The 228,866-nt window shown below is 63.2% G+C and carries 210 protein-coding genes, 2 other RNA genes, 4 pseudogenes and 2 riboswitches (1 of these 218 cut by a window edge); of the genes and pseudogenes, 125 read left to right on the top strand and 91 right to left on the bottom strand.

Going from position 1 to position 228,866, the window contains the following annotated elements:
* The first annotated feature begins 124 nt into the window (after positions 1-124).
* The 16 genes from SS05631_RS11130 to nuoG all read left to right on the top strand — a co-directional run bounded on the left by SS05631_RS11130 (position 125) and on the right by nuoG (position 17,727).
* A complete protein-coding gene (locus SS05631_RS11130) occupies positions 125-2,128 on the top strand; it encodes an aldo/keto reductase (protein WP_037415136.1) in 2,004 nt (667 codons plus the stop codon).
* A gap of 138 nt (positions 2,129-2,266) precedes the next feature.
* Complete coding sequence (locus SS05631_RS11125) at positions 2,267-3,151, top strand: hypothetical protein (RefSeq protein ID WP_037415138.1); 885 nt, start codon at positions 2,267-2,269, stop codon at positions 3,149-3,151.
* 217 nt (positions 3,152-3,368) lie between these two features.
* On the top strand, positions 3,369-3,869 hold the full coding sequence (locus SS05631_RS11120; RefSeq protein ID WP_037415141.1) for an NADH-quinone oxidoreductase subunit J: 501 nt from the start codon (positions 3,369-3,371) through the stop codon (positions 3,867-3,869).
* A complete protein-coding gene (gene nuoK / locus SS05631_RS11115; protein ID WP_037415142.1) occupies positions 3,869-4,171 on the top strand; it encodes an NADH-quinone oxidoreductase subunit NuoK in 303 nt (100 codons plus the stop codon). The genes SS05631_RS11120 and nuoK overlap by 1 nt, the downstream gene beginning before the upstream one ends.
* Positions 4,172-4,175: 4 nt before the next feature.
* Positions 4,176-5,639, top strand: coding sequence for a monovalent cation/H+ antiporter subunit D family protein (locus tag SS05631_RS11110; RefSeq protein ID WP_037415144.1), 1,464 nt, complete (start codon positions 4,176-4,178; stop codon positions 5,637-5,639).
* Positions 5,636-5,890, top strand: coding sequence for a hypothetical protein (locus tag SS05631_RS11105; RefSeq protein WP_037415146.1), 255 nt, complete (start codon positions 5,636-5,638; stop codon positions 5,888-5,890). The genes SS05631_RS11110 and SS05631_RS11105 overlap by 4 nt, the downstream gene beginning before the upstream one ends.
* Positions 5,883-7,643: a Na(+)/H(+) antiporter subunit D gene (locus tag SS05631_RS11100; RefSeq protein ID WP_037415147.1), complete on the top strand. Its 1,761-nt coding sequence runs from the start codon at positions 5,883-5,885 to the stop codon at positions 7,641-7,643. The genes SS05631_RS11105 and SS05631_RS11100 overlap by 8 nt, the downstream gene beginning before the upstream one ends.
* An 8-nt stretch (positions 7,644-7,651) precedes the next feature.
* Positions 7,652-9,127, top strand: coding sequence for an NADH-quinone oxidoreductase subunit M (locus tag SS05631_RS11095; protein WP_037415148.1), 1,476 nt, complete (start codon positions 7,652-7,654; stop codon positions 9,125-9,127).
* Positions 9,124-10,557 carry an NADH-quinone oxidoreductase subunit N gene (locus SS05631_RS11090; protein WP_037415149.1) on the top strand — a complete coding sequence of 478 codons (1,434 nt, stop codon included), beginning with the start codon at positions 9,124-9,126 and terminating at the stop codon, positions 10,555-10,557. The genes SS05631_RS11095 and SS05631_RS11090 overlap by 4 nt, the downstream gene beginning before the upstream one ends.
* A gap of 145 nt (positions 10,558-10,702) precedes the next feature.
* On the top strand, positions 10,703-11,068 hold the full coding sequence (locus SS05631_RS11085; RefSeq protein WP_037415296.1) for an NADH-quinone oxidoreductase subunit A: 366 nt from the start codon (positions 10,703-10,705) through the stop codon (positions 11,066-11,068).
* Positions 11,056-11,559: an NADH-quinone oxidoreductase subunit NuoB gene (nuoB, locus tag SS05631_RS11080; RefSeq protein WP_037415152.1), complete on the top strand. Its 504-nt coding sequence runs from the start codon at positions 11,056-11,058 to the stop codon at positions 11,557-11,559. The genes SS05631_RS11085 and nuoB overlap by 13 nt, the downstream gene beginning before the upstream one ends.
* Entirely contained in the window at positions 11,556-12,119 is a 564-nt protein-coding gene (locus tag SS05631_RS11075; protein ID WP_037415155.1) for an NADH-quinone oxidoreductase subunit C, read from the top strand. The genes nuoB and SS05631_RS11075 overlap by 4 nt, the downstream gene beginning before the upstream one ends.
* A 1-nt stretch (position 12,120) precedes the next feature.
* Positions 12,121-13,335, top strand: coding sequence for an NADH dehydrogenase (quinone) subunit D (gene nuoD / locus SS05631_RS11070; protein ID WP_037415158.1), 1,215 nt, complete (start codon positions 12,121-12,123; stop codon positions 13,333-13,335).
* Between the two features lie 16 nt (positions 13,336-13,351).
* Positions 13,352-13,867 (top strand): NADH-quinone oxidoreductase subunit NuoE, encoded by a 516-nt coding sequence (nuoE, locus tag SS05631_RS11065; protein ID WP_037415161.1) that lies wholly within the window; start codon positions 13,352-13,354, stop codon positions 13,865-13,867.
* Between the two features lie 4 nt (positions 13,868-13,871).
* The gene (gene nuoF, locus SS05631_RS11060; protein ID WP_037415164.1) at positions 13,872-15,137 is read left to right on the top strand and encodes an NADH-quinone oxidoreductase subunit NuoF; all 1,266 of its coding nucleotides are present in this window, start codon (positions 13,872-13,874) and stop codon (positions 15,135-15,137) included.
* A gap of 19 nt (positions 15,138-15,156) precedes the next feature.
* A complete protein-coding gene (gene nuoG / locus SS05631_RS11055; RefSeq protein WP_037415167.1) occupies positions 15,157-17,727 on the top strand; it encodes an NADH-quinone oxidoreductase subunit NuoG in 2,571 nt (856 codons plus the stop codon).
* Between the two features lie 31 nt (positions 17,728-17,758).
* Here the strand turns inward: nuoG and SS05631_RS11050 are convergent, their stop codons facing one another.
* Genes SS05631_RS11050 through nuoH form a run of 3 tightly spaced genes read right to left on the bottom strand, consistent with a single transcriptional unit; the run spans position 17,759 to position 19,830 of the window.
* Complete coding sequence (locus SS05631_RS11050) at positions 17,759-18,199, bottom strand: CBS domain-containing protein (RefSeq protein WP_037415170.1); 441 nt, start codon at positions 18,197-18,199, stop codon at positions 17,759-17,761.
* Positions 18,200-18,244: 45 nt separating this feature from the next.
* Positions 18,245-18,811 (bottom strand): NADH-quinone oxidoreductase subunit I, encoded by a 567-nt coding sequence (locus SS05631_RS11045; RefSeq protein ID WP_037415173.1) that lies wholly within the window; start codon positions 18,809-18,811, stop codon positions 18,245-18,247.
* A 32-nt stretch (positions 18,812-18,843) separates the two neighbouring features.
* Complete coding sequence (gene nuoH, locus SS05631_RS11040) at positions 18,844-19,830, bottom strand: NADH-quinone oxidoreductase subunit NuoH (protein WP_037415175.1); 987 nt, start codon at positions 19,828-19,830, stop codon at positions 18,844-18,846.
* A gap of 338 nt (positions 19,831-20,168) precedes the next feature.
* Here nuoH and SS05631_RS11035 point away from each other — a divergent pair, with 338 nt between their 5' ends.
* The 6 genes from SS05631_RS11035 to SS05631_RS11010 all read left to right on the top strand — a co-directional run bounded on the left by SS05631_RS11035 (position 20,169) and on the right by SS05631_RS11010 (position 24,648).
* A complete protein-coding gene (locus SS05631_RS11035; protein ID WP_037387172.1) occupies positions 20,169-20,375 on the top strand; it encodes a CsbD family protein in 207 nt (68 codons plus the stop codon).
* A gap of 136 nt (positions 20,376-20,511) precedes the next feature.
* Positions 20,512-20,952: a helix-turn-helix domain-containing protein gene (locus SS05631_RS11030; RefSeq protein ID WP_234819727.1), complete on the top strand. Its 441-nt coding sequence runs from the start codon at positions 20,512-20,514 to the stop codon at positions 20,950-20,952.
* Between the two features lie 7 nt (positions 20,953-20,959).
* Entirely contained in the window at positions 20,960-22,780 is a 1,821-nt protein-coding gene (locus SS05631_RS11025) for an adenylate cyclase (protein ID WP_037415178.1), read from the top strand.
* A gap of 20 nt (positions 22,781-22,800) precedes the next feature.
* Positions 22,801-23,025 (top strand): hypothetical protein, encoded by a 225-nt coding sequence (locus SS05631_RS11020; protein ID WP_037415181.1) that lies wholly within the window; start codon positions 22,801-22,803, stop codon positions 23,023-23,025.
* Between the two features lie 10 nt (positions 23,026-23,035).
* On the top strand, positions 23,036-24,226 hold the full coding sequence (locus SS05631_RS11015) for a YcaO-like family protein (protein ID WP_244412105.1): 1,191 nt from the start codon (positions 23,036-23,038) through the stop codon (positions 24,224-24,226).
* A 188-nt stretch (positions 24,227-24,414) separates the two neighbouring features.
* A complete protein-coding gene (locus SS05631_RS11010; RefSeq protein ID WP_037415184.1) occupies positions 24,415-24,648 on the top strand; it encodes a hypothetical protein in 234 nt (77 codons plus the stop codon).
* 116 nt (positions 24,649-24,764) lie between these two features.
* On the opposite strand, the gene SS05631_RS11005 is transcribed toward SS05631_RS11010, so the two are convergent.
* Entirely contained in the window at positions 24,765-25,559 is a 795-nt protein-coding gene (locus SS05631_RS11005; protein WP_037415187.1) for a DUF1194 domain-containing protein, read from the bottom strand.
* Between the two features lie 266 nt (positions 25,560-25,825).
* On the opposite strand from SS05631_RS11005, the pseudogene SS05631_RS11000 reads away from it, so the two are divergent.
* Together SS05631_RS11000 and SS05631_RS10995 are read left to right on the top strand one after the other, a co-directional pair.
* A pseudogene (locus tag SS05631_RS11000) lies at positions 25,826-27,129 on the top strand (glucoamylase family protein).
* 11 nt (positions 27,130-27,140) lie between these two features.
* Complete coding sequence (locus SS05631_RS10995; RefSeq protein WP_245369154.1) at positions 27,141-27,977, top strand: ferric iron reductase; 837 nt, start codon at positions 27,141-27,143, stop codon at positions 27,975-27,977.
* Positions 27,978-28,047: 70 nt separating this feature from the next.
* On the opposite strand, the gene SS05631_RS10990 is transcribed toward SS05631_RS10995, so the two are convergent.
* The gene (locus tag SS05631_RS10990) at positions 28,048-28,833 is read right to left on the bottom strand and encodes a CbtA family protein (RefSeq protein ID WP_037415192.1); all 786 of its coding nucleotides are present in this window, start codon (positions 28,831-28,833) and stop codon (positions 28,048-28,050) included.
* A 177-nt stretch (positions 28,834-29,010) separates the two neighbouring features.
* A complete protein-coding gene (locus SS05631_RS10985; RefSeq protein WP_014329031.1) occupies positions 29,011-29,187 on the bottom strand; it encodes a CbtB-domain containing protein in 177 nt (58 codons plus the stop codon).
* Positions 29,188-29,226: 39 nt separating this feature from the next.
* Positions 29,227-29,504, bottom strand: a riboswitch (cobalamin riboswitch).
* Between the two features lie 178 nt (positions 29,505-29,682).
* Here SS05631_RS10985 and SS05631_RS10980 point away from each other — a divergent pair.
* Both SS05631_RS10980 and SS05631_RS10975 read left to right on the top strand, forming a co-directional pair.
* Positions 29,683-30,161 (top strand): annotated as a pseudogene (locus SS05631_RS10980) (anthrone oxygenase family protein).
* 38 nt (positions 30,162-30,199) lie between these two features.
* Positions 30,200-30,550, top strand: a complete 351-nt coding sequence (locus tag SS05631_RS10975; RefSeq protein ID WP_037415199.1) for a glyoxalase superfamily protein — start codon at positions 30,200-30,202, stop codon at positions 30,548-30,550.
* A 26-nt stretch (positions 30,551-30,576) separates the two neighbouring features.
* On the opposite strand, the gene SS05631_RS10970 is transcribed toward SS05631_RS10975, so the two are convergent.
* Complete coding sequence (locus SS05631_RS10970; protein ID WP_037415202.1) at positions 30,577-31,860, bottom strand: cystathionine gamma-synthase family protein; 1,284 nt, start codon at positions 31,858-31,860, stop codon at positions 30,577-30,579.
* Between the two features lie 127 nt (positions 31,861-31,987).
* On the opposite strand from SS05631_RS10970, the gene SS05631_RS10965 reads away from it, so the two are divergent.
* Together SS05631_RS10965 and SS05631_RS10960 are read left to right on the top strand one after the other, a co-directional pair.
* Complete coding sequence (locus tag SS05631_RS10965) at positions 31,988-32,446, top strand: Lrp/AsnC family transcriptional regulator (RefSeq protein ID WP_037415205.1); 459 nt, start codon at positions 31,988-31,990, stop codon at positions 32,444-32,446.
* A gap of 126 nt (positions 32,447-32,572) precedes the next feature.
* Positions 32,573-34,264, top strand: coding sequence for an alpha/beta-hydrolase family protein (locus tag SS05631_RS10960; RefSeq protein ID WP_037415208.1), 1,692 nt, complete (start codon positions 32,573-32,575; stop codon positions 34,262-34,264).
* Positions 34,265-34,270: 6 nt separating this feature from the next.
* On the opposite strand, the gene SS05631_RS10955 is transcribed toward SS05631_RS10960, so the two are convergent.
* The gene (locus tag SS05631_RS10955; protein WP_037415210.1) at positions 34,271-35,131 is read right to left on the bottom strand and encodes a LysR family transcriptional regulator; all 861 of its coding nucleotides are present in this window, start codon (positions 35,129-35,131) and stop codon (positions 34,271-34,273) included.
* A gap of 126 nt (positions 35,132-35,257) precedes the next feature.
* On the opposite strand from SS05631_RS10955, the gene SS05631_RS10950 reads away from it, so the two are divergent.
* From SS05631_RS10950 to SS05631_RS10940, 3 genes are all read left to right on the top strand, one after another.
* Positions 35,258-37,705, top strand: a complete 2,448-nt coding sequence (locus SS05631_RS10950) for an FAD-dependent oxidoreductase (RefSeq protein ID WP_037415213.1) — start codon at positions 35,258-35,260, stop codon at positions 37,703-37,705.
* Entirely contained in the window at positions 37,702-40,149 is a 2,448-nt protein-coding gene (locus tag SS05631_RS10945; RefSeq protein ID WP_037415215.1) for an FAD-dependent oxidoreductase, read from the top strand. Before SS05631_RS10950 ends, SS05631_RS10945 begins: the two co-directional genes overlap by 4 nt.
* Before the next feature lie 184 nt (positions 40,150-40,333).
* Positions 40,334-41,878: a trimethylamine methyltransferase family protein gene (locus tag SS05631_RS10940; RefSeq protein ID WP_037415218.1), complete on the top strand. Its 1,545-nt coding sequence runs from the start codon at positions 40,334-40,336 to the stop codon at positions 41,876-41,878.
* A gap of 7 nt (positions 41,879-41,885) precedes the next feature.
* Here SS05631_RS10940 and SS05631_RS10935 read toward each other — a convergent pair whose 3' ends face one another.
* The gene (locus SS05631_RS10935; RefSeq protein ID WP_244412103.1) at positions 41,886-42,329 is read right to left on the bottom strand and encodes an Lrp/AsnC family transcriptional regulator; all 444 of its coding nucleotides are present in this window, start codon (positions 42,327-42,329) and stop codon (positions 41,886-41,888) included.
* 113 nt (positions 42,330-42,442) lie between these two features.
* On the opposite strand from SS05631_RS10935, the gene SS05631_RS10930 reads away from it, so the two are divergent.
* Positions 42,443-43,027: a cysteine hydrolase family protein gene (locus tag SS05631_RS10930; RefSeq protein WP_037415223.1), complete on the top strand. Its 585-nt coding sequence runs from the start codon at positions 42,443-42,445 to the stop codon at positions 43,025-43,027.
* On the opposite strand, the gene SS05631_RS10925 is transcribed toward SS05631_RS10930, so the two are convergent.
* From SS05631_RS10925 to SS05631_RS10895, 8 genes are all read right to left on the bottom strand, one after another.
* Positions 43,028-43,546 (bottom strand): hypothetical protein, encoded by a 519-nt coding sequence (locus SS05631_RS10925; protein ID WP_037415225.1) that lies wholly within the window; start codon positions 43,544-43,546, stop codon positions 43,028-43,030.
* 175 nt (positions 43,547-43,721) lie between these two features.
* Complete coding sequence (locus SS05631_RS30980; RefSeq protein ID WP_157213155.1) at positions 43,722-43,874, bottom strand: hypothetical protein; 153 nt, start codon at positions 43,872-43,874, stop codon at positions 43,722-43,724.
* A 356-nt stretch (positions 43,875-44,230) separates the two neighbouring features.
* Positions 44,231-45,658 carry a gamma-aminobutyraldehyde dehydrogenase gene (locus SS05631_RS10920; RefSeq protein ID WP_037415235.1) on the bottom strand — a complete coding sequence of 476 codons (1,428 nt, stop codon included), beginning with the start codon at positions 45,656-45,658 and terminating at the stop codon, positions 44,231-44,233.
* Between the two features lie 25 nt (positions 45,659-45,683).
* Entirely contained in the window at positions 45,684-46,499 is an 816-nt protein-coding gene (locus SS05631_RS10915) for an ABC transporter permease (protein WP_037415236.1), read from the bottom strand.
* Positions 46,489-47,439 (bottom strand): ABC transporter permease, encoded by a 951-nt coding sequence (locus tag SS05631_RS10910; protein WP_037415239.1) that lies wholly within the window; start codon positions 47,437-47,439, stop codon positions 46,489-46,491. Before SS05631_RS10910 ends, SS05631_RS10915 begins: the two co-directional genes overlap by 11 nt.
* Entirely contained in the window at positions 47,436-48,434 is a 999-nt protein-coding gene (locus SS05631_RS10905; RefSeq protein ID WP_037415242.1) for an ABC transporter ATP-binding protein, read from the bottom strand. The genes SS05631_RS10910 and SS05631_RS10905 overlap by 4 nt, the downstream gene beginning before the upstream one ends.
* A gap of 201 nt (positions 48,435-48,635) precedes the next feature.
* Positions 48,636-49,796: an ABC transporter substrate-binding protein gene (locus SS05631_RS10900; RefSeq protein WP_037415244.1), complete on the bottom strand. Its 1,161-nt coding sequence runs from the start codon at positions 49,794-49,796 to the stop codon at positions 48,636-48,638.
* 121 nt (positions 49,797-49,917) lie between these two features.
* Positions 49,918-50,826: a LysR family transcriptional regulator gene (locus SS05631_RS10895; RefSeq protein ID WP_037415247.1), complete on the bottom strand. Its 909-nt coding sequence runs from the start codon at positions 50,824-50,826 to the stop codon at positions 49,918-49,920.
* Between the two features lie 120 nt (positions 50,827-50,946).
* On the opposite strand from SS05631_RS10895, the gene SS05631_RS10890 reads away from it, so the two are divergent.
* Positions 50,947-51,870: an alpha/beta hydrolase gene (locus tag SS05631_RS10890; RefSeq protein WP_037415249.1), complete on the top strand. Its 924-nt coding sequence runs from the start codon at positions 50,947-50,949 to the stop codon at positions 51,868-51,870.
* Positions 51,871-51,877: 7 nt separating this feature from the next.
* Positions 51,878-52,291 (top strand): ACT domain-containing protein, encoded by a 414-nt coding sequence (locus SS05631_RS10885; protein WP_037415251.1) that lies wholly within the window; start codon positions 51,878-51,880, stop codon positions 52,289-52,291.
* A gap of 182 nt (positions 52,292-52,473) precedes the next feature.
* On the opposite strand, the gene SS05631_RS10880 is transcribed toward SS05631_RS10885, so the two are convergent.
* The 10 genes from SS05631_RS10880 to SS05631_RS10830 form a co-directional block, all read right to left on the bottom strand.
* Positions 52,474-54,471 (bottom strand): CocE/NonD family hydrolase, encoded by a 1,998-nt coding sequence (locus tag SS05631_RS10880; protein WP_037415253.1) that lies wholly within the window; start codon positions 54,469-54,471, stop codon positions 52,474-52,476.
* An 86-nt stretch (positions 54,472-54,557) separates the two neighbouring features.
* Positions 54,558-56,189, bottom strand: a complete 1,632-nt coding sequence (locus SS05631_RS10875) for an ABC transporter ATP-binding protein (protein WP_037415255.1) — start codon at positions 56,187-56,189, stop codon at positions 54,558-54,560.
* A complete protein-coding gene (locus SS05631_RS10870) occupies positions 56,182-57,009 on the bottom strand; it encodes an ABC transporter permease (RefSeq protein ID WP_037415257.1) in 828 nt (275 codons plus the stop codon). The genes SS05631_RS10875 and SS05631_RS10870 overlap by 8 nt, the downstream gene beginning before the upstream one ends.
* Positions 57,006-58,118, bottom strand: a complete 1,113-nt coding sequence (locus SS05631_RS10865; protein WP_037415259.1) for an ABC transporter permease — start codon at positions 58,116-58,118, stop codon at positions 57,006-57,008. The genes SS05631_RS10870 and SS05631_RS10865 overlap by 4 nt, the downstream gene beginning before the upstream one ends.
* Before the next feature lie 2 nt (positions 58,119-58,120).
* A complete protein-coding gene (locus tag SS05631_RS10860; protein WP_037415261.1) occupies positions 58,121-59,710 on the bottom strand; it encodes an ABC transporter substrate-binding protein in 1,590 nt (529 codons plus the stop codon).
* Positions 59,711-59,921: 211 nt separating this feature from the next.
* Positions 59,922-60,704, bottom strand: coding sequence for a carnitinyl-CoA dehydratase (locus SS05631_RS10855; protein ID WP_037415264.1), 783 nt, complete (start codon positions 60,702-60,704; stop codon positions 59,922-59,924).
* A 5-nt stretch (positions 60,705-60,709) separates the two neighbouring features.
* Complete coding sequence (locus SS05631_RS10850) at positions 60,710-62,773, bottom strand: acetate--CoA ligase family protein (protein WP_037415268.1); 2,064 nt, start codon at positions 62,771-62,773, stop codon at positions 60,710-60,712.
* 279 nt (positions 62,774-63,052) lie between these two features.
* On the bottom strand, positions 63,053-64,213 hold the full coding sequence (locus SS05631_RS10840) for an acyl-CoA dehydrogenase family protein (RefSeq protein ID WP_037415271.1): 1,161 nt from the start codon (positions 64,211-64,213) through the stop codon (positions 63,053-63,055).
* Between the two features lie 244 nt (positions 64,214-64,457).
* A complete protein-coding gene (locus tag SS05631_RS10835; protein WP_037415274.1) occupies positions 64,458-65,948 on the bottom strand; it encodes a carnitine 3-dehydrogenase in 1,491 nt (496 codons plus the stop codon).
* A 231-nt stretch (positions 65,949-66,179) separates the two neighbouring features.
* Positions 66,180-67,082: a 3-keto-5-aminohexanoate cleavage protein gene (locus SS05631_RS10830; protein WP_037415277.1), complete on the bottom strand. Its 903-nt coding sequence runs from the start codon at positions 67,080-67,082 to the stop codon at positions 66,180-66,182.
* A 109-nt stretch (positions 67,083-67,191) separates the two neighbouring features.
* Between SS05631_RS10830 and SS05631_RS10825 the strand changes: the two genes are divergently transcribed.
* Complete coding sequence (locus SS05631_RS10825) at positions 67,192-68,163, top strand: GlxA family transcriptional regulator (RefSeq protein WP_037415280.1); 972 nt, start codon at positions 67,192-67,194, stop codon at positions 68,161-68,163.
* Positions 68,164-68,291: 128 nt separating this feature from the next.
* Complete coding sequence (locus SS05631_RS10820; protein WP_037415283.1) at positions 68,292-68,618, top strand: TfoX/Sxy family protein; 327 nt, start codon at positions 68,292-68,294, stop codon at positions 68,616-68,618.
* Positions 68,619-68,668: 50 nt separating this feature from the next.
* On the opposite strand, the gene SS05631_RS10815 is transcribed toward SS05631_RS10820, so the two are convergent.
* The 5 genes from SS05631_RS10815 to SS05631_RS10795 form a co-directional block, all read right to left on the bottom strand.
* Complete coding sequence (locus SS05631_RS10815; protein WP_037415286.1) at positions 68,669-69,430, bottom strand: SDR family oxidoreductase; 762 nt, start codon at positions 69,428-69,430, stop codon at positions 68,669-68,671.
* Positions 69,431-69,434: 4 nt separating this feature from the next.
* Complete coding sequence (locus SS05631_RS10810; RefSeq protein ID WP_037415291.1) at positions 69,435-70,253, bottom strand: ABC transporter permease; 819 nt, start codon at positions 70,251-70,253, stop codon at positions 69,435-69,437.
* A complete protein-coding gene (locus tag SS05631_RS10805) occupies positions 70,253-71,119 on the bottom strand; it encodes an ABC transporter permease (protein ID WP_095678045.1) in 867 nt (288 codons plus the stop codon). Before SS05631_RS10805 ends, SS05631_RS10810 begins: the two co-directional genes overlap by 1 nt.
* 147 nt (positions 71,120-71,266) lie before the next feature.
* Entirely contained in the window at positions 71,267-72,427 is a 1,161-nt protein-coding gene (locus SS05631_RS10800) for a spermidine/putrescine ABC transporter substrate-binding protein (RefSeq protein ID WP_037415305.1), read from the bottom strand.
* Between the two features lie 52 nt (positions 72,428-72,479).
* Complete coding sequence (locus tag SS05631_RS10795; RefSeq protein WP_050988185.1) at positions 72,480-73,556, bottom strand: ABC transporter ATP-binding protein; 1,077 nt, start codon at positions 73,554-73,556, stop codon at positions 72,480-72,482.
* 202 nt (positions 73,557-73,758) lie between these two features.
* Here SS05631_RS10795 and SS05631_RS10790 point away from each other — a divergent pair, with 202 nt between their 5' ends.
* Positions 73,759-74,562, top strand: coding sequence for a LuxR C-terminal-related transcriptional regulator (locus SS05631_RS10790; RefSeq protein ID WP_037415312.1), 804 nt, complete (start codon positions 73,759-73,761; stop codon positions 74,560-74,562).
* An 86-nt stretch (positions 74,563-74,648) separates the two neighbouring features.
* On the opposite strand, the gene SS05631_RS10785 is transcribed toward SS05631_RS10790, so the two are convergent.
* The 6 genes from SS05631_RS10785 to SS05631_RS10760 form a co-directional block, all read right to left on the bottom strand.
* Positions 74,649-75,122, bottom strand: coding sequence for a 6,7-dimethyl-8-ribityllumazine synthase (locus tag SS05631_RS10785; RefSeq protein WP_037415315.1), 474 nt, complete (start codon positions 75,120-75,122; stop codon positions 74,649-74,651).
* A gap of 88 nt (positions 75,123-75,210) precedes the next feature.
* Positions 75,211-75,474: riboswitch (FMN riboswitch) on the bottom strand.
* Between the two features lie 116 nt (positions 75,475-75,590).
* Entirely contained in the window at positions 75,591-76,652 is a 1,062-nt protein-coding gene (locus tag SS05631_RS10780; RefSeq protein ID WP_037415318.1) for an ABC transporter ATP-binding protein, read from the bottom strand.
* Positions 76,653-76,656: 4 nt separating this feature from the next.
* Complete coding sequence (locus tag SS05631_RS10775; protein WP_037415320.1) at positions 76,657-77,445, bottom strand: ABC transporter permease; 789 nt, start codon at positions 77,443-77,445, stop codon at positions 76,657-76,659.
* Entirely contained in the window at positions 77,442-78,323 is an 882-nt protein-coding gene (locus SS05631_RS10770) for an ABC transporter permease subunit (protein WP_037415323.1), read from the bottom strand. The genes SS05631_RS10775 and SS05631_RS10770 overlap by 4 nt, the downstream gene beginning before the upstream one ends.
* Positions 78,324-78,393: 70 nt before the next feature.
* On the bottom strand, positions 78,394-79,497 hold the full coding sequence (locus SS05631_RS10765; protein ID WP_037415326.1) for an ABC transporter substrate-binding protein: 1,104 nt from the start codon (positions 79,495-79,497) through the stop codon (positions 78,394-78,396).
* Positions 79,498-79,689: 192 nt separating this feature from the next.
* Positions 79,690-80,568 carry a MurR/RpiR family transcriptional regulator gene (locus SS05631_RS10760; protein WP_037415327.1) on the bottom strand — a complete coding sequence of 293 codons (879 nt, stop codon included), beginning with the start codon at positions 80,566-80,568 and terminating at the stop codon, positions 79,690-79,692.
* Positions 80,569-80,738: 170 nt separating this feature from the next.
* On the opposite strand from SS05631_RS10760, the gene SS05631_RS10755 reads away from it, so the two are divergent.
* The 6 genes from SS05631_RS10755 (at position 80,739) to SS05631_RS10730 (ending at position 88,284) form a co-directional block, all read left to right on the top strand.
* Positions 80,739-81,512, top strand: coding sequence for an N-formylglutamate amidohydrolase (locus tag SS05631_RS10755; RefSeq protein WP_037415330.1), 774 nt, complete (start codon positions 80,739-80,741; stop codon positions 81,510-81,512).
* A 106-nt stretch (positions 81,513-81,618) separates the two neighbouring features.
* Entirely contained in the window at positions 81,619-83,166 is a 1,548-nt protein-coding gene (locus SS05631_RS10750; protein ID WP_037415333.1) for an amino acid permease, read from the top strand.
* A gap of 94 nt (positions 83,167-83,260) precedes the next feature.
* On the top strand, positions 83,261-84,625 hold the full coding sequence (locus SS05631_RS10745) for a glutamine synthetase family protein (RefSeq protein WP_037415336.1): 1,365 nt from the start codon (positions 83,261-83,263) through the stop codon (positions 84,623-84,625).
* A gap of 212 nt (positions 84,626-84,837) precedes the next feature.
* The gene (locus tag SS05631_RS10740) at positions 84,838-86,223 is read left to right on the top strand and encodes an aldehyde dehydrogenase family protein (protein WP_037415341.1); all 1,386 of its coding nucleotides are present in this window, start codon (positions 84,838-84,840) and stop codon (positions 86,221-86,223) included.
* Positions 86,220-87,365, top strand: a complete 1,146-nt coding sequence (locus SS05631_RS10735; RefSeq protein ID WP_037415342.1) for an iron-containing alcohol dehydrogenase — start codon at positions 86,220-86,222, stop codon at positions 87,363-87,365. The genes SS05631_RS10740 and SS05631_RS10735 overlap by 4 nt, the downstream gene beginning before the upstream one ends.
* A 202-nt stretch (positions 87,366-87,567) precedes the next feature.
* The gene (locus SS05631_RS10730; RefSeq protein WP_037415343.1) at positions 87,568-88,284 is read left to right on the top strand and encodes a ParA family protein; all 717 of its coding nucleotides are present in this window, start codon (positions 87,568-87,570) and stop codon (positions 88,282-88,284) included.
* Between the two features lie 173 nt (positions 88,285-88,457).
* Here SS05631_RS10730 and SS05631_RS10725 read toward each other — a convergent pair whose 3' ends face one another.
* Positions 88,458-89,747, bottom strand: a complete 1,290-nt coding sequence (locus SS05631_RS10725; protein ID WP_037415350.1) for an FAD-binding oxidoreductase — start codon at positions 89,745-89,747, stop codon at positions 88,458-88,460.
* 179 nt (positions 89,748-89,926) lie between these two features.
* Positions 89,927-91,363, bottom strand: a complete 1,437-nt coding sequence (locus SS05631_RS10720) for a L,D-transpeptidase family protein (RefSeq protein WP_037415353.1) — start codon at positions 91,361-91,363, stop codon at positions 89,927-89,929.
* Positions 91,364-91,611: 248 nt separating this feature from the next.
* Between SS05631_RS10720 and SS05631_RS10715 the strand changes: the two genes are divergently transcribed.
* From SS05631_RS10715 to SS05631_RS10705, 3 genes are all read left to right on the top strand, one after another.
* Complete coding sequence (locus SS05631_RS10715; RefSeq protein WP_037415356.1) at positions 91,612-92,454, top strand: DUF4432 family protein; 843 nt, start codon at positions 91,612-91,614, stop codon at positions 92,452-92,454.
* A gap of 72 nt (positions 92,455-92,526) precedes the next feature.
* Positions 92,527-92,865 (top strand): TIGR01244 family sulfur transferase, encoded by a 339-nt coding sequence (locus SS05631_RS10710; protein WP_037415359.1) that lies wholly within the window; start codon positions 92,527-92,529, stop codon positions 92,863-92,865.
* Positions 92,866-93,132: 267 nt separating this feature from the next.
* Positions 93,133-93,339, top strand: a complete 207-nt coding sequence (locus SS05631_RS10705; protein ID WP_037415364.1) for a hypothetical protein — start codon at positions 93,133-93,135, stop codon at positions 93,337-93,339.
* 63 nt (positions 93,340-93,402) lie between these two features.
* Here SS05631_RS10705 and SS05631_RS10700 read toward each other — a convergent pair whose 3' ends face one another.
* Both SS05631_RS10700 and SS05631_RS10695 read right to left on the bottom strand, forming a co-directional pair.
* Positions 93,403-95,049, bottom strand: coding sequence for a thiamine pyrophosphate-binding protein (locus tag SS05631_RS10700; protein WP_095677978.1), 1,647 nt, complete (start codon positions 95,047-95,049; stop codon positions 93,403-93,405).
* A gap of 58 nt (positions 95,050-95,107) precedes the next feature.
* Complete coding sequence (locus SS05631_RS10695; protein WP_037415370.1) at positions 95,108-96,061, bottom strand: alpha/beta hydrolase; 954 nt, start codon at positions 96,059-96,061, stop codon at positions 95,108-95,110.
* Between the two features lie 232 nt (positions 96,062-96,293).
* Between SS05631_RS10695 and SS05631_RS10690 the strand changes: the two genes are divergently transcribed.
* From SS05631_RS10690 to metF, 4 genes are all read left to right on the top strand, one after another.
* A complete protein-coding gene (locus SS05631_RS10690; protein WP_037415372.1) occupies positions 96,294-97,067 on the top strand; it encodes a ribonuclease in 774 nt (257 codons plus the stop codon).
* Positions 97,068-97,186: 119 nt separating this feature from the next.
* Positions 97,187-98,836: an energy-dependent translational throttle protein EttA gene (gene ettA, locus SS05631_RS10685; RefSeq protein WP_037415379.1), complete on the top strand. Its 1,650-nt coding sequence runs from the start codon at positions 97,187-97,189 to the stop codon at positions 98,834-98,836.
* A 294-nt stretch (positions 98,837-99,130) separates the two neighbouring features.
* On the top strand, positions 99,131-100,150 hold the full coding sequence (locus tag SS05631_RS10680) for a metalloregulator ArsR/SmtB family transcription factor (protein WP_037415382.1): 1,020 nt from the start codon (positions 99,131-99,133) through the stop codon (positions 100,148-100,150).
* Between the two features lie 2 nt (positions 100,151-100,152).
* On the top strand, positions 100,153-101,085 hold the full coding sequence (gene metF, locus SS05631_RS10675; RefSeq protein WP_037415385.1) for a methylenetetrahydrofolate reductase [NAD(P)H]: 933 nt from the start codon (positions 100,153-100,155) through the stop codon (positions 101,083-101,085).
* A gap of 601 nt (positions 101,086-101,686) precedes the next feature.
* Here the strand turns inward: metF and SS05631_RS10670 are convergent.
* The 5 genes from SS05631_RS10670 to SS05631_RS10650 all read right to left on the bottom strand — a co-directional run bounded on the left by SS05631_RS10670 (position 101,687) and on the right by SS05631_RS10650 (position 106,987).
* Positions 101,687-102,625, bottom strand: coding sequence for a DMT family transporter (locus tag SS05631_RS10670; RefSeq protein ID WP_037415388.1), 939 nt, complete (start codon positions 102,623-102,625; stop codon positions 101,687-101,689).
* A 143-nt stretch (positions 102,626-102,768) separates the two neighbouring features.
* Positions 102,769-103,983, bottom strand: coding sequence for a lytic murein transglycosylase (locus tag SS05631_RS10665; RefSeq protein WP_037415406.1), 1,215 nt, complete (start codon positions 103,981-103,983; stop codon positions 102,769-102,771).
* Between the two features lie 146 nt (positions 103,984-104,129).
* Complete coding sequence (locus SS05631_RS10660; protein ID WP_037415391.1) at positions 104,130-104,909, bottom strand: glycoside hydrolase family 25 protein; 780 nt, start codon at positions 104,907-104,909, stop codon at positions 104,130-104,132.
* 153 nt (positions 104,910-105,062) lie between these two features.
* On the bottom strand, positions 105,063-105,740 hold the full coding sequence (locus tag SS05631_RS10655; protein ID WP_037415398.1) for a class I SAM-dependent methyltransferase: 678 nt from the start codon (positions 105,738-105,740) through the stop codon (positions 105,063-105,065).
* A complete protein-coding gene (locus SS05631_RS10650) occupies positions 105,737-106,987 on the bottom strand; it encodes a DUF3419 family protein (protein ID WP_095677977.1) in 1,251 nt (416 codons plus the stop codon). The genes SS05631_RS10655 and SS05631_RS10650 overlap by 4 nt, the downstream gene beginning before the upstream one ends.
* Before the next feature lie 209 nt (positions 106,988-107,196).
* Between SS05631_RS10650 and SS05631_RS10645 the strand changes: the two genes are divergently transcribed.
* Positions 107,197-108,561 (top strand): serine hydrolase, encoded by a 1,365-nt coding sequence (locus tag SS05631_RS10645; protein ID WP_037415416.1) that lies wholly within the window; start codon positions 107,197-107,199, stop codon positions 108,559-108,561.
* A gap of 51 nt (positions 108,562-108,612) precedes the next feature.
* Here the strand turns inward: SS05631_RS10645 and SS05631_RS10640 are convergent, their stop codons facing one another.
* From SS05631_RS10640 to SS05631_RS10630, 3 genes are all read right to left on the bottom strand, one after another.
* The gene (locus SS05631_RS10640) at positions 108,613-109,632 is read right to left on the bottom strand and encodes a lytic transglycosylase domain-containing protein (protein ID WP_037415419.1); all 1,020 of its coding nucleotides are present in this window, start codon (positions 109,630-109,632) and stop codon (positions 108,613-108,615) included.
* Positions 109,633-109,747: 115 nt separating this feature from the next.
* Positions 109,748-110,383 carry a LysE family translocator gene (locus SS05631_RS10635; protein ID WP_037415422.1) on the bottom strand — a complete coding sequence of 212 codons (636 nt, stop codon included), beginning with the start codon at positions 110,381-110,383 and terminating at the stop codon, positions 109,748-109,750.
* Positions 110,384-110,484: 101 nt separating this feature from the next.
* Positions 110,485-111,699: a pyrophosphate--fructose-6-phosphate 1-phosphotransferase gene (locus SS05631_RS10630; protein ID WP_037415425.1), complete on the bottom strand. Its 1,215-nt coding sequence runs from the start codon at positions 111,697-111,699 to the stop codon at positions 110,485-110,487.
* Between the two features lie 318 nt (positions 111,700-112,017).
* On the opposite strand from SS05631_RS10630, the gene SS05631_RS10625 reads away from it, so the two are divergent.
* The 25 genes from SS05631_RS10625 to ligA all read left to right on the top strand — a co-directional run bounded on the left by SS05631_RS10625 (position 112,018) and on the right by ligA (position 142,405).
* On the top strand, positions 112,018-112,725 hold the full coding sequence (locus SS05631_RS10625) for a DnaJ family molecular chaperone (protein ID WP_037415427.1): 708 nt from the start codon (positions 112,018-112,020) through the stop codon (positions 112,723-112,725).
* Positions 112,722-113,486, top strand: a complete 765-nt coding sequence (locus SS05631_RS10620) for an N-acetylmuramoyl-L-alanine amidase (protein WP_037415431.1) — start codon at positions 112,722-112,724, stop codon at positions 113,484-113,486. Before SS05631_RS10625 ends, SS05631_RS10620 begins: the two co-directional genes overlap by 4 nt.
* A 226-nt stretch (positions 113,487-113,712) precedes the next feature.
* Complete coding sequence (locus tag SS05631_RS10615) at positions 113,713-114,246, top strand: lytic transglycosylase domain-containing protein (RefSeq protein ID WP_037415434.1); 534 nt, start codon at positions 113,713-113,715, stop codon at positions 114,244-114,246.
* A gap of 176 nt (positions 114,247-114,422) precedes the next feature.
* Positions 114,423-115,610: an FAD-binding oxidoreductase gene (locus SS05631_RS10610; protein ID WP_037415437.1), complete on the top strand. Its 1,188-nt coding sequence runs from the start codon at positions 114,423-114,425 to the stop codon at positions 115,608-115,610.
* A 74-nt stretch (positions 115,611-115,684) separates the two neighbouring features.
* An RNA gene (gene rnpB / locus SS05631_RS10605) (RNase P RNA component class A) lies at positions 115,685-116,082 on the top strand.
* Positions 116,083-116,463: 381 nt separating this feature from the next.
* On the top strand, positions 116,464-116,904 hold the full coding sequence (mraZ, locus tag SS05631_RS10600; RefSeq protein ID WP_037415440.1) for a division/cell wall cluster transcriptional repressor MraZ: 441 nt from the start codon (positions 116,464-116,466) through the stop codon (positions 116,902-116,904).
* Positions 116,905-116,918: 14 nt separating this feature from the next.
* Positions 116,919-117,944, top strand: coding sequence for a 16S rRNA (cytosine(1402)-N(4))-methyltransferase RsmH (rsmH, locus tag SS05631_RS10595; protein ID WP_037415443.1), 1,026 nt, complete (start codon positions 116,919-116,921; stop codon positions 117,942-117,944).
* A 6-nt stretch (positions 117,945-117,950) separates the two neighbouring features.
* Positions 117,951-118,352 (top strand): hypothetical protein, encoded by a 402-nt coding sequence (locus tag SS05631_RS10590; protein WP_037415446.1) that lies wholly within the window; start codon positions 117,951-117,953, stop codon positions 118,350-118,352.
* Positions 118,352-120,100 carry a penicillin-binding protein 2 gene (locus tag SS05631_RS10585; RefSeq protein ID WP_037415449.1) on the top strand — a complete coding sequence of 583 codons (1,749 nt, stop codon included), beginning with the start codon at positions 118,352-118,354 and terminating at the stop codon, positions 120,098-120,100. The genes SS05631_RS10590 and SS05631_RS10585 overlap by 1 nt, the downstream gene beginning before the upstream one ends.
* A 64-nt stretch (positions 120,101-120,164) precedes the next feature.
* The gene (locus SS05631_RS10580) at positions 120,165-121,622 is read left to right on the top strand and encodes a UDP-N-acetylmuramoyl-L-alanyl-D-glutamate--2,6-diaminopimelate ligase (protein WP_037415563.1); all 1,458 of its coding nucleotides are present in this window, start codon (positions 120,165-120,167) and stop codon (positions 121,620-121,622) included.
* A 1-nt stretch (position 121,623) separates the two neighbouring features.
* On the top strand, positions 121,624-123,057 hold the full coding sequence (locus SS05631_RS10575; RefSeq protein WP_037415452.1) for a UDP-N-acetylmuramoylalanyl-D-glutamyl-2,6-diaminopimelate--D-alanyl-D-alanine ligase: 1,434 nt from the start codon (positions 121,624-121,626) through the stop codon (positions 123,055-123,057).
* 139 nt (positions 123,058-123,196) lie between these two features.
* Entirely contained in the window at positions 123,197-124,297 is a 1,101-nt protein-coding gene (gene mraY, locus SS05631_RS10570) for a phospho-N-acetylmuramoyl-pentapeptide-transferase (RefSeq protein ID WP_037415455.1), read from the top strand.
* Positions 124,298-124,302: 5 nt separating this feature from the next.
* On the top strand, positions 124,303-125,694 hold the full coding sequence (gene murD, locus SS05631_RS10565) for a UDP-N-acetylmuramoyl-L-alanine--D-glutamate ligase (protein WP_037415458.1): 1,392 nt from the start codon (positions 124,303-124,305) through the stop codon (positions 125,692-125,694).
* 75 nt (positions 125,695-125,769) lie between these two features.
* On the top strand, positions 125,770-126,924 hold the full coding sequence (ftsW, locus tag SS05631_RS10560) for a putative lipid II flippase FtsW (protein WP_037415461.1): 1,155 nt from the start codon (positions 125,770-125,772) through the stop codon (positions 126,922-126,924).
* 3 nt (positions 126,925-126,927) lie between these two features.
* Entirely contained in the window at positions 126,928-128,049 is a 1,122-nt protein-coding gene (gene murG, locus SS05631_RS10555) for an undecaprenyldiphospho-muramoylpentapeptide beta-N-acetylglucosaminyltransferase (protein ID WP_037415464.1), read from the top strand.
* Positions 128,046-129,455, top strand: coding sequence for a UDP-N-acetylmuramate--L-alanine ligase (gene murC, locus SS05631_RS10550; RefSeq protein ID WP_037415467.1), 1,410 nt, complete (start codon positions 128,046-128,048; stop codon positions 129,453-129,455). Before murG ends, murC begins: the two co-directional genes overlap by 4 nt.
* A gap of 3 nt (positions 129,456-129,458) precedes the next feature.
* Positions 129,459-130,433 (top strand): UDP-N-acetylmuramate dehydrogenase, encoded by a 975-nt coding sequence (gene murB, locus SS05631_RS10545; RefSeq protein ID WP_037415469.1) that lies wholly within the window; start codon positions 129,459-129,461, stop codon positions 130,431-130,433.
* A 332-nt stretch (positions 130,434-130,765) separates the two neighbouring features.
* Positions 130,766-131,692, top strand: a complete 927-nt coding sequence (locus SS05631_RS10535; protein ID WP_037415485.1) for a D-alanine--D-alanine ligase — start codon at positions 130,766-130,768, stop codon at positions 131,690-131,692.
* Positions 131,680-132,609, top strand: coding sequence for a cell division protein FtsQ (gene ftsQ, locus SS05631_RS10530; protein ID WP_037415489.1), 930 nt, complete (start codon positions 131,680-131,682; stop codon positions 132,607-132,609). The genes SS05631_RS10535 and ftsQ overlap by 13 nt, the downstream gene beginning before the upstream one ends.
* On the top strand, positions 132,606-133,934 hold the full coding sequence (gene ftsA, locus SS05631_RS10525) for a cell division protein FtsA (protein ID WP_095677976.1): 1,329 nt from the start codon (positions 132,606-132,608) through the stop codon (positions 133,932-133,934). Before ftsQ ends, ftsA begins: the two co-directional genes overlap by 4 nt.
* Before the next feature lie 100 nt (positions 133,935-134,034).
* Positions 134,035-135,798 carry a cell division protein FtsZ gene (ftsZ, locus tag SS05631_RS10520; RefSeq protein WP_037415492.1) on the top strand — a complete coding sequence of 588 codons (1,764 nt, stop codon included), beginning with the start codon at positions 134,035-134,037 and terminating at the stop codon, positions 135,796-135,798.
* 336 nt (positions 135,799-136,134) lie between these two features.
* Positions 136,135-137,088 (top strand): UDP-3-O-acyl-N-acetylglucosamine deacetylase, encoded by a 954-nt coding sequence (lpxC, locus tag SS05631_RS10515; protein WP_037415495.1) that lies wholly within the window; start codon positions 136,135-136,137, stop codon positions 137,086-137,088.
* A 336-nt stretch (positions 137,089-137,424) separates the two neighbouring features.
* Complete coding sequence (locus SS05631_RS10510; RefSeq protein ID WP_037415497.1) at positions 137,425-138,291, top strand: outer membrane protein assembly factor BamD; 867 nt, start codon at positions 137,425-137,427, stop codon at positions 138,289-138,291.
* 34 nt (positions 138,292-138,325) lie between these two features.
* Complete coding sequence (gene recN / locus SS05631_RS10505) at positions 138,326-139,999, top strand: DNA repair protein RecN (protein WP_037415499.1); 1,674 nt, start codon at positions 138,326-138,328, stop codon at positions 139,997-139,999.
* Positions 140,000-140,251: 252 nt separating this feature from the next.
* Positions 140,252-142,405, top strand: a complete 2,154-nt coding sequence (gene ligA / locus SS05631_RS10500) for an NAD-dependent DNA ligase LigA (RefSeq protein WP_037415503.1) — start codon at positions 140,252-140,254, stop codon at positions 142,403-142,405.
* Between the two features lie 101 nt (positions 142,406-142,506).
* Here the strand turns inward: ligA and SS05631_RS10495 are convergent, their stop codons facing one another.
* Positions 142,507-142,911, bottom strand: coding sequence for a VOC family protein (locus SS05631_RS10495; protein WP_037386935.1), 405 nt, complete (start codon positions 142,909-142,911; stop codon positions 142,507-142,509).
* Between the two features lie 286 nt (positions 142,912-143,197).
* Here SS05631_RS10495 and panC point away from each other — a divergent pair, with 286 nt between their 5' ends.
* From panC to SS05631_RS10470, 5 genes are all read left to right on the top strand, one after another.
* Positions 143,198-144,073 (top strand): pantoate--beta-alanine ligase, encoded by an 876-nt coding sequence (gene panC / locus SS05631_RS10490; RefSeq protein WP_037415506.1) that lies wholly within the window; start codon positions 143,198-143,200, stop codon positions 144,071-144,073.
* A 1-nt stretch (position 144,074) separates the two neighbouring features.
* Positions 144,075-144,896: a 3-methyl-2-oxobutanoate hydroxymethyltransferase gene (panB, locus tag SS05631_RS10485; protein WP_037415510.1), complete on the top strand. Its 822-nt coding sequence runs from the start codon at positions 144,075-144,077 to the stop codon at positions 144,894-144,896.
* Positions 144,897-145,224: 328 nt separating this feature from the next.
* Positions 145,225-145,941, top strand: a complete 717-nt coding sequence (locus SS05631_RS10480) for an AzlC family ABC transporter permease (protein ID WP_037415513.1) — start codon at positions 145,225-145,227, stop codon at positions 145,939-145,941.
* 3 nt (positions 145,942-145,944) lie between these two features.
* Positions 145,945-146,253: an AzlD family protein gene (locus SS05631_RS10475; protein ID WP_037415515.1), complete on the top strand. Its 309-nt coding sequence runs from the start codon at positions 145,945-145,947 to the stop codon at positions 146,251-146,253.
* 118 nt (positions 146,254-146,371) lie between these two features.
* Positions 146,372-146,611, top strand: a complete 240-nt coding sequence (locus SS05631_RS10470; RefSeq protein ID WP_037415517.1) for a hypothetical protein — start codon at positions 146,372-146,374, stop codon at positions 146,609-146,611.
* Positions 146,612-146,847: 236 nt separating this feature from the next.
* Here SS05631_RS10470 and SS05631_RS10465 read toward each other — a convergent pair whose 3' ends face one another.
* The 4 genes from SS05631_RS10465 to SS05631_RS31395 all read right to left on the bottom strand — a co-directional run bounded on the left by SS05631_RS10465 (position 146,848) and on the right by SS05631_RS31395 (position 151,103).
* Positions 146,848-148,683, bottom strand: a complete 1,836-nt coding sequence (locus tag SS05631_RS10465) for an aminopeptidase P family protein (protein WP_037415519.1) — start codon at positions 148,681-148,683, stop codon at positions 146,848-146,850.
* Positions 148,684-149,191: 508 nt separating this feature from the next.
* On the bottom strand, positions 149,192-150,067 hold the full coding sequence (locus SS05631_RS10460; RefSeq protein ID WP_037415522.1) for a 50S ribosomal protein L11 methyltransferase: 876 nt from the start codon (positions 150,065-150,067) through the stop codon (positions 149,192-149,194).
* A gap of 129 nt (positions 150,068-150,196) precedes the next feature.
* Positions 150,197-150,796: an SCO family protein gene (locus SS05631_RS10455; protein ID WP_037415566.1), complete on the bottom strand. Its 600-nt coding sequence runs from the start codon at positions 150,794-150,796 to the stop codon at positions 150,197-150,199.
* Between the two features lie 148 nt (positions 150,797-150,944).
* Positions 150,945-151,103, bottom strand: a complete 159-nt coding sequence (locus SS05631_RS31395) for a hypothetical protein (RefSeq protein ID WP_037415524.1) — start codon at positions 151,101-151,103, stop codon at positions 150,945-150,947.
* Between the two features lie 246 nt (positions 151,104-151,349).
* On the opposite strand from SS05631_RS31395, the gene SS05631_RS10445 reads away from it, so the two are divergent.
* The 4 genes from SS05631_RS10445 to SS05631_RS10430 all read left to right on the top strand — a co-directional run bounded on the left by SS05631_RS10445 (position 151,350) and on the right by SS05631_RS10430 (position 155,111).
* A complete protein-coding gene (locus tag SS05631_RS10445) occupies positions 151,350-153,425 on the top strand; it encodes a methyl-accepting chemotaxis protein (protein WP_037415529.1) in 2,076 nt (691 codons plus the stop codon).
* Between the two features lie 2 nt (positions 153,426-153,427).
* Positions 153,428-153,892 (top strand): chemotaxis protein CheW, encoded by a 465-nt coding sequence (locus tag SS05631_RS10440; protein ID WP_037415530.1) that lies wholly within the window; start codon positions 153,428-153,430, stop codon positions 153,890-153,892.
* A 247-nt stretch (positions 153,893-154,139) separates the two neighbouring features.
* On the top strand, positions 154,140-154,514 hold the full coding sequence (locus tag SS05631_RS10435; RefSeq protein WP_037415532.1) for a hypothetical protein: 375 nt from the start codon (positions 154,140-154,142) through the stop codon (positions 154,512-154,514).
* A gap of 294 nt (positions 154,515-154,808) precedes the next feature.
* The gene (locus SS05631_RS10430; protein ID WP_037415569.1) at positions 154,809-155,111 is read left to right on the top strand and encodes a hypothetical protein; all 303 of its coding nucleotides are present in this window, start codon (positions 154,809-154,811) and stop codon (positions 155,109-155,111) included.
* 67 nt (positions 155,112-155,178) lie between these two features.
* On the opposite strand, the gene SS05631_RS10425 is transcribed toward SS05631_RS10430, so the two are convergent.
* A complete protein-coding gene (locus SS05631_RS10425; RefSeq protein ID WP_037415535.1) occupies positions 155,179-155,679 on the bottom strand; it encodes a CreA family protein in 501 nt (166 codons plus the stop codon).
* A gap of 84 nt (positions 155,680-155,763) precedes the next feature.
* Positions 155,764-157,002 (bottom strand): GGDEF domain-containing protein, encoded by a 1,239-nt coding sequence (locus SS05631_RS10420; RefSeq protein WP_037415538.1) that lies wholly within the window; start codon positions 157,000-157,002, stop codon positions 155,764-155,766.
* Positions 157,003-157,284: 282 nt separating this feature from the next.
* Here SS05631_RS10420 and SS05631_RS10415 point away from each other — a divergent pair, with 282 nt between their 5' ends.
* Positions 157,285-157,983: a phosphoribosyltransferase family protein gene (locus SS05631_RS10415; protein WP_037415541.1), complete on the top strand. Its 699-nt coding sequence runs from the start codon at positions 157,285-157,287 to the stop codon at positions 157,981-157,983.
* 87 nt (positions 157,984-158,070) lie between these two features.
* Positions 158,071-158,532, top strand: a complete 462-nt coding sequence (locus SS05631_RS10410) for a GNAT family N-acetyltransferase (RefSeq protein WP_037415551.1) — start codon at positions 158,071-158,073, stop codon at positions 158,530-158,532.
* A gap of 9 nt (positions 158,533-158,541) precedes the next feature.
* On the opposite strand, the gene SS05631_RS10405 is transcribed toward SS05631_RS10410, so the two are convergent.
* The 3 genes from SS05631_RS10405 to SS05631_RS10395 form a co-directional block, all read right to left on the bottom strand.
* Positions 158,542-161,115, bottom strand: coding sequence for a UvrD-helicase domain-containing protein (locus SS05631_RS10405; RefSeq protein ID WP_095677975.1), 2,574 nt, complete (start codon positions 161,113-161,115; stop codon positions 158,542-158,544).
* Positions 161,116-161,242: 127 nt separating this feature from the next.
* Positions 161,243-161,653, bottom strand: coding sequence for a carboxymuconolactone decarboxylase family protein (locus tag SS05631_RS10400; RefSeq protein WP_037415560.1), 411 nt, complete (start codon positions 161,651-161,653; stop codon positions 161,243-161,245).
* 19 nt (positions 161,654-161,672) lie between these two features.
* Positions 161,673-162,494, bottom strand: a complete 822-nt coding sequence (locus SS05631_RS10395) for a cyclase family protein (RefSeq protein ID WP_095677974.1) — start codon at positions 162,492-162,494, stop codon at positions 161,673-161,675.
* Between the two features lie 257 nt (positions 162,495-162,751).
* On the opposite strand from SS05631_RS10395, the gene SS05631_RS10390 reads away from it, so the two are divergent.
* Both SS05631_RS10390 and SS05631_RS10385 read left to right on the top strand, forming a co-directional pair.
* Entirely contained in the window at positions 162,752-163,942 is a 1,191-nt protein-coding gene (locus SS05631_RS10390; protein WP_037415582.1) for an efflux RND transporter periplasmic adaptor subunit, read from the top strand.
* On the top strand, positions 163,939-167,067 hold the full coding sequence (locus SS05631_RS10385) for an efflux RND transporter permease subunit (protein ID WP_037415586.1): 3,129 nt from the start codon (positions 163,939-163,941) through the stop codon (positions 167,065-167,067). Before SS05631_RS10390 ends, SS05631_RS10385 begins: the two co-directional genes overlap by 4 nt.
* Before the next feature lie 122 nt (positions 167,068-167,189).
* Here the strand turns inward: SS05631_RS10385 and SS05631_RS10380 are convergent, their stop codons facing one another.
* The 8 genes from SS05631_RS10380 to SS05631_RS10345 all read right to left on the bottom strand — a co-directional run bounded on the left by SS05631_RS10380 (position 167,190) and on the right by SS05631_RS10345 (position 174,231).
* Entirely contained in the window at positions 167,190-167,894 is a 705-nt protein-coding gene (locus SS05631_RS10380) for a GntR family transcriptional regulator (protein WP_037415590.1), read from the bottom strand.
* Positions 167,895-168,144: 250 nt separating this feature from the next.
* The gene (locus SS05631_RS10375) at positions 168,145-168,894 is read right to left on the bottom strand and encodes an aspartate/glutamate racemase family protein (RefSeq protein ID WP_037415594.1); all 750 of its coding nucleotides are present in this window, start codon (positions 168,892-168,894) and stop codon (positions 168,145-168,147) included.
* Between the two features lie 11 nt (positions 168,895-168,905).
* Complete coding sequence (locus tag SS05631_RS10370) at positions 168,906-169,628, bottom strand: ABC transporter ATP-binding protein (RefSeq protein WP_037415597.1); 723 nt, start codon at positions 169,626-169,628, stop codon at positions 168,906-168,908.
* Between the two features lie 3 nt (positions 169,629-169,631).
* Positions 169,632-170,411, bottom strand: coding sequence for an ABC transporter ATP-binding protein (locus SS05631_RS10365; RefSeq protein WP_037415600.1), 780 nt, complete (start codon positions 170,409-170,411; stop codon positions 169,632-169,634).
* Positions 170,412-170,413: 2 nt separating this feature from the next.
* On the bottom strand, positions 170,414-171,400 hold the full coding sequence (locus SS05631_RS10360; protein WP_050988186.1) for a branched-chain amino acid ABC transporter permease: 987 nt from the start codon (positions 171,398-171,400) through the stop codon (positions 170,414-170,416).
* A 4-nt stretch (positions 171,401-171,404) separates the two neighbouring features.
* The gene (locus SS05631_RS10355) at positions 171,405-172,271 is read right to left on the bottom strand and encodes a branched-chain amino acid ABC transporter permease (protein ID WP_037415602.1); all 867 of its coding nucleotides are present in this window, start codon (positions 172,269-172,271) and stop codon (positions 171,405-171,407) included.
* A 95-nt stretch (positions 172,272-172,366) separates the two neighbouring features.
* Entirely contained in the window at positions 172,367-173,566 is a 1,200-nt protein-coding gene (locus SS05631_RS10350; protein WP_037415605.1) for an ABC transporter substrate-binding protein, read from the bottom strand.
* A 230-nt stretch (positions 173,567-173,796) separates the two neighbouring features.
* Positions 173,797-174,231 carry a DUF1772 domain-containing protein gene (locus tag SS05631_RS10345; RefSeq protein WP_037415608.1) on the bottom strand — a complete coding sequence of 145 codons (435 nt, stop codon included), beginning with the start codon at positions 174,229-174,231 and terminating at the stop codon, positions 173,797-173,799.
* Between the two features lie 476 nt (positions 174,232-174,707).
* Between SS05631_RS10345 and SS05631_RS10340 the strand changes: the two genes are divergently transcribed.
* Together SS05631_RS10340 and SS05631_RS10335 are read left to right on the top strand one after the other, a co-directional pair.
* Positions 174,708-176,114 (top strand): FAD-linked oxidase C-terminal domain-containing protein, encoded by a 1,407-nt coding sequence (locus SS05631_RS10340; protein ID WP_037415611.1) that lies wholly within the window; start codon positions 174,708-174,710, stop codon positions 176,112-176,114.
* A 64-nt stretch (positions 176,115-176,178) separates the two neighbouring features.
* Complete coding sequence (locus SS05631_RS10335; protein WP_037415614.1) at positions 176,179-179,922, top strand: AsmA-like C-terminal region-containing protein; 3,744 nt, start codon at positions 176,179-176,181, stop codon at positions 179,920-179,922.
* Between the two features lie 32 nt (positions 179,923-179,954).
* On the opposite strand, the gene SS05631_RS10330 is transcribed toward SS05631_RS10335, so the two are convergent.
* The 4 genes from SS05631_RS10330 to ssrA all read right to left on the bottom strand — a co-directional run bounded on the left by SS05631_RS10330 (position 179,955) and on the right by ssrA (position 181,582).
* The gene (locus SS05631_RS10330; RefSeq protein ID WP_037415616.1) at positions 179,955-180,185 is read right to left on the bottom strand and encodes a ribbon-helix-helix domain-containing protein; all 231 of its coding nucleotides are present in this window, start codon (positions 180,183-180,185) and stop codon (positions 179,955-179,957) included.
* A 93-nt stretch (positions 180,186-180,278) separates the two neighbouring features.
* Entirely contained in the window at positions 180,279-180,500 is a 222-nt protein-coding gene (locus tag SS05631_RS10325; protein ID WP_037415619.1) for a DUF4169 family protein, read from the bottom strand.
* A gap of 15 nt (positions 180,501-180,515) precedes the next feature.
* A complete protein-coding gene (locus SS05631_RS10320) occupies positions 180,516-181,025 on the bottom strand; it encodes an SspB family protein (protein ID WP_037415622.1) in 510 nt (169 codons plus the stop codon).
* Between the two features lie 200 nt (positions 181,026-181,225).
* Positions 181,226-181,582: a transfer-messenger RNA gene (gene ssrA / locus SS05631_RS10315) on the bottom strand.
* Positions 181,583-181,729: 147 nt separating this feature from the next.
* On the opposite strand from ssrA, the pseudogene SS05631_RS10310 reads away from it, so the two are divergent.
* The 4 genes and pseudogenes from SS05631_RS10310 to SS05631_RS10295 all read left to right on the top strand — a co-directional run bounded on the left by SS05631_RS10310 (position 181,730) and on the right by SS05631_RS10295 (position 183,027).
* Positions 181,730-182,037, top strand: a pseudogene (locus SS05631_RS10310) (DUF2853 family protein).
* Between the two features lie 243 nt (positions 182,038-182,280).
* Positions 182,281-182,487, top strand: coding sequence for a hypothetical protein (locus tag SS05631_RS10305; protein ID WP_037415625.1), 207 nt, complete (start codon positions 182,281-182,283; stop codon positions 182,485-182,487).
* A gap of 19 nt (positions 182,488-182,506) precedes the next feature.
* Entirely contained in the window at positions 182,507-182,749 is a 243-nt protein-coding gene (locus tag SS05631_RS10300; protein ID WP_037415629.1) for a hypothetical protein, read from the top strand.
* Positions 182,750-182,808: 59 nt separating this feature from the next.
* Positions 182,809-183,027 carry a hypothetical protein gene (locus SS05631_RS10295; protein WP_037415662.1) on the top strand — a complete coding sequence of 73 codons (219 nt, stop codon included), beginning with the start codon at positions 182,809-182,811 and terminating at the stop codon, positions 183,025-183,027.
* 12 nt (positions 183,028-183,039) lie between these two features.
* Here the strand turns inward: SS05631_RS10295 and SS05631_RS10290 are convergent, their stop codons facing one another.
* Complete coding sequence (locus SS05631_RS10290) at positions 183,040-183,462, bottom strand: gamma-glutamylcyclotransferase family protein (protein WP_037415637.1); 423 nt, start codon at positions 183,460-183,462, stop codon at positions 183,040-183,042.
* 191 nt (positions 183,463-183,653) lie between these two features.
* Here SS05631_RS10290 and SS05631_RS10285 point away from each other — a divergent pair, with 191 nt between their 5' ends.
* The 8 genes from SS05631_RS10285 (at position 183,654) to SS05631_RS10250 (ending at position 190,180) form a co-directional block, all read left to right on the top strand.
* Positions 183,654-184,448 (top strand): thymidylate synthase, encoded by a 795-nt coding sequence (locus SS05631_RS10285; protein ID WP_037415665.1) that lies wholly within the window; start codon positions 183,654-183,656, stop codon positions 184,446-184,448.
* A gap of 76 nt (positions 184,449-184,524) precedes the next feature.
* Positions 184,525-185,130 carry a glutathione S-transferase gene (locus SS05631_RS10280; RefSeq protein ID WP_037415642.1) on the top strand — a complete coding sequence of 202 codons (606 nt, stop codon included), beginning with the start codon at positions 184,525-184,527 and terminating at the stop codon, positions 185,128-185,130.
* The gene (locus tag SS05631_RS10275; RefSeq protein ID WP_037415645.1) at positions 185,123-185,662 is read left to right on the top strand and encodes a dihydrofolate reductase; all 540 of its coding nucleotides are present in this window, start codon (positions 185,123-185,125) and stop codon (positions 185,660-185,662) included. The genes SS05631_RS10280 and SS05631_RS10275 overlap by 8 nt, the downstream gene beginning before the upstream one ends.
* Positions 185,663-185,865: 203 nt before the next feature.
* A complete protein-coding gene (gene hflK / locus SS05631_RS10270; RefSeq protein WP_037415648.1) occupies positions 185,866-186,948 on the top strand; it encodes an FtsH protease activity modulator HflK in 1,083 nt (360 codons plus the stop codon).
* Positions 186,945-187,877, top strand: coding sequence for a protease modulator HflC (locus SS05631_RS10265; protein WP_037415651.1), 933 nt, complete (start codon positions 186,945-186,947; stop codon positions 187,875-187,877). Before hflK ends, SS05631_RS10265 begins: the two co-directional genes overlap by 4 nt.
* Before the next feature lie 7 nt (positions 187,878-187,884).
* Positions 187,885-188,070 carry a DUF2065 domain-containing protein gene (locus SS05631_RS10260; protein ID WP_012708553.1) on the top strand — a complete coding sequence of 62 codons (186 nt, stop codon included), beginning with the start codon at positions 187,885-187,887 and terminating at the stop codon, positions 188,068-188,070.
* A 6-nt stretch (positions 188,071-188,076) separates the two neighbouring features.
* Positions 188,077-188,463, top strand: a complete 387-nt coding sequence (locus SS05631_RS10255) for an ACT domain-containing protein (RefSeq protein ID WP_037415654.1) — start codon at positions 188,077-188,079, stop codon at positions 188,461-188,463.
* Positions 188,464-188,671: 208 nt separating this feature from the next.
* Positions 188,672-190,180 (top strand): Do family serine endopeptidase, encoded by a 1,509-nt coding sequence (locus SS05631_RS10250; protein WP_037415667.1) that lies wholly within the window; start codon positions 188,672-188,674, stop codon positions 190,178-190,180.
* A 27-nt stretch (positions 190,181-190,207) separates the two neighbouring features.
* Here the strand turns inward: SS05631_RS10250 and SS05631_RS10245 are convergent.
* Together SS05631_RS10245 and serB are read right to left on the bottom strand one after the other, a co-directional pair.
* Positions 190,208-190,668 (bottom strand): annotated as a pseudogene (locus SS05631_RS10245) (GNAT family N-acetyltransferase); the annotation flags it as partial.
* Positions 190,665-191,552 carry a phosphoserine phosphatase SerB gene (gene serB, locus SS05631_RS10240; RefSeq protein WP_037415658.1) on the bottom strand — a complete coding sequence of 296 codons (888 nt, stop codon included), beginning with the start codon at positions 191,550-191,552 and terminating at the stop codon, positions 190,665-190,667. The pseudogene SS05631_RS10245 and the gene serB, both read right to left, overlap by 4 nt.
* Between serB and miaA the strand changes: the two genes are divergently transcribed.
* A complete protein-coding gene (gene miaA, locus SS05631_RS10235; protein WP_095677973.1) occupies positions 191,551-192,462 on the top strand; it encodes a tRNA (adenosine(37)-N6)-dimethylallyltransferase MiaA in 912 nt (303 codons plus the stop codon). The genes serB and miaA overlap by 2 nt on opposite strands.
* A gap of 11 nt (positions 192,463-192,473) precedes the next feature.
* Here miaA and SS05631_RS32640 read toward each other — a convergent pair whose 3' ends face one another.
* Together SS05631_RS32640 and SS05631_RS10225 are read right to left on the bottom strand one after the other, a co-directional pair.
* Positions 192,474-192,905: a hypothetical protein gene (locus SS05631_RS32640; RefSeq protein ID WP_037415755.1), complete on the bottom strand. Its 432-nt coding sequence runs from the start codon at positions 192,903-192,905 to the stop codon at positions 192,474-192,476.
* A gap of 454 nt (positions 192,906-193,359) precedes the next feature.
* Complete coding sequence (locus tag SS05631_RS10225) at positions 193,360-195,330, bottom strand: ATP-binding protein (RefSeq protein WP_172900186.1); 1,971 nt, start codon at positions 195,328-195,330, stop codon at positions 193,360-193,362.
* 267 nt (positions 195,331-195,597) lie between these two features.
* Between SS05631_RS10225 and SS05631_RS10220 the strand changes: the two genes are divergently transcribed.
* From SS05631_RS10220 to ilvN, 3 genes are all read left to right on the top strand, one after another.
* Positions 195,598-196,938 carry an Ig-like domain-containing protein gene (locus SS05631_RS10220; protein WP_037415687.1) on the top strand — a complete coding sequence of 447 codons (1,341 nt, stop codon included), beginning with the start codon at positions 195,598-195,600 and terminating at the stop codon, positions 196,936-196,938.
* A gap of 242 nt (positions 196,939-197,180) precedes the next feature.
* Positions 197,181-198,959 carry an acetolactate synthase 3 large subunit gene (locus SS05631_RS10215; RefSeq protein WP_037415689.1) on the top strand — a complete coding sequence of 593 codons (1,779 nt, stop codon included), beginning with the start codon at positions 197,181-197,183 and terminating at the stop codon, positions 198,957-198,959.
* A gap of 23 nt (positions 198,960-198,982) precedes the next feature.
* Complete coding sequence (gene ilvN / locus SS05631_RS10210) at positions 198,983-199,555, top strand: acetolactate synthase small subunit (RefSeq protein ID WP_012708543.1); 573 nt, start codon at positions 198,983-198,985, stop codon at positions 199,553-199,555.
* A gap of 212 nt (positions 199,556-199,767) precedes the next feature.
* Here the strand turns inward: ilvN and SS05631_RS10205 are convergent, their stop codons facing one another.
* The gene (locus SS05631_RS10205) at positions 199,768-200,613 is read right to left on the bottom strand and encodes an aldo/keto reductase (RefSeq protein ID WP_037415691.1); all 846 of its coding nucleotides are present in this window, start codon (positions 200,611-200,613) and stop codon (positions 199,768-199,770) included.
* Between the two features lie 516 nt (positions 200,614-201,129).
* On the opposite strand from SS05631_RS10205, the gene SS05631_RS10200 reads away from it, so the two are divergent.
* The 4 genes from SS05631_RS10200 to SS05631_RS10185 all read left to right on the top strand — a co-directional run bounded on the left by SS05631_RS10200 (position 201,130) and on the right by SS05631_RS10185 (position 203,467).
* Positions 201,130-201,723: a LysE family translocator gene (locus tag SS05631_RS10200; protein WP_037415700.1), complete on the top strand. Its 594-nt coding sequence runs from the start codon at positions 201,130-201,132 to the stop codon at positions 201,721-201,723.
* Positions 201,724-201,802: 79 nt separating this feature from the next.
* Complete coding sequence (gene nthA, locus SS05631_RS10195; protein WP_037415703.1) at positions 201,803-202,447, top strand: nitrile hydratase subunit alpha; 645 nt, start codon at positions 201,803-201,805, stop codon at positions 202,445-202,447.
* The gene (gene nthB, locus SS05631_RS10190; protein WP_037415706.1) at positions 202,444-203,103 is read left to right on the top strand and encodes a nitrile hydratase subunit beta; all 660 of its coding nucleotides are present in this window, start codon (positions 202,444-202,446) and stop codon (positions 203,101-203,103) included. Before nthA ends, nthB begins: the two co-directional genes overlap by 4 nt.
* Positions 203,090-203,467: a nitrile hydratase accessory protein gene (locus SS05631_RS10185; RefSeq protein ID WP_037415709.1), complete on the top strand. Its 378-nt coding sequence runs from the start codon at positions 203,090-203,092 to the stop codon at positions 203,465-203,467. The genes nthB and SS05631_RS10185 overlap by 14 nt, the downstream gene beginning before the upstream one ends.
* A gap of 9 nt (positions 203,468-203,476) precedes the next feature.
* Here the strand turns inward: SS05631_RS10185 and SS05631_RS10180 are convergent, their stop codons facing one another.
* The 4 genes from SS05631_RS10180 to SS05631_RS10165 form a co-directional block, all read right to left on the bottom strand.
* Positions 203,477-204,289, bottom strand: a complete 813-nt coding sequence (locus tag SS05631_RS10180) for an anti-sigma factor (RefSeq protein ID WP_037415713.1) — start codon at positions 204,287-204,289, stop codon at positions 203,477-203,479.
* A complete protein-coding gene (locus SS05631_RS10175) occupies positions 204,286-204,834 on the bottom strand; it encodes an RNA polymerase sigma factor (protein WP_037415716.1) in 549 nt (182 codons plus the stop codon). Before SS05631_RS10175 ends, SS05631_RS10180 begins: the two co-directional genes overlap by 4 nt.
* The gene (locus SS05631_RS10170; RefSeq protein ID WP_037415719.1) at positions 204,818-205,192 is read right to left on the bottom strand and encodes a lipoprotein; all 375 of its coding nucleotides are present in this window, start codon (positions 205,190-205,192) and stop codon (positions 204,818-204,820) included. The genes SS05631_RS10175 and SS05631_RS10170 overlap by 17 nt, the downstream gene beginning before the upstream one ends.
* A 140-nt stretch (positions 205,193-205,332) precedes the next feature.
* Positions 205,333-206,421, bottom strand: a complete 1,089-nt coding sequence (locus tag SS05631_RS10165; RefSeq protein WP_037415722.1) for an AbrB family transcriptional regulator — start codon at positions 206,419-206,421, stop codon at positions 205,333-205,335.
* 146 nt (positions 206,422-206,567) lie between these two features.
* Between SS05631_RS10165 and SS05631_RS32510 the strand changes: the two genes are divergently transcribed.
* From SS05631_RS32510 to SS05631_RS10135, 7 genes are all read left to right on the top strand, one after another.
* Positions 206,568-206,699 carry a hypothetical protein gene (locus tag SS05631_RS32510; protein WP_280105688.1) on the top strand — a complete coding sequence of 44 codons (132 nt, stop codon included), beginning with the start codon at positions 206,568-206,570 and terminating at the stop codon, positions 206,697-206,699.
* Between the two features lie 11 nt (positions 206,700-206,710).
* Entirely contained in the window at positions 206,711-207,838 is a 1,128-nt protein-coding gene (locus tag SS05631_RS10160) for an ATP-dependent RecD-like DNA helicase (RefSeq protein ID WP_095677972.1), read from the top strand.
* A 298-nt stretch (positions 207,839-208,136) separates the two neighbouring features.
* Positions 208,137-211,211, top strand: a complete 3,075-nt coding sequence (locus SS05631_RS10155) for an AAA family ATPase (protein ID WP_037415727.1) — start codon at positions 208,137-208,139, stop codon at positions 211,209-211,211.
* Positions 211,195-212,406, top strand: coding sequence for a YcaO-like family protein (locus tag SS05631_RS10150; RefSeq protein ID WP_037415729.1), 1,212 nt, complete (start codon positions 211,195-211,197; stop codon positions 212,404-212,406). Before SS05631_RS10155 ends, SS05631_RS10150 begins: the two co-directional genes overlap by 17 nt.
* Positions 212,407-212,410: 4 nt before the next feature.
* Positions 212,411-213,217 (top strand): TfuA-like protein, encoded by an 807-nt coding sequence (locus SS05631_RS10145; protein ID WP_037415731.1) that lies wholly within the window; start codon positions 212,411-212,413, stop codon positions 213,215-213,217.
* 36 nt (positions 213,218-213,253) lie between these two features.
* On the top strand, positions 213,254-214,438 hold the full coding sequence (locus SS05631_RS10140) for a hypothetical protein (RefSeq protein ID WP_037415733.1): 1,185 nt from the start codon (positions 213,254-213,256) through the stop codon (positions 214,436-214,438).
* A gap of 21 nt (positions 214,439-214,459) precedes the next feature.
* On the top strand, positions 214,460-215,146 hold the full coding sequence (locus tag SS05631_RS10135; RefSeq protein WP_037415736.1) for a hypothetical protein: 687 nt from the start codon (positions 214,460-214,462) through the stop codon (positions 215,144-215,146).
* Positions 215,147-215,201: 55 nt separating this feature from the next.
* Here the strand turns inward: SS05631_RS10135 and SS05631_RS10130 are convergent, their stop codons facing one another.
* The 5 genes from SS05631_RS10130 to SS05631_RS10105 all read right to left on the bottom strand — a co-directional run bounded on the left by SS05631_RS10130 (position 215,202) and on the right by SS05631_RS10105 (position 219,339).
* Positions 215,202-215,555: an EF-hand domain-containing protein gene (locus SS05631_RS10130; RefSeq protein ID WP_037415758.1), complete on the bottom strand. Its 354-nt coding sequence runs from the start codon at positions 215,553-215,555 to the stop codon at positions 215,202-215,204.
* A 114-nt stretch (positions 215,556-215,669) separates the two neighbouring features.
* Positions 215,670-215,915 (bottom strand): glycine zipper 2TM domain-containing protein, encoded by a 246-nt coding sequence (locus SS05631_RS10125; RefSeq protein ID WP_037415739.1) that lies wholly within the window; start codon positions 215,913-215,915, stop codon positions 215,670-215,672.
* 275 nt (positions 215,916-216,190) lie between these two features.
* The gene (locus SS05631_RS10120; RefSeq protein ID WP_037415742.1) at positions 216,191-216,865 is read right to left on the bottom strand and encodes a MerR family transcriptional regulator; all 675 of its coding nucleotides are present in this window, start codon (positions 216,863-216,865) and stop codon (positions 216,191-216,193) included.
* A 340-nt stretch (positions 216,866-217,205) separates the two neighbouring features.
* Positions 217,206-218,309 carry a hypothetical protein gene (locus tag SS05631_RS10115; protein WP_037415745.1) on the bottom strand — a complete coding sequence of 368 codons (1,104 nt, stop codon included), beginning with the start codon at positions 218,307-218,309 and terminating at the stop codon, positions 217,206-217,208.
* A 313-nt stretch (positions 218,310-218,622) separates the two neighbouring features.
* On the bottom strand, positions 218,623-219,339 hold the full coding sequence (locus tag SS05631_RS10105) for a DUF899 family protein (RefSeq protein WP_037415748.1): 717 nt from the start codon (positions 219,337-219,339) through the stop codon (positions 218,623-218,625).
* Positions 219,340-219,522: 183 nt separating this feature from the next.
* Between SS05631_RS10105 and SS05631_RS10100 the strand changes: the two genes are divergently transcribed.
* The 3 genes from SS05631_RS10100 (at position 219,523) to SS05631_RS10090 (ending at position 222,390) form a co-directional block, all read left to right on the top strand.
* Positions 219,523-220,275: a pyridoxine 5'-phosphate synthase gene (locus tag SS05631_RS10100; protein ID WP_095677970.1), complete on the top strand. Its 753-nt coding sequence runs from the start codon at positions 219,523-219,525 to the stop codon at positions 220,273-220,275.
* Positions 220,276-220,396: 121 nt separating this feature from the next.
* Positions 220,397-221,794, top strand: coding sequence for a PLP-dependent aminotransferase family protein (locus tag SS05631_RS10095; protein ID WP_037415771.1), 1,398 nt, complete (start codon positions 220,397-220,399; stop codon positions 221,792-221,794).
* 170 nt (positions 221,795-221,964) lie between these two features.
* On the top strand, positions 221,965-222,390 hold the full coding sequence (locus SS05631_RS10090; protein ID WP_037415801.1) for a DUF983 domain-containing protein: 426 nt from the start codon (positions 221,965-221,967) through the stop codon (positions 222,388-222,390).
* 4 nt (positions 222,391-222,394) lie between these two features.
* Here SS05631_RS10090 and SS05631_RS10085 read toward each other — a convergent pair whose 3' ends face one another.
* Positions 222,395-223,006, bottom strand: coding sequence for a 2-hydroxychromene-2-carboxylate isomerase (locus SS05631_RS10085; protein ID WP_037415774.1), 612 nt, complete (start codon positions 223,004-223,006; stop codon positions 222,395-222,397).
* A 149-nt stretch (positions 223,007-223,155) separates the two neighbouring features.
* Positions 223,156-224,043, bottom strand: a complete 888-nt coding sequence (locus SS05631_RS10080; protein ID WP_037415777.1) for an SDR family oxidoreductase — start codon at positions 224,041-224,043, stop codon at positions 223,156-223,158.
* Between the two features lie 154 nt (positions 224,044-224,197).
* Here SS05631_RS10080 and SS05631_RS10075 point away from each other — a divergent pair, with 154 nt between their 5' ends.
* Positions 224,198-224,602 carry a helix-turn-helix domain-containing protein gene (locus tag SS05631_RS10075; RefSeq protein WP_037415781.1) on the top strand — a complete coding sequence of 135 codons (405 nt, stop codon included), beginning with the start codon at positions 224,198-224,200 and terminating at the stop codon, positions 224,600-224,602.
* Positions 224,603-224,615: 13 nt separating this feature from the next.
* On the opposite strand, the gene SS05631_RS10070 is transcribed toward SS05631_RS10075, so the two are convergent.
* Positions 224,616-225,335, bottom strand: coding sequence for an aspartate/glutamate racemase family protein (locus tag SS05631_RS10070; RefSeq protein ID WP_037415785.1), 720 nt, complete (start codon positions 225,333-225,335; stop codon positions 224,616-224,618).
* 221 nt (positions 225,336-225,556) lie between these two features.
* Here SS05631_RS10070 and SS05631_RS10065 point away from each other — a divergent pair, with 221 nt between their 5' ends.
* The 3 genes from SS05631_RS10065 to SS05631_RS10055 all read left to right on the top strand — a co-directional run bounded on the left by SS05631_RS10065 (position 225,557) and on the right by SS05631_RS10055 (position 228,332).
* Complete coding sequence (locus SS05631_RS10065; RefSeq protein WP_037415789.1) at positions 225,557-226,021, top strand: Lrp/AsnC family transcriptional regulator; 465 nt, start codon at positions 225,557-225,559, stop codon at positions 226,019-226,021.
* Positions 226,022-226,097: 76 nt separating this feature from the next.
* On the top strand, positions 226,098-227,366 hold the full coding sequence (locus tag SS05631_RS10060; protein WP_037415792.1) for an NAD(P)/FAD-dependent oxidoreductase: 1,269 nt from the start codon (positions 226,098-226,100) through the stop codon (positions 227,364-227,366).
* Positions 227,367-227,429: 63 nt separating this feature from the next.
* Complete coding sequence (locus SS05631_RS10055) at positions 227,430-228,332, top strand: aminoglycoside phosphotransferase family protein (RefSeq protein ID WP_037415795.1); 903 nt, start codon at positions 227,430-227,432, stop codon at positions 228,330-228,332.
* A gap of 5 nt (positions 228,333-228,337) precedes the next feature.
* Here the strand turns inward: SS05631_RS10055 and SS05631_RS10050 are convergent, their stop codons facing one another.
* Positions 228,338-228,866, bottom strand: the 3' portion of a protein-coding gene (locus SS05631_RS10050; protein ID WP_037415798.1) for a thermonuclease family protein. 182 nt of this gene lie beyond the right edge of the window; the window shows 529 of its 711 coding nt (coding positions 183-711); its start codon lies off the right edge, out of view — the gene reads right to left on this strand; the stop codon is at positions 228,338-228,340.

Genomic DNA, 228,866 nt, shown 5'->3' with positions numbered 1-228,866 from the left:
GCACAATCGCCTGCGGCAAGGGCCTGATCCTCCGCCAGACACCCGCGTCCCGTTTGATGCCGAAGGCAAGCGACGGCGCTGATCAACCCATCACCGTCCAAAAAGCTGACCAAAAGGAAGTTCCATGCGCCCAGAACAGCTGATCCGTTGGGGTATCATCGGCCCCGGCACCATCGCGCGGACATTCGCCGCGGGGATTGCCCGGTCCAGGACGGGCCACCTTGTGGCTATCGGCAGCCGCGATCCGGACAGGCCTGGCCTCGCTGACGGCTTTCCCGGGGCGCGCATTGTCGAGGGTTACGAAATGCTGCTTAAGGATCCGGAGATCGACGCGGTCTATATCGCCACGCCGCATCCCGGCCATGCAGAATGGGCGATCAAGGCGGTGCGCGCCGGCAAGCATGTGCTGGTCGAAAAGCCGATGGCGCTTTCCGCCTTCGAGGCGCAGTCGATCTTCCACGAGGCGAAAAAGGCCGGCGTTTTCGCCGGCGAAGCCTATATGTACCGGTTCCATCCGCAGACGGCCCGGCTGGTCGAACTCGTGCGGGAGGGCGCGATCGGCGACGTGCGGATCATCCGCTCGAGTTTCGGCTTCGACATGGGCGGCTATCGCCCGGAGCACCGCCTCTTTGCCAATGATCTCGCCGGCGGCGGCATTCTCGATGTCGGCGGTTACCCGGTCTCTATGGTTTGCATGCTCGCCGGTGCCGCAGAGGAAAAGACCTTCCTCGAACCGCAGACGGTATCCGGTGCGGCGCGTCTGGGGCCATCCGGGGTCGACGAGTGGGCCTCGGCGGTCCTCAAGTTCCCGAACGACATTGTCGCGGAAGTGTCCTGCTCGATCATGGCACAGCAGGACAACGTGTTGCGCATCATCGGTTCGAAAGGCCGCATCGAGGTGAAGGACTTCTGGTTCGCCTCCGGCACCGAGGGCGGGATAGGGCGCATCGAGATCATCAGGGGCGACCGACAGCGGACGATCGAGGTCGAGGAGAAGCGCCATCTCTATTCGTTCGAGGTCGATGCGGTGGGCGAGGCGATCCGTGCCGGCCGCGCCGAGTTCTCTTTCCCCGGTATGAGCGCCGAAGATACCCGCGCCAATCTACGCGTTCTCGATCGCTGGCGCGCATCCGTCGGCCTCGAATATGCGATCGAGACGGCCGCCAAACGGACCACCAATCTCGCAGGTGCGGCCGTCGTCGCCGGGAGCAATGTGCCCAAACGGCAGATTCCGGGCGTCGCCAAGCCGGCCTCAAATGTTGCGCTGGGTTTCGAGTTTTTTCCGAGTTTCGCCTCCGCCTCGCTGACGCTCGACGCTTTCTACGAGGCCGGAGGAAACGTCTTTGACACTGCATTCGTCTACCGTGCCGGCAAGACCGAGAGCATTTTCGGCGACTGGCACACGAGCCGAAAGGTCGATCGTGAGGACATCATCCTGATCGGCAAGGGGGCCCATTCGCCGCTCTGCTACCCGGACGTGATCGCCCAGCAATTGGATCAGTCGCTGGAGCGGCTGAAGACCGACTATGTCGATGTCTACTTCATGCACCGCGACAATCCGGACATCCCGGTCGGCGAATTCGTCGATGCCATGGACACCGAGGTCCGGCGCGGGCGCATCCGGGGTATCTTCGGTGGATCAAACTGGACGCGCGCGCGCATGGACGAAGCGATCGCCTATGCCGAGAAAAATGGCAAGGTGGGCCCGGCCGCTCTTTCCAACAATTTCTCGTTGGCGGAGATGCTCGATCCCATCTGGCCCGGCTGTGTCGCGGCGTCCGACGACGGCTGGAAAGACTGGCTGGCGAAGCGGCAGATTCCGAATTTTGCCTGGTCGAGCCAGGGGCGGGGGTTTTTCACCGACAGGGCCGGGCGCGACAAGCGGGAGGACGAGGAAATCGTCCGGGTCTGGTATTCCGAGCGCAATTTCCAACGCCGCGACCGGGCAATCGAACTCGCGAGGAAGCACGGCTGCAGCCCGATCCACATCGCGCTTGCCTATGTCATTGCCCAGCCGTTCCCCGTCATCCCGCTGATCGGCCCGCGGACCGTGGCGGAACTGGATGACAGTCTCTCGGCCCTGCAGATCACGCTTGCTCCGGAAGAGTTGCGTTGGCTGGAAGGCTGATCGCCGGGGTTTCGGGACCCGGCGGTGATCTAGAGGATGCTTATCCGGGGTTGTGTGGTTCAATACAGCCTGCAGACTAAAGTTATGGTTAACCAATAGTGGATAGGGTGACGATATTCTCTTTCTAGGAATATCGTCATGAAACAAACCCTGTTCGCAACGACTGCGATCTTGATTTCAGCAATGAGTGCTGAAGCTGCCGACATGGATGGGCCGCTGGTTGGCGATTTTGCCGACAGTGGCGCGTCCTATGAAGAAGCCTCGCCTGCTGTAGCAAGTCCCGTGGTTGGCTATGTCGAGGGCGAGCTTCATGCCGGAAAGACGTCGGACTCCGATCTGGACAGCAAGGGCTGGGCTCTGCGCGGCGCAGTCAATTTCGACGCCGGCTCCGGCCTCAACCTCCAGGCTGACGGCGGGTATGGCCAGACGGATATCGATGACGCCGATTATGACAACGCCTATGGCGCAGCGCACGTCTATTATCGCCCAACCCAGGATTATGCATTGGGCGCATTCTTTCAAAGCTCGCGGCTCGGAACTGGTTTTGCGTCGGGGCTGGCGGGAGGAAGCGACGATGTCACCGACAATTCCGGTGGCATCGAAGCTGCCTATTTCGACGCCGTGGGCACGGCCTATACTCAACTGGGCTACGGCAAGTCCGACATCGTCGGCCTCGATGCCGACCACTATTTCGGAAAGATCGGCGCTCGACTCTATCTTACCGACAACATGCGGATCGACGGCGAACTCGGGCTGCACAACTTCGACTTCGACGTCGCCGATGCGAAGCTCGATCTGACGACGGCCTCGATCATCGGCAATTACCGTCCGGAGGCCATGCCCTTCACGGTGTTCGCCGGATACCGCTACGACCGCGCGAGCCTCGAAAGCGGCGGCATCGATTTCGAACCGGAAAATAGCCACACGCTGACAACGGGATTGCGCTACAACTTCGGCTCTTCGACGCTCAAGCAGGAAGAGCGTAGCGGTCCGGCCTGGACCACTACCACCCTGCTGCCTTGATCCGCTGACCTCGCCCTCCAGGATCGAGTTCAAGAACGCAGTGACGTTCCGGGACGGCACGTCACTGCGGCGCGCGGGCTTTACTTCTCCGCCGACAATATTCTTGTGAAAAATCCGAGACTAGGGCACAATTTGTAAACGCATCTGAAGTGCGGCGCTACCTCAAATCTGGCCATCTCGCGCCGAGTGACAGTTCGCGTGTGAGGGGTCGGCGTCGATGGATCAAGGCTTCTTTCTTCTGTTCGCCACTGTAGCTGTGATCACCGCCCTGATTGTGGTGCTGGCCCGCAATCCGGTTCACAGCGCCCTGGCCCTGATGGCCTGTTTCCTGCAGATTTCGGCCGTCTTCGTGCTGCTCGAGGCACCCTTGCTCGCGGTCGTCCAGATCTTCGTCTATGTCGGCGCGATCATGGTGCTGTTCCTCTTCGTGATCATGATGATCGATGTGCGCGAGGCGGTGTTGCAGCGGTTCGTGCCGGGTGGAAACCTGCCGGCCCTGGCGCTGCTCGGGCTGCTCGGGGCCGAGATGCTCGTGCTGGTGCTGTCGAGCGACCGCTTTTCGGCCACGGAACCCGCCGCCATGGCGGAGGGCGACCAGATCCGAGCACTCAGCACGACCCTGTTTGCCGATTATCTCCTGCCGTTTGAAGCCGCCTCCGTCATCCTGCTGGCGGCGCTCGTGGGCGCGATCGTGCTGGCACGGAAGGAGTCGGGGTGATGGTTCCGCTCTGGTGGCACATTTCGCTCGGCGTGATCCTCTTCGTGATCGGGGCGGCGGGTGTGCTCCTGAGGCGCAATATCCTCGTCGTGCTGATGTCGCTGGAGCTGCTGCTCAACTCGGTCAATATCAACTTCATCGCTTTCGGGCGTTACTATGCCGATTTCCGCGGCCAGATCTTCGCGATCTTCGTCATCGCGATCACCGCCGCGGAGGTTGCCGTCGCCCTCGGTATCCTGGTTGCCCTCGTGCGGAACAAGTCGACCCTCAAGGTCGACGACGTCACCGTGATGAAAGGATAGCCGCTTGGATCCGGTGATCTCCATCCGGCCCCTGCTTGCCGTCGCCGTCGCGGGCCTGGCGGCTCTGGCAGTTCTCTTTCTCCACAAGCGTGAAAATGTCCGCGATCTCGTCTCGCCGCTCGCCGCGGTCGTCATGTTCGCGATCGTCGCTTCAATGGCGCCGACGGTGCTTTCGGGCGGCACGGTCGAGTTGCGGCTGTTCGAGATCCTGCCCGGGATCGACTTCGCGTTCCGGGTCGATGCGCTCGGCATGGTGTTTGCCACCGTCTCGTCACTCTTATGGATCGTGGCGGCGATCTATTCCATCGGCTATATGCGGCATTTGCACGAGCACGCGCAGACCCGCTTCTTCGCCTGCTTCGCCACCAGCCTCGCGGCCGCCGTCGGCGGCGCCTTCGCCGCCAATCTGTTCACGCTGGTGATCTTCTACGAGGTGCTGAGCCTCGTCACCTATCCGCTCGTCTACCACCACGAAGACGAAGCGGGCTGGGCGGGCAGCCGCAAGTATCTCGTCTATCTGATGGGCGCCTCGAAGAGCGTGCTGCTGGCGGCGCTGGCGCTCACCTATCACATCTCCGGGTCGCTCGACTTCGCGCCCGGGGGACTGTTGGCGAAGGCCGATGCCTCGGCGGCGCTGCTAACGGTCGTCTATTTCTGCTATCTGTTCGGCTTCGCCAAGGCGGCCGTAATGCCGATGCATGCCTGGCTGCCTGCCGCAATGGTGGCGCCGACCCCGGTCAGCGCGCTCCTGCATGCGGTGGCCGTCGTCAAGATGGGCGTGTTCTGCGTGCTCAGGATAGTGTTCCACGTCTTCGGCACGGGGCTGATGGGCGGCTTGGGTCTCGGCATCGCGACCGCCTACCTGGTCTCCTTCACGATCCTGATGGCGTCGATCTATGCGCTCACGCGCGACGATCTAAAGGCGCGGCTCGCCTATTCGACGGTCAGCCAGCTCTCCTACGTGGTGCTGGGCGCGGTTCTGCTCTCGCCGGTCGCGATGGTCGGCGGGATCATCCACATCGCTGCGCACGCCTTCTCCAAGATCACCCTCTTTTTCTGCGCCGGGTCGATCTATTGCGCTTCGGGAAAACGCAACATCAGCGACATGGCCGGTATCGGCCGGAGGCTGCCCTGGACGATGGGAGCGTTCTTCGTCGCCTCGCTCAGCATGATCGGCGTGCCGCCGACCGCGGGCTTCGTCAGCAAATGGTACCTGACGCTCGGTTCCGTCCAGGCGGGGGAGATCGCGTTCCTGATCGTGCTTCTGGCAAGCTCGGTGCTGAACGCCGCCTATTTCCTACCGGTCAGCTATGTCGCCTTTTTTGGCGGAGAGGGGCCCGAGGGGCTATCGAAGGTCCGTGAAATTCCGCTGGTGACTGTCCCTCTGGTTGCGACGGCGGTCCTGTCGGTGCTGATGGGCATCTTCCCCGGCTATTTCCTCGCCCTGGCGGAAGGAGTGGTTCGATGATCAAGAGCATCGTCGATTTCTTTGGCGATGAAGCCTATGCGCGGTACCGGCACCGGCTGTTCTATCTGGTGCTCGCGCTGATCGTCGTCGCCGACTTCGTCGTCCCGCGCGACCATGTCGAATATCTGTGGGAGCGGCTGCCTGGCTGGTCGGCCGTCTACGGCTTCGTCTCCTGCGTGCTGCTGATTTTCGTTTCCAAGTTCCTCGGCCATCAGGGCGGGCTCATGCGGCGCGAGGACTATTATGATTGAGTTCGTCCATCCCGCTCTGCTGTTCATTCTCGGTGCCGTGCCGATCCCTTTCCTTCCGCGATCGATCCGCAAGGCCTATCTGTTGCTGATCCCGGTGCTGGCGATCTTCGCCGTGCTCGCTCTCCAGCCGGGAAGCTATGGCGCGGCGCAGTTTCTCGGCCAGGAGATCCTGATCGCCAAGGTCGACAAGCTGAGCATCATCTTTGCCACGGTCTTCACCATCATGGCGCTGATCGGCATGGTCTATGCGCTGCACCTGACCGAGGCCGGCCAGCACGTGGCGGCCTTCGTCTATGTCGGCAGCGCGCTCGGCGTGGTGTTCGCCGGCGACTACCTGACGCTCTATCTCTTCTGGGAGGGCATGGCCTTTGCCTCCGCTTACCTGGTTTTCGCTCAGGGAGGCGAGAAGGCGATCCGCGCCGCGTTCCGCTACCTGATGGTCCATGTCACCGGCGGCGTCGTGCTGCTCGGCGGCGTCGTCCTTCACGCGCTTGCCAGCGGATCGCTGCTTTTCGGCCCGATCGAGGGCAATATCGGTGCCGGCGCCTATCTGATCCTTGCCGGCTTCCTGCTTAATGCCGCCGTGCCGCCGCTCAATGCCTGGCTGACCGATGCCTATCCGGAGGCGACGGTTACCGGGGCGGTTTTCATGAGCGCCTTTACCACCAAGACTGCCGTCTATGTGCTGGCGCGGGCCTTTCCGGGGACCGAACTCCTGGTCTGGCTCGGCACGGCGATGGCGCTCTACGGGGTCGTCTACGCCGTGCTGGAAAACGACTGCCGGCGCCTGCTCGCCTATCATATCGTCAGCCAGGTGGGCTACATGGTGGCCGGCGTTGGCATCGGCACCGAGGTGGCCGTGAACGGTGCGACCAGCCATGCCTTCGCGCATATCCTCTATAAGGCGCTGCTGTTCATGGGGGCAGGGGCGGTGATCTACGTCACCGGACGGCGCAAGCTCACCGAACTCGGCGGTCTCTACCGGACCATGCCGTTGACGGTGGCGCTCTACATGATCGGCGCCTTCGCGATCTCGGCCTTTCCGTTCTTCTCGGGCTTCGTCACCAAGTCGATGGTGGTGGCCGCCGCCGGAGAGGATCACCGTGCGCTGGTGATGCTGGCGCTGACGATGGCCTCGTCGGGGACGTTCCTGCATACCGGGCTCAAGCTGCCCTACTACATGTTCTTCGGCACCGACCGCGGCCTTCAGGCGCGGGAGCCGCCCGGCAACATGCTGGTGGCGATGGCCATGGCGGCGACGCTCTGCGTTGCGATCGGGGTTTTCCCAGGGCCACTCTACGCGCTTCTTCCTTTTCCGGTTGCCTTCGAACCCTATACCGGCGCTCACATCACCGAGAGCCTCGGCGTGCTGATGTTCACCGCCCTGGGCTTCGTGCTGTTCTTGAAGGCGCTCGACCCGGAGAGCACCATCAGCATCGACACCGACTGGTTCTATCGCAAAGGGGCGCGGGCCTTCATGTGGTTCGCCGAGCGGCCGCTGGCCCGTTACGAGAAGGCGGTGAGCGACGTCTCCGAGACGACGGCGCTGCCCTTGCTGCACGGGACGGCACGGACCGGGCTGCGGGTCGACCTCAACGGCGTGGATGCCATCGTCAATGGCGTGGCGCATGCGATCCTTGACGGCGGCGGGGTGTTGCGGCGGCTGCAGACCGGCGTCGTGACGCATTATGCGCTGGCGATGATTGCCGGTCTGATCGCGGCCATCGCGGTCTTCGCCGTCGTGTGGCGATAGGGGGTGCGATGACGTTCCCGCTGCTCAGCCTTATCGTCTTCCTGCCCGCTGCCGGGGCAGCGGTTCTGATGTGTCTGCGCAACGACGACGCGGTGCGCTGGACGGCGCTCGGTTTCACGGTGGCCGACCTCGCGCTCGCGGTGGCGATGCTGGCCGCTTTCGACACCACGACCCACGAGATGCAGTTCACCGAGAGGCACCCCTGGGTGCCGGCAATCGGGATCACCTATGCGCTCGGCGTCGACGGCATCAGCGCTCTCTTCGTGTTCCTGACGGCGCTACTCGGCTGGATCTGCGTCCTCGCCTCGTGGGTGGCGATCGACCGCAAGGTCAAGGAGTTCATGGTCGCCCTGCTTTCGATGCAGACGCTGATGCTGGGAGTGTTCTCGGCGCTCGACCTGTTCCTGTTCTACGTCTGCTGGGAGGCGATGCTGATCCCGATGTATCTGATCATCGGCGTCTGGGGGGGCGACGGCCGGGTCTATGCGGCGTTCAAGTTCTTCCTCTACACGCTGGCCGGCAGCCTGCTGTTCCTGATCGGCGTCATCGTGCTTTATTTCCACGGCGGCCGGACCTTCGATATCCTTGCTTTGAGCGCGCAGGATCTGCCGTTCGATGTCCAGGCCTGGCTGTTCTTCGCCTTCCTGATCGCCTTCGCGGTAAAAGTACCGATGGTTCCGGTCCACACCTGGCTGCCGGACGCGCATGTCCAGGCGCCGACGGCGGGGAGCATCATTCTCGCCGGCGTACTCCTGAAGATGGGCGCCTATGGCTTCCTGCGCTTCTCGCTGCCGATGCTGCCGGAGGCATCGGTCTATTATTCGACGCTGATGCTGGCGCTTTCGGCGCTCGCCATCGTCTATGGCGGTCTGCTTGCGCTGGCGCAGGACGATCTGAAGAAGCTGGTCGCCTATTCCAGCATCAGCCACATGGGCTTCGTGACGATGGGGATCTTCGCGCTCAATCTCCGCGGGCTCGAAGGCGGCATCCTGCAGATGTTCAATCATGGCGTGACGACGGGCGCGCTGTTCCTGTTCGTCGGCGTGATCTACGAACGGACCCATACGCGCAGCATCGCCAACTATGGCGGGCTGATGAAGGTGGCGCCAGTCTATACCGGATTTCTTGCGCTGTTCACCCTCTCGTCGATGGCGCTGCCGGGCACCAATTCGTTCGTCGGCGAGCTGCTGGTGCTGTCGGGCGGCTTTGCCGCCAACATGGCCGTCGGCACAGCGGCGGTTCTGGGGGCATTGCTGAGCGCCGCCTATCTGCTTGGAATGTATCGCAAGGTCGCACTCGGTCCGGCGAGCGTCGGTGCCCGGTATCAGATCCGCGACGTGAACGGCCGCGAGATGGCGGCGATAGTGCCGCTCGCGGTTTTCGTGCTCTGGGTCGGGCTTTATCCGAAACCCTTCCTCAACGTCATCGACGCCTCGGTGAAGCATCTGCTGACCGAGGTGCACGGCCAGGAGAGCGGACAATGACCGCCGCCGTGCTTTTCCAATGGATGCTGGCAAGCCTGCCGGAAATCATCGTGATCACCGGCGCTTGCATCCTGTTGATCCTGGGGCAGTTGGTACGGCGGGAACAGCTGCTCTTCTGGGCCTCCGTCGCGGTCGTACTGATCGCCGCTCTCGCGACGTTTCTGCTGGCGGGCGAGGTGCGGCCGGCCTATTCGGGCATGTTCGTTGCCGATCGCTTCGCGATCTTCTTCAAGTTCGTCTTCTATCTGGCCACGGTCCTGACGTTCCTGCTTTCGCGGAAATATGCCGATATCGAAGGGATCGGCAGCAGCGAATACTATGTCATGCTGCTCTTCGCGCTGTCGGGCATGATGATCATGGCCTCGGCGACCGATCTCCTGTCGATTTATGTGGGCCTCGAACTGATGGTGCTCTGCACCTATGTGCTGACCGGCTTCCTCCGGCATGAGCGGCGGTCGAACGAGGCGGCGCTGAAATATGTGATCCTCGGCGCCGTTTCGACCGGCATTTTCCTTTATGGCGTTTCGCTTGTCTATGGGCTCACTGGGACGACGCAGCTGGATGCCATGGCCGCTGCGGTGAGCGGCGATCCGCTCGATCCGGGCTTGCTGCTGGCGGTGGTTTTCATCGTCGCGGGGCTGGTCTTCAAGGTCGGCGCGGTGCCGTTCCATATGTGGGTGCCGGACGTCTATGAAGGCGCGCCGACGACGGTCACCGCCTTCATGTCGGTGGGGCCGAAGGCGGCGGGGTTCGCGGTGATCCTTCGGGTGTTCCTCAATCCGCTGGTCGCAGCCTCGGACGTCTGGATCATAGTCGCGGTCATTGCGGTGGTGACGGCGGCGCTCGGCAGCTTTGTGGCGCTGGTGCAGGACAATTTCAAGCGGCTGCTCGCCTATTCGAGTATCGCCCATGCGGGGTTCGCCACGTTCGGCGTGGTGGCCGGCGGGGTGGACGGGGTCGCCAGCGTGATGCTCTATCTGCTGATCTACGCCTTCATGAATCTCGGCATTTTTGGCGCCGTTATCATGATGCGGAGCGGTGATTTTTCCGGCGAGGTCATCGAAGACTATGCCGGCTTCGCCAAGTCGCACCCGGGGCTGGCGCTTCTCATGCTCATCTATCTGTTTTCGCTTGCCGGCATCCCGCCGACTGCCGGGTTTTTCGCCAAGTTCTACGTGCTCACCGCGCTCGTCGAGCGCGGTTTCGTCTTCCTGGCGGTGGTCGCGGTGCTGTTGAGTGCCGTCGCCGCCTATTTTTACATCCGCATCGTCATGGTGATCTACATGCGCGAGCCGGAGCGGGCCTTCGAACCGGCACTGACGCCCTTTGTCCGCGCCACGCTCGCCTGCACCGCCGCCGGCACCATCGGCATCGGCCTTTTTCCGGAGTGGTTCCTGAGGCTTGCCCAACACTCGGCTTTTGGCGGCTGATGGATTGGATTTGCAATGGTCCGTTCGACGGAATAGACTGCAAGTTCAAGAAAGAATTGCTCAAATTCGCTTCCAGGGCGAGCGCTTTTTTGACCCGGCATGGGGTCGGCCCTGACGAAAGCCCTCGATGAACGGGGCATGCGAGATGACTGCGATCGAATTCCTGCCGGTTCTTGTGATGATCGCCGGAGTTGTTCTGGTGGTCGGGGCGACTTTGTTTGTCTCATCGCTGCTGCGTCCCTCCAATCCCTATCCCGAAAAGAACATGCCCTATGAGTGCGGCATGGACCCGGCCGGCGAGGCCGCCGGGGGCCGCTTCCGGGTGCAGTTCTATATTCTCGCGATCCTGCTGGTCGTCTTTGACGTCGAGACGATGTTCCTGTTTCCCTGGGCCGTCGTGCTGAAGGAGATCGGCCTGATTGGCTTTGTCGAGATGTTCGTCTTCATCGTTCTGCTTCTCGTGGGCTTCGCCTACGCCTGGTTGAAGGGGGCGCTCGAATGGGAGGCTTGAACAACGCATTCCGCGACAGCGTGCTCTTCACCACGGCCGACAGCGTCATCAGCTGGAGCCGCCGGTCGGCGCTGTGGCCCGAGACTTTCGGTATCGCCTGCTGCGCCATCGAGATGATCTCGGCAGGCTGCGCCCGCTATGATCTCGACCGGTTCGGGGTGGTGTTCCGGCCGTCGCCCCGGCAGTCCGACGTGATGATCATCGCTGGTACCGTGACGCGGAAGTTTGCGCCCGTGGTGCGCCGGCTCTATGACCAGATGCCGGAGCCCCGCTGGGTAATCGCCATGGGCACCTGCGCCATTTCCGGCGGGGTCTACAACACCTATGCGGTGGTGCAGGGGGCGGAAACTTTCGTGCCGGTGGACGTTCACGTGCCGGGCTGTCCGCCACGGCCTGAGGCGCTGATGCACGGTTTCCTGCTGCTTCAGGAGAAGATCAAGAAGACCAGGGCGCTCGCCGGGACGCCATTGGACCGGATCGCCGCATCATGAGCGTAACGACGTCCGTTATCAGCACCCTTATCGCGGAACGTTTCGGAGAGGCCATCGAGGACCTTGGCTTCTCGCTTGGGGTTCACGCTTTTGCTGCTCCGCCAGACAGGATCGTCGAGCTTTGCCGGTTGCTGAAGGAGCACCCGGAACTGCGCTTCGATTTCCTGTCAGACGTCTGCGGTGTCGACCACTATCCCGAGCGGCCGCGCTACGAGGCCGTCTATCACCTCTATTCGCTGCCGAACAAATGGCGCGTCCGGATCAAATGCCGCCTCGGCGATCCGCCGCGGGTGCCCTCGGTGACGGGCGTCTGGCGCACGGCCAACTGGCATGAGCGCGAGGCCTGGGACATGTACGGGATCACGTTCGAGGGACATCCCGACTTGCGCCGCATCTATATGTGGGAAGGCTTCGAGGGCTTCCCACAGCGCAAGGACTTTCCACTTCGAGGCTACAGGGACGAACTGAACCCGTTCGGCGCCGAAGGGCCGGCGCCAAACCAGCCGGACCTTGCCACCAGGGACATTCCATCGGGGGGCCGTACGACACCGGGAACGTGAGATGACCGAAGTCACTGAGCTCATGAGGCCTGAGGGCGAAGCGCTCGACACCAAGGAGGTGCTTCTCAATCTCGGCCCGCAGCATCCGAGCACTCACGGGGTGCTGCGGCTCGTGCTCGAGCTCGACGGCGAATATGTCGCCCGCGTCGATCCGCATATCGGCTATCTGCACCGCGGCACCGAGAAACTCGCCGAGAGCTTCACCTACACGCAGATCTTTCCGCTCACCGACCGGCTCGACTATGTCTGTCCGCCCTCGAACAACCTCGCCTTCGCGCTGGCAGTCGAGAAGCTGCTGGGCATCGAAGCGCCGATCCGCGCGCAATATATCCGCGTGCTGATGGCCGAGCTGGCGCGGATCTCCGGCCATCTGCTGATCACCGGCGCGCTGCCGATGGATCTCGGTGCCATGACCGCGCTGCTTTACGCCATGCGCGAGCGCGAAATGATCATGGACCTCCTGGAAATGGTCACCGGCGCGCGCATGCACACTTCCTTTTGCCGGGTGGGCGGCGTGCGCGAGGACCTGCCGGACGGCTTCCTCCCCAAGGTCCGGGAGTTCTGCGACATCTTCCCGCACCGGATCCGCGACTACGAACGGCTGATCGAGGACAATCGGGTGTTCCTGAAGCGGACCCAAGGCGTCGGTATAATTTCGCCCGAGGACGGCATCGACCTCGGCTTGAGCGGTCCCAACCTGCGCGCGTCCGGCGTCGACTGGGACATTCGCCGCGACGAACCTTACGAGATCTACGACCGGCTCGATTTCAACGTCATTACCCGCGACGAGGGCGACTGCTATGCGCGCTGGCAGTGCCGGGTCGAGGAAATGCGGGAGAGCGTGCGGATCATCGAGCAATGTCTCGACCAGATGCCGGACGGGCCGTTCCAGGTCGACATGCCGACGATCGCCTTTCCCATGGACAAGGATCGCGTGCACTGTTCGATGGAGGCGCTGATCCAGCATTTCGACCTGTCGGCCTACGGCTTCAAGGTGCCGAACGGGGAGGTCTATTCGGCGATCGAGGCGCCGAAGGGCGAGCTCGGCTTCTACATCGTCAGCGACGGGTCGGAAAAGCCGTTCCGCATGAAGGTGCGGGCACCGTCCTTCGTCAACCTCCAGGCGCTCTTCGGGGTCAGTAATGCCCGTTACCTGGCGGACATGATCGCAGTGCTCGGCAGCCTCGATCCCGTGATGGCGGAGGTGGACAAGTAGCAGGAGTTTGAACCCGATGAGCATGCGCGAAAAGATCGAGGAAGCGGCGGCGCGGTATCCCGACCAGCGCTCGGCAATCATGCCCGCACTGCTCATCGCGCAGCAGGAACATGGCCATCTGCCCGGTCCGATACTGGAGGAAATCGCCGACATACTCGGCGTCGAGCGGATCTGGGTCTACGAGTTGGCGACCTTTTACACGCTCTTCCATACGGAGCCCATCGGAGCCTTCCACCTGCAGCTCTGCGACAATGTCTCCTGCATGCTCTGCGGATCCGAGGCGCTTTTGAAGCATCTGGAAGCGGTGCTGGCGATCAAGACGGGCGAGACCTCTCCGGACCGCGTGTTCACGCTTTCGACCGTCGAGTGCCTCGGTGCCTGCGAGATGGCTCCGGTAATGCAGGTCGGCGACGACTATTACGGCGACCTCGATATCGGCCGGATCGATGCGCTTCTCGCCAGGCTGCGGGCCGAGGCGGGGCAAGTGATAGGCGGCGCCGATACCGCCGCCGCGGCACCGCCGGGAGAATAGAGTCATGTTCGAACCGGTTCTCCTCAAGAATATCAATGCGCCGGATGGCCATCTGCTCGCTACCTACGAGGCCGGCGGCGGCTACCAGGCTCTAGCCAAGGTGCTGCGTGAGCACACGCCCGACGAGGTCATCGAGCTCGTCAAACAGTCCAATCTGCGCGGTCGCGGCGGCGCCGGATTCCCGACGGGGATGAAGTGGGGGTTCGTGCCGAAGCTTGCCGACAAGCCGAAATATCTCTGCTGCAATGCCGACGAGGGCGAGCCGGGAACGTTCAAGGACCGGATCATCATGGAACGCGACCCGCATCAACTCGTCGAGGGGCTGGCGGTCAGCGCCTATGCGATCGGGGCGGAAACCGCCTATGTCTACGTCCGCGGCGAATATGTGAAGGCCATTCGTCGCCTGGAACAGGCGATCGCCGAGGCGCGGGAAAAGGGCTATCTCGGAGAGGGAGTCCTCGGATCGGATTTCAACTTCACGATCCACATTCACTGCGGCGCCGGCGCCTATATCTGCGGCGAGGAGACCGCGATGCTCGAATCGCTCGAGGGCAGGCGGGCGCAACCGCGATTGAAGCCGCCCTTTCCGGCAGTTGCCGGGCTCTACGCCAGCCCTACGGTGATCAACAACGTCGAAACGCTCGCCTGTGTGCCGCATATCGTGATGCGGGGGCCTCACTGGTTCCGGAGTATCGGCCCGGACAAGAGCCCCGGTCCGAAGCTCTACTGTATCAGCGGTCATGTGAAGAAACCCGGGCTCTACGAGCTGCCGATGGGCATACCGCTGCGCGAACTGGTCGAGGACCATGCCGGCGGACCGCTGCCGGGACGCCGGATCAAGGCGGTGATCCCGGGCGGCGTCTCGGCCCCGGTCATCCCGCGGGATGGTCTGGATGTCGGCATGGACTTCGACTCGCTGGCAGTCGCAGGCTCGATGCTCGGCTCGGCCGGGGTGATCGTGGTGGACGACTCGACCTGCATGGTCAAGGTTGCCACCCGCATCATCGAGTTCTTCCATCACGAGTCCTGCGGCAAGTGCACGCCATGCCGCGAAGGATTGAACTGGGTCGTCAAGGTGCTGCGCCGGATCGAGGCCGGGGAGGGCGCCCCCGGGGATCTCGAGCAGTTGGACAAGCTCTGCAAGGGCATATTCGGCAACACGTTTTGTGCCTTGGGCGACGGCGCGGCGATGGGCCTGCGGGCCGCACTCGCGCATTTCCGCGATGAGTTCGTCGCCCATATCGAAGAGCGGCGGTGCCCGTTTCACTGAAGGCGGGCCGGGAGGGAATATGGTTAGGATCACGATCGATGGGCAAATGCTGGATGTGGAGCCCGGTTCCACAATACTGCAGGCCGCCCAGCGTCTGGGCACCGAAATCCCGACATTCTGCTATCTGAAGCGACTGCCGCCGCTCGCGTCATGCCGCATGTGTCTGGTGGAGATCGAGGGACTGCGGCGGCTGCAGCCCTCCTGCGCGACGGCGGTCACTGATGGCATGGTCGTGCGGACGAACACGCCGCTGATCGAGGAAACGCGGTCCTCAATGCTCGACATGCTGCTCGCCAACCATCCCCTCGACTGTCCGATCTGCGACAAGGGCGGCGAGTGCGAACTGCAGGACATGGTGATGGACTACGGGCCCCGCCGAAGCGAGTTCCGCGATCCCAAGCGCGTCTTTCACTCCCGCGACATCCGCCTCAGCCCGGTGATCATCATGAACGTCAACCGCTGCATCCAGTGCCAGCGCTGCGTGCGGATCTGCGAGGAAGTGGTTGGCGCGGTCGCCCTGGGCACCGTCGAAAAAGGCATGGATACTGCCGTCACCGGCTTTGAGGGCAGCCTCGCGAGTTGCGACCAGTGCGGCAATTGCGTCGAAGTCTGTCCGGTCGGCGCGCTGATGAGCTTCCCCTACCGCTACAAGGCGCGCCCGTGGGACCTGGCCGAGACCGATACGGTCTGCCCGCATTGCGGTACGGGCTGCCAGCTCACCGTTGGCGCGCGAAAGGGCGAGTTCATGCGGGTCCGCTCGAAGGAAGAGCACGGGGTGAACCGCGAAACGCTCTGCGTGCGGGGACGTTTCGGCCTTGACTTCGTCGAGAGCCGAGACCGGATCAGGCGACCGATGATCCGTCGTGATGGCGCCCTGGTGCCGGTTTCATGGAGTGAGGCCGGTGACTACCTGCGCCTACGCCTGTCGGCCGTCGAGAACAAGGCAGCGGGCGGGCTCGCCTCTGCGCGCCTGCCCAATGAGGTGCTCTACCAGTTCCAGAAGCTGATGCGGACGGTATTCCGGACCAACAACATCGACTGCTCGGCGCGCTGGCCCGCCCCCTTCGATGCGCTCGGCCCGCTGCTGGCAAGCTTCTACACGCGTGCCTCCCTGCACGAAGTGATCGGCAAGGACTGTGTGCTGGTGATCGGCGGCAACGTAACGGAGGAAAACCCGGTTACCGAATACCTGCTGCGCGATGCGGCGAGGCGGCGGCAGACCGGATTGCTCATGCTCTCGGCGCGGCCCTCCCGTCTCGACGCCGATGCCCGGGCGGTGCTTCGCGTGCCGCCGGGCGGAGAAGCGGCGAGCCTTGCGGCAGTGGTGGCAGGACTCCTGCCGAGCGAGGCCTTTGCGGACATCGGCGCCACGACGGTCGGTGAAGGGCCGGACCGTTTTGTTGCCGCTCTCAAGGAAGTCCGCAGCGTCAGCGTGCTTGTCAGCGTCGGCCTCCTCAGATCATCCGAAGCGCGCGCGACGCTGCAGCAAGTCAACAACCTGCTGCAGGCTCTCCGCCTGCTCGGTAAGGACGTGGCGATGCAGTTTCTCTTCGACAGGGCCAATCAGCTGGGCGCCTGGGACATGGGGGTTCTGCCGGAAAGTCTGCCGGGACTTTCGGCCATCGACGACGATGTTGCGCGTGCAGCTCTCGGGCGGGCCTGGGGCGCCGAGATCCCGTCTGCACCGAGCGCGAGTTTCGACGCCATGCTGGAACTCTGCGATATCGGGCGAATGGGTGCGCTCTATATCGTCGGAAGCGATCCCGTGATGACCTATCCCGATCGAAGGATCGCGCAGATGGCGCTTGGCGCCGCCGATCTTCTGATCGTGCAGGACGCGTTTCTCACGGATACGGCCGGCGTTGCCGATGTGGTGCTGCCCGCTGCAAGTTATGGAGAGGAAGCGGGCACTTTTACCAACAACGAGGGCCGGATCCAGAAGCTGCGCAAGTTCCGCGAACCCGCCTTCGAGGCCCGGGGCAATCTGGAGATATTCGACTTCGTCGCGCAGCTCCGTGATCATGCGCTACAGCCATCGTCGCAAGGCGAGATTTTCGACGAGATTGCCCGGCTTGTCCCAGCCTATCACGGATTGACGCAGGACGGGCTTGGTTCCGATGGCGCGTTCACAAGTGCGATTCCGACGCCACCGTCAGGCGTGTTCTTCGCGGCGCCGCCGAGACCGAAGGTCGACGACGGGCTGATGCTGATGACTGGCGATTGCCTGTTCCACAATGGATACCATTCCGAGCGCTCGGAGATCCTGAATACGGTCGCCGATGACCCCTATGTCGAGTTGAGCGAGCAGGATGCCGTGCGACTCGGCCTTTCGGATGGCGATCAGGTCGTCGTGCGATCCGCCCGGGGCGAATTGACCGCGAAGCTGAAGGTCAACAGGCGCTTTCCGCGTAGCCTCGTCTTTGTTCCCGAGAACTACCGGGCCCTGCGCCTCAACAGTCTGATGCAGCGGGGTGAGTATCCTTGTCCGGTGGAGGTTCAAAGGGCGCCTGCGCCATTCGAGATCGGTCCCCATGCCGAACCCGCGATGAGCGCTGGGGATCTCGGCCAAGGCATTGCCGGCTCGCCCTGACCCCGTTTCTCACCCGCAGTCGGTGATCTCTTTAGTGATAGTGGGTTCCGCTAATATAGTCGTACAGATCCTGCTCGGTGCGCTGCGCTTCGTCGAGCCTGTGCTTGACCACGTCGCCGATGCTGACCACGCCGACGACGTCGTCGCCCTCCATGACCAGCACGTGGCGGGTGCGCCGCTGCGTCATGATCGCCATTACAAAGGGGAGCAGATCCTCAGTCGAACAGATCGCCACGCTGCGGTTCATGATGTCGGCGACAGGCATCATGGTCGCCTCGCCGCCGTACTCGGCCATGGCATTGCAGCAATCTCGTTCCGAGAGCGTTCCAAGGAACTCCCCCGGCGACTGACTGACGACCACGAAGCCGATATTGTTATCGCGAAACAGCCGCAGGACTTCCACCATCGGTTGATCCGGGGTGACCGCGATCACTCCGACGCCTTTGTTTTTCACGATTTCGCCGACAAACATCTGAGCCTCCTTTCCAAGCACGTCGGTTTGGCAACGAGCGCGCTTTCACCGTCTCCGGATATTTCGCCACCAGTTGTAGCCCTGCGGCTCGTTCGTCTCGACCAGCACGTCTCTTTCCGTGTTCAGGCGCGCGGCGACCACGCCGCCGCCGGTCGCCGCCTTGCCGGGCTTGGCGAGCAGGTCGTCGCGTCCGATCACCAAATCGCGCGAGGAAAAACTCGAGAATTCATACTGTTGGCCGAGCGCGATTGCATCCGCCGGGCAGGCGTCCTCGCACAGGCCGCAGAACAGGCAGCGGGCAGTGTCGATCTCGAACTTGATCGGGCGCCGGTTGCCCTTCTCATCTTCGTAAGGAACGACCTCGATGCAGTAGCAGGGACAGATCCGCGCGCAGAGCTCGCAGGCCACGCACTTGATCTCGCCCTCTTCGTCACGCTTCAGGAAATGGTGGCCGCGATAACGCGAATAGGGCAGCCATTTCTCCTTATCCGGATACTGCATGGTCACGGTCTTGGAGAACATGTAGCCGAAGGTCAGCCCCAGACCCTTCGCCAGGTCGGCAAAGAACGTCCAGCCGATCCATGTTCCGATCATGTCCTGTGCGCGCGACATCGCCGCCCCGCTATGGAGCCGCCAGGGCCCCTCTAAGAGAAAGCAATCCCAGTAATAATTATGTTCGCCATCGACAAAGGAAGCAAGACTTTCCATCCGATCGCCATCAGCTGGTCGTAGCGGTAGCGGGGGAAAGTAAAGCGGAACCACATGAACAGATAGACGAAGAATGCGACCTTGAGCGCGAACCAGAGGAGCGGCGGCAACGGGATCAGCACGCCGTTCCAGCCGCCGAAGAACAGGATCACCGTCAGGACCGACACCAAAAGCATGATGACGTATTCGCTGACCATGAAGAAGGCGAAACGGATGCCGCTATATTCGGTATGAAAGCCCGCCCCGAGATCGCCTTCCGCTTCCGCCAGGTCGAAGGGGATACGCTGAGCTTCAGCGAGCCCGGCGACGAAGAAGACGAAGAAGCCGATCGGCTGGTAAACGATGTTCCAGACATCGGCCTGGGCCCGCACGATTTCGAGCAGGCTCATGGATTGCGCCAGCATGACGACGCCGATCACCGCAAAGCCCATCGGGATTTCGTAGCTGATCATCTGCGCGCAGGTCCTGAGGCTGCCGAGGACCGCGTATTTGCTGTTCGCCGCCCAGCCGCCGATGATGACGCCATAGACCTCAAGGCCGATCACCGCGAAGACGAAGAGCAGCGCCACGTTCATGTTGGATACGTAGAGGGTGATTTCGTTGCCGAGCACCGAAACGCTCTCCCCGAAGGGGATCGCGACGAACACGACAAAGGGCGGGGCGAGCGCCAGGATCGGCGCCAGCTTGAACAGGAAGCGGTCGGCCTCGGTGGGGATGTGGTCTTCCTTGGTGAGGAGCTTGATGCCGTCCGCCACCGGCTGCAGCAGTCCGTGCCAGCCCACGCGCATCGGCCCCATTCGCTGCTGGATGTGCCCGGCAATCTTCCGCTCTACCCAGGTCAGTGGCAGGGGCAACAGCAAGAGGATCGCAATCAGCAGCGCGACCTTGAAGACGATCAAGCCAAGGGCAACGACAAGCTCCATGATCCGCAGCTACTTATCCAACAGTTGAAACACGCGACCGGACTTTCCCCTTGACTATACACTAGCCTCGCGTCGTCTGTCTCTGAGCTGGTGGGTGTACTGGCTCTTCGATGGGAGTAATGCGGAGGTCGACCCAACGACATGACGCCGGGGCCGAGGCGGCTGCCCACCCGGAGGAGGCCCGGGACTGGATGGGCGACTTCGACTTGGACCTCCGTACTTGTCCGGTAAATGCATGGAAATGCGGATTCGTTCCGCCTTCCTCCAAGCGGAAATGAACCATTGCCGCCGTCATGAGTTTTCCTGACAGGACTGTCACAAGCCAGGAGGAAAACGGCATGGATTGGAATCGAGTCGAAGGTAACTGGAAACAGGTGAAGGGCAAGATCAAGGAGCAGTGGGGCAAATTGACCGACGATGATCTTGACCAGATCAACGGCAACATGGATCAGCTGGAGGGCAAGATTCAGGAGCGGTACGGCATCGAAAAGGACCGTGTGCATCGGGATCTCGATGATTGGTACAATCGACAAACCTGGAACTGACCCCCAAAACTAGCCCCGCTTCGTGCGGGGTTTTCTTTGCGTCGGAGGAGGCACGTTCCGGTGCTGCACTGCGGTGAGGGCGTGCAGTGCATCCAAAACGCAAACGAGAACCTTGTGCATCACGCGAAGCCCCGAGTTGCATCGCTTCCGCTTTTCAAGCATCCTTGAAAATAAGCAGCTCAGCCAGCTCGCGCGGAGGCGAAAAGTGCCCGATCAGGCCAATGCAGTTGACGCTTTCGTCGGCCAACGTATCCGAATGCGCCGCGAGGGATTGAGAATGGACGAGAAGAATTTCGGCGCGGCGCTCGGTGTGTCGGTAGCGCAAGTCCGAAGCTACGAACAGGGGACAGGCCGCGTGTGCGCGACCCAGTTGCTGACGATGGCGGACGTTCTGCAGGTGCATTTTTCGTTTTTCTTCGAGGATGCGCTGGGGGCGACGGATGGCGGGGTGCCGAAGACGGTTGGAGGGAAAGACGTGAGCACATCGATGGTTTTCCGATCGCGGATCGTCAGGCGGTGGCGTATCATCCGGCCCGGTCTCTGGGGCGGCAGGACCTTGGTTCTATCGGTCGGTTGAGGTGCTCTTGACGGGGGCTGGCTATCACCTCAGGACCTTCGGCGAATTGCGGCTGAGCGATGCGGCCGGCGGCGCTGTCGCGTGTCCCGAGCGCGGCCTGTTGATCCTCGCCTATCTCTCGGCGTCCGGGCAAAAAGTCGTGACCCGCGACAAGCTCGCGACCATGGTCTGGCCGGACAGGGAAAAAAGCGTCGCGTTCAAGAACCTGCGCTCGACCTTATGGCGCATGCAACACCTGGTGACGCCCGCCGGTGCGGTTCTGTCTGCCACGGAGACGGAGGTGGCGTTGGGGCCGATCTCCTGCGATGTCTCCGGCTTCGAGGAGTTAGACGGCTCCGAAGAGAGCTTCCGCAACGGCCTTTCGCTCTGGCGCGATACGTTCCTGTCTTCGGCGGATCTGCCGCCCGGACGCTACGCGGACTGGGCGATGGAAAAGCGACGCAGCTTCACGGAGGTACTGCGGAGCGCACTCATCGATGTGGAACGACGGTCCGCGGACCGGCCGACGTTGCGCGCCGCCTGTGCGCATCTGCTGGAACTCGACCCCTCAGATGGAGCCGTTCGCGAGATCCTCCAGCGCGTAAGCCACGGTCAGTTTCTAAGTATCAGAACTCCGAGCGCAGCAACTTTGCAGCAAGCCGAATTCTCTGAATGGGGGACGCAAGCGGGTGGGTCGGAAACCGTGCGCTTGCCGCGTGTCGCGCTGCTTCCGCCGGCCGCCTTCGGTAGCGATCCGATGCTTCATGCGGTCAGCGTGGCGGTGATCGAGGACATAACGATCGGGCTCTGTTCGCTGAGGTCGATGACGGTCGTCGCACCCTATACCGCCGAGCGCATCCGAGAAGCGGCGGACAAGGCGGCGTTTCTCGAGCGGCACGGCGTCACCTACGCGCTCGATTGCCGCATGTCGGACCAGGGGCTCTTCACGCAGCTCATTTTCCTGCCCACCGACCAGATCGTCTGGGCCGATCGCTTTTCAATCTCGCCCGCGGGCCTCGTCAAGCAGCGGCAGGATATCGCTTACCATGTTGCCCGGGCGGTGACAGAGCAGGTGGAGACGAGACAGGCAGACCACTTCGATTTCGTGACGCATCCGGAGGCTTACTATGCCTATCTCGGGGGATTGCGACATCTTTCCGGACTCGGCCTCCCAGATGTTCGCAGGGCGCGCCGCGATTTCCGCGAGGCATTGAAGTATAGGCAGGACTTTGCACCGGCGCTGAGCGGCATTGCCCGAACCTACGTCAATGAATGGCTTCTAACCGCTCGCGGCGACAATGAGCTCCTTTCGACAGCGGAGCGCCATGTGAAGGACGCCATTGCGAGCAACGATCACCTCCCTGCGGCTCACCGCGAAGCAGGGGTCGTAAAACTCTACCAAGGCGATCTGGACGAAAGCCTTGATTCCCTCGACCGGGCAGAGCAGTTGGGCCCGCACTATGCCGACGTTCTTTACAGCCACGCGGATACGCTGGTCCACGTCGCGCGTCCGGCCGAAGCTCTTGACAAGCTCGGTAAGGCGCTGGCGCTCAATCCACTAGCACCGGATGCCTATCTGTGGAGTGCCGCGGGTGCCAGCTATTTCCTAGGACAGTACGAGGACTGCATCGGTTTCGTTCAAAGGATGAAGGACAAGACGCCGGCTGACAGAATCGTCGCTGCAAGTTGGGCGATGCTTGGCGACCGAAAGAAGGCGCGGCAGCACAGGATGCGGGCTTTGAAGGCAAACCCGTCTTTCGACTTGGACAAATGGTTGGCCGTCGTTCCGATGAAGGAGCAATGGCAGAAAGATCTTTATCGAGAAGGGCTGAAGAAGGCGGGTTTTTAACAGGGGCTTAAGGGGGAAATATGGCCAAAGTCGTTGTGATCGGGATTCCGGGGGAGTCGGGCCTTTGGGTGGCAGATCTTGGAAACCGAACAGTCACGCCGCTTAACTCGGTGACGGGCGATCTAGCGGTCGTGAACGGGTTCCGAAAGCCGGGCGCCGTCATCGCCAAGAATGTCGATCTCGCGGTCGCCGTATCGTCAGTCGATGATGTCTTTGCGGGCCACTTTGACGGCGACCGAACCTGATATCGACGGTTTGGCGAACCCTGGGGATGGCTATTACGACAGGGTATGCACGCCGGACGAAACTTTTCATCGCGTTCGACCCTGTCTCGCCGCCTTCGGCGTGACGAGGGTCGCCCGGCACACGGGGCTCGACAAGATCGGGATCCCGGTCTGGTGCGCCTATACGCCGAACTCGCAGTCGATCGTCGTCGCGCAGGGCAAGGGGCGGACGGATGCGGAGGCGCGTGCATCCGCGGTCATGGAGGCGCTTGAGCGGGCAGTCGCCGGCGAGCCGGACGTCGAGGTGGTCGTGGAGACGCCCGACAATCTGCGTGCCTCCGGCCGGGCTTACGATAGCCTCGGCGCGCTGATCGCGGCGGGGTGGGACGATATCCCCCCGGACGAGGCGATCGAATGGGCCGGCGGCACCGATCTGATCTCCGGCCACGAGGTCCTCGTCCCGCTCGAAGCGGTGCGCCTCGATCGCACGAGGCCTTCGCGTTTCTGGATGTCGTCGGATGGGCTGGCATCGGGCAACACCATGCCGGAGGCAATCCTGCATGGCTTGCTCGAGCGGGTCGAGCGTGACGCGCATGTCTTGTGGCGCGTCTCCGGCGAGGAGGCCCGCCACCGGGCATGCGTGGCCCCGGAGGATCTTGACGACCCGGCCCTCGACGCGCTCATCGGCCGCATCGAGGCGGCGGAGCTCGAGTTGCGGCTTTTCGACATCACCAGCGACACCGGCATTCCGTGCTTGCTGGCGCTGCTCGGCCCGCGCGGCACGGCGACTACCGGAAATCTCCGCTTCGTCGAGGTCACGAGCGGTTGCGGCGCGCATCCGTCCGCCGTCCGGGCTGCGATCCGCGCGGTGACGGAGGCAGCGCAGTCGCGGCTCACCTATATCGGCGGCGCTCGCGACGACGTTTACCCCGAGACCTTCAGCCGGCCCTTGCCGGAGTCGACGCGGCGCGCCTTTCTCGCAACGCCGCGGCCGATGACGACACCGGTCGCCCACACGGTCACGCCTGTCGAGGAATTGCTAAGCTACACGATCTCCTGTGTGAAGAAGGCGGGTGTGCGGTCTGTCATCGCGGTCACGCTCTCTCGTGACGATCTGCCCTTCGCTGTCGTCAAAGTGCTCGTGCCGGACCTTGAGAGTCCCGACGGCGAGCGGGCGCGCCGCTTCGGGTCGCGTGCGCTGTCGAGGGCGATTTCGTCGTGAGGCGGTGCGGCCGCGCCCGGAGCTTCCTGTGCCAAATGGAACTGCAAGAGGCAGGCGAGCGCGCGTAAATTACCCCGGCGCGGATTGGCGAAACTGGCGCGTAACACCACTGAAGGGTGTGCAACGCTCGTGCAACGCGCGCGAACGGGAAATTCCTTTATAGTCCCTTCGCGAGGGTAGTACAGGCTATGGGGGTTCGGATGACTAACTCTATTTCGGCAGCGGCGGACCATGAAGCGGAACTTGCGAGCATTGCCAGAATGCTGGCCCATATCCGCGACAGCGCCCGCGCCTTGGACGCGCAGGCGCTGGAATATTGCATCGACATGGCGCTTCAGGCTGTCACCAGCGAACTGCGCGATCGGCGTGAGTTCGCAGCCGCAGGAGCCGATTTCGCGGGCGGCGTTCGCCTGCTGCAGTGAGCGCGCCGGGCTGTGCTTATAGCGCCGGTCACATTTTCGCGCCCCAATCCTTGTGCTTGTCACAGGGATCCAGCAGCGCCGCCTCCGCAGCGCGGCAGAGTCTTTCAGCCAAAGGCTTACCGGTCGAGTTCCGGATAGACCCTGTCGAGAAAGCCTGGCCGTAGCTTTTCACCGATCATGCAATCCGTTGCCGTCTCGGTCGCAGCGAAGCTGAGCCTAAGGGGAGGCGCCACCCCGCTCACCTCGAGGATCAGCTTCTGACGGATGGCGATTGCGAAATCCTCTGCCTCGTGCACCGGAAGAACGAAGGAGCCGGGCCCGCCGATCACGCATTCCGCATAATACTGATCGAGCGGACCGGTCGACACGGACGGGCGGATCAGGATCGAGAGACCGTTGATGACAATGCCTCGCGCAACCGCGTCGTTGCGGGCAGGGGCGACGGGCGGCCCGGTATTGTTGGGGCCATCGCCGGAAATGTCGATGACGCGGCGCACGCCCGAAAAGGCATTGGTATCGATCAGACTCGTGCCGAAGATGATCGCGTTCGAAATCGAGGTGCCGCGCCGCGTTCCGATCGGCCGGGCCTCGAGCTTGGCCGCGAAGGCTTCGGCATCCTCGGCACCTTCGATCACCTGCCACGTGACGACAGAAGCCTCGTTCACCATGCCCGCCCATTCGAAATAGCCGATGGCAATGCGGCCGAGATATCCCCCCTTTACCGCGTTGATGAAATCCGGATGCCTAAGCGCCTGCACATAGCCGGAACGCTGCACCCGCGCTTCCTCCATGTCCATCGAGCCGGACATGTCGACAGCGAGAACCAGCTCCACATCGACATTCGGGGGCGTGGCGGCCGTCTGCATCGGGCTGCCACTGAGCGCCATGATCAATGCCAGCATGCTCAACATCGCATCCGCCAATCGTCATGATCTACAGTCGGACTTCCGAGCCCGCGTCTCAAAACCGTCGAGCTTCAAAACAGAATGTACCACAGGATTGCAAATCGGCGACTGTCCCGGTCGGCCGCGATCTCAATATTATTTGATTGGCGTCTGAGAGAGGGAAGCGGCTCGAACGGTCACTTTGAAAAAAAGGGGCCAATTCGCATCTTCCAACGCTGTCGCCGGCGCCGCTTGCACCCAATCTGGCCATGATCGTCCAACAGAACCTCGCCATGCTTCATTTCCCGCCGGAGAACATCACCCTCGCCGATCGGCTGCAACGCGCCGCCTTTGAGTATTTCCTTGATTACACCGATGCGCGAACGGGGCTCGTCGCCGACACCTCGCGGGCGGGGTCGCCATCGAGTATCGCGGCCACCGGCTTCGGACTGTCCTGCTATCCGGTCGCCCTCGAGCGCGGTTGGATGCGGCGGGGGGATGCAGGTCACCGCGTACTCACGACCTTGCGCTTTCTTGATGGCAGCCGGCAGGGGAGCGATAGGCTCGCAACGGGATACCGCGGCTTCTACTTTCATTTTCTGGACATGCGAACGGGCGAGCGCGCCTGGAACAGCGAACTCTCGACCATCGACACGGCGCTGCTTCTGGCCGGCGCACTGACGGCCGCGGCCTATTTCTCGGGGCCAGATCCGAACGAAACGGAAATCCGCAGTCTTGCAGCGCGACTATATGAGCGGGCGGATTGGGCCTGGGCGCTCAACCGCGGCGATACTCTGACGATGGGCTGGAGGCCGCCGGGGCGTTTCCTGAAGCACCGTTGGCGCGGCTATAGCGAGGCGCTGCTCCTCTATGTCCTGGCGCTAGGCTCCACTAGCCTACCCATTGCGCCGGAGAACTACGGCGCCTATTCGGTGGCACATGAATGGCTGACGATTGGCGGGATGTCGCACCTGCACGCGGGCGCGTTGTTCATCCACCTCTTTCCCCATGCCTGGATCGACTTCCGAGGCATAGGCGATACGGGAATGCGGGCGGTAAGCAGCGACTATTTCGCGAACAGCTGCCGAGCGATCGCGCTTCAGCGGGCGCATGCGGAAGCGAATCCTCATGGCTTTTCCGGCTATTGCCGCAACCTCTGGGGCTTCAGCGCCTGCCATGCGCCGAAGGGCTGGATGCGGCTGCGTGACGGCCGGCGGCAGAGGCTTCTGGGCTATGCGGCACGAGGCGCTCCGTTCGGCGCCGATGACGGGACCCTGGTCGCTTGGGCTCCGCTTGCCGGACTGCCCTTCGCACCGGACGACTGCCTGGATAGCCTTTCGCATCTGCTCGCGCATTTCCGGCACTGCTTCGCGACGGCCGCCTTCCCGGCGGCTTCAATCCGAGCCTGCCGGGCGCAGGGCGCGAGGGCTGGGTCGACGACAGGATTGTCGGGCTTGACCAGGGGCTGTCCGTCATGATGATCGAGAACTGGAGAAGCGGCCTCATCTGGGAACTGACGCGCAGTATCCCGGTCTTCAGCCGGGGGCTGAAAAGGGCTGGATTCGAAGGGGGCTGGCTGACACCCGGCGCGGCTTGATGGGACGGAGCATGGGGCAGGGGCATCGGCAGCGGGAAAGCAGAGCGGTCATGGAGGCGGCTGCCGCGATCGAATGGCTGGCGGCCTCCATTCCGGAGGTCGCCTGTTCGGTCGCGACCTCTGACGCACATTTCCAATCGCCAGACGCTTTCTGGTCGAAGCCGGCAAACCTCGAGACCTGCCTGGCCTATCAGGACCGTTTCGCGTCCGGCATGGACGATAAGATTCGAGCGGCGCACCTGGTCGCCTTCTACAGCCATCAGCTGAGCCTTGCGGCGGGCGCGATCTATCTTGTGAGCGGCCTTGTTCCGGTGGTCGCGGGCCTGCGGTTCGAAACCTATTTGCGTGCCCGCGACGGGAGGTCGCTTGTGGCCGGCCGCTTTCATTTCCTCGTCGACCTTCCGCGGAGCGAGAGTGAGATCGAGCCGGACGAGCCGACTCGACGCTTTCACGATGCCTTCGTTGCGCATCTGAAGCCGGTGATCGCGCTGCTGAAACGCCGCTGCGGCCTGTCAGCGCGCGCGCAATGGCGGTTGGCCGCGGACAGTCTCGCCGGCGCTTTCCTGGAGATCGGGCGGCGGCGGCAACGGGAGGACAGGGCGACGGGGCAGGCGCTGGCGATCGTCAAAAGGGCCCACTCGCCGCTTGTCTCGCGGCAGCTTCACTACGAAAAGATCGAAGCGGCCTCCGGCAGTGGGGGAGAGCTTCGCTCCAGGACCTACCGGATCCGCGGCGGCTGTTGCCTTTTCTATCGTGCCGAGGGCGGCAGCTTCTGCGACACCTGCGTGCTGCTCGAGCCCGAGCTTCGACGAGAGATGCTGCGGGCCCACCTGCTCGATAGCAAATGAGACCCTTGCCTTCTCCCCGCGTGCTGCCCGCAGGCGGGGAGAGGACAAGCGGCGAAGGCGCGGGGGCCGGTTAGTGCGCCCGGAGAAACCGGTCGTTGATGAAACCGGAGACGATGCCGAGCACCAGCCAGAAGGCGAGCGTCGTCGCAAGCGCGGCGACGGCGAACTCGGCGCCGAGCACAGCCGGCACGTTGCTGGAAATGTCGAGCGGCTGCGGCGCACCATAAAGATGGGGAGCGGCGACTAGGACGAGACCCGCGAGCTTGGCGACGATTTCCGGGCGGAGTGCCAGCAGATAGAGTCCCACGGCCGAGAGTAGCACCGTCGCCCCCCACCAGAGCTGCCGGTCGCCAAGTTCGGCCGCCGGAAAGCCCGGCAGTTCCGGCGGCAGGCCTACGGCCGGAAGCAGGTGCACGGCGAGCCAGCCGAAGGCGCCCCAGAGCGCGCCATTGGCAAGCGTGATCGGGTAGCCGATCATCAGGCTGATGCCTGCAAGCAGCAACGAGAAGCCGGCGCCGGTGACCAGATTGGCGGCAAGCGTGCCGGAAAAGCGGCTCATGCCGAACATGATGCCGCCTTCCTCGTGTTCTTCGCCCTCATGGGCATAGGCGGGGGTGACCGGCGAAAGTGCTGCGAGCATCTCGCCTAACATCTGGGATCCTTTCAGCGACGAATGCTGCTGATGATCCGTGGCCGGCTGCTCGCCGGCGGGCTGCCCGGTTGCAGCCGGCGCTTCGCCCTCGAATTCTTCCGCATGCAGGATAAGCGGCGTGACCCGCAATTCCTGGGCGCCGGTCATGAAGACGCCGGCGATCAGCCCGGCCACGACCGCGGCCAGAAGTGTCTTGACGATCATTGTCGATTTTCCTCAGCGGGCGTGGCCGCCTTGCGGTAAGCCGGCCCGATTCCATCGACGCAAGCCGGCGCTTGAAGGCGCGGGCGCGTGCCAGACGCACGACGCGCGCTCCGAGCACCGGAGGGTCGATTTTTGTATCGTTCGGTGTGGAACGCGGCAGGCGCTCCATGACTTCGCTTAGTGGCAGGGGAAGCCGTAGGAATGGCGCGTGTCGTGTGCCGTGTCGTGCAGCACGGCCGAATTCGCCAGGCCGGCACCGAAAACGAGGAAGCCACCGATCATGAGGGCGATGATGCCCGCGGTCAGACGGTCGCTGAGGGAGAGCGGAATGCTCGAAACTGTAGACGTAGCCATGACAACCTCCGTGATGGCAATGGGATATTCCCCTTGGGCACTATGCCCGTATCGCTTGGCAGGTTTCCTGGCTCGCAGCGTCAGGTGCCCAGGCTAGCCTAGTCACCAAGGATTTGCCTCGCCTTCCCAGAACCGAACCGCCCTCTCGCGGCTGTTCCAGTGGCTTCTTCCGGATTGCTCCGGAACGGCAAATTCACGTTGCTCTACAGTCGCGGGGTCGGCAGTGATTGAGATGCCCAGCTTGGGTCCATCCGTCACATTCCCGTTTACTCCCGAAACACGTTCGCATTCCGGGAACCAACCGATCAGCGATGATTAGGTGTGGCCGACAATGATGTCAATCGCGCCGCGGTGGAAAGTGGAGGAGAGGGTTGCGCGCATTCGCGTTGCAGCGCCACATGGGGAACAACTCCTGATGACTATATCGCATTGGTCGGTTATCTCTTGGGCAGCGCGTGCGGCCGCAGGCCGCACGATCGACCCGGGGTCCGTGCGATGCTTGCCCTTGTTCCTGCCCTGTCCTTTGCCGCCGTCATCGGATCCGGACTTATGGCCGGGCTCTTCTTCGTCTTTTCCGTCTGCATCATGCAGGCGCTGCGGCGATTGCCGGCGGAGCAGGGCGTTGCTGCCATGAACGCGATCAACGTCGTGATTCAGAATCCGTTGTTCTTCGCCGCCTTCATGGGCACGGCGCTGCTCGGCGTGATCCTCATAGCTGCCGCTTTCATCTGGGGCGGGGAGGGGAGCTATCTCCTGCGGCGGGCGGACTCGTCTACCTCGCCGGCACATTCGCGGTGACGATGGTCTTTAACGTTCCGCTCAACAACGCGCTGGCGAATGCCACTTCGGTCGAGGCCGTCACCGAAGTCTGGCAGCAGCGCTACTTGACCGATTGGGTCTGGTGGAACCATGTCCGCACGATCGCTTCGATAGCTTCGCTCGCCCTTTTCACGCTTGGCTTTCAACGCGGCTGAAGCCTAGGAAAGAGGACGATGAAACTGGGGAGGATCCAATGGCCGTCCGACGCATCGTGCCCAATCTTCAAGTATCCGATCCGCAACGCGCGCGCAGTTTCTATACGGATCTGCTTGGCCTCAACGTGGTGATGGATCACGGCTGGCTGGTCACCTTTGCGGCGGAAGGCGGATCGGCAATGCCGCAGGTCAGCTTTGCCATTGATGGCGGATCGGGAACGCCGGTGCCGGCGCTCTCGATCGAGGTGGACGATGTCGACGAAGTCTATCGGCGCGCGAAGGCGGCCGGCATCGAAATCGTCTATGACATCACTGACGAACCCTGGGGTGTGCGACGTTTCTTCGTGCGCGATCCGTTCGGCAACGTAGTCAATATTCTGACGCATTGAGCGGGGGACGGCCCCCGCTCAACGGATCAGACGGTCGTCAGAGCGTTCGCGACGTCGGCGACGAGGTCGTCCGGATGCTCGATGCCGATCGACAGGCGGATAGTCGATTCGAGCACGCCGATCCGGCGCCGCACCTCGATCGGCACGCCCGAATGAGTCATCGCCGCCGGGTGGCTCGCAAGCGATTCCGTGCCCCCGAGGCTGACGGCGAGCTTGAAGATCTGCAGGGCGTTCAAGAAACGGAAGGCTGCCTCCTGGCCGCCGGCGATGTCGAAGGAGAAGGTCGAGCCGGCGCCGGTGCATTGCGCGGCAAAGGTCCGCCCGACCGGCGAGGCTTCGTCGTGGAAGGGCAGATAGTGGATCCCTTCGACCTTCGGGTGGTCGCGCAGGAACTCGGCGACGATCCGGGCATTCTCGTTCGCCTTCTCCATCCGGACCGACAGCGTTTCGAGCGACCGGCCGAGCATCCAGCAGGAATGCGGGTCGAGCTGCGTGCCGATCGAGCCGCGCAGCGCCTTCACCTGTTTGATCAGCGCCTTCGAGCCGAGCACGGCGCCGGCGATCAGGTCGGAGTGGCCGCCGACATACTTGGTGAGCGAATAGAGCGACAGGTCCGCGCCGTGGTCGATCGGGTGCTGGAAGACCGGGCCGAGCAGGGTGTTGTCGCAGGCGACGATCGGCCTTTGCCCCTGTCTTTCGCCGATCTTTTCGGCAATGCGGCGGATCATCGCGACGTCGACGAGGCTGTTGGTGGGATTGGCCGGCGTTTCGACGAGGACCGCGGCGACCCGGCCCCTGCTCATGGCCTCCTCGGCGGCGGCGCTGACGGCCGCTTCATCGACGCCGTCGGCAAAGCCGACTGCGTGGATGCCGAGATTGAGAAAGGTCTTGGCGAGCAGCGTCTCGGTGCCGCCGTATAGCGGCTGTGAATGCAGGATTGCGTCGCCGGGCCGCACGAAGGCAAGCAGGGTCGTGGCGATTGCCGACATGCCGGAGGAGAAGAGCGCGCCGGCCTCGGCGCGTTCGTATATGGCAAGCCGATCCTCGACGATCTCGCTGTTCGGGTGATTGAAACGGGAATAGACGAGCCCGGCACCGACGCCCGCCGGCGGTTCGCGCCGTCCCGAGACGAAATCGAAGAAGTCGCGGCCTTCCTCGGCGGAGTGGAACACGAAGGTGGAAGTCAGGAACACCGGGGGCTTGACGGCGCCTTCCGAGAGCTCGGGATCGTAACCGTAGTTCAGCATCAGCGTCTCGGGATGCAGTTTGTGGTTGCCGATATGGGTCTTCGACGGATGCGGCGCGGTCATGGTTTCTCTCCCTGGGCGCTAGCGGACTCCACTATCCGCCAATTTATATCAAACGGCCGGGCTGATCCTTGCTATTTGCGATCACTTCGTTTTGATGAGCGCAAGTTTTTGCCGAGGTTACAGCAAGATGACGCAGAAAATTGCCGACGAGATGGATCGCCGCATCCTGAAGGAACTGGTCGCCGATGCCCGGATGACCAACAACGAACTGGCCGAGCGCGTCGGCCTTTCTGCGTCTCCCTGCCTCAGGCGGATCAGGCGTCTGGAGGAAACCGGCGTCATCCGCGGCTATACGGCGCTCGTCGATCCGGTCATCGAAGGCTGGACGATGACGGCGATCGCCACGGTCCGCCTCAGCCGCCAGCACGAGGACGAGATCGTCATGTTCGAAGAGGCGATCCGCGACTGGGACGAGGTGCTCGAATGCCACCTCGTCACCGGCTCGCGCGACTACGTGCTGAAGGTGATGAGTTCCGGCCTCGATCACTATGAGCGCTTCATCAAGGAGAAGATCGCCCGGCTGAAATGCGTCGCCTCGATCGAGACGAGCTTCGTGATGAACACGATCAAGGAAAGGAGGATCTAGCGCGTGACTGCCGCTCATCGTCGGGTTGTGCCGATTGACTGTGCGGGAGCGGAAGGCGACATTGCCGCAATGCGTCGCTTGGCTATCGGGCGACAAAGTGACAATGCCGCAGCGTGGAGGCCCGCCATGGAACACCTTCAACAGACGGACCTGTCGACGGCGACGCGGCCTGCCCCGCGCTATCTGGCAAACCTCTTGCGGTCCTTTTCGACGAGCGGCCTGCTTGTCGGCGTGATCTTTTTCGCGGTCTCGTTGACCCCGAGCCTCATTCCTCATCCCTATCTGATTCAGGCGGTGATTTCCGGCGCTTCGCTCGCCGCCGGCTACGCAATCGGGACATTCCTGCGCTGGCTCTGGTCCTTTTTCGAACTGCCCGAGCCAACGACGCGGCGGGCGCGCACGCTGAAGATCGCTGCCGCCATCGTTTGCATAGCGGCAGCTGCCGTGTTTCTCTGGCAGGCAGCCGGGTGGCAAAATACCGTCCGTGGCATCATGGGGCTTGAGCCCATCGAAAGCGCCGAGCCCATCAAACTCGGCCTCATAGCCTCCATGGTGTTCGCCGCTCTCATCTTCCTGGCACGGCTCTTCCGGTTCACCTTCAGCGTTCTTTCTCGCTGGCTGCAAGTTTTCCTGACGCGACCGATCGCCAACGCCCTTGGTGGGCTGGTCGCCCTCGCGCTCTTTTGGTCGCTGGCAAATGGCGTGATCTTCAAGTTCGCGCTTCGTGCCGCCGACAGTTCGTTCCAGCAGCTCGATGCGCTGATCGATCCCGACGTCGCGCCCCCGACCGATCCCGCCAAGACCGGCAGCGACGCGTCGCTGGTGCGCTGGGACGAGCTTGGGCGGCAGGGGCGGCAGTTTGTCGCCTCGGGGCCGACAGGCGCCCAGATCGGCGACTTCTACGACGGCGCGGCGTCAAACCCCGTGCGCGTCTATGTCGGGCTGAACTCCGCCGACACGGCGCCGGAAAGAGCGAAGCTGGCTTTGGAAGAACTGAAGCGCGCCGGAGGCTTCGAGCGCAAGTCGCTGATCGTCGTCGTTCCGACGGGCACCGGCTGGATCGATCCGGCAGCGCTCGATCCGCTCGAATATCTGCTGCATGGTGACGTTGCGAGCGTCGCGGTGCAATATTCCTACCTCACGAGTTGGCTGTCGCTGCTCGTCGAGCCGGGCTATGGCGCCGATGCGGCGAACGCGCTCTTCGACGAGGTCTACCGCTACTGGACCACGCTGCCGAAGGACCGGCGCCCCAAGCTCTATCTGCATGGATTGAGTCTCGGGGCAATGAATTCACAAGGGTCTGTCGATCTCTTCGATGTTATCAGCGACCCGTTCCAGGGTGCGCTCTGGAGCGGCCCGCCCTTTCAGAGCGGGCTGTGGCGCTCGGTAACGGCGGACCGCGTCGCCGGTTCGCCCGCCTGGCTTCCGCGCTACCGGGACAGTTCCATCATCCGCTTCACCAACCAGGAGAACGCACTCGGTATTCCCGGCGCGCAATGGGGCGCGATGCGGATCGTCTATCTGCAATATGCCAGCGACCCGGTGACCTTCTTCGATCCGCACGCCTTCTATCGCGAGCCGGACTGGATGAAGGCGCCGCGCGGGCCCGATGTTTCTCCGGCCTTGAATTGGTTTCCCGTCGTCACCGGCCTGCAGCTCCTCGCCGACATGGCTTTGGCCACGACCTCGCCGATCGGTTACGGCCACGTCTACGCGCCGGAACATTATATCGACGCCTGGGTGGCGGTGACCGATCCGCAAGGGGTGACGGGGGAGGATGTCGCGCGGCTGAAGGCGGAGTTCAAGGGCAGGTTCTGATCTGCATTACGGCGTCGCCGAATTGGCGAGCAGCCCTTCCATCGCGCCGATGATCTTGCGGTGCTGGTGCGCGTGGCGGGTGCGAAGGCTCGTTGCGGCGTAGATGGCCTGCGGGATGACCGGCGCATCGGCGACCACGACCGCGGCCCCGTCGTTGGAAAGCCGCTCGGCTGTGGCGATTGTCAGATAGGCGGCGCCCCCGAGAGTGCGCAGCAGCCCGGTGATCGCCATGCTCTGCCCGGCGGCGAGCGAGGCAGCCGAGAGGTGCGGCAGCGCCAGCCGATGGGCGCGGTCGAAGGCGGGCGAATAGCTGGAGCGGATATAGGTCTCGGGCTTCACGCCGGCCAAGTCGCCGGCCTCGGTGCTGACCAGCACGTAATGCAGTTCGCCGATCCGTTCGTAATGAAGGTCAGGCAAATAATGCGGTGTAAAGAGAAGCGCCAGGTCGAGTTCCCCGGCGGCAAGATCGCGATTCATCTGGTTCGAGTAATCCGCCTCCATATAGATTTCCGTTGCAGGCAATTCGCGCCGGATGGCCGCCACCCATTGGCCGGCAAATGCTTCCGCGAGATCGTGCTGGATGCCGAGCCGCATCGAGCGCTCCAAGGCGCCGGCGCTCGCGACTGCGCGCGTTGCCTCATGCCATTGATTCTGCAGGGCCTTCGCATAGTCGAGAAAGCGCAGGCCCGAGGCGGTCGGGACCGTGCCGCCCTTGTTGCGGGTAAAGAGCTTGCGGCTGAACTGGGCCTCGAGCGCCTTGATGCGGTGGGAAACCGTCGACTGGGTGATGTTCAGCCGCTCGGCGGTGCGGTTGAAATTCCGCGTCTCCATCAGATCCAGAAAGGTTTCGATCAGATCGACTTGCATCTTGGGGCTGCTCCTCACGCATGCTGCAATCAATCTAATCGAAAATGTCAATTAATAAAGCCGATTCTCCCTGCTTGATGGCCTCGGACTCCTCGTCAAATATCCGGTCAAAAGAGGGAATTACGCATGTCGAATTTGCCGTCTCACGCGCGTGTCGTCATTATAGGCGGAGGAGCGGTCGGCGCGTCCTCGCTTTACCATCTTGCCAGGGCCGGCTGGACCGATTGCGTGCTGCTGGAGAAGAACGAGCTCACCGCCGGCTCGACCTGGCATGCGGCCGGAAATGTTCCGACCTTCTCCTCCTCCTGGTCGATCATGAACATGCAGCGCTATTCGGCGTCGCTCTATCGCGAGCTTGGGCAGCTGATCGACTACCCGATGAACTACCACGTCACCGGGTCGATCCGTCTCGGTCATTCGAAGGAGCGGTTGCAGGAATTCAAGCGCGTCGTCGGCATGGGCCGCTACCAGGGCATGGACCTCGACATCCTGACGCCCGACGAGATGCGCCGCCGCTATCCCTTCCTCGAGACGCACCAATTGACGGGGGCGCTCTACGATCCCTATGACGGTGATATCGACCCGGCGCAGCTTACCCAGGCGCTGGCCAAGGGTGCGCGCGACATGGGCGCGAAAATCATCCGCTTCTGTCCGGCGACGGCGGCACGGCGCGAGAGCGACGAATGGGTGATCACCACGCCGCAAGGAGAAATCCGCTGCGAATATGTGGTGAACGCTGCCGGCTACTACGCGCGCGAGGTCGGCAAAATGTTCGGCCGCGACGTGCCTATGATGGTGATGAGCCATCAGTACATCCTCTTCGACGAGATCCCGGAACTTGCCGCCTGGTCGAAGGAGGCCGGGCGCAAGCTGCCGCTGCTCCGCGACGTCGACTCCTCCTACTATCTCCGGCAGGAGAAATTCGGCATGAATCTAGGGCCTTACGAGCGGAATTGCCGTGCCCACTGGACGGCGCCCGACGATCCGATGCCGGAGGATTTTTCCTTCCAGCTCTTCCCGAACGATCTGGAAAGGTTGGAATGGTATCTGAACGATGCGGTCGAGCGAGTGCCGATCCTCGGGACCGCCGGGCTTTCCCGGGTGATCAACGGACCGATCCCCTATGCGCCGGACGGAAATCCGCTGATCGGGCCGATGCCGGGCGTGCCGAACGCCTTCGAGGCCTGCGTCTTCACTTTCGGCATCTGCCAGGCGGGCGGCGCCGGCAAGGTGCTGGCCGAATGGGTGACGGAGGGCCAGACGGAATGGGACATGTGGTCCTGCGATCCGCGGCGCTACACCGACTATACCGATCAAGACTATTGCATCGCCAAGGGCAAGGAGATCTACGGCCATGAATACGCGATGCATTTCCCCAAACACTACTGGCCGGCCGGGCGTAACAAGAAGCTGTCGCCTATCCACGACCGCATCGCCGCGCTTGGCGCGCAGTTCAAGCCCTATAACGGCTGGGAGCGGGCCATGTGGTACGCGAAGCCCGGCGACGATATCTCCGACGCGGCGACGCAGACCTGGGGCCGCGAGGGCCCCTGGGCGAAGCGCATCGAGGAGGAGTGTTTGGCGGTGCGCGATGCTGCGGGTATTCTCGACCTGCCGGGTTTCTCGCGCTTTCGGCTGAAAGGTGAGGGTGCCCGCAAGTGGCTGTCCGAGCTCATCACCGGCCGCGTGCCGAAACCGGGGCGCATCGGCCTTGCCTATTTCGCCGATGAGAAGGGCCGCATCATCACGGAAATGTCGGTGATGGCGATCGAGGAGGATTTCTTCTTTCTGATCACCGCGGCGACGGCGCAGTGGCATGATTTCGAGTGGCTGCAGAAGCACCGTTCGGCCGATGCCGCCTTCGCGCTTGACGATGTGACCGCGAATTTCTCCTGCCAGATCCTCACCGGTCCGAAATCGCGCGACATCCTTGCCGAGGTTTCCGGTGCCGACCTTTCGAAGGGATGGCTGACGCATCAGACGGCTGAGATCGCCGGGCGCTATTGCCAACTCGTGCGAGTCTCCTTTGCCGGCGAGCTCGGCTGGGAAATCCACACCAAGGTCGAGGACACCGCAGCGATCTTCAATGCCGTCTGGGAGGCCGGCCAGAAACACGGCCTCAAGCCCTTCGGCATGGAGGCGCTCGACAGCCTACGCATCGAAAAGGGCTACCGCGCCTGGAAGGGCGACCTTTCGACCGACTACACCGTCCTTCAGGGCGGGCTCGAACGCTTCGTCGACTGGTCGAAGCCGAGCTTCAAGGGCAAGGCGGCGCTCGAGCGCGAGAAGCAGCGGGGTGCCACAAAGCGCTTCGTCACGCTGACGGTCGAGGCCGGCGAGTGCGATGCGCCCTATATGTCGACGCTCTGGTCGGGCGGCGAAGTGGTCGGCGAGACCACTTCCGGAAATTGGGGCTATCGCGTCAGCAAATCGATCGCGCTCGGCATGCTGCGTGCCGATCTAGCCGCGCCCGGCCAGGAAATCGAGGTCGAGATTTTCGGAGAGCGTTTCAAGGCAATCGTTCAGCCGGATCAGCCGCTCTGGGATCCCTCGAATGAAAGACTGAAAGCATGACGAAGCCCATCCCTGAAAAGGCCCGCGTGGTCATCATCGGCGGTGGCGTTTCCGGCTGTTCGGTCGCCTATCACCTGTCGAAGCTCGGCTGGACGGACGTCGTGCTGCTCGAGCGCAAGCAGCTGACCTCGGGCACAACCTGGCACGCAGCCGGGCTGATCGGCCAGCTTCGCGCCTCGCAAAACATGACGCGGCTCGCGAAATATTCGGCCGACCTTTACGTCAAGCTGGAGGCAGAAACGGGCATCGCCACCGGCATGCGCCAGAACGGCTCTATCACCGTGGCGCTCACCGATGAGCGCAAGGAAGAAATCTACCGCCAGGCTTCGCTCGCCCGCGCCTTCGACGTCGATGTTCGCGAGATCACGTCCAGAGAGGTGAAGGAGATGTATCCTCACCTCAACGTTTCCGACGTCAAGGCGGCGGTGCACCTTCCGCTCGACGGGCAGTGCGACCCGGCCAATATCGCCATGGCGCTGGCCAAAGGCGCGCGGCAGCACGGCGCGACGATCATCGAAGGCGTGAAGGTCACGTCGGTGACGACGAAGGATGGCCGTGTGACCGGCGTCACCTGCGAGCAGAACGGCGAGAGCTTCACGATCGAGACGGAAACTGTCGTCAACTGCGGCGGAATGTGGGGCAGGGAACTGGCCCGCCAATTGGGCGTCACCGTTCCGCTGCACGCCTGCGAGCATTTCTACATCGTCACCGAGGCCATTCCGGGCCTCGCTCGCCTGCCGGTCCTGCGCGTCCCGGACGAGTGCACCTATTACAAGGAGGACGCCGGCAAGATGCTGGTCGGTGCCTTCGAGCTCAAGGCAAAGCCCTGGGGCATGGACGGCATCCGCGAGGACTTCTGCTTCGACCAGTTGCCGGAGGATTTCGACCATTTTGCCCCTATCCTCGAAATGGCCGTCAACCGGATGCCGATGCTGGAGACCGCGGGCATTCACACCTTCTTCAACGGTCCGGAGAGCTTTACGCCCGACGACCGCTACTATCTCGGCGAGGCGCCGGAGCTCAAAGGCTATTGGGTGGCCGCGGGCTACAACTCGATCGGCATCGTTTCGTCCGGCGGCGCCGGCATGGCGCTGGCGCAATGGATGAACGACGGCGAGCCGCCCTTTGATCTCTGGGAGGTCGATATCCGCCGCGCCCAGCCATTCCAGAAAAACCGCGCCTATCTCAAGGAGCGGGTGTCGGAGACGCTCGGGCTGCTCTATGCCGATCACTTCCCCTATCGGCAGATGGCGACGGCGCGCGGTGTCCGCCGCTCGCCGCTGCACGAGCATCTGAAGGCGCGCGGCGCCGTCTTCGGCGAGGTTGCCGGATGGGAGCGCGCCAATTGGTTTGCGAAAGACGGCCAGGAGCGCGAGTATCGCTATTCCTGGAAACGGCAGAACTGGTTCGATAACCAGCGGGCCGAGCATCTCGCCGTCCGCAATGGAGTCGGTCTCTTCGACATGACGTCGTTCGGCAAGATCCGGGTGGAGGGCCGTGATGCGCTTTCGTTCCTGCAGCGCCTCTGCGCCAATGAGCTGAATGTCGAAGCCGGTCGCATCATCTACACGCAGATGCTCAACGCCCGCGGCGGCATCGAGAGCGACCTGACCGTCACCCGGCTTTCGGAAACCGCCTTCCTGCTCGTCGTACCGGGCTCGACGCTGCAGCGCGATCTCGCCTGGCTGCGCAGGCATCTTCGCGACGAGTTCGTGGTTATTACCGATGTGACGGCTGCCGAATGCGTGCTCTGTATCATGGGGCCGAAAGCGCGCGAACTGATGCAGAAGGTGAGCCCGAACGATTTCTCCAATCAGGCGCATCCTTTCGGAACGGCGCGCGAGATCGAGATCGGCATGGGCCTCGCCCGCGCCCACCGCGTCACCTATGTCGGCGAGCTTGGCTGGGAGCTCTACGTGTCGACCGATCAGGCGGCCCATGCCTTCGAGGCGTTGGAGGCCGCGGGGCAAGATGTCGGCCTTAAGCTCTGTGGCCTTCACACGCTCGACAGCTGCCGCATCGAGAAGGCGTTCCGTCATTTCGGCCATGACATCACCGACGAGGATCATGTGCTCGAAGCCGGTCTCGGCTTTGCCGTGAAGGCCGACAAGGGCGAATTCATCGGCCGTGAGGCGGTGCTCGCCAAGCAGGAGAAGGGCCTATCCCGCCGGCTGGTGCAATTCCGGCTCGCCGATCCGGAGCCGCTTCTCTTCCACAACGAAGCGATCGTTCGCGATGGCGAGATTGCCGGGACGATCACGTCCGGCAATTACGGCCACCACCTCGGCGGCGCGGTCGGCCTTGGTTACGTGCCCTGCAGCGGCGAGAGCGCCGCGGATGTGCTGGCGTCCAATTACGAGATCGAGATCGCTGGAACGCGGGTGAAAGCCGAGGCGTCGCTGAAGCCGATGTACGATCCGAAGGCGGAGCGGGTGCGGATGTAAGCGGCTTACTGCTAGATCAGGCGAAAAAGGATGGCCCCTCATCCGCCTGCCGGCACCTTCTCCCCGTCGTGACGGGGAGAAGGGACAAGCCGCGACGCCTCACCCTGACCCTCTCCCCGCGTGCGGGGAGAGGGTCAGGGTGAGGCGCAACGAGTAAGACGACGAACGCCATTGGGAGATGATGATGGCTGACGAATGCGCAGTTGCGGTTTCGAGACGGTCCGGCGGACGGGCGGCGCGTGTGGCGCTGCGCTCGTCACCGCTTGCGGAAAACATCCGACCGGTGCGCCCGGGTCTTTCCGGCGGCCAGTACAAACCGCTGACCGAGGCGGGTGTGAAGCGCATTCATGAGGCGGCGCTCGATGCGCTGGAGCAGATCGGCCTGGCCAATGCGCCGAAATCCGGCATCGAGATCATGACCGGCGCCGGCGCCATTCTCGGCGACGACGGGCGCATCCGCTTCCCGCGTGCGCTGGTCGAGGACATGCTGGCGATTGCCGCGCGTGACATTACGCTATACGCCCGCGATCCGAAGCAGGATCTCGAGCTCACCGGCACGCGTGTCTATTACGGCACGGCCGGGGCGGCGGTGCACGTTGTCGATGTCGAAAAGCGCGAATATCGCGAGTCGACCACCAAGGACCTCTTGAACGCCGCCCAACTCGTCCATCATCTCGACAATGTGCACTTCTTCCAGCGCGCCATGGTCTGCCGGGACATTCCCGACAATTTCCTGATGGACATCAACACGCTCTATGCCTGCTGCGCCGGCACCACCAAGCATGTCGGTACCAGCTTTTCCGATCCGTCGCATGTGGAGGGCTGCTTCGATCTGATCCACATGATCGCCGGCGGAGAGGACAAGTGGCGCGCGCGGCCCTTCGTCTCGAATTCCAACTGCTTCGTCGTGCCGCCGATGAAATTTGCGGAAGAGAGCTGCACCACGATGGAGAAGTGCATCCGCGGCGGCATGCCCATCCTACTGCTTTCGGCCGGGCAGGCGGGGGCAACCGCGCCGGCACCGCTCGCAACCGCGATCGTCCAGGCGGTCGCCGAATGCCTGGCGGGCGTCGTCTATGTCAATGCAATGTCGCCCGGTCATCCGGCCGTCTTCGGAACCTGGCCGTTCGTTTCAGACTTGAGAACGGGTGCGATGTCCGGCGGCTCCGGCGAGCAGGCGCTGCTGACGGCCGGCTGCGCCCAGATGCACCAGTTCTATCGCTTGCCGGGCGGCGCCGCCGCCGGCATTGCGGATGCGAAACTTCCCGACATGCAGGCTGGCTGGGAACAGGCGATCTCCAACGTCATGGCGGGGCTCTCGGGCCTCAATATGGTCTATGAAGCGGTCGGCATGCATGCTTCGCTGCTCGGCTTCTGCCTGGAATCGCTGGTCCTCGGCGACGATCTGCTCGGCCAGGTGCAGCGCTGCATCCGCGGCATAGATGTGACCGAGGATTCCGTCTCGCTCGACACCATGCGTTCCGTCTGCCTCGACGGCCCAGGCCACTATCTCGGTCATTCCCAGACGCTGGGGCTGATGCAGACGGAGTACATCTATCCGGCGGTGGCCGACCGAACGAGCCCGAAGGAATGGGTGGAGATCGGCCGACCGGATCTCGTCGCCCGCGCCATCGAGAGGAAGAATCGCATTCTCGGCGAGGCCGCGCCGTCCGTCATTGCGCCCGAAATTGACCGTGCCATCCGCGAAAAATTCAGGATCTCTTGCTGAAGAAGGCTCAGCCGCGCCGGTCGAAGTGCGTCCTGAGCGTCACATGTGTCTGGACGGTTGCGACACCCGGAATGATGGCGATCCGCCGCCGGATCATGTCGAGGTCATCGTTCGAATCGCATTCGACGAGCAGCATCAGGTCCGTCGCGCCGGCAAGTGACCAGCAACTGACGACGTGCGGCATGCCCGAAAGGTGCGGCACGACATGGTCGCAATTCTTACCGGGATGGAAGGCGACGGCAACAAGTGCGCGCACCATCGGGGCCTTCTGCTCTGCGCCGAGCCGGATCGTATAGGCGGCGATGGCGCCCCTGGTTTCAAGCCGGCGCAGCCGTTCCTGCGTCGCACTGCGCGAAAGGCCGGCATGACGGGCAAGCGCCACCAGGCTCTGGCGAGAATCCTTGTGCAATGCCGCAAGCAGCAGGCGATCCTTCTCATCAAGTTCGGTCAATTCGTCGTCCTCGGCCGCCTGTGCCGGACAAATGTCCGGCGGGACGGCATCATGCCCAATGAAACCGGACGATAAGGCAGTTAGCGTCTCCGGACAACGAAGGAGCCGATCTCATGAACAGCTTGAAACTGCAGGAAAATGCCGTCCTGATCCCGATCGACATGCAGCGCGCCTTTGATGCGGCGCCCTGGCCGCCGCGCTGGAATGGACGCGTCGATGAAAACGGGCTGACAGTTCTCGCCGCCTGGCGCGCGGCGAAGCGGCCGATCATTCATGTGCGGCACGACAGCATCAAGGAAGGCTCGACGTTGCATCCAGAGCAGCCGGGCAACGCCTTTCGCCCAGGCTTCGGCCCGATGGGAGGGGAAAGCCTCGTCACCAAGAGCGTCAACGCGGCCTTCATCGGCACGGATCTCGATCTGAGGCTCAGGCGCCTTGGAGCCGATACCGTCGTGATGTTCGGCATCTCGACCGACATGTGTGTCTCGACCTCGGTGCGGGTCGCTGCCAATCTCGGCTATCGCGTGTTCCTCGTCGAAGACGCTTGCGATTGTTTCGATGTGGCGGATGGCGCGGGCGGCGTGATTGCGGCGCGGGAAATTCACCGTGCGCATGTGGCGACACTCAGGGCCGAGTTTGCCGACGTCGTGACGACTGGCGAATTGCTGAGCGCGCTCGGAGCTATAAAGGCGGCGTGATCATCGCGCCGTAGCACTCTTCGCCTCCACAATCCGATAGCTCCATCTGGGTGCCTTTGGGATCTCGTCCGGGCGGAAGGGAAAGGTGAGAAACGTCTCGAAGGGGCGGGTCTCGCCGCCGGGCACGCGCACCAGCACCAGCGCCGTGTCGTCGCCGATCCGCCTGCAGGCGCCTGCCGAGCAATCCTCGAGCGTGACCGTCAGGCGGAAATATTCCAGCGTGATTGCCGAGGTGTTTCTGGCCGTCCCATGCAGTCGATAGCTGCGCTTCGACTGGTTTCGCTCGAAGGCGAGGTTCTCGAGGACGATGTCTGAAGGAACGATCCCGGCCGGGGGCGGGAAGGGGGCGGGTGCAGCCGGTTCGGGTGTGCTTTCACTCAGCCAGATCAGAAAGGCGGCAGCAAGCCCCACGGCGACCGCAATGGAGAGGACGGGCTCTACCCAACTCCGAAAGCGGCCATAGCGGGCCGCGAGATACACGATCACCAGGCCCAGGAGTAACGCAATCACCCACAGCATAAAGACCCTCCTACAGCGGCGGCCGTCCACCAGGACGCGCAAGGGGTCGCTGTAGCGCTTTGAATTACTGCATGTTTTTTCCGCTAAATCGAATCCGATTTACATGCTGTTCGAGCAAAGCTGGCATTGCCGCCCCGACCGAGCGGGGGAATCGCTACGACGCGCCTGCGTTCGTTCATTTCTTCAGGCTGATCCAGTAGGCCCCGTCGAAGGGAACCGCCGCAAAGCGCATCTTTTCGTTGCACCAGGCATGCGGACCGGCAAAGGCCGCCGACAGGCCCTTCGCCCCCGCGGCCTCCGGCATGCTGATGGAGCTGCCCGTCGTCACGGCGTCACCCGTCGTGGCGCCGAGAGCTTATCCATTGGGCGCTCGATGTCGCGCTTGTAGAAGCAGCGGTGGTTGGCTTGGCTGGGCATTGCAACTGCAGCCTTCTGGACAGTGAGCTTGTAAGATGAGCTATTCACTCCTGATTATTGCGCGCGCAACAGGATTTTGTGAGAAATCTCATGTTTTTGCGCTTGTGGGAAATGTGCAACAACACGCTGCGCGGGTGGCAAAGACGCTACCGCAGGGTACGGGCAATTAGCCGATCGGAACGAAAACGCCCGCCGCCGGAGAGTGGCGACGGGCGGCGAGCATTTTCATTTGGTCTTGCTTGCCTACGACACGGGTGACAAGCGGCCTTATCCGTGGTTGATCATGATATGCCGAACGGCGGTGTAGTCCTCCAGCGCGTAGACCGACATGTCCTTGCCATAGCCTGACTGCTTGACGCCTCCATGCGGCATCTCGTTGGTCAGCATGAAATGCGTGTTGATCCAGGTGCAGCCATATTGCAGGCGGGAGGCGGCCCTCATCGCCTTGCTGATATCCTTCGTCCAGACGGAGGAGGCGAGGCCGTAATCGCTGTCGTTTGCCCAGGCGACGACATCGTCCGTGCCGGAGAAACGGGTGACCGACACGACCGGACCAAAAACCTCGCGGCGAACGATCTCGTCCTCCTGGGTGGCACCGGCGACGACCGTCGGCTGAAAGAAGAAACCGTCGTCGCTGCCCGTGCGGCCGCCGGTGGTGATCTCGATATGCTTCTGGTCTGATGCCCGCTCGACGAAGCTCGCGACGCGATCGCGTTGCCGCTTGGAGATCAGCGGTCCGATCTCGTTCTCGGTATCGTCGGCAAGGTTGTAGCGGATGGTCGACACGGCAGATGTCAGATCGGCGACGAGCTTGTCGTAGATACCGGCCTCCGCATAGATGCGGCAGGCGGCGGTGCAGTCCTGGCCGGCATTGTAATAGCCGAAGGTGCGGATGCCGTTCACGACCGCTTCCAGATCGGCGTCGTCATAGACGATGACCGGCGCCTTGCCGCCGAGTTCGAGATGGGTGCGCTTGACCGTCTTGGCGGCGGCGGTGAGCACCTTCTTGCCGGTGGCGATATCGCCGGTGATCGACACCATCGAGATCTTGGGATGGTTGATCAGCGCATTGCCGACCGTCTCGCCGCGGCCAGCGATGACATTGACGACACCCTCGGGAAGAATATCGGCCAGCAGCCGCGCAAGCTTCAGCGCCGTCAGCGGCGTCTGTTCCGACGGCTTGAAGACGACGGTGTTGCCACCGCCGATTGCCGGCGCCAACTTCCAGGCCATCATCATCAGCGGATAATTCCAGGGGGCGATCGAGCCGACGATGCCGATTGGGTCGCGGCGGATCATCGAGGTATGGCCCGGAAGATATTCACCCGCCGTGGGCGCGTGCAGGTTGCGAACCGCGCCCGCGAAGAATCGCCAGCAATCGATGATCGCCGGTAGTTCGTCATTCTTCACCGCGTTGATCGGCTTGCCGCAGTTCAAGGCTTCGAGTGCTGCGAAGTCGTCGGCGTTCCTCTCGATCGCGTCGGCGATCTTCAGCAGATGGTTCGAGCGTTCCGCAGGCGTCGTCTGCGACCAGGTAACGAAGGCGCGTTCGGCCGCGTCGACGGCGGCGTCGATCTGCGCATGGGAGGCTTCGGCGAGGTCGATGATCCTGGCGCCCGTCCGCGGGTTCAGGATGTGCTCCTCGGCCTCGGTCCCGGCTTCGAAACGAGATCCGATCAGGAGTTGGGTGTCCATGTCTGTTCTCCCTTTATGTTCGATATTATTTGCCGGCGCCGGCGATCTGGTCGCCGTCGCGGGTGAGGTAATAGGCGCCGAGGATCGGCAGGAAGGTGACGATGACGACGATCATCGCGACGACGTTGGTCACCGGCCGCTGGCGCGGGCGGATCAGCTCTTCGAGCATCCAGATCGGCAGGGTTGATTGCTGGCCGGCGGTGAAGGTCGTCACGATCACCTCGTCGAAGGAAAGCGCGAAGGCGAGCATGCCGCCGGCAAGCAGCGCCGTGCCGATGTTCGGCAGGATCACGTAGCGGAACGTCTGGAAGCCGTCGGCGCCGAGATCCATCGAGGCCTCGATCAGCGAGCCGGAAATCCGCCGGAAGCGGGCGATCGCGTTGTTGTAAACGACGACGATGCAGAAGGTGGCGTGGCCGAGCACGATCGTCCAGAACGAGAACGGGATGTCCGCGATCGAGAAGGCCGAGCGCAGCGCAATGCCGGTGATGATGCCGGGAAGCGCGATCGGCAGGATGACCAGCAGCGACACGGTTTCGCGGCCGAAGAAGCGCGTCTGGCTGACCGCGGCGGCGCAAAGGGTGCCGAGGACGAGTGCCGCGGCGGTGGCGACCGCGGCGACCTTGACGGAGAGGGTGAGAGCCGCCCAGACATCCGGCCGGTTCCAGGCGACGGCAAACCATTGCGTCGTCAGCCCCGGCGGCGGGAACTGATAGGTCTTTTCTTCCGTCGTGAAGGCATAGAGGAAGATCAGCAGGATCGGCAGGTGCATGAAGGCAAGGCCGGCGGCTGCGGCAATCTTCAGGCCAAGGGGCGCGCGATTCATCTTCTCAGAGCGCATCGAAGGCCCCCATGCGTCTGGCCATCCAGAGATAGGCGCCCATGATGACGATCGGCACGACCGTGAAGGCGGCGGCGAGGGGGATGTTGCCGGCCGTGCCCTGCTGGGCGTAGACCGCCTGGCCGATGAAGAGCCGCGACGAACCGACGATCTGCGGGATGATGTAGTCGCCGAGAGTCAGCGAGAAGGTGAAGATGGAGCCGGCGACGATGCCTGGCAGTGCCAGCGGAAAGAGCACATGGCGGAAAGTCTGCGCCGGCGTACCGCCGAGGTCGGACGAGGCTTCGACTAGGTTGGCCGGCACGCGCTCCAGCGCCGCCTGGATCGGCAGGATCATGAAAGGCATCCAGACATAGACGAAGACGATGAAGGTGCCCGTGTAACTGACCGAAAGCGAATTGCCGCCGACGACCGGCAGCGAAAGCCAGGCATCGAGCAGCCAGAGAAGGTTCAGCTTCTCGAAAAACCAGGTGAGGATACCTTCTTTCGCAAGGATCAGCTTCCAGGCGTAGACCTTGACGAGATAGCTCGACCAGAGCGGCAGCATGACCGCCAGATAGAAAAGCGCCTTCCATTTGCCGCGCGCGTAGCGGGCCGCATAATAGGCGATTGGAAAAGCGATGAACGCCGAGACGAGCGTCACCAGTGCCGCCATCGAAACGGTGCGCAGGATGATGTCGAGATTGGCTTCGCTGAACAGCTGCCGGTAGGTCGCAAGCGTGAACTCGTAATTGATGAGTCCGGAAAACTCGTCGATCGAGAAGAAGCTCTGGAGAAGCAGCGCGAAAAGCGAGCCGAGATAGCCGATGCCGAGCCACAGCAAAGGCGGCCCGAGCAGCACCGTCAGGAGCAGAGGCGGGTGCCGCCAGAAGAAGTCCGAGAGACGGCCGGTTGTGCTGCGGCGCTCCGGAAGGACGAAGCTTTCGGCAACAATCGTCATGCGTCCTCCATCGGGTGAAGGTCGCGGGCGGCGAAGCTGATCGTGACCGGGCTGCCCATCGCGGGCACGCTCTGCGCCGCGGGGCTGGCAACGGCAATGCGGTTGCCGTCGACATCGACGACAATCCGGTTGGTCGCGCCGAGAAAGCTGCGGCCGGCGACGATGCCGGAGAGGCTGAGGGCGCCGTCCGCCGCCGGCGCGAGCGCAACCGACTCCGGCCGAAGGCTCGCGAAGGAGGATTTCAGACCGAGCCTCTGGCAGAGCTTGGCAGAGAGCACGTTCGACGAGCCGACGAAATCGGCGACGAAGCGGGTCTTCGGCTGGTTGTAGACCTCTTCCGGCCGCCCGAGCTGCTGGATCCGGCCTTCGTTGAAGACGGCGATCCGATCGGCCATCGACAATGCCTCGCCCTGGTCGTGGGTGACGAAGACGAAGGTGATGCCGAGCGATTTCTGCAGGCTCTTCAACTCCTCCTGCATCTGCTCGCGCAGCTTCAGATCGAGCGCGCCGAGCGGCTCGTCGAGAAGCAGCACCTTGGGGTTGTTGACGAGGGCGCGGGCGAGTGCCACCCGCTGGCGCTGGCCTCCGGAAAGCTGACCGGACCGGCGCGCGCCGTAGCCGGGCAGCTTGACCATGGCGAGCGCATCTTCCGCGGCTTTGCGTCTTTCCTCGCGGCCGACTCCTTTGACCATCAGCCCGTAAGCGACGTTGTCGAGAATCGAGAGATGCGGGAAGAGGGCATAGTCCTGGAAGACGGTATTGACGCTGCGGCGGTAGGGCGGCACGCCCTCGGCGGTTTCGCCGAAGATCTCGATATGGCCCGTCTTCGGCTGCTCGAAGCCGGCCATCAGTCTCAGGCAGGTCGTCTTGCCCGAGCCGGAGGGCCCGAGCATCGCGAAGAATTCGCCCTCGGCGATCGAGAGGTTGACGCAATCGACGGCGCGCACCGCACCAAAATGGCGGGAAACATTGTCGAAGAGAACGGCGGTGGTCATGGAAATGCTCCGGGATTCTGGCCCCTCATCCCGCTGCCGCGACCTTCTCCCCCGCGAGCGGGGAGAAGGGGCCTGCGGTCGGTGCGGCATGCAGGATCGACTCCCTCCCCCTTGTGGGGAGAGTTGGGGAGGGGACTTTGAGACGAACCTCTCCCGGCCCTTTGGGCCACCCTCCCCACAAGGGGGAGGGAAAGCGGCGGTTTACCGGCCGCCGATCACGCCGATATAGTCGGACACCCAGCGGTGATAGGGCACGCATTCGCTCTGGCTTGCGCACCTGGCCACGGGCGTCTTCCAGAACTTGACCTTCTCAAAGTCGTTGTAGCCGTTGGTGGCGCAGCCCTCGTCGGTCAGGAGCTCGTTGCCCTTGCAGGCGGCGCCAACGGAGGGGTTGGCGCCGAACCAGGCGGACACGTCGCCCTGGACCTTCGGCGAGAGCGTGTGCTCCATCCACATATAGGCGCAGTTCGGATGCTCGCTCTCGGCATGCAGCATGGTCGTATCCGCCCAGCCGGTTACTCCTTCTTCCGGAATGACCGAGGAGATCGGCAGCTTCTCGGCCTGCATCAGGTTGACCTGGAACGGCCAGGAGCCGGACGCGACCACGCCTTCGTTCTTGAAGTCGTCTATCTGGATCATCGCATCGTGCCAATAGCGGCCGACTAGCGTGCGCTGCACGCGAAGCAGGTCGAGGGCCGCCTTGTACTGGTCTTCATTGAGCTCATAGGGATCCTTGATGCCGAGCTCCGGCTTGTGGGCCATCAAGTAGTTGGCCGCGTCGGCGACGTGGATCGGACCGTCATAGGCCTGGATGCGGCCCTTGTTGGACTTGCCGTCAGGCAGCGTCATCTCCTCGAAGACGACATTCCAGCTTTTCGGCGGCTGACTCTTGAAGGCTTCCGTGTTGTACATCAGCACGTTCGGGCCCCAGACATAGGGCGTGCCGTAATGGACGTCGTTGACCGTGTGCCAGGGCGCGTTCTGCATGCGCTCGTCGATGGTCTTCCAGCTCGGAATGAGGCTGGTATTGATCGGCTGGACGCGCTTGCCGGCCACCAGCCGAAGCGAGGCGTCGCCGGAGGCGGTGACGAGGTCAAAGCCGCCCTCGTTCATCAGCGCCACCATTTCGTCGGAAGTGGCGGCGGCCTTGACGCTGACCTTGCAGCCGGTCTTCTTCTCGAATTCGGTGACCCAGTCGAAGTTCTTGTCGGTCTCGCCGCGCTCGATATAGCCGGGCCAGGCTACGATAGAGAGCTCGCCCTCACCCTGGCCGAGCTCCTTTTGCGGCTCCAGGGCAAGTGCCGGGGCAACGAGGCCGAGCGTAAGGGTAAGCGCCGTGCAGGATTTCAACATCTGCTTCATTGAAGTCTCCCCAGTTATGCCGCGTCCGCGGCCTTGTTCCCTGGGATGAAGCGTGCCTCTATTTCTCCGTATTCGCAAATTCATTAATCAGAATGGCGTTATCGGTTTTCCCGATATCAATTCACCTTGGACGGGCACTGCGAAGGGCTTCGGCGATGCCGACGAAATCGCGCGCCGATTGCGGCAGGCTTGACCCTTTGCGCCACACCATGCCGACCTGCACGACCGGCAAGGCGCCGGAAACGTCGCGGCTCTCGATACGGTCTCCTTCGAGCGACCAGGGGCGATAGACGAGGTCCGGCAAAAGCGCGATGCCGGCGCCGGTGGCGACCAGGCTTCTGACCGCCTCGACCGAGCGGGTGCGGAAGGCGACATGCGGCCGGGCGCCGAGCGCCGTCAGCAGCTTGCCGGTGTTTTCCTCGATTTCGTCGACCGTCAGCATGATCAGCGGCTCCCTGGCGATATCCTCGACCGAGATGATGTCGGCGCTGACGAGCGGATGGCCGATCGGCAGCCAGAGCCGGTAAGGCGAGGTTTCGAGGATTTCCGCCTGCAGCGCCATCCGGTCGCGCAGGTTGGAGATCACCATCACGGCGACATCCAGCTCGCCGCCGACCAGCAGGTGCTCGAGATAGGAGCCGTTGTCCTCGATGGCACTCACCTCGACTCCGGGGCAGGCGCGGCGATAGCGGGCCAGCAGGTCGGAGAGCACGTAGCCGGCGACGAGCGAGGTGACGCCGAGATTAAGCCTGCCGCCGCGCTCCTCGCGGCTATCGGAGAAGCTGCGTCGCGCATCGGACACATCGGCGAGAATCTTCGTCGCATGACGGAGGAACTGGTGACCGTTATGGGTGATCGACAGGCCGCGCGGATGCCGGTCGAAGAGCTCGACGCCGAGATCTGTCTCCAGCTCCTTGATCGCTTCGGTGATCGATGACTGCGAGATCGACAGGTTCTGCGCTGCGCGGGTGACCGTGCCCTGTTCGGCGACAGCGACGAAATATTGCAATTGCCTGAGTGTGAATGCCATGAGCGAATTAACACCGGGCGACAAGCGGATGGCAAGCCGGCCGATGCAGCGCCACGATTTGGCGCAGCTGGTCGTGCGTGGCGGCAGGCCGGTGCTAAGGTGGGCTCAAGGGAGCGCAGGATGGATTCGAGACGATCAAGACCGATGCCGACGGAGCGCGAAATCCTGGCATTCCACGAGCGCTGTGAGGCGTTCTACCCGGCCGATGCCGTGACCGCTTCGATCTCACAACAGCGACAATGGTACGACGCTTTGTGTGCGGAGTTCGACGCGCCGTCGCCGGAGGGGCTGACAAGGCGCGATGCGCTTGTAGCCAGGCGGATTCCGATCCGGCACTATCGGCCGGCGGAGGTCGCGACCGCGGTGCGCGTGCTCTATATCCATGGTGGCGGCTTTGTCGTCGGCTCGCTCGAGAGCCATGATGCGATCTGTGCCGAGCTTGCGCATGGAGTGCGGGCTGAGCTGATTTCGGTGGACTATCGGCTCGCGCCGGAGCATGTCTGGCCGGCGGCTTTCGATGACTGTTCCGCCGTGCTCGAAAGCCTGCTTGCCGATGGTCGGCCGCTCGTCGCTGTCGGCGACAGCGCCGGCGGCAATCTGGTTGCGGGCATCGTGCTCAAGGCGAAGGCCAGAGGGCTATCCGGCATTATCGGCCAGGCGCTGGTCTATCCCGGCCTCGGCGGCGATCTCGTTAGCGGTTCCTATGCCGAGATGGCGGAGGCGCCGGGCCTGTCGACGACCGACGTGGCCTATTATCGCGAGGTACTGAAGGCCCCGGCCGACGATGTGTTCGCCTACCCGTTGAAAGCGGCCGAACTGTCCGGTCTGCCGCCCACCTATATCACCGGGGCGCACTTCGATCCCTTGCGGGACGATGCGCGAGGCTATGCGGTGCGCCTTGCGCAGGCAGGCGTGGACGTCACCTATCGCGAAGAGCCGCAGATGATCCATGCCTGGCTCCGGGCACGGCACATGAGTCCAGGCGCCCGCGCAGGGTTTGACCATCTGGTTCGTGGTGTGGCACGGCTGGTTGGGGCCCTCTGAGGCAACCATGAGCGGAGACACCGATCTGCGGCACCTGCTCGGCGGGATGAACCCGATCCTGGGCGAAGGCGAGTATGTCTACTGCACGGTCGAGGGCGATGCCGCGTTCTGGTTTGCCCTTGAACCGATCGGCACCTTCCGCGAGGTGGAGGGGTTGACGCTGATACTCGAACGCTCGAAGGCCGATGCGGCCAGACTTTCCTACGGCCCGGTGCTGCGACAGATAACGCTCAGCGTTCATTCCGCACTTGAGGCGGTGGGTTTGACGGCGGCTGTTTCAGCGGCACTCACTCGGGCCGGCATCAGTGCCAATGTCGTGGCCGAGTATTATCACGACCACATCTTCGTGCCGGCGGCGGATGCGGAGCGGGCGCTGGAGGCGTTGCAGGAATTGAGCCGCGAGACCAACGGAATTCAGTGACTTTGCCCCTCACCCGAGCCCGGTCGCGACGGGGGAGGAGACACCGTCACGGGCGCCGCACTTTCCATCTTCACAGGCGCGGAATGGTGGTCGAGCGATCTGCGAGTCCCTTCTCTTCGCGTGCGGGGAGAAAGTCGCGGCAGCAGGATGATGGCCGCATGCGCTCAGCGAAAGGCGGTCCCTTACATGAAATCCCGCTTAATCCGCTTCTCGAAGATCTTCTCGAAGATCTTCTCTTCGCCCTCGAAAGCCTCGACCTTGGCCGATGTGACCCACTCGCTTTCCGTGCAGCCGAGCCGGGAGGTCGAAACGGTCTTCAGCGACTGCTCGCCGCGCCTGGCGATGCAGGTCCAGGTCGAGAGGCCCGTCATCGAATGCGGATCACTGGGGGCGATCGACCAAACCTCGTCGCGGATGTCACGCGTGGCGTTGCCGGTATCGGGGTGTTCGACGAGGCCGGTGTCTTCGTAGATCCGATTATGCGTTACACCCTTGGCCATATCGCGCTCGACGCTGCGGCGGGTTTGCGCCGGCGAATGCTCGATATAGGTGGGTAGAGGGTTGGGATTGGTCGGCTGCGGCACGACGATCTCGCGGTGCTCGCCGAGGAGCGGCAGCGACAGCGAGAGGCTCGCGGTATCGATCGTCAGGCCGGGATCGGTGGGCGGCGGCAGGATCATCGGCCAGTAGGATGTCGAGAGCGACAGGCGGATGCGATGACCCGCGCGAAAGCGATAGCCGCAGGCATCGAGCACCAGCGTGATGCGTGTCTTGTGGTTCTTTTGCATCGGCATCGGCTTTGCGTTGCCGTTGCGGTGGGCCAGGTTGAGGACGCCGAAGGCGACGCGGGTTGCCGTGCCGTCCGGATGAATGTCGACGAGACGGGCGACAAGATTGGCCGTCTCCGCGCTGCAGGCGACCTCCAGAGTGAGGGCCGGTTCTCCGAGGTAGTCCTCCGCTTCGAGCAGGGGATGGCTATCGAAGGTGAGGGAACCCGCATCGTCGATACGCTGGTCGCCGGCCATCTCGGCATCCGGCTTCAAGGTGAAATATTCGCCGGCGGCCGTGCCGGTATCGAGCGGCGAGCGGAGATAGATGTCGCCGATCCCCTTCTTGGCAGCGGCCCCGGTCACGAGGCTGCCGTCGCTCGATACCGTGAAGCTGCGCGCGTCGGGGGTGTTCCAGACGTCCTTGGCAATCCAGCGGCCGGGATCTTCGTTGCGTCTCAGCGCCGGCTTCGGGCCATCGAGAATATAGGCGCGGATCTGCGGTAGCCTTTCGGCACCGTTTCTCTCATCGCGCAGCCAGCGGTTCCACCAGCGGATCGCCTCGCTGTGAAAATCCGCCCGCGGCTTCGGCCAGGCGAAATGCGGGTATTTGTGAACCCATGGTCCGATCAGCGCCTTGGCCCTGTCGCCGAGCCCCTCGATCGCCTTGATCGGCGTATTGCGGTAGCCGTCGGCCCAGCCGGCGATCACGAGAGCGGGCACCGGGAAGCCTTCGAAATCCTCGGCTATGGAGCCGTGGCGCCAAAAATCGTCGCGACGCTGGTGCTCGAGCCATTCCTCCAGGAAGAAGGGTTCGTTCTCCAGCCGCTCCAGCCACATTTCCTTCCAGCGCTCGCCGACGAGCTCCGGATCGGGCGAGCGCGACTGGTAGGCGAGCATGGTCGCGGCCCAGGAAAGCTGCGCCGAAAGATGGCAGCCGTTCTTGTAGTGGATGTCGTCATTGTAGCGGTCGACGGTCGAGGCGATCGAGATGACGGCCTTGAGCGCCGGCGGTTTCAGAGCGGCCACCTGCAGGCAGTTGAAGCCGCCCCAGGAGATGCCCATCATGCCGACCTTGCCGTTTGACCAGGGCTGCGTCGCGATCCATTCGATGATCTCGCAGCCGTCGGAGAGTTCGCGCGGCGTATATTCGCCGTCGATCACCCCTTCGGATTCGCCGCAGCCGCGGATGTCGACGCGAACGCCGGCAATGCCGGCCGCGGCGAAGACCGGATAGGTGGATTCGTCGCGGGCGCAGGTGCCGTCGCGCTTGCGATAGGGCAGGTATTCGAGCACCGCCGGGACCGGATTCTGCTCGGTTCCCTCCGGCATCCAGATGCGCGCCGCCAGCCGGGTCCCGTCCTTGAGGGTGATCCATTCGTTTTCGATGACGGTGAAGTTGCGATCGGACACGTTTATATTCTCCCGATTTTCTGCGCGTGAGCGATCTACAGCGGATCGGAGTGAGTGTGCGGGACGGAGGCGCCCCGCTCTCCGGGTCAATTCCCCGCACTCTCCATGCGTCTGGTCTTAAGCACCCGTTCGAGCCAGCCGATTTCCATTTCCGGCACCGACTTCAGGAGGAGGTCGGTGTAGTCGTCGAAGGGCGCCGAGAGCACCTTCGACTTCGGCCCGAAGCGCACCAGCCGGCCGCGATGCATCACGGCCACGCTGTCGGCGATCGCCCGGACGATGGCGATGTCGTGGGTGATAAACAGATAGGAAACAGCGGTTTCCTCCTGAAGCTTCATAAGCAGATTCAGGATGCCTTCGGCGACCAGCGGGTCGAGCGCCGAGGTCGGCTCGTCGCAGAGGATGAGCTCCGGCCTGGCGGCGAGCGCCCGGGCAATCGCGACGCGTTGCTTCTGGCCACCGGAGAGTTCGGCCGGGTAGCGATCGAGGAAGCGTGAGCCCATCTCGATCTGATCGAGCAGTTCCCCGACGCGCTCGGTCTTCTTCGCACCGTGCATGCCGAAATAGAAGGAGAGCGGCCGGCCGACGATGTCGCGCACCGTCTGGCGCGGATTCATGGCCGTGTCCGCCATCTGGTAGATCATCTGGATACGGCGCAGTTCCTCGTTCGTGCGGCCCTTCAGTGCCTTCGGCAGTTCCTTGCCGTCGAAGGTGATGCGGCCCTCCGTCGGCGGCAACAGCCCGGTGATGACGCGGGCGAGGGTGGATTTGCCTGAGCCGGATTCGCCGACGATCGCCAGCGTCTGGCCCTTCGACAGGTGCATCGAGACGTCGTGCAGCACCTTAAAGCCGTTGCCGTAAGCGGCATGGACATGCTCGATCTTGAGCAGCGTGCCGGTCTGGTCCGGAGCTTCGTCGCGTTTTGCCTGCCGGACGCTGACGAGCGCTCTCGTATAGTCCTCCTTCGGCGCCTCGATCACCTGCTTGGTCGTGCCGTATTCGACGGTCTTGCCGTGGCGGAGCACCATGATGTCGTCGGAGATTTGGGCGACCACGGCGAGATCGTGGGTGATATAGAGCGCCGCCGTATGGGTCTCTTCGATGGCGTGCTTGATCGCCGCGAGAACGTCGATCTGGGTCGTCACGTCGAGCGCCGTCGTCGGCTCGTCGAAGACGATCAGTTCCGGATTGGGGCAGAGGGCCATGGCGGTCATGGCGCGCTGCAATTGTCCGCCCGACACCTGATGCGGGTAGCGCTCGCCGAAACTCTCGGGATTGGGAAGTCCCAGCACCCGGAAGAGATAGAGTGCGCGTTTCTTCGCGTCCTCTTTCGACATGATGCCGTGGCGGAGCGACGCCTCGATCACCTGGTCGCCGAGCTTGTGCGCCGGGTTGAAGGCAGCCGCGGCGGATTGAGCGACATAGCAGACATGGCATCCGCGAACCGAATTGATGCCGCTGCGGTCGAGCTTCAGGATATCGCGGCCATTGAGCAGCACCTCGCCGCCGGTGATCCGCACGCCGCCGCGGCCATAGGCAAGCGCCGAAAGGCCGATCGTCGATTTGCCGGCGCCGGACTCTCCGATGAGGCCCAGCACCTTGCCCTTTTCGAGATTGAAGGAGACGCCCTCGACGAGCGTCACCACCTTCGGCGGCTCGCCCGGCGGATAGCTTGTCGCCTCGATCTTCAGGTTCTTGACGGAAAGCAGATCAGGCATCGCCGCGCCCTCCTTTCAGGCTCGAGGTGCGCTTCATCAGCCAGTCGACGACGAGGTTGACGCAGATGGCGAGCGTTGCGATCGCGGCGCCCGGCACGAGAGCGGCCGAGATGCCGAAGATGATCCCGTCCTTGTTGTCCTTGACCATGCCGCCCCAGTCGGCAGCCGGCGGCTGAATGCCGAGACCCAGGAAGGAGAGGGTGGAGAGGAACAGGATCGAGAAGGCGAAGCGCAGGCCGAATTCGGCCAAGAGCGGCGACAGCGTGTTCGGCAGGATTTCCCGGAAGATGATCCACAGCGAGCCCTCCCCGCGAAGCCTGGCCGCCTCGACGAATTCCATCACCGCGACGTCGAGAGCGACGGCGCGGCCGATGCGGAAGACGCGGGTGGAATCGAGCACCGCCATTACCAGGATCAGGATCCAGAGATGCTGCGGCAGGACCGCGAGCACGACGAGGGCGAAGATCAGCGTCGGGACTGCCATCATCAGGTCGTTGAAGCGCGAGAACAGCTGGTCGACGAAGCCGCCGGTGACGGCCGCCGTGAAGCTCAGGATCATGCCGAGTGCGAAGGAGATCAGGGTCGCCGCCAGCGCCACAAAGATGGTGGTGCGGGCGCCATAGATCAGACGCGACAGCAGGTCGCGTCCGAGATTGTCGGTGCCGAGCAGGAAATCGCCGCCGGCCGGCATCCAGATCTCGCCGACAACGTCGCGTTCGCCGAAGGGGGCAAGAATGGGGGCAAAGAGCGCGCAGACAATTGCCAGCGCAATGCCGGCGATGCCGATCCAGGCGCTGATGGGGATAGATCTGAAGTTCATCGCGGGTGCCTCAGTCTCGGGTTGGCGAGAATGGCGAGGATGTCGGCCGCCATGTTGAGGAAGATGTAGAAGGCCGCGAAGATCAGCCCGCAGGCCTGCACGACGGGCATGTCGCGCACCGTCACCGCGTCCACCATGTACTGCCCCATGCCGGGATAGACGAAGACGACCTCGACGACGACGACGCCGACGACCAGATAGGCGAGGTTCAGCGCGATGACGTTGATGACCGGTGCCACGGCGTTGGGTGCCGCATGGCGGGCGATGATGCGGAAAGTGCCGAGACCCTTGAGCTCGGCGGTCTCGACATAGGCCGAGGACATGACGTTGAGGATCGCCGCCCGCGTCATGCGCATCATGTGGGCGAGAACGACGAGCACGAGGGTTGCGACGGGCAGGGCGATCGCCGAGAGCCGTTCGCTGAAGGTCATGCTGTCATAGACCGTCGCCGGGAATGTGGCGACCCCCAGTTGGACCGCGAAGAACATGATCAGCAGATAGCCGATGAAGAATTCCGGCAGCGATATCGCCGCCAGCGATATCACATTGATGATCTTGTCCGGCAGTCGATTGCGGAACTGCACCGCGAGCATGCCGAGACCGACGGCGAGCGGCACGGAGATGAGAGCCGCGAAAAAGGCGAGGAAGAGCGAATTGCCGAGCCTATTGCCGATCTGCTCGCTGACCGAATTCTTGCTCGCCCAGGAGGTGCCGAAATCGCCCTTCACCGCGCCGCCGAGCCAGTTCAGATAGCGCTCGCTCCAGGGCCGGTCGAGGCCGAGATCCTTGCGGATGTTCTCGACCGCCTGCGGCGTCGCCGACTGGCCGAGATAGGTGGTGGCGAAATCGCCGGGCAGCGCCTCGATGCCGCCGAAAATCATCAGCGACACGGCAAAAAGCAGGCCGACGCTGAGGCCGAGGCGCTGAAGGATCAGCGCCGCGAGAGGGCGGCGAAACACGAAACGCCGCCAGAACGATCCACCGATCTCGCCCGTGGCGGCGGCGGGGTTGGGCTTTGCTGGCACTCCGGAAAGATCGGCGGAGCGCGGGACTGTTTCACCCGCGACCCCATCGGTCAGGACCGGACCAGTGATCGGTCCGCTCTCCATGGTCAGGCGTCCAGCCAGACCCGGGTTGCGACATAGCCGTTCGACATGTCGTTGCCGATGTCGTGGACGTAGCCCTTCACCTGTTTAGTCGATGCGTTCACGAAATCGTTGAACATCGGCAGGATAACGCCACCTTCGTCCCGCACCATCATCGCTAGGGTACGATACATGTCCTTGCGCTTGGCCTCGTCCAGTTCGGAACGCGCTTCGAGCAGGAGCTTGTCGAAGTCCTCACGCTGGAAGCGGGTGTCGTTCCAGTCGGCGTTCGACAGATAAGCCGTCGAATACATCTGATCCTGGGTCGGACGGCCGCCCCAATACGACGTGCAGAACGGTTGGGCGTTCCAGACATTGGTCCAGTAGCCGTCGCCCGGCTCGCGCTTGACCTCGATCTCGATGCCGGCCTTCTTGGCACTCTCCTGGTAGAGGACCGCGGCATCCACCGCGCCTGGGAAGGCGACGTCGGAGGTGCGCAGCAATACCGGCCCGCTGTGGCCGGACTTCTTGTAATGGAAGGCTGCCTTGTCCGGATCATAGACGCGCTGCTCGATACCCTCCGGGAAGAGCGCATAGGTGTCGTTGATCGGGAAGTCGTTGCCGATCTTGCCGTAACCGCCGAGGATGCGCTGGACCATGGTCTCGCGGTCCATGGCCAGCTTCAGCGCCATCCGAAGGTCGTTGTTGTCGAACGGCGCGGTGTTGCAATGCATGATGAAGACGTAATGGCCGCGGCCGGACGTGTTGAGGATTTCGACGGTCGGCGCGCGCTTCAAGAGGTTGACTGTCTTCGGATCGACGCGGTTGATGAAATGCACCTGACCCGAGGAGAGCGCCGCGATGCGTGCAGTCGCATCGTTCATGGCGATCAGTTCGATCGAATCCACATAACCTCTGTCCGTACGCCAGTCGTCCTGGTTCCTTTCGAAAGTGGCGCGCACGCCCGGTTCGAAGCTGGCGACTTTATAGGGGCCGGTGCCGATCATGGCGTCGGGGTTGTCCATGCCGCCGTTCGGTTGGATGACGAGGTGATAATCCGAAAGCAGCAGCGGCAGGTCGGCGTTGCCTTCCGTCAGCGTCAGCACGAGCTTGCCGCCGTCGGCCTTGATTTCCTTGATGGATTTCATCACGCCAAGGGCGCCCGACTCCGACTTATCGTCGGTGTGTCGCTGCAGCGTCTTGACGACGTCCTCTACCGTCAGTTCCTTGCCATCATGGAATTTGACGCCCTTGCGGATCGTGAAGGTCCAAGTGGCCGCGTCGGCGGAAGGCTCCCAGGACTCGGCAAGCGCCGGTACGGCCGCGCCGGTCGTCGGATGGCTCTCCACCAGCAGATCGCCCCAGGTCCGAACGACGACGAACAGAAATTGCGAGAGTGCCTTTGCCGGGTCTTTCGAATCGGTTGCGGCCGCGCCTTCGAGACCGAGTTTCAGATGGCCGCCGCGCTTCGGCTCTTGCGCCGCGGCACTCGCCGCAAACAGCGTGTTGGCCGTCGATGCGGCAATGCCGAGGGCGGCAGCGCGCCCGAGAAATTCGCGGCGGTTCATTTTGCCCAGCATGATCTGTCGTGTCAGATAATCCTTGTAATCGCTCATTCCCCTGTTCCCTTTCGTTGCCGGCATTCGCCGTTCATTGTGGTTGGTAGAGACTGCGTATCGCCATCGTGAGATGGCCCAAGGCACTGTTCCGCTTGATGTCCTTCCTCCGTCCTCCCTCACCTGGGGGCGCTATGGGCTTCAACCATAAGGCTATCCTCTCGGCCGAAGCTTGTAACGTCCTAAATCATCATTTCCTTCCGCCGGTAAGCTATCGCCCCTTCCAGATGGGATCGCGCTTTTCGGAGAAGGCGCGCGCGCCCTCCAGTTGGTCCTCGCTGGAATAGAGCACGTCGACCGTCTTGAGCTGGCGACGGGTGATCTTGTTCATCGTGGTCTGGAAGTCGCGGCCCTCGGCTTCGCGCACGACCTCCTTGATTGCCGCATAGACGAGCGGCGGGCCGCTCTCGAGAAGGCGCGCCAGTTCCCAGGCACGCTCCATCAGCCGGCCTGCGGGCAGGATCTCGTTGACGAAGCCCCAGCGATGGGCCTCCGCGGCCTCGAGCCAGCGCCCGGTCAGGAGCATGTCCATGGCAATGTGGTAGGGGATACGCTTCGGCAGCTTGATCGAGGCGGCGTCGGCAACGGTGCCCGAGCGGATCTCCGGCAGCGCGAAGGTCGCGTGTTCGGCGGCGAGGATGAGGTCGGTCGAAAGGGCGATCTCCAACCCGCCGCCGCAGCAGATGCCGTTGACGGCGGCAATGATCGGCTTGTTGAGGTCGCGAAGCTCCTGCATGCCGCCGAACCCGCCGACACCATAGTCGCCGTCGACCGGATCGCCGTCCGCCGCCGCCTTCAGGTCCCAGCCGGGACAGAAGAATTTTTCGCCGGCGCCGGTGACGAGAGCGACCCGGAGCGTCGGATCGTCGCGGAAATCGCGGAAGATCTCACCCATCAGCCGGCTGGTCTTCAGGTCGATGGCATTCGCCTTCGGCCGGTCGATCGTGACTTCGAGAATGCCACCTTCGCGGCGGGTGAGGATCGGTCCGGTCATAGGCGTCATTTCCTCCGGCGGATCAAGGCATCGGCGGCGACAACACCATGGCCGTCCGGCAATACCATAATAGGATTGATATCGAGTTCTTCGAGTTTGGAAGCGTTTGCAACGACATAGGATGCCGCGGCTGCGACAGTCCTTGTCAGCGCTGCGACATCGCCTTTCGGACCGCCGCGGTAGCCGTCGAGCAGTTTCCTGACCTTCAGGCCGTCGATCGCTGCTTCGATCATCTCTTCGGTGGCGGGTAGCGTCACGATCGCGGAATCATCGAGCATTTCCACGAGAATGCCGCCGGCGCCAATGGTCAGCACCGGACCGGCCACGGGATCGCGCATAGCGCCGATGATCACTTCGGCGACCGGCTTGGCGATCATTTTCTCCACCAGATAGCCGGAGGCGACCGAGGCCATCCCTTCCGCGGCGGCGACGACCTCTTCCCTTTTTGCGAGATTGAGCCTGACGGCACCGGCTTCGGTCTTGTGGGCAACACCGAGGCCCTTGAGCGCGACCGGGAAGCCAAGGGTTTCGGCGACTTCCGCCGCTTCTTTAGGCGTCCGGGCGGTCTTGCCGTTCGGGACCGACACGCCGGCCGCGGCGAGCTCCGCCTTTGCTTCGGCCTCCGTCAACGTCTCGGGATCTCCGCCGCCCATTGCCATCTTGACGAGCGGCGGTGGCGCCGGATTTGCCCAGACGGTGCCGATCGCGGCAGCCGTTTCGGCCGCCGCGAGGGCCTCGTCCAAGCCGAAGAAGGGCACGACGCCGGCTGCCATCAGGGAGAGAGCCGTTTCTTCCGGCATGTTCTCGCCGAGGCTGGCGACGATGCCGGCGACGGCGCCCGTCGCATTGGCGGAGTCGATGACCGCATCGCAGGTCGTTACCCAGTCGGCGGCATCGCAGCGGTCGAGGCGGGGGAAATCGAGCACGACCAGGTTCAGCGCGTAGCCGCCCTGCAGCATGGCGGTGAAGGCGGCGGTCTGCTTTTCGCGGTTGCCCCAGACGAAGGTGTGGTAGTCGAGCGGATTGGCGATCGTCACCATCTCGCCGAGGCTTTCCCTGAGCGGCTGGCGCTGCTCCTCCTTGAGCGGTCGGAAGTTCACCCTGCGCCGGACGCCGGCATCCGCCATCAGCGACGCTTCGCCGCCGGAGCAGCTCATCGACGAAATGTCGGCGCTGGGGAGGGTGCCGTGGAGATGCAGGAGCTTCAATGTTTCGAGCAGCTCCGGCAGGGTATCGACGCGGCCGATGCCGAGGCGGGCAAGCAACGCCGAAGAGACGCGGTCGTTACCGGCAAGCGAAGCGGTGTGGGAGACCGTTGCCAGACGAGCGGCCTCCGACTTGCCGACCTTCAGCGTCACGACCGGCTTACGAAGTTCGCGGGCGCGGTGTGCGAGCCGTTCCAAGGCCTCGATGCTGTCGAAGCCTTCGATATGCAGCCCGACGGCGGTGACGCGCGGATCCTCGAGAACGGCGCAGGCGATGTCCGAAAGGCCGGTCTGCGCCTGGTTGCCGGCGGTCATCACATAGGCGAGCGGCAGGCCGCGCTTCTGCATCGAGATGTTGCAGGCGATGTTCGAGGATTGGGTAAGGATCGCGACGCCGCGTTCGACGCGGAGCATGCCGTGCTGATCCGGCCAGAGCAGCGCGCCGTCCAACATGTTGATGAAGCCGTAACAATTGGGTCCGACGATCGGCATGTCGTCGGCCGCCGCGACCAGCGCCTCCTGGAGGTCGTTGCCATCGGCAAGTTCGCTCGCTGCCTCGCGGAAACCGGAGGCGTAGCAGACGGCGCCACCGGCGCCACGCGCCGCGAGATCGCGGATGATCTCTATGGTGAGCGCCCGGTTGACGCCGACGAAGGAAGCATCCGGCGCTTCCGGCAGGTCGGCGACGGAGCGGTAGCAGCGGCGGCCGAGGATTTCATCCTCGCGCGGATGGACCGGCCAGATCTTGCCGGCGAAGCCCATCCTGTCGCATTGCGCGATGACCCGCCGCGCTTCCTTGCCGCCGAAGACGGCGATGGATTGCGGGCGGATGAGGCGGTCGAGAGAGCGGGGAGAGGTGGTCATGCGGCGCCCTCGTTGAACGCCTCAAGGGTGCGCGATCCGCGGAATACCCCCCTCTGCCCTGCCGGGCATCTCCCCCGCAAGGGGGGAGATTGGACGGCGCAATGTTTTCGCGAGTCAGTGGCCGTCGAGGAGTGCTTAAAGACTATCAATGGGCGGCGGGTCGCCCAGACGGTTGTCTGAAAAAGAAACGGGGTGGTCGCGTCTTGCCGATCTCCCCCCTTGTGGGGGAGATGCCCGGCAGGGCAGAGGGGGGTGACTTGCGGAAAGACGACCATTCCCTCACGCCCCCAGCGGCCGCAGCAGATCGCGGCTGATAATGTGCCGCTGAATTTCGGATGTGCCGTCCCAGATGCGCTCGACGCGGGCGTCGCGCCAGAAGCGGGCGAGCGGCAGGTCATCCATCAGGCCCATGCCGCCATAGATCTGGATCGCCTCGTCGGTGACGCGGGCAAGCATTTCCGTCGCAAAAACCTTGGCGGAAGCGATTTCGCGGTTCGACGGCAGGCCCTGGTCGAGACGCCAGGCGGCAGACAAAGTCAGTAGGTCCGCGGCATCGATCTCGGTTATCATGTCGGCGAGCTTAAAGGAGACGCCCTGATTGGCGCCGATCGGCTTGCCGAACTGCTTGCGCTCGGCGGCGTAGGAGAGCGCGTAGTCGAAGGCGCGGCGGGCCCGGCCGACGGAGGTGGCGGCAACCGTCAGACGGGTGGCATAGAGCCAGTCATTGGCGAGATCGAAGCCCTTGTGGAGTTCGCCGAGAATCTGGGAGGAGGGCAGGCGGCAGTCGTCGAAAGTGAGGATGCAGTTCTTGTAGCCGCGATGTGAAACGGAATTGTAACCGTCGCGGATTTCGAAACCGGGCGTGCCGCGGTCGACGAGGAAGCAGGTGATCTTCTTCTTCGGCCCGCGCGGCGTCTGCTCCTCGCCGGTGGCGATGAAGACGATGACAAAATCGGCGATGTCGGCATGGCTGATGAAGTGCTTGGTGCCATTCACGATCCAGTCGTCGCCGTCCTGCCGGGCGAAGCATTTCATGCCGCGCACATCGGAGCCCGCATCCGGCTCGGTCATCGCAAGCGCATCGAACTTGTCGCCGCGCACGGCGGGCAGCAGATAGCGCTCGCGCTGTTCCTCGTTGCAGGCCATCAGGATGCCGGAGGGGCGGCCAAAGAAGACGGTAAGGCCCATCGAGCCGCGGCCGAGCTCGCGCTCGACGAGCGTGAAGGTGAGGTGATCAAGACCGGCGCCGCCGACCTCTTCGGGAAAATTGCAGGCGAAGAAGCCGAGCTCCTTGCATTTGCGGGCGATCTCCTGGCCGAGCTCGCGCGGTACGGTGCCGGTACGCTCGACCTCGTTTTCATGCGGATAGATCTCGGTCTCGACGAAGCCGCGGACCGTGTCGACGATCATCTGCTGTTCTTCGGTCAGTGCGAAATTCATTGTTCTCCCTCGTCATTTTAGTCCGCCTGTCATCCGGCCGATCTCCCCATCGATCCGCAGGCTTCCCGGGTGCGGCTTTGCCCCTCACCCTAACCCTCTCCTCGCATGCGGGGAGAGGGGACTTTGGCTACCAGCCTCCTCCGCCAGCAAAAAGCAGGCCGTTGCGGCATGTCCCTTCTCCCCGTCAGAACGGGGAGAAGGTGCCGGCAGGCGGATGAGGGGCAATCGTCCGCTCTCATCACCTTTACCGCTTCTGCCCCACATGCCGCCCGGCGCCCCCCGGCACCTCAAGCCTCGCATGCCCTTCCGCGATCGGCTTCAGCTTCGCCAGCACATCGGCCGGCGCCGGCGCCGACTTGCCGGCCTTGGCATCGACATGCAGCATTATCTGCTCGGCGGTGGCGATCACGTCGTCCGAGGCGGCATCGTGGATCCGCGTGAAGAAGTGGATGCGCTTTTCGTCGGAGGCGAGAATTTGCAGGGTCGTATAGAGCGCCTGGCCAAGCTTCGCCTCACCGAGATGGCGGATATGGGTCTCCACCGTGTAGTAGCTGTGGCCGGCCTCGACATAGGCGAAGTCGACGCCGATCAATCGCAGCAGCGCATCCGACGTATCGCCGAAGAGCTGCAGATAGCGGTGCTCGGTCATGTGGCCGTTATAGTCGACCCAGGCGGCGTTGACCTTGGTTTCGACGAGGCGCAGCGGGCCGGAGGCGTCATAAGACTTCGATTGATTGCCGCCCTTTGCCCAGAGGCGCGCCTCGAAATCGGCGAGCAGCTTGCCGGCACCCCAGCCTTCACCGCCATTGCCGGCTTTCAGCGCCTGCATGATGCCAACGAGGTTTTCGTCGCGGATGCGTTCCAGTTCGCGGATCGAGCGGCCGGCGGCCTGGGCGTCGGACTGCGCGCCGATCTTCTCGACCAGCGCGTCGTCGAGATCGACGACATCAGTGAACTTCGTCCAGGGCCATTTGAGGCAGGGGCCGAACTGGGCGAGGAAGTGGCGCATGCCGGCTTCGCCGCCGGCGATGCGATAGGTCTCGAAGAGACCCATCTGCGCCCAGCGCATGCCGAAGGAATAGCGCATGACATTATCGAGCGTCTCGGTATCGCAGATGTCGTCCTGGATCAGCCAGAGCGCTTCGCGCCAGAGCGCTTCGAGCAGGCGGTCGCCGACGAAGGCCTCGATCTCCTTGGCGATGACGACGCCCTTCATGCCGATCTCGGCGACGGCTTCCTCGGCGCGCCTGACCGTCTCGGGGGATGTCTTCCTGCCGCCGACGAGCTCGACCAGTGGCAGCAGGTAGACCGGGTTATAAGGGTGGGCGACGAACATGCGCTCGGGATGCTTCATCTCGGCCTGGAGGTCGGACGGCAGCAGGCCCGAGGTCGACGAGCCGATCAACGCGTCGGGGCGGGCGGCTGCGTCGATCTCGGTGATGACGCCGCGCTTCAGCGGCAGCCGTTCGGGCACGCTTTCCTGAATCCAGTCAACATCGTGGACGGCTTCCTCAATGCTCTTGCAGAAGGTGAGATTGCCGCGCGGCGGCAGCGGCGCCATGGTTAGCATGCCATAGGCGCGCTCTGCATTGGCCATGACCTCGCCGATGATGCGCTCGGCTTCCGGATGCGGATCGAAAATGTTGACGTTGATGCCGGCGAGCGCGAAACGCGCCGCCCAGGCCCCGCCGATGACGCCGCCGCCAACGCAGGCGGCCTTGGTGATGATGGTCATTGCCTCTCCATCCAAATCGTTCCGTGGGAGCCCCTCCCGGCCCTTTGGGCCACCCTCCCCACAAGGGGGAGGGATGGGTGGCTCCGGATCCTCTGCGGCCCTCTCTCCGGCGACTAACCGCGGCGGGGGCCGGCCTTCTTGCGAACATCTCCGCGGAAACATGCGCTTCGTTCGGAGTTCGGCGCCGACGCATGTCGAGCCCTCCCCTTGTGGGGAGGGTTGGGAGGGGTCCTATCTCTTCGTCAGCTTCAGCTTCTCGCGAACCTCCTTGGGCCCGATGATCTTCGCCCCCATGCCCTGGATCACCGACACCGCCTTTTCGACGAGCTGGCCGTTGGTCGCGAGCTGGCCCTTGCCGACATAGAGGTTGTCCTCCAGTCCGACGCGGACATTGCCGCCGGCAAGGATCGCCGCCGCCGGATATGCGAGCGCGTTGCGGCCGATCGAGAAGGCCGAGAAGGTCCAGTTCGCCGGCACGTTGTTGACCATCGCCATGAAGGTGTTGAGGTCGTCGGGTGCGCCCCAGGGAATGCCCATGCAGAGCTGGATCAGCACCGGATCCTCGATCAGACCTTCCTCGACGAGCTGTTTGGCGAACCAGAGATGGCCGGTGTCGAAGGCCTCGATCTCGGGACGCACGCCGAGTGCGGTCATCTGGCGCGCCATCTCGCGCAGCATAGACGGCGTGTTGGTCATCACGTAGTCGCCGAGCGAGAAGTTCATCGTGCCGCAGTCGAGCGTGCAGATCTCCGGCAGACATTCGGCGACATGGGCGACGCGCTCGGTGGCGCCGGCCATGTCGGTGCCTTTCTCGTTGAGCGGGAGAGGGCTTTCGACATTGCCGAAGATCAGGTCTCCGCCCATGCCGGCGGTCAGGTTGAGAACGACGTCGATATCGGCGGAGCGAATGCGGTCGGTCACTTCCCTGTAGAGGTCGAGGCGGCGGGCCGGCGCGCCGGTCTCCGGGGCGCGGACATGGCAATGGACGATCGCGGCACCCGCCTTGGCCGCTTCGACTGCCGCTTCGGCGATCTGTTTCGGCGTGATCGGAACATGGCTGGATTTCGAAACGGTGTCTCCGGAGCCGGTGACGGCGCAGGTGATGAAAACCTCGCGGTTCATGCTGAGCGGCATGGCTGTCTCCCTTTTTGTTGGACCCATTACGAGCCAGAAACGGCGAGGCTGCTTTCCAAAAGTGGAACGATCCTATACATTTTCGGAGACAGCCGCGGGAAGTTTCGCGATGGACGGCAGTGTTTCGCAGGCGCAGCATATCGATTTGCTGATCCTGCCGGAGACCAATCTCATTCTGGTCGCCTCGGTTATCGAGCCGCTGCGCGCCGCCAACCGCATCGCCGGGCGAACGCTCTACAGCTGGACAATGTTCAGCCCGGACGGCGAGGCGATCGAGACGAAAAGCGGCATCCCGATTCCGGTGTCCGGCCCCTTCCGGCCGCAACGCGAAACGGCGCCGCTCTTCGTGCTGTCGAGCTACAACTGGCGGCGCAGCGCTACCTCACAGCTCAAGATGCTGCTGTCGCAGACGGCCCGGCACCGGGAGGCGATGGCCGGCATCGAATCCGGGTCCTGGCTTCTGGCGGAGACGAGCCTGCTCGACGATTTTTCCGCCACGACCCACTGGGAAGACTTCGAGGATTTCGCCAGCGCCTATCCGCAGGTGACGATGGTTCGCGAGCGCTTCGTCATCGATGGCAAGCGCATCACCACCGGCGGCTCGCTGCCCACGCTCGACCTGATGTTGGAATTGATCCGCCGCGCGCACGGCTATTCGCTGGCGCTCGAAGTCTCGCGTCTCTTCATCTACGAGCAGGAGCGCACGCGCGGCGACCTCTTACAGGTGCCGGCAATCGGCAATATGCGCATCCTTGACGCGCGGGTCGGTGCGGCGGTCAAGCTGATGGAGGAGACGGTCGAGGCGCCGTTGACGCTTGCACGGCTCGCGCGCCGGGTCGGCGTCAGCGCCCGCCACCTGCAGGACCTCTTCAAGGACACCATGGGCGTGGCGCCGCACGAACACTATCTGGCGCTGCGGCTCAATGCGGCGCGCCGCAAGGTGATCGAGACGCGGATGGAGTTCGCCGACATCGCGGCAATTTCTGGCTTCAACTCGTCGTCGTCGTTTTCGCGAAGCTATCGCGCACACTATCGCGAGAGCCCGAGCGAGACACGCCGGCGGCTGAAGCTCAAGAGTTGATTGAATCACTTCAAAGGGCGATTCAGCAAGGGCGTTTTGATGAATCGAATCAGCGATCTATCGCCGGCTCGTGGGAAGGTGATTCAGGCACGCGCCGCCCTGCGGCACAAGAAGGAGGAAGACGACCCATGCGCGACACGGGACTGGAGGAATTGGTAAGGCAAGAACTCGGCGACCGGCCGGGGCTTTCCGAGAAACCGATGTTCGGCGGCCTGGCTTTTCTCGTGAACGGCAATCTCGTCTGCGGCGCACGCGATGACGGGATGCTGGTGCGGCTCGGCAAGGGCAGTGATGACTGGGCGCTGGCGCTGCCCGGCGTCGCCCAGATGGTGATGGGCGAGCGGGGGATGCATGGATGGGTGCGTGCCGGCGCCGCGGCCTATGGCGACGACGCGCTGCGCAAGCGCCTGCTCGATGCGGCGCTCGGCTACGTGCTCTCGCTGCCACCGAAGTGAAAGCTCGCGCAGTTTCTTCTCATCTGCTACCGGAGCAGGATGCCAGTAGCTCAGACGACTGTCTCGCCGCCGTCGACCACAAGGACCTGGCCGGTCATATAAGAGGAACGGTCGGAGACAAGGAAGAGGATCGCTTCGGCGATCTCGTCGACGCTTGCCCACCGTCCGAGCGGCACCTTCTCGCGGATATAGGCCTCGATTGCCTTCCGACCGCCCATCTGCTTGATGAAAGGTTCGTTGAACGGCGTGTCGACCCAGCCGGGGCAGAGTGCGTTTATTCGCACCCCATGTTTCGCGTAGTCGCCGGCCATCTGCCGCGTCATGGCGATGACGGCGTGCTTTGTCGTGGTGTAGGCGATCATCTCACGGTCGTAGAGGACGCCGGAAGAGGACGAGGTGTTGACGATCACGCCGCGCCCCGCCGCCCTCATCGACGGCACGACGAGGCGAGCCGCGATGAAGTGCGCGCGAACGTTCAGGTTCCACGAGCGATCGAAACCCGCCACCTCGACTTGTTCCAGGTCGCCGGCCACCTGGGCGCCGGCATGGTTGTGCAGAATATCGATGCGGCCATGCCGTCGAAGGACGTCGGCAATGCCGTTCGACAGCGCTCCGTCGTCGGTGACGTCGATCGCTAGAGGTTCGGCGCTGCCGCCCTTGGCGGCGATCGATGTCACGGTCTCTTCCGAAGCCTTCGCGCTACGGTCGACGACCACCACATGGGCGCCTTCGCGCGCCATGATGGCGGCACCCGCCTGACCGATTCCGGAGCCGCCGCCGGTCACGATCGCGATCCGGTCTTTCAGGATCATGGTTTCACTCCCCGGATTTGCTTTTCGTCTCGCGCATCAGCACGCGCGCAGTCAGGATCAGGAGAAGCGACGCGACGAGAACCAAGGTTGCGATCGCATTGATCTCCGGCGTCACGCCGCGACGGATCGAGGCGAAGACATAGATAGGCAAGGTGGTCTTCGAGCCTGCGACGAAGAAGGCGATGATGAAATCGTCGAAGGAGAAGGTGAAGGCGAGCAGGAAGCCGGCAAGAATCGAGGGAAGGATCTGCGGCAGCACAATCAGTCGGAAGGTGGTGAGCGGCGTCGCGTAGAGATCGCTGGACGCCTCGACGATGTCACGGCCGAGACTGGCGATCCGCGCCTTCACGATCATGGCGACGAGTGCCATCGAGAACAGCCCATGGGCGGCGATGATAGAGCCGTAGCCAAGACCGAGTTGTGGCGGGTGATCGCCCGGCCAGATCGTCGCGAGCGCTGGATTAACGAAGGAGAAGACGGCGACCAGCGCCACGAGCGTGGCGATTCCGATGACGACACCCGGAACGACGATGGCAGCGGCGAAGAGGGCATCGAAGAAGGCTCGCATGCGCGGCCCGAGGCGCTCCATGCCAAGCGCCGCCATGGTCCCGAAGACCGCCGCAAGCGCAGCGCTCGTGAAGGCGATCATCAGGCTGTTCTGCAGTGCTGAAACCAGGAAGGTGTTGCTGAGAGCCTTGCCGTACCAGGCAGCGGAGAAGCCGGTGAACTCGCTCGCATTGCGCCCCGCATTGAAGGAGAACAGAACGACGAGCGCGATCGGCGCATAGAGGAAGAGATAGACGGAGGAGACGAGGGCACGCATCAGACGAGATCCACCTGTCTTGTTCCGGCGACCTTCCAGGCGATGCGCATCGCCACCATGAGCACGACGACGACGACGGCAACCAGCGTGACGGCGATCGCCGAGCCGAAGGGCCAGTTGCGTGATTGCAGGAAGAGATCGACCAGCGCGTTGCCGATGAAGAAGACCTTGCCGCCGCCGAGAAGCTGGGGGATCAGATATTCGCCGAGGAGCAGGATCGTCACCAGCGCGATGCCGGTCATGACGCCCGGGAGCGATAGCGGCAGGGTGACGCCGAGGAAGCTGGAAACCGGCTTGGCGCCAAGATCGGCGGAAGCCTCAAGAAGCCGCCGGTCGAGTTTCTCGAGGCTCACATAGATCGGCATTATCATCAGCGGCAGGTAGCCGTAGACGATACCGAGCAGCACGGCGCCGGGCGTGTTGAGCATGCGCACGTCCTCGATGCCGATCATCGCGAGCAGATTGGGAATGCCGCGCGAGCCGAGGATGTACATCCAGGCATAGGTGCGCACCAGAAGGCTCGTCCAGAACGGCACGACGACCAGCGATACGAGGATCAGGCGATAGCGCGGGTTTGCCCTGACGGCGAGGTAGTAGGCGACAGGATAGGCCACCAGAAGGCAGAGCAGAGCGCCGGCTGGCGCAAGCATCAGCGTGTTCCAGAAGGCTGCGGCGCGCGTCGGCAGGTTTGCGAACTGGGCGAAGGTGAAAGCCGCCTGATAGCCGCCTTCCGGCGCCCGCTCGCCGAAAGCGAAGACGAGCATGGCGATGAAGGGGAGAACGAGAAAGACACAAAGCCACGCCGCCGCCGGCGCTACCAGCGCCGCCGTCACCAGGTTCCTCTTCGTGTTCTTTGCCGCACGCATGGTCAGTCCGTTGAAACGTGTATTGAACTGGGCCCTCATCCAGCCCGCCGGCCACCTTCTCCCCTTCGAACGGGGAGAGGGAACCCGCGGCGCCCGTCCCCTCTCCCGCTGGCGGGGAAGGCTAGGGTGAGGGGCGAACTTTCGACCTCACGCCGACTTGAAGCGGGCCATCAGTTCGGCGCGACCGGGATCTGTCAGCGTCACCGCGGCGCCGAATTCGAGCGGCGTCAGCGCCGCCTCGTCCGGATAGACGATCTTGTTCGACGTCACCTCCGGTGGCAGCAACTTCAAGACGCGGCTGTCGGTCGTCGGCGCGCCGTTGGCGATGTGCTCCTTGACGGCGTTTTCGGGCATCATCAGATAGTTGAGCAGCGCATAGCCGGCGGGCTTATTGGCCGCACTCTTCGGGATCGCGTAGAAATCCGACCAGATTTCGCCGCCATCCTTGCCGAGCACGAATTGGATTTCCGGCATGTCGCGGTTGAGCTGGGCGCCGTCATTGGTCCAGCACATTGTCATCCAGGCGTCCGTCGCCCGCATCGCCGGCTGGTAGTCGCTGTTGATCGCGTAGAGATGCGGCTTGACCTTGATCAGCAGCTCCTCGGCCTTGGCGAGTTCCTCCGGCTTGATTGAGTTAAAGGAAAATCCAAGCGAGACGAGTGCGTTGCCGATGGTGGTGAGCTGGTAGTCATGCACCATGGCGCGACCGTCGGCCTCGGCCATCGCCACCTCGAAGAACTCCTTCCAGCTCGTAACCGGCTTTTTGATCTTGTCGCTGTTCACGGCAATGCCGGTCGTGCCCCAGTTCTTCGGCACCGCATAGGTCTTGCCGTCGATGACGCCTTCATTGGTGAAGCGGGCGTTTTCCGTCGAGGCGTCGTAGTTCGGGAGCTTCGACAGGTCGAGCTCATCGATGAGGCCGAGCTTTGCATAGGTCGAAATCGTGTAATTGGTCGGGACGAAGAGGTCCCAACCGGTGCCGCCTGCCTGCAGCTTCGCAAGCATTTCCTCGTTCGAGCCGAAAACGTTGACTTCTACGGCGACGCCAGTCGCGGCCCTGAAGGCTTCGAAGGTGGCGGGATCATGATAGTTCGGCCAGGTCGCGAGCGACATCTGCGTGCCGAGGTCTTCGGCAAAAGCCGCCGCGTTGAAGAGGCCGGGCGCGCGCGCCAGGACGGCAGTGGCAAGCCCGAGGCCGGTGACGCCGAGAAAATGGCGGCGGGTCACCGAACCGCGTTTCAGGCGCATCAGCTCGTCCGCAAGCTTTTCCGCGGTGATCGGGGCATTCTCTCTGTACCACTTGGTCATGATGCTGTTCCCTTGTCGTTGGCATGCATTTGATGGCAGAGCGTCGGCCCGTTCAGGCCGGAAAGACATGCATTGCGTTCGGATCGAAGCGGAGTCCGATCCTTTCTCCAGGTTCTGCGAGGTCGGACTCATCCAGGCTGCGGCGGTCGGCGGTCACCAGAAAATCGCCAAGCCCGTCAACCTCGACGGAGTATTCGACCGATGAGCCGAGGAAGATGCGGTGGGTCACCGTGCCATGCAGCGTGGCGGTATCGTCACGCACAAGGCTTATCGATTCCGGACGGAGCGCCACCATGGCCGCACCCGCGGTTCCATTGGCACGCGCGGGCTTTGCCAAACCGACGCCATTTGCCAGCCGCACCGCATTCGCGCCGGGCTCGACCGTCGCTTCGATGCGATTGGTCTTGCCGACGAAATCGGCGACAAAAAGATTCGCCGGGCGATCGTAGATTTCCTGCGGCGGTCCGATCTGGACCACTCGCCCGGCATTCATAACGCAGACGAGATCGCTCATCGACAGCGCTTCTTCCTGGTCGTGCGTGACGAGCATGAAGGTGATGCCGAGCTCGCGCTGGAGGCTCTGGAGTTCGATCTGCATCGCTGTGCGCAGCTTCTTGTCGAGCGCGGCAAGAGGCTCATCGAGGAGCAACACCTTCGGCTTGTTGACGATGGCGCGGGCAAGCGCCACGCGCTGTTGCTGTCCGCCCGACATCTCGTGAATGCGGCGCTTGCCGAAGCCGGCAAGACGGACCATCTCCAGCGCCTCTCGGGCGCGGCGGCTGATTTCGGCCGCCGCAATGCGCGGGCGAATTTGCTTCAGCCCGTAGGCGACGTTCTGCTCGACATCAAGATGGGGGAACAGCGCGTATTGCTGGAAGACCATATTGACCGGGCGCCGATAGGCCGGCACGCCGTTCATAGGCTGGCCACCGATATAGACCATCCCCGCGCTTGGCTGTTCGAAGCCGCCGATCATTCGCAGGCAGGTGGTCTTGCCGCAGCCGGACGGGCCGAGCAGCGCGACGAAAGCCCCCTTGGGCACCCCGAGGCTGATATCCGACACCGCCGTCACGCTGCCATAGCGTTTGGCGACCGAACGGAATTCGATGTCGTTTGAATCGGATGTCACGTCTGTTCCCTGCGGCGCTATTATAGGAATCGGACGCGGTCCTTGCGCCTCCTGTTCCCACCGTCATTGCTGACAGCCTAGTCACCGGAAGCCGCGTCGGTATATACCCCGAGAGAGGTATTCCCGCCGGAATTTGCTTGTGAAAGGAGTATACCCTGGTTAAGCCGTCCAAGTGGCAGCGCAGGGGACTGGGGAGGGCGGTTTGGGCGTCGACTTCGAGAAGCTTTTCCAGGCCCTGGCGCCGTTGATGAATGGTTCGGCGATGGGCGACGAGGCCGTCGGCACTGCGTTCCGCCGGCTGATGTCGAGCCTGATAGCCTTCGACTATGTCGTCGTCTTCGCCTATCGTGGCAAGGAGCGTCCGCTTGATCTCTACAGTACTTTCGATGCCAAGGACCATGTGCTCTTCGTGAGCCTCTACCAGGCGGGTCCATACCTGCTCGATCCCTTCTATCATGCCGCCTGTGCGCCCCGACCTGGCGTGTGGCGGATGCGGGAGCTGGCGCCCGATCGCTTTTTCTCCAGCGAATATTACCGCACCTATTATGTGCAGACCGGGCTTGCGGAGGAGGTGGGTTTCTTCGTTCCGATCAGCGAACAGGTCACCGTCGTGCTATCGCTGATGCGGCGGGAGGCGACCGGCCCTTTCGGCGCCGCCGAGTTTGCCCTGCTCAAGAGGGCCGAGCCCTTGGTGGCCGCACTCGCTCGCCATCATTGGGCCGACCTCGACCACCGATTCGACGCGGCGCTCGCGAAAACCGGCCGCAGCCGCCGCAAGGCTTTGCATCCGCCCGCGGACGGGGTCTGGCAACATCTCAACCTCACCGATCGAGAAGCGGCAATCATCGAACTGGTCCTGCAGGGGCATTCATCGGAGTCGATCGGATTAAGGCTCGGCATCTCGACCGGGACCGTCAAAGTCCATCGGCGCAACGTTTATCGCAAGCTCGGAATTTCCTCGCAAACGCAGCTGCTGTCGCTCTACATCAAGAATCTCGGCCACTGACACCTGTCGGTAGCCGCATTATTGGCGAGGCAAAAAAGGGCGCGCCAGCCGGCTGCGCCCTCTCCTTTGCGTCGATTTGCAGTCCGTCAGGCGTTGACCAGCGCCAACTTGGCGCGCGCGTCGAGAATTTGTGCGCAGGCATTCGCAGCTTCTTCGCCCTTGACGACGAAATGGTCGCGGAAGAAGGCGATCAGCGGCTCGCTTTCCTGGAAGTTGTGCGGCGTCAACACTGCGGAGAGCACCGGCACGTCCGTGTCGAGCTGGACGCGCATCATGCCGTCCAGCACGATTCCGGCGACGAAGTCGTGGCGATAGATGCCGCCGTTGACGACGAAGGCGGTGCCGAGGATTGCCGAATAGCGTCCGGTCTTGGCGAGCTTCTGCGTATGCAGCGGAATTTCCAGCGCTCCCGGCACGTCGAAGATCTCGACGTCGGCCGCGTTGCCGCCGAGCTTCGACCACTGGGCGACGAAGGCGTCGACGCACTGGTCGACGATGTCGGCGTGCCAGCGGGCACGGACGATCGCGATCTTGGTGGAGGGGTGGGAAAGAATGGTCATGGTCTCAAGCCTTTCAGGGTTGGCGTTTGTTCCAATGATCCCGTCGGGCGAACATGCATGCACGACAACCCCGCGAAGGGTTCGCACTGCTTGCTCTCTTCCATCCGGACTGTGACCGTCGGCTCCGGAATCTGACCGGATCTGCTGACCTTCAGACACTGCACAGTTCCTTAAATCGAGATCGATTTAAGGACAGAATCATGCAGCAACTCAAAGTGCTACAGCGACCTTTGCGCGTCCATGGACGCGCGGAGCTGCATTGCCTGAAGCGCTCGCGGGCTTCGATCATCAGACCGCTGGTCCGCCGATCGCTACCGCCGGTGGGGAATTTCACCCCGCCCTGAGAACGCGTGCGACTATATACGGAGAGCAGCGCCCGTCAAACGCAGGCTCCGACAAAAATGCGAGAAATCACGACAGATTTTTCCGGGAAAGATCGAGGCCGGAACGAAATCGTTCCGGCCATCACTACTCGCGGATGACCAACAGGTCCTTGGCGGCGAAGCGCAGGCTGACATTCTCGCCGGCAACAGGCGGTGTAATGCCCGGATCGTTGAACATGTCGAACGAGATGACATCATCGCCAACCCGCAGCTTGGTGCGGATGACCGAGCCGAGGAAGCTCGTCGAGACGACTTCGCCGGGCAGCGCGGTATCGCCTTTGGAGCCCTCGGCGATCGAACCCGCCTCCGGCCGAAGCGCCAGCGAAATGCTGTCCCCGCCCTTGAGGCCGGCAATCGGCTCTTTCAGGGCAATCCGCTGCCCGCCGATGGTGACCGCACCGGTGGCGGGATCGGCGACCTTGCCCTCGATGATATTGAGCGTTCCGACGAAGGAAGCGACGAAGCGGGTCGCCGGCGTGTTGTAGATCTCGAACGGGGTGCCGATCTGGTCGGCGCGGCCGGCATTCATCACCACGATCCGGTCGGAGATCGACAGCGCCTCCTCCTGGTCGTGGGTGACGAACACCGTGGTGATGCCGAGCTGCTGCTGGATCTGCCGGATCTCTTCGCGCAGCGAGATGCGAATCTTCGCATCGAGCGCCGAGAGCGGCTCGTCGAGCAGCAGCACTTGCGGCTTCACGGCAAGCGCGCGGGCGAGCGCCACACGCTGCTGCTGGCCGCCGGACAGTTGATAGGGGAAGCGGTCCGCCAGGTGCTCGAGCTTGATGAGCCCGAGCATCTGCTTCACCCGGATATCGATGTCCGTTTTGGTGGCGCCGGCGACCTTCAGGCCGAAGGCGACATTGTCATGGACGTTCATGTTGGGAAACAGCGCATAGGCCTGGAAGACCATGCCGATATTGCGCTGGTTCGGCTTCAGAGCGCCCTGGTCCTGGCCGTTGATGACGATCGAGCCGCCGGACGGCGTCTCGAAACCGGCGATCATGCGCAGGATCGTGGTCTTGCCGCAGCCGGACGGGCCGAGGAAGGAGACGAACTCGCCCTTTTCGATGCCCATGTTGAAATTATGAACGACCTGAACCGGGCCGAAGGATTTCTGAATATTGGTCAGTGTCAGGAAAGCCATGTGATCAAGCCTTGGGCGAAGCGGATTTCTGGAAGCGGGAGACGAGCTGGATCAGCCCCATGCTCAGCCACGTGATTGCGAAAGCGATGACGGCGAGCGCCGAAGGCTCATAGGCCTTATTGGCGCCGACGAGCTGCAGATAGGGACCGAAAGCCGGGCGGTTGAGCAGCGCCGCCATGGTGAATTCGCCCATGACGATGGCGAAGGTGATGAAGGCGCCGGAAAGCACGCCGCTCATCACATTCGGGAAGATGCAGCGGAAAAGGATCGTCGGCCATTTGGCGCCGAGGCTTTCGGCGGCCTCCGTCAAAGTCCTGACGTCGATCGCCCGCATCGCCGTGTCGACGGCGCGGTACATGTAGGGAAGCGACAGGGTCATGTAGGAGAACATCAACAGCGCGTTGGTGCCGGAGGTCGAACCGGTGAGCGGCAGGATCGACGAGGAATTGTAGAGCCTCAGATAGCCGAAGACGATAACGATAGCCGGAATGACGAGCGGCAGCAGCGTGACGAACTCGACGATCGGCCGCACCTGCGGCAGGCGTAGCCGCACCCAGTACGCCGTCGGCACGACGAGCAGCATGCCGAAGACGATCGTCAGTACGGCCATCAGCATCGAATAGCCGAAGGTCTCGCGAAACTGGATGTCGGAGAAAACCGACTGGTAGGCGTCGAAGGAATAGGCGCCGCGTCGCATGCGCAGCGAGAACTCCAGCGTGCCGAGCAGCGGAATGATGAAATAGCTGGCTCCGATGGCGATGGCGATCCAGGCGCCGAGGCGTTGTGCTTTCATTTCTGCCACCGTTCGGCGCGCATGCGCAGCCAGATATAGAGAATGTTGGAAATGCCGGTGATGACGATCATGCCGAGGGCCAGCGCATAGCCGAGATTGGGGTTGTGCAACACGTCGCCGCGGATCTGCGCGTAGAGCAGGATCGGCACGATGTTGAGCGAACTGCCGGTCAGCGCGTAAGCCGTGGCGATGGCGCCGAAGGCATTGGCGAAGAGCAGGAGAGTCGTGCCGAGCAGGCTCGGCCAGAGGATCGGCAGCGCCACCATGCGCCAATATTGCCAGGTGGAGGCGCCGAGGATTTCGGCCGCCTCGCGCCACTCTTTCTTGAGGCCGTCCAGCGCCGGGGTGAGGATCAGCACCATCAGCGGGATCTGGAAATACATATAGGTGATGGTGAGGCCGAAGAAGCTCAGGAGATTGAAACCGGTTCCGTAAAGATTGAAGCCGAACCAGTCGCGCAAAAAGACGGTGACGAGCCCGGTGCGGCCGAGCGTCGAAAGAAACGCGAAAGCGAGCGGCACGCCCGCGAAATTGGAGGCGACGCCGGAGAAGGTCAGCAGGCCGGAGCGGATCCAGTTCGGAACTCCGCCGAGCACGACCGCCCAGGCGAGGAAGAAGCCGATCAGCGCGCCGCCGAGCGAGGAGGCGACCGACACGCGGATCGAGATCCAGTAGGCGCTCATGATCGTCGGCGTGAAGAGATCGGCGAGATTCTTGAACGTGAAGGTTCCTTCGGGCGTCAGAAAGGCGCCGGTGACAAGGTAGAGCGTCGGAACGATCAGGAACATCAGCGCAAAAATCGCGAACGGGGCTATCCCGAGCCAATCGATGACCGCTCGTTTGTTGATCAGGGGTGCGGTTGCTGTTGTCGTGGTCATGAAGGCTTCGATGTTCCTCAGTCAAATGAAACAGCCTCCCCGCCGATCGAGCGGGGAGGCATGGCAATGATTACTGAACGTTGGCGCCGACCACGCTGTCCCACTTGGTGGTGATCGCTTCCTTGCCCTTGGCCTGTTCCTCGAGCGTCGGGAATACGGCCTTTTCATAGGCAGCTGCCGGCGGCAGCTTGTCCAGCATTTCCTGCGGGATCTTGCCGTTCTTGGCGAGATCGTTGAAGCGGATCGGGTGGCAATAGCCCTTCAGCCAACCGAGCTGGCCTTCGTCCGAGTAGAGATATTCCATCCACAGCTTGGCGGCGTTCGGATGCGGGGCGAAGGCCGAGATCGCCTGCACATAGACGCCGGCGACGACGCCCGACGCCGGAACGACGACTTCGACCGGCGGGTTGCCGTTCAGGCTGTCGCGCCAGGAGAGACCGTTATAGTCCCAGGCGATGATGATCGGGGTCGAGCCCTGTGCGAGCGAAGCGGACTTGCCGATGACCGGAACGAAATTGCCGGCCTTGTTGACTTCCGCGAAGAAGGCGAGGCCTGCTTCACCGGCCTTGGCCGCATCCTTTTCGCCAGCGGCGAGACCAGCGGCGTAGACGGCCTGCACGGCCTGGTTCGAGGCGCGCGGGTCGCCGGCGAGAGCGACCGCGTTCGCGTAGTCCGACTTTTTGAGGTCGGCCCAGTCCTTCGGCACTTCCTTGACGATATCGGTGTTCACGACGAAGGAGAGAACACCGTAATAGTCGCCGTACCAGAACCCTTCCGGATCCTTGGCGCTATCCGGGATCGTATCCCAGGTCGAGACCTTGTAGGGCTGGATCAGGCCTTCGGCCTTGGCAGAGGGGCCGAAGGACAGGCCGACGTCGATCACGTCGGGTGCCTGCGGGCCGGTATTGCCCTTGTTGGCCTTGATGGCTTCGATCTCGTCGCCGGAACCGGCGTCGGGGTTCAGCTCGTTGACCTCGATCCCGTACTTCGCCTTGAAACCGGCGATGAGATCGCCATAACCGCACCAGGTGTGCGGCAGCGCAATGGTGGTGAGCGTGCCTTCCTTCTTGGCGGCGGCGATGAGCTCTTCGCTCGGCTCGGCAGCGGCCACGGCCGTGGTTGCCAGCAGAATGGCGGTCGAGAGCGAGAGCAGGCGTTGAGTCTTTGAAATCACTGGCGTTCTCCTTATCGGTTTTCAGTCAATTTCGGCGATGCTGTTAAAGCGGCGCGATGAAACTTGTGTGACAGGCCATTTTCCCGTTTGCGGCGAGAACGCCGCCTCGGGAGGTGGGTGTTCCAAGCGGTGTACGGCGCGCCTTGCACCCCCATTTCTTCCTCCGGACATTCAGTCTTCGACCGGTACCTCCTAACCTGGCTTGCGAAAGATGCGGGTCGAATCGAAGAGCCCTTCGAGCGTCCTCATCCGGTCCCTGGTTTCGTCCCAATTCGAGCTCTGCACCGCTTCGATCAGCGCCTCGACGAGGAACAGCAGCATGACCGAACTATCCCAGGCCGAGGGGACTTCGATCTGAGCGCGGAAGACCTTGGAAGCCGACTTAGCGACGGGCGAACCCCATTGGTCGGTAAAAAGGATGATCTCGACGCCGCGGTTGCGGGCGGAGCGGGCGAGGGTCTCCATTTCCTGTTCATAGCGACGGATGTCGAACAGGATCAGAACGTCGCCCTGCTTCATATCGAGCACGTAGTGCGGCCACGAGCTCGGATTGGCGGCAATCTGGGTGACGCCCGTGCGGATGACCTGGAGATGGGTGAAGAGGTAATCGGCCGTCGAGCGGGTGATGCGGCCGCCGACAAGATAGAGGTTGCGCTTGCGGTCGGCGATGAGGGCGGCCGCCTGGTCGAATTCGACCGGCTCCAGCTGGGACAGTGTCTGGCGCATATTGCCCATGATGGCATCGGCAAAGCGGTTGAGGATGTGGGTGCCCGGTGCGCTGGCCGCCCAGCGATCGTGCTTGGCTATCGGATTGGAGATCGTCGCCTCCAGCTCCTGGTGGAGCCTCGCCTGGAAATCGGGAAAGCCGCGAAAGCCGAGCTTCTGCACCATGCGCGCCACGGTCGGCGTGGAAACGCCGGCGTTCTCGGCGACCGTCGTGATCGAGCCGAGGCCGGAAACCGGATAGTTGTCGAGAAGTGTCTCCGCCAAACGTTTCTCGGCGCGCGTCAGCACCGCGAAATGCGCGTTGATCACATCCGACACCGTCATGGATGCCGTGTTGCCGTTCAATGTCGTGCCCCTCAGCCGGTCTTTGCCAGCTTGAAGGAAATTAAACATCGCGGGCGTAACCGAAGTCAATGGGAAACTGAAAAGATCGTTTCAAATTTTGATTGACACCCGTCGATTCGTGAAGAATTCTTTTCAGCAACATCGTCTGACGAGGCAAAGGGGAGCCGGTTTTGACGGGGCTTTTGACCCAGGCAGAGGGCGGTCCGGTCGCCATCGAGAGTGCCGATGCGAAGGGAGATTTTCTCTTCGTCTGCGAACACGCGTCGAGCCGTCTGCCCGAGCGCCTCGGAACGCTCGGCCTTTCCGAGGAAGCGCTCGCCAGCCACATCGCCTGGGATCCGGGAGCGCTGGCGGTTTCCAAGCTCCTTGCGGGGAAGGTGGATGGAACGCTCATCTATCAGCGTTTTTCACGCCTCGTCTATGACTGCAACAGACCGCCGGAGTCCGACGCCGCAACGCCGGTCGTCAGCGAGGTCTACGAGGTTCCGGGAAACCGGGTGATGTCGGCGTCGGAGCGCCAGGCGCGCGTCGACGAGATCTATCAGCCGTTCCGCGACGCGGTGTCCGCGTTCATCGCCGGTCGCAAGGCGGCGGGGCGGCTTCCGATACTCGTCACCATGCACAGCTTTACGCCGGTCTATTTCGGCAAACGCCGCAGCGTCGAGATCGGCATCCTGCACGATGCCGACGGCCGGCTCGCCGACCGCATGCTGGCGGTCGCGACGAGCGGGGAGGTTGCATACGACATCCGTCGCAACGAGCCCTACGGGCCGACTGACGGCGTAACCCATAGCTTGATAGAATACGGCGTCCGTTACGGGCTGCCGAACGTGATGATCGAGATCAGGAACGATCTCATTCGCACCGAAGCCGGCCAGAGGGTCATGGCCGACTATCTGGAGGGGCTGCTCGCAAAAAGCGTAGCCGCCCTTCCGAAACAATAAAAGACCCAGGGGAGCGGCAAAGCCGCGGTCCTGTTCCGGTGCCGGAACAGGTGGTGACGTGACCTTTCGCAATGGCGCGCCGGGTCAGGAGAAACAGGGGAAAGAGATGTCAGACTATACCGAAACCGATAAGAAGCAGGATATGCACATCCTGCATTCGATGGGCTATGCCCAGGAACTCGAGCGGCGAATGAGCCAGTTCTCGAATTTCGCCGTATCCTTCTCGATCATCTGCATTCTTTCGGGGGGCATCAATTCGCTGGCGCAGGCGACCGCAGGTGCGGGCGGAGCGGCGATCGGCATCGGCTGGCCGCTCGGATGCTTCATCTCGCTGGTCTTTGCCGTGGCTATGGCGCAGATCAGCTCGGCCTATCCAACCGCCGGCGGCCTCTATCATTGGGGATCGATCCTCGGGAACCGCTTCACCGGCTGGCTCACGGCCTGGTTCAACCTCCTCGGCCTGGTGACCGTTCTCGGGGCCATCAACGTCGGCACCTATTACTTCTTCATGGGCTCATTCGGGACACCCTATTTCGGCCTGGAAGATACGACGACGACCCGCATCGTGTTCCTGGCGATCATCACCGGCGGGCAGGCGCTGGTGAACCACATGGGAATCGGCCTAACCGCGAAGCTCACCGACTTTTCCGGCTATCTGATCTTCGCCACCGCGATCCTGCTGGCGATCGTCTGCCTCGCGGCGGCCGACAGCTATGAGATCGGCAGGCTGTTCACCTTCTCGAATTATTCCGGCGAGGCGGGCGGCAATGTCTGGCCTGAGACCTCCGGAACCTGGGTGTTCCTGCTCGGCCTGCTGCTGCCGATCTACACGATCACCGGCTATGACGCTTCGGCGCATACGTCGGAGGAGACCGTCAAGGCGGCGGAATCGGTGCCGCGCGGCATGGTCTCCTCCGTGCTTTGGTCGGCGCTCTTCGGCTATATCATGCTATGCGCCTTCGTGCTGATGATCCCGAACATGGACGAAGCCGCCAAGCAGGGCTGGAACGTGTTCTTCTGGGCAATGGACGCGCAGGTCCATCCGCTCATCAAGGACATTCTCTACCTTGCCATCTTCGTCAGCCAGTGGCTGTGCGGCCTGGCGACGGTGACCTCGGTTTCGCGCATGATCTTCGCCTTCTCGCGTGATGGCGGTCTACCTGCCTCAAAGGCACTCTCGAAGGTAAGCCCCACCTATCGCTCGCCGGTTGCTGCGATCTGGACGGGCTCGATCCTTTCGGTGCTGTTCGTCTGGGGTTCGTCGCTCGTCTCGATCGGCGAAACGCCGGTCTATACGATCGTCGTCTCCTGCACGGTCATCTTCCTGTTCTTCTCCTTCGCAATCCCGATCACGCTCGGTCTGTTCGCCTGGGGAACGTCGAAGTGGGACAAGATGGGGCCGTGGAATCTCGGCGAAGGGATATTCAAGCTGTTCGCCATCCTGTCGATCATCGCCATGGTCCTGATCTTCGTGCTCGGCATTCAGCCGCCAAACGACTGGGCGCTCTACATCACCGTCGGCTTCCTCGTCGTCACCGGCATCATCTGGTTCGGTTTCGAGAGCCGCCGCTTCCGCGGGCCGCCGATCGGTGACGAGGTCGCGCGCCGCCAGGCGGAGATCGCTGCCGCCGAGAAGGCCGTCGGCGAAGTCTGAGAAGATGGAAAGAGGGCGGAGATCGCGCTTGCGATCTCCGCTTCGTATTAGCGGCTATGGGAACGGCCGCGCCGAAACATGGGATTGTACTTTCATGAGCTACTCGTTCGAGGAACTGAAAGAGGATGTCGCCAACGGGCGTATCGACACGGTGCTCGCCTGCCAGGTGGACATGCAAGGCCGCCTAATGGGCAAGCGTTTTCACGCCCAATATTTCGTCGATAGTGCTTGGAAGGAAACGCATAGCTGCAACTACCTGCTGGCGACCGACATCGAAATGGAAACCGTGCCCGGCTACAAGGCGACGAGCTGGGAGAAGGGCTACGGCGACTACACGATGAAGCCGGATCTTGCGACGCTTCGGCGCATCCCCTGGCTGGAAGGCACGGCGCTGGTTCTCTGCGACGTGCTCGATCATCATACGCATGAGGAAGTGCCGCATTCGCCGCGTGCCATCCTCAAGAGGCAGATCGCACGGCTCGAGGCCATGGGCCTCAAGGCCTTCATGGCGAGCGAGCTCGAATTCTTCCTGTTCGATCAGTCCTACGAGGATGCGCGGCTTTCCGGATACCGCGACCTGCATCTCGCCAGCGGCTACAACGAGGACTACCACATCTTCCAGACGACCAAGGAAGAGGATGTGATGCGGGCGATCCGCAACGGCCTTCAGGGTGCGGACATTCCGGTCGAGAATTCCAAGGGCGAAGCATCCGCCGGCCAGGAGGAAATCAACGTGCGCTATGCCGATGCGCTGACCATGGCCGACCGGCACGCCATCATCAAGAATGGCTGCAAAGAAATTGCCTGGTCTCGGGGCAAGGCGATCACCTTCCTCGCCAAGTGGAACTATTCCGCCGCCGGCTCGTCGTCGCATGTCCACCAGTCTCTGTGGAGCGTCGACGGCAAGACGCCGCTGTTCTACGATAAGGAGGGGCAATACGGCATGTCCGAGCTGATGCGGCAGTACGTGGCCGGATTGCTCGCCCATGCGAGCGAGATCACTTATTTCCTGGCGCCCTACATCAATTCCTACAAGCGCTTCATGGCCGGCACCTTCGCGCCCACAAAGGCGATCTGGAGCAAGGACAACCGCACCGCCGGCTATCGCCTGTGCGGCGAAGACACCAAGGCGATCCGCATCGAATGCCGCGTCGGCGGCTCCGACCTCAACCCCTATCTCGCCTTCGCCGCCTTGGTCGCGGCCGGCATATCCGGCATCGAGAACAAGATGCAACTGGAGGCGCCCTTCGTCGGCGATGCCTATCAGGGCAAGGAGGTGCGCGAAATTCCGCATACGCTCAGGGCGGCAACCGAAGCGCTGACGGGTTCGAAAATGCTGCGGGAAGCGTTCGGCGAAGAGGTCATCGACCACTATGCCCGTGCGGCTCGGTGGGAGCAGGAGGAATATGACCGGCGGGTGACGGATTGGGAGGTCGCGCGCGGATTCGAGAGGGCGTAGGGAATCCCCTCCGTACGAGGGTCTACCCCTCCCCAACTCCTCCCCACAAGGGGGAGGGGCTTCGCGGCGGCACCGTCTTGCCCACCCCGGCGTTTTCGCGAGTTGCGACGCTTCAGGCAGCGAGGCGAGGGTGCGGCAGTGTAGCCCCTCCCCCTTGTGGGGAGGGGTTGGGGAGGGGTCATTATTTTGAAAGCAGAAACAGGAAAACGATCATGACGATGATCAGATGCATTTCGCCGGTGAATGGCGAGGTCTTTGCCGAGCGGCCCGCACTGCCGCTGGAGCTCGCCAGACAGGCGGTGGCGCAGGCGCGGCTCGCGCAGAAGAGCTGGGCGAAGCGGCCGCTCGACGAGCGCGTCAAATTGGTGCTCGCCGGTGTGGCCCGACTCAACGAGATGGTCGACGACGTGGTGCCCGAACTTGCCTGGCAGATGGGCCGTCCGGTCCGCTACGGCGGCGAGTTCAAGGGTTTCAACGAGCGCTCGAATTACGTGGCCTCCATCGCCGCAGATGCGCTGAGGCCGCTTGTCGTCGAGGAGAGCGACCGCTTCGAGCGGCGCATCGAGCGCGAGCCGCATGGCGTCGTCTTCGTTATCGCGCCCTGGAACTATCCCTACATGACGGCGATCAATACGGTGGCGCCGGCGCTGATGGCCGGCAACACGGTGATCCTCAAGCATGCCAGCCAGACGATCCTCGTCGGCGAGCGCATGGTGCGCGCCTTCGTCGAGGCGGGCGTGCCGGCGGATGTCTTCCAGAACCTTTTCCTCGACCACGACACGACCGCGGCGCTGATTGCCGCGAAAAGCTTCGATTTCATCAACTTCACCGGCTCGGTCGAAGGCGGGCGCTCGATCGAGCGCGCGGCGGCCGGCACCTTCACCGGGCTCGGCCTGGAGCTTGGCGGCAAGGATCCCGGCTACGTGATGAAGGACGCCGATCTCGATGCGGCTGTCGATACGCTGATGGACGGCGCCACCTACAATTCCGGCCAGTGCTGCTGCGGAATCGAGCGCATCTACGTGCATGAGTCGCTCTACGATGCCTTCGTCGAGAAGTCGGTTGCCTGGGTCTCCAACTACAAGCTCGGCAACCCGCTCGATCCGGAAACGACGCTCGGACCCATGGCCAACAAGCGCTTTGCCGCGACCGTTCGCAACCAGATCGCCGACGCCGTGTCGAAGGGCGCCAAGGCGCTGATCGATCAGAAGCTTTTTCCTGAGGACGACGGCGGCGCCTATCTCGCGCCGCAGATACTCGTCGATGTCGATCACTCGATGGAGTTCATGCGCGAGGAGACCTTCGGTCCAGCCGTCGGCATCATGAAGGTGAAGAACGATGCCGAGGCGATCGAACTGATGAACGACAGTCAGTATGGTCTCACCGTCTCGCTCTGGACCAGGGACGCCGAGCGCGCCGCCCGCATCGGCCGGGAGCTCGAAACCGGCACGGTCTTCATGAACCGCGCCGACTATCTCGATCCGGCACTCTGCTGGACCGGGGTCAAGGAGACGGGCCGCGGCGGCTCGCTTTCGGTCCTCGGCTTCCACAATCTCACCCGTCCGAAATCCTTCCATCTGAAGAAAGTCACAGCATGACGATCACCGCCAACTGGAGCTATCCGACCACCGTCAAGTTCGGCGCCGGCCGGATCAAGGAGCTTGCCGACCATTGCAAGGCCGTCGGCATGAAGAGGCCGCTGCTGATCACCGACCGCGGTCTGGCGCCGATGGCGATCACGCAGGGTGCGCTGGATATCCTGGAAGCCGGCGGTCTCGGGCGTGCCATCTTCGCCGAGGTCGACCCGAATCCGAACGACGTCAATCTCGAGGCGGGGATCAGGGCCTTCAAGGATGGCGGCCATGACGGTGTCGTTGCCTTCGGCGGCGGCTCGGGCCTCGACCTCGGCAAATGCGTCGCCTTCATGGTCGGTCAGACGCGGCCGGTCTGGGACTTCGAGGACGTCGGCGACTGGTGGACGCGCGCCAGCGTCGAAGGCATTGCGCCGATCATCGCCGTGCCTACAACGGCGGGAACCGGCTCGGAAGTCGGGCGCGCCAGCGTCATCACCAATTCGGCGAGCCATGTGAAGAAGGTGATCTTCCACCCGAAGTTCCTGCCGGCCGTGACGATCTGCGACCCGGAACTGACGGTCGGCATGCCGAAGGTGATCACGGCAGGCACCGGCATGGACGCCTTTGCCCATTGCCTGGAGGCCTATTCATCGCCCTTCTATCATCCGATGTCTGCCGGCATCGCGCTCGAAGGCATGCGGCTCGTCAAGGAATACCTGCCGCGCGCCTACAAGGACGGCACGGATATCGAGGCGCGCGCCAACATGATGAGCGCGGCGGCAATGGGCGCAGTCGCCTTCCAGAAGGGGCTTGGTGCGATCCACTCGCTCTCGCACCCGGTCGGCGCCATCTACAACACCCATCATGGGATGACCAATGCGGTGGTGATGCCGCCGGTGCTGCGCTTCAATCGGCCGGCAATCGAGGAGAAGATCGCGCGGGCTGCGGCCTATCTCGGCATCGCCGGCGGGTTTGACGGCTTCTATGACTATGTGCTGCAACTGCGCGAGGAACTCGGCGTGCCGGACAAGCTCTTCGCGCTCGGCGTCGGCACTGACCGAATAGGCGAGATGGCGGAAATGGCGATCGTAGACCCGACCGCCAGCGGCAATCCGGTGAAACTGACGCTCGACGCCGCGAAGAAGCTCTTTGCCGAGTGCATCTGAGCCATCGCGTTAATTTTTCCAAGGCCCAGGGAAGCGTTGATTTCCCGGGCTTTTTTGTTGGGAAGCCGCAAGCCGTCGGCTGCGCCGGTTAATCTTTGCCAGCCAAAGTTTCCATTTTGTTAACCATCTTCTGAAAGGTTCTGTTAACCGAACCTGCACCCGAGCCCAGGCGACGGGGGCACTGAGAGAATGAGGTGACAAGATGGCGGTCATTACTTTGGCCAACGCAAAGGGCGGCGCCGGCAAGACGACGGCTGCCCTGATCCTGGCGACGGAACTGGCCCGGCAGGGCAACCGCGTGGTGATCCTGGATGCGGATCCGCAGCGATGGATCACCAGCTGGTCGGAAGCCTCCGGTCACATCGCCAATCTCGAGGTGATCTCGCACATTACGCCCGCCTCGTTGCCCTGCCATATCCGCGAACTGAAAGACGAGGCCGATTACATCGTGGTCGATCTCGCCGGTGCCAGGGACGCGATCGTCGCGCTGGCACTCGGGCTTTCAGATCAGGTGCTGATCCCGGTGCAGGGCTGTGCCATGGACGCGCGCGGCGCAGTCCAGATCCTGGAGCTCATTCGCCAGATCGAACAGAAGGCCAGGGTGTGCATCAACCACTCGGTGGTCCTGACGCGCGTCAATTCCCTGGTGACGACGCGGGCGCTGCAGGCGATCAAGGCGCTGCTCGCCTCGCGCGGCGTTTCTGTCCTCGACACGCCGATTATCGAACGCGCCGCCTATCGGGAGATCTTCGAACTGGGCGGCACCTTGGAGACCATGGACCCAAACCGCGTCAGCAATCTCGACAAAGCGCGCGAAAACGCGTTCGCGCTCGCCAGCGAGGTGCAAAGCCTGCTGCCGGTAACGCCACGCCGTGCCCTTATGTCTCGCTTGCGCTCGGCCCTGCCTCGCGCGGCCTGAAGCGGGCGGCCCCTATTGCCTCCCAAGGCCGGCCGGAACTGGCCTACAGCGCCGCGCGTCTTATCAGACGCGCAAAGGTCGTTGTAGCACTTAGAATTGCTGCTTGTCTTTGTCCTTGAATCGAGGTCGATTCAAGGAGAGATGCAGTAGGCCGTTCCGGTCGAAATCTTCCGTCAGAACCGCCTGTCGATGAAATGCTTGGCCTGGGCGCCGGCATGATAGAAGGCGGATTTGAGGTTCCGCCAGGGATCCGGCGTGATCGGGGTCTCGGCGAGCGGGATCGCCGAGACGTCGCCCGTGACATGCCGGGCAAGGGCGCGGCCGAAGACCGTGCCGGGGGCGATGCCGCGGCCGTTGTAACCGCTGACGGAAACGACATTCGGCGCCAGCGCGTGCATGACCGGCAGGTGATTGGTCGTCATGCCGATCCGGCCGTCCCACCAATATTCGAAGCGGAAATCGCCGATATAGGGGAAGAGCTTGCGCACCGAGCGCGCCGCGAAGGCGCGATGCGTCCCCGCGGCCATGGCGTCGAGGCGGCCGATCGAGCCGAAGATCAGCCGGTTCTGCCGATCCATGCGGAACGACGTCATGACGAGGCCCGTGTCCCAGGCGCCCTGGCGCTCGGGGAGGATGCGGCCCGCGACATCGTCAGGCAGCGGATTGGTCGCGAATTGAAAATAGGGAAGGACCGTGAGTTCCTGCGTCTGTGTCCTCCATGGCGCGCCGTTCACGAGCGCGCCATAGGCCTCGGTGGCGACGATGACATGCCGGGCCGTCAGCGTGCCGCGGCCGGCCGAAAGCTTCCAGGCGTCGCCGCTGCGCTCGGCGGCAACCAGCGGCGTTTCCGTGAAGATCTGGGCACCTGCCTTCAGCGCCGCCCGAGCCAGGCCGCGCGCATAGGCGAGAGGCTGGATCGTGCCGGCCCGCCGGTCGAGCAATGCGCCAGTAAATCCTTCGGCGCCTGAAAGCATCTTGGCCTTTTCCGCCGAAAGCGCTTCGACCGGGGCGCCCAGCTTCTGCCATTGCGCCTCGCGCGCGGTGATCTCCTTGAGCCCCTCGGGTCCGACCGCCATGTGCAGCGTTCCGTTGCGGACCGCTTCGCAAGCGATGCGATGACGCTCGACAAGGTCATAGACAAGCGAGGGGCCGTTCCCGAGCTCGCTCAACAGGCGGCCGCCGGCCTCCGCGCCGAGCGTGGCAATGAGGTCGTCCGGCTTCACCCACATGCCGGCATTGACCAGGCCGACATTGCGGCCGGAACCGCCGAAGCCGATCATGCGCGCCTCGATCACAACGGCCTTGACGCCCATTTCGGCGAGGTGAAGGGCGGCCGAGAGCCCGGTGAAGCCTCCGCCGATAATGGCCACATCTGCAGCCATGTCACCGCTGAGGCGGCCTGTTTCGGGTGCGGCTGGAGCCGTTGCATGCCAGAGGTTGGGAAGAGGGCGCTCCGTCGCCATTGCGGGCCATTCCTTTGCGGTAATCGAGGGATTCCTTTGCCTTTGATAGAACCAACGGGGCAAAGTTCTTCATGACAATGTTTCATAAAGTCATGAAGTCCGACAATGCCGGGCAAAGCGAACAGAAACGGGCGCGGATGACCGCGCGGCTCCGCCTGACTCAGCCCATCCGACAGCTCTCAATAAGGATTCAAGACATCCTCAGAAACCGGAGCGCCCGGCTCGTCGATGAACTCGACGGTCACGCCAACGCTGACCATCTTTCCGAGTTCGGTGGCGTCCCAATTGGTGAGCCGGATGCAGCCGTGGCTCTGCGTTTTGCCGATCTTCGATGGATCCGGCGTCCCGTGAATGCCGTAGGTCGGCCTCGAAAGCGCTATCCAGACGGTGCCCACCGGGCCGTTCGGTCCAGGCTGCAGCGTCAGGATCTTGTCATTGGCGCCCTGCTGGAAATTGATCTTCGGATTGTAGGTGTAACCTGGATTGAAGGCTATCCGCTCGACCGAGACCGTGCCCGACGGTGAAGGCGTATCGGCAGAACCGATGGTAGCGGGGTAGGCGGCGATGAGCTTGCCGGCATCGTCATAGGCGAAGACCTGCTTGCGCCCCTTGTCGGCGATGATCCGCGCCACCTTGCCGGATTTGTTCGCGCCGGGATTGATCACCTTGATCGTCGTACCAGGGATGGAGAAGTCGACGCCCGGGTTGAGTTCGCGCAGGTAGTTCTCGTCCATATGGAATTTCTCGCCCAGCATCTCGGCCGTGGAGGTGAAGGAGAGATGCGGGAGCTGCGCCTTGTGGGCATAGTCTTCCGGGATCGCGGCGACATAGGGCCCGGCTGCGTCGGCAGCGGTGATCGTGTAAGTGGTGATAGGCAGGCCGCCATTGAAGCGCAGCCGCTCGAGAATGTCCTCGGTATTGTTCGGGTCGAGCTTTTCGCCGGTCGCCTGCTGAAAGGCCTCTATCGCCTTGGTGACGTTGGAGCCCATCTTGCCGTCGATGACGCCCGGCGAGAAGCCTTCGCGGTCGAGGAAGACCTGGAGGGCGGTGATTTCGGCCCGCGATTTGCCCTTCATCTCGATCGCCGGCGGCATCGGCTGGCCGAGTGGATCCTGATACTGCGGATCGTAGGCGGCCTGTTCTTCGCCAAGGCTCGGAAGGCTGTTCGGCAGTTCCTCGCGTTCGACCGGGGCGGGCGTCGCGTCGCGATAGTCGGGAACGGTGCCGGTGTATTCACCGGGCTCTGAATAGCCGTAGCCGCGCTCCCGCTCGTTGGAATACCCGTCATCGCCGTATTGTCGGCGGCGCACGTCGTAGCCGTCATTCGGGACGACGGTGGCGACGATATTTCCCCAGGGATCCACGAGCACCGTACGGCCGCGGCGGTCGCGCATCGCCTGTACCTCGTCCGGTCCGGGCATGTAGTCGAGAATATCGCCCTCGGGAGTGACCAGCATCACATCGCCGCCGCCCCAATAGCCGCCATAGCCATCCTGGGCGCGGGCGGGCACGAGCTCCACTGCGAGAAGGCCGAGTGCGGCGAGAAGCGAAAGGCCGGTGCGGGTCGCTGACAAGTTGGAACCTATTTTCATGGTGGCTGCTTTGCGGCGGTACATACCGATTCCGACGTTAATGTGAAAAAAATGAATTCATCATGAACGATCCCTTAAAATCTAGTTAGGCGAGCTTCCGAGCGGTTGCAACACGGGAACTCTGTCAGAGGACGGGAATGCCCTCCAACCGCGTTGAATTTATAACGTTTTTCCTCGCGGAAGGTTCAATCCAAAAGACCGGCCACTTCAGTGGGGCGACTGCGCTATCATACCTCACGATTCGTGATTCTGAGTGCGGCCGGGAGGCGAGAATGGGGACCATCTTGAGCGCCGACAATGGCCTGGAGAGCCATCTCCTGTTCGACCGTTCCTCGGCGCTTGATATCGCCGCTTTCGTCACAGAGGGCACAGATCTCTCGCCGGGAGAGGCGATCCCCTCCGACGGCGACCCGCGGATCGACCGGGCTCTGGCCGGCTTCCTGTTCACCTGCGGTCCCGACCATATCCGCCATCCGGAGCCGATCGCGGGGCGTGACGATAAGGTACGCTACCCATTGCACGGGTCGCTTGCCGGTACGCCGGTCAGCCGGACGGAGATGTCCGCCGATGGTTCGCGCTGCTCGGCGGTTACGGAAGTCGACCTTGCCTGCGGCGGCAGGGCGGCGGTCGAGCGCGTTTGGCAGCTCCACGGGAACGGGCATGGCGTGATGCTCAAGGACCGTGTCGTCAATATCGGCGCCTCCGCCTTCGCGCCGATGATGATGTACCACATGAATATCGGCGGCCGGCTGCTTGGCGATGAAACGCGGATCGACAGTGCCTCGGTGGAGGGCGGGTCAATTGCCTGGCGGTTCGGGGAAGGCGAGAGCGCGCATTTCTGCCGGAGGGCAGTCGCCGGCGAAGACCGCTGGGCCGAGGTTACGCTGTCCGCTCTGCCCGGGCTTCAAGGGCGCGCCTTAAATGTGCAATTCCTGGCCGACACGCTGCCTTTCCTGCAGATGTGGCGCTGCCAACGCGGCGGTGCGAATGTCCTCAGCATCGAGCCGGCGTCGCACCGAATTGCCAAGCGGGTGGAACTCTCGGCCGCCGGCGAGCTCGGTCTGCTTAAGCCCGGACAGTCACGCGACTACGCGCTTACCTTCGGCGTCGTCTGAGATCGCTTCGCGATTGACGCCGCCGGGCCTGCGGCCTACACCAAGGCAACGCAGTCTTGAGGAAGCGACATCATGGACATTCGCCAGATCAACGATGAATACTCGGTCTCCGGTCAGATCACGGTCGAGGACCTCGACGAGATCAAGGCGCTCGGTTTCAAGTCCATCGTCTGCCACCGTCCGGATTTCGAGGCTCCCGACCAGCCGACCTTCGACGCGATTGCCGCGCGTGCCCAGGAACTCGGGCTGGACATCGCCCATATCCCGGTCGGCCCGATGGGCGTGACCGCCGATGCGGTGACCCGCATGGTCGACGCGCTCGACGAATTCGAGCGCCCGATGCTTGGCTATTGCCGCTCCGGCGCCCGCTCGACGGCCGTCTACCAGCAGACGCAACATATTCGCAGCTAGACCCGCGATCGTGCGTTCGGCGGCAAAGGTCGGACGGGCGAACGACCGCTTTTCACTGTTTCCAGCCGGTATTCGGTGCTATATTGGATTTGTTCGATCGAGGGTGCCGGCGCCCTTTGAAGATCGTTCGCTTGAAGCGCGCTTGGCCCAAACAAGCGCGCTTTCGCGTTTCTGACGCCGTTCCTGCTGGCCGCGAAATTGTTAGACATCGCCGTCTCGTCGGGCGCGCGAGGGTCTCGGCGGACAGCTTTAAAGAGGCGACCGGCCATGGATCCGTTCAATAGTTTCAGAGACTATCCGATTCTTCCCGGCCACGTGGCGATCCTCGAAGGCGTTTGGCACCGCGCGCTGGAAGAGCGAAACCTGTCGATCGGCAGCGAGGCGGCCGACCAACTCGCCAGGAAGATTGCCAAGCTTTATCAGGCCGGCGTGAAAGAGCCGGACCAGCTCTGGGAGATGATTCGGACGGTTTGAAAGCGCAAGGACTTGCCGACGCCCGCTCCCGGCCGGGCTCTCATTCAGGCGCCGTCTTTTCCCTCAGCCCTTGCGTATTTCGCTCAGCGTCCGTGCCGGCGTGATCGCCTCCGGGTCGAGCTTGATCTCGATGATCGCCGGCTTGCGGCTGGCACGCGCTCTGAGAAATGCATCGGCAAACTCTTCCGTCCGCTCGACCGTCTCGCCATGGCCGCCATAGGCGCGGGCAAGCGCCGCAAAATTCGGATTTGTCAAATCCGTGGCGCTGACGCGGCCGGGATATTCCCGCTCCTGATGCATGCGGATGGTGCCGTAGATGCCGTTGTTGATGACCAGCACGATAATCGGCAGGGCGTAACGAACCGCCGTGGCGAATTCCTGCCCATGCATCAGGAAACAGCCGTCGCCGGCAAAGCAGATGACCTCACGGTTTGGGTGAAGGCGTTTCGCCGCGACCGCCGCCGGCAGGCCGTAGCCCATCGAGCCTGAGGCGGGCGCGGCTTGCGTGCCGTAGCGGCGGAAGCGGTGGAAGCGGTGCAGCCAGGTGGCGTAGTTGCCGGCGCCGTTGGTGAAGATTGCGTCCGGCGCCGTGTTCGCCTCGATCCAGTTCATGATCGGTCCCATCCGCACGTCGCCCGGCCCGGTCTCCGGCGGCGTTGACCATCTGAGATAAGTCTCGTGCATGGCGGCCGTGCGCGGCGCCCAGCCAGGCGTTCCGGTGGGCTCAATCCCCGCTAGCGCGGCTACAAAGTCGCGCGGGCTCGCGGCGATCGCCAGATCCGGCCTATAGACGCGGCCGAGTTCCGACGGATCCGGATGGACATGCACCAGTCTCTGCTTCGGATAGGGGACATCGAGGAGGGTATAAGAGGAGGAGGGTATTTCCGAGAAGCGACCGCCCAGAAGCAGGACGAGATCCGCTTCCTTGATTTCCTTTGCCAACGCCGGGTTGACGCCGATGCCGACGTCGCCGGCATAGCTGGGATGCAGGTGATCGAGGAGCATTTGGCGCCGGAAGGAGCAGCCGACCGGCAGATGCCAGCGTTCGGCGAATTGCTCAAAATCGGCAACGCTTTCCGCGGACCAGCGGGTGCCGCCGAGAATGGCAATTGGGCGCTTCGCTTCCGTGAGGAGATCGGCGAGCCGAGCGATCTGGCTCGGTCCCGGATGGCTTTCGACCGGCTGGTAAGGGCGGGCGGCCGGAGCGTCCGTTCGCTCCGTCAGCATGTCTTCCGGCAGTGTCAGAACCACCGGTCCGGGACGGCCGGAGGTCGCGACGGCAAAGGCGCGGGTGACGAATTCAGCAATCCGCGCCGGATCGTCGATCTCGCCCACCCATTTGGCGACCTCGGTGAGGGCGCGGCGGTATTCGATCTCCTGGAAGGCCTCGCGTTCGCGGGCGTCACGCTGCACCTGGCCGATGAAGAGGATCATCGGGATCGAATCCTGGCGGGCGACGTGAAGCCCGGCGGAGGCATTGGTGGCGCCGGGGCCGCGCGTGACCATGCAGATGCCGGGCTCGCCGGTCAGCCGCCCCCACGCATCCGCCATCATTGCCGCACCGCCTTCCTGGCGGCAGACGACGACGTCGATGTCGGTGTCGTGGAGCGCATCCAAAACGGCCAGGTAGCTTTCGCCCGGCACGCAGGAGATGCGCTCGACGCCGTTTGCGATGAGCGCCTCGACCACCAGTTGCCCGCCCGTCTTCATGTCAGCACCTCCCAATGCTATCGTCCGTTTCGATCAGATCGCCGGCTTGCGGGATCTGTCATGTTGTTTCGTCTATGCGGTTCCTCACCCCGACGGCTTTCAGGCACCAGCGGGCGAAATCTTCCGTCGCGGTTTCGCGGCCGATTTCGTTGAGCGTCTCGTGGCGCATTCCCTCATATATCGTGATCGTCACGTCGGCCATGCCGCGCGCCTTCATGCGTCGGCCGAGCCAGTCGACGACGTCGCCGTTCAAGGTTGAGGGGTCGGCGCTGCCGCCGACCAGCTGGACCGGCAGCGTCGCCGGCAAGCGGGCGAGCCGGTCGGACCGCGCACCGGCAAAGGCAAGTTCGAAGACGTCGATCCAGAGTGAGACGCTGGTCTCGAAGCCGCAGAGCGGATCGGCGATATACTTTGCAACTTCGTCCTCGTCGCGCGACAGCCAGTCGAATTCGGTCTTCCGAGCGGCAATGGCTTTGCTCCAGGCGCCGAAGGTGAGTTGCGAAAGCAGCGGGCTCGGGACGTCCGAGCCCTTCAGCATTCGTTCGATCGCGAGGATCAGTTGGCCGCCGCGGCCGGCGGGACCGGGGCGAAAATTGGAGTTCCAGACGGCGAGCGCGTCATAAAGTTCCGGATCGGTCTCGGCAGCGTTCAGGGCGATCAGCCCACCCATCGAGTGGCCGAACAGCACGACCGGCAGCCCGGGATGGTTGGCGGCGGCCATCTGCCGCACGGCGCGCAGATCGGCAATCACCTTTTCGGAGCCACCGCGCTTAGAGAAGAGACCGAGCTGCGCATCGGCCGCGCGGCTCTCGCCGTGGCCACGATGATCGTGTGCGTAGACATGGAAGCCATGCTGGGCCATGGCTTCGGCAAAGCGGGCGTAGCGGCCGGAATGTTCGGCAAGCCCATGGCTGACCAGCAATATGCCTCGCGGCGCATCGGAAGCCGTCCGATGGCGCCATGCGAGCGTCGCACCCGTCGGGCTTTGAAGTGTCCTTACCTGCCCGAACATGCCTCACTCCAATCAAATCCAATAGCCGCAGAGCAGCTATTGCGATGGAGGCTGATCCACCATCCGCCCAACACTCCACGCGATATCAAATCGATTTGGCGGTCAAAGGCAATCGCTGCTTGTTGCTTCTTGCGCATGAGATCAGAACCGATTCGAAGAGACATATTGGGGGTTGCAACTTTCCCGCTTTTGTTGTTAGTTTGTTCTCGTTTTGTATTTACTGGAGGCCGTTATGGCAGTGCGAGCTATCGTACAGGTGGTAAGAGTTGCAGCGCTTGCTCTTGGGTTGGGGATGTCGTCTCTGGCCGCCGCAGAGGAGTCGCCGGGTGAAGAGATGAAGACGGTACCGGATGGGGCAAGGACGGAATATGTGCTGGCGGTCAGTTGGCAGCCCGGTTTTTGCGAGACGCGGCCCACGCGCAAGGAATGCGTCGACCAGACCTCGGACCGGTTCGATGCGACGCATTTCTCGCTCCACGGCCTTTGGCCCTTGAAGAAGAGCTATTGCGGCGTGGAGACGGAACTGAAGGCGCAAGACCGCAAGGGGGAGTGGCTCGAGCTGCCGAAACTCGCCATGGCAGACGAGACCGCCGCGCGTCTCATCGTCGCCATGCCGGGGGTGAAATCCGGCCTCGACCGGCACCAATGGCTGCGAAGCGGCACCTGCCAGGCCGACAACGCCGACGACTATTTCACGCTCCAGCTTCGTCTTCTCGACGAGCTGAACGCATCGGCGGTGCGTGCCCTGTTTGCCGACAGGATCGGTTCGGAGATTGGCGAAAAGCAGATCAAGGCGGCCTTCGAACAGAGTTTCGGAGCAGGGGCCGGTGATCGGGTGCGCATGCGCTGCCAGACCGTCGAGGGCCGCAGCGTAATCACCGGTCTCACCATTGGGCTTTCCGGCGATCTCTCGGGCCAAGCGGGTCTCGCGGGCCTCATAAAGGCGGCCGGGCCGACCGAGTTCAAATGCGCCAAGGGGATCGCCGACGCCGCCGGGCGGGGCTGAACTGGAAGGCTTATCGCAGCAAGGGAACGGCGCGGGCAGGGCCCTTTGGCGATTGCCCCGCCACCATAATTCGCCTACATAGCGGGCAAATTTCCCCTTCCGATGCGGAGCATTCCTTTATGGCACGTCAGTTTATCTACCACATGGCCGGGCTCAACAAGGCCTATGGCAACAAGAAGGTCCTGGAGAATATCCATCTGTCGTTCTATCCGGACGCTAAGATCGGCATTCTCGGCCCCAACGGCGCCGGCAAGTCCACGGTTCTGCGGATCATGGCCGGGCTCGACCACGAATATACCGGCGAGGCCTGGGTCGCCGAAGGCGCGACCGTCGGCTACCTGCCGCAGGAGCCGCAGCTCGATGCGCAGAAGAACGTGCTCGAGAACGTCATGGAAGGCGTGGCCGCGAAGAAGGCGATCATCGACCGCTACAACGAGCTGATGATGAACTATTCCGACGAGACGGCGGAAGAGGGCGCCAAGCTTCAGGACATCATCGATAGCCAGAACCTCTGGGATCTCGACAGCCAAGTCGAAATGGCGATGGACGCGCTCCGCTGCCCGCCGGGCGACGCCGAGGTCACCAATCTGTCCGGCGGCGAGAAGCGCCGCGTGGCACTCTGCAAGCTGCTCTTGTCGCAGCCGGACCTGCTGCTTCTCGACGAACCGACCAACCATCTCGACGCCGAGACGATCGCCTGGCTCGAAAAGCACCTGCGCGAATATCCGGGCGCCGTGCTGATGATCACCCACGACCGCTACTTCCTCGACAACGTCACCGGCTGGATTCTCGAGCTCGATCGTGGCCGCGGCATTCCCTATGAAGGCAACTATTCCGCCTATCTGCAGGCAAAGGCCAAGCGTATGGCCCAGGAAGGGCGTGAAGAGGCGACCCGCCAGAAGGCCATCAGCCGCGAGCAGGAGTGGATCGCCTCGAGCCCGAAGGCCCGCCAGGCGAAGTCGAAGGCGCGTATCCGCGCCTATGACGAGTTGGTAAAGGCGGCGGCCGACAGGCGTCCGGGCGACGCCCAGATCATCATTCCGGTCGGCGAGCGGCTCGGCCAGGTGGTCATCGAAGCGGAGAACATCTCCAAGGGCTATGACGACCAGTTGCTGATCGAGGGCCTGAGCTTCAAGCTGCCGCCGGGCGGCATCGTCGGCGTCATCGGCCCGAACGGCGCCGGTAAGACGACGCTGTTCCGGATGATCACCGGCCAGGAGCAGCCCGAAGAGGGCGCGATCCGCATCGGCGACAGCGTGCAGCTCGGCTATGTCGACCAGAGCCGCGACGCGCTCGACGGCAACAAGACGGTGTGGGAGGAAATCTCCGGCGGCAACGACGTCATCAGGCTCGGCAAGCACGAGGTCAATTCGCGGGCCTATTGCTCGTCCTTCAATTTCAAGGGCGGTGACCAGCAGCAGAAGGTCGGCACGCTTTCCGGCGGCCAGCGCAACCGCGTGCACCTCGCCAAGATGCTCAAGGCCGGCGGCAACGTCATCCTGCTCGACGAGCCGACCAACGACCTCGACACCGAGACGCTTGCCGCACTCGAGGATGCGCTCGAAAACTTCGCCGGCTGCGCGGTGATCATCAGCCACGACCGCATGTTCCTCGATCGGCTGGCGACCCATATCCTCGCCTTCGAGGGCGACAGCCATGTCGAATGGTTCGAAGGCAACTTCGAGGATTACGAGAAGGACAAGATCCGCCGGCTCGGTCCCGACTCGGTCAACCCGAAGCGGGTGACGTACAAACGCCTGACGCGGTAATCAACCACTCGGGGGCGCCGCACACGCCGTCGGATGTCCCGGTGTGCTTCGGCGCATTTGCCGCGCGGATGTGGCAACTTGTGCGACGGGACGGGAGCCGCGCTTGAGCAGCCCCGCCGCTCATGTCCGCGGCTGCCGCGTCCAGAACTCGTAACATCGCTGCGCGGGCGGATCGTAAGGTCTGCCCGCTTTCATGTCCGGGAAGCGTCATCTCCTTGCCTTTCCGCGCAAATCCCGCTTGCGCGCCGTCTTCAAATCACATAAACATATCTTTATGTGTTGATGAGGATCGCGATGATGAACCGTGGAACGCTTGGCTTGGATGCCTTGGTCGACGTCCTGAAGGCGGCGGGCGAGCCGACGCGCATGCGTCTTCTGGCGCTGCTTGCGGCCGGGGATCTGACCGTGACCGATCTTACCGAAATTCTCGGCCAGTCGCAGCCTCGCATTTCCCGGCACCTGAAACTGCTTGCGGAAGTGGCGCTGATCGATCGCTACCAGGAGGGCGCCTGGGCCTATTTCCGTCTGCGGCAGGAGGGCGGGCGGGTCGCGCTTGTCCGCGAGCTTCTCGCGGCGTCGGCACCGGACGATGCGATCCTTGCCAGAGATTCCATTCGGCTTGCGACCCTGAAGAAGGCGCGCTCCGAGAAGGCCCAGGCCTATTTCAGCCGCAACGCTGCCGAGTGGGACGAACTGAGGCGCCTGCATGTCAGCGAAGGCGACGTCGAGGCAGCCTTGAAGACGATGGTCGGCGACGAACCGGTCGACAGCCTGCTCGATCTCGGAACCGGCACGGGCCGCATCCTGCAGCTCTTCGAGGGGCTCTACCGGCGCGGTATCGGCGTCGACGCCAGCCGTGACATGCTGGCGGTGGCACGTTCCAATCTCGACCGTGCCGGCATCACCAAGGCTTCGATCCGCCACGGCGACATCTTCAACCTGCCGCTCGACGGCCAGTCCTTCGATCTCGTGACGATCCATCAAGTGCTCCACTTCCTCGAAGATCCGGAAGCGGCGATCGCCGAGGCGGCACGCATGCTCGTGCCCGGAGGGCGGCTCGTGATCATCGATTTTGCCCCGCATGGCCTCGAATATCTGCGCAACGAGCACGCTCATGCCCGCCTTGGCTTTGCCCATCAGACGATGGCCGATTGGCTGCAGAAGGCCGGACTGACACTCGAGAAGACGACGGATCTTGCCCCGGAAGGCGGGGAAGAGGGAAAACTGACGGTGACGATCTGGCTGGCGCGCGACGAGCGGGCTGCCGCTGTGGCCGATATGCCGCGACAGCGCCTACAGGCAGGGGGAATTTGAGAATGAACGCACGGACGCTTTATCCCGCGGAGCGCGGCAATCTCAGACTTTCCTTCGAATACTTTCCGCCGAAGAACGAAGAGATGGAAATCCAGCTCTTCCAGACCATATCGGATCTCTCGGTCTTCGCGCCGGCATTTCAGACGGTGACCTACGGAGCCGGCGGCTCGACCAAGGCGCGTTCGTTGACCACGGTCAAGCGGATGATTGGGGAGATGGGGCTGAACAACACGGCGGCCCACCTGACCTGCGTCGGCGCGCCGAAAGCCGAAGTCGATGCGGTCATCGACGAGTTCGTCGCCTGTGGCGTCCGGCATTTCGTAGCGCTGAGGGGTGATCCGCAAGGCGGTATCGGCAGCGCCTACGAGCCCTTTCCGGGCGGATATGAAAGCTCGGCGTCGCTCGTCAAGGCGCTTCGTGCCCGCGGCGATTTCGAGATTTCCGTCTCCGCCTATCCGGAAAAGCACCCGGAGAGCGCTGATGTCGCGGCCGATATCGACATGCTGAAGCGCAAGGTCGACAGCGGCGCCACGCGCGCGATCACCCAGTTCTTCTTCGACAATGACGATTTCGAACGATATCTCGAGCGGGTGCGGCGCGCCGGCGTGCAGATCCCGGTCGTCCCGGGCATCCTGCCGATCAACAATCTGACGCAGGTCATCCGTTTCGCCGGACTTTGCGGCTCGAAGGTACCGGAGGCGATCATCTCGCGGCTTGCTCATCTCGACGACCAGCCGGAGGAGCGGTTCAAGGAGGCGAGCCATATCGCTGCCGAACAGATCGTCGATTTGGCGCGTCGGGGTCTACGCGACTTCCACCTTTATACGATGAACCGGTCGCCGCTCATCGCGGCCGTCTGTGAACTGGTCGGCTATCGGCGCCGACCGGTCAGGCCCGCCGCCGCACCCTCCTATCCGGCGGTCGCTACGGCTTAGCGCATCGGCCCGAAAATCGGAATGGATTTTCGGAAAGCACGATGCGTAGATTCAAAGTGTTACAGCGTCCTTCGCGCGTCTGAAAAGACGCGCGGCGCTGTAGGCCTGAATCCGACTCCAAGAGAAGCGAAAGCCCATGAACGGTTCGTCGTTCATGGGCTTTTCTGATGTCGCAGCTCTGGCCGGGTGCTCTCGGAGCGGCCTTCGTTACCTCTTCTGCTGAAAATTGGAGTTTCCGGAAATTTAAGTCCCTCGGTTTGGACTTTCAGCGGCCTTTCGTCAGACGAAGAGCATAACCGCCACGAATGCGAACGCTGCACTGATCATGAGGACATTCAACGAATGTGTAAGTCCCATAGGATCCTCCCTGCGTTGACGGGTAAAACATAGGGCCAAAAAGCGGCGCATAAAAGCGAAACTTGTGCTGCAGCGCGAAAACCGTGTATCCCAGCTCCGATATTCACAGCCCTAAGTGCCTGAATTGTTTTATGAATCAAATGCCACATTATTTTCACAATTGCTGCCGGAAGGTTAATGTGAACGCTTGTAACGGTCTGTGAAGCGTCTCAAAGCCGTACCCGGCAGCTGTTTTTGATTCCCCTCAGGTCGACGAGCGCGGCCGCAACATGCGTCCATCGAGGACGGCGAGGCCCGCCGCGATCAGCGCCATCCCGGCGAGGTCGGTGACCTGCAGCGTCTCGCCAAGGAAGAGATAGCCGAGAAGAATCGCGCTTGGCGGCACGAGAAGCGTGACCAGCGACGTGTTGGTAGCGCCGGCCTCTGCCATGATGCGGAAGAACAGAATATAGGCATAGGCGGTCGAGACGAGCGCCAGGCCGAGGATCGCCAGCACGGCGGAGAGCGGCGGCATCGGGAGGATCCATGGGGTGTCCACGAAGGCGGCGACCGGCAGCATGACGATGGTCGAGGCCGTCAGCTGTCCGGCGGCCGTCACCGGCGGCGCCAGATTGCGAAAGCGCTTGCCGTAGGTGGCGGACAGGCCATAGCTCACGGCCGCGAGAACCGGCAGGACGAGGGCCCAGAGCGGTACGTCCCCCGCGTCCCCGAAAAGGCCTGCTAACGCGCTCGGGCCGATGAGCACCACGGTGCCGGCGAGCCCGAGCAGACAGCCGCTGATCTTGGCCGCGGTCAAGCGCTCGTCTTCCGTTGCGACATTGGCAATGAGCACCGTCCAGACGGGCGTCGTCGCGTTCAGAATGGCGGCCAGCCCGGCACCGATATGGGTCTGGCCGAGAAAGATGAAAGCATGCGGAATGGCGTTGTTGACGAGGCCCATGACCAGAAATTCCCGCCAGCGTTCAACGAGCGCCGGGTAGAGGCCATGATTGCCGCGCAAGTAGATGTGCAGGGCGATCGCGGCAAGGCTGAGGCGCAGCAGCACGAGCGTGAAGGGCGGGACATGGGCAACCGCCACGCGGGCGAAAAAGAAAGACCCGCCCCAGATCAGGCCGAGCAGCATCAGCAGCAGCCAAAGCCGCAGGGTCATGTGGGTGGTGGCGGTTCTGCCGGATGATAGCATTTGGGCCCTGCTGCGATCGAAGCCGGATTGGATTCGCCGGGCGTATCCAATCCAGCAATTTGCGATTGCGCAAGCGATAATGCGAGGAAGCGGGCGTTGCCACCCGCTTCCTGCGAAATTGCTCAGGGGTTTCGATTTTGGCGTCAGAGCGCCTGGAGCAGATCCGGCGTCGCCCAACCGTCGGCCGGCAGGCCGAGTTTCAGCTGCTCCTTCTGCAGGGCCGTGCGTGTGCCCGAGCCGAGAATACCGTCGATCTTGCCGACGTCGTGGCCGAGCGCCTGCAGCTTCGTCTGCAGTGCCTTCATCTCCGCATCGCCGAGGCCCGGTTCCGGATTGCCGGCCTGGTAGGGCGGGGCGCCGGCGAGGCGGGTGGCGAAATAGGCGGCCGACGTCGTATAGATGAACGACTGGTTCCATTCGAGATAGATCTTGAAGTTCGGGTAGGTCAGGAAGGCTACGCCCTTTCGCCCCTGGGGCAGCACCAGCGAGGCCCCAAGCGACCCATGCGAGGTATTGCCGTCGCGCGGAGTGACGCCAAGAGCGAACCAGTCGCCCGCCGTCATGCCCGCCTGCAGGCCCGTCTTTTCCCAGGGCAGTTCATCCGGCACGCTGACTTCCTGGATCCAAGGCTGTCCCGCGGTGAAGCCGAGGCTCTGGATAAACTTCGCCGCGGTCAGAATTGAATCCGGCGCGCTCTTCTTCAGATTTACGTGCCCATCGCCGTCGCCATCGATGCCATAGGCGATGATGTCCTCCGGCAGCATCTGCACCTGACCGATCTCGCCGGCCCAGGCGCCCGTGGTCACCGCCGGGTCGAGATCGCCGTGCTGGACCATTTCGATGGCGGCAAGGAGCTGCGGCCGGAACATTTCCGGCCGGCGGCAGTCATGCGCCAGCGTCACCAGCGCATTGCGTGTGTTGAAATCGCCCTGAACGGCGCCGAAATCGGTTTCCATCGCCCAGAACGCCGTGATCACCGGCGCCGGCACGCCGAACTCGCTCTCCGCGCGGGCGAAGACGTCGGCATATTCCTTCATCTTCTGGGCGCCGATGTCGAGCCGCGCCTTGCTGACGGTGCGCTTGGAAAACTCGGTGAAGGTCTGCTTGAACACGCCCTGGGCGCGGTCGCGACTCAATACCTTCTGGTCGATGGCCGCCCCGGCGAGCGCCCGGTCCGCGACATCGGCGGGGATGCCCTTGCCGATCGCCTCGGCCTTGACGCCCTCCAGAAAGGCAGCGAGATCGCCGCCGCAGGCAACGGGGGTCTGCGGTTGGGGCTGCGTCTGAGCCAGCGCCGAGGTGCTGGAGAGGGCGAGCAGGCCAAGGGTGAGGAACGCGTTGCGAGCCTTGCCAATCATCATAATTCCTTTCGAGGGCCCGCGTGGCCTGGCGCGGCCGTCGGGCTTGCGAAATTGCGCAGATCAATATGCCGGTGCTTTCTCAGAGCATTATGACCGAATGAAGAAATCGGTCCGCCAGGCGTCGGTGCGGGCGGCATTCTCGCCTATTGCGAAACCGCCGCCACCCATTTCTTCCAATTCTTGGCGGAGCCCGCGAAGGCGTTGATGTCGGTATGGCCTTCGATGCCCGGAATGACTCCGGTGCTGGTGTATTGCCAGAAGGCCCAGCGTCGGTCGACGTAAATGTCCTTGGGGTGCTTGGCGACGGAACGCACCCAGAAGTGATAGTCGTTGAAGGCGCCGACGAGATTGTCGCGGTGGAAATCGACGGAGGTGTAGATGATCGGCCGCTTGCCGTAATGCGCTTCCAAGCGGTCCATGAACCGCTTCATCTCGGAGCGCACGGTGTCCGGCGACGGGCGGTAGCGGCAGGTCTTCGATTCGCCGTTCCACTCGACATCGAGAACCGGCGGCAGATGGACCGCGCTCCTCGGTACATTGGCGATGAACCAGTCGGCCTGCGCGTCCGCGCTCGAGCAGAAATAGTAGAAATGGTAGGGGGCATAGGCGAGCCCGGCGGCGCGCGCGCGCGGCCAATATTCGTGGAAGCGCGAATCGACGCGGTCCTTGCCCTCGGTTGCCTTGATGAAGGCGAAGGAAACGCCGGAGTTCTTGACCCTCATCCAGTCGATGTCGCCGTTCCATTTGGAAACGTCGATGCCGTGGACGCTGTGATGGTGCGGTGTGCGATCGCCGAAATCCTGCGGATCGGTGTCCTGGAAGCGCGGCGGTATGGAGGCCGTGCGCACGAGGTCGTAGTCGGTGGACGTGCAGGCGGAGAGAATGGTGGCGATGGGCAGCAAAGCCAGGAGGAGCCGGCGCATGAGGGTTCCGTTTGCAGACGAACGACGATCCTGCCTCACGCGATGGTTTCCATGATGGTGATGTCCCCAGGGAGGCTTGACCTCCTTTTCACCATAACATCGTAAAATTTGAGTTAGCTCAAGCGGCAATTGCATTGCTGTCGCGCTGGCCGATCACGGAGCCTGCACGTCCGCCGGACGGCGGTAGACAGCGATCCATGCATAGCCTCTGCCGATCGTCCTGAGCTCCGGTGCGGCGCCGTCCCGCTCGGCCCTGGCGCGCATGACGTCGAACAGCGATTCGCGTGGCGTGACGTGAAAGCGCTTCAGCCAGCCCTGGAGGAGGCGGCGGAAGCCGCCCGGCCATCCCTCCTGCTGGCCGAAATCGGCGACATGCAGCGAGCCGCCCGGATGGAGGGCGCCGATCGCCGCGTCGACCGCCTTCTGCCAGTCGGGAATCATCGACAGCGCATAGGAGATGACGATTCGGTCAAAGCCCGCCTCACCGAAAGAGGCGGCAGTGAAGTTCGTCGCGTCGGCTATGCGCAGGTTTGCATCCGGCCGTCCGTGGCGCCGAAGCTTCGCCTTGGCGGTTGCGAGCATCTCGGCGGAGATGTCGAGACCGAAAAGGCGTGCCGTTGGATAGAGATCGCCGATCATCGCCAGGTTACGCCCGGTGCCGCAGCCGATCTCGAGCACCGAACCGCCCGGCGGCGCGTCCAGTTCGCGGATCAGCGTGTCGCGGGCGAAGAGGTAATATTTCCTGGTAAAATCATAGATGTAGCGCTGGTAGCGGTACATCCGGTCCATGAGCCGGGCATGGCTGTTGCCAACGGACGGCGGGCCGCTCATGCTCTCTTCCGGTAGATGTGGAAGCCACCATAGATGGCCGAACGGTCCTCGGCACCGAGCTTCGACGAAGTCTCCGCATCGTAGTGCCACTGGTCGAGCAGGGCTTCGGAGAGACGTCCCGGCAGGATGCTCGCTTCTGCAGCGGTGCGGAAGATCACCACGGCGCCCGGCGCGGCGGTGCGGGTGATTTCGCTCCAGAGGTCGTTCAGCTGCCGGTCGGCCATCCAGTCCTGCGCATCGAGGAGCACATAGCGATCGACGGAAGAGGCCGGCTTGCGGCCGAGCAAATCGGTGAAGCTCTCGTGATGGACCGTGACCCGGTCCGTGTGGTTGCGGATAGTTTCGTAATTGGATGTCTGCAGATGGGGCGGCAACTCGCCCTCGTGCGGGAGCGGATAGCGCCGGCCGAAAGCCTGCCAGGCGAAGTAGTTCTCGCGCAGCGGAAAGTGGCACGTCAGCTTTTCGAGACGATGGCGCAGCACTTGGGCCAGCGATTTCTCCTGGCTGAGGCTGGCGAGTTCGTCGAACTGCTGCGGCGGGATGCCGAGGCCGAAAAGCGAACTCTTGCGGCCGGTGATCCAGCGGATGATCGGCCGGTCGAAGAGCGGTGCGAGCTTGTCGTCGAAGAATTGCCGCTGCTCGCGCATGGAGCGTGCCTCGACGAAATCCGCGGGATTGACGCCGTGGAGCCGCGCCAGAAGGTGGCTGGCGGCGATGAAGCGGCCGAGAAGGCCGGTGCGATAGATATTGCGGCCGAAGACGCCGATGCGGCGGCGACCCGCCATGTCGCGGCCGTTCCAGTAGGTGCGAGTGGCTTGATCGAGCTTGGGCGCTATGAAGAGATCGAAGGCCTGGATGTTCGAACGCGTGCCGGCACTGCCCAGGAACCGTACGACATCCTTGTGACTCGGCAGGTGACGGAGGGCGGCAAGCTTCAGCCGGTTCAAGGCGATATGGTGGGGATTGAGGTCGACCACGTCGATGTGCGCCGGGCCGGCGGACAGATAGGTCAGCATGTTGCAGCCGCCGGAGCCGATAGTCACGATATGGTGGCCGAGCTCGATCTGCATTGCTTCCATGTCGACAATCGGATCTTCCCAGATCTGGGGGTAGACCAGGCCGGAGAAGAGCAGCCCGAACACGCGCTCCGACAGTCCGGCGAGGGAAAGGGCCCGGTGCTGGAGAAGCGCGCTCTTCAGCTTGGCGTTCTTTCCGCCAAAGCCGGCATCGTGGGCGAGTTGTGTCATTTGCCTGCCATCCAGTTGAAACTAAGGCGCTTCTAGAGCGACTCGACTACACTTTGATGACGGGATTCCCACAGGCCGGCGGCACTTCGCCGAGACCTCTAAGAGCGAAAGGCGGCCGGAACGGGCGTTCTTCAACAGAGTTCCCGATCATGGTAAATCCACTTTTCCTTTCCCTGAAAACCTGATCTCCTGTGGCCCAGGAGGCGGCTATGAAGGGTTTATTGCGGAAATCCGGTGCCTTGTTAATTGCGATCGCCGCGGCGGCCGCCGGCTGGTTGGCCCTCTTTCCACCGGAACTGCTCAAGGTCGGGGACGGCTATGCCGCCAAGATCGTCTGTTCCAACGTCTTCCTGGCGGGACGAGACCCGCAGGCGGTGCTCGCCGAAGACGTGCAGGCGCCCGGTCATCCGTTGCTCAAGTTCGTCAGCGTGTCGGTCGACCGCGATCAGCATGCGGTGACGGCAAGGATCTTCGGCTTCGCGGCCCCGGCACGGGCTGTCTATCGCCCGGGACTTGGCTGCACGGTAACCGCGGAGGGGACCATGCAGGCGCTGGCCGCGCCGGCGCTCGATAGCGCCACTGGGGCTGCCGCGGCTGCAAAGAGCCCGGACCTTGCCTGGCCCGTCGGCAACAAGGCGGAGATCCACCCGGCATTCCAGAAACTGGCAGAAGATCCCGAATTGGCCGGTTCAGGCATGCGGGCCGTCCTTGTCGTCAAGGATGGGCATCTCGTCGGCCAAGCGTATGGCCAGGGTTTCGACCGCGAGACGCGTCTGCTTGGCTGGTCGATGACGAAATCGGTCACCGCGGCCCTGGTCGGCATGCGTATCGCCGAAGGGCGCATGGACCTGGAGAAGGCCAACCTTCTGCCGGAATGGAGCGGGGATGAACGAGCGCGGATCAAGCTTGCCGATCTCCTGGCGATGCAGAGCGGGCTTGCCTTCAACGAGGATTACGGCGACGTCACCGATGTCACGCGGATGCTCTTTCTCGAAAGCGACATGGCCGGGTTCGCCGCTTCGAAGCCGCTCGAAGCGGCACCGGGTGCCCGGTTCAACTATTCGACCGGAACGACGAACGTCCTGTCGCGCCTGTGGATGCAGACTTTCGACAGCCCCGCTCAGGCGCTCGCCTATCCCCGCCGGGTGCTGTTCGAGCCGCTTGGGATGACCAGCGCCGTCATGGAGACGGATGCGCAGGGCACTTTCGTCGGCTCCTCATACATGTACGCCACGGCGCAGGATTGGGCGCGGTTTGCCCAATTTCTGCTGGATGATGGCCGTTGGCAGGGCAGAGCCCTGCTGCCCGAGGGATTTGTGAAGTTCATGCGAATCCCGACTGCCGCATCCGGTGGCGACTACGGCGCCGGCCAGATCTGGCTTATCGAGAACGGCACGCGCGCCGGAACGGGTAATTTCCCGCCCGACACGTTCTGGATGCTCGGGCATGACGGGCAATCGATCATGCTCGTTCCGTCGCTCCGACTCGCCGTCGTTCGGCTTGGTCTCACCCCCGGAGGCGGCGGTTATGATGTACGGAAGCTGCAAACCGCGGTGATTGCTGCGCTCGATTGAGCGCGGCGCCGATCAGCAATGTCATAGGCTGGGAGGGACGGAAGCGGCCCGTTACTGCATGTCCAGCATGTCGAGCATGCCCTTGCGCTTGGCGTGGTAATAATAGCCGCTGGCATAGAGCTTCACCGCGCCGTCGTGCTGGTTGTCGGCGACCATCCAGGCACCACGCAGATACTTGGTCGCATATTTGAGGTTGGTTTCCGCGTCGAAGAGGCCCTCGGGCGGGCCTTCATAGCCGAGGCCCCGCGCGGTATTGTACCGGATCTGCATCAGGCCGTAATTGCCCCTGCTGTAGGCGTGCGGATTGTAGTTGCTCTCGCGCTTGACGACCCGATGCACGAGTTCCAGGGGAAGGCCGTTGAGCTCGGCGTAATGCTTGATCAGCCGGTCGAGTTCCGGCTTGGAACTGGTCGGGGCTTTCGTCAGCTTCAACGAATCGGGGATGACGCTCGCAACCGCGCCGACCGCCGAGCCGATGACGCCGGTCTTGGGCCGCTCCGTCGGAACGATCATGCGCTTGGCCACCAGGGTTTCAAGGCCGACTGGCTCCCCGGTGTCGAAATCCGACTCCCATGAGGCGGCAATCGTGAGAGAGGACGTCGCGGGCGCCTCGGCGCTTTTTTCAACGGCCGGCGTAGCCGCGGCAGCCGGGAGAGTGGCCGATGCGGGCGTTGCCATCGCCGCGTCGAAGGCCTGGCCCGGCTTGGCGGTGGGCACCGCAACCGCCTGGGGAGCCGCGAAGGCGAGCGTCGCATCCGTCGCCGGCGTCATGCTGGGCTGAGCGGTGGAGGCGGCAGCGATCGCGCCTTGCGGAGCTGGTGCCACGTCCGCCGGTGCCGAGGCCGTCTGCGTGTTCAGCGCGGCGGAGGTGCTCGACGCCACGCCGATTGGCGCCGGCAGAGCGTAAGCCGTCATTTCCGTTCCGGGCTTCGCTATGGGGGTAACCGTTTGCACGGCCGTCAGTTCTTCGAGAGAGGTGTGCTCGACCGTGGAGCAACCCGAAGCAATTGCCGATGTTAGCGCGATGGCGGTAAATGCCTGTTTCGGAAGGGAAATACGGATCTTCGCCATGCGGTCACTTTCGTGCTTCTGGGCCCCGTAGCCCCTGCAAATCAGCAGCTGCCAACCGCTGCGCTTGAATCTTCCTTAACCTATGCCGCCGGTTGCGGCAAGCGCGGGGCGAATGTCACGCCGTTGCACGCTTCAGGCTGAGCGAAAGTAGCCCGGCGCCGATGAGCAAAGAGCCGCCGGTGCGGTTCACGACCCGCCGGACGCTGGGCTTGCGAATCGCGCCTCCCGCGGCGGAGGCAAGAAACCCATAGAGCATCGCGTTGGCGGCGGCGAGGGCGAGGAATGTCGCTTCGAAGATCGCCATCTGCGCAAGAAGTGGCCGCGAGAGGTCAAGGAACTGCGGCAGGAAGGCGACAAAGAAGATGATGCTTTTCGGGTTGAGCGCGGTCACGGCATAGGCGTGGAGGAATACCCGCAGCGGCCGTTGCGTTGCGGGCGCTTCACCGTCATTCCCGCCGCTGACACCCAGAGGGGTCTTCCAGAGCTTGATTCCGAGCCAGACGAGATAGGCGGCGCCGATCCATTTGAGGATCGTGAAAATCGTCGCCGAGGCGGCGAGCAACGCGCCCAGTCCAAGCATGGAGGCGGTCATCGCCGTGAAATCGCCAAGCGCCACCCCTGCGACGGTTGCGCCCGCTGCCTTGCGCCCGCGACTGATCGCATAGGAGATCACGAGCAGGATAGTCGGGCCGGGAATGGCGAGCAACACGGCCGAGGCGGCGACGAAGGCAAACCAGTGTTCGAAAGACATGAAAGAGCTCCGCGTTTGAACGGCGTCCAGCCGAGAAATCGGAGGGAGCCATTCAAACGCGGAGCCGTCAACTGCTATTGAGCGTGCGAAAGAAGCTCAGATCAGTCCGCTGCCTGCCACTTCTGGCCGATCGCATCCATGGCGTCGCCGAACCACTTGGCGGACGTATCGAAATGCTTGCCGCCCTTGATGCGGGGGAACTCGATGGTGCGCAGCCTGCCGCCCTGGTCCTCATCGTGGCCGGTGACGCCGGAGACCTTGTTGAGTGCGCTCTCCACCGCAAGGTCGACCATGCTCTGGATCAGTCGCAGGTCGTCGCCGTTCGCCGGTGCGGAGCGGGCGTAATAGCCGGACTTCTGGACCATCGAGCGCTCGGCGCCGAGCAGGGCGGCGAACTGTTTCGAGAACCAGTTGCCGACATTGATCGTGTCGATCTTCACATGGCCGAAGGCATCGCGCTTGATCGTTTCGCCGGCGGCTTCGCGCTCGGCGACGATTGCGTCGAGGCAGGCACCTTCGCTGACGAACAGGGTAACATAGCCGTTCCGGTCCATGGTCTGGCGCAGGCGTTCGGCTTCGGCTTCGAGGTCGAACTTCACCTCGGGCAAATAGAGGCCGTCGATGTTCTTCAGTTGCTCGTTCATCATGAAGCCGTCGACATAGTCCTTGCCGGCGGCCAGCTGAATGTAAGCGCGCGCTGTCGCTGCCGTCAGCCAGCCGCAGTGGCGGCCCATTACCTCGTGGACCACGAGCGTGCGCGGCGCAGCGCTCTGCTCGTTGCTGACATTGTCGAAGAAGCGTGCGCCGTATTCGGCGGCCGTCCAGGCGCCGAGGGTCTGGCGGATCGGCACCACATCGTTGTCGACGGTCTTCGGCAGGCCGACGACGGTCAGGTCATAGCCGTTGGCGCCGAGATAGGCGGCCAGGTCGGCAGCGGTCGTGTTGGTGTCGTCGCCGCCGATCGTGTGCAGGATGCTGATGCCATCGGCAGCCAATCTTTCGGCCGCGACGCGAAGCGGGTTTTCGCCTTCCTTCACTAGGCCGCGCTTGACGCAATCGGCCGTATTGGTGAGCTTCACGCGGCTGTTGCCGATCGGCGATCCGCCGTGGCGGTGAAGAATATGCGCCCGCTCGCGCATTTCCTTAGTGATCTCGATGCGGTCGGCGAGAAGCAGGCCCTGATAGCCCGAACGGTAGGCCACGAGTTCGTAGTCGGGGGCGATATCCGTATAGCGTTCGATGAGCCCGCCGACAGCGGATGATAGACAGGGTGCGAGCCCGCCCGCCGTCAGCATTGCGACTTTCTTCTTGGCCATGTTTCCTCCTCGGATTCGGCATCAGGCGATCGTTCGAAAGATCGACCGCCTTGTCACTATTGCGCAGGTCAAAGACCGGGAAGGTGGTCTAACGCAATTCCGATGGAAATAAAATGACAGGACTGTGGATGTCTGAAAAGGGCGGCATCAGCGCGGCAAAACGCAGGATCAGTGCAATTCACTTGAGATTCACGGCGAGCTGATTTATTGAGGGGCCATCACAATTCCGTCATCGGTGACGTTTGGCACAGTCGGCCGCTTGCAATATGCCACCACATCGGGCCATGCTCGGTCGTGGATAGGGGAAAAATCGCGCTTATGTCATTCTGGGACAGCCTGCTGAAGATCGTAACGGCCACCGGCAATGCGCTCGCCGGTGTGGTCGAGGCGGTCCGTACACTTTTCGAAGGGGATCCGGAGACACGCCGCAAAGTGGCTTTCTCGGTGGCGATGATCGCCTTGTCTGCGAAGATGGCGAAGGCTGACGGCATCGTCAACGAAGCCGAAGTCGCGGCTTTTCGGGATATCTTCAAGTTTCCTGCGGATCAGGCGAAGAACGTCGCTCGGCTCTACAACCTCGCACGCCAGGATGTGGCGGGCTATGAGGCCTATGCGGAGAAGATGGCGTCGCTCTGCTCGTCCTGCGAGCGCAACTGCCCAATTCTCGAGGACATCGTCGACGGGCTCTTCCATATCGCGAAGTCGGACGGCGCTGTGCACGACAAGGAACTCGCCTATCTGATGCGGGTTGCGGAAATCTTCAACATGGACGAGGCGCAGTTCGAACGCATCATGGCGCGCCATGTCCATGGCGACGACCGCGATCCCTATCAGGTTCTCGGTGTTTCGCCGAAGGACGATTTCTCCGACATCCGCCGGCGCTATCGGGTGCTCGTCTCCGAGAATCACCCGGACATGCTGGTGGCGCGCGGCGTGCCGGAGGAATTTCATGCGATAGCCAATGACCGCATGGCCGCGTTGAACGCAGCCTACGAGGCGATCGAGAGAGAACGCCGCGCCGCATGACCGCCAGCACCTGCGACTTTCCGGGGGCCCGCTTCGTACCGTCACCTAATCATGGCGAACGGGCCGGCGGGCGCCGGCCGGACATGATCGTGCTGCACTATACCGGCATGGAAACGGCGCTCTCGGCGCTCGACTGGCTCTGTCGCGAGGAAAGTCAGGTTTCCAGCCACTATTTCGTTCACGAGGACGGCCGCATCGATCAGCTCGTGCCGGAGGAGCGCCGCGCCTGGCATGCCGGCAAGAGCTTCTGGAAAGGCGAGACGGACATCAATTCCTGCTCGATCGGCGTCGAGATCGCCAATGCAGGCCATCCGGCGGGACTGCCGGACTTCCCTGAAGCGCAGATCGACGCGGTCGCCGAATTATGTCGGGACTGTGGCGAACGCTGGCAAATCGCACCCGAAAGGGTGCTCGCACATAGCGACGTGGCCCCGATTCGCAAGGTCGATCCGGGAGAAAATTTTCCCTGGATTGGGCTATTTCGCCGCGGGGTTGGTCACTGGGTTGAACCGGCGCCTGTTGGGGGCGGGCGCTTTTTTCAGCGCGGCGACCGCGGACAGCCGGTCGAAGCCCTCCAGTCGATGCTGTCCCTCTACGGCTACAACATTGAAGTTACTGGAGATTTCTGCGAACGGACGGAAGGCGTGGTGGCCGCTTTCCAGCGGCATTTTCGCCAATCGCGGGTAGACGGCATCGCCGACATTTCCACCATTGATACGCTTCACCGGCTGCTCTCGGAACTACCGAATTTCGGTGCCTAGGCGGCGATTTTCGAGCGCGCTGATTTAGCGGCCTCGATGCTTTGCTGCGCGATTTTTTCGCGTTTGCCACATGTTTACCATGTTAGGCCCTTCATTTCCGGTCCATCAACGCAGGAGATGCGGCGTTTAAGTCCCGTGCTCCTGTCAAGGAAAACGATCAGGAAATCGGTCGTGACGGTGGGGTGCGCCGTCCGGCCAGTTCCCCAGACCGAGGACTTCAAACTACATGAGAATAGCGTTTGTTGCTGCGGCGGCGGCATGCTTTGGCATGTTCGTTGCCGGGATGGGTACGTCGTATGCAGGGGGTGTCGACAAGACCATCAAGACTTCCGCAATCCCCTCGGTGACGAGAACCACAGGCTATCCGGCTCCCCAATTCGACCTGACGCGCGGATCGCAATACACGATCCTCATCCAGAGCTACGCCAAGCAGTATGGCGTTCCCGTCGATCTCGCCCATGCCATCGTCCAGGTCGAAAGCAATTTCGATGCGAGTGCGCGGGGCAGCGCGGGTGAAGTTGGTCTCATGCAGATCAAGCCGGCCACGGCGCGCATGATGGGCTATTCCGGTTCGACCAAGGGCCTCTACGATCCGGCCACCAATATCAAGTTCGGCATGCTGTATCTGGCGAAGGCCCAGGAGCTTTCGGATGGGACGACCTGCGGAACCATCCTCAAATACAATGCCGGCCATGGCGCCAAGCGCATGAACCCGGTGTCCAAGCGCTATTGCGGCAAGGTCAAGAGCATACTGAATTGACGCGAGGCACGAGCCGCCACTCCGCGAGCAGCGGTTGACGATCGATCCTTGGACCATTCGCTGATCCAGGGGGCAGCCGGATAGGTATCGCGTTCCGGCGAAATATTCTTAGAGAGAGCTCGGTGCCATTGCCCGGGTGGCATGCTATTCCCGCAGCGAAGCGTCGAGGGATATTCATGTCGGAAAGCTTTGATTTCGTTGTCGTCGGCAAGGGCATGATGGGGGCCGCGGCGGCGCGCCACCTGAGCCTGGCAGGGGCCCGTGTCGCACTTGTCGGGCCGGACGAGCCGGAAGACCGGGTGAACCACCGTGGCGTTTTCGCCAGCCACTACGACAATGCCCGCATCACCCGCACGATCGACAACGATCCCGTTTGGGCGCGTCTCGCCCGCCGCTCGATCGAGCGCTACCGGCAAATCGCCGAGACAAGCGGGATTGAATTCTACCACGAGGTCGGCTGCCTGATTGCCGCACCGGCGCCGGGCGGCGATTTCGACTATATCGAGAGAGTTGCGCTTGCACGGGACGGACTCGGTGTCGAAGCACCCTTGATCGTCGGCGAGCAGCTCGCCGAGCGCTTTCCATGGTTCGACTTCCCACGGCACTATGCCGGCATTCATGAGGCGCGCGGCGCCGGCTATATCAATCCTCGCGCCTTGGTTCGTGCGCAGACGGTTGCGGCAGAGAGACTGGGTGCGCGGGTGATCCGCTCCGAAGTCGTTGCCGTCGACGCGGGGACCGGTTCGGTCGAGGTTTCGACCATCGACGGACACAGGCTTCGCGGCGGGCGCGTCCTCGTCGCTGCCGGCGGTTTTTCGCTCTCCGAAGCGCTGCTGCCGAGGCCACTCGACTTGGCGGTGAAGGCCCGTACCGTGCTTTTTTCCGAGGTCGGCGCCGACGATCTCGCCCGATTCGGCGGCATGCCGTCGCTGATCTCTGCGGCCTCCGACCAGCACCAAAGCTATTATCTCTTGCCGCCGGTTGTCTACGCCGACGGCAAACACTACATCAAGATCGGCGGTGACCCGATCGATAGGGTCCTTGCCCACGAGGCGTCGGTTCGCGAATGGTTTCGCGGCAGCGCGAGCGCCGAGGCGGCAGCGCATATGCGTGGCTTGCTTGCCGGTGTGATGCCGGGCTTCGAGCCGAAATCGACGCATTTTTCGCCATGCGTCACCACGTTCACGCGGCACGGCTATCCTTATATCGGCTTTGCCGGCGACCGGATCGCCGTTCTCACCGGCGGCAACGGCCAGGCGGCGAAGAGTTCCGACGAGATCGGGCGGCTCGGGACGGTGCTGGCGCTGAACGGCCGCCTTGATGCCGGTGAGTACGAGACCGATTTTGCCGTCGCTTACCGATAGGCGGATGAGCATGTCGAGGTGAGGGCGCCGATTTTTTGTAGCGCTTCTCGCTCCGGTCGGTTAATGAGCCTCTGCCAGTTGGCCGGGCAGCCGCGCCTCGCAGGTGCCGAAAGGCCGCGGGGTGAGGAAAGTCCGGGCTCCACGGAAACACGGTGCCGGATAACGTCCGGCGGGGGCGACCCCAGGGAAAGTGCCACAGAAAGCAAACCGCTCCGCCTGCGGAGTAAGGGTGAAAGGGTGGGGTAAGAGCCCACCGCGGACATGGCGACATGGACGGCACGGTAAACCCCACCGGGAGCAAGACCGAATAGGGATGACACGGGCGCGCGAGCGCCCAGCCGGTTTCCAGGCCCGTCATCCGGGTGGGTTGCACGAGGCTGTGCGCAAGCGCAGTCCCAGATGAATGGCTGCCACGTTTCGCCTCTTCGGAGGTGGAGCCATACAGAACCCGGCTTACAGGCCAACTGGCGATTCTTCTCTGAATCAAATTGGCGGATGATTCCGGCGGAAGAGCCACGCCCTCACCGTGGCTGGAAAGGTGCCTATTTGCGCGATTCCAAAGCCGTTAGGGGTGCGATCGTAACCCTTCGTTAAACTTAACAACCTATCAATATTTGATCATCCGCGAGGCTGTTTCCAGGCTTCTCCCATTGACGCCCATATGGTCCCATGTTATCCCATAATGGTACTGCGCAAGGGCCGCGTCGTGGCCCATCTCGAAATTCCAGGGTGCCTTCCTCGGGAGGTTCAGGCGGACATGCTCGTGTCCGGCGGGGGTCTTTTGTGCGCGCAGGCGAGTGTTCTTTCGGGCCGATGACCAGGGTCCGTCAGTCGGGGGCGGCCGTTTCGCGTCATGAACCGCTTCTTGTCACATGCTACGAACCGGATCGATGCGAAGGGGCGGGTTTCCGTGCCTTCGTCGTTTCGCGCCGTGCTTACGGAGGCGGGCGCGAGGGAGTTATACTGCTTCCAGGACTTCGTCTTTCCGGCGATCAGCGTCGGCGGGCCGGAGCTTCTGGACCGGTTCGAGAGGCAGATGGCCTCCGAGGATCCGTTCTCGGATGCGGCCAACCAGATGTCGCTCCTCGTTCATGGGGGCGGCGTCTTCGTGAAGCTCGACCCGGAGGGTCGGTTGATGGTGACGGATTTCATCCGCGACTTCACCGGCATTTCGACCGACGTGACTTTCGTGGGGCGTGGCGATCATTTTCAGCTCTGGGAGCCGCAGGCGTTTGCGAGGGCGCAGGCGGAGGCCCGGGAAGGGCGCAAGCAACGGGGGCTGCGTCCGGAATAGAGGGGAGAGGCGGAATGGTGACGGATCAAGGCGGCAGAGCTTCTGAAGCCGACGGCGGACCGGTTCGTCACATTCCCGTCATGCTCGCCGAGGTCGTTGCGGCTCTCGATCCGGCGCCCGGCAAGGTCGTTCTCGATGGCACCTTCGGTGCCGGCGGCTACACGTCTGCGATCCTCGATGCCGGTGCCGAAGTGATCGCTCTCGACCGGGACCCGACGGCAATCGCTGCAGGGCAGCCGATGGTCGTCACTGCCGGCGGAAGACTCAAGCTCATCAATTCCCGTTTTTCCGAGTTGGCGGACCATACGCCGGACGGCGGGCTCGACGGCGTCGTGCTCGACATCGGCGTTTCGTCCATGCAGATCGATGAGGCGGAGCGCGGCTTCTCCTTCCAGAAGCAGGGGCCGCTCGACATGCGCATGTCGGCAAGCGGCGTGACGGCTGCCGATGTGGTCAATCGGGCCAAGGTCTCCGATCTGATCCGCATCTTCGGCTTCCTGGGCGAGGAGAAGCAGGCGGGCCGAATCGCGCGTGCGATCGAGAAACGCCGTGCCGAGCAGCCTTTCGAGACCACCCGCGACCTTGCCGGCCTCATCGAGATCGTCACGCCCCGAAAGGCCAAGGACAAGATCCATCCGGCAACGCGCGTCTTCCAGGCGCTGCGGATTTTCGTCAACGACGAACTCGGCGAACTCGCCAATGCGCTCTTTGCTGCGGAGCGGGTGCTGAAGCCCGGGGGGCGGCTCGTCGTCGTCACCTTTCATTCTCTCGAAGACAGGGTCGTCAAGACGTTTTTCCAGGACCGCTCGGGCAAGGCCGGCGGCTCGCGTCACCTTCCGCTGGTCGCGGCACGGGACGCAACCTTCACCCCAGTCGGCAAGCCTATGATTGCGGCGAGCGAGGAAGAAGCGTCCCGCAATCCGCGCGCCCGGTCGGCGAAACTCAGGGCCGGTATCCGTACAGAGGCTCCGTCGCCGGGAAACGATCTGTCCATTTTCAACCTGCCGGAGCTGGCGAGCCTTGCCAGACTAGGGGGCTAAGAAACGATGCTCAGAACGCTGGATATCGTGCTGATTGTCATCATGACGGGGGCCGCCACGGTCACCTACACGATCAAGCACCAGGCCGAGAACAAGCTCGAGGAGGTCCGCAGGCTCGACGCCGCGATCAAGCTCGAGGAGGACACGATCGACCTGCTCAAAGCCGACTGGGCGCTCCTCACCCAGCCGAACCGGCTGGAGCGGCTCGTCGGCGCCTTCGCGGCCGACCTGCAACTCGTGCCGACGCCCTCGACGCAACTCGCTAGGCCCGAGGAACTGCCGATGCTGAAGGCGGATGTGCCGCCGCCGGAGGAAGGCAAGGATAAGAAGGGCAAAGTCAAGACGGACGACGGCATCGCCGCCGTCATCAATGCCGATAACATCGCAACAGGGTCGGTGGCGCGCTGATGTCGTTTCTCTCCCGTATCATGGTGCTGAAGAGCAAGGCGCATTTCTCTGCCGGCGGCAACAACCGCCCTGCCGAGGCGAGCGTCAACGTCACGTTTCAAGGGACGCGCAAGAAGAGCGCCAGTCAGGCGAAGAGCCGCGTTGCGATCGTCATCGCAAGCTTCGGCATCGCCTATGCGGTGATCGGAGGCCGGCTAGTGCAATACGGCATGGCGCAGCCGGAGACGGTTTCCTCGATCGGTCGCGCCGACAACCTCATGGCGTCGCGCCCCGACATTCTCGACCGCAACGGCGAGATCCTCGCGACCGACATCCGCACCGTCTCGCTCTATGCCGAGCCGCACAAGATCGTCGATGCGGACGAGGCGGTTGAGCGTCTGGCCACGGTTCTGCCCGACCTCAACGCCCGGGAGATCTACAACAAGCTCAAGTCGAACTCGCGTTTCCAGTGGCTGCGCCGGCAATTGACGCCGAAGCAGCAGAGCGAAATCCTGGCGCTCGGCATTCCGGGAATCGGCTTCCGCCCCGAGAAACGCCGCTTCTATCCCGGCGGGCCGACGGCCGCCCATATCCTCGGCCACGTGAATATCGACAACCGCGGCGTCGCCGGCATGGAGCGCTACATCGACAGCCAGGGGCTTGCCGACCTCGCGGCGATCGGCATGACCAGCGATGCGAAGCTCGAGCCGGTCAAGCTGTCGATCGACGTGCGCGTCCAGAACATCGTACGCGACGTCATCGCTTCCGGCATGAAGAACTATGAGGCGATCGCCGCCGGCGCCGTCGTCATGGACGTCCATACCGGCGAGGTGCTGGCGATGGCGTCGGTGCCGGACTACGACCCCAACAAGCCGGCCGAAGGCGCCGAAGAGGGCTGGATGAACCGCATGTCGAACGGCACGTTCGAGATGGGCTCCACCTTCAAGACCTTCACCATCGCCATGGGCCTCGATTCCGGCAAGGTGACGCTCAACGACAGCTTCGACGCGACGGCGCCGATCCGCATCGGCGGCTTCACCATCAAGGACTTCCACGGCAAGCGGCGGGTTCTGACCGTTCCGGAAATCTTCCAGTATTCGTCGAACATCGGCACGGCGAAGATCGCCGACCTCGTCGGCATACCCGGGCACAAGGAATTCCTCACCCGCCTCGGCCTGCTTTCCAAGCTGCCGACGGAACTGCCCGAGGTCAAATCGCCGTCCCAGCCGCGCGAATGGAAGAAGATCAACTCGATCACCATCTCCTTCGGCCACGGCGTCTCGACCACGCCGCTGCAGACTGCGGTCGCCGGTGCGGCACTCGTGAACGGCGGCAAGCTGATACCGCCGACCTTCCTGCCGCGCACGGAAGAGCAGGCGAACGAGCTTGCGACCGCGGTCGTCAAGAAAAGCACCAGCGAAGACATGCGGTTCCTGCTTCGCTGGAACGGCATTGCCGGTTCTGGCAAGCGAGCGCTCGTGCCGGGCTTCAACGTCGGCGGCAAGACCGGCACGGCCGACAAGGTGGTCAATGGCCGTTATTCGAACGACCTGAACTTCAACGCCTTTCTGGCGGCCTTTCCGATCGACGATCCGAAATATATTGTGCTGACCTTAATCGACGCGCCGAAGACCGGCGAAGGTGGCGGGCGCACCGCCGGCTCCAACGCGGCGCCGATGGTGCGCGACATCATCAGCCGCTCGGCGCCGCTCCTCGGCGTCGAACCGAAATTCGGAGAAGACGGTTCTGCCTTGCTTGTGTCTTATTGACCGTGAAATGAGAATGCGGGCGATTCGTCATGGCGGATCGGTATCGAAGTGAGACATGCAGTTCATGAAGATCAAGGACCTGGCGGGAGCAGATTTCCCGGAACTCTCGGCGCAATTGAACGGTGATTCCGCGAATGCGGAAATCTCCGGCCTCACGGCCGACAGCCGGCAGGTCAAACCCGGCGATCTTTTCGTGGCTGTCGCCGGGACAAAGGCGAACGGCGCCGCCTATATCGCCGATGCGATCGCGCGCGGCGCTGCGGCTATCGTGGCTGCCGATGCCCACCCGGACGCGCGTGCGCCGGTGTTCCTGCTTTCAGATCCGCGTCGCTTCCTCGCCAAGGCGGCCGCCGCCTTTTACGGGCGTCAGCCGGCGACGATGGTGGCGGTGACCGGGACCGCTGGCAAGACGTCCGTCGCCTCCTTCACGCGGCAGATCTGGGCACATTCCGGGCTTTCGGCGGCGATGATCGGCACCACCGGGGTCACGGCGCCGGGCCGCAACGATTACGGCTCCCTCACCACTCCGGATCCGGTATCGCTGCACAAGCTGCTCGCCGAACTCGCCGACGAGGGCGTCACCCACGCGGCGATGGAGGCTTCCAGCCACGGTCTCGACCAGAGCCGGCTCGATGGCGTCCGATTGGCCGCTGCCGCCTTCACCAATCTCGGCCGCGATCACATGGACTACCATCCGACCGTCGAGCACTACATGGCCTCGAAGATGCGCCTCTTTGGCGCGCTTCTGCCGAAGGGCGCGCCAGCGGTGATCTTCGCCGACGACCAGTGGTCGGCCGAGGCGATCACTGCTGCCAGCAAGGCCGGACACGATGTGCGCACCGTCGGCCGCAACGGCGACTTCATCAGCTTGAAGAGGGTCGAGCACTTCCGCCACAAGCAGTCGGCCGAGGTGCATGTCGGCGACGACATATTCGAAATCCACGTGCCGCTCGCCGGCGATTTCCAAGTGGCCAATGCGCTTGTCGCGGCGGGCCTTGCCATGTCCACGGGGATCGAAGCGAAAGCAGCCTTCTCGGCGCTCGATAAACTGCAGGGCGCCTCCGGCCGGCTGGAACTGGTCGGGCAGACAAAGGACGGCGCGCTCGCCTATGTGGACTATGCCCACAAGCCCGACGCGCTCGAAAACGTGCTGGAATCGGTGCGCCCGTTCACCACCGGCCGGGTGATCGTCGTCTTCGGCTGCGGCGGCGACCGCGACAAGGGCAAGCGGCCGATCATGGGTGAAGTTGCAACGCGGCTAGCCGATGTCGTGATCGTCACCGACGACAATCCCCGATCGGAAATCCCCGAAGTGATCCGCTCGGAGATCATGGCCGGTGCCAGGGGGGCCACCGAAATCGCCGATCGCGCCGACGCGATCCGGACTGCCGTCGGCATGCTGAAGGCCGGCGATACGCTGATCGTTGCCGGCAAGGGACATGAGGAGGGGCAGACGATCGGCTCCGTGACGCTGCCGTTCTCCGATCATGCGGAAATACGCAAGGCGTTGGGAGGGCTTTGACTTGAGCTGGCTCTGGACAAGCAGCGACCTGCTGGCCGCCATGAACGGCCGCCCGGTCGGCAACCTGCCCGAAGGGATCATCGGCATCTCGATCGACAGCCGCACGATTGAAAAGGGCGAGGCTTTTTTCGCCATCCGGGGCGATCGCGTCGACGGCCATGACTATGCCGGCATCGCGCTTGCCAACGGAGCCTCCCTGCTCGTCGTCAGCGAAGGAAAGCTTCCCGCACTCGGGCGATTGATCGCGCCGATGATCGTCGTCGACGACGTCCTGGAGGCGATGATCCGCCTCGGCTGCGCTGCGCGCGACCGGAGTGCCGCAAAGGTCATCGCGGTCACCGGCTCGGTCGGCAAGACGACGACGAAGGAGATGCTGAGGCATGTCCTGTCGCCGCTCGGGCGCGTCCACGCTTCCGTCGCCTCCTTCAACAATCATTGGGGTGTGCCGCTGACATTGGCGCGCATGCCGGAGACGACCGATTTCGGCATCTTCGAAATCGGCATGAACCATCCGGGCGAGATCCGGCCGCTGTCCGCCATGGTGCGCCCGCATGTGGCCGTCGTCACCAGCATCGCCGCCGCTCATCTCGGCAATTTTGCGAGCCTCGACGAGATCGCCGCGGCGAAGGCGGAGATCTTCGAAGGTGTGGTCAAGGGTGGGCATGCGGTCATCAACCGCGACAGTCCGCAGTTCGAGCTTCTTGAACGGGCTGCCGCGGCGGCGGGCATCAGCCATATCCATTCCTTCGGCGCCAATCCCAAATCGGAATATCGGCTGATCGAGTTCGCCGGCGGCGCCGATCGATCCGTGCTATGGGCCGGCATCGGCGGCAGGACGCTGGAGGTGACGATCGGGGCTCCGGGACGGCACATTGCCGAGAATGCCCTCGCGGTGATTGCCGCCGCACAGCTTGCGGGCGCGGATATCGACCGCGTCCTTGCCTCGCTCGCTACCATGCAGCCGGAAAAGGGCAGGGGCTTGCGGCACCGTCTGAAGATCGGCGGGGGTCACCTGACACTGATCGACGAAAGCTACAATGCCAACCCGGCATCAATGCGGGCGGCGATCGCCCTGTTGCGCGACGCCGAGCCGCCGGCCGGCGGGCGCCGTATCGCAATTCTCGGCGACATGCTCGAGATGGGGGAGCATGCTGCCGCCGTACATGCCGCCCTTGCAGACCCGATCGTTGAAGCGGGCATAACCGATGTCTGGCTCGCCGGCCCCGACATGGCGCATCTGCGCGACGCGCTGCCGGTAGAGGTTGCGGTTGTCCACCGCGAGGCGATCGGCGATCTCACCTCCTACGCGCTCGGCGCGGTTGCTGCCGGTGACGTGGTGATGGTCAAATCGTCGAAGGGCACCGGTTGCGCCAAGATCGTTCAGGCTCTTCTCGATGCATATCCCGAAGAGACGGCCGAAGCGGGGCAAGTATAGAGGGCAGCGCCACCAAGGCTGGTGGATAAGGCCCGGGCCAGGGGAATTGGCCTAACATGGACAAGTGCAAGTGGATATCGTTCATCAGATGATTCTGTTGGGCGATGTCCGATTCTAAACCTTTGGGGAAAGGTCCCTTATGCTCATCTGGCTCGTGGAACTGGCGGACCACTTTCAATTCTTCAATCTCTTCCGCTACATCACCTTCCGCACGGGTGCAGCTCTCTTCACCTCCGCCCTGATCGTCTTTCTGTTCGGTCCGGCGATCATCTCGTCGCTGCGCATCCGCCAGGGCAAGGGCCAGCCGATCCGCGCCGACGGGCCGCAGACGCATTTCAAGAAGGCTGGCACGCCGACCATGGGCGGGCTGATGATCCTCGCCGGCATTGTCGGCTCGGCGCTGCTCTGGGCTGATCTTTCGAGCATCTATGTCGTGTCGACGCTGTTGGTAACCCTCGGCTTCGGCGCCATCGGCTTCTACGACGACTATCTCAAGGTCACCAAGCAGTCGGACAAGGGCTTCTCCGGCAAGGCACGCCTTGGCATCGAATTCGTCATCGCCGCCATCGCGGTCTTCTTCATGATGCAGGCGGCGCTGTCTGCCGGCAGCGCTGGCTCGACCTTCGGTTCGTCGGTGACCTTTCCGTTCTTCAAGGACCTGATGCTCAATCTCGGCTATTTCTTCGTGCTGTTCGGCGGTTTCGTCATCGTCGGGGCGGGCAATGCCGTGAACCTGACCGACGGACTCGATGGTCTCGCCATCGGGCCGGTGATGATCGCCTCGGCGGCCTTCGGGCTGATCGCCTATCTCGCCGGCAACGCGGTCTTCGCCAACTACCTGCAGATCCATTTCGTGCCGGGCACCGGCGAACTCGCGGTGATCCTCGGCGCAGTGATCGGCGCCGGACTCGGCTTCCTCTGGTTCAATGCGCCGCCGGCGGCGATTTTCATGGGCGACACGGGATCGCTTGCGCTCGGCGGCCTGATCGGCACCGTTGCCGTCGCCACCAAGCATGAGATCGTCATGATCATCATCGGCGGCCTCTTCGTCATCGAAACGCTGTCGGTCATCATCCAGGTCTTCTGGTTCAAACGCACCGGCCGTCGCGTCTTCCTGATGGCGCCGATCCACCATCACTTCGAGAAAAAGGGATGGACGGAGAGCCAGGTGGTGATCCGCTTCTGGATCGTTGCGGTCATCCTGGCGATGGTCGGCCTCTCGACCCTCAAGCTGCGGTAATCGAGATGATACCGGTCACCACATTCAAGGGCAGGAAGGCCGCACTCTTCGGCCTCGGCGGTTCGGGTCTGGCGACGGCTGAGGCGCTGGTTGCGGGCGGGGCGGTGGTCACCGCCTGGGACGACAATCCGGAGAGCGTCGCGAAGGCCGACGCCGCTGGCCTCGCGACGGCGGACTTGCGCCACGTCGACTGGACTGCCTTTGCAGCCTTCGTCCTCTCGCCCGGCGTGCCGCTCACTCACCCGAAGCCGCATTGGGCGGTCGATCTTGCGCATCAGGCCGGCGTCGAGATCATCGGCGATGTCGAGCTTTTCGTGCGCGAGCGCCGCGCCCATGCCCCCGAATGCCCCTTCATTGCCATCACAGGTACGAACGGCAAATCGACGACGACGGCGCTGATCGCCCACATCCTCAAGACCAGCGGGCGGGACACGCAACTCGGCGGCAACATCGGCACGGCCGTGCTGACGCTCGATCCGCCGAAAGCGGGTCGTTTCTATGTGGTCGAATGCTCGTCCTACCAGATCGACCTGGCGCCGACGCTCGACCCCACGGCCGGCATTCTCCTCAACCTGACGCCGGACCATTTGGACCGGCACGGTACGATGCAGCACTATGCCGACATCAAGGAACGCTTGGTGGCGGGAAGCGGTACCGCCGTCGTCGGCGTCGACGACAGCTTCTCCAGCCTGATCGGGGACCGCGTGGAGCGGGCGGGAACCAGGGTCGTGCGCATCTCGCGCCGTCATGTGCTGGCGGACGGGATCTATGCCGAGGGATCGTCGCTCATGCGGGCCGAGGGCGGATCGTCGTCGCTCTTTAGCGATCTCGCCGGCATCCAGACGCTGAGAGGCGGGCACAATGCCCAGAATGCGGCGGCGGCCGTTGCCGCCTGCCTTGCCGTCGGCGTCAGCGAAGATGAGATCATCAACGGGCTCAAGAGTTTTCCGGGCCTCAAGCACCGAATGCAGCCGGTCGCCAAAAAGGACGAGATCGTCTTCGTCAATGACAGCAAGGCGACCAATGCCGATGCGGCTGCCCCCGCGCTTTCGAGCTACGAGCGGATCTATTGGATTGCCGGCGGCCTGCCAAAGGAAGGCGGCATCGCCTCGCTGACGCCGTTCTTTCCGAAGATCGTCAAGGCCTATCTGATCGGCGAGGCGGCGCCCGCCTTCGCGGTTACGCTCGGTGAGGCGGTGCCCTACGAGATTTCCGGCACCTTGGAAAAGGCGGTCGCGCACGCGGCGGCGGATGCGGCGCGGGATCGCCAGGGTCCTGCCGCGGTGATGCTTTCCCCGGCTTGCGCAAGTTTCGACCAGTACAAGAATTTCGAAGTGCGGGGCGATGCCTTCGTCGGCCATGTGGCGGCCCTCGAAGGCGTGACCATGCTCATCTGATACGTGAGTCCTGGACGCGCGGCGGAGCGGGATTCGGAAGTTGGCGTATAGTGCGCCGGAAAAGGGGACAGACAGATGGTAAGCCGAGCCGAACGTGGCCCTGTGGCCGACTGGTTCTGGACGATAGACAGGTTTTTCCTGGCGACCTTCATCCTCCTGATGGGCGTCGGCTTCATGCTTTCCTTCGCCGCAAGCCCGCCGGTCGCCGAGCGGCTCGGGCTCGACAGCTTCCACTTCGTCAAGCGTCACGCGGTCTTCCTCCTGCCGTCGCTCGTGGTGATGGTGGGCATATCCTTTCTGTCGCCGCGGCAAGTCAGGCGCGCGGCGATCATCCTGCTCGCCGCATCGCTCGGCATGATGGTTCTCGTTCTCTTCGTCGGCGAGGAGGTCAAGGGGTCGCTCCGCTGGATCTCGATCGCCGGCATTTCGATCCAGCCGTCCGAGTTCATGAAACCTGCCTTCGTCGTCGTCTGCGCCTGGCTATTCGCCGAGCACGCCAAGCAGCCGGAGATCCCCGGCAACCTGCTGTCGATCCTGCTCTTCGGCATCGTCGGCGCGTTGCTCGTCGCCCAGCCGGACCTCGGCCAGACCATCCTTACCGCCGCGGTATGGGGCGGCATGTTCTTCATGGCCGGTATGCCTTGGCTCTGGATCATCGTGCTGGCCGGGGCGGCCGCGGGCGGCTTCTTCGTCGCCTATACGATGCTGCCGCACGTCGCCGGACGTATCGACCGCTTCATGACCGGCGAGGGTGACACGTTCCAGGTGGATACGGCGCGCGACGCCATCATCCGCGGCGACTGGTTCGGCCGCGGCCCGGGCGAGGGCATCGTCAAGCGCATCATTCCCGATAGCCACACCGACTTCGTCTTCTCGGTGGCCGCAGAAGAGTTCGGCATCGTCTTCTGCATGGTGATCGTGCTGATCTTCGCCTTCCTGGTCATGCGCGGCCTTAATCACGCCTTCCGGGAGCGCAACGATTTCAACCGCTTTGCCGTCGCTGGCCTGGTGCTGCAGATCGGCATTCAGTCGATGATCAACATCGGCGTGAACCTCGAATTGCTGCCGGCCAAGGGCATGACCCTGCCGCTGATTTCCTATGGCGGCTCGTCGATGGTGGCGATCTGCGTGACCGCCGGCTTCGTCCTGGCACTCACCCGTCATCGGCCGGAGAAACGTGCGGTGGAGCGCAGCCTCTTTCGATCCGGCGTCGGCGTGCCGGCGGAGTAAGACATGGACAAGGGCATCATTTTTCTTGCCGCCGGAGGGACCGGCGGACACCTCTTTCCCGCCGAGGCGCTTGCGCACGAACTGAAGGCGTCCGGCTATGCGGTGCATCTCGTAACCGATAGCCGTGCCGAGCGCTATGCCGGAAAGTTCCCGGCCGACGAGGTGCATGTCGTGCCCTCCGCCACGATCGGGTCGAAGAACCCGATCAAGCTGGCGCAATCGGTCTTCAAACTTTGGACCGGCCTGCGCGCCGCGCGTCGCCTGATTGCCCGCTACAGGCCCAGGGCGGTGATCGGCTTTGGCGGCTACCCCACGGTGCCGCCGCTCCTCGCTGCCACCGGCATGGGGGTTCCGTCGCTCATTCACGAGCAGAATGCAGTGATGGGGCGGGCCAACAGGATGCTGGCTTCGCGGGTGCAAGCAATTGCCGGCGGCTTTCTTCCCGAGAGCGCCGGAAGCTTCGCGGCAAAGACCGTGGCGACCGGAAATCCGGTCCGCCCTGCCGTATTGGAGGCGGCCGGCGTACCCTATCGGGCGCCGGACGGCGGCCCGTTCCATCTCGTGGTCTTCGGCGGCAGCCAGGGCGCACAATTCTTCTCGAAGGCAGTGCCGCAGGCCGTTTGCCGTCTCGACGACGCTCAGCGCCAGCGGCTCAAGGTGACGCAGCAGGCGCGGCCGGAAGACAGGGAAGGCGTCATTGCCGCTTACGACAAGCTTGGGATACCGGCCGAGGTCTCGCCCTTCTTCAACGACATGGCCGCCCGCATCGCTTCGGCGCATCTGGTTATCTGCCGCTCCGGGGCCTCGACGGTATCCGAGGTCTCTGTGATCGGCCGCCCGGCCATCCTCGTTCCCTATCCTTACGCGCTCGATCACGACCAAGCGGCGAATGCCGCAGCACTTGCCGACAAGGGCGGGGCCCGTGTCATCGCCCAGGCGGAGCTCAGCGCCGAACGGCTCGCCGGCATTCTTGCCGACGCCATGAACACCCCCGAAGCGCTGGCGCAGATGGCGGCGAACGCTCGCGAAACCGGCAAACCGGATGCCGCGCGCTTGCTTGCATCCCTGGTAGAGGCTATTGCCAGCGGCTCGACAGTCGCCAAGTTCAAGGAAGCACGCTCATGAAAATGCCGAAGACGATCGGCCTCGTACATTTCATTGGGATCGGCGGCATCGGCATGAGCGGCATCGCCGAGGTGCTGCACAATCTTGGTCACCGGGTCCAGGGCTCCGACCAGTCGGACAGCGCCAATGTGCAGCGCCTGCGCGAAAAGGGCATCAAGATCTCGGTCGGCCACAAGGCCGAAAATCTCGGCGACGCCGAGGTGGTGGTCGTCTCGACGGCGATCAAGAAGGACAATCCCGAACTGATTGCAGCGCGCGAAAAATTCCTTCCGGTGGTACGCCGCGCCGAGATGCTGGCCGAACTGATGCGCTTCCGCAATGCGATCGCCATCGGCGGCACGCACGGCAAGACGACGACGACGTCGATGGTGGCGGCGCTGCTCGACGCCGGCGGCCTCGATCCGACGGTCATCAATGGCGGCATCATCAATGCCTATGGCACCAATGCCCGCATGGGCGCCGGCGAGTGGATGGTCGTCGAGGCGGACGAATCCGACGGCACCTTCCTCAAGCTCCCGGCCGATATAGCCATCGTCACCAACATAGACCCGGAGCACCTCGATCATTACGGCAATTTCGACGCCGTGCGCGCGGCCTTCCGCCAGTTCGTTGAAAACGTGCCCTTCTATGGGTTCGGCGTTCTCTGCCTCGATCATCCGGAAGTCCAGTCCATGGTCGGCAAGATCGAGGACCGCAAGGTCGTGACCTATGGCGAGAATCCGCAGGCCGACGTGCGCTACCACAATATCCGCATGGACGGCGCGACCTCTGTCTTTGATGTCGAGATTCGCCGGCGCCGCACCGGCCAGGTGATAAAGCTCAACGACCTGCGCCTGCCGATGCCCGGCCGGCACAACGTTTCGAACGCCACGGCCGCAGTCGCCGTCGCGCAGCGTCTCGGCATTGCGCCGGAGGCGATCGCCAAGGGACTCGCCTCCTTCGGCGGCGTGAAGCGCCGCTTCACGCTCACCGGCGAATGGAACGGCGCGCACATTTTCGACGACTACGGCCACCATCCGGTCGAGATCAAGGCTGTCCTGAGAGCGGCGCGCGAGGCCTGCCAGGGGCGGATCGTCGCCGTTCACCAGCCGCACCGCTATTCGCGCGTGTCGAGCCTGTTCGAGGATTTCTCCGCCTGCTTCAACGATGCGGATACTATCCTGATCGCGCCGGTCTATGCGGCAGGCGAGGACGCGATCGACGGCGTGAATTCCGAAGCGCTCGTCAACAGCATCAAGGCCGCCGGCCATCGCGATGCCCGCTACCTCGCCGGCCCGGAAGCGCTCGCCCCGGTCGTCTCGAAGATTGCGCAGCCGGGCGACTTTGTGGTTCTCTTGGGGGCTGGCAGCATCACCTATTGGGCCGCGGCGCTTCCCAAGGAACTCGCGGAAATTTCAGGAAGTTGAAGCATGAAGCAGGTTAACGGTCAGAAACTCCTGGACGCGCTCGGAAGCGGCGTCAGTGCAATCCGCGGCCGCCTCACGCCCGATGCCCCGATGGACCGGGTGACCTGGTTTCGCGCCGGCGGGCTTGCCGAGCTCATGTTCCAGCCGCACGACACCGACGATCTCGTCGCCTTCCTGAAGCTCGTGCCACAGGAAGTGCCGGTGATGGTGATCGGCGTCGGCTCGAACCTGCTGGTGCGCGACGGAGGCATCCCGGGCGTGGTCATTCGCCTCTCCGCCAAGGGCTTCGGCGATCTGGAGATCGTCGGCGAGAACCGCATCAAGGCGGGGGCGATCTGCCCGGACAAGAACATCGCGGCCATGGCGCTCGACCACGGCATCGGCGGTTTCTACTTCTACTACGGCATTCCGGGCTCGATCGGCGGGGCGCTGAGGATGAATGCCGGCGCCAATGGCGGCGAAACGCGGGAGCGCGTCGTCGAGGTCCACGCGGTCGACCGCAAGGGCGACAGGCACGTCTTGAGCAATGCTGACATGGGCTATGCCTATCGGTATACTGCCGCCGCCAAGGATCTGATCTTCACGCATGCGATCTTCGAAGGCTTTCCGGAGGACAAGGCGAAGATCCGCCACGACATGGATGCGGTCCGCCAGCATCGCGAGACGGTGCAGCCGATTCGCGAGAAGACCGGCGGCTCCACCTTCAAGAACCCGGAAGGCCATTCGGCCTGGAAGCTGATCGACGAGGCCGGTGGCCGCGGCATGATGATCGGCGGCGCCCAGATGTCGCCGCTCCACTGCAACTTCATGATCAATACGGGTCAGGCGAGCGGCTATGAGCTCGAATATCTCGGCGAGACCGTTAGGGCGCAAGTGATGGAGAATTCCGGTATCAAGCTCGAATGGGAGATCAAGCGGATCGGCAATTTCATGCCGGGCTACGAGATCAAGGAATTCCTCGGCCGCGCCACGGCCTGAGACGAGAAGAACGGAATGAACACGAGCCGCGACGGGAAACCGCCGCGGCTTTTTTCTTGTTTCTCGAACCTTCGACACAAGGCTCGCCGGACTTGCGGACCATTTCTCGCGCCCGCCTTACAAAGCGCCGATTCAGCGTGGAAGCCCTGTGTATGGTCGATTCTGGCCCGCGGCGTCTGCGGTCGCCGCAAGAAGAGTTAACCAAAGTAAACGATTCATTAACCATAATGTCGTTGTAGTGGCCCGACGCGGAGATCTCGCGACTCGGGGCTGATGGAAACAGCCAGACGCAAGCAAGCTTTGCGATAGTGGCGTACTGTTTGGGGGTCTGAATGAGCGGCAGGCATGTTGCTGTCCTGATGGGCGGATTTTCCTCGGAGAGGCCGGTGAGCCTGTCTTCCGGGGCGGCTTGCGCGGATGCCTTGGAGGCTGAGGGTTACCGCGTCACCCGCGTCGATGTCGGGCGTGAGGTCGCCGCCGTGCTCGCCGATTTGCGTCCCGACGTCGTCTTCAACGCCTTGCATGGACCCTTCGGCGAAGACGGGACCATCCAGGGCATTCTGGAATATCTCGAGATTCCCTATACCCATTCGGGCGTGCTTGCCTCGGCGCTCGCCATGGACAAGGCGCAGGCGAAGCACGTCGCTAAGGCCGCCGGAATTCCGGTTGCCGACGCCCTGATCATGGACCGGCGCGACTTCGGCAGCGTCCATCCGATGAAGCCGCCCTATGTGGTGAAGCCGGTCCGGGAAGGGTCGAGCTTCGGCGTGGTCATCGTCAAGGAAGACCAGTCGCATCCGCCGCAGGTCATTACCTCCAGCGAATGGCGCTACGGCGACCGCGTGATGGTTGAGCGCTATATTGCCGGACGCGAACTCACCTGCGGCGTTATGGGCGACGTGGCGCTCGGCGTTACCGAGATCATCCCGCAGGGGCATGCCTTCTACGACTATGATTCGAAATACGTAAAAGGTGGTTCGAGGCACGTTATTCCGGCGCAGATTTCACCAAATATTTACCAAAAAATACAATCCTTGGCGGTGAAGGCGCATCAGGCGATCGGTTGCCGCGGCGTCAGCCGATCCGACTTCCGTTTCGATGATCGTGGAGATGGCGAGGGCGAGTTGATCTGGCTGGAGATCAACACGCAGCCCGGCATGACCCCGACCTCCCTGGTTCCCGAAATGGCGCAGCATGCGGGCCTTCAGTTTGGTGAGTTTCTAAAGTGGATGGTGGAGGACGCATCGTGCTTGCGTTGAGGGGCAAAAGGGGCAGAAGGGTTCGTCACCCGCTCGGCGTCGCCGCCGAGGGTGATGATGCTTTCGTATTGCCGCGGCCGCTGCGCAAGGGCGTCCGCTTCCTGGTCAGCCTCGGCGCAGGCCGCGTCCGCTTTCCCGCCCATACCGGCACCATCTCCGCCGCCGCTTTCCTTCTGGCGACCGGCCTCTACGGCATGTCCCTCGGCGGCCACACGCAGAACTTCGCACAGGCCTCGACGACGGCTGCCGGCTTTGCCATCGAAGACGTCCGGGTCTCCGGCAACGAGCAGACCTCCGAGATCGACATTCTCCAGCAGCTCGGTCTCGACGGGACCACGTCTTTGGTCGCGCTCGATATCGGCGAGGCACGCCGCCTGATCGGCGAGTTGCCCTGGGTGGAGAGCGTGACCGTGCGCAAGATCTATCCGGCAACCATCGAGGTGAACCTGAAGGAGCGCCAGGCCTTCGGCATTTGGCAGCACGGTTCGGATCTGTCGCTCATCGAGCGCAGCGGCAGCGTGATCGCGCCTTTGCGCGACAACAAGTTTGCCGAGCTGCCGCTCTTCGTCGGGCGCGATGCCGAGACGGCGGCCGCTGCCTTCTACGACGAGTTTTCCCGCTGGCCGGAGTTCCGCTCGCGCGTCAAGGCTTTCGTGCGGGTCGCCGGACGGCGCTGGGACTTGCGCCTCGACAACGGCATCGTCGTCAAGCTTCCAGAGAAGGATGTCGCCCGGGCGATGCGGGTTCTGGCCGAGATGGAAGAAGGTCATCAGCTTCTGGAGCGCGATATCGCTGCCGTCGATCTGAGGCTTGAGGACCGCACGACCGTACAACTCACACCGGAAGCGGTTGCGCGCCGCGAAGTGGCGCTGAAGGCGAGGGAGAAGATGCTGAAGGCCCAGGAGAAGCGGATATGAGTCTATTCGGTTCCGCCAGTTTCGGCCTGCCGCGCCTGAAGCCGCTTTCCTCGAAGCGGTCGCATGTCGTTTCGGTGCTCGACATCGGTTCGACCAAGGTCGTCTGCATGATCGGCCGGCTGACGCCGCGCGCCGAGAGCCAGATCCTGCCGGGCCGCACCCACAATATCGAGATCATCGGTATCGGCCACCAGAAGTCGCGCGGCGTCAAGAATGGGGTCATCGCCGACCTGGACGCGGCGGAAAGCGTCGTGCGGCTCGCCGTCGACGCCGCCGAGCGGATGGCCGGGCTGACGATCGACAGCCTGATCGTCAACGTGTCGGCCGGCCGGCTGCAGAGCGACGTCTATACGGCGACAATCGATCTCGGCGGTCAGGAAGTCGACGCGAACGACCTCAAGAAGGTGCTTGCCGCTGCCGGCCAGCAGTCGCTCAGGAGCGACCGGGCCATCCTGCATTCGCTGCCGACCGGCTTCTCGCTCGATGGAGAGCGCGGCATCCGCGACCCGTTGGCGATGTTCGGCGACGTCCTCGGCGTCGACATGCATGTGCTGACCGTCGAACGGGCGGCGCTGAAGAATCTCGAGCTTTGCGTCAATCGCGCCCATCTGTCGGTCGAAGGCATCGTCGCTACGCCCTATGCCAGCGGTCTCGCCGCGCTCGTCGACGACGAGGTCGAGCTCGGCTGTGCGGCGATCGATATGGGTGGCGGCACGACGACGATCTCCGTCTTCGCCGAAGGCAAGCTGGTGCATTCGGATGCCGTCAGCCTCGGCGGCCATCATGTGACGACCGATCTGGCGCGCGGGCTTTCGACGCGAATCGAGGATGCGGAGCGTCTGAAAGTCGTGCACGGTTCGGCGCTTCCGAACAGCGCCGACGAGCGCGACATCGTCTCGGTTCCGCCGATCGGCGAGGACGACCGTGACCAGCCGACCCATGTGCCGCGCGCGCTTGTCTCGCGCATAGTCCGGGCCCGCATCGAGGAAACGCTTGAACTCATCCGTGATCGCATCCAGCGCTCCGGCTTCAGCCCGATCGTCGGCAAGCGGATCGTGCTGACCGGCGGCGCCAGCCAGTTGACCGGCCTGCCGGAAGCAGCGCGGCGGATCCTGGCGCGCAACGTCCGCATCGGCCGGCCGCTCGGCGTCTCCGGCCTGCCGGCGGCCGCCAAGGGCCCCGCATTCTCCACGGCCGTCGGGCTGATGATCTATCCGCAGGTCGCCGATCTCGAGACGCATGCCAGCCAGGGCGGCATGTTCTCCTTCGGCGGCGGCAACAGCCGGATCGCCCGCATGGGCCAGTGGTTGAAAGAGAGTTTCTGAGTTTCACCGGCGCGGGTCTGGCGCCGGGCAAGACGGGTTTTGAGTTTTAAGGATTTGGCCGGCTCGGCAAGGCGGCCAGAAAAAGAGAAGGAACGGTACTATGGCCATCAACTTGCAAAAGCCGGACATTACCGAGCTGAAGCCCCGCATCACGGTCTTCGGCGTCGGCGGCGGCGGCGGCAACGCCGTCAACAACATGATCACCGCGGGCCTGCAGGGCGTCGATTTCGTCGTCGCCAACACGGACGCGCAGGCGCTCACCATGACCAAGGCCGAACGGATCATCCAGATGGGTGTCGCCGTCACCGAGGGTCTCGGCGCCGGCTCGCAGCCGGAAGTCGGCCGCGCCGCTGCGGAAGAGTGCATCGATGAAATCATCGATCACCTGCAGGGCACGCATATGTGCTTCGTGACCGCCGGCATGGGCGGCGGCACCGGCACGGGCGCTGCCCCGATCGTGGCCCAGGCCGCTCGCAACAAGGGCATCCTGACCGTCGGCGTCGTCACCAAGCCCTTCCACTTCGAAGGCGGGCGCCGCATGCGCATCGCCGATCAGGGCATTGCCGATCTGCAGAAGTCGGTCGACACGCTGATCGTCATCCCGAACCAGAATCTCTTCCGGATCGCCAACGACAAGACGACCTTCGCGGACGCCTTCGCCATGGCCGACCAGGTTCTCTATTCGGGCGTTGCCTGCATCACCGACCTCATGGTCAAGGAAGGCCTCATCAACCTCGACTTCGCCGACGTCCGCTCGGTAATGCGCGAAATGGGCCGCGCCATGATGGGAACCGGCGAGGCATCCGGCGAAGGCCGCGCCATGGCCGCTGCGGAAGCGGCGATCGCCAACCCGCTGCTCGACGAAACTTCGATGAAGGGCGCGCAAGGCCTGCTGATCTCGATCACCGGCGGCCGTGACCTCACCCTCTTCGAGGTGGACGAGGCGGCAACGCGCATCCGCGAGGAAGTGGATCCGGACGCCAACATCATTCTCGGCGCCACCTTCGACGAAGACCTCGAAGGCCTGATCCGGGTTTCGGTGGTCGCAACCGGTATCGACCGTGGAGCCGCAGAGGTGCCCGGCCGCTCCGCCGACTTTCGTCCGGTAGCGCCGAAGTCGATCGTCCGCCCGTCGGCCGCCGTTCCCGCCCCGCAGCAGCCGGTTCAGCAACAGCCGGTCCAGCAGATCGCGCCGCAGCCGGTCCAACAGCCGGTTCAGCAGGTCGATCAGATCGCACTTGCGATCCGCGAGGCCGAAATGGAGCGTGAACTCGACATTGCAACCCGGGCACAGGTCGCTGCACCGGCTCCGCAGGTCCAGGAAGAGGCCTTTCGCCCGCAGAGCAAGCTCTTTGCCGGCGCCGCTCCGGTGGAAGCCGCTCCCGTAGCCCGCGCGCCGCAGCCGATGCCGCGGCCCGTCGAAGCGCCGATCCAGGCTCAGGTTCAGCCGCAGGTGCAACCGCAGCCGGTCCGCCAGGAGCCGGCGCCGGTCGTCCGCCAGCATGCCGAGCCGGTGCGTATGCCGAAGGTCGAGGACTTTCCGCCCGTCGTGAAGGCCGAGATCGACCATCGCGCACAACCCGCTGCGGCGCTTCAGGAAGAGCGTGGTCCGATGGGCCTCCTCAACCGGATCACCAGCTCGCTCGGACTGCGCGAGCGCGAGAGCCAGAATGTCTCGTCCGATATGACCTCGGCAGCGCCGAGCGCCGCTTCCCAGCAGCGCCGCCCGCTGTCGCCGGAGGCGAGCCTTTATGCTCCGCGTCGCGGCCAGCTCGACGATCAGGGCCGCGCCACGCCGCAGATGCGCTCGCACGAGGACGATCAACTCGAGATTCCGGCGTTCCTGCGCCGTCAATCTAACTGATTTCCAACGCGTTCCTTCACCTTGCCGGTGCCCGGGCGAAAGCCCGGGCATTTTCACTTTGTCAGGCATTTTCAATGGGTTGTTCGTTCGATTGCATGCATATGAATTGCGTAACAAAGCGAAACGAACAGTGATTTGGAATGGTGCCTCAGAACTCTTATTTTCGGCATCGGATAGGGACGCACGCGATTCGATCGAACGCTGTCAGTTCAAACGTGGCTTCGGCTGACAGCCGTCGGGTCACGACTGGTAGGTCTGTGCTGAAAGTCGCCCGCGTGCCGCAAGAGTTTGGCTGCGGCCAATTGTCCGGCCCAATTGATTGAAAGTGACGAGAGAATGGGAATCGAACTGCTCGGGTTTCAGACGACGATCGCAAGCCCGATAACCCTCAAGGGAATTGGCGTTCACTCCGGCGCCGAGGTGGAAATCACCTTCCATCCGGCCGAGGCGGATGCTGGCATCGTCTTCCAGCGGGTTCTCGCCGGCGGACGGGTGAGCGAGTTCAGAGCCGTTTCGTCGCAGGTCGGCAATACCGATCTTTGCACCGTGCTCGGACTTTCGCCAGCAACATCGATCGCCACCATCGAGCATGTCATGGCGGCGATCTATGCGCTTGGCCTCGACAATCTGCTGATCGAAGTCAATGGCGCGGAAATGCCGATCATGGACGGCAGTTCGGAGCCTTTCATCGACGCCATCGAGCAGACGGGGATCCGCGCGCTTGCGGTGAAGCGCCGCTATATCCGTATTCTCAAGCCGGTTCGCATCGAATCGGGCGCTTCCTGGTCGGAGTTCACTCCCTATGACGGCATGCGCTTCGAAGTCGAGATCGATTTCGCTTGCCCGCTGATCGGCCGTCAGTCCTGGAAGGGCGACATGACGCCGGCCGTCTTCAAGCGGGAACTGTCGCGGGCGCGGACCTTCGGCTTCATGCGTGACGTCGAGCGGCTGTGGGCTGCCGGCTTTGCGCTGGGCTCGTCGCTCGAAAACTCGGTGGTGATTTCGGACGACGACACGATCGTCAATGTCGAAGGCCTTCGTTACGCGGACGAGTTCGTCCGCCACAAGGCGCTCGACGCGGTGGGCGACCTTTCGCTCGCCGGCGCACCGTTCCTCGGCTGCTATCGTTCCTATCGCGGCGGCCACAAGATGAACGCCAATGCGCTGAAAGCCCTCCTGAGCGACCCGACCGCCTATGAGGTTGTGGAAACCGCATCCCAGCGCCAGCGCACGCGCTCCCGCGAATTGGTCGCGGTTGCCGCTCCGGGTTTTGCGCCCTGGTCGGCATAAAGAAACACAGTTCATTTTCTCCAGTCGCCGGCCGAAAGGCCGGCGTTTTTCATGGTGGCTAGAGTAAAGCGCGGCGAAATGCGGTGGAAAAATGAAGAACATCGCGCGGATATCCGACGAATGTCACAAATTTGCATGAATCGCCGCTCATGACGTTGCGGTCTTGAGGCAACTTGCTCTAAAACGCGCAAGTCTGGCGGATGCCAACCGCTACTGCATGTCTCCTTAAATCGAGCTCGAGCTAAGGAGCAAAGACATGCAGCAATCTAGAGTGCTACAGCGACCTTTGCGCGTGTGATAAGACGCGCGGCGGTGTAAGTGAAACGGGAATATCCGATGGTCCTTGCAGTTTCTGTTGACATGAGAAAATCAGCGCGCGTCGTCGCCGTCGTCCTTGCGGCAGTCGCCGGCTCGAGCCTGATCACCGCCTGCCAGAACGATCCGGATATCGACATCACCAAGCTGACCGCGGAGACTGATCCGCCGGAAGTGCTCTACAATCAGGGCCTCGCCAATTTGAATGCCGGCAAGACGACGGAAGCGGGACGCAAGTTCGAGGCGATCGACCGGCAGCATCCGTTCTCCGAATATGCCCGCAAGGCACTGGTGATGAATGCCTTCGTCGCCTACCGCAACGGCCAGTACCAGGACGCGATCAACTCCACGAGCCGGTACCTCAATCTCTATCCGCAGTCCGAAGACGCGGCCTATGCGCAATATATCCAGGGCCTCGCCTATACGAAGCAGATCCCCTCGGTGACGCAGGACCAGAAGCCTGCCCAGAAGGCGATCGATGCGATGCAGGTGGTCGTCGACAAATATCCCGATTCGGAATACGTCGATGACGCGCAGGCAAAAATCCGCTTTGCCCGCGACCAGCTCGCCGGCAAGGAGATGCAGGTCGGGCGCTATTACCTCGAGCGTAAGGAATATCTTGCCGCAATTTCCCGTTTCCGCGTCGTCGTCGAGCAATATCCGAACACAAACCAGGTCGAGGAAGCGCTGGCGCGTCTCGTCGAGGCCTATTTCTCCATGGGCGTGACCGCGGAGGCACAGACGGCGGCGGCGGTTCTCGGGCATAACTACCCGGACAGCCAGTGGTACGCCGATTCCTACAAGCTGCTGCAGTCGGGCGGTCTCGAACCGCGCGAAAGCGGCACGTCCTGGATCGCGCGCGCGGGCAAGAAACTCATCGGCGCCTGATAACCTCGGCGCTCCAACGAAGATATGACACCGGATGCTCGCCCAGCTCTCGATCCGCGATATCGTCCTGATCGAACGGCTTGACCTCAGCTTCGACGCGGGGCTCTCGGTGCTGACCGGCGAAACCGGCGCGGGCAAATCCATCCTTCTCGACAGCCTGTCGCTGGCGCTCGGCGGCCGCGGCGATGGTTCGCTGGTGCGCCACGGCGAGGACAAGGGGCAGGTGACTGCCGTCTTCGACGTGCCGCCCGGCCATGCGGCGCGGCTTCTGCTGCACGAAAACGGCATCGACGACGACGGCGACCTGATCTTCCGCCGGGTGCAGTCGGCGGACGGCCGTACCAAGGCCTATATCAACGATCAGCCGGTAAGCGTGCAGCTGATGCGCCAGGCCGGGCAGGTGCTCGTCGAAATACACGGCCAGCACGATGATCGCGCGCTTGTCGACATCGACGCGCACCGCGCGCTGCTCGACGCCTTCGGCGGCACCACCGAGGCGGCGGAAGAGGTGGGCGCGCTCTATCGCGGCTGGCGGGACGCCGAGCGGGGGCTGAAGAAGCACCGCGAGCGCGTCGAAGCGGCAGCGCGCGAGGCGGATTATCTGCGCTCCTCCGTCGAGGAACTCGAGGCACTGGCGCCCCGGGACGGCGAGGAAGAGGAACTCGCCGAAAGCCGGGCGCGCATGATGAAGGTCGAGCGGATCGCCGGCGACATCAGCGAAGCGTCCGAATTCCTGAACGGCAATGCGTCGCCGGTGCCGCTAATCGCCTCGCTGGTGCGACGGCTCGAGCGCAAGAGCCACGAGGCGCCGGGCCTGCTGGAAGAGACGGTCGAGCTTCTGGACGGGGCGCTGAACCAGCTTTCCGACGCGCAGATGGCGGTCGAGCGGGCGCTGCGCAACACTGAGTTCGATCCGAAGGAATTGGAGCGCGTCGAGGAGCGGCTCTTCGCCCTGCGTGCCGCCAGCCGCAAATATTCGGTTCCGGTCACCGAACTGCCGGCGCTTGCCGTCCGGATGATCGCGGATCTCGCCGATCTCGACGCCGGCGAGGAGAAGCTGAAGCAGCTCGAAAAGCAGGTGGCCGAGGCGAGAGCGGCCTTCGATGCCGCGGCCCGGTCGTTATCGGAAAAGCGTCACAATACGGCCAGCGCGCTTTCGGCAGCGGTGATGGCAGAACTGCCGGCGCTGAAGCTCGAGCGCGCCCGCTTCATGGTCGAGGTCGCCACGGACCCCAATTCACCCTCGGCCGAGGGCATCGACATCGTCGAGTTCCATGTGCAGACGAACCCCGGCACGCGGCCGGGACCGATCATGAAGGTCGCCTCGGGCGGCGAGCTTTCTCGCTTCCTCCTGGCGCTGAAGGTGGCGCTTGCCGATCGCGGCTCGGCGCCGACGCTCGTCTTCGACGAAATCGACACCGGCGTCGGAGGTGCAGTGGCGGATGCCATCGGCCAGCGGCTGAAGCGGCTTTCGAAAACCGTCCAGGTGCTTTCCGTCACCCATGCGCCGCAGGTCGCCGCGCGCGCCGCAACGCACCTGCTGATCTCCAAGGGACCGTCGGCGCAAAAGGCCGAGATGATCGCTACCCGCGTCGCCCGCATGGACGACGAGGCGCGCACCGAAGAAATCGCCCGCATGCTCGCCGGCGCCTCTATCACCGAGGAGGCGAGGGCGGCGGCGGCGCGGTTGCTGGCGGGCGGCGGCTGATCGCACCACTTTTCATTCTCGCCCGTTGCTCAACAGCGCCGCGCGCAATCACACACTAAACGACAGCAGCCTATTGGGCTTGGTCGGTTGCAGTACGGCAGGGCCTCTCCTCTGTCCTCATTCCTGTGAGGACGGAAAAGTATCTGCCAAGCCCGTGAAGCACTTTGAAACGCTGAATTATTCTGTCCTCAAATCGATTCCGATTTCAGGAATCATGCAGTAAAAACGACTCGCAATCCGGAGTCGCCATCCATGCTGAACGAGAACAAGCCCGTCGAGCAACTGACCGAAAGCGAAGCGGCGGAGGAACTTGCCTTCCTCGCGGCCGAACTCGCCCGCCACGATGCGCTCTATCACGGGCAGGATGCGCCGGAGATCTCGGACGCGGATTACGACGCGCTGAAGCGCCGCAACGATCTGATCGAGCAGCGCTTTCCGGCGCTGGTCCGCGAGGATAGCCCCTCGAAGAAGGTCGGCGCGGCGCCTTCGCTGACCTTCCAGGCGGTCGTCCATGCCCGGCCGATGCTCTCGCTCGACAACACCTTTTCCGATGAGGATGCGCGCGATTTCGTGGCCGGCATCTACCGCTTCCTGGGCAAGCTCCCCGACCATTCCATCGCCTTCACCGCCGAGCCGAAGATCGACGGGCTCTCCATGTCGCTGCGCTATGAGAACCGCCGGCTGGTGACGGCAGCGACGCGCGGCGACGGCACGACGGGAGAGAACGTCACCGGCAATATCCGCACGATCCGCATGATCCCCCAGACCTTGCCGGCCGATGCGCCGGACGTCGTCGAGGTCCGCGGCGAGGTCTATATGGCGAAATCCGATTTTGCCGCCCTCAATGCCGAGATGGCGGCACAGGGCAGGCCGCTCTACGTCAATCCGCGCAACACGGCGTCCGGGTCGCTGCGCCAACTCGACGCGAAGGTGACGGCGAGCCGCAAGCTGCGCTTCTTCGCCTATGCTTGGGGCGAGATCTCGGCAATGCCGGCGGATACGCAATTCGGCATGGTCGAGACCTTCAAGGCCTGGGGCTTCCCGGTCAATCCGCTGATGCAGCGTTTTTCTTCTGCAGACGAATTGCTGGAGCACTATCACCATATCGAGCGCGAGCGGCCGGATCTCGATTATGATATCGACGGCGTCGTCTACAAGGTCGATCGCCTCGACCTGCAGGCACGGCTCGGCTTCCGCTCGCGGAGCCCGCGCTGGGCGACGGCGCACAAGTTCCCGGCCGAACAGGCCTTCACGCGGCTCAAGGGGATCGACATCCAGGTCGGCCGGACCGGCGCATTGACCCCGGTCGCGCGGCTGGAGCCGGTCACCGTCGGAGGCGTCGTCGTCACCAATGCGACGCTCCACAACGAGGACTATATCCGCGGCCTCGGCAACAGCGGTGAGCCGATCCGCGAGGGGCGCGACATCCGCATCGGCGACATGGTGATCGTCCAGCGGGCAGGCGACGTCATCCCGCAGATCGTCGACGTGGTGATGGATGAGCGGGCAGAGGGGGCGGAGCCCTACAGGTTTCCGACCACATGCCCGGTCTGCGGCAGCCATGCGGTGCGCGATATCAACGAGAAGACCGGCAAGGTGGACGCCGTGCGCCGCTGCACCGGCGGCTTCGTCTGCCGGGCGCAGGCGGTCGAGCACCTGAAGCACTTCGTCTCGCGCCACGCTTTCGATATCGAGGGGCTGGGATCGAAACAGATCGAATTCTTCTTCGAAAGCGAGGATCCGACGCTGTCGATCCGGACCGCGCCCGACATCTTCACGCTGGAGCGCCGTCAGGCGGCGTCGCTCACTAAGCTCGAAAACATAGAAGGTTTCGGCAAGGTCAGCGTTCGCAAGCTCTATGAGGCGATCAACGCCCGCCGTTCGATCGCCCTGCATCGCTTCATCTACGCGCTCGGCATCCGCCATGTCGGCGAGACGACCGCCAAGCTGCTCGCGCGCTCTTACGGAACTTACGAGCACTTCGGCGCCGCAATGGTGGAGGCGGGCAGCCTCGCCGGGGATGCCTGGAATGAGCTCAACAGCATTGAGGGCATTGGCGAAGTCGTCGCGCGTGCCATCGTCGAGTTCTACAAGGAGCCGCGCAACCTGAAAGTCGTTGCCGATCTTCTCGAAGAGGTGACGCCGGAGAGCGCGGAAACACGGGTGGCGACGGACAGCCCGGTCGCCGGCAAGACCGTGGTCTTCACCGGTTCGCTCGAAAAGATGACCCGCGACGAGGCGAAGGCGAAGGCCGAAAGCCTTGGCGCTAAGGTGGCGGGTTCCGTCTCGAAGAAGACCGACATCGTGGTGGCCGGTCCCGGCGCCGGCTCGAAGCTCGATAAGGCCCACGAGCTCGGCGTCCAGACGATGGACGAGGACGAGTGGCTGGCATTGATCGGCGGGTAATGCGGAGCGGGCGCCGCCTCTCACTCCCATTCCTGTGCTTGTCACAGGAATCCAGCCGCACCGCGTCGGCGGTGCGGAGAGGGTCTCTTGCACCCTGTCGATCAGGCGGGCTGCTCGGCCGACATATCCATCCACATGAATTCCCAGACATGGCCGTCGAGGTCCTGAAAGCTCACGCCATACATCGAGCCGTAGTCGATCGCCGGCTTCCAGGGCTTGCCGCCGGCGGCGATCGCCTTGTCGAACATCTCGTCGCATTCGGCCCGGCTGCCGGCGGAAAGCGCGGTGATGACCTCCGTGGCGCGCGCGGTGTCGCTGATCTCGCCGACAATAAAGCTACGGAATTTCGGCTCGGTCAGAAGCATGGCGAAGATATTGTCGTCGATGACCATGCAGGCGGCCGTATCATCGGAGAATTGCTCGTTGAATGTGAAGCCGAGGGAGGAGAAGAAGGACCGCGAGGCTTTCAGGTCCTTGACGGGAAGGTTAACGAAAATCATGCGCATGGAAGCGTTCCTCGTGATGATGTTGACGGGCCAAGGACGAAGGCGGACGTCTTCTGCCGACAGGTAGGAAAGAGATTTATCTGGCGCCGGGAAAACGGCTTTCAAGGGCTGGCTTACCTCCGTCCGCGGTAACGGGCGCACACCAATTCCATTTGTATTTTTGCGCTGCACAAGATAGACCTTGCAGCCAAAATTTGTGCAATTGCCTTTTCGCGGGGCTGGCTTCTCGCCATATCAGCGAAGCGGGGCGCGTCTTTCCCGCCCCGGCGGATTGGAGGGTCCGGAGATGAAGACGATAGCGACTATCGCCGAGCTGCGCGCAGCCCTTGCCGAGCACCGGCGCGGCGGCAAGACGATCGGGCTGGTGCCCACCATGGGCTATCTTCATGTCGGCCATATGGAGCTCGTGCGCCGCGCCCGCAGCGAGAACGACGTGGTCGTCGCCAGCATCTTCGTCAACCCGCTGCAGTTCGGTCCGCACGAAGATCTCGCGAAATATCCGCGCGATCTCGCTCGCGATCAGGAGATGCTCGAGGAAGGCGGCGTCGATTTCCTCTTCGCGCCGGGTGTTGCCGACATGTATCCGCAGCCGATGGAGACGATCGTCGACCTGCCGAAGCTCGGCTCCGAGCTCGAAGGCTCGGTGCGGCCCGGGCACTTCGCCGGCGTCGCGACGGTGGTCACCAAACTCTTCAATATCGTCCAGCCGGATCGCGCCTATTTCGGCGAGAAGGATTTTCAGCAGTTGCAGATTATCCGTCGCATGGTCGCGGATCTCGCTCAGCCCGTCACCGTTGTCGGCGTGCCGACAGTCCGGGAAGCCGATGGGCTCGCCTGTTCGTCCCGCAATGTCTACCTGACTGCCGATGAACGCCGGGCGGCGGCGGTCGTGCCGAAAGCGCTCGACGAGGCCGAGCAGCTGATCGCGAGCGGCGTCACCGATCCGGCCGTTGTCGAGAAGGGCGTCACCGATTTCCTGTCGAGCGAGCCGTTGGCATGCCCCGAGGTGGTGGCGCTACGCGATCCCGAGACGCTCGAGCCGGTCGGCGAGATCGGCGACAAGCCGGTGCTGCTCCTGCTTTTCGTCCGCTTCGGCGCGACCAAGCTGCTCGACAATCGCGTCATCGCTCCGAAATCCGCCCGTTTTGCAAAGGTTGCCTGACATGAGCGTCCAGACCACGAAACGGCGGCTCAGCCCCGCCAGTATCGAAGCCTTGAAGGGCGAACGTCCGATCGTCAGCCTCACAGCCTATACGACGCCGATCGCGCGGCTTCTCGACCCGCATGTCGATTTCCTGCTCGTCGGCGATTCGCTCGGCATGGTGCTCTACGGCCTCGACACGACCGTCGGCGTAACCCTCGACATGATGATTGCTCATGGCCAGGCGGTGATGCGCGGCTCGGAGCGGGCCTGCATCGTCGTCGACCTGCCCTTCGGCTCCTATCAGGAATCGAAGGAGCAGGCCTTCCGCAGCGCCGCGCGGGTGCTCAAGGAAACGGGCTGCAGCGCCGTGAAGCTCGAGGGCGGCGCGGAAATGGCCGAGACGGTCGATTTCCTCGTCAGCCGCGGCATTCCGGTGCTCGGCCATGTGGGACTGATGCCTCAGCTGGTTAACACCACCGGCGGCTACCGCTCGGTGGGGCGGAACGAGAAGGAAGTGGCGAAGATCCGCCGCGACGCCAAGGCGATCGACGACGCCGGCGCCTTTGCCATCGTCGTCGAAGGCACGGTCGAGCCGGTCGCGCGCGAGATTACCGCGACATTGCGCTCGCCGACCATCGGCATTGGCGCGTCCCCGGCTTGCGACGGCCAGATCCTCGTCTCGGACGACATGCTCGGCATCTTCAACGATTTCAAGCCGCGCTTCGTCAAGCATTTCGCCGAGCTCGCCCCGGCGATCTCCAAGGCAGCGGAAGACTATGCCAATGAGGTGAAGGCGCGCTCCTTCCCGGGGATCGAGCATACGTTCCAGGCGAAGCGTTAAGCGCCACGGCAATCGCAATCTCTGCCCCTCGGCCCGCAAACGGGAAAGGGGACTTAAGAGAGCACGGCTTTAGCCTTCTCCCCGCCAGAAGCCGGGAGAAGGTCGCGGCAGCGGGATGAGGGGGCAGAATCGCGTGACAGGACGATCCGTCCCTAAGGGCGGGCGCCCTTCACTGCCGGAAACCAGCAGGGGCCTCCTGACCAATCATCATAAAATTCAATCTGTGCATCAGTGTAATTGAATTGTAGCGGCTTCCCCGAGGGCCTATCTGTCCCGCACGAAGAGCTTGCGAGTGCCGCTCGCGCCGGGCTCCGACCGGAGGAAATCCATGGACAGAGACGAGTTCCGCGAGGGGCTGCGCGGCGGCTTCCCGATCATGATGGCGGCATCGCCTTTCGGCGCCTTGTTCGGGGCGCTCGCCGTCGACAACGGCTTTACGATCGCCGATGCGGTGTTCATGAGCGCCATGGTCTATGCCGGTGCCAGCCAGATGGTCGGCATCGAGCTGTTCGGCAGCAATGTCCAGCCTTGGCTGGTGGTGCTGTCGGTCTTCGCCGTCAACTTCCGGCACGTGCTCTATTCGGCCTCGATCGCCAGGCACATCCGCCACTTCACGCTGGTTCAGAAGTTCTTCGCCTTCTTCCTGCTGATCGATCCCCAATATGCGGAAAGCGAGAGGCGGGCCGAGTGCGGGCTTCCGGTCAGCTTTTCCTGGTATCTCGGCTTCGGCCTGATCATCTATTTCCCCTGGCTCATCACCACGGCAATGGGCGCTGTTTTCGGACAGTTGATCGGCGATCCCAGGGTCATCGGCATCGACGTGCTCTTGCCAATCTATTTCCTGGGGCTGGTTCTCGGTTTCCGCAAGCGCGACCGCTTCCTGCCCGTTGTCGCGGCGAGCGCGGTCGCCTCGGTTGCGGCCATGCACTTCGTCGGTTCGCCCTGGCATGTGAGCATCGGCGCGCTTGCCGGCGTAGTGCTTGCCGCGTGCTTGCCGCAGGATCGGCAGCCAAGGGAAATGGCTGCAATCGAAAGGGAGGCCTGAGCCGTGGATGCCCAGCACCTCAACCTGCTCTACCTGATCATCGCCGCGGCGGTCGCCACGTTTGCCACGCGGGTCGGCGGCTATGTGTTGATCACGCAGTTGAAGCACATCCCCCCACGCCTCGAGGCGGCGCTGAACGCTGTTCCGGCGGCCGTGCTGACGACGCTCGTGGCACCCGCTTTCGTCTATGGCGGCTTCGACGTGGCCGCTTCGATGTTCGTCGCCTTCGCCGCGGGGCTCCGCTTCTCGACGCTGCGGATGCTGCTCGTCGGCTGGGTCGTGGTGATGGCGATCCGCCACGTGATCCTGTAGTCGTGGGCTCGCAGCATCCTTTTGGTTGCGCGACGGTGCATTGGCGCCGGCACCGTCATGGATTATCATTCATCCAATGCCGGAGAGGCATGAGCCCTCCGGCCGTGGAGGAGCGACAATGATTACCAGGATCACGTTTGCCCTTATGCTGGCCCTCGCGCCTATGGCCGCCTTCGCCAACCAGTGCCCTTCAATGATGGCCGCAATCGACGCCGCCATTCCGAACGCCTCGCTTTCCGAGGCTGACATGGCCAAGGTCAAGGAGCTGCGCGCGCAGGGCGAGCAATTGCACCAGTCCGGCGATCATGCCGGTTCGGAAGCAGCCCTCGGCGAAGCAAAGAAAATGCTCGGGATCTGAGGGAGAAGCCGGTCTCGTTCCGGCTTTTCAGCTTCCGCCCCAGGCTTGCCGAGGCGGAAAATTCGGAGATTTGCCGGCAATCCAGTAAAATTCTCGGGTTACACGCGAGCGCCGGGGTGCATATAACGGCGTTGTTGGTTGAGACATCAAACCTCCCAACGGAGGCCCGGCTGCCCCCTGTAGCCCCAGCCCACGCCGCCGGGCCTCCCTACCGACCTCTCACCTACACAGCTTACTCAACGTGAAACGGCTTCCGTTGCGGCCTTCAGCCACTGGCGCGTTTCCTCGCCGGCAATGAGCGGCATCAGCTTCTCCCGCGTCTCCGCATGATAATCGTTCAGCCAGGCAAGTTCCTCGTCGCTCAAGAGGGCCGGCAGCACGAGCCGCCGATCGATCGGGCAATAGGTCAGCGTGTCGAAGCCGAGCATCGGCAGATCGCCGCCGGCGATCTGCGCGGCTTCACGCACGACGACAAGATTTTCGATGCGAATGCCAAAGGCGCCGGGGCGGTAGTAGCCGGGCTCGTTGGAAAGGATCATGCCGGGCAGGAGTTCCTGGGTGGCAAGCCGGGCGATCCGCTGCGGGCCCTCGTGAACCGAGAGGTAGGAGCCGACTCCATGGCCGGTGCCGTGCGCATAGTCGGCACCCGCCTTCCAGAGCGCGATGCGGGCGAGGGGGTCGAGATCGACACCGCGGGACCCCTTGGGAAACCGCGCCGTGCTGATTGCGATCATGCCTTTCAGCACCAGGGTGAAGAAGCGCTTCTGCTCCTCCGGCACGCTGCCGATCGCGACGGTGCGGGTGATGTCGGTCGTGCCGTTTATATATTGCGCACCCGAGTCGATCAGGAACATGGTTCCTGCCTCGATCGGCCGGTCGGTGTCGGTGGTGACGCGGTAGTGCATGATCGCGGCGTGCGAGCCGGCGCCGGCAATCGTATCGAAGGAAATGTCCTTTAGCGGGTTCTGCATGCGCTCGCCGACAGCGGCCCGAACCGCCTCCAATTTCTTGGTCGCGCCGATTTCCGTAAGGCTGCCGGGCTCCGTTCCGGCGAGCCAGGCGAGGAATTCGACCATCGCCGCTCCGTCCTGCAGGTGCGCGCGCAGCGATCCGGCGATCTCTGCAGCGTTCTTGCGGGCGCGGGGCAGGCGGGCGGGATCGATGGCCTCGACGATGACACCGCCCCTCGAACGGATCAGTTCGCCAATGGCGAAGGGAGCGAGATCCGGATCGATCATGATCGCGGCGCCGCTCGCGGCGAGCGATGCAAGCCGATCGCCAAAATCGCCGGGCGGCAGCATATCCGCAAGCTGGGTCAGATAGGCTTCCTGTTCGATCCCCGTCTTCCGCTTGTCGAGAAAGAGCTCGGCGCGACCGTTCGCATGAATGACGGCGCGGGCCAGCGGATGCGGCGTGTGCGGTACGTCGCTGCCGCGGATGTTGAACGTCCAGGCGACGGAGGAGGGGTCGGTCAATACCACCGCGGCTGCCTCGGCTTTTTCCACCGTCGCGGCGATCGCGGCGATCTTGTCCTTGGCCAATTGGCCCGCATGCTCGATCGGCTGGATCGTCACGCCGCCGAGGGGAGCCGCGGGCCTGTCGGTCCAGAGCCGGTCGAGCGGATTGTGGTCGAGGAAGACGAGCGCGCCGCCGATTGCCGCAAGCGCCTTTTCGAGCCGGCGGACCTCCGCCGCGGTATGCAGCCAGGGATCGATGCCGAGACGGAACCCCTTCGGCGCATGCACCTCCAGCCAGACATGCGGCGGCTCTCCAACGAGGTCGCCGCCGGTAAAGACGCTGCCGTCGACCTGCTCCTTTAGTTGGGTCACGTAACGTCCGTCGACGAAAACGACTGCCTCCCGCTGCGTGACAAGGGCGACGCCTGCCGATCCGGTAAAGCCGGTCAGCCAGGACAGCCGCTCGGATGAGACCGGCACATATTCGCCCTGAAATTCGTCGGCACGCGGCACGAGGAAGCCGTCAATGCCGAGCGGCGCGAAAGCGGCACGCAGCGCGGTGGCCCGCTCCTTGCCGAACTGGGGCGTGGAGGTGACGTCGAAGGACTGAAACATGACAATTTCCAATTGGGTTTGGCGGAGAGCCGCAGGGAAGGTGGTGCCATGTTAGCGGAAAGGGCGCTTCGGGGGAAAGAGGCGACATTCTGCCATGCGCGACGACCGCGCAACCGCCTCACTCCATTTGTCATACATATGCGCTGCCCGCATGGCTCCCATGCGCCAGTGTATCTTTCTCTATTGAAATAATGGGGTATAAGGGCGCCAACGAACACGGACGAAGGTCCGGCAGTTCAAAAGACTGCAGTTCCGAGATAATTGGTCATCTGTTCTCCTCCTCCCTCAAGGTGGCCAATTTCGGAACGGTAGAGCCCGCTTGAGCGCTCCTCCTCCTCAAGCTCGCGGGCATGGTCGGTCAAAAGCCGGCCAGCGGGCGATGCTCCGGCATCGCCTTTGTTTCGAAAAGGCCGCCCTCCATGAAGGATTGGGCGGCCTTTTCATTTTGGGCTGCCGAGCGGCAGGAAAGATGAGGCGCCGCCCGGAGCGGCGCTTTGCACGGCCAAACCTATTTCGTCAGGTGGATCGTCACCCAGCCGTTTCTCCAGATCGTCCGAACATGCCTGAGCCGCTGGCCATTATAGGCGGCGAGCACCTTCCAGCGCTGTTCGGCAAGAATGCCGGAAAGGATGACCGAGCCGCCGGGGGCAAGATTCGCGACGAGCTCGGGTGCCATCTTCATCAGCGGCCGCGCCAGGATATTGGCAATGATGAGATCGAAGGGGGCATGGGCGCCGAAGGCCGTCGAATGAAATCCGGGCGCGGTCGCGAAGGTCAGGCCGGCGACGACGCCGTTGCGGCGGGCATTCTCGGTTGCGACGCGGGTAGCAATCGGATCGATATCGGTTGCGAGCCCCGGTACATGCAGGAGTTTCCAGGCGGCAATCGCCAGCACGCCGCTTCCGGTGCCGAGGTCGAGGACGTTGCGGATGCAACGTGAGTGGGCCACGGAGGCGAGCATTTCCAGGCAGCCAGCGGTCGTCCCGTGATGGCCCGTACCGAAGGCCTGCCCGGCATCGATCTCGATGGCGATCTCGCCGGTCTTCACCTTGTCGCGATCATGCGAGCCGTGGACGACGAAACGGCCGGCGCGCACCGGTGCGAGGCCTTCCAGCGACTTGGCGATCCAGTCGATCTCCGGCAGCACCTCGCGCTCGATCGGAAGATGAGAGAATTCGGCGGCGAGCGCATCGGCAAGGCGCGATCCGACGCTCTCCTCTTCGTGCGCCATCATGTAGACGGAGGCTTCCCAGACGTCGCGCTTCTCGTCGATTTCCATCGTCGCAACGGCGTAACCCTCGTCTTCGAAGATCATGCTGATGACGTCGAGAACGGCTGCCGCCTGCTTCTCGGTGGTGGTGACGAAAAGACGTATCTCGCTCAAGGTTTTTCCCTTCGGCTGCCCCAACGGCCTTTGCGCGCTTCGATCGGGCGCGCGGGCCGCCGCTAACATGATTGGCGCATAAACGCAAAGCGCCGGATGACCGGCGCTTTCGAGGCTATGCAACTGCCCTCAACCCCTTACGAGGTTTTCGAGCTTCTTGACCGCGGTTTCGGGGTTTTCGCCATAGGAGATCGTGCCGCTGAACTTTCCGTCGGCGTCGATCAGGAAGACCGAAGCGGTGTGGTCCATGGTGTAGTCGCCATCAGGCTTCGCTTCGTCAACCGGCACCTTCTTGAAGTAGACCCGATAGCCTTTGGCCATTTCGAGCACCTTGTCCGGCGGGCCGGAGATGCCGGTGATGCGCTTCGACACGTTGGAGACGTACTGGCCGAGGATCTCCGGCGTATCGCGTTCCGGATCGACCGTGATGAAATAGGCCTGCAGCTTCTTGCCTTCCGGATCGACCTTTTCAAGCCAGCCATTCAATTCGAACAGTGTGGTCGGGCAGACTTCCGGGCAATGCGTGAAGCCGAAGAAGAGGGCGGTCGGCTTGCCGGCGAACGCCTTCTCGGTGATCGGCTGGCCGTTCTGGGCCACCAGCGTGAAGGGCACGCCGAAGGGGCCGGCCGACGCCTGTTGTTTCGGCTGGGTCATGTCGTAAGTGAGCCAGCCCAGGAGGGCCACCATGACGAGGATGGCTGCCCAAAGGGCGATGCGGATTGACTTCATCATTGCCACCGGCCTGTTGCGGCCGATTGCCGGCCGTCGATGAACATGGAGGCTTTTGATAGCGCTTCGTCGCAGCCGGCGCAAAGGCCCAATTGCCGCAGACGTTTCGCTCCCGTCTTGGAGGCTTACTTGCTCCGCTCGCGCTTTCCTAGAAGCACCAGGAAACGCCCGTTTCGGCGAATGCGAGGAAAATATCCGCGCTATGGGCGAGCCAGCCCTGGAATGCGAAGAGGCAGACAAGCGCGAACGCCCCGGTGAGAAGGGTCAGCACGAGGGGAGAAAGGGATCTGTTCGTATCCGTGCGCATGAGACGATCATAGCATCACAAAACGGCAAGAAAAGAGGCCGTCCCATCCAGCTTCTTCGAGGCAGTGGGAACGGTGTATTAGCGATTGTTTAAGGTCTCTTTGACACTGTCGGCTGACGCGGAGGAGTGCCACCACTTCGATATGACATGAGGTCATCCGGTTGATCGAGCCCGGCTATCCGCATCGATTGCAACGGAGGACCGCGCTCGCGTCGGGCAGGTCCATTGCCACGGACTGCCAGTCAAATGACCACGTCTCCTTCCGAAACCCGCACCCTCTCTGTCAGCCAGCGGCTGGCGACGCTCGCAGCAGCGGCCTTTCTCGGTTTCGGCTGCGTGCTTGGGGTCGGCTTTTACCAAAACAGTCGCTCTGAAGCCGCGCTCGAGAAGGCGATCATCGCTGAGAAAGGCATGAAAATCGCCGAGGATATGCGGTTTGCCAGTATCGAACTGGTACTCATTGCGATGGATACGATCATCGACCGCGAGGAGGGCAGGATCCAGCCGGAGCGGGCGACGCAGATCAAGGAGTCGCTCGCCCTGCTCGACGCGAAGATGCCCGATCTCGAAGCCTTGGCGCGGCTGCTTGGCAAATCCGGGCAGCTCGCGGGTTTCGGATCCGACCTCGCCGCACTCCGCCAGGCGATTGAAGTAGATTTGAAGAGGCTGGTGGAGGACGGCGCGCCGGCGGAGGAATTCGGCCGCCTGGACGATGCGATCGACGGCGGCGGCGAACGCATGAATGCCCTCCTGACTGAAATCACCGACGCTGCGGCCCATCTTGCCACGGCGCGTACCGAGGAAGCGCGCGTCGCTTCGAGCGACGCGCTCCTATTGCAATCCTTTGTGGGCATCCTAGCCATGGCCGGCATGCTGGGGTTGATTTGGTTCCACGGGAACGCGCTTCGCCGGGGTATCCTCGGGCTACGAGACAGCATGCAGCGCATCCACTCCGGCGATTTGACGTCGGCCGTCGCCGCCCTCGACCGCAGCGACGAAATCGGCGAGATGGCCCGCTCGGTCGATCTGTTCCGGACCGCAGCAATGGAAAAGCGCTCGCTCGAACAGCATACCGCCGCAAGCCGCAACGAGATGGAAAGGGACCGCGAAAACCAGGCTGCCGAGCGCGAGCAGGTGGTCGGCCGCATCAAGGCGGCGGTGGACGCTCTCGGCCGGGCGCTCAATCAACTTGCCGAAGGCAATCTCGCAGTATCGATCCGCGAGCCGTTCGAGGAGGGACTCGACACGCTCCGGCGTGACTTCAACAACACGGTCGACCGGCTGAGCCATGTTCTTGGCAATGTGAAGGAGAACGTGATCTCGATCGACGCCAACGGCCGGCAGATGCGCAGTGCCGCCGACGATCTGGCGCGGCGGACGGAAAGGCAGGCGGCATCGCTCGAGCAGACATCGGCGGCTCTCGAAGAGATCACGGTCACCGTCAAGACGGCGACCGACCGCGCCGAAGAGGCAAGCCGCATGGTCGGCGAGACGCGCGTCAATGCCGAGGAATCGGGTCGCATCGTCGGCGAGGCGATCTCCGCCATGGCCCGGATCGAGGGCGCATCCAACGAGATCGGCAAGATCATCAACGTCATCGACGAGATCGCCTTCCAGACGAACCTCTTGGCGCTCAATGCCGGCGTCGAGGCAGCGCGGGCCGGCGACGCCGGCAAGGGCTTTGCGGTCGTCGCTCAGGAGGTCCGCGAGCTCGCGCAACGGGCGGCGGGTGCTGCGAAGGACATCAAGGCGCTGGTCACGCGCTCGGGTACCGAGGTCGAAACCGGCGTCAAGCTGGTCCAGGCGACCGGCGATGCCCTTGGCCGCATCGGTACAAATGTCGCACGCATCAACGAACACATGAGCTCCATCGTACAGGCGGCGCGCGAGCAGTCGACCGGACTCCACGAGATAAATACCGCGGTCGGCCAGCTCGATCAGATGACGCAGCAGAATGCCGCGATGGTCGAACAGACCAATGCGGCGAGCCACACGCTCGCCCAGGATGCCGAGAAGCTCAGCGAGCTCCTGAGCCAGTTCCGCAACGGGCAGGTCAGCGAAACGACGATGCGGGCCGCTGCTCCGGCGGCGGCGCCGTCCATCAAGACTAGCGCGGCAGGCTCGAGCATGCAGGCCGGTGCACGCAAGGCAGTGGCCGCCAAACCCGTTGCTCTCCATCAGCCGGCAGCTGCCCAGGCATCCACCCGTCCGGCTCCATCTCCCGCCAAGGCCCTGATGGGCAAGCTGGCGGGCGCTTTCGGCAACACATCGGCCGCCGTACCCTCCGTCACGGCCTCCGGTGACAATTGGGAAGAATTCTGATCATGAGCAACGCAATCAAGCAGTCCGGCGCCTATCTCGAAATCGTCTCCTTCCACCTCGGGGACCAGGAATTCTGCATCGACATCATGGCGATCCGCGAGATTCGCGGCTGGGCACCGGTGACACCGATGCCGCATACGCCGCCCTACGTGCTCGGCCTCATCAACCTGCGCGGCGCGGTGATCCCCGTCATCGACATGGCATGCCGGCTCGGCATGAAGATGACCGAGCCCTCGGAGCGTTCGGCGATCATCGTCACCGATATCAACGGCAAGCTCGTCGGCCTCCTGGTCGAGCAGGTTTCGGACATGATGACGATCCGCAGCGAAGACCTGCAGCCGGCGCCGGAAATCATTCCGGAGGCCCAGCGTGCCTTCTGCCGCGGCATCGTCGCGCTCGAGAAGTCGATGGTGTGCTTCCTCAACCTCGATACGGTCATTGCCGACGAGCTGGCCCAGGCCGCATAGGCCCGGATGCTCGTAGAGACACATGCAGGGGCCCGCGAGAGCGGGCCTTTTGCGTTACGGCGGGGCGTCGGTAGATCCGGCGAGGGGCAAAGGTGCAGCTAGCTGGTCGGGAGGCAGTGACGCTCGCGTGCAGGAACACCTGCACGGCATCCGAGTTATGAAAGGTGCAGCGTCGGTGAGGAGATCTTATACTGTTAGTCGCAGCGTCCGTTGAAGTCGGATGCTGAAACGGACAAGGAGCAATGCCATGAGAGTTTCTCCAAGAGCTTCATTCGCCGCATTTGTCCTCTCGTTCGCGCTTGCCGGAGCCGCCGCACCGTCCTTTGCGAACGGCTTCTATCAGGGCATCGACCCGCATCATCCGCCGGGAACGCAGAACAGAGGGTCGGTATACGTCCCGATGGTGGAGAGCCCGTATTACGTCGATCGCGGCGTCTATGTTGATCCAGCGCCGACCGGCAGCATCTACGTCGACCCCGCACCCGTGTATGTCGAGCCGGTGCCGATGGGCATCTACGGCGGATCGCCCTCTCAAGTCCGCGAGCGCTACGAGAACGAGTACCAGGGCGGCGGTCAGGGTGACTACTACCAGGGTATCATCCCACCGGCTCCTGTTCCCTGAGCGACAGGAGCCCGGCAAGCCCGCCGGCCGGCCGAGCGAGGTGAGCGCCGGCGCGGCTTTTCCGGCCGTGGACAGGATCTCGCGCCATCGAGGCCCGCCACTGCGTCAAGTTAAAGTTGCTTCATCTCCATCACGGTTGCAGGAGCAATCGTGACGAAACATTGACTGTGCGGAGGAAGCCAAGGCAGCGAAAGGTGTTATGCTGGTAACAGCAGCATTCGTTAGGAGGCCGTATGCTGCCATGTTGCATCCGTCAGGAGGCGAGGATGCTGAATGGAGATAGGAGCTAAGGTCATGAGATTTTCTCTAAAAACATCATTCGCCGCATTCGTCCTCTCGTCCGCGCTTGCCGGTGTTGCCGCACCAGCCTTCGCGGATAGCTATTACCAGGGCATAGACCCGCATAACCCTCCGGGGACGCAGAACAATACGCGCGTGCTGATGCCGCGTAGCACCACGCCGTCGAACGTCGACGTCATGCCCACGGGCAGCATCGACGGACAGCGCGTTACGCCCATCGGTGGCACCACCTACAGGGAAAGATACGAGTCGGGTGAGGGCCAATACTATCGCGGCATCTTTCCGCCGACGCCCTGATGTCCTGAGCAATCGGGCCCCGAAGGGGCCAGCTTGCATACTGCCGCCGCAATTGCGGCGGCAGTGCTTATTGGGGACGGCCCTTTTCCCAAGTGACGGTCTGGCCGAAGAGCGGAACGGTGGTGATCGACATCTTGGCCGACCCGTCGGTCAATTGGCGCGAATGGGCGAGATAGATCAAAGTGTCGTTCGCCTTGTCGTAGATGCGGGTCACGAGCAGATCCTTCCAGATAAGCGACAGGCCGGACCGGAAGACTTCCTCTCCCTCGTTCGACAGATCGATATCGCCGATGCTGATCGGACCTGTCTGGCGGCAGGCGATCGAGTTGTTCGAGGGATCCTCGAACCAGTTGCCGTTCTTCAGGCGGTCGATGACGCTGCGATCGAAATAGGTGACGTGGCAGGTGACGCCGTTGACCTTCGGATCGCGAACGGCATCGATCTTGATATCGTTGCCGAGCCAGTCGACGCCGACTTTGCCCACTGTTTCCGCGCGAGCAGGGGGGGCGGCCGTGGCGGTCAATGCCAGAGCGGCGGCGAGGAGCAGGGTGCGGATGCGGCGAGACATGGGATCCTCCAACGAGCAGCACCGTTCACATAGGTGGCAGCGTCGGCGATGCAAGATGTCACGTCGCCGCTTCGCTTGCTCCGCTCACGCGCTGTGGCGCATCTGATCCTGGTGAGGGACGTCGGCCTGTCGCAGCTGCGCCGCGGCGGCTGCAAGCACCCGGGCGCTGGCATCGATATGGCGAGGCCTGGCGATCGAGCAGCGATCACGGCCATCGGCCTTGGAATCGTAAAGTGCCAGATCCGCGCGGATCATGACGTCCATGATCGTGTCGCCGGGTGCCGCTGCGGCGATGCCGATGCTGACCGTCAGGCGGATGCGCTGATGCGCCCGACCGACCGGCGTGTCGCGCACGGCGCGGCAGATCGCTTCGGCGACTGCTGCAGCCTGCTCTTCCGAATGGTCCGGCAGCACGATGCCGAATTCCTCGCCACCAATCCGCCCGAAGATACCGCGCCCGTCGAGGAAAGCGGACACGGTCTTGACGAAATGGGCGAGCGCCATGTCGCCGCAGGCGTGACCGTATTGGTCGTTGATCTGCTTGAAATAGTCGAGGTCGAGCTGGAGGAAGGCCGCCGGACGATGATCGGCAAGACAATGGGCGATCGCTTTCTCGCCGTCTTCGATGAGCGCCCTGCGCGACAGTGCGCCCGTCAGGGGGTCACGTGCGAGCATCGTCTTGAGACCAACGATGACGCGATTCTCGATCGTCAGGATAACCGCGACGAAAAGAGTGGGGAGGAAGAATATCTGCAGAAAGGCAAGGGAGAATTCGAAGACTACCGATGAAGGGGAGGCCGAGAGTTCAGGGGAGGTCTCGGGCGCGGATCGGACAGCGTGAACGAGCCCGGCAAAGGCGACCGTCAGAAGGCCGGGGACGCCGGCGCGCAAAGCCGGCTTGTCGTTCGCCCATTCATCAACGGTCGGGAGGCCGATGACGACAAGCAGAGCCGCGCCGCAGCCGGCGATAACGATCATGCGCGCGCCGAAGCTGTCCTCGCTGCCCGCATCGACGAGAAGGCCCGCCGCCGCAGCAACAAATGCCATCGTAGCACAGAAGCCGATTGAGGCGGATTGGTCGTCGAGTCGGCGAAAACCGAGAAAGAGCGCGAAAAGCGCAAAGATCAGCACCGCATGGCCGGGCATTGCGGCGAGCGGAAACCCGAACGACGTCGCCGCCATCAGCAGCGCCGTTGCAATCGCCGATAGTGAGCAGGCGATCGCGAATTCCCGGACGCCGGCCTTTTCGGAGCTTCGCAGTCGTAGAAGGGCGGGCAGTAGGGCAAAAAGCGCAATGACCGATATGGCAGGGAAAATGCTCATTTCGAAACGGCCTGTCGTGCTAAAATGAAGCGGATGGCTTTCGGGGCAGCGGTATGCGTGAACAAATTGGTAGCGGCGCCGTGTTAACGAAGGCCGGCCAAATTCGCTGCAATTTGAGCGTTTGGTCTTTCTCGCACTGGTTGCGACAAGAATCTTCACCCGCGCCATCCAGTCGGATACGGGAGCACACGGTTCTCGGACGATTCATCCAACCTAAGGGGCCGATACCTCTCATGATATGCATCGGTTCAACCTGTCAGACGATGCTCCGGAGCGTGCTCCATGTCGGATGAGAGACCTTGCTTCGCAGACCGGATCGACGCGGGGCGAAGGCTCGCTGCTGCCATCGCAAGCGAGGGCATTGCCGAGCCCCTGGTGATGGCGCTGCCACGCGGCGGCGTGCCGGTTGCCTTCGAGGTGGCGACGGTCCTCGGTGCTCCGCTCGAACTGCTGATCGTACGGAAGATCGGCGCTCCCGGACAGGCCGAGTTCGGCCTCGGCGCGCTCGTCGATGGCGACGAACCGCAACTGGTGCTCAACGCCGAGGTCATGCGCGTGGTCAAACCCTCACAGGAATATATCGATGCCGAGGTGTCGCGTCAGCGCCTGGAACTGGAGCGCCGCCGCGAACTTTACCTCGGCGACCGGCCGCGCATTTCTCCGGAAAGGCGCAAGGTCATCCTCGTCGACGACGGGATTGCCACCGGCGGCACGGTGAGGGCCGCCGTCCAGGCGCTCCGGAAGGCGGGCGCTGCGGCACTTGTCGTGGCCGTCCCGGTGGCTCCGCCGAGTGCAATCGCCGGCCTTCGCCGTCAAGTGGACCGGGTCGTCTGCCTCGCAACGCCTCATCCCTTTCATGCGGTCAGCATCTATTACGACGATTTCGAGCAAACCACCGACGCCGAGGTGATCGCGCTGATGCGGCGGGCGAAAGGAGAGGGCGCGGCAACCGCCTCGACGGATTCAGATAAAAATCAGTGATCGACGGCATGCGGCTGCCAGATAGACCTTGCCGAAATCAAGGGTTATGCTGGCGCCCCCGCAACGGCCTTTCCGGTGGGTTCGACGATGAGTGAAAACCTTTCCATCCGCCCGGTCGTCCGGGGCGACTACGACCAGTGGCTGCTGCTCTGGGAGGGCTACAACGCCTTTTACGGACGTTCGGGCGAAGCCGCACTCGCTCCCGACATCACCCATATGACCTGGTCGCGCTTCTTCGATGCCTATGAACCGATGCATGCCCTGGTTGCCGAGAACAAGGGCCGGTTGGTCGGGCTCACCCACTTCATCTTTCACCGCACCACCACGGCAATCCAGCCGAACTGCTATCTCCAGGACCTCTTCATCAACGAGGCAGCCCGCGGCAGAGGGGTCGGCGAGGCGCTGATCAACGGGGTCTTCGAAGCAGCGCGACGCGCCGGCACCTCGCGGGTCTACTGGCTGACCCACGAGACCAACCTCAAGGCGATGCGGCTCTACGACAAGGTGGCGGAGAAGTCGGGCTTCGTGATGTATCGGATGGTGATCTGAGGGGGCGCGTCACACTCTTTCCACGAATCCATCCAGCACGCGCTTCTGTCCGGCGCGGTCGAAATCGATCGTCAGCTTGTTGCCTTCGACCGCGGCAATGTTGCCGTTGCCGAATTTCAGATGGAAGACGCGGTCGCCGACGCTGAAGCGGGACGGTTCCGCAGTCGTCGACTTGGCGACGAGCTCGCCCTCGATGGTGCGGGTGCGGGGACCTGACTCGCCGTAGCCGATGCGTTCGACGGCATGGCCGGAGCGGCTGCCCCAATTGTCGCGGGTGGCGTCCGAGCGGTGCTGCTGGGCGCGCTTCCAGCCGGGCGTCTGGTAGCTGTTCTCGAAGGGATCGGCCTTGTCGAAGCGGGATTGGCCATAGCCGCCGCGATTGTAGCCGCCATAGGAGACGTCCTGCTCGGCGACCTCGACATGGTCGACCGGCAGTTCGTCGAGGAAGCGCGACGGCATCGTCGACTGCCAGAGGCCGTGAATGCGGCGGTTCGAGACGAACCAGATGTGACAGCGGCGCTTGGCGCGGGTGATCCCGACATAGGCGAGGCGGCGTTCCTCTTCGAGCCCGGCGCGGCCGCCCTCGTCGAGTGCCCGCTGATGCGGAAAGAGACCTTCCTCCCAGCCCGGCAGGAAGACGGTGTCGAATTCCAGGCCCTTGGCCGAGTGCAGCGTCATGATCGACACGGCATCCATGTCCTCGTTCTGCTCGGCATCCATGACGAGCGCGACATGCTCCAGGAAGCCGCGCATCGATTCGAAGGCCTCCATCGAGCGGATGAGTTCCTTGAGGTTTTCAAGCCGCCCCGGCGCTTCGGCCGACTTGTCCGCCTGCCACATCGCCGTATAGCCACTCTCATCCAAGATCTGTTCGGCAAGCTCCGTGTGCGGCGTCGTTTCGAGCAAGGTCTGCCAGCGGCGGAAATCGGTGACGACGTCGAACAGCGCCTTGCGCGCCTTCGGCTTCAACTCGTCGGTCTCGATGATCTCGGTTGCGGCGGCGAGCATCGGAATGTCGCGGGCGCGGGCATAGTCGTGCAGGGTTCGAACGGTGGTGTCGCCGAGGCCTCGTTTCGGCGTGTTGACGATGCGCTCGAAGGCGAGATCGTCGGCCGGCTGGCAGACGAGGCGGAAATATGCCATGGCGTCGCGGATTTCGAGCCGCTCGTAGAAGCGCGGGCCGCCGATGACGCGATAATTGAGGCCGAGGGTGACGAAGCGGTCTTCGAACTCGCGCATCTGGAAGGAGGCGCGCACCAGGATCGCAATGTCGTTCAGATTGTGCTTCTGGCGCTGGAGCTGTTCGATCTCCTCGCCGACGGCGCGGGCTTCCTCTTCGGAATCCCAGGCGGCGTGCACATGCACCTTCTCGTCGTCCGGGTGGCTGCGTTCGGTGAAGAGTGTCTTGCCGAGCCGGCCCTCATTGTGGGCGATCAGATGCGCGGCGGTGCCGAGGATATGCTCGGTCGAGCGGTAGTTGCGCTCGAGCTTGATGACCTTGGCGCCCGGGAAGTCCTTCTCAAAACGGAGGATATTGTCGACCTCGGCGCCGCGCCAGCCGTATATCGACTGGTCGTCGTCGCCGACGCAGCAGATGTTTATCTGCTGCTGTTTGTTTGCGCTCACGCTGTCGCCGCCTGCGCGGCTGCGCTCCGCGGGGGCGGACGAAACGTCGTCCGGCCAGCCTTGGCTGGCTCGGGCTTCGCCCGCAGGCGTTTCTCTCACGACGGCCTTGCCGCTCTGCGGCCGCTGCGCCAAGAGCCGCAGCCACATATATTGCGCCGTGTTGGTATCCTGATACTCGTCGACAAGGATGTAGCGAAACTTGTCGTGATAATCCTTGAGCACGTCCGGATTGGCGCGGAACATGCGGATCGGGTGCAGCAGCAGGTCGCCGAAGTCGCAGGCGTTTAGCGTCACCAGGCGGTTCTGGTAGGCGGCGTAGAGCTCGCGGCCCCTACCGTTCGCGAAGGCGCGGGCGTCGCCCTCGGGGATATGCGCCGGATCGAGGCCCTTGTTCTTCCAGGTGTCGATCATGGCGGCGAATTGCTTGGCCGGCCAACGCTTGTCGTCCAGCCCTTCGGCCTGGATAAGCTGCTTGATCAGCCGCACGACGTCGTCGGTGTCGAGGATGGTGAAATCGGATCTCAGCCCCACGAGTTCGGCATGGCGGCGCAAGAGCTTGACACCGATCGAGTGGAAGGTGCCGAGCCAGGGCATGCCTTCGACCGCATGGCCGACGAGCACGCCGATGCGCTCCTTCATCTCGCGCGCCGCCTTGTTGGTGAAGGTCACGGCGAGGATCTGCGAGGGATAGGCGCGGCCGGTCGACAGGATATGGGCGATGCGGGTGGTCAGCACGCGCGTCTTGCCGGTGCCGGCGCCGGCAAGCACGAGCACCGGGCCCTCCAGCGTTTCGACGGCTTCGCGCTGTTCCGAGTTGAGACCGGAGAGATAGTCCGGCCGTTGCGCCTTGTCGCGGGCAGCCATGGCGCGCGCCGCGATGCCGCCGGCGGCAGGGGCGGGTTTGCGCGGCGCCGGCTCCTCGTCGAAGAAGGGGATGTCGTCGAAACCTTTGCTCATGCGGCCCAATGTAGTGATTCGGGACCGAAAGGCCAGAAAGGATGTTCTTCTTTTATTCCGGAGTCTCGTCGGATTTCTGCAAGCCTGTGGAAAGACAGGCGTTTTCAGCGCTGGTGTTTCGATGTCGCTATCGTTCGGCCGTGGCGTCGAAGGCCGGATCGACCGGGACCTGCAGCGCGGTCGCCAGCTGGTTGGTCTTGGCGGCAAGCGAAATGACGCGCAGCAGATCGGCATGCTCGGCTTCGCTCATCCCCTTTGCCTTGGCGGCGGCGGTGTGCGAGTGGATGCAATAGCCGCAGCCATTGCTGACGGAAACTGCGATGTACAGCATCTCCTTGACCAGCGGATCGAGCGCCGAGGGCGTCGCCATCACCGCCTTGACCTCCGCCCAGGTGCGTTCCAGCAGGTCCGGATCGAAGGCGAGCCACAGCCACATATTGTTGATGAAGTCCGATTTCCGCGTGGCGCGGATGTCGTCGAAAACCGCCTTGACGCGCAGGTTCGATTCCGGGTCGGACGGCGGCGCAACGGTGCTCATGATGCTTCCTTCCGCGGTTCTAAACGAGGGCGAAAACGCGCGCCGGCCCGCCGGTGCCGCCGCGGTGCTTCGGCGCGCCGAGGACGAGCGTTGCGCCCTTGGCCGGTAGCTTGTCGAGATTGGCGGCGGCTTCCAGCCCCCAGCGACCCTCCGGCAGCCAGGCGCGGTGGGTGGCGAAGTCAGGAGATATGCCGTGATCGAGCGAGAGCGTGTCGACGGCAATGCCGGCAGCCTTCGTTTCCTGGAGCAGAAACTTGGCTGCGTCGACATGGAAGCCGGGGAAGTGCAGCTTTCCCTCGGCGTCGGCGTTGCGGAACTTCTCCGTGCCGAGATGGGCCGCCCAACCGGAAAGCATGGCGACGCAGGCATTCTCCGGAACGTCGCCATTGGCGGCGATCCACGCCTTGATGTCCTCGGGTGTGACCTGCGCGTCCGGGTCGGCTGCCGCCCTCTCGCGAATGTCGACGATGCAGAGCGGCACGAGGAGTTTTTCGACCGGCAGTTCCGCGACCGAGAGGCCGTCGGCGGAGAAATGCAGCGGCGCATCGACATGGGTGCCGGTATGTTCGTTCACCCGGAGCTCGAACAGGTTGAACGTATGTTCGGCAAAGTTGAACTTCTGCTCGCGGAAGAACTGCTGCGAGACGAAGAAGGTCGGAAACTCCTCATGGAGTTCATGGGTGAGGTCGGTGACGCTCGTATGGCCGGCGGCAAGCGCCGGCGGCGCGACCCCCATGCCGGCGGCCGCGGCGCCCGCCGATGCGACAGCGGCGGCGCGGAAGAAGCTGCGCCGCGACAACATTTGCTGCTTTACCGATTCGATCACGCATGCATCGCACATGTGCTTTCTCCCCCCTTTTTCAACGTCCGGTTTCATGAGGCAGAATAGCCGAGCCGCGGCGGCTGTAAACAGCGATCGACGAGCGCCGGCATGCGGGGGCGCCATGATGCGGACAACAAATTCCGCTTTCATTACAAATGCGTAATGATGGCGTTCCGAGATTGCCCGAAGGCGCGCAAACAATGATACTTGCGGCAACTCGGAACGTTCCGCCGGTACGCGCCGCGCTGGAGCGCGTATCTTATTCGGAGACATGCATGGGCTTTTTGAAGCAACTGGCGGTCAGCCTCCTCGTACTCGTCGTCGGGGGAGCCGCCTGGGTGCGCTTTGCCCCCGGAGCGGGTGAAACGCTGGGGGCGATTGGTGTTTCGCATCCGCTGATCGATGCGCTCTCCGGATCTGCGGGCGGCGAGGGAGCCGGCGGCCCCCGCAATGGCGGGCGCGGAGAAGGTGGGCGCGGCTTCTCGGACGCGGCGCTCGTGGTCGTCAGGCCGGCTGAGAGCGCGATCGTCAACAATAGGCTGAACGCCATTGGCAATGGCGAAGCAATCCGCTCGGTGACCGTGACGCCCGCTTCCACGGGTAATCTGACGGAAATCCTGGTAAAATCCGGCGACAGGATCGAGGAGGGCCAGGTGATCGCGCGGCTCGACAGCGACGAGCAGATGATTGCCGCCGAGCAGGCCCGGCTGACGCGCGACAGCGCCCGGGAAAAGGTCGAGCGCTATCGCAATCTCGGAACGGCCCGCGCGGTTACTGCGGTCGAGATCCGCGACGCCGAGATCGCCATGCAGGCCGCCGAACTGGCGCTGAGGACGGCTGAGCTCGATCTCAAGCGGCGCGACGTCGTGGCGCCTTCGAAGGGCATCGTCGGCATTATCACCGTCAATGTCGGCGACTACGTCACCACGTCGACGCCGATCGCCGTCGTCGATGACCGGTCGCAGATCCTCGTCGATTTCTGGGTGCCGGAACGTTTCGCCAGCAAGATTTCCGTGGGGCAGCCGGTCACCGCGAATGCGGTGGCGCAAGCCGGCCGCCAGCTCACCGGCGCCATTCATGCGATCGACAACCGCCTCGATCAGGCAAGCCGCACGCTCCGGGTGCGGGCGCGGATCGAAAATCCGGACGACATGCTGCGTGCCGGCATGTCCTTCTCGGTCACGATGGCCTTTGACGGCGATCGCTATCCGACCGTCGACCCGCTGTCTATCCAGTGGAGCTCGGAAGGCTCCTATATCTGGCGCGTCAGCGGCGACAAGAGCCAGCGCGTGCCGATCAAGATCATCCAGCGCAATCCCGACAAGGTGCTGGTCGAGGCGCAGATCGCCGAGGGTGACCGCATCGTCACCGAGGGTGTGCAGCGGCTTCGCGACGGAGGCGCGGTGCGCATAGCCGGCGAGGCAAGCCCCGAACGCGAGCAGAAGGTGGCGGGGGACGCGCAATGAACATCGGCATTGGCGGTCACCCCGGCGGGCAGGGCGGCAAGACCGGCTTCACCGCGCTCTTTATCCGCCGGCCGATTTTCGCACTCGTCGTCAACATGCTGATCGTGGTCGCGGGGCTTGCCGCCTGGAACGGCATCGAGATCCGCGAGCTGCCGCAGGTCGACCAGCCGGTCATCTCAGTGACGACTGAGTTCGAGGGCGCCTCGCCCGAGACCATCGATCGCGAGGTGACATCGGTCATCGAAGGGGCGGTGTCGCGCGTCCAGGGCATCAAGGGCATTTCCTCGTCGTCGTCCTTCGGCCGGAGCCGCGTGACGCTTGAATTTTCCGACACGACCGACATCGGCCAGGCGGCGAACGACATTCGCGATGCGCTCGGCCGGATCAGCGGCCAGCTGCCGGACGACGTGGAAGAGCCGCGCATCGTCAAGGCCGATTCCGACAGCCAGCCGATCATGCGCCTGGCGCTGACCTCCGACACCATGTCGATGGAGGACATGACGCTGCTGGTCGAGAACGAGATTAGCGACCGGCTGGCGGCCGTCGAGGGCGTTGCCGATGTCACCGTCTATGGCGACCAGGAGAAGATCTTCCGCATCGACCTCAACCAGGCGAAGCTCGCCGGGCGCGGCGTCACCGTCGCCAATTTGCGCGAGGCGCTGGCGAATGCTTCCTACGACGTCCCGGCCGGCTCGCTGACGAGCGCCAGCCAGGAGATCTCGGTCCGGGCGACTGCGGACCTGCAGACGCCCGAGCAGTTCGAGAACCTGATCCTCGGCAGCAATGTCCGGCTGCGCGACGTGGCGACGGTGACGCTCGGCCCGGACACCGGGAGTTCGGCGTTGCGCTCCAATGGCCGCCAGGGCATCGGTCTCGGCATCATCCGCCAGGCGCAGTCGAACACCGTCGATATTTCCGAAGGCGTGCGCAAGGTGGTCGATACGATCTCCTCGGACATCCTGCCGGCGGGCACCGAGCTCAAGATCACCAGCGACGATGCGGTGTTCATCAATGGCGCAATCCATGAGGTGGAGATCGCGCTGGTCGTCGCCGTCTTCATCGTCACGCTCGTCATCTATCTATTCCTGCTCGACTGGCGCGCGACGCTGATCCCGACGATCAGCATGCCGATTGCGCTTGTCGGAACGGTGGCGGCGATCTATCTCGCCGGCTTCTCGATCAACATCCTGACGCTGCTTGCGATCGTGCTGGCGACCGGGCTTGTCGTCGACGACGCGATCGTGGTGCTGGAGAACATCGTGCGCCGCCGAGCGGAAGGCCTGGGTCCACGCGCGGCCGCCGTGCATGGAACGCTCGAGGTCTTCTTCGCCGTCCTGGCGACCACTGCGACGCTGGCGGCCGTCTTCGTGCCGCTCTCGTTCCTGCCGGGGCAGACAGGGGGACTTTTCCGCGAATTCGGCTTCGTGCTCGCTTTCTCGATCCTGCTGTCCTCCTTCGTTTCGCTGACGCTCTGCCCGATGCTCGCCTCGCGCATGCTGACCAGCGAGGCGCATGCGCATCAAGGCCCGATGGCGCGCTTCGGCCAGCGTGCCGCCGGCTTCTACCGCGTGACGCTCCGCGCCTGCCTCAATGCGCCGCTCGTCGTCTTCACGGTCGCCGCCTTCTTCACAGTTGCCGGGGCGGCGGCGTTCATGACGCTGAAATCGGAGCTGACGCCGAACGAGGACCGGTCGCAGGTGATGCTCCGGATCAACGCGCCGCAAGGCGTCTCGCTCGAATATACGCAGGCCCAGATGCGCCGGATCGAGGAGGGGCTGCAGCCCCTCGTCAAATCCGGCGAAGTCACCAATGCGTTTTCGATTTCCGGCCAGGGCGGTTCGGCGAATAGCGGCTTCATGGTGCTGACGCTCGCCTCCTGGGAGCAGCGTGAGCGGTCCCAGCAGCAGATCGTCGCGGATATCAACAAGGTGACCGCCAAGGTTCCCTCGGTCCGCGCCTTCGCCATACAGCCCAACAGCCTCGGTATTCGGGGAGCCGGCAGCGGCCTCCAGGTGGCGCTGGTCGGCAACGACTATACGAAGCTCGGCGATGCTGCGGCGAAACTGGTGCGGGCCGTGGAAGATACCGGCCGCTTCGAGAACGTGCGGCTGAACTACGAGGCGAACCAGGCGCAATTGTCTGTGACCATCGACCGCGAGCGCGCCTCCGACCTCGGCGTCGACATCAGTGCGCTTTCCTGGGCGATGCAGGCAATGCTCGACGGCAGCAGCGTCGTCGACATCTTTGTCGAGGGAGAGGCCTATCCGGTCAAGCTGCTCTCCTCCACCACGCCGCTGAACGATCCCACCGACCTGCAGAACATCTTCGTCAAGGCCGGCGACGGCCGGATCGTGCCGATGTCGTCGATCGCGACGATCGAGGAGAAGGCCGTGGCGCCCCAGCTTGCACGCGAATCGCAGCTCCGCGCCGTCTCGCTGTCGGCCGGCCTGAAATCCGACCTCGCACTCGGCGAGGCACTGACGATGGTGGAAGACATGGCCGAGCCGCTGCTGCCGCCGGGGTCGCGTGTCATGCCGCTCGCTGAAGCCGCGACGCTCGACGAGAACGCCAGCGGCCTCTTCATCACCTTCGGCTTCGCGATCGTCATCATCTTCCTGGTGTTGGCGGCGCAGTTCGAAAGCTTCGTCAGCGGCATCATCATCATGTCGACGGTGCCGCTCGGCCTCGCCTGCGCCGTCTTCGCGATGATCATGACCGGCAACACGCTGAACATCTACAGCCAGATCGGTCTCGTCATGCTGGTCGGCATCATGGCGAAGAACGGCATTCTGATTGTCGAGTTCGCCAACCAGCTGCGTGACCGCGGGCAGGACGTGCGCAGCGCCATCGAGAACGCGGCCAATATTCGCCTCAGGCCGGTGATGATGACGATGATCGCCACGATCGTCGGCGCCGTGCCCCTGGTGCTGGCGAGCGGGGCAGGGGCTGAAGCGCGCATCGCACTCGGCTGGGTGCTCGTCGGCGGCCTTGGACTTGCGGTGATCGTGACCTTGTATCTGACCCCGGTCGCCTATCTCGTCATCGCCCGCTTCACCAGTCCGCACGCGGACGAGGAGCGCAAGCTGCACGAGGAAATGGATGCGGCGGCGGCGTTCAAAGGGTGAGGGGCCGGTCTACTGCATGTCTCCTTAAATCGACCTCGATTTAAGGACAACGACATGCAGCAACTCAAAGTGCTACAGCGACCTTTGCGCGTCTGATAAGACGCGCGGCGCTGTAGGAGATCTCAGCGGAGGATGTCGGCGAGATGTTCCGGTTTCCGGCCGGTGCGCTTGAGCTCGAGGCCGGACAGAAGATCGTGTAGATGGTCCTTCATCAGTTGCGCGGCCCTATCTGAATCACGTGCCTCGATGGCGTCGACCAGCGCATGATGCGCGTGGCTCTCGCAGGTTGTATCCCGACGCTTCCAATAAAGCGCGATGATCAGTGAGGAGTGCGACACAAGATCGCGCACGAAGCCGGTCAGGACGGCTTGATCGGCGATCTCGGCAACGCCGACATGGAACATGGCGGACAGCATGATGGCATCGCTGTCGCGCCCGGCGTCCAGCGCCTCGTGCTCTCTTTCGAGATGGCCACGCAGCAAGGTTACGTCCTCGGCCCTTGCGACCTGTGCGGCGAGCGCGGCTACGCGGGGCTCGATCAGTGCGCGGGCCTCGAATACTTCGCGTGCCTCCTTTGGCGAAGGTTGCGCGACGAAGGCACCCCTATTTGGCTCCAGCCGCACCAGCCAGTCATGGGCGAGGGCCTGAAGTGCGGCGCGGATGACGGTTCGGCTTACTGAATAGATCGAGGCGAGTTCATCCTCCGGCAGTTTTGTGCCCGGCGTCAGCCGATGGCTGACGATTGCATCCCTCAGACCATGATAGATCGGTGACCAGCGCGCCGCCGGTTTCTTGCGATCTTTTTCGGGCCTGAGGGTCGTCAACATTTCATCGTCTCTGGCGAGCTTGCGTCATGCGGTGCGCGCTGACCAATACGTCCGCGCTTCGACTCGAAGCTCATGAATTCTCATAGGGCGTGCTCATCGGTCAATCCAACCAATCGGACAGCCCCGGAGGACGTCGCGCTTTGGAGCGCCGGTCGAGTTCCTGCCTGCTGCGTGATTCCCTAACATCGAAATCGATTTAAGGACAAAATCGTGCAGCAATCTCAAAATGCTACAGCGACCTTTTGCGCGTCTAACTAGACGCGCTGCGCTGTAGTGGCGGAGACCACGGCGCGTAACGCCCCGAGAATCGTTTCGCGCGCGGTTCGGCGTAGCCGCCGATCTTCGACGTCCTGAGACCAAGAGCCGAGACTGTTTCTGCGAGCCGGACCGCGCAGGCGACCCCGTCGAGCACCGGCACACCGTGCTCGATCGAGAGAGCGTGAGCGAGATCCGCCATCCCCGCGCAACCAAGCACGATTGCTTCGGCCTTGTCCTCGGCGACGGCACGCGCAATTTCGGCGGAAATCTTGTGGCGCGCGTCCGAGCCCGGTAGCTCGAGATCGAGCACCGCCACATCCGAGGCGCGGACCTTGGCGCAGCGGGACGAGAGACCGTATTTCAGCAGATTGTGTTCGATCGCCGGCACCGAACGTGCAAGCGTGGTCACGACGCTGAACTTGCCGGCAATGAGGGTGGCGAGGTGGAAGGCCGCTTCGCCGATCCCGATGACGGGTGCTTCGGTGGCGCAGCGTGCCGCGTCGAGCCCCGTGTCATCGAAACAGGCGATCACATAGGCATCCATCGTACCTGCCTTCGCCATTTCCGCGATGATGCCTGGCACCGAGAAGACCTCGTCGAAGTAGCCCTCGATGCTCGGCGGGCCGTCCTTGGGATTGACAGCAACGACCTCCGTTGCCGGCGACGCCGCAGCTTGTGCCGCCTTGCCGATCTTGTCGGTCATCGACGTGGTCGTATTGGGGTTTATCACGAGTATGCGCATGATTGAGCTGCCTAGAATTCACCGCCGAGATAGAGATGCTTGACCCGTTCGTCGGTTAGCAATTCAGGGGAATTGCCGCTGAGCGCGACCTTGCCGGTCGTCAATGCATAGGCGCGCTGCGAGATCCTCAGCGCCATGCGCGAGTTCTGCTCGACCAGCAGCACACTGACCTTTTCGTCGCGATTGATCGCCACGATTGACCGGGCAATGTCCTGCACCAGCTTCGGAGCGACACCGAGCGACGGCTCGTCGAGCAGGAGCAGACGCGGCCGGGCCATTAGCGCTCGGCCGATGACCAGCATCTGCTGCTCGCCGCCGCTCATCGTCCCGGCCTGCTGCGAATATCGCTCCTTGAGACGCGGGAAACGCGTCAGCACCATATCGATGCTCTGCTGAATCTCGGCCTTGTCGCTGCGGGTGAAGGCGCCCATCAGCAGATTGTCGCGCACGGTCATGAAAGGAAAGACGCGGCGCGCCTCGGGCACCATCGAGATGCCCATCCGGACGATCTCGTCCGGTGCGACACCGTCGATGCGCTTCCCGTGATAGCGGATCTCGCCCTTGCGGATTTTCCGCAAGCCGGTGATGGCGCGCAGGATGGACGACTTGCCTGCGCCATTGGCTCCGATCAGCGCAACGGTCTCGCCCTCTTGAACCTCAATGGTGACGCCTTTCAGCGCATAGACGTGGTCGTAGTAGAGTTCGACGTCATCGAATTTGAGCAGCGGCTCCATGGACTACATTCCGATCGATTCGTCTTCGGCACCGAGATAAGCCTCGATGACCTTGGGGTTCTGCTGGATTTCGGCCGGGGTGCCCTCGGCGATTTTCTGGCCGAAGTTGAGCACGACAATACGGTCGGAAATATTCATGACGGCCGGCATGTCGTGCTCGACGAGGAGCACCGTAACGCCGCGTTCACGCAGCTTGCGGACGATTTCGACAGCGCGGCGGGTCTCGTCGTGGTTCATGCCGGCGAAAGGTTCATCGAGGAGCATGATGGCGGGGTCGGTGGCAAGCGCGATCGCAATGCCGAGTGCACGCAGATGACCGTGCGGCAGGGTGCTGGCAATCTCGCTGCGCATCGCGTCCAGTCCGAGGAACACAAGGATTTCGTCCGCCGAGGCACCGAAGGCCTCGAGATCGCGCCGCGCCGCAGCGCTCCCGAAGTAGAAACCGGCAAGACTGGCGCGCGAACGCAGATGATGGGCGGTCACGACGTTGTCGCGGACCGTCATGTCCTTGAATATCGTCGTTTCCTGGAACGTCCGCACGACGCCCTTGCGGGCAGTGATGTGCGGCGCGAGACCGGAGATGCGCTCGCGATTGAAGCGGACTTCGCCGTGCGTCGGTCGGAGGAAGGATGATATCAGCTTGAACAGTGTCGACTTGCCGGCGCCGTTCGGCCCGATCACCGAGAGGATCTCGCGCTCACGGACGGTGAAGGATACGTCGTTGACCGCGACGAGGCCGCCGAAACGTTTGGTAAGCCCGACAACTTCCAGGATGTCCGGCATCGCTAGAGGCTCCTTTTGCGCGGGAGTGCCAGGCTGAGGAGGCCGTTGGGGAGGACCAGCATCAGCACGATCAGCACTGCGGAGAAGATCAGGAGCTGGAATTCGCCGGTCTGGAACAGCAGATCCCAGCCGAAATAGAGCACGAACGTACCGAGCATCGGCCCGAGCACGTAGCCGAGCCCGCCGAGGAAGCAGTTCAGCATGAAGTTGACCGAGTCGGCGACGGTGAAGCTCGACGGATAGATCGATTGGGAGATCGAGGCGAACATCGCTCCGCCGACCCCGCCGAGGAAGGAGGAAAGCGCATAGGCGATGACGCGGAGATAGGCGATGTTGACGCCGATCGACGAAGCGAGTTCCTCGTTCTGCTGCAGTGACTGGCAGAGTTGTCCGATGCGGGAATGAGCGAGCCGGTAGAGGCCGAGAAAGCAGAGCGCCATCAAAAGCACCGCAACGATATAGAAGGCCAGACGGGGATTGGCCAGTGTGGCAAAATCCGGAACGAGCGTTAGGCCGAAAAAGCTAATGCCGGTCGGCAGCGGAATGCTGACGATGCCACTGGCACCATTGGTAATCGGCAGAGCAAGGGCGAGAAGGCGGGCAACCTCGGTCAATACCAGCGACACCATTGCGAAATAGACGCCGCGCAGCCGCAGGATGGGCAGGCCGATCAGCACGCTCGCGACGGCGCAGAAGAGACCCGCCAATGGCAGTGTCAGCCAGAAGGACATGCCATAATTCATCACCAGGATGGCGGAGACATAGCCGCCCATCAACGCATATGCGCCCTGGCCGATATTGATGCGGCCAATATAGAAGGTGATCCACACGCCCGCGCTGATGATGCTGAGCAGCGCCACCGATGTCAGCGTATAGTAGAGGTCGCTTCGTCCCGTGGAGTTGATCAGCAGCGGCACTGCGACAAGCAGGACGAGCAGGAAAAGGACTGCCGAGGCGATCTTGAAGGTGGGAGCCGAAGTCTTGCGCATGCGATCAACCCCACGGTTTTCCCATCAGCCCGTGCGGACGGATGCTTAGGAAGATCATCAGCAGAGCAAAGATGACGAGGTAGGTGATGTCGCCATATTCGCGCAGCACGGTCAGGCCCACCGATTCCATCATGCCAAGGATGAAGCCGCCCGCAATCGCGCCGCCGACGACCCCGGCGCCGCCGATCATCACCATAAGGAAGGCTTTGATGGAGATCGGCCCGCCTATACCGGAATTCACTCCGGTGATGCTGACGAGCAATCCCCCGACGACGCCCGCAAGCATCGCCCCGAGCGCGAAGCCGATCATCGAGTAGCGCTCGACCTTGACGCCCATCAACTGTGCCGCAACGCGGTCCTGCGCCAGCGCCCGCATGGCGCGGCCGGGCTTGCTGTATTGCATGAAGAGCATGAAGGCGGCGATCATCAGGATGGCGATCACGCCGACGGCAATGCGGTCGTAGGGCAGGATTACCCTGTCGGAGACGAAGACGCCGCTGATGATCTTCGGCACGCCTCGCTGCTTCTCGCCGAACAGGAGCAGCATGACGGCATCAAGAAAGAATGCCGTCGCCGCGGCCAGCAGCATCGTGCTCTCCTCGCGCTTGCTGCGGCGGACCACCGGCCGGAAGAGGAACTTTTCCATGAGTGCGCCGATGATCGCCAGCGTCACGCCCGAGCAGATCAGCGCCACGACGAATGGCAGCTTGAGCTGGCCATAGATCGTGTAGGTCACGAAGCCGCCCAGCACATACATCTGCCCGTGCGCGAAATTGAGCACGTTCATCAGGGCGAAGATCAGCGTCAGCCCCAACGCGATCAGCGCATACTGGGCGCCGAGATAGAGTCCGTTGGCAATTACCTGTTCCATGCGGCGAATCGGCCCCTGTCGAGCTTGGCGGTGCGAAGCGCTTTGAGTTTGCCGGGGGGCGCGAGCCGCGCCCTCGGCCTCTCGGTCTGCGAGCGTCAGTCCACTTCGCCGACGAACAGGGTCTGGAATTGGCCGTCCTTGAACTCGGTCACCACCATCGGAACGGAGAGCTGTCGTTTCTGGCCGAAGGAGGTAGCGCCGACATATTTCAGTGTGCTGTCCTTGGCGTAGGGATTGGGCGCCGAGAAGGTGTCCATGGTCTTCTTGAACTCTTCGACGTCATCGATCGCCTTGGGGTTCGCCTTCAGCGTCTCGATAATGTACTCGAGCGCGTAGACCTTGGTGTTCGACTCGTCATTGTATTCGCCGAACTTCTTGGTGTAGCGATCGATGAACTCCTCCATCACCGGCGTGCGGATTTCCGGCGTCGACGCGCCACCGACGGAAATGAAACCATTGGCAAGTTCGCCAGCGCCCTCTTGCAGGACGGTGGCGTCCTGCGCAGTTTCCGCCGAGATCAGGCCCTCGTAACCGAGTTCGCGGGCCGCGCGGATCAGGAGCGGCGCATTTGCCGGTGCGACACCCGAGAGCACGAGGAGGTCAGGCTTCAGTTGCACGATCGGTGTCAGCACGGGCGTGAAGTCGCGGGTGTCGTTCTGGTAGGTGTCTTTCTCCGCGACCACCTCGAGCCCGAGTTCCTTGGCCGCGGCAACGCCGCTGTCGCGCTGGCTGAGCGGATCGGATTCGTTGGCCGCGATAAAGGCAACCTTCTTCACACCCTTGTTTTCTTTCAGATATTTGTAGATGGCCGGTCCCGACTGATAGTTGGCGACCATTCCGAGCACGGCATTCGAAGCCGGAGGCGTATAGAGGGCTTTCGGGAAGGCATAGGGGAAATAGATGATCCCCTTGGATTCCGCCACCGGGCGGACGGCGGCAGCGCCGTCATCTACATTCGGTCCGACCACGTAGTGGATACCTTCCTGGGCCATTTTTTCCATGCCGGCGATGGCCCGCTTCGGGTCCTTCTGGTCGTCGAAGGTGACGATGTTGATGTTGTAGGTATCTTCGCCGATCTTCACGCCACCCATTTCGTTGAGCCAGTCGGCCCGCGTCTGCATCGAGCGGACGTTCGATGTGCCCCAAGCTGCGGCGGGACCGCTGGTCACACCGACGAAACCGATTTTGAGCTCCTTGTTCTCGGCCTGCGCGGAAAACGCTCCTCCCGCCACGATAGCCAGAAATGAAACGGCGCCAAGCGCCAGCGATTTCAATGTCGAGCGTCTGTTGATCATCTCACTCCCCATTTTTCATCCGGCGCGATGTGGCTGCGGATGTGTTAGGGAAAGCCTAAAGTACATTATTGTCAACATTGCTATGCGATTTTGTATACAAAACTCGAGATCCCACAGGAGATGACAGCCGGCAGCGGGTTACATCTTGTGTCGAAGTAGGGGCGCCTTGCCCGGCCGGTTGCAGCCGAGATCGCCAAGCTCGATCAAGGTGTTAGCAGAAATCGTCTAGCTCACATCCGGTCAGCGGCTGCAGCAAGATAGATTGCCGTTGCAACCGCGCCGAGAGCGCTGCGACCGGCATGGAATTTGCCCCAGCGCATGATGAGCTCGCGCGTCTCCTCGCTCGCCTGGTCCGGGGGCGTCGTCTCCAGACGGTTGTTGATCGGCATGATCAGCATCAGCGTATAGGGCCAGTTCAGGATAATGACGGCGGCGCCGAGGCCCCAAAGGGGGTTGCCGCTCTGCCACCAGGCGGCAGCGCCGAGGAGACCGGATATGATCGCCAGAGAGGCCTGCATCTCGAAGCCGCGGCGATAGGCTGGACCCCACTCTGCCAGTGCGGCGCGGTGGTCGAGGCGAAGCCGGGCCGGCTGTTCTGCAATGTTGATGTAAATGGCGGCGCCGAAGAAGACGGATGACGTAATCAAAGCGAGCAGGCCGAACATCAGACGCTCTCCCGTTTTCAGACATGATACCCGAAGGGCTCGCAAACAAAAGCTGCATTATAGGCTGATGGCCGTCCTCCATTGCGCGCTTCCGCGAGGCGTGCGAGGTTTGTGACAAGCCGGTATCAGCGGCGGTGATTTGGGATGCGCGCGCCGCAAGGGATCGCGTAACTTCTGGACAAACCGATTCCGATTTGCACAGTAGCGCCTTGAAATGAAAGCGCTTCGCCATCGACGTTCTGCCTTGGCCTGTTGGAGGTCGATCGAGCGTCCTTGGCGGACGGTCAGGGCAAAGCGGTCACCGAACGGCTGGAGCGCAGCGCGATCCGATGCGAAGCGGACTGCCCGGCGGCTTTCCGCAGTTGGTGACTGTATAACTCCTTAATTCGGCGTCGAATTGAGGATAGATTGTGCGGGCGTTAAAGAACGTTGCGGCGGCTGCCTTTCGGCATGTACGTCGCAGGAGGGAAGATGTCGTGGCGTTGAAGGCGATCAGGGCGGGGTCGAGGAACGAAAGCGGCATCGCCGCAGCCAAGACGCTCCTCGGCGGACGATTCGGTGATCGGTTTCAGACGGGAGAGGCCATCCGGTCCCAGCACGCCAACACGACGACCTACATCCCGGCACAGCTTCCGGACGCGGTCGTCTTTCCCGAAAGTGCATCCGAAGTTCGCGAGATCGTCGAGATCGCATCGGCGCATTGCGTGCCGCTCATTGCCTTCGGCGCCGGCTCTTCACTCGAGGGCCATGTGAATGCGCCGCATGGCGGCATATCGGTCGACATGATGCGGATGAACCGCATCCTTGCCGTCAATGCCGAGGACCTCGACTGCACGGTCGAGCCGGGCGTGACGCGCGAGGAATTGAACGCCTATCTGCGCGATACAGGCCTCTTCTTCCCGATCGACCCGGGCGCGAATGCCTCGATCGGTGGCATGACCTCGACGCGGGCGTCCGGCACCAATGCGGTGCGCTACGGCACCATGAGAGAGAACGTGCTTGCGGTCACCGCGGTCGTCGCCGGGGGACGAGAGGTCAGAACCGCACACCGGGCCCGCAAGTCCTCGGCCGGCTATGATCTGACGCGGCTTTTCGTCGGGGCGGAAGGGACCCTCGGCATCCTCACCTCGATCACGCTGCGCCTGCAGGGCATCCCGGAGGTGATATCGGGCGGCGTCTGCCCGTTCCCGACGATTGCCGACGCCTGCAACGCTGTCATCCTGACAATTCAGTCGGGCATTCCCGTAGCCCGCATCGAACTCCTCGACGCCGTGCAGATGCGGGCCTGCAACGCCTATTCCGGTCTGGACTATGGGGAAATGCCGACGCTCTTCGTCGAATTTCACGGCAGCACCGAGAGCGTCGAGCTGCAATCGCGCCAGTTCGCCGAAATAGCGTCGGAATTTGGTTCTACAGGATTTGTCTGGACCACCAACCCGGAAGAGCGGGCGCGCCTGTGGCGAGCGCGGCACAATGCCTACTGGGCGCAGAAGAGCCTGAAGCCCGGCGCCGCCATCCTGGCGACCGATGTCTGCGTACCGATTTCGCGGCTTGCCGATTGCGTCGCCGCGACACATGAGGATATCGCCGCACATGGGCTGATCGCCCCGATCGTCGGCCATGCGGGCGACGGCAATTTCCACGTCGGTGTGCTGTTCGACGACAAGGACCCAGCCGACGTGGCGCGGGTCGAGGCTTTCGTCGAACGGCTGAATAGCCGTGCACTGTCGATGGATGGTACTTGTACGGGAGAGCATGGCATCGGTCAGGGCAAGATGCCGTTCCTGGAAGCGGAGCTCGGCGGAACGATCGATCTGATGCGGCAGATCAAGCGTTCGCTCGATCCGGACGACATCTTCAACCCGGGCAAGATCTTCACGTGATCCCGGCGGATCGGATGAAACTCGCAAAGTGGGGCGCGAACGGAACAGATGGGAATGTGACACGGTGCTGGCGCGAATTTTCGTAATCACTGGCGGCCTGTTGGTTGTCGCGCTTTTTGCGGCGCTGATCGCACCGTTGTTCGTAAACTGGACCGATTTCCGCACCGATTTCGAGCGCGAGGCGAGCCGTATCATGGGCAAGCCGGTCGTCGTGCACGGCAGCGTCGATGCGCGGCTCATCCCCTTCCCGACGGTGACCCTCAACGACGTGCGCGTCGGCGCTGAAGGCGGCGGGGAGCCGCTGATCCAGGTCGCCCAGTTCTCGATGAGCGCCGAGCTCGCACCCTTCTTAAGCGGCGAGGCGCTGATCTTCGACATGCGCCTCGACCGGCCGCGGGCAAAACTGCGGCTGCAGCCGGACGGGACGCTCGATTGGGCGCGCGGCCCGCGCGCGGCGATCCCGGCGAACACCGTCGTGCTGGAAAACGTCGAGATCGTGGACGGCGAGATCGAATTCGTCGACGAGCAGACCGGGCGTACGCGCCGAGTGAGCGATCTTTCCGCCGACGTGTCGGCCCGTTCGCTGGCCGGTCCCTGGAAAGTCGAGGGCCGTGCCGCGCTCGATGGCGAAGCGGGCAGCTTCTCCTTCGTGAGCAATGCGGTGGACGAGGAAGGAGCGCTCAGCCTTCGCGCCCGGCTGACGCCGGACGCGCGCCCCTTCGGCGTCGAGCTCGACGGCGAGCTCAAAGTCGTCGATTTCAGGCCGGTCTATGCGGGCCGCTTCACGCTGACGGAGAATCGGCCGGCCGAGGAGGGAAGAACCGGCCGGGCGCTGCGCATCAATGGCGAGTTCCAGCTCACCAATGAGAGCATCCGCGTGCCGGAATATCATTTCGAGGTCGGTCCGCCGGACGATCCTTATGTCGTCACCGGCGAGGCAACGCTCGATACCGGCAAGGATCAGAAGTTCCTGTTGATCGCCGACGGGCAGCAGATCGACGTCAGTCGGATCGGCAATTCCGGCCGGGGCGGCAAGACCGGTCGCGACCCGGCAGTTTCCCTGCGACAGCGGGTCGAAACGATGATGGCGATTGCCGCCAACATCCCCATCCCGCAGGTGCCGGGCCGTGCGAGCCTGAAGCTTCCGGCGATCGTCATCGGCGATACCACCGTGCGCGACATACGTCTCGACGTCAGACCTGACGGCGCCGGCTGGATCGTCGACAACGCGGTGGCGCTGTTGCCCGGCCGCACGCAGCTGGAGGCCAAGGGACGGCTGAACCTCATGGGGCAGCGCGCCTTTCGCGGCGACATCGTCGTCGCCTCCAATCAACCGTCGGGGCTCGCCAATTGGCTCGCCGGATCGGTCGATCCCGCCATTCGCAAGCTTAAGACGGCGGGTTTTGCCGCGACCGTCAACCTCACCGACACGCTGCAGCAATTCGAGAAGCTCGAAGTGGCGGCCGGCCCAGCGACCCTCAAGGGAAGGCTGGAGCGCCAGTCCTTTGCCGAGCAGCAGCCGACGCTGTCGCTGCAGCTCAAGGGAAACCGCATCGACCTCGAGGCGCTGCAGGCGCTGGCCGGCCTCGTTGCCGGAGATGCTTCGACCGCAACCCTGCTCAATCACGCCATCGCTGCCGAACTGTCCGCCGAGACGTTTTCCGCTTTCGGCGAGGAGGCGCGCGACGTGCAGGCCGTCCTAACGCTCAAGAATGGCCAGTTGCAGGCCGAGCGGGTGGCAATCGGCAACCTTTCCGGCGCCCAACTCGCCTTTTCCGGCCGCGTGAGCGGCGGTTTCGAGAAGCCGGTGATTTCGGCGAAGATGAAGCTTGCCGCCGAAGAGCTGACGCCGTTTTTGGAGCTTGTCGGGCGGCACACGATCACCCACCCGGCCCTGGCGCGGCTGATCAGGGCCGGACCCTATTATTCCGCCGCTGCCCTCGACATGACCTTGACGGCGGGCAGCAAGGAGGGCAACGCGCCCTTCACCTTTGGGGTGATCGGCACCGCCAATGGCGGCAAGATTGCCGCCAGCTATCAGGCGCCGGACGTTGCCCAGGCCCTTGCCGGAAAAGGCATATTGCTGGAGGCGACGCTCGAGAACCCGCAGACCCCGGTTCTTCTCGGCCAGGCCGGGCTCGATCCGCTGCCGTTCGATGCGGACGCCAACGGCATTCTCGCGGTCAAGCTGCAGAGCACGGAGGGTTCTGAGGCGAACGGCTCGCTGACCTTCACGACCGAGAAGACGCAGATCGCCGCCAAGGGGACGGTCGACCTTTCGAGGGATCACTATCTCGAGGGTCAGGGCAAGCTGACGCTGCAGACGGAGGATTTCGAGCCCTATCTGCTGCTGCAGGGCATTGCCTTGCCGCAGATGGGCAGCGGGCTGCCCGTGAAGCTGACCGCCGACATCGCAGTCGACCCTGAGAAGGTCGCGCTTTCAGCCATCGAAGGCAGCGCCGACCGGAACGGGTTTGCCGGTAGTCTGACGCTCGACCGCAAGGCGCCCGGCACGGCGCGCGGCGAACTGGCGCTCGATACGATCGACCTTGCCTGGCTCGGCGAAGGGATTCTTGGACAGGTCCACGACCCATCGGCCGGTGGATTGTCGGTGGCGCCCCTCGCGCAGCCCGCCTGGACGGGGCTCGACGTCGCTCTCGACCTCACGGCAAAGCGCTTTTGGCCGGGTGTCTATGGGGAGATTACCAGCTTCCGCGGCAAGCTTGAATGGAAGGGCGATGAACTTGCCTTGAGCGAGGCGGCGGGCGACTGGTTGGGAGGTAAGCTCGTGGGACGGCTGCAAGTCGGCAACGCAAACGGCTCGGGTTTCCTGCGCTCGCGGTTCGACCTGACGGGCGGCGATCTCGCTGCGGCGGGATGGGCGCGGCAGAACGGTCCCGTTGCGACCGGCCGGTTCGACCTTTCCGTCGCGATGGAAGCGTCCGGTGCGACGCCGAAGGCGATGGCAAGTTCGGTCAGCGGCTCGGGCTCGGCGACGTTCAATGGCGTTACGCTCAACGGCATCAACACGGCGGCGCTGCCGCAACTGATGGCCGCGGCCGATGCGATGAAGACCGAGATTTCGCCGGACGCCGTGCGCAAAGCCGCTGAAGAGCTGCTCTTCAATGGCCAATCGGTCGTCGGTACCGTCAAGGCGCCCTTCAGCATCGCCGGCGGAACCGTCAGGGCACAGAACGTCACGGCCGCGGACGGCAATGCTGCCTTCTCCGGCGAAGTCTCCTTCGATCTCCCGGCCGAACGGATAAGCGGTGCGGTCGATCTCACCTTCCGGCCGGGTGAAGAGGCGCTTGCCGGCGCTGAGCCGCGCGTGCGCTTCGGCTATGCGGGACTGCTTGCGGCCCCCGGCGTCAGCGTCGACGTTACCGACCTTGCCAATTTCCTGTCGCTTCGCGCTTACGAAAAGGAGCGTCGGCGGGTGGAAACGCTGCAGGCGAACGTTCTTGAAAAACAGCGCCTGCGCCGAGAGGTGGCGCTTTACAGGGCGCGGGCCGCCGAGCGCGAAGTCCAGCGGCGGCGGGCGATCATCGAGGAGCGCCGGCGCCAGGCGGCCGCGGCCGAAGCGGCGCGGATGAAGGCCGAGGCGATGGCGCGGGCAGCCGAAGCTCGTCGGGCGGCCGAAGAGGAGCGCCAGCGCTTGCGCCAACTTCCGCGGCCGCCAGCGCAGCCTCAAGGCGCTCCGGTCCAAGACGTTCAGCGGAATGCGCCGCCGCCCGCCGGCGAGAACGCCGGCCCGCCGGCGGGGCAGGGGCTGAACTTCGACATGCTGCCCGACATCACCGTGCGGTAGATCAAGAAGTCAGGAAAATGAGGTTGAGCGGATCAAAGAGATTCCGCGGCCTTTGCCTGGGCTTTTATCCAGGCAAGCACGTATAGCCGCAGCGCCGAGGAGAGGTTTGCTTCCGGATCGCGCCCGTCGTCGATCTCCGCGATCAAACGCGCGAGCGGCATGTCGCGGCTCTTGGCGATCGACTTCAGCTCCTGCCAGAAGGGATCCTCAAGCGTGAAACTGGTGCGGTGTCCGTGCAGCGTCGCCGAATGCTTGGCGATCATCCCTGGCCTCACAAGTCGATTCAACGGGTTGGCAATCCGATTCCGGAATCGTTTCCAAGTCCTTGTGGGGGAATCGTTTTTTTAGAGGGCGGCTCAGGCCTCGTCCCCATCGGCAACGGGCCGATCTGGCGATGCCGAGCCTTCCAGTCGGCCCTGATCGAGCGTCTTGGTCGCCTTTTCGTTCAGGGCCGTCGTGAGGGATTTTTCCGTTTTCGTTCGGCCGAAAGAGATCCGATTCTGTTCGGCCTGCGTCTCCCGCCCGGCGCGGGCCTGTCGCTTGCGGAACTGACGCAGGTTGACGACCTCGCCGCTCATGCCACGCTCCGGCGGTCAGTTCTTCTTGCGGAAAGAATCGAGCGAGACGACCGAACCGCCGCCGCCCTTCGGGCCGTCGCCCGCCGGGCTCTTCTGCTCAGCGTCATCGGCCTCGTTGACCGGGTAAGCGGTAATCTCCGCCGATTCCGACTCGTCCTCCTCGCCGGCCGCGACATCGAACTCGAGTTCGAAATTCACCGACGGATCGTAGAAACCGCGAACAGCATTGAAGGGGATGACCAGCTTTTCCGGCGTATCGGAGAAGGAGAGGCCGATTTCAAAGCCGGTCTCGGAAACTTTCAGGTCCCAGAATTGATGTTGGACGACGATCGTCATCTGTTCCGGGTACTTCGCCTTGAGATGTTGCGAGATGCGTACGCCGGGAGCCCCCGTCAGGAAAGTGATGAAGAAATGGTGGTCACCGGGGAGATGGCCGGTAGCGGCGACTTCGGCCAGCACCTTGCGGATGACGCCGCGAAGCGCGTCCTGCGCCAGAATGTCGTAGCGGATGTGGTCCTGGCCCATATGATCCCCGTCTTTCTTCAAATTCACTTTACCGCATGATGGCTCGGATCGAAATCGCGTTTCATACAGCAATTCAATGCCCTATTCGGGGCGGTCGGCGTCAGGCCGTTCGTGCCTGGCCATGTTTCGTCTCATTGCCCGTCCAAATCGGACGAGTCAATTAACAAGGCATCTATAGCCGATTTCAGCACGGGGGAGAAGGTGAAGGCTTCTGTTGCCAGGTGCCTTCGGACCCCGCCTTACGGTGCTACCCGGAAGGACTTGATTTGAAGTGCCGCACCGCCGTTAGGCAGCGAGACGTGCTTCAGCATAGTTGTCGTTTGCAACTATAAGTTTAGCCCGATAACGGTGGTACAATGCCGAGCAAAAAGTCGATCTTTACGCCCTTGTCGATCCTATTTCGCCCCCATCAAAAGCCGGTCCAGCGACCGGTTTTTGGTGGAGGCGCCGGGTACCGCCCCCGGGTCCAATGGGTTTATTGCATCGCCCGTTTATTGCCATAGCCGCCCGAAGACGGCTCCTGTCATATAGGTCTTTCAAGCAGCCAAGAAAAGGGGTGAGGAAAGGAAATCAGACGGATAAGTCTCGGGCCTGCGCCTGCCTCCAAACGCTTGATATGCTCGAACAGCGTGCAAAACTTTCCTTGCTGCACGCAGTTCGCGAAGAGTGCGCATTCAGCCAACAAACGTCAGGTGGCGGGAAGCATGAACGACTATCTCGCAGACGTACAGAAATACGACAGAGTGCCGATGAGGCCGTCGCGAACAAAATCGTGCGTCGCCTCGGGATCGCACTTCGAAATCGTGATTCGGCGCTCGTCTCGGCCTCCGATCCCGACGAACTGGAGCGGGTCAAAGAGAGGTGGTGCGAGAAGAAGCTCGGCGTCGGCGGGTCGGAGGCAGATGCGGCGATCGCCGCGGCTGCGAAGGCCATGGCCGAGGACCGTTCCAAGTCCCGCGTCACCTTCTACTACCTCGTCGCGAAGGAACTCGGCAAACTGCAGACGCTCTGATCGGAGAGGCAGGGGATGGCGGATCCGTCACCATCCCCTTACCTCGGTCGACGCCTTCGGCTCTCCCCCATCCATCTCCATCCCTCCCCAGGCATCGTCGTCCAGCGCTCTCGTCCAGACGTTGCGGGCTTGGCCTGCAATCGTCCTCCATTCTCGGAACATTCGCTGCCGGGCCCGGTTAAGACATCAGGCCGGCGATGCCCGCTGGCGCGGCAAGATCGGCAGGAAGGGAAGGGCACCCCGATGACAACCTCCAAACAACCGAGAACACAACGACCGAGCGACAAGGACCTCAAGCGGGATCCCGGCATCGGTCAGTCCAAGGGCATTCGCGGACCGTCGGACCACGAAAGCCTCAAGCGAGACAACACGATCGAAGGCGATGTGGCGAATGACCCGACGCCGCAAGGCGGTGCCAATCCGGGCCATCGCGGCCGAACGAACAAATGAGCCATCAGGAGATCCGATCATGGTCGGCAGGAAGACGCACGAACAGCAGCAACGGATAATTCAGGGCCGCGAGAAAACATCGAATGCCGGCAAGGACTTCGATGCCGAAGCGGAGCTCAACCGATCGGATGCTCTGCGCAGGGCGGAGCGGAAGGGGCAGAAGCTCGACACGGCGCATGCGGATGCGCGCGAGGAGAACGATCGCAGCATTCTGAGAGGCGAGAACCAGGAAAGCCGGCACCACAAGGACACCGGGCGGTAGATCGCCTCATTTCGGCAATTCTATAGCCTCGCGAAAGCTGAGCGGCAAAGGAGATGGCAATGGCCAACGCCAGTCGTAAGAACATCGGAAAGCCAGACAAGGGAAAGGGCTCCGGCAGCGGTGCCCGCACCACTATGAAAGACGGAATGGTCGGCGAGAGCGACGTATTGTCCAACCGCGACAAGGCACAGCACTCTCAAGCGAGGGGGCTTGACCAGAACGCGACGAAGACAGAGCAATACCAGGACCACGCCGGAAATCGGCGACCTGCGAAATAGAAGGTTAGGGCACTACATTCCGCGGCGCCAGGGCGGCACGAAGCGCCTGTCTTCATAGGATCGCAGATACCCGGTGTGGACGGGCCCGGCGAGAAACCTTGCCTTGAAGTAGGCGAAAGCCTCGCAACGGCAGCCGTGCCGCCTCGGCACCACGCGAATACGCCGCCGGAAATTGCCGGGCTTGCCGATCGACTCCATGCGGTCGAGTCGTTCGAGCGTAGCGGGGTCAATCGCATAGAGTTCGCCGCTGACACGCAAGCCGCTGCCGGGCTCATGGAACATCATCGGCGCGAACGACGGTCCAGCGACAAGCATCGGATAGTTCGCTGCGGTGCGATAGGGCCCGAGATAGGCGGCGTGCGCCAGGCCGCGCCGATGCAGCGGAAAGCCTTTCTTCAAGGTGCCGAAAATGAAAACGAACTGAGGTCTTTCCATCAAGCGATGGCTCCGATGCGGTGCCCCCTCCAACGTTCAAGATCACCGGCTGTTCCGGGCTCCGCGCGTTCCGCATGCGATAGAAGCGCCAAATCGCGGGAAAACGTCGCCACGCCAGTGGTTCCCCCATGGCTTACACCTTGGCTTCGTCCTATTTTCAAGGCACGAACGAATCGGCGGTGCGAAGGACCATGCGGCAGTATCTAGAGCTTCTCGACCACGTGATGAGCAACGGAACCGACCGGGGCGACCGGACAGGCACCGGCACGCGTTCCGTCTTCGGCTATCAGATGCGCTTCGATCTCGCCGAAGGCTTTCCGGTGCTGACCACCAAGAAGCTGCATCTGCGTTCGATCATCCACGAGCTCCTTTGGTTCCTAAAGGGCGAGACGAATATCGCCTACCTCAAGGAAAACGGCGTCAGCATCTGGGACGAATGGGCCGATGAAAGCGGCGAACTCGGGCCTGTCTATGGCTACCAGTGGCGGTCCTGGCCGGCGCCCGCCGGCGGCCACATCGACCAGATCGCCGGGCTGATCGAGGGCCTGAAGACCAATCCGAATTCGCGCCGGCACATCGTCTCGGCCTGGAACCCGGCGCTCGTCGACGAAATGGCGCTGCCGCCGTGCCATTGCCTCTTCCAGTTCTACGTCTCGGACGGCAAGCTCTCGTGCCAGCTTTATCAGCGTTCCGCCGACATCTTCCTGGGCGTGCCGTTCAACATCGCGTCCTATGCGCTGCTGACGATGATGGTGGCGCAGGTGACCGGGCTGAAGCCGGGCGACTTCGTGCACACCCTCGGCGACGCGCATATCTACCATAACCACTTCGAGCAGGCGCGGCTGCAACTGACGCGGACGCCGAAGGCGCTGCCGAGGATGGAGATCAATCCGGCGGTCAAGGACATTTTCTCCTTCAAGTTCGAGGACTTTACGCTCTTCGGCTACGAAGCCTATTCACATATAAAGGCGCCCGTCGCGGTCTGAACGCGAATGTACTGGAGTATCGGGCGGCCAGTCACCCGGTGACGCCCAAAAATGCCGGCGAGGACGGGAGGTTCTGATGCTGACATTGATCCATGCACCCTTGTCGCGCTCGTCGCGGATCATCTGGCTGCTCGAGGAGCTCGGCGCCGAATACGAGATTCGCTACGTCAATATTCGCCGCTGGGATGGGTCCGGCGGCCCGGACGAGAACAATCCGCATCCGCACAAGCAGGTGCCGGCGCTGCTGCACGACGGAACGCTCGTCTGGGAGTCGGCCGCCGTCGTGCAATATCTGACCGATCTCTATCCCGACTCAAGCCTCGGTCGGCCGCCCGGCCACCCGGACCGCGGCGCCTATCTTTCCTGGCTTGCCTATTATGCCGGGGTGATCGAGCCGACGGCGCTTGCCCATATTTCCGGCGTGACAGTCAGCAACCCGATGCTGGCGCGCCTCTACACCGAGATGTGCGCGCATGTCATCGATGTCTTGACGCGCCAGCCCTATCTCATAGGCGACAGGATGAGTGCGGCCGACCTGCTGCTCGCAAGCGCGCTCCAATGGATGCGCAAGATCCTGCCGGAAAGCGACGTGATCGACCGTTACATCCACGCCGTGACCGACCGGCCGGCGCTGCTGCGCGCCCGCGAAATCGACAGCAAACCGAGTGGCTTCCATGACTGATGCAGGACCGGAGCCGAAAATCGTCATCGTCGTCGCGGTTGCGACCAACGGTGTGATCGGGCGCGAGGGCGACCTGCCGTGGCGGCTTTCGACGGACCTCAAGCGGTTCAAGGCGCTGACGATCGGCAAGCCGGTTATCATGGGGCGAAAGACCTGGGCGTCGCTCGGCCGCCCGCTGCCAAGCCGGCCGAACATCGTCATCAGCCGCGACCTGAACTTTACGGCCCCGGGAGCCGAGGTCGCCTCTTCGCTCCAGGAGGCGCTCGACAAGGCGCGAGCGCATGCGGCGGAGCTCGGTGCCGACGAGATCTGCATCATCGGCGGCGGGGAGATCTACCGGCAGTCGATCGACCTTGCCGACGTGCTGCACGTGACCGAAGTGCAGGCCGAGGTGGAGGGCGATACGCGCTTTCCGCCGATCGACCCCCAAATTTTCGAGAAGGTCTTCGAGGAGGATCTGCCGCGCGGTGAGAAGGACAGCCATGCGATGCATTTTGTCACGTGGCGTCGCCGCGAAACGCTGCCAAAATAGTCGAAGCCGACCGGTGGCGAATACTCGCTTCGTTCCTTTCCGATCGCGTCGAGAAGCCGTCAACTATTTTTAGCACTTTACGGTGAACTCGCCCGTATCGCGTTGAAAGCAATGCACATGATACCTATAACGGGATCACGTCGTGACCGGCCGCATGTCTGCGGGGCGTCTAGCGAGAGAATTTTCTTTGAAGAGAGGTTTTGATGCCCTGGAGCAATCAGAATGGCGGCGGCGGCCCATGGGGCGGCGGCGGCAATCAAGGGCCATGGGGTCAGGGAAACAGACCGCGCGGAGGCCGGGGCGGCCCGCCGGATCTGGAAGAGATCATCCGTCGCGGCCAGGATCAGCTGAAGAACGTCGTTCCGGGCGGCTTCAACGGTGGCATCTTCGTCATCGTGGGCCTGCTGATCGTCGGCTTCCTGCTGCTGAATTCGATCTACACCGTCCAGCCGGATGAACGCGGCGTCGAGATGCGCTTCGGAAAGCCGAAGGAAGAAATCTCCATGCCCGGCCTGCATTACCATTTCTGGCCGCTCGAAACCGTCGAGATCGTCAAGGTGACGGAGCAGCAGCTGAATATCGGCAGCCGTGTTGGCGCCCAGTCGAGCGCCGGGCTGATGCTGTCCGGCGATCAGAATATCGTCAACGTGCAATTCTCGGTACTGTTCTCGGTCACCGATCCGAAGTCCTATCTCTTCAACGTCGAAAACCCGGCCGACACGCTGCAGCAGGTGGCCGAGAGCGCCATGCGCGAGGTCGTCGGCCGGCGCCCGGCCCAGGACATCTTCCGCGACAACCGTCAGGCGATCGCCGCCGACGTCAAGAACACCATCCAGGCCACCATGGACACCTATGGCGCCGGCATTTCGGTGAACACGGTCGCGATCGAGGATGCGGCGCCGCCGCGCGAAGTGGCCGACGCCTTCGACGAGGTGCAGCGCGCCGAGCAGGATGAGGACCGTTTCGTCGAGGAAGCCAACCAATATGCCAACCAGGTGCTCGGCAAGGCGCGCGGTCAGGGAGCCCAGATCCGGGAAGAGGCGGCCGCCTACAAGGACCGCGTCGTCAAGGAAGCCCAGGGTGAGGCGCAGCGCTTCATTTCGGTCTATGACGCCTATTCCAAGGCACCGGAGGTCACCCGCAGACGGCTTTACCTCGAAACCATGCAGGATGTTCTCGGCAAGTCGAAAAAGGTCATTCTCGACGAGAAGAACGGCCAGGGCGTGCTGCCCTATCTGCCGCTCAACGAAATCGGCAGGCCCGCGCAGTCGGGAGGTACCCAATGATAAACAATCGCAGTTCCATCATCCTCATCGTCCTCGCGGCGCTGCTGGTCGTCGTCTACTCGTCGGTGTTCGTCGTCAATGAGCGCCAGCAGGCGATCGTCGTCCGCTTCGGTGAAATCCGCGACGTGAAGACCGAGCCCGGGCTTTATTTCAAGCTGCCTTTCGCCTTCATGGATGCCGACCGTGTACAATATGTCGAGGACCAGGCGCTCCGCTTCGACCTCGACAATATCCGCGTGCAGGTTTCCGGCGGCAAGTTCTACGAGGTGGACGCCTTCGTGGTCTACAGGATCGCCGATCCCCGCCGCTTCCGTGAAACGGTGTCCGGCGACCGCGAATCTGCAGAAGCGCGTCTTCGCACGCGTCTAGACGCGTCGCTGCGCCGCGTCTACGGCCTGAGGGGCTTCGAGGCGGCGCTTTCGGACGAGCGCGCGTCGATGATGCGCGAGGTTCGCGCCGATCTGCGGGGAGACGCGGAATCGCTCGGACTCAACATCGAGGACGTCCGCATCCGCCGGACGGACCTGACGCAGGAAGTCTCGCAGCAGACCTTCGACCGCATGAAGGCGGAGCGCCTGGCCGAGGCCGAACTGATCCGCGCCCGCGGCAACGAAGAGGGCCAGCGCCGTCGCGCTATTGCCGATCGCCAGGTGGTCGAGATCGTCGCCGAAGCCCAGCGCGATTCGGAAATCCTTCGAGGCGAGGGCGAAGCCGAGCGGACGGGCATCTTCGCAGACGCTTTCCAACGCGACCCCGGTTTCTTCGAATTCTATCGCTCGATGGCGGCCTATACTCAGTCGATCGGAAATCCGGACACAACCGTCGTGCTGTCGCCGCACTCCGAATTCTTCCGTTATTTCAACAGCGCGGACGGGGCGGCGGCGCCGCTTTCGCCGACCGTACCGGCAGCGCCTGCGACCGGAGATTGAACGGACGATGTCCGATCTTTTGACCGGGTTTGCATTTTTCCTGATCATCGAGGGGCTGGTGTACGCACTGGCCCCTTTGGTTCTTGTGGAATTGGCGAAGCGTTTGCCGTATGTCCCGGAGCATCAGCTGCGCCTCGCCGGGCTCACATCGGTGGCGGTTGGCGTCGGACTTGTTTGGTTGCTTCGAGGGTAGTGCGAAATGCCACATACACTGCTGATCCGGTTGGTCGATGCCGAATATGCGATTACCCGCCTGACTATCGGGTCCGCTATTCCGGAGTGGCTGCCCGGGCCAGGGTTTTGGACCGTTTCGAGTTCGCGCGAGGAGATGACGCTCGTCTGCCGTGCCGCCCGTGTCCCTTCGAGCGTCCAGAGCTCGCTTGGCTGGCGCTGCCTCCGCATCGAACAGCATTTCAGCTTCGATGTGCCGGGGGTCCTGTCTTCCGTGCTCCGCCCGCTTTCGGCGGCCGGTGTCGGCGTCTTCGCCAATTCGACCTTCAGCACCGACTATGTCTTCGTTGCCGGTTCCGATCTCGAAAAGGCGGTACAGGCGCTGAAGGAGCACGGCCACGAAATCACCAGCTGATCCGCCGAAGATCAGGAAATCGTGTCTGGACGCTCCGGAAAACCGCCGTATCTTCAACAGAAGATCGTTTGCTGCGCGAAGCAGCCGCGGCAACGCCTTGCGGCAGTGGTATAATTCGCGGAAACGAATGGGAAGGGATCACGTGGTGATCGCGGACGAGCGGAGTCCGTGGACCGTGTGGCGCAACGGAATACAGGAGCACAGCGACTTGTCGAAACGACCCAAGATCTTCCGCGGCCTGGTGTTGGCGGCTGCGACGGCACTGCTCTTTTCCAATACGGCTCTTGCCGAAACGGCGCTGCCGCGGCCGGCGGCCGGGCCGCCCTCGGTCGCCGATCTCGCCGAAAGCCTGCTCGATGCCGTGGTCAACATCTCCATCTCGCAGAACGTCAAGGCCGACGATGACAATGCGCCGATGCCGCAGGTGCCGGAGGGTTCGCCGCATCAGGAATTCTTCGACGAATTCTTCAAAGGGCAGGGCGGCGAGGGCGGGCGCCCGCGCACGGTCAACTCGCTTGGCTCCGGCTTCATCATCGATCCGTCCGGCTATATCGTCACCAACAATCACGTCATCCAAGATGCCGACGATATCGAGATCAATCTCTCCGACGGCACCCGGCTGAAGGCGAAGCTGGTCGGCAACGATACCAAGACCGATCTGGCGGTGCTGAAAGTCGAGCCGAAGAAGCCACTAAAGGCGGTGTCCTTCGGCGATTCACGAAAGATCAGGATCGGCGATTGGGTCATGGTCGTCGGCAACCCCTTCGGCCTCGGCGTGTCCGTCTCCGTCGGCGTGGTTTCGGCGCGCGGCCGCAATATCAATGCCGGACCCTATGATAGCTTCATCCAGACCGATGCCGCCATCAACCGCGGCAATTCCGGCGGGCCGCTGTTCAACATGCAGGGCGAGGTGATCGGCATCAACACCGCGATCCTGTCGCAGACCGGCATGTCGGTCGGCATCGGCTTTGCGGTGCCGACCGAGCTTGCGATGAACGTCGTCAACCAGCTCAAGGAGTTCGGCGAGACGCGGCGCGGCTGGCTCGGCGTACGCATTCAGCCGGTCACCGACGATATCGCCGAGAGCCTGAAGATGGACGCGCCGCAAGGAGCGCTGGTTTCCGGCATCATCGAGGGAGGCCCGATTACCAAGGGCGAGATCAAGGCGGGCGACATCATCATCCGCTTCGACGGAACGGCGATCGGCGAAATGCGCGATCTCATGCGTGCCGTCGGCGAAAGCCCGGTCGGCAAGGCCGTCGAGGTCGTCATCATCCGGGACGGCAAGGAGCAGACGGTGCGCGTGACGCTTGGTCGACTCGAGGATGGCGAACACCTGGCGGCCGCCGGAGCTGGCGGGGAACTGAAAAAAGAGAGCGCCAAGCCGAGCAAGCCGCCGGCCGCCACGTTGCCGGCGACGGACGTCGTCCTTGGCATGAAGCTCGCGGTGCTCGACGCCGATCGCCGCAAGAGCTTTGGCATCGCCGAGAATGTCAGCGGCGTCGTCGTGACCGAGGTCCAGCCGAACTCGCCCGCCGCCGAGCGCCGCGTCGAGGCGGGAGACGTCATTGTCGAGGTCGGTCAGGAGGCAATGGACTCGCCGGAAGACGTCACCTCCCGCGTCGGCGAACTGAAGGCCGACGGCCGCCGCAACGCATTGCTGATGATCGCCAGCAAGACCGGCGAGCTGCGTTTCGTGACGGTGCGGATGGAGTAGCGAGGCCCAGTCTTCGAGCTTGCCGGAGTCGCGAGATGGGTCCGGCCGCATGCCGATGCGCCTCATCACGGCGATCGACCGCGCGTTCGTCGCCACCGCGAAGGAGGCCGAGATTCCCTTCACCGAAACCGAGGTCTACAAGCGCCAGCGCTGCCTCGGTGACGTAGCCTTTGCGCCAATAGGAAACGGCAAGGCGCCAGCCGATTTCGACTGTGCCGTCGGGCAGATGCGGCTCAAGATGGGTGCGGGCCAGCCCACAGAAGCCGATCGGCACGTCGCCGTCGCGCAGCGCAAGCGCGAAGAAGCCGAAGCCCGTCTCGGCGATGGTGCCGGGCATTGCGGTCGAACAGCGCATCGGCCGCCGCCCGGTCACGTCGAAACGGAAAAAATTCCATCACCTTCGGATCGCTGTTGATCTCGGCGAAGAGATCGCGATCGCCCTCGCGCCAGTTGCGGATGATGAGGCGCTCGGTCTTGCCGATGATCACGTCACAAAATCCGTCTTGCGATAGCCCTGGAGATAGAGGAGGGCGGAGAGATCGCCATGATCGATCCGGATCTTCGCCTGTTCGGCAACGACCGCCTTGGCGTGCAGCGCCACGCCGCTGCCGGCAAGCTGCAGCATGCCGAGATCGTTGGCGCCGTCGCCGACGGCGATCGCGTCCGCCGTCGAGATGCCGAGCCGTTCCGTGATGTCGATCAGCGCGTCGACCTTGGCCTGCTTGCCGAGGATCGGCCGGGCGACCTCGCCGGTCAGTGCTCCGTTCTCTTCCAGAAGCTTGTTGGCACGGTTTTCATCGAAGCCGAGCTTTTCGGCGATCGGACCGGTAAAAACGGTGAAGCCGCCGGAAACGAGCGCCGTATAGTGGCCCTTTGCCTTCATGGTGGCGATCAGCTCGCGTCCGCCGGGCGTCAGTGTGATGCGCTTGGCGATCACTTCGGCAATGACCGTGGCGGGCAAGCCTTTCAGGAGCGCCACGCGTTCGATCAGCGCCGGTTCGAAGGCGATCTCGCCGTTCATGGCGCGGGCAGTTATCGCGGCAACCTTTTCCTTCAGCCCGACTTCCGCGGCGAGTTCGTCGATGCATTCCTGGCCAATCATGGTTGAATCCATGTCGGCGATGAGAAATTTCTTTCGGCGCGTCTCGGCATCCTGCACGGCGACGTCGACGGCGGCTCCATCCATCGTGTCCCGCAGCCGCGCTTCGGCTTCAATGGGATCCGTGCCGTCCTTTAGCGCAAGGTCGCAGGCAACGCCATCGGCCAGCCAGTAAAGCCCTGATGCCTCAACGGCTGCGGCCGCCGCCTCAGCCAGCGCGGGGGTGAGAACGGGATTTGACGGATTGGCGATAAGCGTGGCAACGAGAGCCATGATGAAAAACCTTGAACGAGATCTGGACGCGATCCTGATAACCGGGCCGACCGCCAGCGGCAAGTCCGCGCTTGCGGTGGCGCTGGCGAAGCGGCACGGCGGCGTGGTGGTCAATGCCGACAGCATGCAGGTCTACGATACCTTGAAGGTGCTGACCGCGCGTCCCGACGAGCCCGAGATGGGCGGCATCGCGCATTTTCTCTACGGCCATGTGCCGGCCGGGCGTCTCTACTCCACCGGCGCCTGGCTGCGGGACGCCGAGGTCTTGGTCGAGAGACTGCGCGGCGAGGGCAGGTTGCCCGTTTTCGTCGGCGGCACGGGCCTCTATTTCAAGGCGCTGACCGGTGGGCTGGCGGACATGCCCGACATTCCGCCGGCGATCCGGCAGCGGCTGCGACAGCGGCTGACGGTCGAAGGGGCTGCCGCACTCCACGCCGAGCTCGAGCGCAGCGACAGGCAGGCGGCGGCACAATTGCGGCCTGAAGACGGCCAACGGATCGTCCGCGCACTCGAGGTCGTCGAGGCGACCGGCAAGCCGATTGGTCACTATCAGCAGATGCGCGGCTCGGTGATTGTCGATCCGGACCGAGCCCGGAAAATCGTCGTACTGCCCGACCGGTCGCTTCTTCACAGCCGGATCGATCGGCGCTTCGAGGCGATGCTGGCTAGCGGCGCGGTCGAGGAGGTGCAGGCGCTCCTGGCGCTGAAGCTTTCGCCGGACATGCCGGTGATGAAAGCAATCGGCGTGCAGCAGATCGCCGCGATGCTGAGGGGCGAGATGAGGGAGGCGGAGGTGATCTCCACGGGCGCGGCGGCGACCCGGCAATATGCCAAGCGCCAGATGACCTGGTTCCGCAACCAGCTCGATGACAGCTGGCAGCGGATCGCGCAGCCGGACGAAGTTCTCTAGGCGCGTTTCGCTCAGCCGATGCCGTGTTCCCGGAGCACGGCCTCTTCGTTGCCGCTCACCCAGCCGAAGATCTTCGGCTCTCCATTGCGCAGCTGGACAAGATAGTGGACCTCGAAATCGATGACTACATCGGGCCGCCCATCGGCCTCATAGACGGACCGCCAGTCGACGCGGACGAGCGAATGCAGCGGGTCGATCGGCGTTGTCTTGAGGTCGCGGATCTTCAGCTCCTTCGTGCCGATTTCCCTGTAGCGGGCGTAACCCTTTTCCATCGACGCTTTGAGGCTCTGGTCGTTCTTCCCCGCCATGACGCCCGCCGGTGAGGCGGCGATGAAATCGGATGCGAAGGCGAAGGTCGTCTCGGCTACGTCCATTTCCCTGGCGAGCACGCGGTTTGCCATGCTCTCGTAGCGATTGAAAAAGCTACGAAGGATTTCATCCATTGCGTTCTCCTGTCGCGGCGCCGTGCCCGGTTGGTTTGCCGAGGGATCGATCGGCGTCTGCTGGTGCTGAACCAGCCGCCACGCCTTCCCGGTTCGTGCATAGGTCGAGGTGCAATAGGCCGCATAGGGGGCATCGGAGTCGCGTTGGGCGTCGACCCTGTAGGCCAATACGAGGACGCTGTCATTCGGCCGAGCGCTCCTCCGCTCCGTCATCTCCACGTCCAGCCAGCGCGGCGCGCCATCGAGAGCCCGGATGATTTCCACCCCGCCGAGGATGCCCACCGGAGCAAAGGCCATCAGGCATTCGTCGTCGAGCAGTTGCTGGTACGCGCCGGCACCTTCGAGCCACAGTCCGCGTTCCCGTTGCCAGGCCTCTCGCTCGTCCATTGCAGTCTCCCGTCCTGTTGCTGCGCGTTCTATGGCAACAACGTCGGAGGTCGCGATCCGATCCCTGCTATTTGCGGATGATGCTTCCGAGAGGGCGCTTCAGCAGGCTCTCGCGCAGCGATCCAGAGGTTGCGGAGGCCGAGAAGCCGCGCTCCGGCACTGCCGGCGTGTTCAGCATTCGCGCGGCGTCTTTTTCCGCCTGCCCGGAGAGGATCTGGTCGCGGATCTGGTTGAAGCGTTCAAGCTGCGGATTGGTCGGCTCGGACCCGCGCGGCAACATTTCGGGCCGATAGGATTCAAGCGCGGACGTGGAGAAATCGTCGCGCAGATCCATCGGCTCGACTTCGTCGGGCGCATCGCCGGTACGATCCTCATAGGGAACCGCCAGGTTGCTTTGGGCGGCAAGATAGCTTTGCTGAAAGCTCGAAATGTCCGGCCCGTTCATGGCGCGCATGCGGCTGACGATCGAACGAAGGTCGACGACCGGCGGCTGATCCTCGTCGACCTTGTCGATGATGCCGTGGGCGCGGGGAAGCCTCGCCTCTTCGACCCGGCCGAAGCGCATGCGCATCGGCACTGCCACGGCCTCGCCGAATGCGATCGCCTCACCGTTGCCGATCGAGGAAATGAAGCTGGTGGTCGACATCGACGAATTGGAAATCGCCGAGCGGATGATTTCCTGGTCGCGGTCGTTGGCGAGCCGCATGGCAAAGACCGTCGAGCATTGCGACAGGATCGTCGGATCGAGCTCGCCCGGGCGCTGCGTGATGATGCCGAGCGACACGCCGTATTTGCGGCCCTCCTTGGCAATCCGGGCGATCGCCTGGCGCGTCGGCAGGAAGCCGAGCGTCGGATCGGCGGGCACGTAGCGGTGCGCCTCTTCGCAGACCACCAGCATATGGATGCCGCCATTGCTCCAGAGGCCGATTTCGAACGCCATGCGGCAGAGCACCGAGGCGACCGAATTGACGACCTCGGACGGAATGCCGGCGAGTTCGAAGGTGGCGATCGGCTTGCCTTCGCCCGGTATACGGAAGATCTTGGCGATCGTGTCCTGGATCGTGTCGGTGATCGTGTTCGACGAGAACATGAAGTGATAGCGCGGATCGTTGATCGCCGAGACGATCTTCACCTTCAGCGAGCGCAGATGCGGCTTGTCGTTGCGGCCCTCGAGCCGGCCGATGCGCTCGTCGATCATCGCCAGCAGATCGGCGATGCGGTAGGGGACCGGCGTGTCCGCGGTGATCGAGCTTTTTTCGGTCTGACGGCGCATTAGGCCGGACTCGCCGCCCTTGAAGGCCTTCTTGGCATCCGGGATCACATCGCGCAGGATATCGAGCTCTTCGGGCACGGGCGGCCGACCGCGAAAGAGGACTTCCGCGAATTCCTCGAGGCGGAAGAGCCAGAACGGCAGGTCGAGCGTATCGGTCTCGATGACCACCGCACTCTCCGGAAAGGCGGCCGCGAACTCGTTGTGCGGATCGAGAATCAGGACGCGTAGCTTCGGATCGGCGGCAATCGCCTTGTTGAGCAGCAGTGTGACGGCCGTAGACTTGCCGACGCCGGTCGTGCCGACGATGGCGAAATGCTTGGCCAGCATCGAGGGCACATGGATGGTGGCATCGAGGCTTTCGTCCTGCGTCAGCTTGCCGATGACGCAACTGTCCGCCTGCCGGGAATCATAGATCCGCGCAAGATCGGCTGCACGGATCCGGTGCGCGATGGCGCCGAGATAGGGATAGCGGCTGATGCCGGCTGAGAACTCTTCCTGTCCGTCGGGGCGCTTGAAGACTTCGCCCATCAATTCGACCTCGATGCGGAAGGTGTTGTTGGTCTCCTCGCTCCATTCTTCGGCCGCGGTCTGCATGGAGCAGACCAGAGCGACGATCCGGTTCGTGCCGACTGAGATCGAAATCAGCCGACCGACCGACCAGAGTTCGGTGAGGGAGGTCTCGCCCCCCTCGGCCACGGCTGCGATGGTTGCGCGCGAGCCGTTGCACGCGACGACCCGCCCGAGGAAACGGTTCCCCGGCTTCATGCCGTCGCGGCGGTCCTGTTCTCCGGCGCTGATCGGAGCTTGAGTTTCACTGTTGAGCAAGACACACCTCGGCTAATAGCGTTCCAGAATAACGAAACGATTTTAATAAGTGGTTGCGCACTATGGGGCGCCCTTCAGGTTCAAACGGCTCACAATGAACTTCGCTCGCATCCCTAAGCATTGAGGGATGTAGCCACGAATGGCTCGTGTTATCCACGGAATGGACCGCGCAGCCATTCATTTCTCCGCGTCGACGAGGGGGAAGCCATGCCGAGCTTGAGCAATGGGAGCGAGTTGACCGTCTGGGAGGACCTCGACAATCAAAGCCCTGATGCGGTCCTCTTCATGATAACGGCATCGAATGGGGATGTTCTCGGCCCCGTCGGCGCACGCGCGGATTACCCTTTCGGTTCGATTGAAGTGGCTTCGATCGACGTGTTCGACGGGTTCTTCACGATCACGACTTTCACCCATGACGGCAGGACGGAGGTCGCAACGACGATAGAGACCCTCGTCTTCGACAACGAGGGCAATTACATTCGCAGCTTGTCTGATCAGGCCGCCTATCTTTCGGCCCAGATCGTGTCAGTGACCGCGGAGAGTCCCGACGACATCACGGTGACCTGGATCGGCGCAAATCAATACTTTGACGGCGAAAACACGCAATACGGCCAACACCAGATCATCCTGCGGGATGGCGCGCTGCACCTGGACAGCTTCGTCAACCATGTCCCCGTAGCGACCGATATGAACTTCACGCTTCTCCCTGGCCAGTCCCTCGACGACGTGGCCTTTAGTGCGGCGGACGCCGATTTCGATCTGCTGGCCTTCATCGTCGTGGAGGGGCCGGCCCATGGCACGCTGGAACAGGAGACGCGCTACGAAAGCGGCTACTATCCATTCCCCCAGGGTGAATACGGGGGCAGCCTTCACTTTCATCAGGATTTCCTCAGTGGAAACCTGTTCGACTACACTCCCGAGGCGGGTTTTCTCGGGACCGACAGGTTCACCATCTACGTCACCGATGGTCAGGGAAACAGCAATCTGGCGACCATCACCATAACGGTCACTCCGCCCGCGCAATCGATCATACTGACAGATGCCGCCGAGAAGATCAGCTATCAGGCATATGATCACCCTGTGCTGGTCGTCGCCGCGGGCGGCAACGACCGGATCGCGGGTAGCCGGTTCGACGATACACTCGAGGGCATGGCGGGCAATGACCGGCTGAATGGCGGCGCGGGCAACGACATCCTCAGCGGCGGCGTCGGTCGCGACAAGCTGATCGGGGGGGAGGGAGCCGATACCTTCCTGTTCGACGTTGCCCCGGACACGGCAAGCTGCGACCGCGTCCTCGACTTCTGCGCGGCCGATGACCTGTTCAGGCTGGACGCTGCTGTATTTGCGGCGCTCTCGGTAGGCACGCTGGACAGTGAGACCTTGGCTTTTGGCAAGGCTGCGTCCGACGAGGACGACCGGATCGTATATGACCAAGCTCGTGGGGAGCTATTTTACGATGCGGATGGCACCGGGGGCGCAGATGCCGTTCGGTTCGCCATCGTGAGCCGTGGCACTTCGCTCGCCGCAGAGGATTTCCTTGTGTTCTAAGGGTCCGGTCCGGGAAGGACGTCCGTTAAATCGGCGTTGACGGGTCACGGTTTTCTGTTTATCAAATCGACCCATGAAAAATTTCGCGGTTATTCTTGTGGTGGGACGGCGCATGGGCAGGATGGTGTAACCATCCGGCGGTAGCCACCCATGCGCTGAACGAGGCTCCTGATGGGGCCTTTTTTTATGTCCTCAAACAAGCTAATCACCCCAAGCCTTACAAAAGGGACGGAAGCAGGCCAATGAGCGGAACTGAAAACCAGATGACAGGGGCGGAGATCGTTCTCCAGGCCCTGAAGGACAATGGTGTCGAACACATCTTCGGCTACCCGGGCGGCGCCGTGCTTCCGATCTACGACGAAATTTTCCAGCAGGAAGAGATCCAGCACATTCTCGTCCGCCATGAGCAGGGCGCCGGCCACATGGCCGAGGGCTATGCCCGCTCCACCGGCAAGGTCGGCGTCATGCTGGTCACCTCCGGTCCCGGCGCCACCAATGCGGTCACGCCGCTCCAGGACGCGCTGATGGATTCGATCCCGCTCGTCTGCATCTCCGGCCAGGTTCCGACCCCGTTGATCGGCTCGGATGCCTTCCAGGAATGCGACACGGTCGGCATCACGAGGCCTTGCACCAAGCACAACTGGCTGGTCAAGGACGTCAACGATCTTGCCCGCATCATCCATGAGGCGTTCCGCATCGCCCAGTCCGGTCGTCCGGGTCCGGTCGTCGTCGACATCCCGAAGGACATCCAGTTCGCGACCGGCACCTACACGCCGCCTTCCGCCGTGCCGACGCAGAAGAGCTACCAGCCGAAGACCCAAGGGGACCTCAAGAAGATCGAGGAAGCGGTCGCGCTGATGAAGTCGGCGCGCCAACCGGTCATCTATTCCGGCGGCGGCGTCATCAACTCCGGGCTGGAGGCGGCGCATTTCCTGCGCGAGCTCGTCGACCTCACCGGCTTTCCGATCACCTCGACGCTGATGGGCCTCGGCGCCTATCCGGCCTCCGGCAAGAACTGGCTCGGCATGCTCGGCATGCACGGCACCTACGAGGCCAACATGGCGATGCATGACTGCGACGTCATGATCTGCATCGGCGCCCGATTCGACGACCGCATCACCGGCCGCCTCAACGCCTTTTCGCCGAACTCCAAGAAGATCCATATCGATATCGATCCGTCCTCGATCAACAAGAACGTCCGGGTCGACGTTCCGATCGTCGGCGATGTCGGCAACGTCCTCGAAGACATGGTCCGGCTGTGGCACGCGGCGGCAAAGACGGTCGACAAGGCACGGCTGAACGATTGGTGGGGGTCGATCGCCAAGTGGCGGGCGCGCAATTCGCTTGCCTATACGCCGAGCGACGATGTCATCATGCCGCAATATGCGATCCAGCGGCTCTATGAGCTCACCAAGGACCGCGACACCTATATCACCACCGAGGTCGGCCAGCACCAGATGTGGGCGGCGCAGTTCTTCGGCTTCGAGCAGCCGAACCGCTGGATGACGTCGGGCGGCCTCGGCACCATGGGCTACGGCTTCCCGGCCGCTGTCGGCGTCCAGGTGGCGCATCCGCAAAGCCTCGTCATCGACATCGCCGGCGATGCATCCATCCAGATGTGCATCCAGGAAATGTCCTGCGCGGTCCAGTACGGGCTGCCGGTCAAGATCTTCATCCTCAACAACCAGTACATGGGCATGGTCCGCCAATGGCAGCAACTGCTGCACGGCAACCGGCTGTCGCATTCCTATACGGAAGCGATGCCCGACTTCGTCAAGCTGGCCGAAGCCTATGGCGGCGTCGGCATCCGTTGCGAGAAGCCCGGCGAACTGGACGACGCGATCCGCCGCATGATCGACACGCCGGCGCCGGTGATCTTCGACTGCCGCGTCGCCAACCTCGCCAACTGCTTCCCGATGATCCCGTCCGGCAAGGCGCATAACGAAATGCTGCTTCCCGACGAGGCGACGGACGAGGCGGTTGCCAATGCCATCGATGCCAAGGGCCGCCAGCTCGTCTGAGGATAAGGATTAGGAACAAGAGAATGAGCGCACATCTTCAACCGACGGGCTCCGCCTATTTCATCGCCAAGGAGACGGAGCTTGCGGAGACGCACACGCTCTCCGTCCTCGTCGACAACGAGCCGGGCGTGCTGGCCCGCGTCATCGGCCTCTTTTCCGGCCGCGGCTACAACATCGAAAGCCTGACGGTCTCCGAGACCGAGCACGAGGCGCATCTGTCGCGCATCACCATCGTCACGCGCGGCACGCCGCACGTGCTGGAGCAGATCAAGAACCAGCTCGAGCGGCTCGTGCCGGTGCACCGCGTCGTCGACCTCACCGTGCGCGCCGCAGGGCTTGGCCACGACCGGCCGGTCGAGCGCGAGCTGGCGCTCGTCAAGGTGCACGGTTCGGGCGAGCACCGGGTGGAGGCGCTGAGACTTGCCGATGCCTTCCGCGCTTCGGTCATCGACGCCAATATCGATCACTTCGTCTTCGAGATCACCGGCAAGCCTTCGAAGATCGAGCAATTCATCGCAATCATGAAGCCGCTCGGTCTGATCGAGGTCTGCCGCACGGGCATTGCCGCAATGAACCGCGGCCCGCAGGGGATGTGAGGGATTGCGCACCTTTGGTGCGCGCCCCGCCCCAACCCCTCCCCACAGGTGGGAGGGGCTTGGCGCCCGCGGCGCGCTCCTGCAATTTCAGTCGCTTTGTGCTCGCTGCAAAGGCCAGGAATTAATTACCGCAGAGGGCGCGGCAGGTTAAGCCCCTCCCACCTGTGGGGAGGGGCATTCTTCCTTTTGGGCAGGGCTATCTTCCTGTGTTCTCAAATCACCTCCAGCCGCATCTTCCGTCTTGGCGGCGGGAAGATGCGATCGAGTTCGGCGAGGTTTTCCGCCGTCAGGTGAATATCCATGGCGTCGCGGTTTTCGCGGGCGCGCTCGGCAGAGCCGGTCTTCGGTATGGAGATCACGCCGGCGCGGGTCTTTAGGAAGGCGAGAGCGACCTGAGCGGGGGTCGCCTGGTGCGCCTTGGCGATATGAACGAGGTCCGCATCGTGGAGCAGGCGCCCTTCGTCGAGCGGCGAATAGGCCATGATCGGCACGCTGCGGTCGCGGCACCAGGGCAGGAGGTCGTATTCGATGCCGCGGCGGCCAAGGTTATAGAGCACCTGGTTTGCCGCGACGCTGCCGCCGCCCGGGACCGTTATCAATTCCTCCATGTCGTCGACATCGAAGTTCGAAACGCCCCAGGCGACGATCTTGCCGTCCCGCTTCAACTCCTCGAAAGCGGCGAGGGTTTCGGCGAGCGGATAGCCGCCGCGCCAATGCAGCAGATAGAGATCGACGCGGTCGGTGCCGAGATGGCGGAGGCTACGCTCGCAGGCGGCAATGGTGCCCGACCGGCTGGCATTGGAGGGCAGCACCTTGCTGACGATGAAGGCTTCGTCGCGACGGCCGCGGACCGCCTCGCCCACAATCCGCTCGGAGCCGCCGTTCCCGTACATTTCGGCCGTGTCGATAAGCGTCATGCCGAGATCAAGCCCAATCTGGAGGCTGCGGATTTCGTCGGCAGCCTTGGTGCGGTTCTCGCCCATCCGCCAGGTTCCCTGACCGAGGACCGGAACCTTGCGCCCATCCGGGAACGTGGTGGTCGGGATAGGATCGTGCATGACATGCGCCCTCGCTCGCTTCTGACGATGACAAAATGGCACCCGGGCGGAAAAAGTCCATGATCTGCGGGCGACAGGAGACCTGATTGAAAATTTCGTCCAATGCCTTGCGAAGACCACATTGTCTCACTACAGGCGGCTCATCGATGTTGATCGGCGACGTTCTTTATTGCGCCAAGGCACGATGTCGCTGGGTCCTCCCGAGTTTGGTTGCCTTTCGGAGACGCAAGGCGGGCCATTTCGGTGCGGGACATTCGTTCAACAGATGTCATCTCCCTGCCTTTGACCACGGATGTACTGGCATCGGCAGGTCGAGATGATGAGGAAGGTCGGGTTTTCACCCGGCCTTTTTTGTTGCCTCCAACCGACGTATCGGGCGATTCATCGCTTCCGGTTTTGTAACCATGACAAGATTTGACTGGTCCTTGGATTTAGGTCAGCTAACCTGACCTAAATTTCCAAAATGCGGAACGTCGCTGCCGACGACCGTCTCGAACAATGCCTTGGGAGAAATGCATGCAAGCCGATACGCTTCTGGCGTTGTTCCTGTTCGCCTTCACGACATCGATCACGCCCGGCCCGAACAATATGATGCTGTTTGCCTCGGGCGTGAAATTCGGCTTCGCCCGCACGATCCCGCATATGCTCGGGATCGGTAGCGGCTTCTTCCTGCTGTTGATTGCGGTTGGCCTGGGCCTTGGCGCGCTGCTTCACTCCGTGCCGCTTCTCTACACCGGGCTGAAGTTCGCCGGTGGCGCCTATCTCGTCTGGATTGCATGGAAGATCGGATCCTCGCGCTCGCTTGGCGAGGGCAAGTCAGGGGCTGCGCCTTTGACTTTTCTCCAGGCTGCCGCCTTTCAATGGGTCAATCCGAAAGCCTGGGTGATGGCTGTCTCGGCCATGGCCACTTATACCAGTGGCGAACGCTATCTCGCGAGCGTGCTCGTCGTCGGCCTCGTCTTCGCGCTCGTCAACGTGCCGAGCGTCTCGACCTGGGCAGGCTTCGGCTCGGCGCTCAGGCAATGGCTCTCCGAGCCGGCGCGGCTCAAATGGTTCAACATCACCATGGCCGTGCTGCTCGTCGTCAGCCTCTGGCCGATGCTAAAGTAGAGTAACTCTTGAAATATCGATTCCGATTCCCGCCCTGATGCATTAGAAATGGCCGGGTTTTCGGCGGAGGAGGCACGGAATGTCCGAGCATCATCGTGGCCAGGACGGCGATCACGGCCATCACCATCACGACAATCATTTCACGGATGTGGAAGCGCGGGTGAAGGCGCTGGAAACGGTGCTGACGGAGAAGGGACTGATCGACCCGGCGGCAATCGATGCGATCGTCGACACCTACGAGACGAAGGTCGGTCCGAGGAACGGTGCGCGCGTCGTTGCCAGGGCCTGGAGCGATGCGGAGTTTGCGGACTCGCTGAAGCGCGATGCAACGGCGGCGATCGCCAGTCTCGGCTTCACCGGCCGGCAGGGCGAACACATGCGCGCCGTCTTCAACACGCCCGACACCCACAATCTCATCGTCTGCACGCTCTGCTCCTGCTATCCCTGGGCCGTGCTCGGCCTGCCGCCCGTCTGGTACAAGGCGCCACCCTATCGCTCGCGCGCCGTCATCGATCCGCGCGGCGTGCTCGCCGAATTCGGGCTGGAGCTGCCGATCGACAAGAAGATCCGCGTCTGGGATTCGACCGCGGAGCTGCGTTATCTCGTGGTGCCGGAGCGGCCCGACGGCACTGAAGACTTCAGCGAGGAGGCGCTCGCCGATCTCGTCACGCGCGACTCGATGATCGGCACCGGGCTCGCCCTTTCACCGCAGGCCAAGCCATGAACGGGCCTCACGACCTTGGCGGCCAGCATGGCCTTGGGCCGATCGCGCCGGAAAAGGACGAGCCCTATTTCCATGCGGAATGGGAAAAGCGCGCACTCGGGATCACGCTCTCCTGCGGAGCCTTCGGCGCCTGGACGATCGACGAGAGCCGGCATGCGCGCGAAAGCCTGCCCCCCGCCACCTATCTTGCCGCGCCGTATTACGAGATCTGGACCCGTGCGCTGGAAACGCTCCTGAAGCGCCACGGCTTCGTGACCCAAGCGGAGCTCGATGCCGGCCATATGCACGAGAAGGGGCGGGAGCCGAAGCGGGTCCTCAAGGCCGATATGGTGGCGGGCGTGCTCGCCAGAGGCGGGCCTTGCGACCGGCCGGTCGCTACGCCGCCGCGTTTCGGCGTCGGCGACCGTGTCCGTACGAAGAACTTCCATCCGGAAACCCACACGCGCCTGCCGCGCTACGCCCGTGCCAAAGTCGGCGTGGTGGAAGCGGTGCAGGGCAGTTTTGTCTTTCCGGACGACAACGCCCACGGCAAGGGCGAGAACCCGCAATGGGTCTACACGGTCGTCTTTGATGGCGGGGAGATCTGGGGTGAGGGCGGCGATCCGTCATTGACCGTCTCGATCGATGCCTGGGAGAGCTATCTTGAGTACGTGTAGCACCACCTCTCCACTTGTCGCCTCTGCCGAACTGCCGAAATCGGCGGACGGCGATCCAGTCTTTGCCGAGCCCTGGCAGGCTGCCGCCTTCGCCATGACCGTCCGGCTCCATGAACAATGCGTGTTTTCCTGGAGCGAGTGGGCCGAGGCGCTTTCGGCCGAGCTCCACAAGCCCGGGCGGAAGCCGGACGGCAGCGATTACTATGATTGCTGGGTGGCGGCCCTCAGCCACCTGGTCGAGAAGCTTTCCATCACCTCTGGGCCGGAGCTGGAGGCGCTCGTCCGAAGCTGGCAGCGTGCTGCCGAAGGGACGCCGCATGGCAAGCCTATCGTCCTCGAGAACGATCCGCTGCGACGAGGATGAGCCCGCGTGCTATGAGCCCTCCGACCCCTCGAACTGGCGGTAACACGCGTCGGCGACCCGCTGCAGGAGGCTGCGCGGCACCTCGCCGGTAACCGCGTAGCCGATCTCGCCGTCAATCCAGTAGAAAGTTTCGAGATCGCCCTGGCTCGCGATGCGGAAGCTCGTCTCGCGATTGTCGCTGTTGCGGCCGAGAAGTACGGTAAGCCGCTGGCGGGAGCCGTCCTCATACATCAGCAGGGCGCCCGCCGTGCCGTTGACGGGGATTAGCCGGCCGCCTACGAGCGAAAATCCGAAAGCCGACAGATCCGGAATCTTCAACCCGTAATCGAGCCGCTTGCCGAGCCAGGTGGCGAGATGCGCCTCCTGGTCGGCGCCGACCTCGACCGGATGGCGCACCTCGCTCGCATAGACGAGAAAAGCGGATTGCGCCTGGCGCGGAAGGCTGTCAGTGCTCTCGGCCGCCGCGGGCAACCGATCCCCGGAGACGATCGCAGGGGCGTAGAACCCGGTCAGGGCACCGGCCGCGAAGATCAGGAGACCGGCGGCGATCCGTAGGAGGACGGGCGCAGGGGCCGAGGCAACGCCGTGCCCCCGGCCTCGACGGGCCGAGACCAGCGCCCGATCGCCTTCATGATCACGGGCATAGGATGCGAAATGGTGTTGGAGCGCAGCCGCCTGGGCCTGCCATTCGCGGACTTCCTGAGCGCGATCCGGGTGCCTTTCGAGCCAGGCTTCGATGCGCCTGCGCTCCGGCTCGCTCAGCTGGCCATCGACATAGGCATGCAGTTCGTCTTCGGAGACGGTGTTGAATTCGTCCGTCATTTCGGTCTCCGCAGGGCGATCACGTTGTCGTCCTTCATCGCTTCGGCGAGCTGGCGGCGCGCGCGCGACAGGCGCGACATCACCGTGCCGATCGGGATAGCCATCATCTCCGCCACATCCTGATAGCGGTAGCCTTCGATCACCACGAGCATCAGCACGGAGCGGTTGTCGACCGACAGCCGCTCCAGCGCGCGCTCGAGCCGCCGGCTTTGCAGGGGGTCGGCATTCTGGTCTTCGGCGACGAGGCCAAGAGCCTCCTCATATTCGACCTCGGGATGCAAGGCGCGATGGCGGTGACGGTTGCGGTAGAGGTTCGTCATGATGGTGAAGGCCCAGGCGCGCAGGTTCACGCCTCGCCATTGCTGCCGGCGCGCCAGCACCTTTTCGACGCAGTCCTGGAGAAGGTCCTCGCCGTCCGGGTCGGATCGGGCGAGGCTACGTGAATAGCGCCTGAGCGCCGGCATGAGGGTGAGGACGTCTTCCTCGAAAGCGTCGGGTGCGGAAGCATCCGCACCTGCTTCCGAATCGTCACGGCCGTGCGACATCCCATTCGCCCTTCACACCGTCACCGGTGATATCGCCCATTTTCTTGTCCTTTACCCAGAAGTAGAGCGGCATGCCGTCCTTTGCCCATTGCTTGCTGCCGTCCTTGCGTTCGACGATCGAATAGGCGCCTTCTGCCATCGCGTCGCCTTCCACCATGAAGGGCGGCCAGTTCTTTGCGCATTGATCATAGCAGGTGGAGACGCCCTTCTGATCATCCTTGTAGGTGTAGAGCGTCATGCCGTTTGCCGCGGCAAGCACCGGGCCTTTTTCGCTCTCAACCGTTTTGACTGGCGGTGCCGCGAAAGCGGAAGCGCTGGTGACGAGGCAAATGGTGATGGTCAAGGGGATCGTTCTCATTGCGGGGCTCCTTCCTAGAACCGTTCCAACCGGGTTCATGGATGAGACACGGCGGGCCAAGAATTTATTCCCTAGGCGCTCGTGCTGGTTGCAAATGACAGGAAGGTGCTTCGCGTTCGCGTTGGGGTGCCGTGACGGCGTCAGGCCCGGTCGGCGACGAAGCGGGCAAGAGCCGGGCCGATCAGCGTGATGATCAGCAGGCGGGCCGTCTGCAGCGCCATGACAAAGGGAAGGTCGACATCGCTCGAGGCGGCGATCACGGCAATGGAATCGAGGCCACCGGGACTGGTGGCGAGATAGGCTGTCAACGGATCGATGCCGACCGCCTTGGTGAGGAGCAGTGCGAGCAAACCGGAAGAGGCCATCAGCACGAGGATGGAGACGACCGTCGGCAGGAAGGCCCGGCGCGCATGCGCGATGATGCTGCGGGTAAAGCCCAGCCCGATGTTCCAGCCGAGCAGCGCGAAGGAGAGCGCCAGCAGCCATTGCGGCAATTCGATCGTCAGCATGCCGGAGACATTGAGAGCCGAGCCGATCGCGAAGGGGACGAGGAAAGCGCCGGCCGGCACGCGCAGCATCTTGCCGAGGAAGCCGCCGACGATGCCGACGGCGAGCGTCGCAAGGAAGGGCAGGGCAGCGACCGGCGCAAACCAATGGGTTGCCGTCTCGGCCTCCGTGCCGCTGACCCAGAGATGCGCGACCATCGTCGCGGCGCCGGCGACGCAGACGACCCGCAAATATTGCATGAAGGCGACGAGGCGGGCATCGGCGCCATAGGCGTCGGCCATCAGCAGCATGGTCGAGGCCGCACCGGCCGAGGACCCCCAGATCGCCGTCGTTCCAGGCAGGATGCGCATCCGCGTGATCGTCCAGCCGCACAGCGTGCTGACGCCGATCACCGACAGGATGACGGTGAGGAAGAGCGGCCAATTGCTGGAGAAGGTGGCGAACAGATCGGGCCGCATCGAGCCGGCGATCATCATCGCCAGGACGAACTGGACGCAGAAAACGAACTGGCGGGGCAGGCGGATCGTGCCGCCATTCATGCCGACAAGCGCGCCGGCCACCATGGGGCCCATGAGAAGCCCGGCTGGAATGCCCGCCATTTCGAAGAGAGCAGCAAGCAGCAGGGAAAGCACGCCCAGCAGGCACCATTGCCAGATGCGCGGCAAGCGACCAAGCCGGCTGCTTTCGGGGGTCATCGGCGTTGCGGGCTGTTCCGGCTTCAACGGCATTCTCCGGCGAGGACGGCCGCTCGTGCACACAGTATGCAGCCGCCCCTGTTGTTAGCAGCATCGCGCGAGCCGTTTCAAGTGCCGTGGCAAGAAACTGCCACAGGCGATCTTGATCCAGACAGGGCTTCGGCGCGCAGCGCATGAAAGTGATTGACGGTGCTCCCGCCGCAGAAGATTTCGCGCTGAAGCCGCTCGACGGCATTGTGACCGCCGAAGCATCCACACCGATGCCAGACAGAAATCCGGGCTTGCGCCTGGCCACCGAATCCTGACACTGCAGGTCATGCAATTCGCTCCGCAACAGGACGAGGCCCTGAAGGCCGTTTCGCGTTGGCTGAAGGAAGGCCGCTCGCCGCTCTTCCGGCTGTTCGGCTATGCCGGCACCGGCAAGACGACGCTGGCACGGCATTTCGCGGAGCACGTCGACGGCGAGGTGCTCTTTGCGGCCTTCACCGGCAAGGCCGCGCAGGTGCTGCGTTCCAAGGGCGCCAGCAATGCCAAGACCATTCATTCGCTGATCTACCGGCCTCGTGGCGAGGAGGAGGTCGCGGACGAGGAGACCGGCAAGACCTCGATCGCGCCGATGTTCGCCATCAACCGCCAGAGCCCGGTCGCCAAGGCGCCGCTGATCATCATCGACGAATGCTCGATGGTCGACGAGGCGCTCGGCAAGGACCTGATGAGCTTCGGCACGCCAATCCTGGTGCTCGGCGATCCGGGTCAGTTGCCGCCCGTGTCGGGCGGCGGCTATTTCACCAATCACGAGCCGGACTATCTGCTGACCGATATCCACCGCCAGGCGCGCGACAACCCGATCATCCAGCTCGCCATGCATGTTCGCGAGGGCAAGGAGATCATGCAGGGCGACTACGGCACGGCACAGATCATCTCCAAGAGCGAGGTCACCCAGCCGCTGGTGCTGGAGGCCGACCAAGTGCTTGTCGGCACCAACCGGACGCGGCGGCGCTATAATCAGCGTCTGCGTGAGCTGAAGGGCTTTACGAGCGAGCATCCGCAATCGGGCGACAAGCTCGTCTGCCTCAGGAACGATCCGGCCAAGGGCCTGCTCAACGGTTCGCTCTGGCAGGTGATGAGCTCTTCGAAGGAGACCGTGAAGCCTGGAATCAATCTGATGATCCGTCCCGAGGACGACGATATGGATCGCGGCGCGGCGAAGATCAAGCTCTTGAAGGCAGCCTTCGAGGACGTCGAGGGCGAGATTCCCTGGTCCACCCGCAAACGCTACGACGAGTTCGACTACGGCTATGCGCTGACCGTGCACAAGGCGCAGGGCTCGCAATGGGACAATGTCGTGCTCTTCGACGAGAGCTGGGCCTTCCGCGACACGCGCGAGCGCTGGCTCTATACGGCAATCACCCGCGCGGCGGAGCGGCTGACGATCGTCCGGTGATGGTCTGTAAATCCGTCGCTTAGGACGGGCTTGTTGTGTACGCGGCCGCCATCGCAGCCGGACTGGATTTGTCCATTCAGACCCAATAGAGCATTCTCGATCGTTGCAACTCTGCGCCGATTGACATAGACCGGTTGGGTGAGCAGCCTTGGCTACGCCAAGGGAGGCAGCGTGACGTATGGTCTGCGACACGCCTCCTCCTGCCAGATATTTCAGGAATTGCAAGAACCAGATTCTTTGTCTTGAACATGCGCGTATAGTCTTCGGGGGCGCGCTGCCGAACGCGGGGTGGTGGTGCATGCTGCGCGAGAACCGGACCAATACACCACGAAAAGCAGTCAGTCGCACCGCGCGTGCCGGGGGGGCCTCGGCACAGGGAAGCGAGCGCCATATCGTTACAGCCCTCTGCTACGACCTCGTCGGCTCGACCGATCTCCTGCATGTCATGGACATCGAGGACTATCAGGACCTGATGTCCGCCTTTCAGCGTTCGAGCAGGCAGTCGATCGCCGCGCATTCCGGAGTGATGCAGCACGAGGCGGGTGATGGCGGCGTGGCGCTGTTTCCGATCGATCTTGACGCGAAGGATGCGGCTTCGCTAGCCATCCGGGCGGGGCTCGATATCGTTGACGCCTGCAAGCGCGTCGGCCGAGAGCGGGGGCGAGACGACCTGCGCGTCCGCGTCGGGATCGCCACGTCCGCGGCGCTCATCCGCGACATGGAGCGCGAGAGCTGGCTGCAGGAGCCCGTCACCGGCGCGGCACTCGCCATGGCCGCTCGTCTGCAAGTCATCGCCGAGCCGAACAGCGTTCTGGTTTCAGAGGAGACACGCAACCTCGCCGGTCGATCGCACGCTTTCGTTTTCCAGGGCAGTAAGCCGCTCAAGGGTTTTTCGACGCCCGAAAAAGTGTGGCGGGCGCTTGGGCACAAGATGGAGGTCGATCGCTTCCATGCTTACGGGCGGCTACGCGGTCCGTTTATCAACCGCGAAAGCGAGATGAATACGATCGCTCGCACATGGGACGGCGTTCTTGCCGGGCGGGGCGCAAGCCTGCTCATCGAGGGTGACGCCGGCATCGGCAAGTCGCGCCTTTTGCGGGAGATCCGCAGGAGGACGCGGGATCGGCGCTCGAAGCTGTTTTTCTTCCAGTGCCTCCCCGGGGGATTGCGCTCGACGCTGCATCCCCTGCTGCACAGCTTTCCCGGCTCGACGACGCGAACCGGCCAGATGGGCGTCACGGCTTCCGATGTGGCGGCATTGTTCGAGCACAACGGCATCGAGGACAAGGAGGCAATCGAGGTCTTCGCCTATCTGCTCGGAGCAGAGGGACGAAACCAGCTTCTGTCGAACGACAACCCGAAGGCGATCCGGGAAAAGGCGCACCGGGCGCTTTTGCGGACGCTTGAAGCAGTGTCGCGAAGCGGCCCCGTTGTCGTCGCCGTGGAGGACATCCATTGGATAGATCCGACTTCGCGGGATCTGCTCGGCGAAGCGGCCCGGCTCATCGGTCAGTTCCCGATCTTTCTAATCTTGACATCGCGCCGCGGTTCGCCCGCCGAGTGGCTGGATGCGGCAAACCCGCTGCGGCTGTCGTTGCGGCCGCTCGACAGCGACGAGACGCGGCTGGCGATCAGGGCGAAGTGGCCTGAGCATCGGCTGGCGAGGCTGCCGGAGCTCTTCGAAGTGGCGGAACGGATATCCGGCGGCGTCCCGCTTTTCATCGAGGAAATCTGCCAATGGGCGTCCCAAAGCGCTGAAGCGGATGAGGCGAGCCTGTCGGAGAACCTGAAGCCGGTGCATCTATCGGCGTTCGAATCCATCCTGGATGCGCGGCTGCAGCATCTGGGGCCGGCCCGGGAAGTGGCGCGGGCGGCCGCCGCCGCCGGCACGCAGGTGACCCTGCCGCTGCTGCGCGTGCTTCTGCCAGACTTCAGCAAGAAGGCAATCGCAAGTGCGGCCGATATGCTGTGCGAGACGGGGTTCTTCACGCGCGTCAGGGCGCCCGGACGGATCGCCTACGGCTTTCGCCACGTGCTGATCCAGGAGACGATCTACAACGCGCTATTGCGCAAACAGCGGCAGGTGCTGCACCGGCGGCTCTTCGGCGCCGTCAACCAGAACCGCGGCACGGCCGCTTGGATCGACACCGGCGCCTTGGCCGAACATGCGGAGCGGGGGGGGCTCATCGAGAATGCGGTCGAACTGCTGATTGCCGCCGGCAAGGAGAGCTCGAGCCGCTCGGCAATGATCGAGGCGCGGCAATATCTGGAACATGCACTGGAGCTCTGCAGCCAATTGGGTGAGGGGAGCGCCGTCGAGACTTTGCAGCTGGCGGCGTTGACGGCACTGGGGCCGATTCTCACGGGGCTGGTGGGGCTGAACTCGCCTCCCGCGCGCAAGCTCTACGAAGACGGCGTGGAAATCGCCCGCCGGCAGCCGATGGAGGAGCAGTCCAAGTGGTTCCCGATCTACTGGGGCTGGTGGTTCACCGGGTCGGACTTCCGCATCATGCACGACCGGGCGCTCGAAGTGCAGTCCATGCTGGCGAAGGTGGACGACCCCGAGATCCAACTGCAGGTGAACCACTGCATCTGGGCGATCGACTTCAACCTCGGCCGGCACCGCGAAACCCAGGAGGCGATCAAGGCCGGCCTGGCGCTCTATGACGAGCGAACGGCGAGGAAGAGCCGGACGGAATTCGGTGGGCACGACGCGAAGGTCTGCGGGCTTGGGCAAATGGCGCTTTCCCTGTGGCTGACCGGGCAAACCAAGGCATCGGATGCGGCGCTCTCCAGGATGATCGCTTTTGTTGACCGCATAGCCCATGCGCCGAGCAAGGCGCATTCGCTCGATACGGAAGCCGTATCGGCGTTTTACCGGGACGATTTCGATCGCCTCATCGAGGTTTCGGCGCGGATGGCGGACTTTGCCAGGAAGCACGACATGCAGTCCCTGTCCGGCCTGTCGCAACTCTTCAGGGGCTGGGCCGAGGCTCATCGGGGAAATCTTGCGAGTGGTCACAGCGTCTTCCGGGAGGGCCTGTCGCTTCTCAGGACGTTGGGGGCGGTCGCCGACCTGCCGATCTATCTCTATATGCATGCCACCTTGGTGGGGCTCGCCGGCACGCTCGGGGACGCGATCGACATCGTGAACGAGGCGATCCAAAAGGCCGAGGAAACCGGTCACGCCTATTGGCTGGCGGAGCTTCACCGCTGCCGTACGGTACTCGGCGCACAGGCTGGAGTGCCTCGCGATGCGCTCGCGGCAGACCTTCGATCGGCCGTTGAAATTGCCGAAAGTCAGGGGGCGACAACGCTTGTCAGGCGCGCCCGACGATCGATGCAGGAGCTGGGTCTTGTCGCGGGGCGCTGATCGAGCCAGCCTGAATAGGGATCTGGCCGATTTTTATGCCTCGTTAGTATCATGCCCGCGCGCCGCCCTTTCCGTTCACTCCACTCCTGACGAAACCAAACGACGGTTCCAGGCACTTCTGCCGCTTTGCAGGAGAGCTCGAATAACGCGGATCGGCGACCTGACGGGGCTGGACCGGCTGGGGCTCCCCGTGGTGCAAGCCGTTCGTCCGGCGGCTCTATCGGAAGTCACCTCTCTGGGGCGAGGCTTCACGACAACTGAAGCGTCGGTGGGAGCAATCATGGAATCGCTGGAGCGCTATTATGCCGAAGCCATTCCGCCCGAACGCATCTTTCTCGCAACGGCCGAGGAACTCGAAATTGCCAACGGCCTGTTTGATACTCTTGTCGTGGCCGGCTCGCAAGATTGGCGGAGCAGGACCATAGCTTGGACGATGGGCGTCGATGTCGCCACGGGGCACGCGCTGCCCGTTCCTTTAGAGCTGGTCCACACCTGTTACACGGAACCGCCGCCGGTCCACGACGGCTGGTTCGTGCGCACGACAACGGGTCTGGCCTGCCATGTGGACGCCCACAGTGCCTATCTGCATGGCTTGTTCGAATGTATCGAGCGCGACGCCATGGCCCGCGCTTTCGCCACACACGGGTTTTTCGACCGGATGCGCATCGCCGCGACGGGGCTCGGCGCTGTGGTCGATCGGGTCTGTTCCGTTGCAGGATCCTGCGGCATAGCCGTCGCCCTGTGGCAGGCCCCTTCTCCGACGGGCCTTGCGGTCATCTGGTGCCAGACGATCGAGACGGGTTCTGGCGAGCCGATTCTCGCCCTGCCGACGGAAGGCTATGCCGCAGGTCCGAGCGTCGAAGCAGCCGGCGTAAGCGCCATGCTCGAAGCGCTGGCGGCGAGGGCAGGGGCGATCTCCGGGGCTCGCGATGATCAGACGAGAGCACACTACAAGCGGAGCACCGAGGAGGTCGTAGCGAGAGCCCGCCAGCTGATTCTCGCCGAGGTTTCGGCAGGGCCGATGCAGGGGGCGTCTTTGTCGACGGCGGCTGATGCTGGCTCCCTGCTGAGCAGCGTTCTCGCGGCCGGCCTCGGCCCAGTCGTCGCCGTTCCGGTGGGGCATGATCGCGAAGCGGGTGTCCAGTGCGTGAGGACGGTCCTTGCCCGCGCCCATCCCTTCTCTGTTGTCAGGTGAGCAGATGCCAGATGCGGGATGCGACGGTCCGATTCTGGTGTTTCTCGGTCCGACCCTGCGGCTTGACGAGGCCCGTGCGGTGCTCGATGCCATCTATCTGCAGCCCGCCGCCCAAGGTGACATTCTACTGGCCGCCCATGCTTTCAGGCCCCGTGCCATGGTCCTGATCGACGGCCGGTTCGAAGACCGGCCCGCCGTCAGGCACAAGGAAATCCTCTGGGCGATGGCCCAGGGAATTGTCATGGTCGGAGGCGCCAGCATGGGGGCGCTCAGAGCAGCGGAACTCGGCGATTTCGGCATGATCGGCGTCGGCCTGATCTACAGGTGGTATCGGCGATGGGCTCTTTCTTCCCGAATGGAGGTTTGCGTCTCGCCCCCCGCCCTGGCCCCGGACGACGCCGTGGCGGTGCATTCGGGGCCGGCTGAGCTCGGCTTCCTGCAACTGACCGACGCGCTCGTCGATCTGCAGCGCACCTTTTCCACGCTGATGCGCCGCAGGGTCATCAGTGCCGCCGAACGGGCGCAGCTCACAACAATGGCGCGAAACATGAACTTTCGCGACCGGACGCTAGCGGCGGTTTTGGGTGCCGCGGGATGGACGGACAGCCGCATTCAAGAGGTACGGCAGAAAGCGGTGCGTCAGAAGAGAGAAGACGCTTTGCTGGCACTTCACAGGGCGCCGCGCCTTGTGCGAGAGGCACGGATGGCAGATGGCCAGAATGCTTGGGCCGCGACGAACACCTTCATCCGGGACCTGGAAGCTGGCGGCATTGACTCCAAATTAGTGAACACTTATAAATTGAATCCCTGATTGCCGGCTTTCACCGATCGAGGGGGCAATTGTGCGATGCATCCGCTTCGGAACGAGGCCCTCGAGTCTGGCGAGGCGCGTCTAGGTACGCGCTTCTGGATCTTCCCCCAGCCTCCTTTCCTCCCGGGTTACGAGGAACCGGATCGAGTTTGGCTGCCGATTTTGAGGGACGAGATCGGAGCGGGGCCAAGTGACGCGACGATGTATGTCATCGATCCGCTCTCCGAAAAGCAACCCTACGGCTTCGATCGCCTGCCGCCCTTCGACGGGCCGCGGCGCGCAGCACCGAAGCCGGGGCCGGACCGTCATTTTGACAATGTATCGCCGAGCTCACGTGAATTCCTGGCCGTGCACGCCTATGCCTGTGTGCACTTCGTTCTCGACATATGGCAGAGCTATCTCGGCCGGCCGGTTCGATGGTTCTTCGAGCAGACCTTTCCGCGTCTCGAGATCGTTGCCTTTGTGAATTGGGACAACGCACAGGCGGGTTACGGCTTCCTGGAATTGGGGTGCTCGGATACCGACGGAGTGCGACGGCCGTATGCGTTGAATTTCGATACGATCGCCCACGAAGTCGGACATCTGATCCTTCTGTCCGAAACCGGCGTGCCGACGATAGTCTCGCCCGAAGCTGACTTCTTTCCCTTTTCGGAGGCGTTTTCCGACGCTGTCTCGCTGATCTCGTTCCTCCATTTCGGCTCTGCCATTGACCGGCTGTTGCGACGAACGAGGGGCAATCTTCTCTTATACAACGAGCTCAACCGCTTTGCGGAAACCAGTCCCGAGACCCAGGTGCGGCTCGCCACCAATTTTCGCCGCATGTCGGAGGTGACCCGGGAAGTCCACGACCGCGCGCTCCCCTTCGTCGGCGCCATTTTCGATACGATCGTCGAGCTATATCACCGCGAACTGGTTGCCCGGGATTGCGCCGACAGCAGGCTTCTCGACCTCGACCTTCGCGCGTTGAGTCAGCGGGATTTCGATGAGTTCCGCGCAGCAACGGCCGAAGCCTTTCGGGTGAAGCCGTTGATCTTCGAGCTCGCTTTGGCCGCCGCGCGTGACACGGTCGGACAGGCGCTCGCCTCTTCATTGCGGACGCTCGATCCCACGACGATGCGTCTGGATCAGGCGGCAACAGCCGTCATTGCCGCTGCCCCTGGAGCGGCCGCGGAGGTGTTGGAAGCAAATTTCGCATGGCGCGAGATTATCGGTCGAAGGTGAGGCCAGGAAAAGGAGAGGAACATGAGCGATTGTTGCAATCATCCCGGCGTCGGCAACCAGGCGAAAGGCCTCGAGGCTCCACAATATGACGCTTACAATCCGAGCGAAGTGCGTCTTTATGGCCGCCCGGCTGTCTCTCTATCGATATTTACGCCCGAGGAAATCGGAAATATCGACCTCACTCTCGAAGAGGAACTGAGAGGTCGTGAGATAAATAGCGAAGATAAGAAACTTATCTCCGGCATCATCAGGCGTGTTGCCCAAAAGAAACTCATTGACCTGTTTCAGCAGCAGATAGTTTTGGCTTTAGTTGATGAGAACCAGGCGGAAGTCCTAAAGCTTACCGTCGAGATAAACATCCCGTCGCGAAATTTTCGCGGAGACGACAGTAAATACATAAAGAGCATTGGCGTGATTTATGGCTACGCCTATGAGGGACATTGCTACAAGCTGCCGAAGCCGCAGATCATGTATCTGCCCGCGGAGCCGAGAGAAATCATCGGTGGCGATTGTGGATGCGACTGCGGATATGTCCCGGAACTTGGCTACGCCGTTTGGCAGATTGACAAGCTCGAACGTGTCATTGCTCTCGACGTTCGCTCCGATGATGTAAAGACGCTGGTTCTCGACGAGAACATGCCTGGCAGCCGTTCGCCAATGGCCTATGCACAAACCATGGCGCTGGCGCCGGCCCGACACCGCGATTAAGGCATAGGACGGTACGTCCCCGGTCCATGGGAGCTGTCAGGCGGCGTTCGAGCCGCTATTCCAGGTTGCCGTCGCCGCTGCGGTCGGCTGCCTGGAAATCGGCCATGACCCTGTTCAGGAATTCGGTCTGGCTCACCCTGCCGTCGCCGTTCTTGTCGGTGGCGGCAAATTGCTGGGCGGTGAGTGCCTGCGCCACCTCGTCGGAGCGCAGGCTGCCGTCCTTGTTCTTGTCCAGGCTTGCGAAGGCCATCGTCATGAACGCCTGGTATTCGGAGCGGTCAACCGCTCCGTTTCGGTCACGGTCGAGGCGATCCATCTGACCCTGGTTCATTGCCGCCGACTGAGCCTGTGCGGGCGACACGAGCTGGCAAAGCGCGAGCGCCGTGGAAAGAGCGAGTCTTGGCAGCATGGCGACCTTCCGCTTCAGCATCTTGCGGCACGGCGGAATCGCCTGACGTCGCACAAATGCGGCAAAAACAAACAATAGAACTGGCGCCGGGAATGTAAGCGAGCGCATTCCGCTTTAATAGGCGCAGGTCAGGGCGTTGCCTGCCGCGCTGCCGAGCGTGGCACCGCCGCCGACGGCCCAGAGCTGGCCGGTGCCCGAACCGATGGTCGCGCCGACCACGCCGCCGACGATCGCGCCGCCGACGGTCCCGGCAATACAGCCGAATTCGCCGACGCCTCCCCTCTGGGATGTCGCAGCGGACTGGCACCCGGATAAGGCGAGGGCGCCAAAGACAATCAAAGTTACAGTAGGCTTGCTCATCTTCTCCTCCAAAATATTCGTCCGAATGCAATACGAATCGGCGGAGGCGCCAAACTTGGCGTCGGATGCAAATAAGCTTCTGAGTATGTCTCCCGAACTACGAGAGGCTCTTGTGTTCGATCAGAAGCAGCTCATTGACGAAACATGCAGTCTGTCGACGCAGCCGTCCGGAACTGCGCGCAAATACTACCGCCACGGACGGATGATGACAACTCTTTGTGGACTGCGGCCTTTCGGAGGGCGGGTCCTGGTGGAGCGGAATCGTGCCGACGGTGCTATTCCGACGCGATCATGCCGGCGAGCACGGCCTTCGCGATCGCCTGGAAGCGATTTTGCGCATCGAATTTGCGGATAATGCCGGACTCGAGCGCGAGAGCCGCGGTGATATCCATCTCCATCAGTTGCGCGATGCGGGCGGCGGCGTGCCCCTCCGCCATCAGGCCGAGGCATTCGCTCTCGATCGGCGACAGGTGGACGCCCCCGGATGCCGGATCAGCGGACCCGCCGGAGCCGTTTTCGAGCAGCTCGGCAATGCGTTGCATCTGCCGGCGCAGGATCGATTGCTGGGCCGCAAGCTCGCGCCGGCGCGAGCGAAGCGCCGTCTCGAAGATTTGGTTGGCCTCGGACTGGCTTCCGGCCGCGTCCAGCGCCGCCATCAGGTCCTGGATCCCGGCAACCGGCATGTCGATCTCCCGGCATGCGTTGATCACGGCCATGCGGCGGATATGGCTCTCGCCATAGACCCGCATCGGGCCCAGGCGTGCGGCGTTCAGCAGTCCCTTCTCTTCGTAGAAGTGCAAGGTGCGGTGCGTCACGCCGAAAGCCTCTGCCATTTCGGCAATGGCAAGCCGATCGTTCGAGCCTCTATAGGGGATAGGCAGCTTCGGCAGAAAGCCGCCGGTGCGAGGCGCCATGCCGGCCTCGGCATTCTTCCAAGAATCCTGTGGCATTTTCGCGCCCCCCGTTTCCGCGCCGTGACGAATGCGATCCGCCAATCGCACTGGCCACTACCGGCTGCCTCTCGGGGCACATCGTGCGCGCGGCACGACTTACTACAGACCAATGTGCTTGCCCTTCACCGGCCCGGCGCTTTGGAGGCGCGGGGGCCGCAGTGGTGGGCGGGAGCTCCTTCGCGCGCTCCTCGAACGCGCAATGCCCCAACGAGCAACCAGGCATTTATTTTCTAATGCACGAATTCACGGTAGGCGCGAATCGTCGAAATGAACAGCCCCAAAGTTGCGGGTAAAATCTTGGCGATGGTTGCGGGCAATTATAGTCCGATCGAGCTGCTCAGTGGCTGAAAAGCTCATTCTGTTTCTTCGAGGAGAGGATGAAGAGCGGTTCATCGCCTTTGAGCGGGGCAAGTTCCTGCTGGCATGTCCAGGCCTCCTGAAAGGCCTCGCGCGTCAGGAGCTTCTTGTAGCGCGCCGTCGTCACCATGCATCGCATCAATGTACTCTGCAGCCCCTCGGTGGCGGCGTGGGCGTAGATCTCGCCATTGAGAGCGAAAAACTGCGCTGCGAGCGAGGTGGTCTTGTAGAGGATGTCCGATTCATTGGCGAGCTGTTGCGCGCCGATGAACTCCTGGCGGAGCGGCACGCGCTCGCCATTGTGCGAAAGCGTGAGCCGAAGGCCGGGCTCGGGACTGTCGTGCCAGGCGACCTTGACGGAGAAGGCGAGCGCCGAATCCATGGAACCGGCCGGATGTGAAGTGCCCGCAACCTCTGCCGGGGCAAGGGTCCTGTGACGCAGCGCGGCTGCGCGCAACAGCGCGGCGAAATGTTCTGCGGTGCCATGCTCCCCGTCGATGACGAAACTTACCGACGGAAGTCCCCGGACGGCGGCCATCGGGCCGTTTGCGAGCTTGGCTTCTGCACCGAAGTCGAGCGCGACGTTCGGTGACGGCAGCGGCGTGAACAAAAGAAGCGGAAGCACCGTCAGCACAGCCCAGGGGGAGGAGAAGGGCGAGGGCTGCCATGCTGGGCGGCGCCTGGAAAGGCGATCTCGGGCATTCGTGGCCGGCTCCTCAAGGCGTTCCGCCGCAGGTTCACGCAGCCGGCGGTACTCCGGCACGTAGGTTCCCTTCGGAATGCTGATCTGCCATTCCTCGCCGGCCCCTTCGGCGTCATAGAAGCCTTTCAGCAATTTGCGCAGCTTTCCGGCGTGAACGCGCACGAGCGGATCGCTATCGGCATCGAAAGCCTGGCTGCGTCCGAAGACGTCGACCGCGATCGAATAGCCTTTCAATTGCCCGGCCTCGCCGGCGATCTCCTTCTCGACGACATAGGTGAGAAAGGCACGCAGCCGCTCGGAGCGCTGAAAGCTCTTGCTGTCGAGAATCCGGCCGAGCGCGGAGCGGATCGCCGCGTCGCAGGGCCTTTCGGCTGGCGTCATCAATTGCTCCGGAAGAAGCCGTGTCGAATGAAAAGCGGGCAACAATACCCTGATTCGGAATTTAAACCGAAAGAACGATGGTTGTCAGGTTTAGTAATACGAAATTGAGGCTTTTCTGAACGGCCGAGGCCGCGTACCTCTCGCGAAGGCGCGAGCGGCGCGGCCGGATGTCCGGATTAAATCGACCCGCCGTATGCTACTGCATATGTCCTTAAATCGGACTCGATTTAAGGACACAGACATGCAGCAACTCAAAGTGCTACAGCGACCTTTGCGCGTCTGATAAGACGCGCGGCGCTGCAGAGTGTGCAAGTTAACCGCGCTCAGCGCCGCGATATTCAAGCTTCGGATACCAATCGGCGCCGCGGCCTTCGGGCGTCGTGTCGAGCAGGTGCCACAACGGATCGGGGTCGGGTGCATCGCGCGGGTCCTGGCCAGGATCGGCCATTTCGCCGCTCATCTCGCCGCTCCAGAAATGCCGGATCGTACCGTCCCGGCGGGTGAAGACCGTGTAGCCGGGGACGTCCGCGTCCTCGGCGCTGACATAATCGCGGGTAAAGCTCCCCTCGCTATCGGAATAGACCTTCAGCTGGGTCCAGCCGCGCGCCTTCTTGGCCTCGAGGAGCCGCTCGATCGGTGATCGGGCGACCATCGCCAGAGCGATGCGTTGTTCGATGTCCGGCACTTTTCCCTCCCAGGCGGCCATGAGTGAGGTGCACATGGGGCAGGGCTTTTCGCGCTTCGGGCCGAACATGTAGCTGTAGATGATGAGCGTGTCCTTGTCCCCGAAGAGGTCGTCGAGCGTCACAGGACCGTTCTCACTTTCGAAAACGTAGGTCCGTGGCACTTCGCCACCCGGCGGCAGTTGCCGGCGTTGCGCGGCGACGCGTTCGATATGGCGGCGGAGTTCGATTTCCTCGGCGAGCAAAGCGTTGCGTGCCCGACGATACTCCGCACTCTCGTTCGGGAAGCGGGCGCGGTTCCTTGCGGCGAGTTCCGTTGCCGGGACGAGTGGGGCCTGCGTCGTCATGGTGCTCTCCTCCTTGAATGCTGCGATTGATAACGTTGATATCAACATATTTACGCGGTGTCAAAACTTCGCGACGAAGCCGTGCAAAGGCCGTTTCCGGTCTTGCAAAATCTGCGGTAGAACTGCGACGATCGGTTTGGTCGCCGACACCCGCCTTCCAGCTGTCGCTTTGAAAGTTTCAATATGCCCGCAAAGCTCTCCGTGAATCTCAATGCCATCGCCATGCTGCGCAACCGGCGCGATCTTCCATGGCCCTCCGTGACCGGGCTCGGCCGGATCGCGCTTCAGGCGGGGGCGAGCGGACTGACCGTGCATCCGCGTCCCGACCAGCGGCACATCCGCTTTTCCGACCTGCAGCCGATCCGCGACCTGATCGACGACGAATTCGCGGGCGCGGAGTTCAACATGGAAGGCTATCCCAACGAGGAGTTCCTGCAACTCGTCGAGCGACACGAACCGGAACAGGTGACGCTGGTGCCTGATGATCCCGCGCAGGCGACTTCCGACCACGGCTGGGACTTTCGCGAGAACCAGGCTCTGCTCGGCAAGGTCGTCGGGCGTCTCAAGAAGAAGGGCTTCCGCGTGTCGCTGTTTGCCGATGGGGATCCGGACGCCGAAGCGCTGAAAATCGCCAAGGAGACCGGGGCGGACCGCATCGAACTCTATACAGGGCCCTACGGCGGCTGCCACGACGATCCGGAGAAGGCCGAGCGGATCGCCGGCGAGCTCGGCCGCACGGCCGCGATCGCAATCGATCTCGGCCTCGCCGTCAATGCGGGGCACGACCTGACCGTCGCCAACCTGCCGCGGCTCGCCAAGCATATCCCGGCGCTTGCCGAGGTGTCGATCGGCCACGGCCTGACGGCCGACGCGCTGCAATACGGCATGGCCGAGACCGTGCGCCGCTTCCGCCGCGCCTGCGGGGAAGCCCTGTAAGCGGTCCACCGCATCGTAACGAGTTCGAGGCCCGCGGATTTATCCGCTTGGGTGCCGATAACCGCGTGCTTGCCCAACAAGCGCTTCCATGCAATATCCATACATTACGACGGAGGTTTGCATGGGTGGAAACCGCGAGGGTCTTTCATGGGTGCCGGTGCTCGGCAAGGCCCGGGGGCCGCTCTACCTCGACATCGCCGACCAGATCGCTGCCGACAGCGCGGCGGGGCGGCTGGCGGCCGGGACACGCTTGCCGCCGCAGCGGGCGCTCGCGGCCGCCCTTGGCATCGATTTCACGACGGTGAGCCGCGCCTATAACGAGGCAAGGCGTCGCGGTTTGATCGAAGGCCGCGTGGGGCAAGGGACCTATGTGCGGGCGCGGCCGAGAGGCACGGGCCGTTCGTCTCCGGGCGGACTCGTCGACATGAGCATGAACCTGCCGCCGCTTTTCGATGATCCGGCGCTTGCGGAACGAATGTGGCGCGATATCGCCGACGTGCAGCACGAGCAGGGTGTCGCTCTGCTGATGCGCTATCAACCCGTCGGTGGTGCCCGGGAAGACCGGGCGGCGGGGACGGCTTGGCTGAAGCCGCGGCTCGGCGAGGTGTCGCCGGAGCGGGTGCTGGTTTGCCCCGGGGCGCAAGGCGCGCTGCTTGCCGTCCTTGGCCTACTGGTGGCGAAGGGCGACATGATCTGTGCCGAGGCGCTCACCTATCCAGGTCTTCGTTCCGTGGCGGCCTATCTCGGCATCGAGGTTCTGGGCGTTGACATGGACGAAGAGGGCCTCGTACCGGAGGCCTTCGAGGCCGTGTGCCGCGAGCAGCGGCCCAAGGCTCTCTATTGCAATCCGACACTGCACAATCCAACAACCGCTACGCTGCCGTTGAAAAGGCGCGAGGCGATCGTCGCCATTGCGCGCAGACACGGCGTCGCCATCGTCGAGGACGACGCCTATGGGGCATTGCCCGCAACGCCGGTGCCGCCGCTTGCGGCGCTCGCACCCGACCTCGTCTATCATGTGGCGGGGCTTGCCAAATGTCTCTCGCCGGCCCTGCGGATCGCCTATCTGGTCGTGCCGAATCCGATAGCGGCCGGTCGCCTGGAGAGCGCCATTCGGGCGACGGCCGGAATGGCCTCGCCGCTTTCTGCGGCGGTTGCTACGCGTTGGATCGAGGAGGGGACGGCGAAAGCGGTGCTGTCCGCCATACGAAGCGAGGCGGGGCGGCGCCAGAAGATGGTTTCCGTCAGCCTGCCGGGCGCCGATGTTCTCAACGACCGCGAGGGCTTTCATCTGTGGCTGAGATTGCCGCCCCATTGGAGCCGCGGCGAGTTTGCCGCCCGGCTCAGGGCGGCGGGTATCGGTATCGTTGCGAGCGATGCCTTCGCGCTTTTGGAGCCACCGGAGGCGGTGCGTCTCGGCCTTGGCGCGCCGGAGACGCAGGCTGATCTGCAGCGAAGCCTCGACGTCATTTCCGAACTTCTCGCACAATCGCCCGCGGCGCTCAATCTCGTCGTCTGAGGACGCACTGCGTTTTTCTCGTGGCGCGCCTTTCGTCGTAAGCGGGCCGAATTGTCGCAGATGCGGATGCATACAATACCAGGAGTGTATGCTATGTATGCGCTGTGGAACGTCGGTCTCCATTGGCGGTTTGCCCACGCGCCCGAAGAGAATCTTGGAAAGGAAGAATGATGTCTTCAACCAATGAGTGGCCGCCCCTGTCGCCGCTCCATACGGGCCTCCGTGGCCGCTGCCCGCGCTGCGGGCAGGGGCATCTGTTCCAGGGATTTTTGAAGCTCCGGCCAGAATGCGAGGTCTGCGGCCTCGACTATTCCTTCGCCGACCCTGCCGACGGCCCCGCCTTCTTCGTCATTTGCTTTGCCTGCGTGCCGAGCGTGTTTCTCGGCGTCTGGCTGGAAGTGCAATACAGTGCGCCGCTTTGGGTGCATCTGCTCGTCACCGGGCCCTTCATGCTGTTGACCTGTATTCCGCCGCTAAGGCCGCTGAAAGGCTGGCTGGTCGCCAGCCAGTTCTTCTACAAGGCCGAAGAGGGCAAGCTGGTGCGCAAGCCAATTGCAACGCCCGCTGATGCGAAGGAAGGGCAGCGGGCGGCTTAAGCGTTCACCCCGGATTCCCCTGGTCCAGATTGTGCTGCCATTCGATGGCGTCTTCCAGCCGATCGTGACCCCAAAACAGCTCGCCATCCGCCACGAAGGAGGGCGTACCGAAGATGCCGATCTCCTTCGCCTCCTGAGTGGCGGCGTCTAGCGCCTCGGCGACCGCCCGTGTGCTCGCCTCCTCCAGCACGCGAGCAGGGTCTTGCCCCGCTTCCTTGATGCTCGCCGAGAGGTTTGGCTCGCTCCCGGCCGGCTCGCGGTCGACGAACCAGCGCCGGTAGACGGCGATGGCATAGGCGGGGCACCAGCCTTCCTGGGCGGCGAGCACCGCCACGCGGTTTGCTGCTGCGAGGTCGGCGAGCGGATAGGGGATCGGAAATCGCAGCGGCAAGCCGAACTTAGCGGCCCGCCGTTCGATGTCGCGCCACATATAGGCTGCCTTGAGCGGTTTGCCGGCGAAAGGGCCGTCATTCGCCTCGGCCTGGATTTCGGAAACGTCGAAGGGCCTCCAGCGAACCTCGACGCCGGCTTTTTCGGCGACTTCTGATAGCCGCATCACTGCGAGAAATGTGTAGGGGCTTCCTATCGAGAACCAGAAGTCGACCGGCGCCGTCATCGTCCTTACTCCCAATCCAAACCGGACCTCATGATAATGCCGCGCTGCGGCGAGAGGGTGGCGGATGCGGGCTTCGAGCAAAGACTGACGACGGGCTGGGCATGGAGGGCCCGGCTCGGGACGCCGGGCCGATCGCCATCGCGGCGATGCTACTGAACGAGCGCAGCCTTGTTTGCTGCGAGGAAGGCCGGCAGCCCGACCGGGGTTCTGCCGGTCAAGATGGCGACGTCATCGGTCACCAGGTCGAAATGACCTTCGCGCGTATTGGTGTCGAAGGAGACGAGGATCGGCACGAAGAAGTCCGGCAGCCCGGCTCCCTTGAGCCCGCCCGCCAGAGCCTCGTCGGAAATCTGGACGACCTCGAGCGGCTTGCCGGTGGCTTCGGCGACGAGGCCGGCGATCTCTGCGGTCGTCATCGCCTCTGTTCCGGTTAGCGTATAAATGCGGCTTTCCGTCGAAGCTGCTTCCAGCGCGGCGGCAGCGGCCTTGGCGAGATCGTCGCGCGCCACATGCGAGATCCGGCCTTCACCCGCCGACGAGAACCATTGGCCCGTCTGAAGCGCATGCGGCAGCGCCAGGAACAGGTTTTCCATGTACCAGGCATTGCGCAGGATCGTATAGGGAATGCCGCTTGCCTTGATGGCGTCTTCGGTGCCGAGATGGTCGGCGGCAAAGGGAATGACCGAGGTTTCAGGGTTGGGCATGGACGTGTAGAGGATGTGCTTGACGCCTGCCTTCCTGGCGGCTTCGACGGCGGCGAGATGCTGCTTCAGCCGCTTGCCCGGCTCGTCAAGCGTGTCGGTCGAGATGATGAGGATCCGGTCGGCGCCGGCAAAGGCCTTTTCGAGTGAGGCCGGGTCGTCGAAATTGGCGGCGCGGGTCTCTACGCCCTTGGCGGCGTAATCGGCGAGCTTGGCGGTATCGCGGCTGGTGGCGATGATGTCGGCGGGCTTCGTCTTGCCGGAGGCGAGAAGCGCATCGAGGACGAGTTTGCCGAGCTGACCTGCAGCGCCGGTTACGAGCAATCTCTGGGACATGATCTTCCTTTCACTTTGCTTTCCAGCTCCGCAATGCCTCGACCGGCCGATGTCGAATGCTGGTCTCTTTTTGAGAGTTGCTCTTATCCCGTAATCTGCTAAGAGCTGTAAAGGAGGCAGTTTTTTCTGCGAAGGTTACGGAAAGGGTACCGCCATGAACAAGGCGACCGGCAAGGTGAAGGGGAAGCGCGTCGCCCTAGTCGGCGGCGTGCCGCTCGACATCGACGACTGCCCGGTGCGGGATGTGATGGACAATATCGGCGGCAAATGGAATTCGCTGATGATCCTGTCGCTCGCCGACGGCCCGCTGCGCTTTTCGCAACTGCGCCGGCTGATCCCGGACATTTCCCAGCGGATGCTGACGCAGACGCTGCGCGATCTACAGCGTGACGGCTATTTGAGCCGCACCGTCTATCCGACACAGCCGCCGAGCGTGGAATACGGCCTCACCGATCTCGGCCGATCGTTTCTGACGATTTTGAGGCCGTTCGTCGACTGGTCACTCGAAAATCACGAGGCGATCCGCAACGCGCGGGCGGAGTATGACGCCGCCATCTAGGCGGCACCGAGGCTCAGGCGGCGCGGCTCACATTCCGCGAGTTCAGCGAGAACTCGACGGCGGCTGCGGCGTGGATGGCTGTGGAATCGAAGCCGGGCAAGGGCAGGTTTGCCGGATCAAGGATCAGGCAGATCTCGGTGCAGCCGAGGATGACGGCGTCGGCGCCATCCGCCTTTGCCTTCTCGATCAGCGCCACCAGCGCTTGACGCGACGTGTCCAGCACCTTGCCAGCGCAGAGTTCGTCGAAAATCACTCCGTGGGTCAGCGTACGTCCGTCTGCATCCGGCACGACCACGTCGATGCCGTGCGCCTTCATCCGCTCGGCATAGAAGCCGTGCTCCATCGTGTAGCGGGTGGCGAGCAGCAGCGGCCGGCGACTCCCGGCGGCCTTGAGACGAAGTGCGGTCTCGTCGATGATGTTGATCAGCGGGATCTCGACGGAAGCGGCAACCGCGTCGGCGATCAGGTGCATGGTGTTGGTGCAGATCAGCACGCAGTCGGCTCCGCCGGATTGAAGTGCGCGCGCGACCTCGGACAGGCGCCGGGCGGCCGCGTCCCAGCGGCCGGCCTTCTGCAGGTCGACGATTTTCTGGAAGTCGACGGAATGGAGCAGCACCTCGGCCGAATGCAACGCGCCCAGCCGCTCGCGAACCGCCTCGTTGACCATCCGGTAATAGACCGCCGAACTTTCGAAGCTCATGCCGCCGATGAGGCCGATCTTGCGCATTTCCATCAACTCGCTCCCTTTTTGCATCCAATTGCTGGAACTGAAGCCGAAAGGGCGCGTTGCCACTTTCCTATCTCGATCCAGCCGTAAGATTATGGCGCGACTCGGGTTGGATTTGTTTGCTTTGAGGGCTATCTAAAAGAGAATCATCAATAGGTTTTTGCGTCATTTCTTCAGTTCATGCAAGTTTCAGGCGTCGTTGTGGCATAGAGTGAGGAGTAAAGGGCGTGCTGGATGAGAGGGACCGAAAGCTGCTCACGCTTCTGCAGGAAGATGCGAGCGTTGCGATGGGTGATCTCGCCGAGCGGGTAAACCTTTCCTTATCCGCTTGCTCGCGCCGCATTGCGCGGCTGGAAGAGGCCGGCTATGTGTCCAGGCGCATCGTCGTTCTCGATCGCGAGAAGATGGGCGTGCCCACGACGGTCTTCGCGCTCATCAAGACTGCGCATCACTCCGATGAGTGGATTGAGACGTTCCGGCGCGCAATCAGCGACATTCCCGAAATCGTCGAGGCGCACCGGTTGACCGGCAACTACGATTACATCGTCAAGGTTGTCCTGCCGCGGGTCGAGCAATATGACATGGTCTACAAGCAGATCGTCCGAAAGGTGGAGCTTTTCGACGTTACCGCCTCGATCTCCATGGAAGTGCTGAAAAGCGGCACGGCGGTTCCGGTCCGTTACGCTGAGTAGGATGCTGCGGCGCGGGCATGGCGTGTCGGAAGCGCCGGTGTAATTTTGGATTTACCCAGCGAACGAGGCAGCGACGATGCAGGAAAGACATCACGTGGTGGTCGTGGGCGGTGGCTTCGGCGGGTTGCAACTGGTGCATGACCTCAAGGGCGCGCCGGTCCGCATCACGCTCATCGATCGGCGCAACCACCATCTCTTTCAGCCGCTGCTCTACCAGGTCGCGACCACCATTCTTGCGACCTCCGAGATTGCCTGGCCGATCCGTCATCTCTACCGCGATCGACCGGAGGTTACGACCCTGCTCGGCGAGGTGCAGGGCATCGACAGGGCGGCGAGGGCCGTGCGGCTGTCGAGGAGCCAGGCCATCCACTACGACACGCTGGTGCTCGCGACCGGCGCGACCCACGCCTATTTCGGCCATGACGAATGGGCCGCGGTCGCACCCGGGCTGAAGACGCTCGAGGATGCGACGACCATTCGCCGACGCGTGCTGCTCGCATTCGAGCAGGCGGAAGTCGAGGACGACCCTGCGAGGCGCGATGCACTGTTGACCTTCACGATCATCGGTGCCGGTCCGACAGGCGTGGAACTTGCCGGTATCATTGCCGAAATGGCGCACCGAACCTTGCCGGACGAGTTCCGCCGCATCGATACGCGTCAGGCCCGCGTGGTCCTCGTCGAGGCGGGGCCGCGCATCCTGCCGGCCTTCGCGGAAGAGCTTTCCGCCTATGCTATGGCCGCACTCGCGAAGCTCGGCGTCGAGGTGCGCACCGGAACGCCGGTGACGGACTGTACGGCGGACGGGGTCAAGATCGGCGACAGTTTCGTGCCAAGCTGCACGCTCGTCTGGGCGGCGGGCGTTCAGGCGTCTCCAGCCGCCCAGTGGCTCGGGATCGAGGCGGATCGTGCGGGCCGGGCGATGGTTGATCCTGACCTCACCGCACCGGGCAACGCGGACGCCTTCGTGATCGGCGACACCGCCGCGGTCAAGCAGGAGAATGGTATGCCGGTGCCGGGCATTGCGCCCGCTGCCAAGCAGCAGGGCGCCTATGTGGCCCGGGTGATCCGCGCCCGTCTCACCGGCCGGCCTTCTCCGGGCCCTTTCCGCTACCGCCACCAGGGAAGCCTAGCCACGATCGGCAAGCGGGCCGCAATCATCGACTTCGGCAGGATAAAGCTCAAAGGCGGCCTTGCCTGGTGGATCTGGGGCATCGCTCACATCTACTTCCTGATCGGCACCCGCAGCCGTTTCGCCGTGGCCTGGAGCTGGTTGTGGATCTATCTGAGCGGTCAGCACAGCGCGCGCCTGATTACGCAAAAGGAAACGATGCGCGGGGAGGGATAGCCTTGGGTTGCAAATCGATCGCTGCCAATGCAACCTGACTGCCCGAGGTAACAACGAGTGCCGATGGTCAACGCCTCCGAAAGCATCGAAATCGACAGCTCCCTTGTCAGGCGGCTGATCGCGGCTCAGTTTCCGCAGTGGGCGGACCTGCCGGTGCGACCGGTCCGGCATGGCGGCTGGGACAACCGGACCTTTCATCTTGGCGATGATCTCTCCGTTCGTCTGCCGAGTGCCGCGTCCTATGCGCTGCAGGTCGAGAAGGAACAGCGCTGGCTGCCGCAGCTGGCAGCGCACCTGCCGCTGCCGATTCCGGCGCCCGTCGCGATGGGGCGGCCGGGCGAAGGTTATCCCTGGCCTTGGTCCGTCTATCGATGGCGCTATGGCGAGATCGCCACGCATGCTCCGATCGCCGATCTGCCGGCCTTCGCGGCGACGCTCGGCGAATTTCTCGCCGCCCTGCAGCGGATCGACGCCGATGGAGGGCCGTCACCGGGGCAGCACAATTTCTTCCGGGGCGGTCCGCTGACCGTCTACGACCACGAAACGCGCTGGGCTCTCGATGCACTTGAAGGTCAAATCGACACAAATGCGGCGCGCTCTGTCTGGGAGGCGGCGCTTGCCGCCAGCTGGACGGGAAACCCGGTCTGGTTCCATGGCGATGTCAGTTCCGGCAACCTGCTCGTCGAAGGCGGCTGTCTCACCGCCGTCATCGATTTCGGCACGTCCGGCGTCGGCGATCCCGCCTGCGATCTCTCGATTGCCTGGACGATGTTCAGCGGCGATAGCCGCGAGGCGTTTCGTGCGGCACTTCCTCTCGACCGGGGAACCTGGGCGCGCGGCCGCGGCTGGACCCTGTGGAAGGCCATGATCGTTGCAGCCGAGATGCCGGGCACCGATCGTCTCGAAGTCGAAAAGTCGCGGCGCGTGATTGCCGAAGTGCTCGCCGATCACCTGCGGTACGGTTGATGGGTTTAGCCGGAGGCGCGCGGAGCCTGGCCGCACCAGCTTGCCGGCCGGCTGGTGCGCTTTCTCACCAGCCCCTCGGAAAGGAGGAGGTCTCCCAGCGACCTGCCGCCTCTCATGACGACGCGGGGCTTGCCCGCCTCCTCGTCGGCGAATCCGCCCGATGAAGCGACCAGTGTGAATTCCCCGGCGTTCAGTACTTCACGCAGTCGTGCCTTGGCATAGGAACCGCGCGACCGCTCCGCGTCGCACTTCGCGAGCTTCGTCTCAGGCGCGTCGATATCGGCGATAAGAATTCTTTCTCCGTTGAAGAGGAAAGTGTCGCCGTCGATCACGCAGTTATCGTGGCGAATGCCGCAGAAGAAAAAAGTGTTGCTTCCCGTTTGAACGGAGGCGAGTTGCGCCGGCGGCTGCTGCATCGGCCTGCCGACCGGTGCCGGTGGGACCAATGCCGATTTTGTCGCGACGGTGCCCGCATGCTCCTTCGGACGCGGGGCGATAACGGTCGTCTTTGATCTCTTCTCGGGCGCCTTCTCC

The organism is Sinorhizobium sp. CCBAU 05631, from assembly GCF_002288505.1.
GTDB classification, from domain to species: Bacteria; Pseudomonadota; Alphaproteobacteria; order Rhizobiales; family Rhizobiaceae; genus Sinorhizobium; species Sinorhizobium fredii_C.
This window is presented reverse-complemented; position numbering and strand designations above follow the sequence as displayed.

Coding starts and splice junctions, on each gene's coding strand:
- SS05631_RS11130 (WP_037415136.1), top strand. CDS start 125: ATGCGCCCAGAACAGCTGATCCGTTGGGGTATCATCGGCCCCGGCACC.
- SS05631_RS11125 (WP_037415138.1), top strand. CDS start 2,267: ATGAAACAAACCCTGTTCGCAACGACTGCGATCTTGATTTCAGCAATG.
- SS05631_RS11120 (WP_037415141.1), top strand. CDS start 3,369: ATGGATCAAGGCTTCTTTCTTCTGTTCGCCACTGTAGCTGTGATCACC.
- nuoK (WP_037415142.1), top strand. CDS start 3,869: ATGGTTCCGCTCTGGTGGCACATTTCGCTCGGCGTGATCCTCTTCGTG.
- SS05631_RS11105 (WP_037415146.1), top strand. CDS start 5,636: ATGATCAAGAGCATCGTCGATTTCTTTGGCGATGAAGCCTATGCGCGG.
- SS05631_RS11100 (WP_037415147.1), top strand. CDS start 5,883: ATGATTGAGTTCGTCCATCCCGCTCTGCTGTTCATTCTCGGTGCCGTG.
- SS05631_RS11095 (WP_037415148.1), top strand. CDS start 7,652: ATGACGTTCCCGCTGCTCAGCCTTATCGTCTTCCTGCCCGCTGCCGGG.
- SS05631_RS11090 (WP_037415149.1), top strand. CDS start 9,124: ATGACCGCCGCCGTGCTTTTCCAATGGATGCTGGCAAGCCTGCCGGAA.
- SS05631_RS11085 (WP_037415296.1), top strand. CDS start 10,703: ATGACTGCGATCGAATTCCTGCCGGTTCTTGTGATGATCGCCGGAGTT.
- nuoB (WP_037415152.1), top strand. CDS start 11,056: ATGGGAGGCTTGAACAACGCATTCCGCGACAGCGTGCTCTTCACCACG.
- SS05631_RS11075 (WP_037415155.1), top strand. CDS start 11,556: ATGAGCGTAACGACGTCCGTTATCAGCACCCTTATCGCGGAACGTTTC.
- nuoD (WP_037415158.1), top strand. CDS start 12,121: ATGACCGAAGTCACTGAGCTCATGAGGCCTGAGGGCGAAGCGCTCGAC.
- nuoE (WP_037415161.1), top strand. CDS start 13,352: ATGAGCATGCGCGAAAAGATCGAGGAAGCGGCGGCGCGGTATCCCGAC.
- nuoF (WP_037415164.1), top strand. CDS start 13,872: ATGTTCGAACCGGTTCTCCTCAAGAATATCAATGCGCCGGATGGCCAT.
- nuoG (WP_037415167.1), top strand. CDS start 15,157: ATGGTTAGGATCACGATCGATGGGCAAATGCTGGATGTGGAGCCCGGT.
- SS05631_RS11050 (WP_037415170.1), bottom strand. CDS start 18,199: ATGTTTGTCGGCGAAATCGTGAAAAACAAAGGCGTCGGAGTGATCGCG.
- SS05631_RS11045 (WP_037415173.1), bottom strand. CDS start 18,811: ATGTCGCGCGCACAGGACATGATCGGAACATGGATCGGCTGGACGTTC.
- nuoH (WP_037415175.1), bottom strand. CDS start 19,830: ATGGAGCTTGTCGTTGCCCTTGGCTTGATCGTCTTCAAGGTCGCGCTG.
- SS05631_RS11035 (WP_037387172.1), top strand. CDS start 20,169: ATGGATTGGAATCGAGTCGAAGGTAACTGGAAACAGGTGAAGGGCAAG.
- SS05631_RS11020 (WP_037415181.1), top strand. CDS start 22,801: ATGGCCAAAGTCGTTGTGATCGGGATTCCGGGGGAGTCGGGCCTTTGG.
- SS05631_RS11010 (WP_037415184.1), top strand. CDS start 24,415: ATGGGGGTTCGGATGACTAACTCTATTTCGGCAGCGGCGGACCATGAA.
- SS05631_RS11005 (WP_037415187.1), bottom strand. CDS start 25,559: ATGTTGAGCATGCTGGCATTGATCATGGCGCTCAGTGGCAGCCCGATG.
- SS05631_RS10995 (WP_245369154.1), top strand. CDS start 27,141: ATGGGGCAGGGGCATCGGCAGCGGGAAAGCAGAGCGGTCATGGAGGCG.
- SS05631_RS10990 (WP_037415192.1), bottom strand. CDS start 28,833: ATGATCGTCAAGACACTTCTGGCCGCGGTCGTGGCCGGGCTGATCGCC.
- SS05631_RS10985 (WP_014329031.1), bottom strand. CDS start 29,187: ATGGCTACGTCTACAGTTTCGAGCATTCCGCTCTCCCTCAGCGACCGT.
- SS05631_RS10975 (WP_037415199.1), top strand. CDS start 30,200: ATGGCCGTCCGACGCATCGTGCCCAATCTTCAAGTATCCGATCCGCAA.
- SS05631_RS10970 (WP_037415202.1), bottom strand. CDS start 31,860: ATGACCGCGCCGCATCCGTCGAAGACCCATATCGGCAACCACAAACTG.
- SS05631_RS10965 (WP_037415205.1), top strand. CDS start 31,988: ATGACGCAGAAAATTGCCGACGAGATGGATCGCCGCATCCTGAAGGAA.
- SS05631_RS10960 (WP_037415208.1), top strand. CDS start 32,573: ATGGAACACCTTCAACAGACGGACCTGTCGACGGCGACGCGGCCTGCC.
- SS05631_RS10955 (WP_037415210.1), bottom strand. CDS start 35,131: ATGCAAGTCGATCTGATCGAAACCTTTCTGGATCTGATGGAGACGCGG.
- SS05631_RS10950 (WP_037415213.1), top strand. CDS start 35,258: ATGTCGAATTTGCCGTCTCACGCGCGTGTCGTCATTATAGGCGGAGGA.
- SS05631_RS10945 (WP_037415215.1), top strand. CDS start 37,702: ATGACGAAGCCCATCCCTGAAAAGGCCCGCGTGGTCATCATCGGCGGT.
- SS05631_RS10940 (WP_037415218.1), top strand. CDS start 40,334: ATGGCTGACGAATGCGCAGTTGCGGTTTCGAGACGGTCCGGCGGACGG.
- SS05631_RS10930 (WP_037415223.1), top strand. CDS start 42,443: ATGAACAGCTTGAAACTGCAGGAAAATGCCGTCCTGATCCCGATCGAC.
- SS05631_RS10925 (WP_037415225.1), bottom strand. CDS start 43,546: ATGCTGTGGGTGATTGCGTTACTCCTGGGCCTGGTGATCGTGTATCTC.
- SS05631_RS10920 (WP_037415235.1), bottom strand. CDS start 45,658: ATGGACACCCAACTCCTGATCGGATCTCGTTTCGAAGCCGGGACCGAG.
- SS05631_RS10915 (WP_037415236.1), bottom strand. CDS start 46,499: ATGCGCTCTGAGAAGATGAATCGCGCGCCCCTTGGCCTGAAGATTGCC.
- SS05631_RS10910 (WP_037415239.1), bottom strand. CDS start 47,439: ATGACGATTGTTGCCGAAAGCTTCGTCCTTCCGGAGCGCCGCAGCACA.
- SS05631_RS10905 (WP_037415242.1), bottom strand. CDS start 48,434: ATGACCACCGCCGTTCTCTTCGACAATGTTTCCCGCCATTTTGGTGCG.
- SS05631_RS10900 (WP_037415244.1), bottom strand. CDS start 49,796: ATGAAGCAGATGTTGAAATCCTGCACGGCGCTTACCCTTACGCTCGGC.
- SS05631_RS10895 (WP_037415247.1), bottom strand. CDS start 50,826: ATGGCATTCACACTCAGGCAATTGCAATATTTCGTCGCTGTCGCCGAA.
- SS05631_RS10890 (WP_037415249.1), top strand. CDS start 50,947: ATGGATTCGAGACGATCAAGACCGATGCCGACGGAGCGCGAAATCCTG.
- SS05631_RS10885 (WP_037415251.1), top strand. CDS start 51,878: ATGAGCGGAGACACCGATCTGCGGCACCTGCTCGGCGGGATGAACCCG.
- SS05631_RS10875 (WP_037415255.1), bottom strand. CDS start 56,189: ATGCCTGATCTGCTTTCCGTCAAGAACCTGAAGATCGAGGCGACAAGC.
- SS05631_RS10870 (WP_037415257.1), bottom strand. CDS start 57,009: ATGAACTTCAGATCTATCCCCATCAGCGCCTGGATCGGCATCGCCGGC.
- SS05631_RS10865 (WP_037415259.1), bottom strand. CDS start 58,118: ATGGAGAGCGGACCGATCACTGGTCCGGTCCTGACCGATGGGGTCGCG.
- SS05631_RS10860 (WP_037415261.1), bottom strand. CDS start 59,710: ATGAGCGATTACAAGGATTATCTGACACGACAGATCATGCTGGGCAAA.
- SS05631_RS10855 (WP_037415264.1), bottom strand. CDS start 60,704: ATGACCGGACCGATCCTCACCCGCCGCGAAGGTGGCATTCTCGAAGTC.
- SS05631_RS10850 (WP_037415268.1), bottom strand. CDS start 62,773: ATGACCACCTCTCCCCGCTCTCTCGACCGCCTCATCCGCCCGCAATCC.
- SS05631_RS10840 (WP_037415271.1), bottom strand. CDS start 64,213: ATGAATTTCGCACTGACCGAAGAACAGCAGATGATCGTCGACACGGTC.
- SS05631_RS10835 (WP_037415274.1), bottom strand. CDS start 65,948: ATGACCATCATCACCAAGGCCGCCTGCGTTGGCGGCGGCGTCATCGGC.
- SS05631_RS10830 (WP_037415277.1), bottom strand. CDS start 67,082: ATGCCGCTCAGCATGAACCGCGAGGTTTTCATCACCTGCGCCGTCACC.
- SS05631_RS10825 (WP_037415280.1), top strand. CDS start 67,192: ATGGACGGCAGTGTTTCGCAGGCGCAGCATATCGATTTGCTGATCCTG.
- SS05631_RS10820 (WP_037415283.1), top strand. CDS start 68,292: ATGCGCGACACGGGACTGGAGGAATTGGTAAGGCAAGAACTCGGCGAC.
- SS05631_RS10815 (WP_037415286.1), bottom strand. CDS start 69,430: ATGATCCTGAAAGACCGGATCGCGATCGTGACCGGCGGCGGCTCCGGA.
- SS05631_RS10810 (WP_037415291.1), bottom strand. CDS start 70,253: ATGCGTGCCCTCGTCTCCTCCGTCTATCTCTTCCTCTATGCGCCGATC.
- SS05631_RS10805 (WP_095678045.1), bottom strand. CDS start 71,119: ATGCGTGCGGCAAAGAACACGAAGAGGAACCTGGTGACGGCGGCGCTG.
- SS05631_RS10800 (WP_037415305.1), bottom strand. CDS start 72,427: ATGACCAAGTGGTACAGAGAGAATGCCCCGATCACCGCGGAAAAGCTT.
- SS05631_RS10785 (WP_037415315.1), bottom strand. CDS start 75,122: ATGACCATTCTTTCCCACCCCTCCACCAAGATCGCGATCGTCCGTGCC.
- SS05631_RS10780 (WP_037415318.1), bottom strand. CDS start 76,652: ATGGCTTTCCTGACACTGACCAATATTCAGAAATCCTTCGGCCCGGTT.
- SS05631_RS10775 (WP_037415320.1), bottom strand. CDS start 77,445: ATGAAAGCACAACGCCTCGGCGCCTGGATCGCCATCGCCATCGGAGCC.
- SS05631_RS10770 (WP_037415323.1), bottom strand. CDS start 78,323: ATGACCACGACAACAGCAACCGCACCCCTGATCAACAAACGAGCGGTC.
- SS05631_RS10750 (WP_037415333.1), top strand. CDS start 81,619: ATGTCAGACTATACCGAAACCGATAAGAAGCAGGATATGCACATCCTG.
- SS05631_RS10745 (WP_037415336.1), top strand. CDS start 83,261: ATGAGCTACTCGTTCGAGGAACTGAAAGAGGATGTCGCCAACGGGCGT.
- SS05631_RS10740 (WP_037415341.1), top strand. CDS start 84,838: ATGACGATGATCAGATGCATTTCGCCGGTGAATGGCGAGGTCTTTGCC.
- SS05631_RS10735 (WP_037415342.1), top strand. CDS start 86,220: ATGACGATCACCGCCAACTGGAGCTATCCGACCACCGTCAAGTTCGGC.
- SS05631_RS10730 (WP_037415343.1), top strand. CDS start 87,568: ATGGCGGTCATTACTTTGGCCAACGCAAAGGGCGGCGCCGGCAAGACG.
- SS05631_RS10725 (WP_037415350.1), bottom strand. CDS start 89,747: ATGGCGACGGAGCGCCCTCTTCCCAACCTCTGGCATGCAACGGCTCCA.
- SS05631_RS10720 (WP_037415353.1), bottom strand. CDS start 91,363: ATGTACCGCCGCAAAGCAGCCACCATGAAAATAGGTTCCAACTTGTCA.
- SS05631_RS10715 (WP_037415356.1), top strand. CDS start 91,612: ATGGGGACCATCTTGAGCGCCGACAATGGCCTGGAGAGCCATCTCCTG.
- SS05631_RS10710 (WP_037415359.1), top strand. CDS start 92,527: ATGGACATTCGCCAGATCAACGATGAATACTCGGTCTCCGGTCAGATC.
- SS05631_RS10705 (WP_037415364.1), top strand. CDS start 93,133: ATGGATCCGTTCAATAGTTTCAGAGACTATCCGATTCTTCCCGGCCAC.
- SS05631_RS10700 (WP_095677978.1), bottom strand. CDS start 95,049: ATGAAGACGGGCGGGCAACTGGTGGTCGAGGCGCTCATCGCAAACGGC.
- SS05631_RS10695 (WP_037415370.1), bottom strand. CDS start 96,061: ATGTTCGGGCAGGTAAGGACACTTCAAAGCCCGACGGGTGCGACGCTC.
- SS05631_RS10690 (WP_037415372.1), top strand. CDS start 96,294: ATGGCAGTGCGAGCTATCGTACAGGTGGTAAGAGTTGCAGCGCTTGCT.
- ettA (WP_037415379.1), top strand. CDS start 97,187: ATGGCACGTCAGTTTATCTACCACATGGCCGGGCTCAACAAGGCCTAT.
- SS05631_RS10680 (WP_037415382.1), top strand. CDS start 99,131: ATGATGAACCGTGGAACGCTTGGCTTGGATGCCTTGGTCGACGTCCTG.
- metF (WP_037415385.1), top strand. CDS start 100,153: ATGAACGCACGGACGCTTTATCCCGCGGAGCGCGGCAATCTCAGACTT.
- SS05631_RS10670 (WP_037415388.1), bottom strand. CDS start 102,625: ATGCTATCATCCGGCAGAACCGCCACCACCCACATGACCCTGCGGCTT.
- SS05631_RS10665 (WP_037415406.1), bottom strand. CDS start 103,983: ATGATTGGCAAGGCTCGCAACGCGTTCCTCACCCTTGGCCTGCTCGCC.
- SS05631_RS10660 (WP_037415391.1), bottom strand. CDS start 104,909: ATGCGCCGGCTCCTCCTGGCTTTGCTGCCCATCGCCACCATTCTCTCC.
- SS05631_RS10655 (WP_037415398.1), bottom strand. CDS start 105,740: ATGAGCGGCCCGCCGTCCGTTGGCAACAGCCATGCCCGGCTCATGGAC.
- SS05631_RS10650 (WP_095677977.1), bottom strand. CDS start 106,987: ATGACACAACTCGCCCACGATGCCGGCTTTGGCGGAAAGAACGCCAAG.
- SS05631_RS10645 (WP_037415416.1), top strand. CDS start 107,197: ATGAAGGGTTTATTGCGGAAATCCGGTGCCTTGTTAATTGCGATCGCC.
- SS05631_RS10640 (WP_037415419.1), bottom strand. CDS start 109,632: ATGGCGAAGATCCGTATTTCCCTTCCGAAACAGGCATTTACCGCCATC.
- SS05631_RS10635 (WP_037415422.1), bottom strand. CDS start 110,383: ATGTCTTTCGAACACTGGTTTGCCTTCGTCGCCGCCTCGGCCGTGTTG.
- SS05631_RS10630 (WP_037415425.1), bottom strand. CDS start 111,699: ATGGCCAAGAAGAAAGTCGCAATGCTGACGGCGGGCGGGCTCGCACCC.
- SS05631_RS10625 (WP_037415427.1), top strand. CDS start 112,018: ATGTCATTCTGGGACAGCCTGCTGAAGATCGTAACGGCCACCGGCAAT.
- SS05631_RS10620 (WP_037415431.1), top strand. CDS start 112,722: ATGACCGCCAGCACCTGCGACTTTCCGGGGGCCCGCTTCGTACCGTCA.
- SS05631_RS10615 (WP_037415434.1), top strand. CDS start 113,713: ATGAGAATAGCGTTTGTTGCTGCGGCGGCGGCATGCTTTGGCATGTTC.
- SS05631_RS10610 (WP_037415437.1), top strand. CDS start 114,423: ATGTCGGAAAGCTTTGATTTCGTTGTCGTCGGCAAGGGCATGATGGGG.
- mraZ (WP_037415440.1), top strand. CDS start 116,464: ATGAACCGCTTCTTGTCACATGCTACGAACCGGATCGATGCGAAGGGG.
- rsmH (WP_037415443.1), top strand. CDS start 116,919: ATGGTGACGGATCAAGGCGGCAGAGCTTCTGAAGCCGACGGCGGACCG.
- SS05631_RS10590 (WP_037415446.1), top strand. CDS start 117,951: ATGCTCAGAACGCTGGATATCGTGCTGATTGTCATCATGACGGGGGCC.
- SS05631_RS10585 (WP_037415449.1), top strand. CDS start 118,352: ATGTCGTTTCTCTCCCGTATCATGGTGCTGAAGAGCAAGGCGCATTTC.
- SS05631_RS10580 (WP_037415563.1), top strand. CDS start 120,165: ATGAAGATCAAGGACCTGGCGGGAGCAGATTTCCCGGAACTCTCGGCG.
- mraY (WP_037415455.1), top strand. CDS start 123,197: ATGCTCATCTGGCTCGTGGAACTGGCGGACCACTTTCAATTCTTCAAT.
- murD (WP_037415458.1), top strand. CDS start 124,303: ATGATACCGGTCACCACATTCAAGGGCAGGAAGGCCGCACTCTTCGGC.
- ftsW (WP_037415461.1), top strand. CDS start 125,770: ATGGTAAGCCGAGCCGAACGTGGCCCTGTGGCCGACTGGTTCTGGACG.
- murG (WP_037415464.1), top strand. CDS start 126,928: ATGGACAAGGGCATCATTTTTCTTGCCGCCGGAGGGACCGGCGGACAC.
- murC (WP_037415467.1), top strand. CDS start 128,046: ATGAAAATGCCGAAGACGATCGGCCTCGTACATTTCATTGGGATCGGC.
- murB (WP_037415469.1), top strand. CDS start 129,459: ATGAAGCAGGTTAACGGTCAGAAACTCCTGGACGCGCTCGGAAGCGGC.
- SS05631_RS10535 (WP_037415485.1), top strand. CDS start 130,766: ATGAGCGGCAGGCATGTTGCTGTCCTGATGGGCGGATTTTCCTCGGAG.
- ftsA (WP_095677976.1), top strand. CDS start 132,606: ATGAGTCTATTCGGTTCCGCCAGTTTCGGCCTGCCGCGCCTGAAGCCG.
- ftsZ (WP_037415492.1), top strand. CDS start 134,035: ATGGCCATCAACTTGCAAAAGCCGGACATTACCGAGCTGAAGCCCCGC.
- lpxC (WP_037415495.1), top strand. CDS start 136,135: ATGGGAATCGAACTGCTCGGGTTTCAGACGACGATCGCAAGCCCGATA.
- SS05631_RS10510 (WP_037415497.1), top strand. CDS start 137,425: ATGGTCCTTGCAGTTTCTGTTGACATGAGAAAATCAGCGCGCGTCGTC.
- recN (WP_037415499.1), top strand. CDS start 138,326: ATGCTCGCCCAGCTCTCGATCCGCGATATCGTCCTGATCGAACGGCTT.
- ligA (WP_037415503.1), top strand. CDS start 140,252: ATGCTGAACGAGAACAAGCCCGTCGAGCAACTGACCGAAAGCGAAGCG.
- SS05631_RS10495 (WP_037386935.1), bottom strand. CDS start 142,911: ATGCGCATGATTTTCGTTAACCTTCCCGTCAAGGACCTGAAAGCCTCG.
- panC (WP_037415506.1), top strand. CDS start 143,198: ATGAAGACGATAGCGACTATCGCCGAGCTGCGCGCAGCCCTTGCCGAG.
- panB (WP_037415510.1), top strand. CDS start 144,075: ATGAGCGTCCAGACCACGAAACGGCGGCTCAGCCCCGCCAGTATCGAA.
- SS05631_RS10480 (WP_037415513.1), top strand. CDS start 145,225: ATGGACAGAGACGAGTTCCGCGAGGGGCTGCGCGGCGGCTTCCCGATC.
- SS05631_RS10470 (WP_037415517.1), top strand. CDS start 146,372: ATGATTACCAGGATCACGTTTGCCCTTATGCTGGCCCTCGCGCCTATG.
- SS05631_RS10465 (WP_037415519.1), bottom strand. CDS start 148,683: ATGTTTCAGTCCTTCGACGTCACCTCCACGCCCCAGTTCGGCAAGGAG.
- SS05631_RS10455 (WP_037415566.1), bottom strand. CDS start 150,796: ATGAAGTCAATCCGCATCGCCCTTTGGGCAGCCATCCTCGTCATGGTG.
- SS05631_RS31395 (WP_037415524.1), bottom strand. CDS start 151,103: ATGCGCACGGATACGAACAGATCCCTTTCTCCCCTCGTGCTGACCCTT.
- SS05631_RS10445 (WP_037415529.1), top strand. CDS start 151,350: ATGACCACGTCTCCTTCCGAAACCCGCACCCTCTCTGTCAGCCAGCGG.
- SS05631_RS10440 (WP_037415530.1), top strand. CDS start 153,428: ATGAGCAACGCAATCAAGCAGTCCGGCGCCTATCTCGAAATCGTCTCC.
- SS05631_RS10435 (WP_037415532.1), top strand. CDS start 154,140: ATGAGAGTTTCTCCAAGAGCTTCATTCGCCGCATTTGTCCTCTCGTTC.
- SS05631_RS10430 (WP_037415569.1), top strand. CDS start 154,809: ATGAGATTTTCTCTAAAAACATCATTCGCCGCATTCGTCCTCTCGTCC.
- SS05631_RS10425 (WP_037415535.1), bottom strand. CDS start 155,679: ATGTCTCGCCGCATCCGCACCCTGCTCCTCGCCGCCGCTCTGGCATTG.
- SS05631_RS10420 (WP_037415538.1), bottom strand. CDS start 157,002: ATGAGCATTTTCCCTGCCATATCGGTCATTGCGCTTTTTGCCCTACTG.
- SS05631_RS10415 (WP_037415541.1), top strand. CDS start 157,285: ATGTCGGATGAGAGACCTTGCTTCGCAGACCGGATCGACGCGGGGCGA.
- SS05631_RS10410 (WP_037415551.1), top strand. CDS start 158,071: ATGAGTGAAAACCTTTCCATCCGCCCGGTCGTCCGGGGCGACTACGAC.
- SS05631_RS10405 (WP_095677975.1), bottom strand. CDS start 161,115: ATGAGCAAAGGTTTCGACGACATCCCCTTCTTCGACGAGGAGCCGGCG.
- SS05631_RS10400 (WP_037415560.1), bottom strand. CDS start 161,653: ATGAGCACCGTTGCGCCGCCGTCCGACCCGGAATCGAACCTGCGCGTC.
- SS05631_RS10395 (WP_095677974.1), bottom strand. CDS start 162,494: ATGTGCGATGCATGCGTGATCGAATCGGTAAAGCAGCAAATGTTGTCG.
- SS05631_RS10390 (WP_037415582.1), top strand. CDS start 162,752: ATGGGCTTTTTGAAGCAACTGGCGGTCAGCCTCCTCGTACTCGTCGTC.
- SS05631_RS10385 (WP_037415586.1), top strand. CDS start 163,939: ATGAACATCGGCATTGGCGGTCACCCCGGCGGGCAGGGCGGCAAGACC.
- SS05631_RS10380 (WP_037415590.1), bottom strand. CDS start 167,894: ATGTTGACGACCCTCAGGCCCGAAAAAGATCGCAAGAAACCGGCGGCG.
- SS05631_RS10375 (WP_037415594.1), bottom strand. CDS start 168,894: ATGCGCATACTCGTGATAAACCCCAATACGACCACGTCGATGACCGAC.
- SS05631_RS10370 (WP_037415597.1), bottom strand. CDS start 169,628: ATGGAGCCGCTGCTCAAATTCGATGACGTCGAACTCTACTACGACCAC.
- SS05631_RS10365 (WP_037415600.1), bottom strand. CDS start 170,411: ATGCCGGACATCCTGGAAGTTGTCGGGCTTACCAAACGTTTCGGCGGC.
- SS05631_RS10360 (WP_050988186.1), bottom strand. CDS start 171,400: ATGCGCAAGACTTCGGCTCCCACCTTCAAGATCGCCTCGGCAGTCCTT.
- SS05631_RS10355 (WP_037415602.1), bottom strand. CDS start 172,271: ATGGAACAGGTAATTGCCAACGGACTCTATCTCGGCGCCCAGTATGCG.
- SS05631_RS10350 (WP_037415605.1), bottom strand. CDS start 173,566: ATGATCAACAGACGCTCGACATTGAAATCGCTGGCGCTTGGCGCCGTT.
- SS05631_RS10345 (WP_037415608.1), bottom strand. CDS start 174,231: ATGTTCGGCCTGCTCGCTTTGATTACGTCATCCGTCTTCTTCGGCGCC.
- SS05631_RS10330 (WP_037415616.1), bottom strand. CDS start 180,185: ATGATCGCCAAGCATTCGGCGACGCTGCACGGACACCGCACCAGTTTC.
- SS05631_RS10325 (WP_037415619.1), bottom strand. CDS start 180,500: ATGAGCGGCGAGGTCGTCAACCTGCGTCAGTTCCGCAAGCGACAGGCC.
- SS05631_RS10320 (WP_037415622.1), bottom strand. CDS start 181,025: ATGGGCCAGGACCACATCCGCTACGACATTCTGGCGCAGGACGCGCTT.
- SS05631_RS10305 (WP_037415625.1), top strand. CDS start 182,281: ATGACAACCTCCAAACAACCGAGAACACAACGACCGAGCGACAAGGAC.
- SS05631_RS10300 (WP_037415629.1), top strand. CDS start 182,507: ATGGTCGGCAGGAAGACGCACGAACAGCAGCAACGGATAATTCAGGGC.
- SS05631_RS10295 (WP_037415662.1), top strand. CDS start 182,809: ATGGCCAACGCCAGTCGTAAGAACATCGGAAAGCCAGACAAGGGAAAG.
- SS05631_RS10290 (WP_037415637.1), bottom strand. CDS start 183,462: ATGGAAAGACCTCAGTTCGTTTTCATTTTCGGCACCTTGAAGAAAGGC.
- SS05631_RS10285 (WP_037415665.1), top strand. CDS start 183,654: ATGCGGCAGTATCTAGAGCTTCTCGACCACGTGATGAGCAACGGAACC.
- SS05631_RS10280 (WP_037415642.1), top strand. CDS start 184,525: ATGCTGACATTGATCCATGCACCCTTGTCGCGCTCGTCGCGGATCATC.
- SS05631_RS10275 (WP_037415645.1), top strand. CDS start 185,123: ATGACTGATGCAGGACCGGAGCCGAAAATCGTCATCGTCGTCGCGGTT.
- hflK (WP_037415648.1), top strand. CDS start 185,866: ATGCCCTGGAGCAATCAGAATGGCGGCGGCGGCCCATGGGGCGGCGGC.
- SS05631_RS10265 (WP_037415651.1), top strand. CDS start 186,945: ATGATAAACAATCGCAGTTCCATCATCCTCATCGTCCTCGCGGCGCTG.
- SS05631_RS10260 (WP_012708553.1), top strand. CDS start 187,885: ATGTCCGATCTTTTGACCGGGTTTGCATTTTTCCTGATCATCGAGGGG.
- SS05631_RS10255 (WP_037415654.1), top strand. CDS start 188,077: ATGCCACATACACTGCTGATCCGGTTGGTCGATGCCGAATATGCGATT.
- miaA (WP_095677973.1), top strand. CDS start 191,551: ATGATGAAAAACCTTGAACGAGATCTGGACGCGATCCTGATAACCGGG.
- serB (WP_037415658.1), bottom strand. CDS start 191,552: ATGGCTCTCGTTGCCACGCTTATCGCCAATCCGTCAAATCCCGTTCTC.
- SS05631_RS32640 (WP_037415755.1), bottom strand. CDS start 192,905: ATGGATGAAATCCTTCGTAGCTTTTTCAATCGCTACGAGAGCATGGCA.
- SS05631_RS10225 (WP_172900186.1), bottom strand. CDS start 195,330: ATGAAGCCGGGGAACCGTTTCCTCGGGCGGGTCGTCGCGTGCAACGGC.
- SS05631_RS10220 (WP_037415687.1), top strand. CDS start 195,598: ATGCCGAGCTTGAGCAATGGGAGCGAGTTGACCGTCTGGGAGGACCTC.
- SS05631_RS10215 (WP_037415689.1), top strand. CDS start 197,181: ATGAGCGGAACTGAAAACCAGATGACAGGGGCGGAGATCGTTCTCCAG.
- ilvN (WP_012708543.1), top strand. CDS start 198,983: ATGAGCGCACATCTTCAACCGACGGGCTCCGCCTATTTCATCGCCAAG.
- SS05631_RS10205 (WP_037415691.1), bottom strand. CDS start 200,613: ATGCACGATCCTATCCCGACCACCACGTTCCCGGATGGGCGCAAGGTT.
- SS05631_RS10200 (WP_037415700.1), top strand. CDS start 201,130: ATGCAAGCCGATACGCTTCTGGCGTTGTTCCTGTTCGCCTTCACGACA.
- nthA (WP_037415703.1), top strand. CDS start 201,803: ATGTCCGAGCATCATCGTGGCCAGGACGGCGATCACGGCCATCACCAT.
- nthB (WP_037415706.1), top strand. CDS start 202,444: ATGAACGGGCCTCACGACCTTGGCGGCCAGCATGGCCTTGGGCCGATC.
- SS05631_RS10180 (WP_037415713.1), bottom strand. CDS start 204,289: ATGACGGACGAATTCAACACCGTCTCCGAAGACGAACTGCATGCCTAT.
- SS05631_RS10175 (WP_037415716.1), bottom strand. CDS start 204,834: ATGTCGCACGGCCGTGACGATTCGGAAGCAGGTGCGGATGCTTCCGCA.
- SS05631_RS10170 (WP_037415719.1), bottom strand. CDS start 205,192: ATGAGAACGATCCCCTTGACCATCACCATTTGCCTCGTCACCAGCGCT.
- SS05631_RS32510 (WP_280105688.1), top strand. CDS start 206,568: ATGAAAGTGATTGACGGTGCTCCCGCCGCAGAAGATTTCGCGCTGAAG.
- SS05631_RS10160 (WP_095677972.1), top strand. CDS start 206,711: ATGCAATTCGCTCCGCAACAGGACGAGGCCCTGAAGGCCGTTTCGCGT.
- SS05631_RS10155 (WP_037415727.1), top strand. CDS start 208,137: ATGCTGCGCGAGAACCGGACCAATACACCACGAAAAGCAGTCAGTCGC.
- SS05631_RS10145 (WP_037415731.1), top strand. CDS start 212,411: ATGCCAGATGCGGGATGCGACGGTCCGATTCTGGTGTTTCTCGGTCCG.
- SS05631_RS10140 (WP_037415733.1), top strand. CDS start 213,254: ATGCATCCGCTTCGGAACGAGGCCCTCGAGTCTGGCGAGGCGCGTCTA.
- SS05631_RS10135 (WP_037415736.1), top strand. CDS start 214,460: ATGAGCGATTGTTGCAATCATCCCGGCGTCGGCAACCAGGCGAAAGGC.
- SS05631_RS10130 (WP_037415758.1), bottom strand. CDS start 215,555: ATGCTGCCAAGACTCGCTCTTTCCACGGCGCTCGCGCTTTGCCAGCTC.
- SS05631_RS10125 (WP_037415739.1), bottom strand. CDS start 215,915: ATGAGCAAGCCTACTGTAACTTTGATTGTCTTTGGCGCCCTCGCCTTA.
- SS05631_RS10120 (WP_037415742.1), bottom strand. CDS start 216,865: ATGCCACAGGATTCTTGGAAGAATGCCGAGGCCGGCATGGCGCCTCGC.
- SS05631_RS10115 (WP_037415745.1), bottom strand. CDS start 218,309: ATGACGCCAGCCGAAAGGCCCTGCGACGCGGCGATCCGCTCCGCGCTC.
- SS05631_RS10105 (WP_037415748.1), bottom strand. CDS start 219,339: ATGACGACGCAGGCCCCACTCGTCCCGGCAACGGAACTCGCCGCAAGG.
- SS05631_RS10100 (WP_095677970.1), top strand. CDS start 219,523: ATGCCCGCAAAGCTCTCCGTGAATCTCAATGCCATCGCCATGCTGCGC.
- SS05631_RS10095 (WP_037415771.1), top strand. CDS start 220,397: ATGGGTGGAAACCGCGAGGGTCTTTCATGGGTGCCGGTGCTCGGCAAG.
- SS05631_RS10090 (WP_037415801.1), top strand. CDS start 221,965: ATGTCTTCAACCAATGAGTGGCCGCCCCTGTCGCCGCTCCATACGGGC.
- SS05631_RS10085 (WP_037415774.1), bottom strand. CDS start 223,006: ATGACGGCGCCGGTCGACTTCTGGTTCTCGATAGGAAGCCCCTACACA.
- SS05631_RS10080 (WP_037415777.1), bottom strand. CDS start 224,043: ATGTCCCAGAGATTGCTCGTAACCGGCGCTGCAGGTCAGCTCGGCAAA.
- SS05631_RS10075 (WP_037415781.1), top strand. CDS start 224,198: ATGAACAAGGCGACCGGCAAGGTGAAGGGGAAGCGCGTCGCCCTAGTC.
- SS05631_RS10070 (WP_037415785.1), bottom strand. CDS start 225,335: ATGGAAATGCGCAAGATCGGCCTCATCGGCGGCATGAGCTTCGAAAGT.
- SS05631_RS10060 (WP_037415792.1), top strand. CDS start 226,098: ATGCAGGAAAGACATCACGTGGTGGTCGTGGGCGGTGGCTTCGGCGGG.
- SS05631_RS10055 (WP_037415795.1), top strand. CDS start 227,430: ATGGTCAACGCCTCCGAAAGCATCGAAATCGACAGCTCCCTTGTCAGG.